Origin of the sequence: Streptomyces sp. DSM 40868, from assembly GCF_011820545.1 — a bacterium.
Lineage (GTDB): Bacteria > Actinomycetota > Actinomycetes > Streptomycetales > Streptomycetaceae > Streptomyces > Streptomyces eurythermus.
Window position 1 is genome coordinate 5723214 of record NZ_CP050504.1, and the last position, 228433, is coordinate 5951646.

Consider the following 228433-nt stretch of genomic DNA (forward strand, 5'->3'; position numbering starts at 1 on the left):
GCCGCCGCCAGCTCCTTGCGCTGCTCGTCGCTCATCACGTCCAGGGTGACGTCGACCCGGGTGACGCCCTCGACCCGGGAGACCGCCTCGGTGACGCGTTGCGTGATGGTGTCCCGCATCGGGCAGCCGGACACCGTCAGATACACGGTGACCGCGACCGCTCCGTCCGCGCCGATCTCCACGGACTTGACCATCCCGAGTTCGGTGATCGGGCGGTTGATCTCGGGGTCGTTCACCGTCGCCAGTGCCTCGCGCACCGCGTCTTCCGTAGCCATAAGGACGATGGTACGGCCCGCCGAGGGGCCTGAGGGATGCCCTTCAGCGGTCGTCTGTGTCACGTCCCGGCGGGCGTTCTGCCCGTTCCGCCGGGAATACGACCTGACCCGGGTGTCCGTCGTGCCGGCGGTGCTCCTCCAGCTCCTTCAGCAGGTCCTGGAGCTCGGAGCGGATCCAGTCGCGGGTGGCCACCTCGCCCAGCCCGGTGCGCAGCGCGGCCACCTCCCGGGTCAGGTACTCGGTGTCCGCGATGGACCGCTCGTTCTGCTTGCGGTCCTGCTCCAGGTTGACCCGGTCGCGGTCGTCCTGCCTGTTCTGCGCGAGCAGGATCAGCGGGGCCGCGTAGGACGCCTGCAGGGACAGCATCAGGGTGAGGAAGATGAACGGGTACTCGTCGAACCGCAGATGGCGGGGCGCGGCGACGTTCCACAGCACCCACACGATGATGACGACCGTCATCCAGACGATGAAGCGTCCCGTGCCCAGGAACCGGGCGATCTTCTCCGACAGCCGGCCGAAGGCCTCCGGGTCCCACTCGGGCAGGAACCGGCGCCGGGGCGGGCGAGGCTGGTCCAGCCGGGGCATCCGGGGCCGGCCGGCGGCCGTGGCGCCCGCCGGGTGGCGCTCGCGGGACACGGACTCGCGCTCAGGAACCATGCGGGGGCGCCTCCTCTCCCTCGGCCAGGTGGAACTCCGTCTCCCGCCAGTCGTCGGGCAGCATGTGGTCCAGTACGTCGTCCACGGTCACCGCGCCGAGCAGCGACCCCGACTCGTCCACCACGGGCGCCGCCACCATGTCGTAGGCGGCGAAGAACCCGGCGACGACCGGCAGCGCCGCGTCCGGGTCCAGCGGCTGCAGATCGTGGTCGACCAGCGAGCTGACCAGGGTGTACGGCGGGTCGCGCAGCAGCCGCTGGAAGTGCACGGTGCCCAGGTACTTGCCGGTCGGGGTCTCGTCGGGCGGGCGGCAGACGTACACCTGCGCGGCGAGGGCGGGGGAGAGGTCCGGGTTGCGGACCCGGGCGAGCGCGTCGGCGACCGTGGCGTCCGGGCGCAGCACGATCGGCTCGGTCGTCATCAGACCGCCGGCCGTGTGCTCCTCGTACGCCATCAGCCGGCGCATGTCGGCCGCGTCGGCGGGCTCCATCAGGCTCAGCAGCCGCTCCTTGTCCTCCTCGGGCAGCTCGCCCAGCAGGTCGGCCGCGTCGTCCGGGTCCATCGCCTCCAGCACGTCCGCCGCCCGCTCCTCCTTCAGCTTGCCGAGGATCTCGATCTGGTCGTCCTCCGGCAGCTCTTCGAGGACGTCGGCGAGCCGGTCGTCGTCCAGGGCGGCGGCCACCTCGGCGCGCCGCTTGGGGGACAGGTGGTGCAGGACGTTGGCGAGGTCGGCGGGGCGCAGCTGCTCGAAGGTGGCGAGCAGGCTCTCGGCGCCCTGCCCGTGCTCCTCCAGGGAGAACCCGGTGACGGCCGACCACTCGGCGGTCAGCGTCTCCCCCTTCGCCCGCCGGAAGGCGCCGCCCTTGCGCCCCTTGCGCAGGAAGACCCGGTCGACCTCCCAGTCCCGGCGGGCGGGCAGCTGCTGCACGGACACGTCGAGGACGGTGACCTCCTCGCCGGTCTCCACCAGCGTCACCCGCCGGTCCAGCAGCTCGCCGAAGACCAGCCGCTCGGTGGGCCGCTGCTCGAAGCGCCGGACGTTGAGCACGCCGGTGGTGATGACCTGGCCCGACTCGATGCCGGTCACCCGGGTCATGGGCAGGAAGATACGGCGCCGGGTGGACAGCTCCACGACCAGCCCGAGGACCCGTGGGGGCCGCCGTCCGACGCGCAGCATGACGACCACGTCGCGGACGCGGCCCACCTGGTCGCCGGCCGGGTCGAAGACGGACACCCCGGCGAGGTGCGAGACGAAGATCCGGGGGGCGCCGGCTGCCATGACTGTGCTTCCTTTGCGTGAGGATCGTGGGAATTGCTCGGACATGTCCGCACGGGTGCGCTTCAGGCTAGCCCGTCCCGATCGGATACGCCCTGGTGGGCGGTCCGGACGGACCGGCTCCGCCGGGTGGGCGGAGCCCCGGTACCCTGCGGTACGCCGCTCAGGAACCGTCAGAAAGGCAGCTCCCTTGGTGACTGCGATTCCCCGGGGCCGTACCCGCCGCACCGCTTGGGTGACCGCGGCCTGCGCACTGGCCGTGACGGGAGCGCTGGCGCTGTCGGGGTGCGGCGGCGGCGACGATCCCGACGCCGGGACCAACGGGATCGGCAAGCTGTCCCCCGACCGGATCCAGGCCAGGACGCGGGCCGCGGCGGACGCGGCGAGCGCGGTACGGCTGTCCGGGACCGTGGTCACCAGCGGCCGTACGTACCGGCTGGACATGCGGCTCAAGACCGACGGCGGCACCGGGTCGGTGACGGCGCAGGGCACGACGTTCCAGCTGCTGCGGGTCGGCGAGGACCTGTACCTCAAGGCGGGCGCGGACTTCTGGAACCACGCCGACGGCGGCGACGGCGCCTCCGGCAAGCTGGACGGCAAGTATGTGAAGGTGCCGCAGCGGGATCCCGCGTACCGGAAGTTCAGCGGTTTCACGGACAAGGACGTCCTCCTCGACGGTCTGCTGACGCTGCACGGCACGCTGGCGACGGACGGCCGGCACGCCGACGGATCGGGTACCCGCACGATCCGCATCACCGGCGACCAGGGTTCCGGCGGCACGCTGGACGTGTCCCTCCAGGGCACGCCGTACCCGCTGCGCCTGGTCCGGGCCGGGCAGGCGGGGACGCTCCGCTTCTCCGACTGGGGCAGGGACTTCACCGTCGAGGAGCCGGCGAAGTCGGAGACGGTGGACTACGGCAGACAGCTGCCGGCGTCGTAGCGAGCCGGGTTCTCTACTTTCCCTTCCGGCGCTTCACCAGCAGCTTCGGCAGGCCCGCCGGTACCGGTCCGCGCGTGGTGACCGGAGTCGGCACCGGGCGCTCCGCGAGACTGCCGTCCGGCAGCGGGGTCACCGAACCGGCCGGCACCAGCCGCAGCACCCGGCACTCGCGGGCCCAGCGGGCCGGCATCTCCTCGGCGTCGGGGGCGTTCAGCCGCTTGCCCTTCAGCTCGGCGACCGCCGCCTCCCACGCCTCGGACCCGGACGCCAGTTCGCTCACGGTGGCCGGGAACGTCACCAGCCGGCCGCCCTTGTCCTTGCTGCGCACGCTCACCTCGGCGCGGCCCCCGTCGGCCAGCCCCGTCAGCGGCTGCTCGCCCGGCCCGTCGCCGACCACGCACACCGCGCCCTCGTGCCACACGTGCCACAGCGCCCGCGCGGCCGGGGCACCGGCGCCCCTGACCCAGATCAGGCCGGACTTCTTCGCGGCCTCCTCGATGAGGGCCCGGTCGAGCAGCTCGCTTGTCATGGGCCCAGCCTAACCAGGCCGCACCGGCCCGCCGACCGGCCCGCACCGGCCGCTCAGAGCCAGCCGTTTCGCTTCAGCGTGCGGTGGATGCCCAGACAGATCGCGGCGGTGATGCCCATGATCACCGGGTAGCCGTACCGCCAGTGCAGCTCGGGCATGTGCTCGAAGTTCATGCCGTACACCCCGCACACCATCGTCGGTACGGCGATGATGGCCGCCCACGCGGTGATCTTGCGCATGTCCTCGTTCTGCGCGACGGACGCCTGGGCGAGATTGGCCTGGAGGATGGAGTTGAGGAGTTCGTCGAAGCCCATGACCTGCTCCTGGACCCGGGCCAGGTGGTCGGCCACGTCCCGGAAGTACTTCTGGATGTCCGGGTCGATCAGCCGCATCGGCCGCTCGCTCAGCAGCTGCATGGGCCGCAGCAGCGGCGCCACCGCGCGCTTGAACTCCAGCACCTCGCGCTTGAGTTGGTAGATCCGGGCGGAGTCCACACCGCGCGAGACCCCGCCCTTGCGGCCGGGCGAGAAGACCTCGGTCTCCACCTCGTCGATGTCGTCCTGCACCGCGTGGGCGACCGCGATGTAGCCGTCCACCACATGGTCGGCGATGGCGTGCAGCACGGCCGAGGGGCCCTTGGCCAGCAGCTCCGGGTCGTCCTGGAGGCGGTGGCGCAGGGCGCGCAGCGAACCCTGGCCGCCGTGCCGGACGGTGATGAAGAAGTCCCGGCCGGTGAAGCACATGACCTCGCCGGTCTCCACGACCTCGCTGTTGGCGGTCAGCCGGTCGTGCTCGACGTAGTGGATGGTCTTGAAGACCGTGAACAGCGAGTCGTCGTAGCGCTCCAGCTTGGGCCGCTGGTGCGCCTGCACGGCGTCCTCCACGGCCAGCGGGTGCAGCCCGAACTCACCGGCGATACCGGCGAATTCCTCCTCGGTCGGCTCGTGCAGGCCGATCCAGACGAACCCGCCGTCGCGGCGCACCTGCCGCATCGCCTCCTGCGGGCTCAGGGGCCCCGCGCTGGGCACGCGGGCGCCGTCGCGGTAGACGGCGCAGTCGACGACGGCCGAGGGCGTCGCGGGGTCGCGCGTGGTGTCGTACGACGTCGTCCCGGAGTCCTTGCGCAGCGAGACGCGGGACGAGGGGCGGACCACGGCGCGCAGGTCGCGGATCATCGACATGGGCAGGCTCCTTCGCGGGCGGGCGGCGAAAACGCGCGCGGCGACGGGTGGAACTACCCGGAATGGGGACGTCCTGGCTGTGCGTGTGGGGCACGTCCACAAAGCGGGGAGCACCGCACCGTCGCGGTGGCGGCTTCACTGCCGATGCAGAACTGATTCAGATCAGACAGATCAGGCAAAGCGAAACGAGATGCTCTTCCGAACGACGACGCGCAAAGGAAGACGGCGGCCAGCCGGTACCTGGATTCAGCGGCCGGAAGAGCGAGTGGTACTGCACGGTCGACTTCGATCCATGGCAGCCCCACCTCCTCCGGCCGGTCCCTCGTAAGGGAGTCTCAACGGTGTCGGGACTTGACAACGACGCTTCCGCGTGTCGCCCCGAACCCCGGCTCAGAGTACCAGCCGCCGATACTGTCAAGGCGCCGCTTTGCCCGCTACTGACGAGTTCTATGCTCGCCGCATGGCTGATGTTCTTCCTCTGGTCGAGGCCCGGTTGACCACCGCGCTGGGCGAGCCGGACGCGCGCGCCGCCGTCACCTTCCTCGGCACGGACCGCATCGAGGTGCTCCGCTTCCACGAGGGGGACGTCGTCCGGTACGCCACCCTCGGGATGTCCCGGCAGCCCATGACGGACCCGACGGCGGTGCTCGCCGACCCGGTGAAGGGGCCCCGCGCCGAACTGGTGCTGTCCGTCCGCGCGGGCCTCGCCGACACCGACAAGCTGCTCCGCCCGCTCGCCGTCCTGGCCGCGAGCCCGCAGGTGGAGGGCCTGGTGGTGGCACCCGGTGCCTCCCTGGACGTGGGCGAGCCGCTGTGGCCCGGCGCTCCCTTCACCTCGGTGCTGGTGGGCGAGCCCGGCGGACTGGTCGAGGACCTGGAACTGGACGTCCCGCTGGATCCCGTACGGTTCCTGCCGCTGCTGCCGATGACCCCGAACGAGGCCGCCTGGAAGCGGGTGCACGGCGCCCAGGCCCTCCAGGAGCGCTGGCTGGCGAACGGGACGGACCTCAGGGACCCGGCCCGGAAATCCGTCCCGCTGGACTGACCCGCCACGGCCGCCGGGAGTGATCGATCTCACCAACGCAAGGCCGGATCCGGTCAGTTGGCGAAGACCCCGACGCCGTCCTTAGTCGCGTGCCCCGGCTGGAGCTCCTCCGCTTCGTGAACGAGGGCCCGGCGCCGGACGAGGACCACGAGCGCGCCCAGCACCGCCGTGACGGCCGCCACCACGAACGGGATGTGGATGTCGGTCCACTCCTCGATCTTGGGCGCGAAGTAGGGCGCCGCGGCGGCGGCGAACCAGCGCACGAAGTTGTAGCCCGCGCTCGCCACCGGGCGCGGGGCGTCCGACACGCCCAGGGCCAGCTCGGTGTAGACGGTGTTGTTCACGCCGATGAACGCGCCCGACAGGATCGTGCAGACGACGGCCGTGGTGTGGTTGCCGTAGCCGAGCACGAGCACGTCCGCCGCGAGCAGCACCAGCGAGCCGCCGAGCACCCTCAGCGAGCCGAACCGCTCCTGCATGCGCGGGGCCACGATCACCGAGAAGACGGCGAGCAGCAGTCCCCAGGCGAAGAACACCGCGCCCGACCGGTACGGCGTCATGTCCAGCACGAACGGCGTGAAGGCCAGCACGGTGAAGAACGTGTAGTTGTAGAAGAACGCGGAGACCGCCGCCGAGGCCAGACCGCCGTGGCCGAGCGCCTTGAGCGGGTCCAGGACCGAGGTCTTGCGGGCCGGCCTGGGCTGTTCCCTCAGGAACGCGGCGATGCACAGGAAGCCGATCGCCATCAGCGTGGCCGTGCCGAAGAACGGGTACCGCCAGCTGGCGTTGCCGAGGACCGCGCCGAGCAGCGGGCCGCAGGCCATGCCGAGGCCGAGCGCGGACTCGTAGAGCAGGATCGCCGCCGCGCTGCCGCCGGCCGCCGCGCCGACGATGACCGCGAGGGCGGTGGAGACGAACAGCGCGTTGCCGAGGCCCCAGCCGGCCCGGTAGCCCACGAGCTGGCCGACCGAGCCGGAGGTGCCGGCCAGACCGGCGAACACCACCACGAACGCGAGGCCGAGCAGCAGGGTCCGCTTCCCGCCGATCCGGCTGGAGACGAAGCCGGTCAGCAGCATCGCCACGGCCGTGATCAGGAAGTACGAGGTGAAGAGCAGGGACACCTGGCTGGGGGTGGCGTCCAGGCCCCGGGCGATCGACGGCAGGATCGGGTCGACGAGGCCGATGCCCATGAAGGCGACGACGGAGGCGCCGGCCGTGGCCCAGACCGCCTTGGGCTGCCGCAGGATGCCGCCGGCACCCGCGTCTAGGGGGTCCATGTGCTTCTCCCATCCTCACTAGGTAGTTGGGTTATACACATAGTAAGTTAGCGCACCTAATTAATGCAAGATGCACCTATCTCGGCATGGTGAGCCTCACGGTCGGGCATATGGTCGGCTCTTCCGTCCGGACGGGTGATCATCCTTGACGTGGGCGGTCGGGGGTAGGACCGTGGAGCCCTATGAGGGGCGAACCCAGTTGCCCGAGATGCGGTGGCCGGGTCAGGGCTCCCGGACTCTTCGCCGATGCGTGGCAGTGCGATGTGCACGGCACGGTGTATCCGCTGCAGCCCGTGATCCCGCCCAGCGTCGAGGCGCTCAACGTCGTCGTGCACCGCACCCAGGTACCGGTGTGGATGCCGTGGCCGCTGCCGGTCGGCTGGCTGTTCACCGGCGTGGCGTACGCCGGGGACGACCGCAGCGGCGGCCGCGCGACCGCGGTGGCCTGCTCCGGTCCGGGACCGCTCGGCGGCCCCGGCGAGCTGATCCTGATCGCCGAGGAACTGGGCGTCGGCCTCGGCGCGCGCTACGCCGGCATCGACGGCCCGGACCCCGGCTCGTACATGAACGTGGAGAAGCCGCCGCAGACCAAGGTGCTGGCCGCCGGCCGCCCGACCCCGCTCTGGCATGTCTACCGCACCCCCGACGACCGTGCCGTCTTCGCCGGGGAGGCGCTCGGCATGTGGCTGTGGGCGGTGATCTGGCCCGAGCAGTCCGGGCTGCTCATGTACGACGAACTGGTGCTGACGGATCTGCGGGACGCGGGGGCGGAGATAGACCTGGTGCCGTGCGGAGCGTTGTCGCCGCGCTTGCTCCGGCCGTAGCGCCCACCGGGGTGCCGGGTTCTGTTGTGCGGGCGGCTGCGGGGTGTCCGTGGTTTCTCGCGCAGTTCCCGCCCCCCTTTCGGGGCGCTCGCGTAAAGGTTGCTCCGTGGGTTCGGGTGTGACAGGCGAGGGTGGAAACGTCGGTATCCTTAGGTGTCCGTGTCCCTTGCGTCTGTCTGTCTGGAGTCGTCGTGCGCATTGATCTGCACTGCCACTCCACGGCCTCCGACGGTACGGACACCCCGGCCGAGCTGGTGCGGAATGCCGCCGCGGCCGGACTGGACGTCGTCGCGCTGACCGATCACGACACCACCCGGGGCCACGGCGAGGCCCTCGCCGCGCTGCCCGAGGGGCTGACCCTGGTCACCGGTGCCGAGCTGTCCTGCCGGATCGACGGCATCTCGATGCATCTGCTGGCGTACCTCTTCGACCCCGAGGACCCCGCCCTGCTCGCCGAGCGGGAGCTGGTTCGGGACGACCGGGTGCCGCGGGCCAAGGGCATGATCGCCCGCCTCAACATGCTGGGCGTGCCGGTCACCTGGGAGCAGGTCGAGCGGATCGCCGCCGGCGGCTCCGTCGGGCGCCCGCACATCGCCAGCGCCATGGTGGAGCTGGGGGTCGTGCCCACGGTGAGCGACGCGTTCACCGAGGAGTGGCTGGCCGACGGCGGGCGGGCCTTCGTGGAGAAGCACGAGACCGACCCCTTCGAGGCGATCCGGCTGGTCAAGGCCGCGGGCGGGGTCTGTGTGTTCGCCCACCCGGCCGCGGCCAAGCGGGGCCGCACCGTGCCGGACTCCCGCATCGCCCAGCTGGCGGAGGCCGGACTGGACGGCATCGAGGTCGACCACATGGACCACGACGCCGACGCCCGGGCCCGGCTGCGCGGCCTGGCGAAGGAGCTGGGCCTGCTGGTCACGGGCTCCTCGGACTACCACGGCAGCCGCAAGACCGTGACGCTGGGCGCGTACACGACCGACCCCGAGGTGTACGGGGAGATCACCCGGCGGGCGACGGGCGCGTTCCCGGTGCCGGGCGCCGGCGGAGCCTGAGGCCCTCCGGGGCCGGTCCGCCGTACCCCTTCACGCCCGTACTTCCTCTTTCCGCAAGGCCTGCACTTCCCTCATGTTCGACATCGCCGTCTTCGGCTCTCTGTTCCTGACCCTTTTTGTCATCATGGATCCCCCTGGGATCACCCCGATCTTCCTCGCCCTGACCGCCGGACGGCCGGCCAAGGTGCAGAAGCGGATGGCCTTCCAGGCCGTCTGTGTGGCGGGCGGGGTCATCGCCGTCTTCGGCGTCCTGGGCCACCAGATCCTGAACTACCTGCACGTCTCCGTGCCCGCGCTGATGATCGCGGGCGGACTGCTGCTCCTGCTGATCGCACTGGACCTGCTCACCGGCAAGACGGATGAGCCGAAGCAGACCAAGGACGTCAACGTGGCCCTTGTGCCGCTGGGCATGCCGCTGCTGGCGGGGCCCGGCGCGATCGTGTCCGTGATCCTGGCCGTGCAGAAGGCCGACAGCGTGACCACGCAGGTCTCGGTGTGGTCCGCGATCCTCGCGATCCACGTCGTGCTGTGGCTCGTGATGCGCTACTCGCTGCTGATCATCCGGGTCATCAAGGACGGCGGCGTCGTGCTGGTGACGCGGCTCGCGGGCATGATGCTCTCCGCGATCGCCGTCCAGCAGATCATCAACGGTGTCACTCAGGTGATCCGGGGGAGCTGACCCTCGTCGGCTCGGCTCCCCCGGAAAGCTTGAGTGGCTGACGCCCGCGCGCGGGCTACGAGGCCTGGGTCTCGGCCGGGCGGATCCACAGGCGCTGCCCGATGGCGGCGGCCTGCTGAACGATCCGGTTGACGGAGGCGGCGTCCACGACGGTGCTGTCCACGGCGGTGCCGTCGACCTCGTCGAGTCGCATGATTTCGAAGCGCATGGGCTTCTCCCTTCGTCTGGTCATCCTCCTACGGAGAACTACTGGTGTGACTGCCGGTGCTCCCGGTGTCGTACCTAGTCAACGCTCCGTTTGTTACGAACATTCCCTACGCTAAAGAAATTTTTCGAACGACTAATAACTGACCGGTAAGCAGAACGGAAGGGACCGACCGGGACCGGTTGTGTTCGCACTGTGACCACCGGGACAATGAAGACAATGAACGACGACCTGGCCGCCGCCCTCGAGGCCCGCATCGACCGCACGAACGAGCTGCTGGAGCGCATGCTCGCCGAGGTGGCGAAGACGCCCTCGACCCACGCCATCTTCGTGGACGCCGGCTATCTGTACGCCGCCGTCGGCCGGCTGGTCGCCGGAACCGAGGACCGCCGCGCCTTCGACCTGGACGCCGAGGGCCTGATCGAGGCGCTGATCGACCGGGCCCGGATGATCTTCGCGGACAGCCGGCTGCTGCGCGTCTACTGGTACGACGGCGCCCGGCGTCGTATACACACCGCCGAACAGCAGGTCATCGCCGAGCTGCCCGACGTCAAGGTCCGCCTCGGCAACCTCAACGCCAACAACCAGCAGAAGGGCGTCGACTCGCTGATCCGCACGGACCTGGAGTCACTGGCGAGGCACCGCGCGATCAGCGACGCGGCCCTCCTGGGCGGTGACGAGGACCTGGTCTCGGCGGTCGAGGCGGCCCAGGGCTACGGCGCCCGCGTCCACCTCTGGGGCATCGAGGCACCGGAGGGCCGCAACCAGGCCGAACCGCTGCTCTGGGAGGTCGACAGCCAGCGCACCTTCGACCTCGACTTCTTCAAGCCGTACGTCGCCCGGCGCACGGCCGCCGCGTACGACGCCACCGGCACCGCCCGCCCCACCCGCGAGGACGTTCGCTTCGTCGGCGCCCAGATCGCGGCCAAGTGGCTCGTCTCCCGGGGCCGCGAAGCCCTCGTGGAACTGTTCCCCGGCCACCCCTATCTGCCCGGTTCCGTCGACCAGGAGCTGCTGGTCGAGGCCGAGGAACTGCTCCAGTACTCCCTGCGCGGCCAGGCGGAGCTGCGCCGCGCGCTCAGGGACGGGTTCTGGGAACACCTGCGGACCCAGTACTAGGCCGGCGCCGGACAGGCCCTATGCCCGGTTCCGGCGGGCGTCCGCGGTGTCGTCCCAGAAGCCGGCGAGCGCCCGGGCCGTCTCCAGGGGCCGGTCGGTGTTCGGGGAGTGCTCGGCGCCCTCGACGACCGTGCGCCGGGCCCTCAGCCGTACGGCCATGTCGTCCAGGAGCGGCAGCGGCCAGGTGTCGTCCCGCGCGCCCGACAGCACATGGAATGGCAGCGGCACGGCCGCCAGCTCGGCGACCCGGTCCGGTTCCGTGCACAACTGGCGCCCGGTGGCCAGCAGTTGGGCGGGCTTGGTGCCCAGCCAGCGGCGCCGCAGATCGGCCCGGTCGTCCAGCCCGGCGTCGAGCGCCGGCGCCTCCGTCTCCTCCGGCGGCTCCATCGCCTGGAGCGCCTCCCACACCTCGGCCATGCCGAGCACCGCGAGCGCGTCCCGGAGCAGCTTCACGCGCTCCTGCTGGGGCGCCGAGATCTGTGCCGGGCCCGAGGCCATCAGGGTGAGCGACAGAAAGGGCGAGCGGTCCAGCAGCACGGCCGCGCGCGCGATCTGGCCGCCCAGGGAGTGGCCCAGCAGATGTACCGGGCCGCCGATCGCCTCCGCCTGCGCGAGGACGTCCCGCGCCAGCTCCTCCTGCGCGTAGGCCGACTCGTCCGTCACCGGGCCGTCCGACTCGAACTGGCCCCGGCCGTCGACGGCGACGGTCCGGTAGCCGCGCTCGGCCAGCGGCACGTGCAGCGGATTGAAGTCCTCCTTGCTGCCGGTGAATCCCGGCAGCAGCAGTGCGATCCCCTTGGGTTCGACACCGTCGGCCACCGGGGCGTCGACCACGGCGAACTCCCCGCGCGCCGTCCGAAGGGGGTAGGCGCGGGCACCGGGGGGCGGGACGAAGGTGGCGGGCCTGCTCATGGGCAGAGGCTATCGGGAGGCGGCGGGAAGGGCGCGCGTGGGTTCGGGCCGCCAGGCCGCGGGCCCGGGCGCCGGGCTCTGCCGTGAGAAGGGGGCGGGGTGGCCGGCGGGGCCCGGGCTCGGGCGGAGACGCCGATGGCCGGGTCCACTGTCGTGGACCCGGCCATCGGACCGGAGCTGATGCCCTGCCGTCGCCGCGCGTGCGGCGCCGGCTCAGGCCTCGGGAGCCTCCGCGGCAGCCGTGGCCTTACGGGTCCGGCGCGGCTTGGGCGTCGTCGTCCCGGCGCTCTCACCGGCCGCCTCGGCAGCGGGCTCCGCCGCCTTGCGGGTCCGGCGCCGCGGCTTGACCTCCGGCTCCTCGGTGGACTGCGCCGGAATCTCCGGAGCAGCCGCCTCGGCGGCGGTGGCCTTACGGGCCCGCCGCGCCTTCGGAGCGGCTACCGCTTCACCGTCACCGTCACCGGCTTCGGTGGCAGCGGCGGTCTTGCGGGTGCGGCGGGGCTTGGTCTCCGCTTCGGCCTTGGGGGCTTCTGCGGCGACTGCGGCCTTGCGGGTCCGGCGCGGCTTGGCCTCGGCCTCCGCCTCGGCGGCCTCCGGTGCCGCAGCCGCGGTCTTCCGGGTGCGGCGGGGCTTGGTCTCCGCTTCGGCCTCGGGGGCTTCTGCGGCGACTGCGGCCTTGCGGGTCCGGCGCGGCTTGGCCTCGGCCTCCGCCTCGGCGGTTTCCGGTGCCGCAGCCACGGTCTTCCGGGTGCGGCGGGGCTTGGCCTCGGCCTCGGCCTCGGCGGCCTCCGGCGCGGTCGCGGCGGTCTTGCGGGTGCGCTTCGGCTTGACCTCCGCCTCGGCCTCGGCGGTTTCCGGTGCCGTGGTGGCGGCCTTGCGGGTCCGGCGCGGCTTGGCCTCGATCTCGGCCTCGGCGGCTTCCGGTGCCGCGGCCGCGGTCTTCCGGGTCCGGCGCGGCTTCGTCTCCGCTTCGGCCTCGGGGGCCTCTGCGGCAACCGCGGTCTTCCGGGTCCGGCGCGGCTTCGTCTCCGTGCCTTCGGCGGCGTCCGCGGGAGCCTCGGCAGCAGCCGCGGTCTTGCGGGTGCGGCGCGGCTTGGCCTCGGCCTCGGGGGCCTCGGCAGCGGCCGCCGTCTTCCGCGTCCGGCGCGGCTTGGTCTCCGCCTCCGCCTCGGGGGCGTCGGGCGTGGCCGGCTCCGCGGTCTTGCGGGTGCGGCGACGAGGCTTGGGCTCCTCCGTGGCCTCGGCCGCCTCCACCTCGGGGGCCGGCTCGGCCGTCTTCCGCGTGCGGCGGCGCGGCTTGGTCTCCGTCGCCGGCGCGGCCTCGGCCGCCGGAGCGGCAGCGGTCACGGGCTCGGTCACGGGCTCCGTCACCGGGGCGGCCGCGATCACGGGCTCGGCCGCCGGGGCCGTAGCCTCCGCGGTCTCCGTCGTCACCGGCTCGCTCGCCGTCGACTTGCGCGTGCGGCGGCGGCGCGGCTTCTCCGGCGCCTCCTCCACGGCGGCGGGAGCCTCCACCGGGGCCACCGGCTCGACGGCGGGAGCTTCCTCGGCCGTCGTTGCCGTCGTGGTCGCCGTCGCGGCCGTCACCGGCTGCGCGGCCGCTCCGCCGCGCGTGCGGCGACGCCGGCGCGGGGTACGGGTGGCGGCCGGGGCCTCCTCCGTCCCGGCGACCTCGGCGGTCGGGGCCGACGCGGCGGGGGCCGCGTCCACCGGCGCTCCGCCGCGCGTACGGCGGCGCCGGCGCGGCGTACGGGCCGGACGCTCGCGCTCTGCCGACCGGGCACGCTCGGGCTCGGCAGCCTGGGCACGGCCACCGCGGCCACGGCCGCGCGCGCCCCGCCCACCGGTCTCGCCCAGGTCCTCCAGCTCCTCCGCGTCCAGACCGGCACGGGTCCGCTCGGAGCGCGGCAGGATGCCCTTGGTGCCCTCGGGGATGCCCAGGTCGGTGAAGAGGTGCGGGGAGCTGGAGTACGTCTCCACCGGCTCGTGGAAGTCCAGCTCCAGCGCCTTGTTGATCAGCTGCCAGCGCGGGATGTCGTCCCAGTCGACGAACGTGATCGCCGTACCCTTGGCGCCCGCCCGGCCCGTACGGCCGACGCGGTGCAGGTAGGTCTTCTCGTCCTCGGGGGACTGGTAGTTGATGACGTGGGTGACACCCTCGACGTCGATGCCGCGCGCGGCGACGTCGGTGCAGACGAGAACGTCGACCTTGCCGTTGCGGAAGGCGCGCAGCGCCTGCTCGCGGGCGCCCTGGCCGAGGTCGCCGTGGACCGCGCCGGAGGCGAACCCGCGCCGCTGGAGCTGCTCGGCGATGTCGGCGGCCGTCCGCTTGGTGCGGCAGAAGATCATCGCCAGTCCGCGGCCCTCGGCCTGCAGGATGCGGGCGACCATCTCCGGCTTGTCCATGTTGTGCGCGCGGTAGACGAACTGCTTGATGTTCGCGACCGTGGCGCCCTCGTCGTCCGGCGCGGTGGCACGGATGTGCGTGGGCCGGGACATGTAGCGGCGTGCGAGGCCGATGACCGCGCCCGGCATGGTCGCCGAGAACAGCATGGTCTGGCGCTTGGCGGGCAGCATGTCGATGATCTTCTCGACGTCGGGCAGGAAGCCCAGGTCGAGCATCTCGTCGGCCTCGTCGAGGACCAGGCACTTGACGTGCTTGAGGTCCAGCTTCTTCTGGCCCGCGAGGTCCAGCAGCCGGCCCGGGGTGCCGACGACCACGTCGACGCCCTTCTTCAGGGCCTCGACCTGCGGTTCGTACGCCCGGCCGCCGTAGATCGCGAGCACGCGGACGTTACGGGCCTTGCCCGCCGTCAGCAGGTCGTTGGTGACCTGGGTGCACAGCTCGCGCGTGGGGACGACGACGAGGGCCTGCGGGGCGTCGGTGAGGTCTTCGGGGGTGGCGCGCCCGGCCTCGACGTCGGCGGGGACGGTGACGCGCTCGAGGAGCGGAAGGCCGAAGCCCAGCGTCTTGCCGGTGCCGGTCTTGGCCTGGCCGATGACGTCCGTGCCGGACAGGGCTACGGGGAGCGTCATCTCCTGGATGGGGAAGGGGTTGATGATGCCGACGGCTTCCAGCGCTTCGGCGGTCTCGGGAAGGATCCCGAGGTCTCGGAACGTCGTAGTCAGGGTGCTGCCTCTTCTGTGTGTGCGGTGCGAGGCGAGCGCGGGGGGTCATGTCTGACCGTGCCGGGGACGTCGGCTGCCGTACGGACGAACCACTCGGGCAAGCCGTAAGACACGGGACCTCTGCCGACGCTCTAGCGCTCGTACCGCTGAGGGTCTCTCCCGTTGTCGTACGGTCTGAGCCGTACGGTCGTGGAGAGCTGTCGGGTCGGAGCCGATCGGGCCACCGACCGGGCATCCTCATGCGTGCGGCCTGTCGGGACACGTCGAACACCGTCGACGCACTCAGCAGGCGCATTACCACCATACCCCGGATCGACGCACATGCGATGGCCGATTCGGTCACGTAGTGGTCGTCACATCGATCGGCCGTGGTTTCACAGTGATCGGCCGAGGGCTTGAGCGAGCCGCCGAGCGGGCTATTGTGCGCCTCATGACTAGCTCTGACAAGCCTGAGAACGCGTCCGCCGCACCTTCCGGCCCCACCGGTGTCGCCGCCCAGGACTGGGCGCAGGCGTCCGCCGACCCGCAGTACCGCGCCGCCGTCGTGGACCTGCTCGGCGCGCTCGCCTACGGAGAGCTGGCGGCGTTCGAGCGGCTCGCGGAGGACGCCAAGCTGGCGCCGACCCTCGCGGACAAGGCGGAGCTGGCGAAGATGGCCTCGGCCGAGTTCCACCACTTCGAGCGGCTGCGGGACCGGCTGACGGGGATCGGCGAGGAACCGACGGCCGCCATGGACCCGTTCGTGGCCGCGCTCGACGGCTTCCACCGGCAGACCGCGCCCTCGGACTGGCTGGAGGGCCTGGTCAAGGCGTACGTCGGCGACTCGATCGCCAGCGACTTCTACCGGGAGGTCGCCGCGCGCCTCGACTCCGACACGCGTGAGCTGGTGCTCGCCGTGCTGGACGACACCGGGCACGCCGACTTCGCGGTGGAGAAGGTGCGGGCCGCCATCGACGCCGACCCGCGGGTGGGCGGCCGGCTGGCGCTGTGGGCGCGGCGGCTGATGGGCGAGGCCCTGTCGCAGTCGCAGCGGGTGGTCGCCGAGCGGGACGCGCTGTCCACGATGCTCGTGGGGGGCGTGGCCGACGGCTTCGACCTCGCCGAGGTCGGCCGGATGTTCTCCCGGATCACCGAGGCGCACACGAAGCGGATGGCCGCGCTGGGCCTCGCGGCCTGAGCCGAATGAGCCCCGGTAGGGCCCTGGGCCCGTGGCCCGGGCACCGGGGTGCCGGAATCCTCAGGCCGGAGCTGATCGCCGGCGCAGGCGGCCCGCCGGGCGCAGCAGCAGCGACAGCGACGCCACCGAGATGACCGCGGCGCCCAGCAGGCTGAGCAGAGCGGTGCCGGGCCCCAGGGCGGTACGGGTGACGAAGTCGCCGAACAGGGCTCCGGCGACGCCTGTCGAGTACACCAGCGGGCGGGCCGGCAGCCGGTGGGCGAGCCGGTGCGCCCCCGCCCACGCGAGGATCAGACCGAGCACGGCGGAGCCGAGTGCTTCGAAGATCATGTCGGGGTCCCTCCCACGGCCGGTCCGGCTCGACGGTCGTAGCCCGTCATACCCGTGACCTGCGGATTGCAATCCTCGGCTGTGGAGAAGTTGTGCTCCGTATGTGTGTACGGATCCCTGTGCGGATGTGTGTGTACGGACCATGCGAAAGGGCCCGGCGGCACACGGCCGCCGGGCCCTTTCGACTGCTTCGGCGCGGAGCGCGAAGCCTTCCGTTCAGAGCGCGCCGAAACCCACCTTGCGCACGGTCGGCTCGCCGATCTCCACGTACGCCAGCCGGTCCGTCGGCACCAGGACCTTGCGGCCCTTCTCGTCCTGGAGGCTGAGCAGCCCCGTCTTGCCGGCCAGCGCCTCGGCCACGATGGCCTCGACTTCCTCGACGCTCTGACCGCTCTCCAGAACGATCTCGCGGGGCGCGTGCTGCACGCCGATCTTGACCTCCACGGCTATGTCCCTCCGACGGTCAGTGATGTGCGCGATCAACCGCGCCGTACCCAGCACACATTAGCCCGGTGAGGGGATCCGCACGCCGCGGGACGGAACGCCAGGAGCGAACACCGGGCGGGAACAAACCGGGACCGGACCTGGAAGAACCCGGAAGAACCCCGAAGGGGCGCCCTCAGTGGTGCTCGGTGCCGTGCAGCGGGAAGCCGGCGATGCCCCGCCAGGCCAGCGAGGCCAGCAGCTGCACCGCCTGGTCGCGCGGGACGCTGCGGTCGCTGTGCAGCCAGGAGCGGGCGACCACCTGGGCGAGCCCGCCGAGGCCGGAGGCCAGCAGCATGGACTCGGCGCGCGACAGGCCGGTGTCCTCGGCGATCACGTCGCAGATCGCCTCGGCGCACTCGTTGGTGACCTTGTCCACGCGTTCGCGCACCGCGGGCTCGTTGGTCAGGTCGGACTCGAAGACCAGCCGGAAGGCCCCGCCGTCGTCCTCCACATAGGCGAAGTAGGCGTCCATGGTCGCCCGGACGCGCTGCTTGTTGTCGGTGGTCGACGCCAGCGCGCCGCGCACGGCCTGGATCAGCGACTCGCAGTGCTGGTCCAGCAGCGCGAGGTACAGGTCGAGCTTGCCGGGGAAGTGCTGGTAGAGCACCGGCTTGCTCACCCCGGCCCGCTCGGCGATGTCGTCCATCGCCGCCGCGTGGTAGCCCTGCGCGACGAAAACCTCCTGAGCGGCGCCCAGCAGCTGGTTCCGCCGGGCTCGGCGCGGCAGACGGGTGCCGCGCGGGCGTGCCGCCTCAGTTTGCTCGATGGCTGTCACGCCGCCTCCCAAAGTCGTCCACATGCGGTCTCGGCCGCGCGGCCATCGTACTTTTCGGTAATCGTGGTGTGCGCGGTGCGAGCGCAGAATTTCATGTACCGGACGACGGCGAAAGCCGTGCGGCGCTCCGAGGCGGTCGGCCGGGGTCCCGCGAGGTCAGCGGTAGTCGTCCTCGTCGAGCGCGACGACGCGTGCCTGCTCCATGAGGTCGGCCTCGTTCCCACGGTCCGGGTCCAGGCCCGTCAGCGGGTCGTCGCGTTCCGGCGCGATGTCCGTGTGCTGCTCCGCGGCGTCCCCTTCGGGCGCCTCGACGCCGAACTCCGCGGCCGCCTCGGCCTCCAGCTCGTCGATGTCCTCGATCGCGTCGGGCTCTGTGGGGTCATAGGCCATGGTGGGCTCCCTTCCTACGAACGTCCCTGGAAACAGCAGGGGCCACACGCGGGTGCCCTCTGTACGAGCCTAGGAGACTGCTGATCCGGACGCCATGCCGTCAGGCCCGTCCGCTGTCGGTTTTCCGTCCGGATACGATTCAGTCTGTGATGGCGAACACATGAATCCGGACGTGATCACCTCGTAACATTGCCGCATGTCTTCGACCGAGTCGCCGTCCGTGCCGGCCGCCAGTGTTCTTCCCCGAGTGGCGCCCGTCCGGGTCGGTGAGGGCGAGCGACTGCGGTCCGTGGGCCTGCCCGGCGTCACGCTGACGATCCGTTCCCGCCGGGCCGCGCGCGAGGGCCTGCCGCCCGCGCTGTACGTCCACGGGCTCGGCGGTTCCTCGCAGAACTGGTCGTCGCTGATGGCCGAGCTGGCCGACGTTGTGGACGGCGAGGCGGTCGATCTGCCGGGCTTCGGCGATTCCCCGCCCCCGGACGACGGCGACTACTCCGTCACCGGACACGCGCGCGCGGTCATCCGCTATCTCGACGCGGCCGGCCGCGGCCCGGTGCACCTCTTCGGCAACTCGCTCGGCGGTGCGGTCGCCACCCGCGTGGCCGCCGTGCGCCCCGACCTCGTCCGCACGCTCACGCTCGTCTCGCCCGCCCTGCCCGAGCTGCGCATCCAGCGCACTGCGGTGCCGACCGGACTGCTCGGCGTGCCCGGGATCGCCGCCCTGTTCACCCGGCTCACCAAGGAGTGGACCGCCGAGCAGCGGGTGCGCGGGGTCATGGGGCTGTGCTACGGCGACCCCGGCCGGGTGACGCCGGAGGCGTTCCAGCACGCCGTGGAGGAGCTGGAACGGCGGTTGCGACTGCCGTACTTCTGGGACGCGATGGCCCGCTCGGCGCGCGGCATCGTCAACGCCTACACGCTCGGCGGACAGCACGGGCTGTGGCGCCAGGCCGAACGGGTGCTGGCCCCCACCCTGCTGGTCTACGGCGGCCGGGACCAGCTCGTCGGCTTCCGCATGGCCGCCAAGGCCGCCCGTGCCTTCCGCCACTCCCGGCTGGTGACCCTGCCGGACGCCGGGCACGTGGCGATGATGGAGTACCCCGACGTGGTCGCCGGCGCGTTCCGTGAGCTGCTCGCGCAGCCGGCCGGCGCCGACGGCACCGCCCCGGACGCGAGGAGCTGAAGGCCAGGGTGGGACGCCACAGCCGCCGCGGACCGGCCCCCAGGACCGAGACGACGGACATAACACCGGAACGCACCGGCAGACACGGCAACCGTGCCGACGGCGGACAGCACGCCGTCCCCGGGGCACCGGCCGACGGCATGCCCGGGCCGGGGGCTCCGGGGCGGCCCGAGGCCACTCCGGCCACGGGTGCACGCAGGCGTGCGGAGGGCGCGCCCGGGTTCCCTGCCGGTACCCCTGCGCAGGGCGCGCCCGGGTTCTCCGCGGGTGCTTCCGCGCACGGCGCGCCCGGGATCGTCGAGGGCACCCCTGCACGAGGTGTGCCGCGTTTTCCCGAGGACGGTTCCGCGCGGGGCGGGCACCCCGAGCAGCGGGAAGCCGGAGGCGGCTGGGGCGAGTTGGGCGGCCGTCCGGCCGGGGCCGGCGGGCCCGGTGTGGTGCTGCCCCGGCAGCGGCGAGGGGAGTCGCCCGGGGCGCGGCGCGGCTCCGGGGCGGGTCCCCGGCAGGAGTACCTCGAAGCGTTCGACGGCGCCGGCGACGGCCGGGGCGCCGGTCCGAGCGGTGCCGGGACCGAGAACACGGGCGGCTCCGCGTCCGGCACCGGTACCAGTACTGGCAACGGCACCGGTTCCGCGCCCCGTACAACCGGACAGCCGGCCGGGGCGCCGCAGGCGTCCGGTACCGGTGTGCCCGCACCGCGCGGCGGCAAGGGGCGGACCTTCACGGGCATCGCGGCGGCCGCCGTCACCACCGTGCTCGCGGTGATGGTCGCCGGCCAGGTGACCAAGGCGCGGGACGACGGCGACGTACGGTCGCGGTCCGCCACCGACCACGCCCACGACACCCGGACCGCCGGCGACTCGGCGCCCTCCGCCGTGCCGAGCGCGGCGCCGCTGACGTACGACCAGAAGATGAGCCGTACGTATCCGCTCGGCGCCACGCTGAGCGGACCGGGAAAGTTCGATGTCGTGCCCGGGTTCGACAAAGCGCCCGGCACCGGGCAGAAGTACCGCTACCGCGTCGATGTCGAGCAGGGTCTGGGGCTGGACGGCGCGCTGTTCGCCGAGGCCGTGCAGAAGACGCTCAACGACCCGCGCAGCTGGGCCCACGGCGGTGCCCGCACCTTCGAGCGCGTGTCCTCCGGCACGCCCGACTTCGTGATCACGCTGGCCAGCCCCGGCACCACCGCCAAGTGGTGTGCCAAGTCGGGGCTGGACACGACCGAGGACAACGTTTCCTGTGACTCGGCCGCGACCGAACGCGTCATGATCAATGCGTACCGGTGGGCTCAAGGAAGCACGACATACGGTGACCGGATCCATGCGTACCGGCAAATGTTGATCAACCATGAGGTCGGCCACCGGCTCGGCCACGGACACGTCACCTGCCAGAAGGACGGTGAACTGGCGCCGGTGATGCAGCAGCAGACCAAGTTCCTGGACCACGACGGGATCCACTGCCGGGCCAACGCCTGGCCGTATCCGGGGAGTTGACTTGCGGCGCTTATGTCACATTGACATAAGCGCGTATGGTCATCCATATTGCTGCGCATGTGGTCCCGTCATGCCGTCTCCGCTAGCGCCGCCATCGAGCTGGCGCTCATCGGCGTGACCGCACTCTGCGTGGCCGACATCCACTGTCGCTGACGCCGCCTCCCTGGCGTTCGCGTCGCGACTGTTCACCCCTTGTCTCCGTGACCGTGTCACGGATTTTCCGACGACCCGACGCCGGGACCGACGTCTGTCCGCAGTCGTCTCACTCCTCGTCCACATGTCTCACCCGTCGAGAATCCTCGCTTCACCGTCGAGAAAAACGTTGATCAACCCTTGATCGACTCTCGATCACCCCTGGATCAACTCGACCTGGTTCCGACTCGTCATCCCGAGAGGTCGTCATTCCGATGCGTCAACCGTCCGTCAGAGCGCGCCGCGTGGCAGCGGCATCCGTCAGCCTGGTCGTGGCAGCGGGCGTCGCCGCCTGCGGCCCCGAGGACGATGCCAAGAGCTCCGGTGGCGACTCCGCGCCCCACAAGGGCGGCACGCTCACGATCCTGAACTCCCAGCCGCAGAGCGACTTCGACCCCGCGCGCCTGTACACCTCCGGCGGCGGAAACGTCCCCTCACTGGTCTTCCGCACCCTCACCACCCGCAACCGCGAGAACGGCGAGGCCGGCGCGAAGGTCGTCCCGGACCTCGCCACCGACACCGGGCGCCCCAACAAGGACGCGACGGTGTGGACGTACACGTTGAAGGAGGGCCTCAAGTACGAGGACGGCACGCCGATCACCTCGGCCGACATCAAGTACGGCATCGAGCGCTCCTTCGCCCCCGAACTGTCCGGCGGCGCCCCCTATCTGCGGGACTGGCTGGCCGGCGCCGCCGACTACCAGGGGCCGTACAAGGACAAGAAGGGCCTCTCCGCGATCGAGACGCCGGACGAGCGGACCATCGTCTTCCATCTGAACAAGCCCGAGGGCGAGTTCCCGTACCTCGCCACGCAGACGCAGTTCGCCCCGGTGCCCAAGAGCAAGGACACCGGCACCAGGTACGAGTCGCACCCGGTCTCCTCCGGCCCCTACAAGGTGGTCAAGAACGAGAACGACGGCGAGCACCTCGTCCTGGAGCGCAACCCGAACTGGTCGGCGGCGACCGACGCCGAGCGCAAGGCGTACCCGGACACCATCGACGTACGCTCCGGCCTCGACTCCTCGGTGATCAACCAGCGGCTGTCCGCGTCCCAGGGAGCGGACGCCGCCGCCGTCACCACGGACACCAACCTCGGCCCCGCCGAACTCGCCAAGGTGAGCGGCGACAGGAAACTGGCCGCCCGCGTGGGCACCGGCCACTTCGGCTACACCAACTACCTCGCGTTCAACCCGAAGGTGAAGCCGTTCGACGACCCGAAGGTGCGCCAGGCGATCGCGTACGCCGTCGACCGCTCCTCCGTGGTCAACGCGGCCGGCGGCAGCGCCCTCGCCGAGCCCGCCACCACCTTCCTGCCGAACCAGAAGTCCTTCGGCTACACGCCGTACGACCCGTTCCCGGCCGGCGCCTCCGGTAACCCGGCGAAGGCCAAGGAACTGCTCGCGCAGGCCGGATACAAGGACGGCCTCACCCTCACGCTGACCCACTCCAACAGCAAGGACTTCGAGACCAGCCCGGAGATCGCCACCGCCGTCCAGGACGCGCTCAAGAAGGCCGGCATCACGGTCAGGCTCCAGGGCCTGGAGGACAACGACTACAGGGACAAGATCCACAGCGTGAAGTCCGAGCCGGGCCTCTTCCTCGCCCACTGGGGCGCGGACTGGCCGTCCGGTGGTCCCTTCCTCGCGCCCATCTTCGACGGCCGGCAGATCGTCAAGGACGGAGCGAACTTCAACACGGGCCTGCTGGACGACAAGTCGGTCAATGACGAGATTGACGCGATCAACAAGTTGACCGACCTTGACGCGGCCGCCCGCCGCTGGGGTGCACTGGACAAGAAGATCGGCGAGAAGGCCCTCGTCGTGCCGCTGTTCCACCCGGTCTACAAGCGCCTGTACGGCTCGGACGTCAAGAACATCGTCATCAGCGACTGGACCGGTGTCCTGGACGTCTCCCAGGTCGCGGTGAAGTAGCACCGTGAGCGAGGCACTTGCCGCCGTCGGGACCGCCGGGACGGACACCACCGTCCCGGCGGCCCCGGGGGCCCGTCAGTTCTGGCGGCGGCTGCGGGAGCAGCGCGCCGCCCTCGGCGCCGCCGTCGTGGTCGCGCTGCTCGTCCTGGTCGCGCTCGCCGCGCCGCTGCTCACCGCCCTGGAGGGACAGGACCCCACCACCTACCACCCCGACCTGATCGACTCCGCCCGCGGAGGCGTGCCCATCGGCTCCTTCGGCGGCGCGAGCGCCGACCACTGGCTGGGCGTCGAGCCGCAGACCGGACGCGACATGTTCGCCCGGCTGGTCTACGGCGCGCGGGTCTCCCTGGGCGTGTCGCTGGGTGCCACGCTGGTCCAGGTCCTCGTCGGCGTCGCCATGGGCGTGGCCGCCGGGCTGGGCAACCGCTGGATCGACCTGGTCCTGAGCCGGATCACCGACATCTTCCTGTCGCTCCCGCTGATGATCATGGCGCTGGCCCTGCTGGCCGTCGTACCCGACGGCTTCCCCCGGCCGGTCCTGGTCGCGCTCATCCTCGCCCTGGTCGCCGGCTGGTCCACGGCGGCGAAGACGGTGCGCGCGCAGACGCTCGCCCTGAAGAACCTCGACTACGTCTCCGCCTCCCGGCTCAGCGGCTGGAGCACCTGGCGGACCGCCGTGCGCGAACTCCTCCCGGGTCTCGCCGCACCAGTCATCACCTACGCGGCGCTGCTGGTCCCGACGAACATCAGCGCCGAGGCGGCCCTGTCCTTCCTCGGCGTCGGCGTGAAGCCGCCCACCCCCTCCTGGGGCCAGATGCTCACCAGCGCCGACGTCTGGTACCAGGCGGCCCCGCAGTACCTGCTGCTGCCCGCCCTCGCCCTGTTCGTCACCGTGTTCGCGATGACCGTCCTCGGCGACGGCGTCCGCGTCGCCCTCGACCCGCGCGCCGCCTCCCGGCTGCGCGTCGGCACCGGCCGCAAACGGGAGGCCCGCGCCCGGGCGGCCGTACCGGCCACCGCGCCGCGGACCGAGCCGAAGAAGGAGGAGGGGGCGTGAACGGCTTCCCCGGTTTCGTCCTGCGCCGGCTCGCCGGTGCCGTGGTCACCCTGTTCGTGCTCTCGGTGATCATCTACGTCGTCTTCTACGTCACCCCCGGCAACGTCGCCCAGATCACCTGCGGCCCGCGCTGCTCCCCGGCTCAGGTCCACCAGGTGGCCCAGCAGCTCCACCTCGACGACCCGCTGTACGTGCGCTACTGGCACTTCCTCCAGGGCGTCTTCGTGGGCCAGGACTACTCCACGGGCACCTCCGTGGAGCACTGCGCGGCGCCCTGCCTGGGCCAGTCGTACCAGACCGGCCGGGAGGTCACCGACATCATCTGGGCCAAGCTGCCGGTGAGCTTCTCACTGGTGCTCGGCGCGATGGTGATCTGGCTGCTGCTCGGGGTCGGCACCGGCGTGCTGTCCGCCTGGCGGCGCGGCAGGCTCTCCGAGCGCGTGCTGACCGCGGTCACCCTCGCGGGCGTCGCCACCCCCGTCTTCGTCATCGGGCTGGTCCTGATGATCGTCGTCTGCGGCGAACTCCAGCTGCTGCCCTTCCCGCAATACGTGAACTTCACCGACGATCCCGAACAGTGGGCGTGGAACCTGCTGCTGCCCTGGCTGTCCCTGGCCCTCATCGAGGCGGCCGGCTTCGCCCGGCTGACCCGGGCCTCGATGCTGGAGACGCTGGCCGAGGACCACATCCGCACCTTCCGCGCCTACGGCGTCGGCGAACGCGCGGTGATCGTCCGGCACGCGCTGCGCGGCGCGACGGCCTCCGTCATCGCGCTCAACGCGGTCACCGTCGGCTCGGCCGTCGGGGGCGCCGTCCTCACCGAGTCCCTGTTCGGCCTGCCCGGCATCGGCCAGGAACTGGTGCGCGCGGTCAAGGTCGTCGACCTGCCGGTGGTCGTCGGCATGGTCCTGGTGACCGGCTTCTTCGTGGTCCTCGCCAACGCCGTCGCGGACGTCCTGTACGCGGTGGCCGACCGACGGGTGGTGCTCGCATGAGCCTGGTGGAAGTGACGGACCTGACCGTCGAGTTCGGGGCCCTGCGCGCCGTCGACGGACTCTCCTTCAGCCTGGCGGAGGGCGCCGCCCTCGCCCTGGTCGGCGAGTCCGGCTCCGGCAAGTCCACGGTCGCGGGCGCCCTGCTGGGCCTGCACCGGGGCACCGGCGCCCGGGTCGGCGGCTCGGTCCGGGTGGCCGGCACCGACGTCCAGGCGGCCTCCGACGAGGAGCTGCGCCGGCTGCGCGGCGCCAAGGCGGCCATGGTCTTCCAGGACCCGCTGTCCTCGCTCGACCCGTACTACGCGATCGGCGACCAGATCGCCGAGGTCTACCGCGTGCACGCGCGCGTGACGCGCCGCGCCGCACGCGCGCGAGCCGTCGAGGTACTGGACCGCGTCGGCATCCCCGACGCGGCCCGGCGGGCCCGGTCCCGGCCGCACGAGTTCAGCGGCGGCATGCGCCAGCGCGCCCTCATCGCCATGGCCCTGGCCGGCGAGCCGGACCTGCTGATCGCCGACGAGCCGACCACCGCCCTCGACGTCACCGTGCAGGCCCAGATCCTCGACCTGGTGCACGCCCTGCGCGCGGAGACCGGCATGGGCCTGCTGCTCGTCACCCACGACGTGGGCGTGGCCGCCGAGAGCGTGGACGACATCCTCGTCATGCGGCACGGCAGAGCCGTCGAGCGCGGCCCGGTCGGCGCCGTCCTCGCCGCGCCCGCCGAGCCGTACACCCGCGAGCTGCTCGACGCCGTCCCGCGCGTGGACGCCCGCCGGACCGCTTCCCCGGCCACCGGCGAGGTCGTGCTGGAGGCCACCGGGGTGCGGCGCGAATTCGGGGGCAGCAAGCGGGCGTTCGCGGCCGTGGACGACATCTCGGTGACCGTCCGGCGCGGGGAGACCCTCGGCGTGGTCGGCGAGAGCGGCAGCGGCAAGACCACGCTCGGCCGCATGCTGGTCGGGCTGCTGGAGCCGACCGCCGGCGAGATCCGCTACGAGGGACGCCCGCACACCGGGGTGAACCCGGCCGTCCAGATGGTCTTCCAGGACCCCGTCTCCTCCCTCAACCCCCGCCGCAGCGTCGGCGAGTCCATCGCCGACCCCCTCCGCGCGCGGGGCGAACGCGACGAGGAGCGCATCCGGGGGCGCGTGTCGGACCTGCTGGAGCGCGTGGGGCTCGACCGGGCGCACTACGACCGCTACCCGCACGAGTTCAGCGGCGGCCAGCGCCAGCGCGTCGGCATCGCACGCGCGCTCGCCGCCGAGCCGCGCGTCCTCGTCTGCGACGAGCCGGTCTCCGCGCTCGACGTCACCACCCAGGCCCAGGTGATCGCCCTGCTCGGCGAACTCCAGCGGGAACTCGGCCTGGCGCTGGTCTTCATCGCGCACGACCTCGCCGTGGTCCGCCAGGTCAGCGACCGGGTCGCGGTGATGCGGCGGGGCCGGCTCGTCGAGTACGGGCCCGCCGACGAGGTCTACGACAGCCCGCGCGAGCCGTACACCCGGCAGCTCCTGGCCGCCGTACCCGCGCTCGACCCGGAGCTGGCGGCCCGGCGGCGCGCCGCCCGGCGTGAACCGGCGGCGGCCTAGCGCCCGGCTCCGCGCCCGCTTGATTGCCGTGACGTTTCGCGCTCGCACCGTCACCCTGTGACGCATTAGCGCGGACGAACGCGACCCGCACGCGAAAGTTACGAGCGTTCACCCCTTTTGGTGGTGCGACGGACAACCGTCCGTCGCACCACCTCCTCGTCCCCTTACGTTCATCCCGCTGCGAGCCGCCGGCCCGAAGGCGGCTCCCCAGACGGGAGACCGGGGGTGCACACATGCGCATAGGGCTGCTTACCGAAGGTGGCCATCCGTATGTGAGCGGTGACGCCTGGCTCTGGTGCGAACGGCTGGTGCGCGGACTGGAGCAGCACGAGTTCGACGTCTACGCGCTCGGCCACGGCCCGCACCAGGACGCCGACGGCCACCGCGTCCCGCTGCCGCCGCAGGTCCGCCGGGTGCGTACGGCGCCGCTGCGGACGGCCGAGGGGCCCGCGTACGGCCGGCGGGCACGCCGACGCTTCGCCGAGTGCTACGAGGAACTGGCCGGGGCGGTGTGTGCGCGCGCCGGAGCCGCCGGGGGCGTGCCCGGAGCAGAGGAGCCGGGCACGCCCGGGAGCCTGGCGGACCGTTTCGGCAGCGCGCTGTACGGACTCGCCGAACTCGCCCGCGACAAGGGCGGACTGGCCGGCGCCCTGCGCTCGGACATCGCCGTACGCGCCCTGGAGCGAGCCTGCCGCGCGCCCCGCGCGCTGTGCGCGGCGCACGAGGCGCGGGTGTCCGACCTGCTCACCATCGCCGCACACCTCGAACGCGCCCTGCGCCCCCTCTCGCTCGACTGGTACGACGACGACACCCTCGGCGCGGCCGACCTCTGCCACGCCACCACAGGCGGTCCGCCCGCCCTCTGCGGCCTGCTCGCCCGGCACTTCTGCGGGGTGCCGCTGCTCGTCACCGAGTACGCCGTCCACCTGCGCACGCACTACCTGACGTCCGGCCCGCACACCGCCGCCCCCGCCGTACGCGCCGTCCTCGCCGCCTTCCACGGCCGGCTCGCGGCCGAGGTCTACCGCGCGGCCGAACTCCTCACCGCGGGCGACGCGCACGCGCGCCGCTGGCAGGAACGGTGCGGCGCCGACCGCGCCCGGATCCGCACGGTGTACCCCGGCACGGCGGCCGAACGGTTCGCGGAGGCGGCCGAGCCGGCGCTCCGGACCGACCCGGGCACGCTGGTCTGGGCCGGGCAGGTCGACCCCGCCAAGGACCTGGAGACCCTGCTGTACGCCTTCGCCGAGGTCCGCCGGGAGGAGCCCAAGACACGCCTGCGCGTGCTGGGCACGCCGGCCGGCCCCGAGGGCGCCGCCTACCTCGGCCACTGCCGGACGCTGGCCGCGCGGCTCTTCCCGGACGCGGCGGAGGGCGACCAACCCGTCTCCTTCGAGGAGACCGGCGGCCCCGCGAAGCAGACGGGAGTGGCCGACGCGTACGCCGCCTGCGCGGTCGCCGTCCACTCCGGCGGCGCGGAGGGTTTCCCGGCCGGCCTCGTCGAGGCCATGCTCAGCGGCCGGGCCACGGTGTCGACGGACGTGGGAGCGGTCGCGGAGGTCATCGGCGGCACGGGACTGGTCGTACCACCGCACGACCCCAGGGCGCTCGCGGAGGCGTGCGTGGCGTTGCTGCGCGACCCGGAGCGCCGTGCGCGCCTTGGCGCCGCCGCGCGTGCCCGGGCACTGGAACTGTTCACCGTGGAGCGCAACACCATGGCTTTTCACGGCATCTACCTGGAGATCGCCGCACGCTGTCCGGTCCGCCGGGGCGCGCCGGACGAGCCCCGCCCCTTCGCGGCCCCCGCCGAGTCCCTCGTCCCCGGCCACTGGACCGGTCCCGAGGACCACGCCCAGCCCCGCGGTGTCCCCGCGTGGGCTGCGGACAGCACCCAGCCGTCGGTGGAGGAGGCACGATGAGAGACCCGGAGGGCCGGGGGCCCGGCCATGGAGCGGAGGGCCGGGGGCCCGGGTGCGGAGCTGACTCGGGCTCGGGCCTGACCGCCGAGTCCACCGCCGAGCCCCAGGTGAGGCGCGGCGAGCCGGGCACGCCGGCCGGCGCAACGGCGGACGACCCGGGCGACGGTGCTCCGGCGGGGAGAGGCCCCGGGGGGAGAGACCCGGCCCGGGCTGATGCTGTCCGGAGTGGCCTGGTCCGCAGTGATCCGGTCTGGGCGGGTCCGGACGGGGGCGACCTGGGCCGGAGTGAACCGGCCTGGGTGGATCCGGTGGGTTCGGACCGCCCGGGGATGCCGAGTGGCGCGGACCCGTGGGACGCGCGGTCGGGGGAGTGGGTGCCGGCGGGGGAACTGCCGGGGAGCGGACGGTCGTCGGGAGGCGGACGGTCGCCGGGGGAGCGGCTGTCCGAGGGGCCGCTGTCCGCCGGTTTGCTGTCTGCGAGGTCGCTCTCTGCGGAGTCGCTCTCTGCGGGGTCGCCGTCTGCGGGTTCGTTGCCTGCCGCGGGTCCGCTGTCCGCCGGTCGGCAGGGGTTCGGGTCCGCCTTCGGCCCGTTGGCCGGTCCGGCCGGGACGGGTCCTGGGAGCGGTCCCTCACCATCGGCGGGATTCGGCGGGCAGGTGCGGGGCGGGGGCGTTCCGTACGGATCGGGAGACCCGGTGAAAGCGCTGCTGCACCGGCACCGAGAGCTGTGCGAGCGGGCCGTGGACCCGTTGGAGATCGCCGTGGGCCTGGAGGCGCAGGGCGTCACCGACCGAACGGCCGCCCGCTGCCGCCACCGTGACGTCTTCTCGCTGGCCGAGGAACTGCACGCGCGCGTGCCGCGCGACACCGAGCGGCCCTCCCCGGAACCCCAGCCGCTGCCGGTGCCCCGCGTCCGTGCCCGCTGGCTGCTGCTCACCGTCCTGCCCGGAGCACTCGGCGCGGGCACGGTGACCGGACTGCGCCTCACCCAGGGGACCCCCCGCCTGCTGGTGGCGCTCGGCGGCCTCCTCGCCGTCGCCCTCGCCACCCGCGCGGCGCTGCGCCACAGCCCGCTCGCCGGCCCGCCCGCCAGGCGTGCGTGGCGCACCGCCCCCGCCCCCGGCGCTGGCACCGGTGCCGGTGCCGGTGCCAGCAAGGGGCGTACCGTTCCCGACGCACGCCCGGCGCGCACCGCGCAGCCCGATGCGCGCGCCGAGCGCATCGCTCCCGGCACTCACGCGGGGCGCACAACCCTCGGCACGCGCGTCTGGACGCTCTGGCTCCTCGGGTACGCCCTGCTCGGCGACGGCCTCCTGCACGCCGTCCTGACGGGCGGCCCCGACACCCCGCCCGCCGGCTCCCCGGAAGGCCCCTGGCCCACGGCCACCGCGCCCGCCCTGGCCCTTCTGCTGGCCTGCGCCCCCGCGGCCTGGTGTGCCCACCTCCTCGCCGTCGGCGCCCACCGCGGGCTCACCGGCAGCCGGACCCTGAGGCAGTTCACGGCCGCCGTCACACCCCCGCTGCTCGGCGCGTACGCCCTCTTCCTGGCCGCCCTGGCCGCACTGCTCGCGCTGTGCGGCACCGCCCTGCACCAGCCCGCGGCCTACCCGCAGGCCCTCACCCTGGGCGCCCTGCTGCTGTCCGCCCGCCTGCTCACCACGCACCGCCACCGGCGCGTCCCCGCCCGCGCGCTGGGGGCCGCCGTGCTCGCGGAGGCGCTCGCGCTGGCGTTGCCGACGGCCGGCCGGCTGCCCGGCTGCGCCTTCCTGGCGGCCCCCGTACAGACCCTCGTGGACGTCGGGGGCGAGGCCGCCGTACCGGTCCTCGCCTGCGGCACCGCGGCGCTGGCCCTGCTGTGGCACGCCGGCCGCACCCTCACCCGGGCCTCGGCCCACGCTCCCACGGGAGCACCCGAGTAGATCTCCCGCCCGCCGGCCCGACCCACTCGCCGCAGGCATTTCGCACCATCCCTCTGAAGGAGAACACCAGATGACCACCTCCCGACCCGGAGCGTCCGGAGCCACCGGAACCGCCGGAGCGTCCGGAGCAGCCGCACGAGCCGTCGACACGGCCGGTACCACCGGCGCGCACACCCCGGGAGCCGCCCGATGAGGGTCCTGCTGATCGGAGCCAACGGTTTCATCGGCCGCTTCGTCGCCGACCGCCTGCTCGCCGACCCGGCCGTCCAGCTCACCGCGCTCGGGCGCGGCGACGACGCCGACGTCCGCTTCGACCTCGCCACCGGCAGCCCGGGCGCGCTCACCCGCTTCCTGGACGCGGTCCACCCCGGAGTCGTCATCAACTGCGCCGGCGCGACCCGCGGCGGCGCCCGCGAACTCACCCGGCACAACACCGTGGCCGTGGCCACCGTCTGCGAGGCGCTGCGCCGCAGCGGCTGCGGCGCCCGCCTGGTGCAGATCGGCTGCGGCTCCGAGTACGGGCCCAGCCAGCCCGGCTCCTCCACGCCCGAGGACGCCGTACCGCGCCCCGGGGGCCCCTACGGCGTCAGCAAGCTCGCCGCGACCGAACTGGTCCTCGGCTCCGGCCTGGACGCGGTCGTCCTGCGCGTCTTCTCGCCGGCCGGGCCCGGTACCCCGGCCGGCTCCCCGCTCGGCCGGCTCGCCGAGGCCATGCGCCGCGCCATGCAGTCCGGCGACGGCGAGCTCAAACTCGGCGGGCTCGGCGTGCAGCGGGACTTCGTCGACGTACGCGATGTCGCCCGGGCCGTGCACGCCGCCTCGCTCTCCGCCGCGCAGGGCGTGATCAACATCGGCTCCGGCCGCGCCGTCCGCCTCAGGGACGCCGCCGCCGTGCTCGCGCGCGTGGCCGGATACGGCGGTGCCCTCCACGAACTGGACGCCCCGCCCGGGCCGCTGCGCACCGCCCTCGGGCACCCCCGCGCCGAAGCCGACCACGCGCCCCCGGTGGCCTACCCCTATCCCGACGGCTGCGGCAGCTGGCAGCAGGCAGACGTACGCACCGCCCGCGACCGCCTCGGCTGGCGGCCCCGCATCAACCTCGAGGAGTCCCTGGCCGACATCTGGATGGAAGCGGCCTGCCGCATCTGACCACGGCCGGCGCCCCGGCGGACCGGCCCCCGGGGGACGGTGCCCGGCTGCTGGGACGAATCCGTCTCGCGCCTCGGAACGGGTGTCTCGGAATGAAGAAGGGCGTGGCAGTGTTACGGAGAGAACAACTGTAGTGATTGACCGACCAACGGAGTCCCCGTGTCGCTGCCACCCCTGGTCGAGCCGGCTTCCGAGCTCACCGTAGACGAGGTTCGCAGGTACTCCCGCCACCTGATCATCCCCGATGTGGGCATGGACGGGCAGAAGCGGCTGAAGAACGCCAAGGTGCTCTGCGTGGGCGCCGGCGGCCTGGGCTCGCCGGCGCTGATGTACCTGGCCGCCGCGGGCGTGGGCACCCTCGGCATCGTGGAGTTCGACGAGGTCGACGAGTCGAACCTGCAGCGCCAGATCATCCACAGCCAGTCCGACATCGGCCGCTCCAAGGCCGAGTCGGCCCGTGACACCGTCAAGGGCATCAACCCGTACGTGAACGTGATCCTTCACGAGGAGCGGCTCGAAGCCGACAACGTGATGGACATCTTCAGCCAGTACGACCTGATCATCGACGGCACGGACAACTTCGCGACCCGCTACCTGGTCAACGACGCGTGTGTGCTGCTGAACAAGCCGTACGTGTGGGGCTCGATCTACCGTTTCGACGGCCAGGCGTCCGTCTTCTGGTCCGAGCACGGTCCCTGCTACCGCTGCCTGTACCCGGAGCCGCCGCCCCCCGGCATGGTCCCCTCCTGCGCCGAGGGCGGCGTGCTGGGCGTGCTGTGCGCGTCCATCGGCTCCATCCAGGTCAACGAGGCGATCAAGCTCCTCGCCGGCATCGGTGACCCGCTGGTCGGCCGCCTGATGATCTACGACGCCCTGGAGATGCAGTACCGCCAGGTCAAGGTCCGCAAGGACCCGAACTGCGCGGTCTGCGGCGAGAACCCGACCGTCACCGAGCTGATCGACTACGAGGCCTTCTGCGGCGTCGTCTCCGAGGAGGCCCAGGCGGCGGCGATCGACTCCACGATCACTCCCAAGCAGCTCAAGGAGTGGATCGACGACGGCGAGAACATCCAGATCATCGACGTCCGCGAGCCGAACGAGTTCGAGATCGTCTCCATCCCGGGCGCCACGCTGATCCCGAAGAACGAGTTCCTCATGGGCACGGCCCTGGAGCGCCTCCCGCAGGACAAGAAGATCGTCTTGAACTGCAAGACGGGTGTCCGCAGTGCGGAAGTCCTCGCGGTCCTGAAGTCCGCCGGCTTCGCCGACGCGGTCCACGTCGGCGGCGGCGTCATCGGCTGGGTCAACCAGATCGAACCCCACAAGCCGGTCTACTGATCACGGGTCTCGCCCACCAGCGAGGCTGAGGAAGCCCACGGCTCCGAGCTACTCGGAGCCGTGGGCTTCTGCCGTTGCCGGTCGGCGCGGGCCGACCGAGGTCATCGGAACAGCTTCGGGAAGGGGCAGATCTCCAGCGGCTCATCCGGCCGGTCGGCCCAGCGCCACCAGACGTGCTGCCCGACACACCGCCACAACGTCCGGCAGCCCCGCCGGCCACCATCCTCCCGCCCCGAAAGCACGAAGCCACCGAACCGCATGGGCTGACCACACTCGGGACATGCGGGGGTCTCGTCGGTCATGGGGAGCACCGTAACGAAGTGTCTATGTCAGTCACGGGACGACGTACGTCCTGGCCGTACATGACCCCTTTACCGGCCTGACCCGGCACTTCGAGCCCTCTTCCCCGTAGGAGAAAGTGTAGGAATTCATGACGGTGATCGAGCGGCTTTGGCTGACGTATGAACTTCCTGCGGTGGACGGGCTTTATTTCGCCGATGGCAGGGCGTATGAGGTGTCGGCTTCCCGAGCAGAGCGGGTATTGCGTATCAATGAGGCACTCGACGTCGAACAGCTGCTGTCAGAAGAGCCGGACCTCGTGGCTTGTGTCGACGGACTGAGTACTCACGAGCTGGGCGACGGTGACGTTTTGTGGGCAGGGGAAGGCTGTTACGGCTCGGACGGCTTCTTCGGCCGGGTGCGATCCGACCGCGGCCTTGTATGGGCGGTCTTCCTGGAGGAGGCCGATCCGTTCCGCACCATCCAAGTGTCAGGTCGGCAAGCCACCTTCACGTCGACGTCCGGTACGGTCATCACCGTCGACATTGACGATCCGTCGACGACCGGGACCGCGTGAGCCCCCCCCGGCGGGCGGCGGACCATGAGCCGTCTGGAGCGGGTGACGATAATCGAACTCGCGCTCCCAGCTCAGGAGGCCATCCCGGCCTCACTCTCCGGACGTACACGCGTATCGCCCTGGTCCGCGATTCGGGTCACCGTCGGTCAGGCTGGACGAGGCGGTAGTCGGTGCGTATGGCGTTATGAGCAGACCTTGTTGTCCTTCGGCACCGTTCCCTTCAGCAGGTAGGTGTTCACCGTCGCGTCGACGCAAGCGCTGCCGCTGCCGTACGCTCCGTGGCCCTCGCCCTTCCAGGTGAGTTGGATGCCTACTCCGCGGCCCAGTTCGTCGGCCATTCTGCGGGTGCCCTCGTAGGGGGTGGCCGGGTCGCCGGTGTTGCCGATCAGCAGGATGGGGGCCGCGCCCGGGGCGGTGACCTCAGGGGTGTCGTACTGGCCCGGCACCGGCCAGTCGTGGCACCAGCCCGCCGTGTCCCAGCCGAGGTAGGCACCGAACACCGGGGAGATCCGCTCGAACCGGGCCAGCCGGCGCTTCGTCTCGGCGCGGGTCGGCCGCTGCTTGTCGTCCAGGCATGAGATCACCCGCTGGGCGTGGGAGGTGGTGCCGTACCGCCCGGAGGCGTCCCGCTCGTTGTACTCGTCGGCGAGCGCGAGCAGTGGTGAACCGTCGCCCTGCCGCGCCGACTTGAGCGCGCTGGTCAGTCTGGGCCAGCTCGACTCGCTGTACAGCGGGAGGATGATCCCGGTGGTCGCGAGGGTCTGGGTCAGTTTCCGTCCGGACGAGGCCGGCAGCGGCTCGGCGTCGAGCCGCCTCAGCAGGCCGGCTATCTCCCGTGAACCCCGCACCGGGTCCTGGCCGGTGGACTTCAGGTAGTCGTCCAGGGCCCGCTGGAAGCCACGGGCCTGGTTCTCGGCGTGGCCCACCATGTCCGCGGCCGGGTCGACCACCGCGTCCAGCACCAGTCGGCCCACCCGCTCGGGGAACAGGTGGGCGTAGACGCCGCCGAGTTCCGTGCCGTAGGACATGCCGAAGTAGTGGAGTCTGTCGTCGCCGAGGACCTGGCGCATCAGGTCCATGTCGCGTGCCGTGTCGGTGGTGGACACATGGGCCAGCAGCGGGCCGGCGGCCTTCTGGCAGCCCTTGCCGAAGTCGGCGGCGTCCCGGAAGTACGCCTGCTCCTCGGCCGGGGTGTCCGGCGTGGCGTCGACGGCCTCGGCGGCCTGTATCTTTCGGTCGTCGCGGCAGCGCACGCCCGCGCTCGCGCCCACGCCACGCGGATCCCAGCTCACCAGGTCGTAACGCTCGTGGAGTTCGGAGACGGCGGAGGCGAAGTACGGCATCGCCGTCACACCCGAGCCGCCGGGGCCGCCGAAGTTGAACAGCAGCGAGCCGATGCGGTCGCCGCCGGTCGCCCGGGAACGGATGAGGGCGACACCGATCGTCTTGCCGTCCGGGTCGGACCAGTCCAGCGGCACCTTGAGCGTCGCGCACCGCCAGGCGCCACCCGGCGCGGGGGAGTTCCCGGTGGCCTCGCACCGCTGCCAGTCGAGCCGCTGGGAGGTGAGCGAGGCGGGCAGGGCCGTGGCGGACGGCGCGGCCGGGGAACCCGGCGCCGACGGGGCAGCGGATCCCGTCCCCTTGCCCTCGTCGCCCTTGTCGTCCCCGCCGGACGAGCCGCCGCAGCCGGCCAGCAGCAGTCCGGCCGCCACCGCGGCCGTCCACCGTGGAAATCGCGTCATGCGTACCCCCCGCAACAGGCCCGCCGCGTCGTGCCGCGCCGGGCGTCCAAGCCATGGTAGGCGTCTTCGGCCCGGCCCGTGAGGGCCTGTGGATAACTCTCTGACCTGCGGTTTAGCGCCGATTTGCGAGCGTGTCAGGAACAGACCAGGCCTGCTTTCGGCACCTTTCCGTCCAGCAGGTAGCCGTTCACCGCGCGCTGCACGCACTTGTTCTTGCTGTCGTAGGCCCCGTGTCCCTGGCCCTTGTACGTCAGCTCGACGCCGACGCCCTTGCCGAGCGCGTTCACCATCTTCTTCGCGCCCTCGTACGGGGTGGCCGGGTCGCCGGTGTTGCCGACGACGAGGATGGGCGCCGACCCTCGCGCGCTCACGTCGGGATGGTCGGCGGCGCCGGGCACCGCCCAGTCCGTACAGCTGATCATGCCCCAGGCCAGGTAGTCACCGAACAGCTCGGAGGCGGCACGGAACCGCGGGAGCCGCCGCTGGACGTAGTCCACGGTGTACCGCGCCTTGTCGTCGGAGCAGTTGATGGCGGCGTTCGCCGCGGTCAGGTTGCTGTACTCCCCGTTCTCGCTGCGGCCGTTCATCGAGTCGGACAGGAGCATGAGGATCCTGCCGTCGCCGTCGTAGGCCTCCTCCAGCCCCTCGGTCAGGAACTCCCAGAAGTCCTTCGAATACAGGGATTGCGCGATGCCGTTGGTGGCGGCGGTCTGGGTCAGCTCGCGCGGGGAGATGCCCGGGATGGGCTTCTTCTCCAGGTCGGCGAGCAGTTTCGCAATGCGCTCCTTCACCTCCTGCGGGGTGTCGCCGATCGGGCATTCCGTGGTCTTGGAGGTGCAGTCCTTCGCGAAGTTGTCCAGGGCGAGCTGGAAGCCCTTCGCCTGGCCCAGGGCGCCCTGTTCGGCGTTCTGGGTGGGGTCCACGACGGCGTCGAAGACGGCCCGGCCGACGTTCTTGGGGAACAGGTGGGCGTAGACGCCGCCGAGTTCGGTGCCGTAGGAGATGCCGAAGTAGTGCAGTTTCCGGTCGCCGAGGACCTGGCGCATCAGGTCCATGTCGCGGGCCGCTTCGGTGGTGCGTACATGCGGCAGGATCTTGCCGGAGTTCTTCTCGCAGGCCGCGTTGAACTGCCGGGTGCGCCGCAGCAGCTCGGTGCGTTCGGCGCCGTCGTCCGGGGTGGCGTCCTGCTGGAAGAACTCGTCCAGCCGGGCGTCGCTCTCGCACTTGACCGGAGCGCTGCGGCCGACTCCGCGAGGGTCGAAGCTGACCAGGTCGTAGCGGGTGTTCAGGGTCGCGTAGTCGGGGCCGAACGCGGGCAGCGTGGTGACGCCGCTGCCGCCCGGGCCGCCGAAGTTGAACACCAGCGAGCCGATCCGGCGGTCCTCGGGGCCGCCGGCCCGGGCGCGGATCAGGGCGATGCCGATCGTCTTGCCCCCGGGCTCGGACCAGTCCAGCGGCGCCTTCATGGTGGCGCACTCCCACTCGGTGCCGTTCGGCAGTGGCGAGGGGGCGCTGCCGCCGCCCTCCGCCTCGGACGGGGCCGGGCAGTCCTGCCAGTCCAGCCGCTGGTGGGTGAGGTCCCCGTCCTCGGAGTCGCCGCCGCAGCCGGTGAGCGCGGCGAAGAGCAGCACAGCGGAGGTGGTCAGCGCGGTGGCGCGCGGCCGGGAGGGGTTCGCCATGCTCCCCATCGTGAGCGTGCGCACGCAGGCTCGCGCGGGGCGCGGGCCGTCCGGGCTACATCACCGCGCGCTCAGAGCGCTCCCTTGCGGGTGAGGTGGTTGAAGGCCAGCCAGCCCGGCAGCACCGGCAGCCACAGGGTCAGCAGCCGGAACAGCAGGACGGCCGGGGCGGCGACCTCCTTGGGCAGGCCCACGGCGATCAGACCGACCGTCAGGGTCGCCTCGACCGCGCCGACGCCACCGGGGGTGGGCGCCGCGGAACCGAGCGCGTTGCCGGCGAGGAAGACCACGGCCACGCTGGCGATGCTCAGCGACACCGAGCCGTCGCCGAAGGCCCGGATGGAGGCGTCCAGGCACATCACGAAGCAGGCGGTCAGCAGCAGCATGCCGCCGATGCCGGTGATGAGCTTCTGGGGCCGCTGGAGCACGTCGAGCATGCGCGGGACGACACCGGCGAACAGCGACCTCACGCGCGTGACGACGAATTTCCGCAGGAACGGCACCGACGTGACCACGAGGACCAGGACGGCCACGGTCAGCAGGCCCGCGATGACCGTACGGGACGGCGACAGCGACGGCGTCTTCTCGGTACCGGTGAGATAGCCGAAGGACAGCAGCATCAGGATGTGGCAGCCGAGCCCGAACAGCTGCGAGGCGCCGACACTCGCCACCGCGAGCCCCGGGCGCACGCCCGCGCGCTGGAGGAACCGCGTGTTGAGCGCCACCCCGCCGACCGCGGCCGGTGCCACGATCTTCACGAACGATCCGGCGACCTGCGCCGCCACGGTCCGCGGGAACGGCACCCGCTCCGGTACGAACCCCAGCAGCGCCATCGCCGCGGCGACATAACTGAGCGCGGAGAACAGCACCGCGGCGGCCACCCAGCCCCACTGGGCCTGCGCGAACAGCGTGCCGAACTCGATGTGGGTCAGCTGCGTCAGCAGGTAGTACGCGCCGATCGCGCCGGCGATGAAACTGATCAGCGTGCGCGGCCGGATCCGCTCCAGGCGGGCCGGTTCCACGGGTGCCTGCGGCCTGATCCGCAACACCTGGTGCCGGATCTGGGTGAGCAGGTCCTCCTCGCGGGCCTCCTCCAGGGCCTCGTCGATGGCGCGCTTCTCCGCGCGCTGCTCGGCGCGTACGGCCTTCTTGTCGGGCTTTCCGGCGGCGGTCCCGGCCGTGTCGGACGCCTCTTCCATACGGGCCAGCTTGGCCTGACGGGAGGCTTCCAGCACCGCCTCGCGCTCGCGCTGGGCCCGTTCCCGGGCCAGCCGGCGCAGCGTCGCGCGCGTGGAGCGCGTCAGCGCGATCGGCTGGAGCATCGGCAGGCAGTCGGCGACCGCGTCCGGCCCGAGCACGCCGACCGCCGAGGCCACGGCGCGCTCGGCGCCGACCCGCAGGCCGAGCGTGGTGACCAGCTGGGCGACGTCCATGCGCAGCAGCAGTTCCCCGGCCGCGATCTCGCCGCCGCGCAGATCGGTGAGGATCACCCTGCCGGAACGATCCACCAGAATCGCGTCACCGGCCAGCCTGCGGTGCGCGATGCGCCGGGACTGCAGCGCCCGCACCTGGTGCCAGGTGTTGCGCAGCAGCTCGTCGGTGATCTCCTCGTCGGCCAGCGAGTCCAGGGTGCGGCCCCCGGTGTGCTCGTAGACGAGCATCACCGCGTCGGGGCCGAGTTCGGAGGTGGCGATCAGCTTCGGCGCGTTGGCGCCGGCCGCGATCGCCGCGTACGCCAGCAGCGCCTCCTGCTCCAGCGCTTGGCGCAGCGACTGGAGGCTGGAGCGGGTCGCGAAGCCGCGCAGGGTCAGGTTGCGCCAGGCGCGGTAGAAGAATCCCTGTGCCTGCTGTTCCCGGTCGACGACCGTGACGTCCAGCGGCGGGCCGTCCTCCAGGGTGACGAAGTAGCGCCGGCCCCGGTCGCCGCTCTCGGACTCCGAGGTGTCCTCCCGGGAGGCGCTGACGGGGCGGAAACCGACGTGCCTGAGGCCCGCCATCAGGGTCTGGCCGGTGGGGCGGACGTTGGGGGAGCCGACCGCGTAGAGGGTGCCGTAGGCGACGGACCAGCCGATCAGCACGGTGAGGATGATCGAGAAGGGGGTCGTGTAGCCCGTGACCAGCATCGAGAACGCGTCGAGCAGCAGCACGATCCACAGCACCGCGCGCCATCTGGGTCTGCGGGACATGCCGACGGCCGTCATATAGGCGATCACGGGCGCCAGATAGCCGTGCACCGGGTCGGTCAGGGCGTGGATGTCCCCCGGCGAGGGCTGGGTGAGCGCCTCCTGGATCGAGTCGGGGGCGGCCCGGGCGACCCACAGATCGGTGGCGAGTGTCACTCCGTGGGCCAGGACGGCGGCCAGGACGCCGTCGGCGATGCGCAGCCCGTCCCGTTTGATCAGCCGTTCGATGGCGAAGGCGACGGGTACCAGCAGGATCGCGATGCTGGACGCCAGCCCCGCGATCTTGATCAGCAGGTCCGGGGCCTGCCCGGTGCCCTTGTTGATGTCCTGTTCGAAGCCCGAGGTGGTGCCGTGCGCGAACGCGGCGATCGCGAGGAGCACCACGATGGCCAGGACGCCCACCAGGAGCCGCATGAGGTCGGAGGGGCGGTGCACGCGCGCGGGGAGCAGCGGTTCGTCGACCGCCACCCGCTCGGCGTGTGGGTCGTCGTCCGGCAGGGGAGCCGGGGGAGTGTTCTCCGTGCCGGGCGTCCTCTCGGGGGCCGCGTCGTCGTCACGCGCGCGCGTGACGTCGTCATCGCGTGCGTCGTCGTCGCGTGTTCCGTCGTCCTCACGCGCGCCGTGGTCCCCGGACGGACCGGTGTCCTCGGCCGCGCTGTCCCCCTCACGTACGGCGTCGTTCTCGGGCGGACCGGTGTCCTCGCGCCGCGCGCCGGTGCCGGTCTCGCCCGTGCGGGAGGCGTCCGGGTGCGCGGAGGCGTCAGGGGTCCCCGCCGCTCTGTCGGGGTGCGCGCCCTGCTCGTTCATGGTCTCTTCTTGGTCTCGTATCACCAGTCACCGCCCGCACGATGGTGGCATGCCCCACCGACACACCGGGGCATCAGGGTGCGGATGCGCGGGCGCACAGTCTGCCCGAAGCGCCGCCCGGGGGCGAGGGCGCCGGGCGCTCCGCACCCCGCCGGGATGCCGGAGCGGTGCGGCAGGATGGGGTGGATGAGCGAGCAGAGCCCTCCCGAAGAGGCCCGCGCCGGGCACCCGGACGCGCTGCCGGAGTACGCCGAGCGGGTCCTGGAGGTCGCCGAGCGGATCCCGCCGGGCCGGGTCATGACCTACGGCGATGTCGCCGAGTGGCTGGAGGAGGGCGGCCCACGCCAGGTCGGCCGGGTGATGGCCCTCTACGGGGGCGCCGTTCCGTGGTGGCGGGTCGTACGGGCCGACGGCGCACTGCTGCCCGGACACGAGCTGCGCGCGCTGGCGCACTACCGCGCGGAGGGCACCCCGCTGAAGCAGGCGGGCCGGACCGCACAGGGTCATCTGCCGCGGCTCGACATGCGACGGGCCCGCTGGGACGGCGGTGCGGACGCGGAGGGTCACACCTGACAGCTTCCGCCATCGGACGCCGCCAAGGCAGACCCGTGGCCCGTTCGGGTGACATCGGGGACGTCCGTGGCATGCCGTACGTTCGTGAGGGGTGGGATACGCGTGGCCCGAGCGTCCGGCGGGATGACCCGAGCACCCGGCCGGATGCCCCGAGCGCCCGACGGGACGGATCGGAAGCTCTGCTTCCGCCCGGAGCGGCGGCGTAGCGTCGGCGGCACGTGTCCCCCTCACCCCGCGGTCACCGCCTCGCGCGCGTGACCGCCCGCCCGCCAGCACAACCACCAGGACCGGCCGATCACGTGAGCTCCTCTTCGTCCACCAGGCGCCTGTCGCACCCCTCGGCGCGACAGGGGAGACGTGGCGCCTACCGACTGGTCCGTACCCCGCCGCCCGTCGCGGATCCCCCTCGTCTGGACGCGGCGCAGCGCGCCGTGGTTGACCACCGCGGCGGCCCGCTGCTCGTCCTGGCCGGCCCCGGCACCGGCAAGACCACCACCCTCGTGGAGTCCGTGGCCGCCCGGATCGCCCGGGGTGGCGACCCCGCGCGGATCCTGGTGCTCACGTTCAGCCGCAAGGCAGCCGTCGACCTGCGCGACCGCATGGCCCTGCGCATGGGCGCCGCCCGCGCGCCCAGGGCGACCACGTTCCACTCCTACTGCTACGCCCTGGTCCGCGCCCACCAGGACAGCGACCGGTTCACCACGCCGCTGCGCCTGCTGTCCGGCCCCGAGCAGGACGTCACCGTCCGCGAGCTGCTCGCCGGCCAGCCGGAACTGGAACGGCTCGGCCTGACCCATGTGCGCTGGCCGGACGAACTGCGCGCCTGCCTGACCACGCGGGGCTTCGCCGACGAGGTCCGCGCCGTCCTCGCCCGCACCCGCGAGCTGGGCCTCGGCCCGGAGGCCCTGGACGCCTTCGCGGGCCGCATCGGCCGCCCCGACTGGCGGGCCGCCGCCGCGTTCCTCGCCGAGTACCTCGACACCCTCGACCTCCAGGGCGTGATCGACTACGCGGAACTGGTCCACCGCGCGGTCCTGCTCGCCCGGCACCCGGAGACCGCCGCCCGGCTCGCGGCCCAGTACGACGCCGTGTACGTCGACGAGTACCAGGACACCGACCCCGCCCAGGTCCGGCTCCTGCACGCCCTGGCCGGCCAGGGGCGCACCCTGGTCGCCTTCGGCGACCCCGACCAGTCGATCTACGCCTTCCGGGGCGCCGACGTGAACGGCATCCTCGACTTCCCGGCCGCCTTCCCGCGCGCGGACGGCCGTCCCGCCCCCGTCGAGGTACTGCGCACCGCCCGCCGCTCCGGCGCCGCCCTGCTGGCCGCCACCCGCCTGATCACCCGGCGCATGCCGCTGACCCGGCTGCCCGCGGACAAGGTGCGCGCCCACCGCGACCCGGCCCCCGTACGGGAGGGCGGCCGGGTCGAGGTCCACACGTACCCGACGGCCGGCGCCGAACTGGACAACATCGCCGACATCCTGCGCCGCGCGCACCTGGAGGACGGCGTCCCCTGGAGCGACATGGCCGTCCTGGTACGCGCCGGTTCCCGCACCCTGCCGAGCCTCCGCCGCGCCCTCACCGCGGCCGGTGTCCCCGTGGACATCGACGGTGACGACCTGCCGCTGCGGCACGAGCCGGCGGTGGCACCGCTGCTCACGGCCCTGCGCGCGGTCGCCACGGCGGAGGCGCGGCAGCGCACGGAGCGGCCAGCCGGTGGCTCGGAGGCGGGCGGGGGTACCGGGGAGGACGAGCGTACGGACGAGAGCGCGTCATCTGGCCACGGAACCGCGCGTACGGACGAGAGCGCGTCGTCCACCCGGCAAACCGCGCGTACGGGGGAGAGCGCGTCGTCCACCGAGGAGGCCGGACGCACCGCCGGGCAGGGCACCGACGCCGCCGTACCGGCCCCGGACACCCCCTGGCTCGACACCGAGACCGCCCTCACCCTGCTCACCTCCCCGCTCGGCGGCATGGACGCGGCAGATCTGCGCCGCCTCGGCCGGGCCCTGCGCGAGGAGGAGCGCGCCGCCGGGAACCCGCTGCCGCCGCCCTCCGACGAGCTGCTCACGCGGGCGCTCGCCGAGCCCGAGCGGCTGACCGTGCACGACCCGGCGTACGCGCGCGGGGCGCAGCGCCTCGGCGCGCTGCTGCGCAAGGCCCGGGAGCGCCTCGCGGGCGGCGGCACCGCCGAGGAGGCGCTGTGGGACCTGTGGGAGGGCACACCGTGGCCCGGGCGCCTGGAACGGGCCGCCCGGCGCGGCGGCGCGGCCGGCCGGAACGCCGACCGGGACCTGGACGCCGTATGCGCGCTGTTCGCCACCGCCGCGCGCGCGGAGGAGCGCACCGGCGGCCGGGGCGCCCTGAACTTCCTGGCGGAGATCGAGGCCGAGGACATCGCCGCCGACACGCTCACGCGCCGCGCGATACGCCCCGACGCCGTCCGCGTGATGACCGCGCACCGCTCCAAGGGCCTGGAGTGGCGGCTGGTCGTCGTCGCCGGCGTCCAGGAGGGGCTGTGGCCCGACCTGCGGCGCCGCGGCTCGCTGCTGGAAGCCGACCGCATCGGCCGCGACGGCCTCGCCGAGCCGCTGCCCCCGGGCGCGCTGCTCGCCGAGGAACGCCGGCTGTTCTACGTCGCCGCCACGCGCGCGCGTGACCGGCTCGTCGTCACCGCCGTGAAGGCCCCGGCCGACGACGGCGACCAGCCGTCCAGGTTCCTGACCGAGCTGGGCGTCGAGCCCAAGGACGTCACCGGGCGCCCCCGCCGCCCGCTGTCCGTCGCCGCGCTCGTCGCCGAGCTGCGCGCCACCACGGTCGACCCGCGCGTGTCCGCCGCGCTGCGCGAGGCCGCCGCCCGCCGCCTGGCCCGGCTCGCCGCGCTCGCCGACGAGGACGGCCGTCCGCTGGTGCCGTCCGCTCACCCCTACCGCTGGTGGGGCATGTACGAGCCGACCGAGAGCAAGGTGCCGCTGCGCCACCGGGACCAGCCCGTGGTGCTCTCCGGCAGCGCCCTCGACCAGCTCGCCAACACCTGCGCGCTCCAGTGGTTCCTGGGCCGCGAGGTGAAGGCCGACGCCCCCGCCACCACCGCGCAGGGCTTCGGCAATGTCATGCACGTCCTCGCCGACGAGGTCGCCTCCGGCCGTACCCCCGCCGACCTCGACGTCCTCATGGAGCGCCTGGACTCGGTGTGGAACGCGCTCGCCTTCGACGCGCCCTGGAAGTCGCGGCAGGAGAAGGAGAACGCGCGCGTGGCGCTCGAACGCTTCCTGAACTGGCATGTGCTGGACCGGGCCGGCCGTACCCCGGTGGCCAGCGAGCAGGACTTCGACGTCACCCTCGAAGCGGGCGACTACCAGGTCCGCATCCGCGGCCAGATGGACCGCGTGGAGAAGGACGCCGCGGGCCGGGCCTACGTCGTCGACTTCAAGACCGGCAAGCAGGCGCCCACCGCGCGCGAGGTGGAGCGCCACCCCCAGCTCGCCGTGTACCAGCTCGCCATCCGGGAAGGCGCCGTCGACACCGCCTTCGACGGCGCCCGCCCCGAACCGGGCGGTGCCGAACTGGTCCACCTCCGCCAGGGCGCCGCCAAGCGCGACGGGGGCGACAGCCTGCCCAAGGTCCAGACGCAGGAGCCGACGGCGCAGGAGTGGGTCGGCGAGCTGCTGGCCACGGCTGCCGGCAAGGTCCTCGACGAGCGGTTCACCCCCAGCGCCGGCCAGCACTGCGCACACTGCGCCTTCCGCGCCTCGTGCAGCGCGCGTCCGGAGGGCCGGCACGTCGTGGAGTGAGTCCCCGCGGCACGCGTGACGTACCCCACCACCCACGCTGACCTGCGTTTCTTCCATCCCGGGCGACCGATCCGTGCCCGATTGTCAGTGCCCGCCGCTAGCCTCTTTCGACATGTCCGCCCCTCTCACCGACCCCGAGCAGCTCAAGGAGCTCCTCGGCATCCCGTTCACCCCGGAGCAGACGGCCTGCATCACCGCGCCGCCCGCCCCGCAGGTGATCGTGGCCGGCGCCGGGTCGGGCAAGACCACCGTGATGGCGGCCCGCGTGGTCTGGCTGGTCGGCACCGGTCAGGTCGCCCCCGAGCAGGTCCTCGGCCTGACCTTCACCAACAAGGCCGCCGGCGAGCTGGCCGAGCGCGTCCGCAAGGCGCTGATCAAGGCCGGGGTCACCGACGCCGACTCCGTCGACCCCGACAACCCGCCGGGCGAGCCGGTCATCTCGACGTACCACGCCTTCGCCGGCCGGCTGCTCACCGACCACGGCCTGCGCATCGGCCTGGAGCCCAGCTCCCGGCTGCTCGCCGACGCCACCCGCTACCAGCTCGCCGCGCGTGTCCTGCGCGAGGCCCCGGGACCGTACCCGGCGCTGACCCGCTCCTTCGCCGACCTGGTCAGCGACCTGCTCGCCCTCGACTCCGAACTCGCCGAACACCTCGTCGACCCCGAGGAACTGCGCGCCTGGGACGCCGGTCTGCTGCGCACCCTGGAGGGGGCCAAGCTCACCAACGCCGACCTGCGCAAGGTCCCGGAGACGGCCGCCGCCCGCCGGGAACTCGCCGACCTCGTCCAGCGCTACCGAGCCGAGAAGCGACGGCGGGACCTGCTCGACTTCGGCGACCAGATCGCCCTGTCGGCCCGCCTCGCCGGCATCCCCGAGGTGGGCCGCCTGCTGCGCGAGGAGTTCCGCGTGGTCCTCCTGGACGAGTACCAGGACACCTCCGTGGCCCAGCGCGTCCTGCTGGCCGGCCTGTTCGGCGGCGGCACCGGCCACCCGGTGACCGCCGTCGGCGACCCCTGCCAGGCCATCTACGGCTGGCGCGGCGCCTCCGTCGCCAACCTGGACGACTTCCCCGACCACTTCCCGGGCGCCGACGGGCGGCCGGCCGCCCGGCAGGCACTGAGCGAGAACCGCCGCAGCGGCGGGCGCCTGCTCGACCTCGCCAACGGCCTCGCCGCGCCCCTGCGCGCCATGCACGCGGGCGTGGAGGCCCTTCGCCCGGCGCCCGGCGCCGAGTACGACGGCACGGTCCGCTGCGCCCTGCTGCCCACCCACGCCGAGGAGATCGACTGGATCGCCGACTCCCTCGCCCACCTCGTGCGCACCGGCACGCCACCCGGCGAGATCGCCGTCCTGTGCCGGACCGCGACCGACTTCGCCGAGATCCAGGGCGCCCTGGTCGCCCGGGACATCCCCGTCGAGGTGGTCGGCCTGTCCGGGCTGCTGCACCTGCCCGAGATCGCCGACCTCGTCGCCGTCTGCGAGGTCCTCCAGGACCCCGGCGCCAACGCCGCCCTGGTGCGCCTGCTGACCGGACCGCGCTGGCGCATCGGCCCCCGCGATCTCGCCCTGCTGGGCCGCCGGGCCCGCCTGCTGGTCGCCCACGCGCGCGTGGACGCCGCCGACGACCCCGACCGCCGGCTCGCGGCGGCCGTCGAGGGCGTCGACCCGGCCGAGGTGATATCGCTAGCCGACGCCCTGGACACCTTCCTGGAAACGCCGGCCGAGGGCTACGGGGACGACGACGGGCTGCCGTTCTCGGCGGACGCGCGCGTGCGCTTCGCCCATCTCGCCGCCGAGCTGCGCGACCTGCGCCGCTCGCTGTCCGACCCGCTGATGGACGTCCTGCACCGCGTCCTCGCCGTCACCGGCCTCGAAGTGGAGCTGTCGGCGTCACCGCACGCGCTGGCCGCCCGGCGCCGCGAGACCCTGTCCAACTTCCTGGACATCGCCGCGTCCTTCGCCGCCGGCGACGGCGAGGCCACCCTCCTGGCCTTCCTCGGCTTCCTGCGCACCGCCGCCCAGTACGAGAAGGGGCTCGACAACGCGCTGCCCGGCGGCGAGAACACCGTCAAGGTGCTCACCGCGCACAAGTCCAAGGGCCTGGAGTGGGACGTCGTGGCCGTCCCCGGACTCGTCACCGGCACCTTCCCCAGCGCCCAGGGCCGCGAGAAGTGGACCGCCCAGGCCAAGGTGCTGCCGCACGCCCTGCGCGGCGACACCGACACCCTGCCCGACGTCGACAGCTGGGACGCGCGCGGCATGAAGTCCTTCCACGAGGCCATGAAGGACCACCAGCACACCGAGGAGCTGCGCCTCGGCTACGTCACCTTCACCCGCCCCCGCTCGCTCCTGCTCGGCTCCGGCCACTGGTGGGGACCCAGCCAGAAGAAGAAGCGCGGCCCCTCCGACTTCCTGAAGGCCCTGTACGACCACTGCGCCGCCGGGTACGGCGAGATCGAGGCGTGGGCGGAGGAGCCCGCCGAGGACGCGGAGAACCCGGCCCTGCACACGGCCGGCGCCGACCAGGTGTGGCCGCTCCCGCTGGACGCCGGCGCGCTGGCCCGTCGCCGCGCCGCCGCCCGGACCGTCCTCGCCCACCTGGACGCCCTTGCCGCGAGCCCCGGGGGCCCCGGCCCGGCCCTGCACGACCCCGCCGGCGACGAACACCCGGACTGGCCCGCACCACCGGACGACGACCCGTACGAGGACCTGTACGGCGAGGAGCCGTACGACGCCCCGTACGACGAGGAGCCTTACGAAGACTCCTACGGCGACCCGTACGACGGTGATCCGTATGAGCACGCCCCCCACGAGGACGATCTGCCGCCCTACGGCGACGAGCCCGGCGGTGACGAGGAGCAGCCCTACGGCCCAGGAACCGGCGACCCCACCGGTCTGGTCCCGCACCAGGCGTCCGCCCCGCAGGACGGCCCCCGGTCCGCCGCGCCGCGGCCCGGCACCGGCCTCACCCCGGAGGAGGCCCGCACCATCGCCTCCTGGGACCGTGACCTGGACGCGCTCACCGGAGAGCTGCTGCGCGCCCGGCAGGCCGTCACCGAGGTCCCCCTGCCCGCCACGCTCACCGCGTCCCAGCTGCTGCGGCTCGCCGAGGACCCCGACGGGCTCGCGCAGGAACTCGCGCGCCCCATGCCGCGCCCCCCGCAACCGGCCGCGCGCCGGGGCACCCGGTTCCACGCCTGGGTCGAGGCCCGCTTCGAGGAACTGACCCTGCCCCTGCTGGAGCCCGACGAGCTGCCCGGCGGCGACGCCGAGATCGCCGACGAACACGACCTGGAAGCCCTGAAGGAGGCCTTCGAACGCACCGAGTACGCCCGGCGCACGCCCTACCGGGTGGAAGCCCCCTTCCAGATCACCCTGGCCGGCCGCGTCATCCGGGGCCGCATCGACGCCGTCTACAAAAACGGCGACGGCGACGAGGCGACGTACGAGATCCTCGACTGGAAGACCGGCCGCACCCGCACCGCCGACCCGCTCCAGCTCGCCGTGTACCGCCTCGGCTGGGCCGAGCAGCACGGCGTCCCGCCCGAGTCGGTCACGGCCGCCTTCCTGTACGTGCGCACCGGCGAGGTCGTACGCCCCGAGGGCCTGCCGGACCGGGCCGCGCTGGAGCGGCTGCTCACGGGTGAGACGGAGAGCACACGGGAGGCGACCTGAGTGTGACGAACCGCCCGCCGAGGTTGTCGGTGCGGGCCGATAGGCTCGGAGCATGAGCCAGACCCCGGACAGCGCCGTCCGCACGTACATCGAGCAGCACCGCGCCGCCTTCCTCGACGACCTCGCCGCGTGGCTGCGCATCCCCTCCGTGTCGGCCCGGCCCGATCACGCGCCCGACGTACGGCGCAGCGCCGACTGGCTCGCCGGCAAGCTCCAGGACATCGGCTTCCCCACCGTGGAGGTCTGGCAGACCCCGGGCGCCCCCGCCGTCTTCGCCGAGTGGCCCTCGGACGACCCGCATGCCCCGACGGTCCTGGTCTACGGCCACCACGACGTCCAGCCCGCCGCCCGTGAGGACGGCTGGGACAGCGACCCCTTCGAGCCGGTCGTGCGCGACGGCCGCCTTTACGCGCGCGGGGCGGCCGACGACAAGGGCCAGGTGTTCTTCCACACACTCGGCCTCCGCGCCCACCTCGCCGCGACCGGCCGCACCGCGCCGGCCGTCGGCCTCAAGCTGCTGATCGAGGGCGAGGAGGAGTCCGGCTCCCCGCACTTCCGGGCGCTGGTGGAGGAGCGGGCGGGACGGCTCGCCGCCGACGCCGTGATCGTCTCCGACACCGGCATGTGGTCCGAGGACACCCCGACCGTGTGCACCGGCATGCGCGGCCTGGCGGAGTGCGAGATCCGGTTCCACGGACCGGACCAGGACATCCACTCCGGCTCCTTCGGCGGTGCCGTGCCCAACCCGGCCACCGCCGCCGCCCGCCTGGTCGCCGCCCTGCACGACGAGCACGGGCGCGTGGCGGTACCCGGCTTCTACGACGGCATCGTGGAGCTGACCGACCGCGAGCGCGAGCTGTTCGCCGAGCTGCCCTTCGACGAGGAGAGCTGGCTGCGCACGGCCAAGTCGTACGCCACGCACGGCGAGGCCGGTTACACCACCCTGGAGCGCGTCTGGGCCCGGCCCACCGCCGAGGTCAACGGCATAGGCGGCGGTTATCAGGGCCCCGGCAGCAAGACGATCATCCCGTCCACGGCCATGGTGAAGCTGTCGTTCCGACTGGTCGCCGGCCAGGACCGGGACCACATCGAGAAGGCCGTCCGTGCCTGGGCCGCCGAGCAGGTGCCCGCCGGCATCCGGTGCGAGATCCTCTTCGGCTCCGCCACGCGCCCGTGCCTGACCCCGCTCGACCACCCCGCGCTGCGGTCCGTGGCCCGCGCCATGGGCCGCGCCTTCGAGAAACCGGTCCGCTTCACCCGCGAGGGCGGCTCCGGACCCGCCGCCGACCTCCAGGAAGTCCTCGGCGCGCCGGTGCTCTTCCTGGGCATCTCCGTCCCGTCCGACGGCTGGCACGCTCCCAACGAGAAGGTCGAGCTGGACCTCCTCCTCAAGGGCGTCGAGACCAGCGCCTACCTATGGGACGACCTGGCCCGGAACTGGCGCACCGCGCCCTGACCGGTCGGCGCCGTACGGAAGGGCACCGCGCGCGGGGCACACTGGAAGGACCGTCCCGCCCGCCCCGCCCGCGCCCGACCCGGTGCCCTCCCGCCCACGTCCCGCCGAACCGACCGCCGCAAACCGCTGTACTGGGGGAGTTGGAAGCACACGTGACCACCTGGACCGACCACACAGCCGACCGACCCATCTCGCTGACCGCCCCGAGCGGCATCGACCGCGCCGCCCACCACCGGCTGGACGAGGCCTGGCTCGCGGCGGCGTGGAGCCACCCCACGACCCGCTGTTTCGTGGTCTCCGGCGGCCAGGTGCTCATCGACGAGACGCCGGACGGCCGGACCGAACTCGTCATGACGCCGTCGTTCGAGGCGCCGCTCACCGAGGCACACCGCTACTTCCTCGGCATCGACGAGGAGGGCGTCAGCTACTTCGCGCTGCAGAAGGACTCGCTGCCCGGCCGGATCGACCAGTCCGCGCGCCCGGCGGGCCTGCGGGAGGCCGGGCTGCTGCTGTCGCCGCGCGACGCCGGGCTCATGGTGCACGCCGTCGGCCTGGAGAACTGGCAGCGCACCCACCGCTTCTGCTCCCGCTGCGGTGAGCGCACGGTCATCGCGGCGGCCGGCCACATCCGCCGCTGCCAGGCCTGTGGCGCCGAGCACTACCCGCGCACCGACCCGGCCGTGATCATGGCGGTGACGGACGAGGAGGACCGCATCCTGCTCGGCCGGCAGGTCCACTGGCCTGAGGGCCGCTTCTCCACGCTCGCCGGGTTCGTCGAGCCGGGCGAGTCCATCGAGCAGGCGGTGCGCCGTGAGGTGTGCGAGGAGGTCGGCGTCACCGTCGGCCCGGTCGAGTACGTCGCCAGCCAGCCCTGGCCCTTCCCGTCCAGCCTGATGCTGGGCTTCATAGCCCGCGCCACGTCCACCGAGATCGACGTCGACGGCGACGAGATCCACGAGGCGCGCTGGTTCTCCCGGGAGGAGCTGGACGCGGCTTTCGAGTCCGGCGAGGTGCTGCCGCCCTACGGCATCTCCATCGCGGCCCGGCTGATCGAGATGTGGTACGGCAAGCCCCTGCCGACCCGCGGCTTCGTGTGACACGTGAAGGGCGGCCCCGGTCCTGCCGGGGCCGCCCTTCACGTCGGTCGCGGCGCGAACCGCCGAGCGTTATGCGGCGAGCTTCTGCTTCACCTGGGCCAGCGACGGGTTCGTCAGCGTGGTGCCGTCCGGGAAGAGTACGGTCGGGACCGTCTGGTTGCCGCCGTTCGCCTTCTCCACGAAAGCGGCGGACTCGGGGTCCTGCTCGATGTTGATCTCGCTGTACGCGATGCCCTCCCGGTCCAGCTGGCTCTTCAGCCGCCGGCAGTAGCCACACCACGTCGTGCTGTACATCGTCACAGTGCCCTGCATCTCTTTCGCTCTCCTCGCACGGCTCGGAAAATCTCGTCGTGAAGGAGAACGCGGGCGGGCGGAACCTCATTCCCGGGCGGGGTATGACCCCCGGCCCTCGCCGCGCGCGGTCGGTGTGATGCCTGCCGCATCAGTACGACGATCAGCCTGTAATCAGTACGACTGTCAGCCCCCGCCTGTGGACAACTCGCACAGCCGTCCCGGGCGACCTGGCAGCATGGCGGTGTGACAGCAGCAACGCATTCCACCCTCTTCCCGCGGGTACCGGAGTCGCCCGACGCGGTGCTCGAAGGGCTCGACCCCGAGCAGCGCGAGGTGGCCACCGCCCTGCACGGGCCGGTGTGCGTGCTGGCCGGAGCGGGCACGGGCAAGACCCGGGCGATCACCCACCGCATCGCCTACGGGGTTCGCGCCGGCATCCTGCAGCCGTCCAGCGTGCTCGCCGTCACCTTCACCGCCCGCGCCGCCGGAGAGATGCGCGGCCGGCTGCGCCAGCTCGGCGCCCAGGGCGTCCAGGCCCGCACCTTCCACTCCGCCGCCCTGCGCCAGCTCCAGTACTTCTGGCCGAAAGCGATCGGCGGCTCCATGCCCCGGCTGGTGGACCGCAAGATCCAGCTGGTGGCCGACGCGGCCGCCTCCTTGGGCACCCGCCTCGACCGCAACGAGCTGCGGGACGTGACCGCCGAGATCGAATGGTCCAAGGTCACCCAGACCGTCCCCGCCGACTATCCGTACGCGGCTGCGAAGGCCGGCCGGGAGGCCCCGCGCGACCCGGCCGAGATCGCCCACCTCTACGCCGCCTACGAGGACCTCAAGCGCGACCGCGCGGTGATCGACTTCGAGGACGTCCTGCTGCTGACCGTCGCCGTCCTCCAGGACCGGCACGACATCGCCGAACAGGTCCGCGCGCAGTACCAGCACTTCGTCGTGGACGAGTACCAGGACGTCAGCCCCCTCCAGCAGCGGCTGCTGGACCTGTGGCTCGGCGACCGGGACAACCTGTGCGTCGTGGGCGACGCCAGCCAGACGATCTATTCGTTCACCGGAGCAACCCCCGATCATCTGCTCGACTTCCGTGTCCGGCACCCCGGAGCCACGGTCGTGAAGCTGGTCCGTGACTACCGCTCTACCCCTCAGGTGGTGCGCCTCGCCAACGGCCTGCTCGCCCAGGCGAAGGGCCGCGCCGCCGGACACCGGCTGGAACTCGTCTCCCAGCGTCCCCCGGGACCCGAGCCCGTCTACACCGAGTACACCGACGAGCCCGCCGAGGCCGAGGGTGCCGCCCGGCGCATCCGCGAACTGATCGACGCCGGCGTCCCCGCCGCCGAGATCGCCGTGCTGTTCCGCACGAATTCCCAGTCCGAGACCTACGAGCAGGCGCTGGCCGACGCCGGGGTCCCCTACCAGCTGCGCGGAGCCGAGCGCTTCTTCGACCGGCCAGAGGTCCGCAAGGCCGGCGTCGCCCTGCGCGGTGCGGCCCGCTTCGGCGGCAACGACTCCCTGCTGGACGACGCCGTGGACCTGCCCTCGCAGGTGCGGGCGGTGCTGTCCGGCGAGGGCTGGACCACCGAGCCGCCGGCCGGCTCCGGCGCCGTCCGGGAGCGCTGGGAATCCCTGGCCGCCCTGGTCGGTCTCGCCCACGACCTCGCCGCCGCCCGGCCCACGGCCACCCTCGCCGACTTCGTCGCCGAACTGGACGAGCGGGCGAACGCCCAGCACGCCCCGACCGTCCAGGGCGTCACCCTCGCCTCTCTGCACGCCGCCAAGGGCCTGGAGTGGGACGTCGTCTTCCTGGTCGGCGTCGCCGAGGGCATGATGCCCATCACCTACGCCCGCACGGACGAGCAGATCGAGGAGGAGCGCCGGCTGCTCTACGTCGGCGTCACCCGCGCCCGGGAACGCCTCCATGTCTCCTGGGCCCTGTCCCGCTCGCCCGGCGGACGCCCCAACCGCAGACCGAGCCGCTTCCTGGACGGCCTGCGCCCCGGCACCACCCCCACCGTCGGACACACCGGCGCCGGCACGGGCGGCGGAGTCGAGCGCGGGTTCACCGCCGGTGCCGTCGCCGCCCCCCGGCGCACCCAGCGCACCCCCGCCCGCTGCCGGGTCTGCGGCCGCACGCTCACCGACGCGGGCGAGATGAAGCTGATGCGCTGCGCGGACTGCCCCTCGGACATGGACGAAGGGCTCTACGAGCGGCTGCGCGAGTGGCGGGCGGTCCAGGCCGAGCGCAGCGGCCAGCCGGACTTCTGTGTCTTCACGGACCGCACGCTCATGGCCATCGCGGAAGCCTGCCCGGAGACCTCCGCCGAACTCGCCCGCATCCCTGGTGTCCTCAGCCGCAAGCTACGCACCTACGGTGCCGATGTTCTGGCCATCTGTGCAGGTCAGGAGCCTGATGGGGCCGACGGGGACGACTGAGGGGAACTCGTCGAAAAAATAGTTTGCGCATGCCCCGGCAATCCCCATAGGTTCTAGGCACGGAAGCAGCGGCCTTCTCGAAGGCCCCGGTTCCGTGTTGTACTTGCATATCCGAGCGGACTGGTTCACTCCAGTCCCTGAGACGCCGAGAGGAGGCGAGTCCAGTGATCAGCATCAACTTCAGCACCATCAGCACGGCCAAACTGACCGATCGCTCGGCCGTCTCCGCGTGCATGCTCGGCGCCTCGAACCAGGGCACCGGTCTGTCCGGCATCCCTGCCGTGCGTCCGGCGTCCTCCGTCGCCCCCGCGGGCCTTCCCGTCCGCGAGCGCGATGAGCGACCGAGCAAGGCACTGGAAGCGGTAGTGGCACAGGCGCACGCCTATGCCTTTGCGGCGGCCGGTGCCGGATTCCGGAAGCAGACGACGCAGCACCACCTGATGTGGGCCTTCCGTGGGCCAGAACCCTGGAGTGATCCAGCCTGATCGCCGATCAGGCCGGCGCCTTCAGGGCCGCGGAACCCCATCCGGGATCCGCGGCCCTTCTGTTTGTCCCGAACGGGACGGCGGAGCGAAGGGGCCTCGGGACAAGAAAAGAACCCGGTACCAAGCCGACACCCGGTCAACCGGCCGGAACGAACAGACGAGGAAGACCGATCGTGCAACTCGAAGCGCACGCCCCGTCCGTACCGCCTTCGCAAACGATCCCCCCGCCCGGCCTCACGGAGGACTCCACCTTGACCCCCCTCACCGCGCTCACCGCGCTCGACGACGCCATCGAGAACCTCGGCGTAGCCGTACCCTGCCGCTCCTACGACCCGGAGGTCTTCTTCGCCGAGTCGCCCGCGGACGTGGAGTACGCCAAGTCCCTGTGCCGCACCTGCCCGCTGATCGAGGCATGCCTCGCCGGAGCCAAGGAGCGGCGCGAGCCCTGGGGCGTCTGGGGTGGCGAGCTGTTCGTCCAGGGTGTCGTCGTCGCCCGGAAGCGGCCGCGCGGCCGCCCGCGGAAGAACCCGGTCACGGCATGAACACCGCAGGAACAATCGACCGCCCCCTCACGCACGACCCCAAGAAGCAGGCCCCGATGAAGCCGTCCACCAGCGAGCCCGCCGGCTCCGCGATCCCAGACTCCACCAACACCGGCGCGACTGAAGCGCGCCAGAACAGGAACCGTGAGATGCAACTCATGCAAGAAGCCCTGGCTCGCGCGCATATGCACGACCGGCTTCATGACGCCGTACGGGAACGCCGGGCCATGCGCCTGGCGGTCGCCCAGCGGATGCAGCGCCGGGCCGAGCGCGCCTCGCTGCGCGCGCGCCGCGCGCTCGCCATGGCCGTCATGCAGTGATGAACACCTGAGCAGCGGTGGCCTCCCGGACCCGGGAGGCGAAGCTCCCCGCGGGGGCCGGTCCGGCCGAACGGACCGGCCCCCGCGGCGCGTCGCGCCCCGCCGGGAAGCCCGCTCCGAACCCCCGGGCGCGCCGGGTCACGCCCCCGCCGCGGATTCCTCCTCGTCCGGGCCGGCCTCGGCCGCACCGGTCGCGAAGCCCGGCAGCCACTCCTCCAGTTCGTCCCGCAGCCGGACCGTGGCACCCAGCTGGCACAGGACCCCAATGGTGCTGAGGGTCACCCGGTGTATCAGCAGATAGGCCGGCGGCAGATTGAGCCGCTTGCCGAGCTGGTAGGCGGGTGAGCGGGGGTCGGCGATGCGGGCGGCCTGGCCGCGCATCCAGGAACGGGTGAAGGTGAACGCGTCCACCCGGGCCGGCTCGATGATCGGCAGCAGGTAGTCCAGGACCGCCTCCGGGTCCAGCTCGATGGTCTCCTTCACGAACCCCTCCGCGCAGAGCAGTTCGTAGACCGTCTCCGCCTCGCCGTCCAGGGTCATCCGCAGGGAGACGCCGATCGGGGTCGGCAGACCGCCGGGAAGCCGGTCGACCGTGCCGAAGTCCAGCACGCCCAGGCGCCAGTCGTCCTCCCCGCCCGGGCCGCCGGGCAGCAGCCGGAAGTTGCCCGGGTGCGGATCGGCGTGCAGCAGGCCGGTGCGCGCCGGGCCCGAGAAGAGGAAGCGGGCCAGCAGCTGACCGGCCCGGTCGCGCTGTTCCTCGGTGCCGTCCGCGATGATCTCCGACAGCGGGATGCCGTCGATCCACTCGGTCACCAGGACCTGCTCGCACTGGTGCACCACCGCCGGGACGACCACGTCCGGGTCACCGGCGAACTCCCGCGCGTGCACGGCCTGGGCCTCGGCCTCCAGGCCGTAGTCCAGTTCCTCGGAGACCCGGTCCCGCAACTCCGCGATCAGCGGCTTGATGTCCATGCCCGGGATCAGCGGACCCAACAGCCGGGCGAAGCGGCTCAGTTGGCCGAGATCGGACAGGAGCGCCTCACCGGCACCCGGGTACTGCACCTTGACCGCCACCTCGCGGCCGTCGTGCCACACCGCCCGGTGCACCTGGCCGATCGAGGCCGCGGCGGCCGGCTTGTCCTCGAACTCCTCGAACAGCTCCCGCCAGTCCGCGCCCAGCCGCTCCTCGAGCACCGCGTGCACCGTGCGGGTCGGCATCGGCGGGGCGGCCTCCTGGAGCTTGGTCAGGGCCGCCCGGTAGGGGCCGGCGACCTCCTCCGGCAGCGCCGACTCGAAGACGGACAGGGCCTGCCCGAACTTCATCGCACCGCCCTTCAGCTCGCCGAGCACCTTGAACAACTGCTCCGCCGTGCGCTGTTGCAGCTCGCGGCCGACCAGCTCCGCGGACTCGCCCACGATCCGCTTGCCCAGCCCCCAGGTCGCCCGGCCGGCGAAGCCGAGCGGGAGCGCGGCGAGCTTGGCGGTACGGGTGACCGCCTTCCGGGGAAGATCAGACATGCGCCCTCCAGGTCCCAGTCGGCCGTGCCGCGCCTGCTTGGCGTTGTCGCTCCGTCGACGGCCGTTGCACCGCCATTGTCTCGCGCCGCCCGCCGTCGGTTGAGGAGCGCTCCCGTTCACCTCTCCTCGCCGCACCGCAGCCGCACTCCGGATGCGGCCGGACCGGGCGGGCGCGCCAGTCCAGGCCGGGCAGACAGACCTCCCAGCGGGTGCCCGCGCCGGCCGGTGACCGTCCGTCCAGGAAGGCCAGGGCATGGGCCGCGGCGAGACCGGCCACCGTCGTGGCCAGGGCCAGGTCGCAGGCCCCGATCCGGCGGGTCCGGCCGGAGCGCCACTGGGTGACCAGCCGGGGCCAGACCGGATCCCGGTCCCGGCGGCCCAGGTCCAGACATCCGGCGCAGGCCGACTCGCCCGGCAGGACCAGCGGACCGACGACGCCCGTGCCCTCCACCACACCGGCGTACAGATGGGGTGTGCCGGAGGCCAGGAGCGGTTCGGCGGCGCACGGGTCCGGGGCGTGCACGGCGATGTCCTCCCGGGGCGCGAGGATCACCAGGGAGAAGCCCGGGTCGCCGGCGCCCGACCCCGGGCGGTGGGCATGGCGCGGCGGGCGCCCGGGTGCGGAGCGGCGGACGGCGGCCCGCGCCGCCGCGTCCCGGCGGTCGCCGAGCGACTCGGCGGTCAGCCCGCCCGGCGCCAGGTCCCACGGTTCCACGCGGCCCACGTCGTGCACGTCGACCTCGCCCACACCGGCGCCCGCCAGCACCGACGCCAGCAGGGCGCCGACCCGGCCCGCGCCCCGCACCCGGACCCGCAGCGCGCGCCGGGCGGCGAGCCGGGCCGGTGCGCCACCGGGCTCGGGTGTGAGGAGGGACAGCGAGGCCAGGTCGGGGCGCAATCGGTCGAGGACATCCGTCTTCTCCCGCAGCGCGTCCGCGGCCGGACCGCCGCCACGGGCGTCGTCGACGAGACCCGCCCGGGCCAGCCGGGCCACCAGGGTGTCGACCCGGGCGGCCGGCACCCCCGCCCGGCCGCTCTCCGCGCGCAGCGAGGCCAGCCCGCGGGTGCCGTCGAGCAGCTTCAGCAGGCCCTCCGTCGCCGGGTCCACCGGGCCCAGCGTCACCGCGTGCGCCGGGGTCATCCCGAACTGCACGGTGCCGCGGTCGCGCCAGCCGCGCCGCAGCGCGGGCTTCACCATCGGATGCATGCCAGACCCCCGTACCTGTCGAAAAGACCCATGAGCCGAAAGCGGAGAAGAGTGGAAGGGAGACGCGGACCGCGCCTTCGCCGGTGGCCCGGTCCCGATCCGCCGACGCCTGCCAGCATGCCCGGGCCCGCCGCCGGGCGCCGAAAGTTATCCACAGGCGGACGGGTCAGTCGTACAAATCGGGCGTGCCGCCGGGCGGCAGTGGGCTGAACATGGGCAAACAAGATCGGCGGAGCGGTCGTACGAATCAAACACATGGTGGGGGATCGGCGGGGAACCGTCCCGGAGCCGGGACTTTGCCCTCGCCCACCGGGTAACGTCGGGGCGTGCCCGCCGACCCTCTGTACCGCGCCGGTGAACCACAGCGCAGCACGACGACCCAGCCGCCCGGCGGCTCGGGGGCGAGCGCGATCGAGGTCCGCAGGAGCGCCCGGCGCCGTCGGACGGTCTCCGCGTACCGCGAGGGCGACCGCACCGTCGTACTGATCCCCGCCCGGATGTCCAAGGCGGAGGAACAGCGCTGGGTGACCGTCATGCTCGACAAACTCGCCGCCCAGGAGAGCAGGAAGATACTGGGCGACGCCGAGCTGGCCGAGCGCGCCGAGCGGCTGTCGGCCCAGTACTTCGCCGGCCGCGCCCGGCCCGCCTCCGTGCGCTGGGTCACCAACCAGAACACCCGCTGGGGTTCGTGCACCCCCGCCGAGGGCAGCATCCGGCTCTCGCACCGCCTCCAGGGGATGCCGGAGTACGTCGTGGACTACGTGCTCTGCCACGAGCTGGCGCATCTGCTGGTCCCCGGGCACGGCCCCGACTTCTGGCGGCTGCTGGAGGCCTATCCGCGGACCGAGCGGGCCCGCGGCTATCTGGAAGGGGTCGTCGCGGCCGCACGGCTGCCCCATGTGCCCGGCGCGCGCGGCGAACAGAACGCCTGACACCCTGCCCGCCGGCGCCCTTGACGCACCGGCGGCCCAGGTGTGTCCGCGGTCGTATGTGATTGTGTACCGGCTCTGTACCGACCAGGACCCTTCGGCGGCACTGTCGGTCTTTGCCGTTAGCCTGGCGCGACGCACTCACACTCGGGATGGGGGACGGTCGTAACGCATGGCCAGGGAATTCCAACGCGGCCACAAGGCCAGGATCAGTGACCTCACGCTGGGCACGGATCTGTACGTAGGCGTGCAGATCTCGGCTCCCGGTCTGACCTTCGACATCAGCTGCTTCGGCCTGGACGCCGACGAACGGCTCTCGGACGACCGGTACTTCGTCTTCTTCAACCAGCCGAAGTCGCCCGAGGAGTCGATCCAGCTGCTGGGCGCGCAGGCGGGCGACACCGAGTCCTTCCGGGTCACCCTCGACCGGATCCCCTCCCAGATCCGCAAGCTGTCCTTCACGGCGACCATCGACGGCGCCGGCCAGATGTCGCAGATAGCCCCCGGGTACCTGCGCATCGTGGCGGGCGGCGAGGAGGTCGCGCGGTACTCCTTCGACGGCTCCGAGTTCTCCACCGAGCGGGCCGTGATGCTCGGTGACTTCTACTTCAAGGACGGATGGCGGTTCGCCGCGGTCGGACAGGGCTTCGACGGCGGCCTGGAGGCGCTGCTGAAGAACTTCGGCGGCGAGGTGCTGGAGGAGGAGGCCCCCGCCGCCCCGCAGCAGCCACAGCAACCGCAGCCCGGCGCGGTCCCCGGCTTCGCCCCGCCCGCGTTCGCCGCACCGCCGGCCCAGGCGACCCCGCAGCCCGCCCCTGCCCCGGCCCCGCAAGCTGCGCCCGCCCCGGCCCCGCAGCCCGCTCCCGCCCCGCAGGGCTTCGCCCCGCCGCCCGGCCACACTCCGCCCCCGGCCCCGGCTCCCGCGCCGAACGTGCACGTCGCCCCCACGGTCGTCGCCCCCCTGACCCCGCCCGGCGGCACCGTTCCCCCGCCGGCCGCGCCCGTGACCCCCGCCCCCACGGCTCCCGCGCCCTACGGCCAGCCGCCCCAGCAGCCGTCGTACGGCGGCCAGCCGAGCGCGCCGATGCCCCCCGGATACGGCCAGCCGCCCGCTCCCTACGGCGCCGGCCAGCCCGCCCCGCCCATGCCGCCGGGCTACGGACAGGCACCCGGCCGGCCCGCCGCCTACGAAGTGCCGCAGGGCGCACCCCAGGGCGGTGCCGGCGTGACGGCCGCGCTCCAGGCGTTCAAGGAGACGCCGACCGGGCAGCGCTGGACGCAGCAGAACAAGACGCTCGTCCGCGTCGACCTCGGCATCGCAGGGCAGCCGGTGCTGGCCCGGCAGGGCAGCATGGTGCTCTACCAGGGCAAGGTCGACTTCGGCTACAAGGGCGCCGGTTTCATGGGCCGCGTCGTGGGCAACGCCACCGGCCAGGAGATGCAGCTCATGCGCTGTTCCGGGCAGGGCCAGGTCTTCCTCGCCGAGAACTCCGCCCACCTGCACCCCGTCGAGCTCCAGGGCGACGCGATCTGCGTGTCCGCGGAGAACGTCCTCGCCTTCGACGAGAGCCTGAGCTACGAGGTCCGCCGGATCGAGGGCCACGGCATCCCCGGCGGCGCGCTGTTCACTATGCAGTTCCAGGGCACCGGCACCATCGTCGTCAAGACGCACGGCACTCCCGTGGTGCTGCCGGTCACGCCGACCACCTTCGCCGACTGCAACGCCGTCGTCGCCTGGTCGGCCGGCTCCCAGGTGATCGTCTCCAGCCAGGTCCGCATGCGCCGCAACGCCTACCCGGGCGACACCGGCGAGAGCGTCAACCTCCAGTTCCGGGGCGCGCCCGGCAACTTCATCGTCGTCCAGCCGTACGAGGTCTAAAGGGAGCCCGTCATGAACCAGCCGCTCGCGGGCTTCGCCCCCGCACCCGTCACCGCCCGCATGGAGAACCACGGCAACCACATGCTGAAGGTCGCCCTGCAGACCGGCAACGACCTCCTCGCGCGCGTGGGGTCGATGGTCGCCTACGAGGGTTTCATCCAGTACGAGCCCAACCCGCCGGCCGTCCGCCAGATCGCCCGCGACTGGGCCACCGGCGAGGGCGCGCCGCTGATGAAGTGCTCCGGTGACGGCCTGCTCTACCTCGCCGACTACGGCGCCGATGTCGTCGTGATCAACCTCAACGGCGACGGCATCTCCGTCAACGCCACCAACCTCCTCGCCTTCGACGCCCATCTGAGCTGGGGCGTGGAGCGCGTCAAGGGGCTCGCGAAGTTCGCCGGGCAGGGTCTGTGGAACACGCGGATCTCCGGGCAGGGCTGGGTCGCGCTGACCTCCCGGGGCACGCCGATCGTCGTGGACTGCGGGGGCGGTGAGGACGAGACGTACGTCGATCCGGACGCGCTCGTCGCCTGGTCACCGAACCTGAAGGTGAAGGGCAAGCGCAGCTTCAAGGCGCAGTCGCTGATCGGCCGGGGCAGCGGCGAGGCCTACCAGATGGCCTTCTCCGGACAGGGCATCGTCGTCGTCCAGCCCAGCGAGGACAGCACCGACCGCCTCCGGGTCCGGGGCTGAGGGGGAGCCAGAACACCATGCAGAGCCCGCTTTTCGCGCACAACGACCTCCAGACCCAGGAGCGCTGGAGCCTGCAGAACGCGCAGATGCTCCGGATCACCCTGGACGGCCACGACGACCTCCTCGCCCGCAAGGGCACCATGGTCGCCTACCAGGGGATGGTCGAGTTCGACGCCGAGTACCAGGGCAACCGGCAGGCACGCGCGCGTGCGCGCACCGGCGAGGGCCTGGACCTGATGCGCTGCCACGGCCAGGGCACGGTCTACCTCGCCAACCTCGCCCAGCACGTGCACATCATGGACATCGAGCAGGACGGCCTGACCGTCGACAGCTCCTACGTCCTCGCCATGGACTCCTCGCTGCACTACGAGGTCGTCGCCGTCGACAGCCTGTACGGCATCTCCGGCTCCGGGAAGTACCAGCTCAACATCACCGGGCGCGGCAGGGTCGCCCTGATGACCTCGGGCGCCCCGCTGCTGATGCGGGTCACGCCCGACAAGTACGTCAACTGCGACGCCGACGCGATCGTCGCCTGGTCCACCGGGCTGCGGGTGCAGATGCAGGCCCAGACGCACTCCTCCGGGGTGTGGCGCCGGCGCGGCAACACCGGTGAGGGCTGGGAGCTGAGCTTCATGGGCTCCGGGTTCGCGCTCGTCCAGCCCAGCGAGCTGCTGCCGCCGCAGAACGCCGTGATCGGGCAGGGCCTCGCCGCCCAGTTCGGCATGGGCCAGCAGGGGGCGCGCGGCCAGAACCAGGGCAACGTCTGGAGCTGAGCCGGAGACGGGTAAGGGGCGACCGCCGGGCGGACGCCCCTTACAACCCGCCGGACACCCGTCAGAGCCGGGCGCGCGTGGCCTCCAGCAGACGCACGACCGACTCGTCGGCCACCCCGGCCACCTCGTCGTAGCCGAACCAGCGCAGGTCCAGGGACTCCTCGCTGATCTCCTGCACTGCGCCGGGCGGGGCCAGGACCGCGTACTGCACGTCGAAGTGCCAGTTGCAGGGCGCCGGGATCGGATGCCGGTCCAGCCGCACCGGGCCGCCGGGCAGCAGGGTCAGTCCCGCGATCCCGGACTCCTCCGTCGCCTCCCGCAGGGCCGCCGCCTCGAGCGTCGGGTCGCCCGGCTCGCAGTGACCGCCCATCTGGAGCCACATCCGCAGCTTCCGGTGCAGCGTGAGCAGCACCCGGCCGCGCCCGGGGTCGACGACCAGGGCACTGGCCGTGACATGACCGGCGTCACATGCCTTCCACATGCCGTCCGGACGGTCCGCCAGGTGGTCCAGGTACGACTGGCGCAGCTCCTCCTGGCCCTCGTACCCCTTCAGGACCAGGACCGCGTCGTCGTAGAGGCTCACTCGGTGTCGTCGCCCTTGGTCTCGTCGTCGTCCTTCTTGCGCAGGTCGGGCTTGTCGTGACCGCCGCCCGCCGCCTCACCGAGCATTTTGTCCAGCTCGGAGAAGTCCAGCTGCTCGCGGTGCACGAAACCGTCCGGGTCGTCCAGGTCGGTCGCGGTCGGCAGCATGTCCGGGTGGGCCCACAGGCCGTCCCGGCCGTCGACCCCGCGCGCGTCCGTGAGCGAGGCCCACAGCCGGGAGGCGTCGCGCAGCCGGCGCGGACGCAGCTCCAGGCCGATCAGCGTGGCGAACGTCTGCTCCGCCGGGCCGCCGGTCGCGCGCCGGCGGCGCAGCGTCTCGCGCAGCGCGTCGGCGGACCCCAGACGCGGCTTCGCGGCGGCGTGCACCACCGCGTCCACCCAGCCCTCCACGAGCGCCAGAGCGGTCTCCAGACGGGCCAGGGCCGCCTTCTGCTCGGGCGTGTCCTCCGGCTGGAACATGCCCTGCTGGAGCGCGTCCTGCAGCTGCTCGGGGTTCTGCGGGTCGAACTGGCCGACCACGTCCTCCAGCTTGGCCGTGTCGACCTTGATGCCGCGCGCATAGCCGTCGACCGCGCCGAACAGGTGCGAGCGCAGCCACGGCACGTGCGCGAACAGCCGCTGGTGGGCGGCCTCGCGCAGGGCGAGATAGAGCCGCACCTCCTCCTGCGGCACGCCCAGGTCCTTGCCGAACGCCTCCACGTTGGCCGGGAGCAGGGCCGCCTTGCGGGCCGGGCCCAGCGGCAGGCCGATGTCGGTGGAGCCGACGACCTCACCCGCGAGCACGCCCACGGCCTGCCCGATCTGCGTGCCGAACATGGCGCCGCCCATCGACCGCATCATGCCGATCAGCGGGCCCGCCATGGCCTGCATCTCCTCCGGCAGCACGTCGCCCATCGCCGCGCCGACCCGCTCGGCGACCGGGTCGACCAGCTCCCGCCAGGCGGGCAGGGTCGCCTCGACCCACTCCGCCCGCGACCAGGCCACCGCCGAGGCGGAACCCGACGGCAGGGACGTCGCGTCGTCCAGCCACAGGTCGGCCAGGCGGACGGCCTCCTCCACGGCCCGGCGCTCGGCCGCGCCGACGCTGGCGTCCTTCGTGCCGTTCGGCGCGCCCTGGGCGACCGTCTGGCGGGCGATCTGCTTGGCCATGTCCCAGTTCACCGGCCCGCCCTCGTACGAGAGCATCTGCCCGAGCTGCTGGAAGGCCGCGCCCAGGTCGCTGGGGTTCAGGGAACCGAACATGGCAGCGAACGGGTTGTCCGCGCCGGGGCCGCCAAAGCCGCCGGCTCCGGGCAGGCCGCCGAAACCGAACGGATTCGCCGGTCCCTGCCCACCACCGCTCTGCTGGTCCTTCTTCTTGCCCTCGTCGCCGTCCTCCGGCTCCTCCGGCGGAAGGCCGAAACCGAATGGGGTGTCACTCACGGGATTCCTCGGCTGGTAAGGCCACCGGTTCTTCCGGCGGCGCGGCTGCCCGACAACACCACCCAGCGTAGACACCCGGACCCGATCGGGCCTCGGTGCTTCGCCTGCGGAAGGCCTGCGGCAGGATGGATGCACCTGGTACGTACGCGTCACTCGCGCGCGTACTGAAGACAACCGCTGGAGACGCCCGGTGAGTTCCCCAGATCCGCAGGTTCGCGCAGCGCGAAACCGTTCAACCTCTTCCGCCGTGCGCGGACCCGTCGTCGCGGTGACCGGCGCGGCCGGCGGGGTCGGCGCCCTGCTCACCGAGCGGCTCGCCGCCTCCGACGAGATCAAGGAGGTCGTCGCCATCGACGAGCGGCGCGGCGAGTGCGCCGAGGCCCGGTGGCACATCCTCGACGTGCGCGACCCGGCGATCGCGGACAAGCTGCGCGGCACCGACGTGGTCGTCCACCTCGCCCTCGACCTCGATCTGGAGACCGACCCGGCGGCGCGCACGGCCTACAACGTGCGGGGAACCCAGACGGTGCTGACGGCCGCCGCGGCGGCCGGTGTGCGCCGCGTGGTGCTGTGCACCTCGGCGATGGTCTACGGCGCGCTGCCGGACAACGAGCTGCCCCTGTCGGAGGACGCCGAGCTGCGCGCCACCGCCGAGGCGACCGGGGTCGGGGACCTGCTGGAGATCGAGCGGCTGGCGCGGCGCGCCCCGCGCGCGCATCCGGGGCTGAACGTCACGGTGGTCCGGCCGGCCGTCCTGGTCGGCGGCACCGACACCGCGCTGACCAGGTACTTCGAGTCGCCGCGGCTGCTGGTGGTGGCCGGATCGCGGCCCGCGTGGCAGTTCTGCCACGTCGAGGACCTGTGCAGCGCCCTGGAGTACGCCGTGCTGGAGAAGGTCGACGGGGAACTGGCCGTCGGCTGCGACGGGTGGCTGGAGCAGGAGGAGGTCGAGGAGCTCAGCGGGATCCGGCGCATGGAGCTGCCGTCGGCGGTCGCCCTCGGCGCGGCGGCCCGGCTGCACCGGATCGGGCTCACCCCCTCCCCGGCGGGGGACCTGGCCTACACCATGTACCCCTGGGTGGTCAGCGGCAGCCGGCTGCACGACGCCGGCTGGCGGCCGAAGTGGACCAACGAGGAGGTGCTGGCCGAGCTGCTGGAGGAGGTGTCCGGGCGGCGCACGGTCGCCGGGCGGCGGCTGGGCCGCAAGGACGCGACGGCGGCCGGGGCGGCGGGGGCGACCGTCGCCCTGCTGGGCGCGGCGGCCGTCGTACGGCGGGCCCGGAAGGCCCGGCGGCGGGTCTGAGGCGCGGCGGCACGCCCCTGGTCCGCGAGGGCCGGCGGCAAGCCTCTGTAGAAGCCTCCAAACCGTCCACGCGCGCGTGCTGCGGAAAGCCGTATTCCCCGATGTCGGACCCGTGGGGCACGATGGGCGCATGGCACTCACGAACGACCACCCGGGCGAGCGGGCGGCCGAGAACCCCGTCAAGCTGATCGCCGTCCGGGAGACACCGCTCTCCGTGGACGAGGTCTTCCGCGCCGTCGGGGACGCCGCGGCCGGGGGCATCGCGCTGTTCGTGGGCACCGTGCGCGACCACGACGGCGGCGCGGACGTGGACGCCCTCGGCTACTCCTGCCACCCCAGCGCCGAGGCCGAGATGCGGCGGATCGCCGAGAAGGTCGCCGCCGACCATCCCGTGCGGGCGCTGGCCGCCGTCCACCGGGTGGGTGATCTGCGGGTCGGTGACCTCGCCGTGGTCGTCGCCGTGGCCTGCCCGCACCGGGCGGAGGCCTTCGACGCCTGCCGCAAGCTGATCGACGACCTCAAGCACGAGGTGCCCATCTGGAAGCACCAGAAGTTCTCCGACGGAACCGAAGAGTGGGTCGGCGCGTAGCGCCGTCGTTGAGGGGTGGTGGTCGGGCGACGGGAGGGCGGGTCGGTGCCTGTCGATATTCCGGGTCGCGCCCCCCTTCACACCCGACACACCCCCCTCTCCGCTTGCGTAACCGGCACCCTCGCGTGAGCGTTGTCCGTGCGGATGGTTAATCTGCTGATCAGTCAGTTGCGGACGCTCATGGCGTAGGAGGTCGGCATGGGGGTGCTTGTCTGGCTGCTGATTCCGCTGGTGGCCGCGGTCGGTGGCGGACTGTGGGGCAGTTGGGCCAACCGGACCCGCAAGGTGCGCGGCGACGGCCCCGAGCTGGACGGATACGCCCGGTTCCGCGAGGCCATGGAGAAGCCCCGGCCGGGCGCGCGCGGCGCCTGAAGAAGGGTGCCCTGACGGCGTGCCGACAGCGTCGTCCCGTACTGTCGAGGCATGCCACGCCGCACCGTGACGATGCTCGCCTCGACCTTGATGCTGATCGCGCTCCTGTGCGCGGGAGTGCTCATCCCCGTGCCGTACGCGGAGATGTCCCCCGGCCCGACCGTGAACACGCTCGGGAAGCACGACGGCGAGCCGGTGCTGCAGATCTCCGGGCACAAGACGTACCCGGCCGACGGCCATCTGAACATGACCACCGTCCGGGTCACCGGCGCCGACTACCGGATGAACCTCGTCGAGGCCGTCTACGGCTGGCTGGCCCACGACAGCAAGATCGTCCCGCACGACACGCTCTACCCGGACGGCAAGACGGAGGAGCAGTCCAGCCAGGAGAACGCCGAGGAGTTCAGCCAGTCCCAGGAGAGCGCCAAGGTCGCCGCCCTGAAGGAGCTGCACATCCCGGTGAAGTCCTGGGTGATCGTCTCCACGGTCGTCAAGGGCTCCCCGGCCGAGGGCCGGCTGCACGCGGGCGATGTGATCAAGGCCGTCGACGGCACGGCGGTCAAGCAGCCGGCCGACGTCGCCAAGCTGGTGACGAAGCACAAGCCGGGTCAGGACGTCGTCTTCACGATCGTCCCCGCCAAGGACCAGGCGGCCGCCGAGAAGGCCCGCAAGGAGGCGACCGGCACGCGGAACGTCACGATCACGACCCGGGCCGCCGACGACGGCGGTGCCAAGCGGGCGATCGTCGGCATCTCCGCCGGGACCGACCACACCTTCCCGTTCGACATCGACATCAAGCTCGCCGATGTCGGAGGGCCCAGCGCCGGCCTGATGTTCGCGCTCGGCATCTACGACAAGCTCACCCCGGGCAGCCTCACCGGCGGCACGTTCGTCGCGGGCACCGGCACCATCGACGACAACGGCACGGTCGGCCCGATCGGCGGCATCGAGATGAAGACCGTCGGCGCGCGGGACAAGGGCGCCCGGTACTTCCTCACCCCGGCCGACAACTGCGCGGCGGCGGCCAAGGACACCCCGGACGGGCTCACCCTGGTCAAGGTCAAGACCATCGGCGACGCGCTCGACGCCCTCGAGGACATCCGCGGCGGGGACATCGCCGCCCTGCCGAAGTGCACCGCCAAGGGCTGAGCGGCCGTGCCCCGGCCGGGGGCGCCCCAGGGACGGGGCACCCCCGGCGCCGCTGTACCGCGGCGCAGCACCAAGGAGCCGCATCGCCGCATCAAGGCGTCCTGCCGAGGCGCGTCCGTGGTGGACGGATCAGTCCGCGAACGTCGCCGCCAGCGCGTCCGCCAGGCCCGGCACCAGGTCGGGGCCGGTCAGGACCTCCGTCGGGGTGTCCTTCTCGCGCAGCCGCAGCGCCGACTCGCGGCTGCCGTCACGCAGCACGGCCACCGTCATGCGGACCTCCTGGCGCTCGGGGTGCCGGGCGACCCACTCGGCCAGCCGGGCCTCGTCCAGGTCGGAGGGCACCTGGGCCTCGGCGGACGGCGGCAGCATCAGCCGCTCCACGGTGAGGGCGCAGCCGGTGACCGCGTCGGGCCAGGCGATGGTGGCGAGGAACTCGTCCAGCGGCTTGCCGGACGGGACCTCGTCCTGCTCGATCGGGGTGAGACCGGCGGTCTCGGACTCGTCCTCGAGGCCCAGCTGAGCCGCGAGCGAAGGTTCCTGAGCCCGCAGCCGTGCGGTGTCTACAAGGGCGAAAAGGCGAGCGGGCTGGTCCCAGCCGAGGCCGGAGACGTACTCGTCGATCTCGAGTACGGCCCGGGTGAGCGGGCTCGCCGCCATGGGAGTGTTGGACATGGTCACAATCCTGCCTCGTTCCCGGCCGGAATCGGGAACCGAGTAAACGGTGAGTAAGTTGCATAGGTGTGGGCCCGCGGACACGGGGGGCCACGGTGGGCCCGCGAACCCGAGGGCCTGACGGAACGACAGCGAACTTCGAGGGGCGCACCTTGGCTTTCCAGATGCCGGACCGCGGCGGAGGCCCGACGGGGCCACGGATCAGGGCGGGCCGCCCCTCCCGGAAGGTGCGGGCCCTGCTCGTGACCCTGGGGGTCCTCGCCGCCCTGGGCATGGTGTTCACCATGTTCGCGGGCTTCTGGACGGACTGGCTCTGGTACCGGTCGGTGCACTACTCGTCCGTGTTCACCACCACGCTGTCCACGAAGATCGGGCTGTTCTTCGTCTTCGGCCTGCTGATGGCGGCCGCGGTCGGCCTGAACATCTGGCTCGCGCACCGGCTGCGGCCCCCGCTCAGCGCCATGTCCATGGAGCAGCAGAGCCTGGACCGCTACCGCATGGGCATCGCGCCGTACAAGAAGTGGCTGCTGCTCGTCGTCACCTGCCTGGTCGGGCTGATCGCGGGCGCCTCGGCGGCGGGCCAGTGGCGGACCTGGCTGATGTGGGTGAACGGCGTGCCCTTCCACCAGAAGGACCCGCAGTTCCACCTCGACGTCGCCTTCTACGCCTTCGACCTGCCCTGGTACCGGTTCCTGCTGGGCTTCGGCTTCGCCGCCACCATCCTGTGCCTGATCGCGGCCGCGCTCACCCACTACCTGTACGGCGGGCTGCGCGTCACCAGCCCGGGCGCCCGGGCCACCGCCGCCGCGACCGGTCACCTGTCGGTGCTGCTCGGCGTCTTCGTCGCCCTGAAGGCGGTCGCCTACTGGCTCGACCGGTACGGCCTCGCGGTCAAGTCCAGCGACTTCAAGGCCACCGACAACTGGACCGGCCTGCGCTATGTCGACGCCAACGCCTATCTGCCGGCCAAGACCATCCTGTTCTGCATCGCCGTCATCTGCGCGCTGCTGTTCTTCGCCACGCTGTGGCGGCGCACCTGGCAGCTGCCCGTCATCGGCTTCGGCCTGATGGTGCTCTCGGCGATCCTGATCGGCGGCCTGTACCCGGCCATCGTGCAGAAGTTCCAGGTGCAGCCGAACGAGCAGGCCAAGGAGGCGCCGTACGTCCAGAAGAACCTGAAGGCCACCCGCGAGGCGTACGGCATCGACGACACCGAGGTCACCGGGTACGAGGGCGAGTCCAAGACCAAGGACAAGAGCACGCTGCGCGGTGCCGTCGACGACGCGGCGAGCTTCCGGGTGATCGACCCGAACATCGTCTCCCCGACGTTCCAGCAGCGTCAGGAGATGAAGGACTACTACGGCTTCCCGGACAACCTGGACGTCGACCGGTACCCCGGCAAGGACGGCAAGGAACAGGACACCGTCATCGGGCTGCGCGAGCTGGACCTGGCCGGCGTCCCGAAGCACAACTGGATCAACGACCACTTCCGCTACACGCACGGTTTCGGCGTGGTCGCCGCAAAGGGCACCGAGGCCAAGGGCGGCGAGCCGGTGTTCACCGAGTACGACCTGCCGTCCAAGGGCGACCTCGGCGACTACGAGCAGCGGATCTACTACGGCGAGAAGACCACCACCTACTCGATCGTCGGCGGTCCCCAGGAGGAGATCGACTACTCCGACAACGACGGTGAGAAGCCGACCAGGTACCGGGGCGGCAGCGGCGTCAACCTCGACAACCCGGTCAACCGGGCCGCGTACGCGCTGACCCTCAACGAGCCGCAGATCCTGTACTCGGGCGCGATCGGCAAGGGTTCGCGGATCCTGTACAACCGCACCCCCAAGGAGCGCGTGGAGGCGGTCGCCCCCTGGCTGACCATCGACGGCGACGCGTACCCGGCGGTCGTCGGCGGCCGCATCCAGTGGATCGTCGACGCCTACACGACCACCAACGGCTACCCGTACGCCTCCCGTACGACCCTGGGCGATACGACGGCCGACTCGCTGACCGCGACGAACAACTCCCGCGCGGTGGTGGCCCAGCAGAACCAGGTCAACTACATCCGCAACTCGGTGAAGGCGACGGTCGACGCCTACACCGGTGAGGTCGAGCTGTACCAGTGGGACACCCGGGACCCGGTGCTGAAGACCTGGATGAAGGCATTCCCGGACACGGTGCAGCCGAGGAGCGCGATCTCCGACGACCTGATGGACCATCTGCGGTATCCGCAGGACCTGTTCAAGGTGCAGCGCGAACTGCTCACCCGCTACCACGTGACGGACGCCGAGACCTACCTGACCGCCAGCGAGGTGTGGCAGGTGCCCAACGACCCGACCAACAAGTCGGGCGACGCGGTGCCGCCGTACTACCTGAGCATGAAGATGCCGGGCCAGAAGCAGCAGGCGTTCTCCCTGTCGACGACGTTCACGCCCACCGGGCGGGACAACCTGGCCGCGTTCATGACCGTGGACGCGGAGGCCGGCAGCAAGGACTACGGCAAGATCCGGATTCTGAAACTGCCGACCAGGACGACGGTCGACGGCCCCAAACAGGTGCAGAGCGCGTTCAACTCGGACGAGAGGATCGCCTCCACGATCAAGCTCCTGAGGGGCGGCGACTCCGACATCGAGTACGGCAACCTGCTGACCGTGCCGCTGGACGGCGGACTGCTCTACGTGGAGCCCGTCTACGTCCGCGGCGGCGGACTCAAGCTGCCGCTGCTGCGCAAGGTTCTCGTCACCTACGGGAGCGACACCGCGTTCGAGAACACCCTCGACGAGGCGCTCGACAAGATCTTCGGCGCCAAGAGTCCGGCCACCAAGCCGCCGGGGAACGGCACCGGCATCCCGCCCGGCACCAGCGACCCGACGGTCCGGCAGGCGCTCCAGGACGCCCAGAAGGCCTTCGACGCCGGGCAGCGGGCGCTCCAGGACGGTCCGGACTGGGCCGCGTACGCCAAGGCGCAGAAGCAACTCCAGGAGGCGCTGAAGCAGGCGGAGGAGGCCCAGTCCAAGGCTGACGAGAAGGCTGGCGAGAAGACCGGCGAGAAGTCCGACGAGAAGGCCGGCGAGAAAAAGAAGAGCTGATCAGGATGCCCCCCCGCGCCGTGGTACGGTTGACACGCAACGGCGCGGGGTGGAGCAGCTCGGTAGCTCGCTGGGCTCATAACCCAGAGGTCGCAGGTTCAAATCCTGTCCCCGCTACTGCATCGAAGGCCCGGATCCGGGAAAAGGGATCCGGGCCTTCGTGGTGTGCGAACTCATGTGCCGAGGGGAGGGACGGCCGCGCCGCCGTGGGGAGTTGGGGGGTGTGTGTTTGACTTGTCACTCTGTGGGCATGTCGACAAAACGCCGAAGTGACCTCACGGGCTGCTGCGGTATACCGGGTGTACCCAGGTTGCAGGTGGTGCGACGATGGACGTTATGGGGGAGAAGGCAACTCTGTTCGAGTCAGGGCGATTTGCGCAGTCTTCCGGTACGGAGTCGGCCCGCGACGAGTTGGTGGACATGGGGGAGGCCGCCGAGGAGACGCGTCTCGCGCTCGCCGCGCAGAGCGGGGACGCCGAGGCGGCCAGTGTCCTCGGGGCGATGCTGCTGCGCCGCGGCGAGCTGGACGCGGCCGAACCCCATCTGCGCGCCGCCACCGCGGCCGGTGACCGGGCCGCCGCCAACAACCTGGGCGTCCTGCTGCACCAGCGCGGTTATCCCGAGGAGGCGGCCGGCTGGTGGCGGATCGCCGCCGTGGCCGGCTCCGCCGCCGCGGCGCACGCCCTCGGCCGCTACCACCGCGAGCGCGGGGACGAGCCGGCCGCCGAGTACTGGCTGCGCCAGTCCGCCGAGCAGGGCCATGTCCTCGGCGCCTACGCCCTCGCCGACCTGCTGGAGCACCGCGGCGACGTCGGCGCCGAGCACTGGATGCGCTCCGCCGCCGAGCGCGGGCACCGCGAGGCCGCCTACCGGCTGGCCCGGGCGCTCGACCGCGCCGCCGGGCACGGGGAGGAGTGGCCCGGGGAGGGGAACGGCCCGGACCACGGCGCCGCGGAGGCCGAGCAGTGGTACCGGCAGGCCGCCGCGCGCGGGCACCGGAAGGCCGCGCTCCAGCTCGGGGCGATCCTGGAGCGGCGCGGCGAGCTGAAGGAGGCCGGGCGCTGGTACCTGACCTCCGCCAAGGACGGCGAGCCGCGGGCCGCCTGTGCCCTCGGCTTCCTGCTGCGCGACGCCGGTGACACCGAGAGCGCCGCCGTGTGGTGGCTGCGCGCCGCCCAGGAGGGCGACGGCAACGCGGCCAACGCGCTGGGCGCGCTGCACGCCGAGCGCGGCGAGACCCAGACCGCCGAGCGCTGGTACCGGGCCGCGCTGGACGCCGGTGACGACAACGGCGCCTACAACCTCGGGCTGCTCTGTGCCGAGCAGGGCCGCACCGCGCAGGCCGAACAGTGGTACCGGCGGGCCGCCTACGCCGGGCACCGGGAAGCCGCGAACGCGCTGGCCATCCTGCTGCTCCAGGGCGGCGACACGACCGGGGCCGAGCCGTGGTTCTCCAAGGCCGCCGAGGCCGGAAGCGTGGACGCCGCGTTCAACCTCGGCATCCTCTACGCCGGACGCGGCGAGGAGCGGATGGCGCTGCGCTGGTACGAGCGGGCGGCCGCCGCCGGGCACGCCGAGGCCGCCCTCCAGGTCGGGATCGCCCGGCTGCGCGAGGGCGACGAGCGGGAGGCCGAACGCCATCTGCGCTGCGCCGCGGGGGGCGGCAGCGCGGAGGGCGCATACCGGCTGGCCACCCTGCTCGACGCGCGCCGGCCCCCCGAGCCCGCGCACGAACTGGGCGAGATCGTGCACGAGAAGACCGAGTGCGAGGAGTGGTACGAGCGGGCCGCCACCCAGGGGCACCGGCGGGCGCAGGTCCGGGTCGGGATGCTGGCCGCCGCCCGGGGGGACGTGGTCGAGGCGGCGCGGTGGTACCGGACGGCGGCCGAGGCCGGCTCCCGCAACGGCGCCTTCAACCTCGGGCTGCTGCTCGCCCGGGAGGGCAGCGAGCCGGAGGCGGCGGTGTGGTGGGCCCGGGCCGCCGACGCCGGTCACGGGCGGGCCGCCCTGCGGCTGGCCCTGGTCTACGCGCGTCGCGGTGAGCTGGCGGAGGGGCAGCGCTGGGCCGACCGCGCGGTGGAGCTGGGTCCGGCGGAGGTGGCGGAGCGGGCGGGCCGGCTGCGGGACGCGCTGCGCGAGGAGCTGTCGGCGTGACCCCGGCCACTTGGCCGCCAAGGGATTTGCATCCCGGCTCAACAGTCACGTAGTGTCTTATTCATCGACGCGGGGTGGAGCAGCTCGGTAGCTCGCTGGGCTCATAACCCAGAGGTCGCAGGTTCAAATCCTGTCCCCGCTACTGAAGGCCGAGGGCCGGAATCCAGAAATGGGTTCCGGCCCTCGGCCGTTGCGGCGTCCGCTCGGCCCGGGCGGCGAAGGTGAAGGTCCGGACAACGGCAACGGGCAGCAAAAAAAGGGGGCTTCCGCCCCCTTCTGCCGCGTGTCACGCGATCGATGTGCCGCTCAGGTCACGCGCCGGCGCAGTCCGGGCACAGTCCCCGGTAGGTCACCTCGACGTCCGACACCGTGAAGCCGAAGCGCTCGGCGTCGGGGAGGTCGGCGAGCGGGTTGCCGGTGGGGTGGACGTCGCGGATCGCGCCGCAGCGGGCGCACACCAGGTGGTGGTGCGGCCGGTGCGCGTTCGGGTCGTACCGCTTGGCGCGCTTGTCCGTCGTGACTTCCAGCACCTCGCCGAGCGAGACCAGCTCGCCCAGGGTGTTGTAGACGGTCGCCCGGGAGATCTCGGGCAGCTTCGCGACGGCGCGCGCGTGGACCTCGTCGGCGGTCAGATGGACGTGCTCGCCGTTCAGGACCTCGGCCACCACGCGCCGCTGCGCGGTCATCCGCCATCCGCGTCCACGCAGCCGTTCCAGAAGGTCGCTCATGACCACCAGCCTAACAGGAAGGATCCCCAGATCGGGAATAGGTGTGACTTTGGATCATCACTTGACTTAGACAAAGTCCATTGTAGGATCGGTAACGGCTTTGGCCACAGGACAGGACGAGTCAGTGATGACGCAGGAGGCGCACGTGACGCAGGGACCGCTCACCACGGAGGCCGGGGCTCCGGTCGCCGACAACCAGAACAGCGAGACGGCGGGCGTCGGCGGGCCGGTCCTCGTCCAGGACCAGCTGCTGCTGGAGAAGCTGGCCCACTTCAACCGGGAGCGGATCCCGGAGCGGGTCGTGCACGCCCGCGGTGCGGGTGCCTACGGCACCTTCACGGTGACCGCGGACGTCACCCCGTACACGCGTGCCGCCTTCCTCTCCGAGGTCGGCAAGCAGACCGAGGTCTTCCTGCGGTTCTCGACCGTGGCCGGCAACCTCGGCGCGGCGGACGCCGTGCGTGACCCGCGGGGCTTCGCGGTGAAGTTCTACACCGAGGAGGGCAACTACGACCTCGTCGGCAACAACACCCCGGTCTTCTTCATCCGGGACGCGATCAAGTTCCCGGACTTCATCCACACCCAGAAGCGCGACCCGTACACCGGCAGCCAGGAAGCCGACAACGTGTGGGACTTCTGGTCGCTGTCGCCGGAGTCCACGCACCAGGTGACCTGGCTGTTCGGCGACCGCGGCATCCCGGCGTCGTACCGGCACATGGACGGCTTCGGCTCGCACACCTTCCAGTGGAACAACGAGGCCGGCGAGGTCTTCTGGGTCAAGTACCACTTCAAGACCGACCAGGGGATCAAGAACCTCACCGCCGAGGAGGCGGAGATCCTCGCGGGCAAGGACCCCGACTCCCACCAGCGCGACCTGCGCGAGGCGATCGAGCGCGGGGAGTTCCCGAGCTGGACCGTGGGCGTGCAGATCATGCCGGCGGCCGACGCGGCGACCTACCGCTTCAACCCGTTCGACCTGACCAAGGTGTGGCCGCACGCGGACTACCCGGTCATCGAGATCGGCAAGCTGGAGCTGAACCGCAACCCGCGCAACATCTTCGCCGAGGTCGAGCAGTCGATCTTCTCCCCGGCGCACTTCGTGCCCGGCATCGGCCCCTCGCCCGACAAGATGCTCCAGGGCCGGCTGTTCGCCTACGGCGACGCGCACCGCTACCGCGTCGGCATCAACGCCGACCACCTGCCGGTCAACCGCCCGCACGCCACCGAGGCGCGCACCAACTCCCGTGACGGCTTCCTCTACGACGGCCGGCACGGCGGGGAGAAGAACTACGAGCCGAACAGCTTCGGCGGGCCGCAGCAGACCGGCCGCGCGCTGTGGCAGCCGTTCGACGTCAGCGGCGGCACGGGCAACCACCCGACGCCGGTCCACGCCGAGGACAACGACTTCGTCCAGGCGGGCAACCTCTACCGGCTGATGACCGAGGCGGAGAAGGAGCGGCTGGTCGCCAACCTGGCCGGCTTCATCGCCAAGGTCACGCGCCAGGACATCGTCGAGCGCGCGATCGGCAACTTCCGCAACGCCGACGCCGACTTCGGCAAGCGGCTGGAGGCCGCGGTGCAGGAGCTGCGCGGCTGAGCCGGCCGCTCCCGCGGCTGGACGGGCCGGACCCACGGTGCTCTGGGTCCGGCCCGTTCGTGCGTTCAGGACGTGTGGGCGGGCCGCCGGGGCCGGAACCCGGCGGGCCGCCCGTTCGCGCGTTCAGGAGACGGGGGCGGGCCGCTGGGCCGGGACCCAGCGGCGGACGATGTCGCGGACCGAGACGATCCCGGCCACCTCCCCGCGGTCGAGCACGACCAGGTGCCGGAAGCCGCCGTGCGCCATGGCGCGGGCCGCCTCCTCCAGGGTCCAGGTCGGGGCGGCGAAGACGATGTCGGTGGTGGTGTGGGCGTGCAGGGGCTCGGCGTCCGGGTTCTGGCCGAGGCCGACGGAGTCGAGGATGTCGCGTTCGGTGAGGATGCCGATGCCGCCGGCGTCCGGGTCGAGGACCACGGCGGCGCCGACGCGGCGGGACGACATCAGGGTGGCTGCCTGGCGGAGGGTGTGGGCGGGGCCGAGGGTGAGGATCACCGTGCTCATGGCGTCACGGACGAGCATGAAGGGGCCACCTCCTGGGAATCCCGTGGAACCCCGGGATTCACTTGTTCACAAGTGGGGTGGGCCCAGGGTGACAGGCAAAGGAAGGGTCAACAAGGGGGCGCGCGCCGCTCGTCGGCGGCGCGCGCGGGGCAGGCCGGCGCTCAGCGGCGCGGGCCGAGGTACCCGAGCAGCTCGTCGTGCAGCAGGCCGTTGGACGCCGCCGCGTCGCCGCTGTGCGGGCCCGGGCGGCCGTCGAGGCCGGTGAAGGTGCCGCCCGCCTCGGTCACGATGATCGCGTTGGCGGCCATGTCCCACAGGGACAGCTCCGGTTCGGCGCAGAAGTCCACGGCACCCTCCGCGACCATCATGTACGGCCAGAAGTCGCCGTACGCGCGCGTGCGCCACACCTGACGGGTCAGGTCCAGGAAGCCGTCCAGGCGGCCCCGCTCCTCCCAGCCGGAGAGCGAGGAGTAGGCGAAGGAGGCGTCCGCGAGCCTGCCGACGCGGGAGACGTGGATCGGGGTGCCGGCGGCCAGGTCGCGCCCGCTGAAGGCGCCGTGGCCCTTCGCCGCCCACCAGCGGCGGCCCAGGGCGGGGGCGGAGACGACGCCGACGACCGGCTGGTAGCCGTCCTCCGCCTCCTCCATCAGCGCGATGAGGGTGGCCCACACCGGGACGCCGCGGACGTAGTTCTTCGTGCCGTCGATCGGGTCGACCACCCAGCGGCGCGGGCCGGTGCCCTCGACGCCGTACTCCTCGCCGAGGACGGCGTCCTCGGGGCGGGCGCGCTGCAGATGGCCGCGGATCAGTTCTTCCGCCGCCTTGTCCGCTTCGCTCACCGGCGTCATGTCCGGCTTGGTCTCCACCTTCAGGTCGAGGGCCTGGAAGCGGGCCGTGGTGGCGGCGTCGGCCGCGTCCGCGAGGGCGTGGGCGAGGCGCAGGTCGTCGAGGTAGTCGGGCATGTGACGAACGGTATCCGCCGGGCTCGGCGCGGGGCCACAGGGGGCGGCGGGCGGCGGGGTGCGGTCGGGGCGGTACGGCCGCCCCCGGCCCGTGGACCGGCGGTCACCACCCCCGTACTTCACCGCACGCCCCCCACACCCCCCGCGAACCCTTGACAGTGCATACAAGCCCGTCAAATCTGGGCGCTAAGTCACTGTGGCCCAGGGAGGCGCGGATGCCTGCTGCCCGGGAATCGTTGTTGGACGCCGCCTACGCGGCGCTCGCGCGCCGGCCGTGGCCCGCGGTGCGGATGGTCGACGTGGCCGCGCGGGCCGGGGTGTCCCGGCAGACCCTGTACAACGAGTTCGGCAGCAAGGACGGCCTGGCGCGGGCGCTGGTGCGGCGGGAGGCCGACGGCTACCTCGCCGGGGTCGAGCGGGCCCTCGCCGGGCCCGCCGAGGTCTGCGACCGGCTCACCGCGGCCGCCGAGTGGACGGCCGCCGCGGCCCGGGACAACGTGCTGGTGCGGGCCCTGCTCACCGGCTGCTGGACCGAACGGCTGCCGAGCCCGCCGCTCACCGCCGCGCACTCCACCGCCACGGTCCCCGCCCAGCGCCGGGCGGACGGGCCGCTGCCGGCACCCCGCGACTTCGTACGGATCGTCCGTGACCGCGCGGCGAGCGCGCTGGCCGCTCCCGGCACCGCCCCGGCCGAACTGCTGCTCTCCTGCGAACTGGTCGTCCGCCTCGCCCTGTCCTGTGTGGCGGCCCCGCCGGGGGAGGGCGGCATCGCGGAGCTGGTGCGGGCCGTGCTCCCGCGCCACCTGACCGGACCGGCGCGGCCCTCTAGTGCGCCGACCCCGACAGCTGGAGCCCGATCACCCCGACGATGACCAGGCTGATGGAGACGATCTTCAAGGTGGACACCAGATCGCCGAGGAAGACCATGCCGTAGATCGCGGTGCCGGCCGCGCCGATCCCGGTCCACACGGCGTACGCCGGGCCGACGTCCAGCTTCTTCAGGGACAGGGTCAGCAGACCGAAGCTGCCCAGCGCGAACGACGCGAACGCGATCGTCGGCCACAGGCGTGTGAACCCGTGTGAGAGTTTCAGGCACACGGCGAAACCGGTCTCCAATATCCCGGCCACTATGACCAGCAGCCACGCCATGTGCTGTCCTCCCGTTGGATCCGGATCTCCGGCTCGGTGTGATTATGCACTCACCGCATTGATGCTCGGGCAAACAACGCGGGACTCAGTCGCCTTCCCGCCGCTCCCGCGTGGCCAGCAGCCGGCGCAGGGAGTACAGCCGCGCCGGGTCGGCGTGCCCGTCCGCCACCCACGCGTCCAGCGCGCAGTCCGGCTCGTCGTGGCTGCACGCGCGCGGGCAGCCCGCGGTGCCGGATTCGAGGTCCGGGAAGGCGTGGATCACCCGGGACGGGTCGATGTGGGCGAGCCCGAAGGACCGGACGCCCGGGGTGTCGATCACCCAGCCGTCCGCACCGGCCAGCGGCAGCGCGAGCGCGGAGGTGGTGGTGTGCCGGCCCCGGCCCGTCACCGCGTTGACCAGTCCGGTCGTCCGCCGGCGCTCCTCGGGCACCAGCGCGTTGACCAGGGTGGTCTTGCCGACGCCGGAGTGCCCCACGAACGCCGTGATCTTGCCGTTCAGGTGGGTGCGCACCCGGTCCGCCGCGTCGCCGTTCTCCAGTTCCTCCCGGCTGGTGACGACGTAGGGGATGTCCAGGTCGCCGTACAGCTCCAGCAGCTTGTCCGGCGGGGCGAGGTCCGACTTGGTCAGCACCAGCAGCGGCTCCAGGCCGCCGTCGTAGGCCGCGACCAGACAGCGGTCGACGAGGCGGGGCCGGGGCTCGGGGTCGGCCAGGGCGGTGACGATGGCCAGCTGGTCGGCGTTGGCGACGACCACGCGCTCGTAGGGGTCGTCGTCGTCGGCCGTGCGCCGCAGCACCGACGAGCGCTCCTCGATGCGGACGATCCGGGCGAGGGTGTCCTTCTTGCCGGACAGGTCCCCGACCAGGGCCACCCGGTCGCCCACGACGGCCGCCTTGCGGCCCAGCTCGCGGGCCTTCATCGCCAGCACGGGCCGGTCGTCCACCAGGCAGGTCAGCCGGCCCCGGTCGACGGTGAGGACCATGCCCTCGGCGGCGTCCTCGTGCTTGGGCCGGATGTTGGTGCGCGGCCGGTTGCCCTTGCGGTTGGGGCGGCTGCGGATGTCGTCCTCGTCGGTGTGCTTGCCGTAGCGGCGCATGGCGTACGTCCCTACTGCCCGAGCATCCCGGTCCACAGCTCGGGGAAGTCCGGCAGGGTCTTCGCGGTCGTCGCCACGTTCTCGATCCGTACGCCCGGCACCGCCAGGCCGATGATCGCACCGGCGGTGGCCATGCGGTGGTCCTCGTAGGTGTGGAAGGTGCCGCCGTGCAGCGGGCGCGGGCGGATGTGCAGGCCGTCGGCGGTCTCGGTGACATCGCCGCCCAGCTCGTTGATCTCCTTGGTGAGCGCGGCCAGCCGGTCCGTCTCGTGCAGCCGCAGATGGGCCACGCCCCGCAGGGTGGACGGCGAGTCGGCGAGCGCGGCCACCGCCGCGATGCCCGGCGTCAGCTCGCCCACGTCACCCAGGTCCACGTCGATGCCGTGGATCGCCCCCGAGCCGGTGAACACCAGTCCGAACTCGGTGAGTTCGCAGGAACCGCCCATCTCGGTGAAGATCTCCCGCAGCCGGTCACCCGGCTGGGTGGTGCGGGCCGGCCAGTCCGGGATCAGCACCTTGCCGCCGGTCACCAGGGCCGCCGCCAGGAACGGCTGCGCGTTGGACAGGTCCGGCTCGATGGTCAGGTCCCGGCCGAGCAGCGCGCCCGGCGTCACCCGCCACACGTTCGGCTCGCCGCCCGACTCCGGGGTGTCCACCTGGGCGCCGACCGCGCGCAGCATGTCCACCGTCATCCGGATGTGCGGCATCGAGGGCAGGGTCGCGCCGGTGTGGCGGACCTCCACGCCCTGGTTGAAGCGCGGGCCGGACAGCAGCAGCGCCGAGACGAACTGGGAGGACGAGGAGGCGTCGACCGACACCGGGCCGCCGTCCAGGGCCCCGCCGCCGTGCACGGTCAGCGGCAGCGCGCCCCGGCCGTCGTCGTCGATCCGGGCGCCCAGCTGCCGCAGCGCGTCGATCACACCGTTCAGGGGGCGCTCGTACGACCGGGGGTCCCCGTCGAACCGGATCGGGCCGTCGGCCAGCGCGGCCACCGGCGGCAGGAACCGCATCACCGTGCCCGCGTTGCCGACGTCCACCGTGGCGGGGCCGCGCAGCCCCGTGGGCAGCACCCGCCAGGCCTCGCCGGTGCCGTCGGGGCCGACGCCCTCCTCGATCTCCACGCCCATGGCCTGCAGCGCACCGGCCATCAGCAGGGTGTCGCGGGACCGCAGCGGGCGGCGCAGCCAGCCCGGCTCGGAGGCCAGGGCGGCGAGGACCAGGGCGCGGTTGGTGACCGACTTGGACCCCGGCACGTGGACCGTCGCGTCGACGGCTCCGCTCGCGTGCGGGGCGGGCCAGAGGGCGGTGGAGGAGCTGTTCGGGGCCATGAGGCCACTTTATAAGGAGGGCCCGGGGTCAACCTTCCAGCAGCCAGCGGCCGCCGCCGATGAGCGAGCACAGCGACACCGCGTGGAACAGCAGCAGCCACAGGCCCGCCGGTACGTGCGTCAGCCGGGACAACTGGTCGGCGTCCGAGTCGCCCGCTCCGCCCCGGGACCGCCTGGCCTGGAGTTCGAACGCCGGCCGGACCCCGCCCAGCAGCAGGAACCACACCACCGCGTACCCGAACGCCGCCTGCACCTGCGGCGGCGCCAGCCAGGACACCAGCAGGAACGTGCCGCCGGCGAGGACCACGGTGAGCACGCCGTAGGCGTTGCGGATCATCACCAGCATCGCCAGCAGCAGCGCGGTCGCCGCCCACAGCAGGAGGGTGACGCGGTCGGCCGTCAGCAGCGCGGCCCCGCCGAGGCCCAGCAGGGAGGGGGCCGGGTAGCCGGCGGCGGCGGTCAGGATCATGCCGGGCCCGTACGGCTTGCCCCGGCTCACGGTGAGACCGCTGGTGTCGGAGTGCAGCCGGATGCCGGTGAGCTGCCGGCCGGTGAGCAGGGCGAGCAGTCCGTGGCCGCCCTCGTGCGCGATGGTGATCGCGTTGCGGGATATCCGCCACACCGGGTGGGGGACCACGACGGCCAGCGCGGCGACGAGCGTGGCCAGTACCACCCACAGGGCCGGGGCGGGCTGGGTGCCGGTGAGCCGGTCCCAGAGGTCGGGCAGCGCGGTGGCGGCGAGGCTGTCCATGTCCGGTGACGGCTCCCTGTTGTCGTGACGGGTCTGGCAGTGTGGCACTTATGTGCGGACGGTATGCATCGAGTCGTGGGCCCGAGGATCTCGCAGGCGTCTTCGAGGTCGAGAAATGGGAACCCGAGGAGACCCTGGAGCCGGACTACAACGTGGCGCCGACCAAGGAGGTCTACGCCGTCCTGGACCGCCCCTTGAAAGACGCGGAATCCCCGCGTCCGGTTCGCCAGCTGCGCAAGCTCACGTGGGGACTGGTCCCGTCCTGGGCCAAGAGCCCCGAGGGCGGCGCCCGGATGATCAACGCCCGCGCGGAGACCGTGCACGAGAAGCCCGCCTACCGCCGCGCCTTCGCCGCCCGCCGCTGCATCCTGCCCGCCGACGGCTACTACGAGTGGGTCACCGGCGAGCAGGAGCGCGAACTGGAGGTCGAGGGCAGGAAGAAGCGGCCCCGCAAGCAGCCGTACTTCGTGCTGCCCGCCGACGGCTCGGTGTTCGCCATGGCCGGACTGTACGAGTTCTGGCGCGACCGGACCCTGCCCGACGACCACCCCCGCGCCTGGTGGGTCACCTGCTCGGTGATCACCACCGAGGCCGAGCGGACCCCGCTGGGCGTCGCCCCCGCCGAGGGCCCCCGCTCCCTCGCCGACATCCACCCCCGGATGCCGTTGATGCTCACCCCCGACCGCTGGGACGCCTGGCTCGACCCCGCCCGCACCGACCCCGACGCCCTGCGCGACCTGCTCGCCCCGCCCCCGCCCGGCCTGATGCGCGCCTACCCGGTCTCCACGGCCGTCAGCAACGTCCGCAACAACGGCCCGGAGCTGCTGAAGGAGCTGGAGGCCCCGGAAGAGGGCACACTCTTCTGACGTGACGGATGTGACACACGTGACCGACGTGACCACCGAGACGGTCGCTACGGAGGCCGGAGACGCCCGGATCACCTGGCACCCGGCGAGGAAGGCCCGGCTGGTGCTGGCCGTGAGCCATGGCGCGGGCGGCGGCATCGAGGCCCGCGACCTCCAGGCGCTCGCCGGCGCGCTGCCCGCCCACGGCGTGACCGTCGCCCTCGTCGAGCAGCCCTGGCGGGTGGCCGGCAAGAAGGTCGCGCCCGCGCCGAAGACCCTGGACACCGGATGGCGCGGGGTGTGGCCCGCGCTCACCCGGCCCGGCCTGCCGGTGATCTCCGGCGGCCGCAGCGCTGGCGCCCGGGTCGCCTGCCGCACGGCGACCGGGCTGGGCGCGCACGCCGTGCTCGCTCTGAGCTTCCCGCTGCACCCGCCGGGCAAGCCGGAGAAGTCCCGCGCCGAGGAGCTGCTGGGCGCCGGTGTGCCCGCGCTGGTGGTGCAGGGCGGCAACGACCCCTTCGGGAAGCCGGCCGAGTTCCCCGCGGGCGATTTCGACCTGGTCGAGGTGCCCGGGGCCGATCACGGCCTCGCCGTGCCCAAGCGCGCGGCGATCACCGGGGAGAGGGCGCTGGAGATCGTCACCGAAGCGGTGCGGCAGTGGGTCGCGTCACTCGGGTGACCCCGGGAATGCCGGGCGGCGGCCCGCTGTTGCAAGCGTCAGAAGTGCCGACGATTTCGGCACCGACGTCGTAGCACGAGAGGAAGTCCGCCGCATGGGTTCGACGATCTGCCCGGCCCGCAGCAGCCGCTCTGACCTGGACTGGTCGGTGCTGCACGCGGCCAAGACGGCCCCTATTCGAGCGGCGGCGGGTACCGGTCGTGTTCTATCCTCCGAAACGAGTGGGATCGGCTTCGGTCCCGCCCGGGATCTTGAGGAGGTGGGTCCGGTCACTGGGACCGACGCAGGGACCGACAACGGCCAGGCGGAGCTGCCCGAGGGCCAGGGCATCGGCGCGTCCGAGACGAACGCGGAGCGCAGCGCGCGCTTCGAGCGGGACGCGCTCGAGTTCCTCGACCAGATGTACTCGGCCGCGCTGCGCATGACGCGCAACCCGGCCGACGCCGAGGATCTGGTGCAGGAGACCTACGCCAAGGCGTACGCGTCGTTCCACCAGTTCCGCGAGGGAACCAACCTCAAGGCGTGGCTGTACCGGATTCTCACCAACACCTTCATCAACTCGTACCGCAAGAAGCAGCGCGAACCCCAGCGCAGCGCGGCCGAGGAGATCGAGGACTGGCAGCTCGCGCGCGCCGAGTCGCACATGTCGACGGGGCTGCGCTCCGCCGAGTCGCAGGCGCTGGACCACCTGCCCGACTCGGACGTGAAGGAAGCGCTGCAGGCGATCCCCGAGGAGTTCCGCATCGCCGTCTATCTGGCGGATGTGGAGGGCTTTGCCTACAAGGAGATCGCCGACATCATGGGGACACCCATCGGTACGGTGATGTCCCGGCTGCACCGGGGCCGCCGTCAGCTGCGCGGCATGCTGGAGGACTATGCCCGTGAGCGCGGCCTGGTCCCGGCGGGCGCCGGAGAGTCGAACGAAGCGAAAGGCTCGGGCTCATGAGCTGCGGAGAGCCGCACGAGACGGACTGCAGTGAGGTCCTCGACCACCTGTACGAGTTCCTCGACAGCGAGATGCCGGACATCGATCGGGACAAGTTCCAGCACCACTTCGAGGAATGCTCCCCGTGCCTGGAGAAGTACGGGCTGGAGCAGGCCGTGAAGAAGCTGGTCAAGCGGTGCTGCGGGCATGACGACGTGCCGGCCGACCTGCGGGCCAAGGTCATGGGGCGGATCGAGCTGATCCGCTCCGGGCAGACCGTGCCGGAGCACGACGTGACCCGGGCGCCGACCGCGCCCCAGGAGACCTGACACGCCGGGCCAAATCACCCGTACGTGCTAATCCTCAGGTCATAAGCCCCACACCCCCCGATTACCGCCCTAGGCTCCGAGCCCTGGACGGACACGGTCGGGGAGGGCGTGATGGACGCGGTACCGGCGCGGGCACACGGCTATGTGGCCGCCGTCGCCCTGCTGGCCGTCTCCTGCCTGTCCCGGCCGCCGGACACCCCCGGCTCCTGGCTGGCACCGACCCTGCTCGCCGCACTTTACGCGGCCTGTGAGCACGCCGTGCACCGGCGCTTCGGCGGCACCTTCTACCCGGTGCTGCTCGCCGGGGCGTTCCTGCTCCCGCCGTCGGCCGCCGCGCTCGTCCCGGTCCCGGCCGCCCTGCTCTGCCCGGTCGGCCACCGGCCCGCCCTGCCCCGCCGGGTCTGGCGGGCCGCGCGGCCCGCGCTCGCCGTATGGGCCGCCGCCCGGGTGCACGAGGCGCTCGGCGGCCGGGACGCCGTCGCCGGCTCCGACTTCCCGTACGCCCTGCTGCCCGCCGGCGCGGCCGTGCTCGCCTTCTGCCTGGTGCTCACCGCGCTCGACGGCGGCCTGCGCGCGGCGGCCGGACTGGTGCCGCCGTGCCGGACCTGGCGCGGCCTGCTGGCCCGCTCGCTCGCCCCCGTCGCGGTGCACGGACTCGCCGGCCTGATGATGGCCGTGCTGTGGCGCAGCCCCTACGGACCGGTGTCCGCCCTGCTCGTGCTGCTGCCCATGTGCGTCTCCTGGTGGGTGTTCGCCCAGTACCACCGCGAGCGCGCCGCCCACCAGGCCACCATCCGCGCCCTCGTCCAGGCCGTCGACATCAAGGACGGCTACACCCGCGGCCACAGCGAACGCGTCGGCCAGGCCTCGGTGCTGATCGCCCGCGAACTCGGCCTGGACGACGACCGGGTGGAGGTGCTGCGCTTCGCGGGCATCCTGCACGACGTCGGCAAGCTGGGCGTGCCCACCCGGCTGCTGCGCAAGGACGGGCCGCTCACCCCCGAGGAACGGCGGATCATCGAACTGCATCCCGAGTACGGCCACGAGATGGTCCGCGGGATCTCCTTCCTCGGCGAGGCCCGCACCGCCATCCTCCACCACCACGAACGCCTCGACGGCACCGGCTACCCCTACGGCCTGGCCGGCGACCGGATCCCCGAGTGCGCCCGGATCGTCGCCGTCGCGGACGCCTTCGACGCCATGACCTCCACCCGCTGCTACAGCCGGGCCCGCCCGGTCGAGGCCGCCGTCGCCGAGCTGGAGCGCTGCGCCGGGGCGCACTTCGACCCCCGCATGGTCCGCGCGCTGGTCCGCGCCCTGCGCCGCGAGGGCTGGCGCCCGGCGGTCACCGCCGACGAACCGGCGTACGGCACCGCGCCCGCCGAGCGGGCCCCGCGCACCGGGGCCCACCGATGACCGTGCTGCGGGTCATCCACACCGCCGCCGCCCTCGTCGCGGCCGGTTCCGTCGCCGAGACCCTGTGGACCGGCCTGGCCGACCGGGGCGACGCGCTCGCCTTCGGCCTGCTCATCACCGTCGGCGAGCTGACCCGGTGGAGCGACGACCGGGCCCGTCAGGCCGCGCCGCTCGGCGCCGCCGGCTCACTGTCGTACGCCCTGCTGGGCGCCGTCGCCGGCCGGCCCAGCCAGCACGACGCCGCCCAGGTCGTCACCGTCGTACTCGTCGCCGCGCTGCTCGGGGCCGTCCCGCACATCTGGTCCGGCCGCGCCCCCACCACCGACCACCTGGCCCGCCGGGTCCTCACCGTCGGCTTCGCCGCCCTGTGCTTCCAACCCCTCTACAACAAGGGCGTCTTCACCGCCTGGGACGGCCCGGCCTACGCCCTGCTGCTGCTCACCCTGCTCGCCCTGACCTCCCTGTGCGGCACGGCCCTGGCCGCCGCGCTCGCCCACTGCCGCACCGGCTGGCCGTTCGGCCCGCTGCTGCGCGAGGAGGTGCGCGGGCTGCTCGGCATCGGCTCCGCCGTCGTCGCGACCGGCGCGGTGATGGCCCTCGCGGTCGCCGTCGCCGGGCTGTGGGCGCTGCCCGTGTTCTGCCTGCCCCTGCTGCTCGTCCAGCTGTCCGTGCGCCGGTACGCGGCGGTCCGCGCCACCTACCGGCAGACCATCGCCTCCCTGGCCCGCGCCACCGAGATCGCCGGCTGCACCCCCGCCGGACACGCCCGCCGGGTGGCCGCGCTCAGCGTCGCCGTCGGCCGGGACCTCAGGCTGACCGGCCCGGAACTGACCGTGCTGGAGTACGCGGCCCTGATGCACGACATCGGACAGCTCAGCCTGGTCGACCCGGTCCCGGCCGGCGCCACCGCCGCCCTGTCCGTGGCGGAGCAGCGGCGCATCGCCCTGCTCGGCGGGGCCGTCGTCCGGCAGACCGGGGTCGACCCGGCCGTCGCCGAAGTCGTCGAGCGGCAGGCCGACCCCTACCCCGAGCAGCCGCTCGCCGCCCGTATCGTCCGGGCCGTCAACGCCTACGAGGAGAAGAGCCGGGACGCCGGCCCCCGGGGCGCCCGGCGCGCGCTGGAGGAACTGCGGCTCGGCACCGCCGGGGAGTACGCCCCCGAGGTGGTGGAGTCGCTCGCCCGGGTGCTGGCCCAGCCCCAGACGGCGCGCGAACGCGTGCCGGTGAGGCGGCCGGGATGGTCTGATCCCGCGCCGGGCTGGGTAACCCATGGGTAATGAGCGCCTTTCCCGCCGTACGTGGTTGGATGCGAGGGAGAGGGTGTCCGGGGGCACAAGCCAGCCCACTGTGCGGAACTGGAACTGGCAGGCGGGAATCGTGAGGATCTTCGGCAAGGGACGGCACCGGCCCTCCGCCTCCTGGCGGCAGGCCACCGACCGCGCGTTCACACTCATCGGCGACGGCCGGTACGAGGACGCCGGCGAACTGCTGACACGCGCCGCCGATCTGGAACCCTGGCTGTCGGAGTCCTGGTTCAACCTCGCGCTGCTGCACAAGTTCCGGCACGACTGGGAGCAGGCCCGCGCGGCCGGACTGCGCGCGGTCGCCCTGCTCGACAAGGACACCGGGGCGCCCGACTGGTGGAACGTCGGCATCGCCGCCACCGCCCTGCAGGACTGGCCGCTGGCCCGCCGCGCCTGGCAGGCGTACGGACTGAAGGTGCCCGGGGGATCGGCGGCCACCGCCGAACCGCTCGGCATGGAGCTGGGCAGCGCGGCCGTACGGCTCTCCCCGGAGGGCGAGGCCGAGGTGGTCTGGGGCCGCCGGCTGGACCCGGCCCGGCTGGAGGTGCTGTCCATCCCGCTTCCCTCGTCCGGGCGACGCTGGGGCGAGGTCGTGCTGCACGACGGCGTCCCGCACGGCGAGCGCACCACCTCCACCGGGCACTCCTACCCGGTCTTCGACGAGATCGAGTTGTGGGCGCCGTCCCCCGTGCCGACCTGGGTGGTCCTGCTGGAGGCGGCCACCGAGGCCGACCGGGACGCGCTGGAGCAGCTGGCCGCCGACGCGGGATTCGCCGCGGAGGACTGGTCGTCCTCGGTGCGGCTGCTGTGCCGGATGTGCAGCGAGTCCCGGATGCCCTCCGACGAGGGGGAGGGGGTGCACCTGGACCCGCACGACCACAGCGAGCCGGGGCATCCCGGGCCGCTGGGGCACCGGACGGACGGGCAGCTGTGGGTGCCCGAGCGGGAGTGCGGGGTGGCCGCGCCGGCCTCGCTGGTCCGGGGGCTGCTCGACGGCTGGGTCGCCGACAGCCCGGATTCACGTGACTGGCGGGATCTCGAAGAGGTGTGCTGAGGACCGCGTCCGGCCGTGCGGTTCCCCGCGCCCCTTCGGGGAGCGTGCACGTAACCTGTACCAGCAACATCTCCCCCTGTTCTTTGAGGAAGGCGTACGTCGGTCATGGCGCAGCAGGACACCGATCAGCAGCACGCGGGCGTGCTCCCCGTCGACGACGAGGGCTATGTCGTCGACACGGAGAACTGCGAGGAGCGCGAGAATGCCTGGCGTGAGCGCGGCACCTCGCGGCCGATCACGGTCGTCGGCAACCCGGTCCTGCACAAGGAGTGCCAGGACGTCACCGAGTTCGGCGAGGAGCTCCAGCAGCTGGTGGCCGACATGTTCGCCAGCCAGCGCACCGCCGAGGGCGTGGGTCTGGCCGCCAACCAGATCGGTGTCGACCTGAAGGTCTTCGTCTACGACTGCCAGGACGACGAGGGCGTCCGGCACGTCGGCGTGGTGTGCAACCCGAAGCTGGTCGACCTGCCCGCCGACCGGCGCCGGCTCGACGACAGCAACGAGGGCTGCCTGTCCGTCCCCACGGCGTACGCCTCGCTCGCACGCCCCGACTATGCCGAGGTGACCGGCCAGGACGAGCGGGGCAACCCGATCAAGGTCCGGGGCACCGGCTACTTCGCGCGCTGCCTCCAGCACGAGACCGACCACCTCTACGGCTACCTGTACATCGACCGGCTCTCCAAGCGGGACCGCAAGGACGCGCTGCGGCAGATGGCCGAGAACGAGCCGCGCTACCCCGTGGTCGCCAACGACTGATCCGCACGGTCCGATGGGCGCCCGGCCGGGAATCTCCCGGCCGGGCGCCTTCGTGTTGTCACTGTTCAGTCAGGCAAGGGGGCTGTCACGCCACTTTGGGGTAGTGAGTGGAGCAAATCCGTTCCCACGGCGGTCACTTGTGGTGCTGAATGTAAGTACGGGGATACACAACGGTGCACGCCCGCACGAGGGGAGGGTGTGCGCTCCTGGCGGCTGAGAGGGGTTTGTTCTGTGCAAGCTTTCCCACGCAGCACCACGGCGACGGCGACAGCGGTCGTAGTCCCACCGTCACTGGCACTCCCGGTGATCGAGTCCTCCTTTCCACGGCAACTGCACCCGTATTGGCCAAAGCTTCAGGAGAAGACGCGGCTGTGGCTGCTGGAAAAGCGGCTGATGCCGGCGGACAAGGTCGCGGAATATGCCGATGGACTGTGCTACACCGACCTCATGGCGGGCTACTACCTGGGGGCCCCGGACGAGGTCCTGCAGGCCATAGCCGACTACAGCGCCTGGTTCTTCGTCTGGGACGACCGCCACGACCGCGACATCGTCCACGGCCGGGCCGCCGACTGGCAACGGCTGCGGAACCGGCTGCACACGGCCCTGGACGCACCCCGGTCCCATCTGCACCACCCCGACCCCCTCGTGGCGGGCTTCGCCGAGAGCGTGCTGCGGCTGTACGGCTTCCTGCCGCACACCTGGAACCAGCGGTTCGCCCGGCACTTCCACGCCGTGATCGAGGCCTACGACCGGGAGTTCCACAACCGCGCCGAGGGCCGCATCCCCGGCGTCGGGGAATACCTCGCCCTGCGCCGCCTCACCTTCGCCCACTGGATATGGACGGATCTGCTGGAACCCAGCGCCGGATGTGAACTCCCGGACACGGTGAGGAGAAATCCCGCGTACCGCCGGGCGGCGCTGCTCAGCCAGGAATTCGCCGCCTGGTACAACGACCTCTGCTCGCTGCCGAAGGAAATCGCGGGCGACGAGGTGCACAATCTCGGCATCAGCCTCATCACCCATGCCGGGCTCACCCTGGAAGAAGCGGTGGAGGAAATCAGACGGCGCGTCGAGGGATGCGTCAGTGAATTCACCGAGGCCGAGCGCAACGCCCTCGCACTGGCCCGGCAGATCGACGACGGAACGGTACGCGGCCGGGAACTGAGCACCGCGGTCCGTACCTGCGTCGGCAATATGCGCAACTGGTTCAGCTCCGTCTACTGGTTCCACCACGAGTCCGGCCGGTACATGGTCGACAGCTGGGACGACCGCGCCACGCCCCCGTACGTCACGAACGAAGCGGCAGGTGAGAAATGACCGTAGAGTCGGTGCGGCCCCAGAGCCCCGCCACCCCCGGGACGTCCGTACTGCGCGAACCGCCCCTGGCCCAGGGCGCCCTGCCGGTCCTCGGGCACGGCCTGAGACTGGTCCGCGACCCGCTCGCCTTCATGTCCGCGTTGCGCGACCACGGCGACGTCGTGCGTCTGAGGCTCGGCCCCAAGACGGTGTACGCCGTCACCACCCCGGAGCTGACCGGCGCGCTGGCCCTCAACCCGGACTTCACGATCGACGGCCCGCTGTGGGAGTCCCTGGAGGGACTGCTCGGCAAGGAGGGCGTGGCCACCGCGAACGGGCCCCGGCACCGCCGGCAGCGGCGCACCATCCAGCCCGCGTTCCGGCTCGACGCGCTGCCGGGCTACGGCCCCGTCATGGAGGAGGAAGCGCACGCGCTGACCGAGCGCTGGCGGCCCGGCGAGACCATCGACTGCACCTCCGAGTCCTTCCGGGTCGCCGTCCGCATCGCCGCCCGCTGCCTGCTGCGCGGCGACTTCATGGACGAGCGCGCGGAACGGCTCAGCGTCGATCTCGCCACCGTCTTCCGGGGCATGTACCGCCGGATGGTGATCCCGCTCGGGCCGCTGTACCGGCTGCCGTTCCCGGCCAACCGCGAATTCAACCGGGCCCTGGCCGATCTGCATCTGCTGGTGGACGAGATCGTCGCCGAACGCAGGGCATCCGGGCAAAGGCCGGACGATTTGCTGACGGCATTGCTGGAGGCGAAGGACGACAATGGCGACCCCATCGGGGAACAGGAGATCCACGACCAGGTCGTGGCGATACTCACGCCCGGCAGCGAAACAGTGGCCTCCACCGTCATGTGGTTGCTCCAGGTCCTCGCCGAACACCCGGAACACGCGGAGAAGGTACGTACCGAGGTCGAATCCGTGACCGGTGGTCGACCGGTCGGATTCGAGCATGTCCGCTCGCTGACGCACACCAACAATGTCGTCGTCGAGGCCATGCGGCTCCGGCCCGCCGTGTGGATTCTGACGCGGCGCGCGGTGACCGACACCGCACTCGGCGGCTATCGCATTCCGGCCGGTGCGGACATCGTCTACAGCCCGTACGCGATCCAGCGCGACCACCGTTCCTACGACCGCCACCTCGACTTCGACCCCGACCGCTGGCTGCCCGGGCGGGCCGGGAACGTGCCCAAGTACGCCATGAGCCCGTTCAGCGTCGGCAACCGCAAGTGTCCCAGCGACCACTTCTCCATGGCCCAGCTGACCCTGATCACCGCGGCGGTCTCGGCGAAGTACCGCTTCGAACCGGCCGACGGGTCGGACGACAGCACCCGCGTGGGCATCACGCTCCGCCCGCACAACCTGCTGCTGCGCGCGAGGCCCTGGTAGGCCGCCGCTGCCGGCGCGCGCTCAGGCGGCCTGCGGGCCCCGGAACGCGCGCCGGTAGGCGTTCGGGGTGGTACCGAGCGCCCGCAGGAACTGATGACGCAGCGCGGCGGCCGTACCGAACCCGGTGCGCCAGGCGATCACGTCCATCGTCTCGTCCGTGCCCTCCAGCAACTCCTGTGCCAGCAGCACGCGTTGCCGCAGGAGCCAGCGGTAGGGCGTGGTCCCCGTCTCCTGCCGGAAGCGCCGGGCGAAGGTGCGCGGCGCCATATGGGCGCGGGCGGCGAGCTGTTCGACGGTGACCTCCTGGTCGAGGTGGGTCTCCATCCACGCCAGCACCTCCCCGACCGTGTCGGCCGGGGCCTTCGGCAGGGGCCGCTCGATGAACTGCGCCTGTCCGCCGTCCCGGTGCGGCGGCACCACCATGCGGCGGGCCAGCTTGTTGGCCACCTCCGGGCCCTGCTCCTTGCGCACCAGGTGCAGACAGGCGTCGATCCCGGCGGCGGTGCCGGCGGAGGTGATCACCGGGTCCTCGTCCACGTACAGCACGTCCGGCTCGACCTGGAGCCGGGGATAGCGCCGGGCGAGCTGCTCGGCGTGGTGCCAGTGCACCGCGCACCGCCGCCCGTCCAGCAGTCCCGCCGCGGCCAGGACGAACACCCCGGAGCAGACGCTGAGCACCCGGGTGCCCCGGTCGACCGCCCGGCGCAGCGCCGCCAGCAGCTCCGGCGGGAACTCGCGCACGGTGAAGGACTCGCCCGCCGGCACGGCGATCAGATCGGCCTCCTCCAGCCGCTCCAGACCATGCGGCGTGGACACCGTGAACCCGCAGTGGGTGGCCAGGCCGGGTCCCTCCGCCGACACCACGGCGAAGTCGTACACCGGGAGCCCGTCATCGCTGCGGTCCATGCCGAACACCTCGCAGACGACGCCGAGTTCGAAGGGATGCACGCCGTCCAGCAGCACGGCCGCCACGTTCTTCAGCATGCTGCCAGTGTGCCTCGGCGATGGCAGTAATTCGAGGGTTCACGGCAGTCCTGCCCCTGCCGGTCAGGAGTGTCCGGCGCGACAGTGGTGTCCATGAACGAGAACCAGATCGAAGGCATCATCGGAATCGGACTGACCCTCGGGATCCTGGTCCTCCTGACCCTCCCCTCCCTGCTCGGGCACCTGCGCGACAGGCGCATCGACCGGCAGATCAGGGAGGCCCAGGAGGCCCGGGACGGCAGGAGGGATCAGAAGTCCTCGTCCAGGTCGACCGTGCCCTCGACGGCGACCTGATACGCGGAGGGGCGGCGCTCGAAGAAGTTCGTCAGCTCCTGAACGCCCTGGAGCTCCATGAAGGAGAAGGGGTTCTCGGAGCCGTAGACGGGGGCGAAGCCGAGGCGGGTGAGGCGCTGGTCGGCGACGCATTCGAGGTACTGCCGCATCGAGTCGGTGTTCATGCCCGGGAGGCCGTCACCGCACAGGTCGCGCGCGAACTGCAGCTCGGCCTCGACGGCCTCCTTGAGCATGTCGGTGACCTGCTGCTGGAGCTGGTCGTCGAAGAGGTCGGGTTCTTCCTTGCGGACGGTGTCGACGACGTCGAAGGCGAAGCTCATGTGCATGGTCTCGTCGCGGAAGACCCAGTTGGTGCCGGTGGCCAGGCCGTGCAGCAGGCCGCGGCTGCGGAACCAGTAGACGTAGGCGAAGGCGCCGTAGAAGAAGAGTCCTTCGATGCAGGCGGCGAAGCAGATGAGGTTGAGCAGGAAGCGGCGGCGGTCGGCCTTGGTCTCCAGCCGGTCGAGTTTTTCGACCGAGTCCATCCACGTGAAGCAGAACTGTGCCTTCTCGCGGATGGAGGGGATGTTCTCCACGGCGGCGAAGGCGGCGGCCCTGTCGTCGGGGTCGGGGAGGTAGGTGTCCAGCAGCGTCAGGTAGAACTGGACGTGTACGGCCTCCTCGAAGAGCTGACGGGACAGGTACAGGCGTGCTTCGGGGGAGTTGATGTGCTTGTAGAGGGTCAGTACGAGGTTGTTGGCGACGATGGAGTCGCCGGTGGCGAAGAAGGCGACGAGCCGGCCGATGAGGTGCTGTTCCTCGGGGGTGAGTTTGGCCAGGTCGGCGACGTCGGAGTGGAGGTCGACCTCTTCGACGGTCCAGGTGTTCTTGATGGCGTCCCGGTAGCGCTCGTAGAAGTCGGGGTAGCGCATCGGGCGCAGGGTGAGTTCGAAGCCGGGGTCGAGCAGGTTGGTGTTACGGGACATTACTGGCAGGCCTCGCAGGACTCGGGGTTTTCCAGGGAACAGGCGACCGCTTCGGGGTCCGCGGCGGCCTGCGCGGGGAGGACGGGCTGCGCCTGGGCGGCGCGGGCGATCCGCGTCGCGGGGCGCGAACGCAGGTAGTACGTCGTCTTCAGCCCGGACTTCCAGGCGTAGGCGTACATGGAGGAGAGCTTGCCGATGGTCGGCGTCTCCAGGAACAGGTTCAGCGACTGCGCCTGGTCGAGGAAGGGGGTGCGGGCGGCGGCCATGTCGATCAGGCCGCGCTGGGGGATCTCCCAGGCCGTGCGGTACAGGGCGCGGATGTCCTCGGGGATCCACTGGAAGTCCTGCACCGAGCCGTTGGCCTCGCGCAGCGCCTCGCGGGTGCGGGCGTCCCAGACCCCGAGGTCCTTCAGGTCCTGCACCAGGTAGGAGTTGACCTGGAGGAACTCGCCGGACAGGGTCTCGCGCTTGAACAGGTTCGACACCTGCGGCTCGATGCACTCGTACACCCCCGCGATCGACGCGATGGTGGCCGTCGGCGCGATCGCCAGCAGCAGCGAGTTGCGCATGCCCGTCTGCGCGATGCGCTCACGCAGCGCCGCCCAGCGCTCGGGCCAGGTGAACTCGACACCGTAGTGGTCGGGGTGCAGCACACCCTGGGCCGTACGGGTCTTCTCCCAGGCGGGCAGGGGGCCGTTGCGCTCGGCGAGGTCGGCGGACGTCTCGTACGCGGCGAGCATGATCCGCTCGGCGATCCGCGTGGACAGCGCCTTGGCCTCGGCCGAGTCGAACGGCAGCCGCAGCTTGAAGAACACGTCCTGCAGCCCCATCGCGCCCAGCCCGACCGGCCGCCACTTGGCGTTGGAACGCCCCGCCTGTTCGGTGGGGTAGAAGTTGATGTCGACGACGCGGTCGAGGAAGGTGACGGCGGTGCGGACGGTGGCGTCCAGGCGGTCCCAGTCGATGTCGCCGTCGCGGACGAAGGCGCCGAGGTTGACCGAGCCGAGGTTGCAGACGGCCGTCTCGCCGTCGTTGGTGACCTCCAGGATCTCGGTGCAGAGGTTGGAGGAGTGGATGACGTTGCCGGGCTCGGCGGTCTGGTTGGCGGTGCGGTTGGCGGCGTCCTTGAAGGTCATCCAGCCGTTGCCGGTCTGGGCCAGGGTGCGCATCATCCGGCCGTACAGCTCGCGGGCGGGGAGGGTCTTCTTGGCGAGGCCGGCGGCTTCGGCCTCGCGGTAGGCGGCGTCGAAGTCCTCGCCCCACAGGTCGACGAGTTCGGGGACGTCGGCGGGGGAGAACAGGGACCACTGGGCGTCGGCGTTGACGCGGCGCATGAACTCGTCGGGGATCCAGTGCGCGAGGTTGAGGTTGTGGGTGCGGCGGGCGTCCTCGCCGGTGTTGTCCCGGAGTTCGAGGAATTCCTCGATGTCGGAGTGCCAGGTCTCCAGGTAGACGGCGGCGGCGCCCTTGCGACGGCCGCCCTGGTTCACGGCGGCGACCGAGGCGTCCAGGGTCTTCAGGAACGGCACGATCCCGTTTGAGTGCCCGTTCGTCCCCCGGATCAGCGAGCCTCGCGAGCGGATGCGGGAGTACGACAGCCCGATGCCGCCGGCGTGCTTCGACAGCCGGGCGACCTGGTGGTAGCGGCCGTAGATCGAGTCCAGCTCGTCCAGCGGGGAGTCCAGCAGGTAGCAGGACGACATCTGGGGGTGGCGGGTGCCGGAGTTGAACAGGGTGGGGGAGGAGGGCAGGTAGTCCAGTCGGCTCATCAGGCCGTAGAGCGAGGCGACCTCGTCCACGGAGCGGACCGTGTCGTCCTCGGCCAGACCGCTCGCCACGCGCAGCATGAAGTGCTGGGGCGTCTCGATGACCTTGCGGGTGATCGGGTGACGCAGCAGGTAGCGGCTGTGCAGGGTGCGCAGGCCGAAGTAACCGAAGCGGTCGTCGGCGCCGTCGGCCACGGCCGAGTCCACCAGCGCGTCCAGCCGCTCGGCGTGGGTGCGCACGAACTCGGCGGTGCGGTCGGCGACCAGGCCCTCGCGGTGACCGACCTCGATCGACCCGGTGAAGGAGGTCACGCCCTGGGAGGCGGCCTCGTCCCGGATCGCGAGGGTCAGCAGCCGGGCGGCCAGCTTGGAGTAGGCGGGGTCCTCGGCGATCAGGCCGGCGGCGGCCTCCGTGGCCAGCTCGCGCAGCTCCGCCTCGTCGGCCCGCGCGGACCGGCCGCGCAGCGCGGCGGCGGCGACCCGTCCGGGGTCGGCGTCGGGCAGATCGGCCGTCAGCTCGGACAGGGTCCGCAGCAGCGCGGCACCGGGACCGTCGGTCTCGGATCCGCTGACCGGAGCCGGGTCGGCTGGCGCGATGGTCACGTGGGGGTCTCCCTCGCTCGGCACGGGGCCTGGCGGAGGGCAGGGGGCAGCACGAGCGCGCGGGGGCTCTCGCGTCCACCGGCCCACTCCACGAGGCCCGGACGTCGGGCACACCGGCCGGCTGGCCGGGTGCACTGTCGGCAGGTCCTCGGACTGACGCTCGTACGCGGATACGCACAAGTACACCGTTGCGGGACAGTTCCGGATTCGCACCGGATTCCCCTGCGACGACAGCGAGCATGAGCATACATCTTGTGTCGGGCTGCCGTGTCACCCCCAGATGTTGTGTCGGGGTGGTGTCAGAGCGTCAACTCGTAGGTGAGCAGCGTGATGTCGTCCAGCTCCGGCACGGGATTCCAGTCCCGTTCGGGTGTGCGGACGAAGCCCAGGCGTTCGTAGATGCGGTGGGCGGTGTGCATGGTGCGCTGGGTGGACAGGACGACGGCCGTGCAGCCATCCGTGGCCCTCGCGCGCTCGACGCAGGCCCGGACGAGCGCCTCGCCGACGCCCCGGCCGCGGGCCGCGGGGTCCACCGCGAGCATGCGGATCTCCGCCTCGCCGGGACGGGCGATGTCCGCCATGGGGCCGCCGGACGGGACGAAGGTGACGCCGCCGAGCGGCCGGTCGTCCGCGACCGCGACGAGGACCTCGGCGGCGGCCGCGCGTTTCGCGACGTCCCTCAACTCGCCCAGGTACTCGTCGCTCTCGCCGAAGTCCAGGAGGCCGTCCCCGAGGTAGGCCTGGGCGGTGATCTCGCCGAGGGCGGCGTACTCGGACGGGGCGGCGGGCCGGATGATGATGTCCATGGGCCGAGTGTGCGGGACGGCTACGGCAAGGCGCCGTGGGTTTTCCGCGGGGCGCCCCGCCGCGGCGGACCGCTCGTCACCCGCCCGGACCGGCAACGGCAGCGGGCCGCCGACGCGTCTGCTGTCGGCGGCCCGCTGCGGATGTCGCGTGGGTCAGTGCGCGCTGCCCGCGGTGGCCGGCGGAAGCTCCACCTGGACATCGGGGTCGCCGGAGTCCGCCGTGTAGTCGTCCGGCTTGGTCTCGTCGATGCCCTCGGGGGCCTTCACGGCCTTCAGGACGACCGTCAGGACCACGGTGACCAGCACGTTCAGCACGAACGCCGTCAGGCCGATGTAACCGATCTCGCCGATGCCGGGGATCTCCTTCGAGGAGCCGCCGAAGTGCTTCTGCGTCGGCGAGGCCACCCCGTACGCGGCGGCCGTGCCGTAGATCATGCCGACCGCCCAGCCGGCCAGCAGCGCCCAGCGGTGGAACCAGCGGGTGAACAGGCCGCCGACCAGGGACGGGAAGGTCTGCATGATCCAGATGCCGCCCAGCAGCTGGAAGTTGATGGCGACGGTCTTGTCCATGGTGAGGACGAAGACCAGGGCGCCGACCTTCACCAGCAGGGAGACCAGCTTGGAGACCTTGGTCTCCTGCGCGGGCGTCGCGTCCGGCTTGATGAAGTCCTTGTAGATGTTGCGGGTGAAGAGGTTGGCCGCCGCGATGGACATGATCGCCGCCGGGACCAGGGCGCCGATGCCGATCGCCGCGAACGCCACACCCGTGAACCAGTCCGGGAACATGTCCTCGAACAGCTGCGGGATGGCCAGCTGGCCGTTGGACACCTTCACCCCGGCCGCGATCGCCATGAAGCCCAGCAGCGCCAGCAGACCCAGCATCAGCGAGTACAGCGGCAGGATCGTGGTGTTGCGGCGGATCACCTCACGGCTGCGGGACGACAGGGTCGCGGTGATCGAGTGCGGATACATGAACAGCGCGAGCGCCGAGCCGAGCGCCAGCGTGGCGTACGTCCACTGGCCCGCCTCCGGTGGCGTGACCGCCCCGCGCGGCTTGCCGGTGGCCGGGTTGGCCTGGCCGAGCGCCTCGCCCGCCTTGGCGAAGACGTCGTCGAAGCCGCCCAGCTTGATCGGGATGTAGATGATCGCCACCGCGATGACGATGTAGATCAGCGTGTCCTTGACGAACGCGATCAGCGCGGGGGCGCGCAGGCCGGAGGAGTAGGTGTAGGCCGCCAGCACACCGAAGGCGATGAGCAGCGGAAGGTCCTTGACGAACCAGTTGGTGTCCTCGCCGCCGCCGACGCCCATCACGTCCAGCACCGCCTGGATGCCGACCAGCTGGAGCGCGATGTACGGCATCGTCGCCAGGATGCCGGTCACCGCCACCGCCAGCGACAGGCCCTTGGAACCGAACCGGCCGCGCACGAAGTCGGAGGTGGTGACGTACCCGTGGCGGTGCGAGACCGACCACAGGCGGGGCAGGAAGGTGAAGATCAGCGGGTACATCAGGATCGTGTACGGCACCGCGAAGAAACCGGACGCGCCCGCCGCGTAGACCGCCGCCGGTACCGCGACGAAGGTGTACGCCGTGTACAGGTCACCGCCGAGCAGGAACCATGTGATCCAGGTCCCGAAGGACCGCCCGCCCAGGCCCCATTCGTCCAGGGAGTGCTCGTTCTCGGCCTTGCGCCAGCGCGCGGCCAGGAAGCCCAGGACCGTGACGGCCAGGAAGAAGAAGATGAAGACGCCGAGCGCGACGCCGTTGACGCCGTCCTTCACCGCGCCGCACCCCCGCTCGCTGCCTTGCGGGCGCGCTGGTCACGCTGCCAGAGCTTGTACGCCAGCATGGTGAGAGCGGCGGAGATCAGCACCCAGAGCATCTGGTACCAGTAGAAGAACGGGATTCCGATGAGCGTGGGGTCCACCTTGGCGTACGAGCCGACCCACAGCATCGCCACGAAGGGCGCTATGAGACACAAGGCGATGACCACCCTGACCGGTGTCACCACCGGCGGTCTCACTTCAGGCGTTTCGGACATGCCACGGCTCCGTCCCCTCGCTGATCACCTGTGCTGATTGAGCAGGCAATCTAGGTGACTGTGTCATGACAGCGGAAGCCCTCGTCCGCATATCGGTATAGCGATTCGGCGAACGCGTCCAGCCGTTATCCGGCCGTTACTCCACCGGGCGCTTCAGCCGGGCGACGAACTTGTAGCGGTCCCCGCGGTAGACCGAGCGCACCCACTCCACCGGCTTGCCCTCGCGGTCCAGCGAATGGCGGGAGAGCAACAGCATCGGCAGACCCACGTCGGTGCCGAGCAGACCGGCCTCGCGGGGTGTGGCCAGGGAGGTCTCGATGGTCTCCTCGGCCTCGGCGAGGTGGACGTCGTAGACCTCGGCGAGCGCGGTGTACAGCGAGGTGTACTTCACCAGGGAGCGCCGCAGGGCGGGGAAGCGCTTGGCCGACAGATGGGTGGTCTCGATCGCCATCGGCTCGCCGTTGGCCATGCGCAGTCGCTCGATGCGCAGCACCCGGCCGCCGGCGGTGATGTCGAGCAGCTCGGCGAGCCGGTCGTCGGCCGTGATGTACCCGATGTCCAGCAGCTGCGAGGTCGGCTCCAGGCCCTGGGCCCGCATGTCCTCGGTGTAGGAGGTGAGCTGGAGCGCCTGGGAGACCTTGGGCTTGGCCACGAAGGTGCCCTTGCCCTGGATGCGTTCGAGCCGGCCCTCCACGACCAGTTCCTGCAGGGCCTGGCGCACCGTGGTGCGGGACGTGTCGAACTCGGCGGCCAGCGTGCGCTCGGGCGGGACCGGCGTACCCGGCGCCTGCGTCTCCGTCATGTCGAGCAGGTGCTTCTTCAAGCGGTAGTACTTGGGCACGCGCGCGGTACGGGTGGTGCCTGCCTCGTTCTCCGCACTGCTGACGTCGGTGCTCATGCTCTGCCTTCCCGGCTCCGAATGCCGAAAGCGACCGACATCCCATCGGCCACGGCTCACATCGTGGCACGGGTTGCTCTGCCAGCACTCCACCCGCACGCTCCGTGATCCCCTCTGTATACCGCCGCACCCGCTGTTGGTCTAGTCCATCGGGCGGGTGAGCGGGGAGGACACGGGGCCGAGGGCCGGGGCCGGGCGTGGGGGAGGCGACGCGAGCCCCGTCGGCCCGGGTGGCCGCCCCCACCGGCCCCTCGGGCGCCCCGTCTGTGTGGCGCCCCGCCTGCGCGGCGAGTCGCCTGTGCGGCGCCCCCTTGTACGACGAGCCGTCGGCAGCCTGCCGGTGCCGCGGCCTGCTGCGGCCTGCCGGTGTCCAAGCCTGCCGGCGGTGCCGTCGGCGGGCTTCCCTAAAGGCCCTGCCACTCCGGCTTGTTGGCGTAGGTGTGGCGGAAGTAGTCGGCCAGCTTCAGCTTGGACGCGGCGGCCTCGTCGACCACCACCGTGGCGTGGCGGTGGAGCTGGAGCGCGGAGGCGGGGCAGACCGCGGCCACCGGGCCCTCGACCGTCGCGGCGACCGCGTCCGCCTTGCCCTCGCCCGTCGCCAGCAGCACCAGGTGCCGGGCCTCGAGGATGGTCCCGATGCCCTGGGTGATGACGTGGTGCGGGACCTGCTCGATGTCGCCGTCGAAGAAGCGGGCGTTGTCGATCCGGGTCTGCTCGGTCAGCGTCTTGATCCGGGTGCGCGAGGCGAGCGAGGAGCACGGCTCGTTGAACCCGATGTGTCCGTCGGTCCCGATGCCGAGCAGCTGGAGGTCCACCCCGCCGGCCTCGGCGAGCGCCCGGTCGTACGCCTCGCACGCCGCCTGGACGTCCTGCGCCGTGCCGTCCGGACCCATGAACGCGTCCATCCCTATGCCCAGCGGCTCCAGCACCTCACGGCGCAGCACCGAGCGGTAGGACTCGGGGTGGTCCGCGGGCAGCCCCACATACTCGTCGAGCTGCGCGATCCGCGCCCGGGAGGCGTCCACGGCGCCGGAGCGCACCTTGGCGGTCAGTGCCTGGTAGATGGGCAGCGGGGTGGAGCCGGTGGCCACGCCGAGCAGGGCGTCGGGCTTGCGTCGCAGCAGCTGGGCCACGGCCTCGGCGATGAGCTTGCCGCCCGCCGCGGCGTCCGGAACGATGACAACTTCCACGCTGGGCCTGCCGTTCTGAAGTGGGCTCTGTGCGTCTATGTGGTTTAGACCAATCTAACAGAGCCCACGTTCGAGAGCGCGGGAAGAAGCGGGGAAGGGCCGGGAAATTCTCAGGTGAGGGAACCCCCCGTCGCGTCCAGCCAGTGACCGGTCACCCAGCGGCCGTCGTCCGAGGCCAGGAAGGCCACGACATCGGCGACATCGGCCGGCGTTCCCACCCGTCCCAGTGCCGAGAACGCGGCGGCCCGGGCCTGGCCGTCCTCCGTGCCGTGCAGCAACTCCGCGGTGTTGTCGGTGTCGATGATGCCGGGTGCCACCGAGTTGACCGTGATCCCGCGGGGGCCCAGCAGTTTGGACAGGTCCCGGGTGAGGACGTCCAGCGCCGCCTTGGTCATGGAGTAGGCCAGGAGGTCGGGCATCAGGGCGCTCCGCGCCAGGCCGGACGATATGTTCACCACCCGCCCGCCGTCGCGCAGCCGGTCCGCGCCGAGCCGGGTCAGGAAGAACGGCGCCTTCGCGTTCACCGCGAACAGGCGGTCGTACTCCTTCTCCTCGATCTCCCCGAAGGGGCGCGAGGAGCCGATGCCCGCGTTGTTCACCAGGATGTCCACCCCGTCGGCATGACGGTCGAACTCCGCCCACACCCGCTCGGCGTCCCCGGGCGTGCCCAGTTCCACCCCGATCGCGAACGCGGAGCCGCCCGCCGACTCGATCGCGGCCACCGTCTCCCCGGCCGCCTCCTCGTTGGTGCCGTAGTGCACCGCCACGCGGGCGCCGTCGCGCCCCAGCCGCTCGGCGATGCCCCGCCCGATGCCCCGGCTCGCACCCGTCACCAGTGCCGTCTTGCCTGTCAGCGCGCCCATGGCCGCCCTCCCGCATTTGTCTAACGGTCGCTACAAAAAAACCGTACACCACCCCGCCGACAATTTTCTAGGGGTCGCTATAAAATGGTCCGCATGGCCACCGGGCAGGACACACAGGCGAAGAGCGGCGGCGCGGGCCGGACGCGGGGCAGGCCGCGCTCCTTCGACCGCGCCACGGCACTGGAGAAGGCCCTGCTGGCCTTCTGGCAGCACGGGTACGAGGCCACCTCGGTCTCCGACCTCACCCGCGTCATGGGCATCGGCGCCCCCAGCCTGTACGCGGCCTTCGGTGACAAGCGGTCCCTCTTCGACGAGGTCGTCCGCGTCTACAGCGGCACCCACGGCGCCTTCGGCGCGCGCGCCCTGGAAGAGGAACCCACGGCCCGCGAGGGCATCGCCCGCATGCTCCGCGAGGCCGCCGCCGAGTACACCGACCGGTCCCATCCGCAGGGCTGCATGATCATCCACGCCGCCATCAACTGCACCAACCCCGAGGTCGAGGCGTTGCTGCGGGACCGGCGCAACGCCAACATCGCCGCCATCGAGTCCCGGATCCGGGCGGACATCGAGGCCGGTCTGCTGCCCGCCGGCACTGACGCCGCGGCCCTCGCCCGGCACACCGGCGCCGTGATCCAGGGCATGTCCCAGCAGGCCCGCGACGGCGCACGCCGGGAGGAACTGGAAGCACTCGCGGAAATTGCCATGGCCATCTGGCCCCATGACTGACCCGGGCGGGCTAGGCTGCGTGGCATCGCGGGCCGGCGCCTGTCACGGCGCCGACGCTTCCGCACCATGGACACGCCGACGTGGTCTAGTCCAGAATCGAACAACAACAGCCTCCGTCTTCCCCGCACAGGAAGGCGGACCGAGGATCCGGTGCTCTCTGCCCTGACTGCCCGGCTCCTCGACCTTCGGCCGACCGGGACCGCACACCCCACGGCCGTTGATGCTCCGGGCTGCGGTGCCGGGAGGGTTGAGGGTCCCTTCCAGGCGCCGCGGCCCGCGGGTGTTTTTCCGGCCACCTTCAGGCCCCGGGTACGCTCGCACACGTGCCCTCCATGAACGAACTCGTACGCCAGCACACCGCCCTGGACGACTCCGACCTCGAGTGGCTCCACCTGCTGGTCTCGGAGTGGCAGCTGCTCTCCGACCTCTCCTTCGCCGACCTGGTGCTCTGGGTGCCCACCCGGGACGGCACCCGGTACGTGTCGGTCGCCCAGATGCGGCCCAACACCGGCCCGACCTCGTACCAGGACGACATGGTCGGCCACCTGGTCCCGCGCGGCCGGCGGCCGATGCTGGACGCGGCGCTGGACGAGGGCCGGATCGTGCGCGAGGGCGACCCGGAGTGGCGTGAAGAGGTCCCCGTACGGGTCGAGTCCATCCCGGTACGGCGTGAGGGCCGCGTCCTCGGTGTGATCGCCCGGAACACCAATCTGCTCACCGTGCGCACCCCGAGCCGCCTGGAGCTGACCTACCTCCAGAGCGCCTCCGACCTCGCGCAGATGATCGCCGCCGGTTCCTTCCCGTTCCCCGGCCAGCAGGTCGACATGGACGCCTCCCCGCGCGTCGGCGACGGTCTGATCCGGCTGGACGCGGACGGCATCGTCCAGTACGCCTCCCCGAACGCCCTGTCCGCCTACCACCGGCTCGGCCTCGCCGCCGACCTGGTCGGTCACCACCTCGGGCAGACCACCGCCGAACTCGCCCCCACCCGGGGACCGGTGGACGAGGCGCTGGCCAAGGTGGCCAGCGGGTGGGCGCCGCGCGAGTTCGAGATCGAGGCGCACGACGGTGTGATCCAGTTCCGGGCGATCCCGCTCAAGCCCAAGGGCACCCGCATCGGTTCGCTGGTGCTGCTCCGGGACGTGACCGAACTGCGTCGGCGCGAGCGCGAGTTGATCACCAAGGACGCCACCATCCGGGAGATCCACCACCGGGTGAAGAACAACCTCCAGACGGTCGCGGCCCTGCTCCGGCTCCAGGCCCGGCGCATCGAGTCCGAGCGCGGCCGGGAGGCACTGGAGGAGGCGGTCCGCCGGGTCGGCTCCATCGCGATCGTGCACGAGACCCTGTCGCAGAACCTGGACGAGCGGGTCGAGTTCGACGACATCGCCGACCGGGTGCTGGCCATGGTCGCCGAGATCTCGCCGGGCAAGGTCACCGGCCGGCGCACCGGACGGTTCGGCATACTCGACGCCGAGGTGGCCACCCCGCTGTCCATGGTCCTCACCGAGATCCTGCAGAACGCCCTGGAACACGGCTTCCGCGAGGGCGACACCGGCACGGTCGAGGTCTCCGCGGTGCGCGGCGGCACCACCAAGGAGGCCCGGCTGCTGGTCACCGTCCAGGACGACGGCGTCGGTCTGCCCGAGGGCTTCGACCCGCACCGCTCGGGCAACCTCGGTCTGCAGATCGTACGGACGCTGGTGGAGGGCGAGCTGGGCGGAACCTTCGACATGGTGCCGGCGTCCGGGCGCGGGACCCGGGTGATCCTCGACATCCCGGTGCGGGCCCAGAAGTAGGCCCCGGAAGCAGGCGCCTTCCTCGCGGCGGAGCCTTGTGGGGCTGGGGCGGCAACTCCCTCGTCCTTCAAGGTGTTCATCGCAGAAGGCGCCGCCAAGACGCTGCCGGCGATGCGCCGGCGCACAGCAAAAAGCCCCGGACCGCCATTGGTCCGAGGCTGATGCTCGTTGCTGCTCTGCTTTATCGCTAAGCGCTCCGGGGGAACTGCGCGCTGCGGCTCGGGGGCGGGAGATGCGTACGTGCTGTGCGCGCCGCCAAGCTCAGGCTGTCAGCAGGGGTGGGTATGTCAGGCGGAGGCCTGACGGGCCCGGTTGCGGGCGGCGCGGCGCTTCATGGCGCGGCGCTCGTCCTCGCTGAGACCACCCCAGACGCCGGAGTCCTGACCGGACTCGAGCGCCCACTGCAGACACTGCTCGATCACCGGGCAGCGACGGCAGACGGCCTTGGCTTCCTCGATCTGCAGCAGCGCAGGACCGGTGTTGCCGATGGGGAAGAAGAGCTCGGGGTCTTCCTCGCGGCAAACGGCGTTGTGACGCCAGTCCATGGCTGCTACCTCTCCTTGGTATTACGTGCAGGTTGCTTGTGAATGTGAACGCTTTCACGAATCCCTCAACAAGTGAAGGGCCGACTGCCGAGTTCACACCCGGCGTGGTCCTTGGTTTGAAGAGGGGTTCCGGTGATCAGTGGAGGCCGGTGTTGCGGGCCGTCCCGATCGCCACGTAGAGACTCGCAAACCTCGGCGACGGATACAACCCCTTCCGGGAAGTTTTTTTTGATTCCTCGGTGTCGACTAGGTCACAGCCGTACTTCCATGGGGTGGATCCTGGCCTAAACGTTCGAGTGAAAGGACTTTTGCCCGTTCCGCTCACACAATCACACGCAGTGCACGGCGTACGCCTGTGAACGTCACGCTCGTACGCAGCCCGAGATGGTCACCGTCCATCTGGAGGGGCAGCGGCACCTTCGAATGCAAGGTGAACTGATCCAGATCATGCAGGGAGACTGCGTGCTTGCCGTGCGGTCCGCGCTCGGGGGACGAAGTGAGCAACTGGGTGCCATACCGGGCAACCGCGGCCGTCGAGAGACGGCTGAGACCCAGCACGTCGATGCCGGTGTCGAACGACGCCTTGGGCGACGTGTACATGGGGCGATTGCCGAGGTACGTCCACGGGGACGTGTTCGAGACTATGGCGACGACGAGATCCTCCACGGGGTCCGCGCCGGGACGCTCCAGGGTGATCGTGCCGTTGCGGCGGTTCGGCTCGCCCAGGAACTGCCGGACCACCTGCCGGACGTAGAGCGCGTGGGTCGACTTCTTCCCGCGCTCGCGCTGCTGCTCGACCCGGCCCACCACGCCCGCGTCGAAGCCCAGCCCGGCGTTGAAGGTGAACCAGCGGGCCGGCACCGCCTCGTCCTCGGTGCCCGGCGGGCCCGACGTCAGCCCCAGGCCGACGATCCGCTCGGTGCCGTCGCGCAGCGCGTCCAGCAGCGCTCCGGTGGCTTCGACGGGATCGTTGGGCAGGCCCAGCGCCCGGGCGAAGACGTTCGTGGAACCGCCCGGGACGACGGCCAGGCCGGGCAGGTGCTCCGGGTCCGGGCCGGCGTGCAGCAGGCCGTTGACGACCTCGTTGACCGTGCCGTCGCCGCCGAGCGCCACCACCAGGTCGATGTCGTCGCTCTCCGCCGCCTGCCGGCCGAGGTCGCGGGCGTGGCCGCGGTACTCGGTGGTGACCGCCTCCAGCTTCATCTCGCTCGCCAGCGCGTGGATGAGCACATCACGTCTGCGTGCGCTTGTGGTGGTAGCCGCCGGATTGACCACGAGAAGTGCACGCATGCATGGCAGCGTACCTACTGGGGGGTATCGGGCCCAGCCCGAGGTAGGGATCCGGTAAGAGGCGGGGCGTGAGCCTGAACACGCTCCGCCGGGCGCGTCCCCGGGTGCCCGGCCGTCATCGGGGCGCGACGGCTACCCTTCAGGGGTGAGCAGTCAGCAGAACCCCGCCCCCGAGACCGCCGAGACAGCCGCGACCGAGGGACCCCGCCCGCGCCGGCTGACGTACGCGGCGGTGCTGGCCGCGCTGGAGGGCGCCGCGCTGGCGGCCGGCGGCCTGTGGGTGCTCGTCCGCGGGGTCACCGGTGAACCGGACGACCGGCAGCAGGCCGTGACCCTCGGCATCACGCTGATCGTGCTCGCGCTGCTGCCGCTGCTCGCCGCGCGCGGGCTGCTGCTGCGCCGCTCCTGGAGCCGGGGTCCCGCGGTGATCACCCAGCTCATGGCGCTCCCGGTGGCCTACAGCCTGCTCCAGGCCGACAGCATGGCCGTCCCGGCCGGTGTCGCCCTCGCCGCGATCGCCATCGCCGCCCTCGTCCTCCTCGTCAACGGCGAGACGACCCGGGCCCTCGGCATCAAGGGGCCCGGCCGGGCCGAGTAGGGCCCGGCGGGCAGGACGTACGGGGCCGGCGGGTGGGCTACGGCTCACCGGACCGGCCGCACCGGCATCCCGCACCCACCGAGCCGGACCAGGCGGCCGCGTGGCTCACCCGGCGGACCGGCCCGGGCTCACGGCGCCGGGCAGGCGCGCGTCACTCCTCCACGAGGAGCTTCTCCCGCAGCTGGGCCAGGGTGCGGGCCAGCAGCCGGGAGACGTGCATCTGGGAGATGCCGACCTCCTGGGCGATCTGCGACTGGGTCATGTTCCCGAAGAAGCGCAGCAGCAGGATCCGCTTCTCGCGCGGCGGCAGGTCCTCCAGCAGCGGCTTGAGGGACTCGCGGTACTCCACCCCTTCCAGCGCCTCGTCCTCGGCGCCCAGGGTGTCGGCGACCGCCGGCGACTCGTCGTCCGTGTCGGGGACGTCCAGGGACAGCGTGGAGTACGCGTTCGCCGACTCCAGGCCCTCCAGGACCTCCTCCTCCGAGATGGCCAGCTTCTCGGCCAGCTCGTGGACCGTCGGCGACCGGCCGTGCAGCTGGGACAGCTCGGCCGTCGCGGTGGTCAGCGAGAGCCGCAGTTCCTGGAGCCGGCGCGGGACCCGGACCGCCCAGCCCTTGTCGCGGAAGTGCCGCTTGATCTCGCCGACGACGGTCGGCGTGGCGTACGTGGAGAACTCCACCCCGCGCTCGGGGTCGAACCGGTCGACGGACTTGATCAGCCCGATCGTGGCGACCTGGGTGAGGTCGTCCAGCGGCTCGCCGCGGTTGCGGAACCGGCGCGCCAGGTGCTCGACGAGCGGCAGGTGCATGCGGACGAGCTGGTTGCGTAGTTCCGCGTACTGCGGGCTGCCCTGGGGCAGCGAGCGCAGCTCGACGAACATGGCCCGCGCCCCGCTGCGGTCCTGGACGTCGTGCTGTACGGCCTGCGGGGTCTCCGTCTCCGGCGCCTCGTCCTCGGCGTATCGCTCGTGCTCGCTCATCGTCCCGCCCGTAGCCCTTCCCCGAGCCCTGGCCCCCGCGCGGACGGCGGGTGCGGCGCCGTCGCCTGCCGTCGGCGGTGTGCCCTGTCCGGCACCGTCGCCGTCGGCCCGCGCGGAGCCGTCTTCCGGGTGCGGCCTGGCCTGCTCGGGGATGCCGTCGATGCCGTCCGCCATGCGCCGGGAACCGTCCCGGGGGTCCGCCCCGGAGGTCTCGGCGTCACCCGACCAGGGGGCACCCCCGTCCCCGGTCGGCAGCTCCCGTGTGCCGCGCTCTTCGTCCCGCACCGGCCCGTCCCCGTTCCTCAGGCCGGCCCAGGGCCGACACCACGCTGTTTGTAGAGGCTGATCGAGACCGTCTTGTCCTCGTCCACGGCGGACGAGACCTTGCCCGCGAGGGCCGACAGCACGGTCCAGGCGAAGGTGTCCCGCGAGGGGGCGTGGCCGTCCGTCGTCGGCGCGGACACCGTCACTTCCAGCGAGTCGTCGACAAGCCGGAAGACACAGCTGAGCACCGAGCCGGGCACGGCCTGCTGGAGCAGGATCGCGCAGGCCTCGTCCACGGCGATGCGCAGATCCTCGATTTCGTCCAGGGTGAAGTCCAAGCGAGCCGCCAGACCGGCCGTGGCCGTCCGCAGCACCGACAGGTAGGCACCCGCAGCCGGCAGCCGGACTTCCACGAAGTCCTGGTTCGCCGCGGGCTCGCCTGCGATCTGGGACACCCTCACCTCCATGGTGGTACAAGCTTTACGGGGCCGAGGGTCGCCCCCCGGGGTAACGCGTACATGGTTCAAGCGGTGACGCTATCGCGCTCCGAACGTTCCTGTCCCCGGGACCCCAACCCCCTGGCGTCACTCACAGTAAAGCTCCGGATACGCTCCGTGTCTAGGGGGTGGGCGGGCCCAAATGGGAAGAGCGCGCGCCGGATTGACGTACCCAGACGTCAGACGCTCGAACCGTCGTGCGGAAGCCGCCACAAGCAGTGTCACACGAGAACGTGGTCGGACGAGAGGTCCCGCTCGCACGAACGCGGGTCAGACGAGCACATGGTCGACGAAGCACCACCGCCAGTCCTCGCCGGGCTCGAAGGTCCGCATCACCGGGTGCCCCGTCCGCGCGTAGTGCTCCGTCGCGTGCCGTCCCGGCGAGGAGTCGCAGCAGCCGACGTGACCGCAGGTGAGGCAGAGCCGGAGCTGCACCGGGTGCGTACCGTCCCGCAGGCACTCCGGGCAGGTCGCGGCGAGCGGCGCCGGTTCCGGGTGCGGCAGCGCTTCGGAGTGCGTGCACTGTTTCATGATTGCCAGATTACGACGGGTGTGCGGACGACCGCGCGGATCAAGAGGGTGGGCGAGGACCTTGGACGTGATGCCCCTGCTGTTGCTGGTGGCGGGCAGTGCGGCGGTGGCCGCGGCGGCCCGGCGCACTCCCGCGCCGGCCCCGCTGCTGCTGGTCGCCGTGGGCCTGGCGGTCTCCTACATCCCCGGCGTGCCCTCGTACACCCTCGACCCGCACGTGGTCCTGCCGCTGCTGCTGCCCCCGCTGCTGTACACCTCGGCGAGCGACAGCTCCTACCTGGACCTGCGCGCGCAACTGCGGCCGGTGGCGCTGCTGTCGGTCGGGTACGTCCTCTTCGCGACCGTCGTCGTCGGCTGGGCCGCCTACGTGATCGTCCCCGGGCTGCCGCTGCCCGCCGCGCTGGTGCTGGGCGCGGTGGTGGCCCCGCCGGACGCGGTGGCCGCCACGGCGGTCGCGCGCCGGGTCGGCCTGCCCTCCCGGATCACCACCATCCTCCAGGGCGAGTCCCTGCTGAACGACGCCACCGCGATCACCGCCTACAAGGTGGCGCTCGGCGCCGCCGTCGGCGAGGGCGCCACCTGGGCCGGCGGCATCGGCGAGTTCGCGCTCGCCGCGATCGGCGGGGTCGGGGTCGGTCTGATCCTCATGGCACCCCTGCACTGGCTGCGCACCCACCTGAACGAGCCGCTGCTGCAGAACACGCTCTCGCTGCTGATCCCGTTCGTCGCCTACGGGGTCGCCGAGCAGGCGCACGCCTCCGGGGTGCTCGCCGTCGTGGTCGTCGCCCTCTACCTCGGCCACCGCGCGTGGGAGGTCGACTTCGCCACCCGCCTCCAGGAGGAAGCGGTGTGGAAGATGGTCGCCTTCGTGCTGGAGTCCGCGGTGTTCGCCCTGATCGGCCTGCAACTGCCGATCGTCCTCCAGCGGCTCGGCGAGTACGAGGGCGTCTCCGCGGTCTGGTACGCGGTCGCCGTCTTCCTGGTCGTCGTGGTGGCCCGGTTCGTCTGGGTCTACCCGGCCACCTTCCTGCCCCGGCTGCTGTCGAAGCGCATCCGCGCGCGCGAGGAGAACCCCACCTGGCGGGGCGCGATGGTCACCTCGTGGGCCGGCATGCGCGGGGTCGTCTCCCTGGCCATCGCCTTCGCCATCCCGTCGACCATGGCCGACGGCCCGCGCAACCTGATCCTCTTCCTGACCTTCACCACCGTCATCGGCACGCTCGTCGTGCAGGGCGTGACGCTGCCGCCGCTGATCCGGCTGCTGCGCTTCCCCGGCCGCGACCGGCAGGCCGAGACCCTCGCCGAGGCCAACGCCCAGGCGCAGGCCTCGCGGGCCGCCGAGGCCCGGCTGGACGACCTGCTCTCCGACGAGCGCAACGCCCTGCCGCCGCCGCTCGTCGACCGGCTGCACACTGTTCTGGAGCGCCGCCGCAACGCCGTCTGGGAGCGGCTCGGCCAGGTCAACCCGGTCACCGGCGAGTCCGTGGACGACACCTACCGCCGGCTGTCCCGGGAGATGATCAGCGCCGAACGCGAGGTCTTCGTCAGGCTCCGCGACCACCGCTACATCGACGACGAGATGCTGCGCGCCCTGCTCAGGCGCCTGGACCTGGAGGAGGCGGCGGCCTTCAGGGAGGCCGGTTAGCGTTCCGGGACGGCCGCGGGGGGCTCCGGGAACGGCCGCCCGGTGACGACGGCGGCGATCGTGCTCCCGCGCGTGAAGGCGCCCTCCTCCGCGAGGGTGACAAGTCCGTAGAGCAACTTGGCGACATAGAGACGTTCCACCGGCAGTCCGTGCCGCTCCTCGAAGTCGCGTGCGAACGCCTCCAGTTCGGGGTTCGTCCGCGCGTACCCGCCGAAGTGGAAGCGGTCGTCCAGGGACCAGACGCCGGTACGGGCGCCGAAGGCACGTTCCTGCAGGGCCTGTATGTCGGCCTCCAGGAAGCCGCCCTTCAGGACCGGTATGCCGAGCGCCCGCCCGTCCGTCCCGAGCCCGGCGGCCAGTCCGGCGAGGGTGCCACCGGTGCCGCAGGCGACCGCGACGACCTCGGCGTGGCCGCGCAGTTCCGCGCCCAGTGCCCGGCAGCCCCGCACCGCCTCGGCGTTGCTGCCGCCCTCCGGGACGACGTACGCGCCCTCGGCGCCGGCCGCGCAGAGGATCCCGGCCAGGGTCTCCGGCTCGGCCTTGCGGCGGTACGTCGCTCGGTCGACGAAGTGCAGCCGCATGCCGTCGGCCGCGCACCGGGCCAGGGACGGGTTGAGCGGGCGGCCGGCCAGCTCCTGGCCGCGTACCACGCCCGTGGTGGGCAGGCCCAGCAGCCGGCCCGCGGCGGCGGTGGCCCGCAGGTGGTTGGAGTAGGCCCCGCCGAAGGTGACCAGGGGCCGGCCGCCGGCCGCCGCGATGTTCGGCACCAGCTTGCGCCACTTGTTGCCGACGAGGTGGGGGTGGATGAGGTCGTCGCGCTTGAGCAGCAGCCGCAGCCCGTGGCGTTCGAACCGGGGGTCCCGCGCCTCCTGGAGGGGCGAGGGCAGGCGCGGGGCGAGCGGTCCGGTGCTGGTCACGGCTCCATTGTCACCCGGGGCGGGGTGTCCGGGCGGGGCCGCCGGCCGGGCGGGGAGACCGCGACCGGCCCGGGGCTCCGGAGCCGCGTGACCGGCGGCAGCGCGGCGTGCCGCGGCGCTACTCCTTCAGCCGTTCCCGCACCCGCTCCCTCAGGGAGCGCATCGAGACACCCCGCGGATCCACCTTCCCCGGCTGCCACTCCAGGTGGCCGATGACCGACCGCTCCGTCCAGCCGTGCCGGCGGCACAGGGCCGCGGCGGCCCGGACCATCGCCTCCAGCTGCTCGTCCGGCCACGGGTCCTCCCCGTCGCCGAGGTTCTCGCACTCGAAGCCGTAGAAGTGCCGGTTGCCGTCGGTGTTCGCCTCGTTGTCCGGCGGCAGCCCCTTCTCGGCGATCACCGCCCGCAGCACCTCGTCGTCGCCGAGCCCCGCGTGGTTGGCGCGGCCGTAGCCGACCAGGTGGACCCTGCCGTCCTTGGTGATCACGCCGTGGCACAGCGGGCCGGGCAGGTCCGGGTGGCCGTCGCGGCACAGGTCCACCGTCCGCTCGCTGCCCCGGGTCACCGTGTGGTGGATCATCACGCCGTGGACGGGCCCCCAGGGGCCCTTGTGATTGCGGTTGTGGTCCTGCCAGTCGCCGACCTCGACGACCGTGACGCCCTCGGCCCGGAGCGCGTCCAGGAATTCGCTCGCCGACATGGGTGGGGCCATGCCCGACTCCTTCGTGCCGTGCCCGTCCGGCCACGGAACCGGCCGGACGTCCTGCCTGCTTCTACCGAAACCGGACGTCCCGGAACACATCGTTCGTACGGCGTGCGAGCCGATCCGGACAGCGGACGATGCCGTGCCGGCCTGGACAAAGTCCCTGCCTCTGCCCACTAATCCGATGATCCATTCCCGCTCTTTCGGGTAATGGCGCGGGCACACCCCGTGCTGGGAGGCTCGGACGTGAGACCGGTGCCCGGTGCACTGCGGCACCGGGCATACATGGGAGGGCGTTTCTTTATGTCGGTAGGTGAAGAGGTCCGTACCGATCAGAACAGGCCGCAGCAGTCCCTCGGGACGGCGGCGGCGCGGAATTTGGCCACCACCACCAAGTCCGTTCCGCAGATGCAGGAGATCAGCTCCCGCTGGCTGCTGCGCACGCTTCCCTGGGTCGACGTCCAGGGCGGCACCTACCGGGTGAACCGACGGCTGACCTACGCCGTCGGCGACGGCCGTATCACCTTTGTGAAGACCGGTGACCAGGTGGAGGTCATCCCGAACGAACTGGGCGAACTGCCGGCCCTGCGGTCGTACGCGGACGAGGAGGTGCTGGCGGAACTGGCCCGGCGCTGCCGCCAGCGCGAAGTCGCGCCCGGCGAGGTGATCGCCGACTTCGGCCACCGGACCGACGAGGTGTACCTGCTCGCCCACGGCCGGGTGGAGAAGATCGGCACGGGTCCCTACGGCGACGACGCCGTCCTCCAGGTCCTGGCCGACGGCGCCTACTTCGGCGACCAGGCGCTGCTCGACCCGGAGGCGATCTGGGAGTACACCGTCCGCGCGCACACCGCGACCACGCTGCTCGTGCTCAGCCGTCAGGACTTCCAGCAGGTCGCCGAGCGCTCCGACTCGCTGCGCGACCACCTGGAACGGCTGCGCTCGATCCCCCGGCAGCGGACCAACAAGTACGGCGAGAAGGAGGTCGAGCTGGCGGCCGGCCACTCCGGCGAGCCCGACATCCCGCACACCTTCGTGGACTACGAGCCGCGGCCCCGCGAGTACGAACTGAGCATCGCCCAGACCGTCCTGCGCATCCACACGCGCGTGGCCGACCTCTACAACCAGCCGATGAACCAGACCGAGCAGCAGTTGCGGCTCACGGTCGAGGCGTTGAAGGAGCGTCAGGAGCACGAGCTGGTCAACAACCCGGAGTTCGGCCTGCTCAGCAACTGCGAGTACGACCAGCGGATCCAGCCGCACGACGGCGCGCCCAGCCCGGACGACATGGACGAGCTGCTCAGCCGCCGCCGGGGCACCAAGCTCTTCCTGGCTCATCCGCGCGCGATCGCCGCGTTCGGCCGCGAGCTGAACAAGCGGGGCCTGGTCCCGGAGACCATCGACATCGGCGGCAACCGCATCCCCACCTGGCGCGGGGTGCCGATCTACCCCTGCAACAAGATCCCGGTCAGCGAGGCCCGTACGACCTCCATCATCGCCATGCGTACCGGCGAGGCCGAGCAGGGCGTCATCGGTCTGCGGCAGTCCGGCATCCCGGACGAGATCGAGCCGAGCCTGTCCGTGCGGTTCATGGGCATCAACGAGCAGGCCATCATCAAATACCTGGTGACGGCCTACTACTCGGCCGCCGTGCTGGTGCCCGACGCGCTCGGTGTCCTGGAGAACGTCGAGATCGGCCGGTGGGGGTGACGTTTCCGCACGTAGTGGCCGTGTTCCCGGCCACCGGGAGGGGTAGGCCCTCGGGGAACGCGTCCGGGCGGTCCGGTGGCACCGGCTCGCGCGGACCTGGCGAGGGGGAGGCATGGCCGAGTACATGACGGAGACCGACGAGCGTTCCCCCGCGGTGCCGCATTCCGGCACCGCGGGGGAGCCCCGGGAGACCACCGGGACCGCCACCGGTCCGCTCGACGGGCAGGAGGCCCTGGCGCAGCTGGAGCGGACCCGGACCCTGGTCTACCCGGAGCTGCGCGCGGCCGTGGAGTCGCTGCCCGGCGCCATGCGCCGGATCGGGCTCTACCACTTCGGCTGGCAGCACGCCGACGGCACACCGGCGTCGGGCAACCCCGGCAAGGCGATCCGGCCGGCGCTGGTGCTGGCGGCGGCCGCGGCGCTCGGCGGCCCGGCGGCCCGGGCGGCCGCGGTCCGGGCCGCGGCGGCGGTCGAACTGGTCCACAACTTCACGTTGCTGCACGACGACGTGATGGACCGGGACACCACCCGCCGGCACCGGCCGACCGCGTGGACCGTGTTCGGGGACACCGACGCGATCCTCGCCGGGGACGCCCTCCAGGCGCTGGCGCTGCGGCTGCTCGCCGAGGACCCGCACCCCGCCTCCGTCCCGGCCGCGGCCCGGCTCGCGGCCTGCGTGGTGGAGCTGTGCGAGGGGCAGCACGCGGACACCGACCTGGAGCAGCGCGCTCCGGACGCGGTGACGCTGGACGAGGTGCTCGCCATGGCCGAGGCCAAGACCGGCGCGCTGCTGGGCTGCGCGTGCGCGCTCGGCGCGCTGTACGCGGGAGCCGGTGCGGAGGAGGTGGCCGCCCTGGACGGCTTCGGCCGCCAGGCCGGACTCGCCTTCCAGCTGATCGACGACGTGATCGGGATATGGGGAGACCCGCGGCACACCGGCAAGCCGGTCGGCGCGGATCTCGCCGCCCGCAAGAAGTCCCTGCCGGTGGTGGCGGCGCTCACCTCCGGAACGCCGGGGGCGTCCGAACTGGCCGCGCTGTACGGGAAGCCGTACCTCGCCGAGGAGGCGGAGGCCGGGGAGATCGCGCGTACGGCACTGGCGGTGGAGCGGGCCGGCGGCCGGGACTGGGCGCAGGCCGAGGCGGCCGACCGGATGGCCCGGGCCATGCAGGAACTGGCCCGCGCGGTCCCCGACCCGGAGGCGGCGGGCGGTCTGCTGGCGCTCGCCGAGTTCGTCACCCGGCGCAGCAGCTGAGCGCCGCCGGCGGCCGGCGGCCTGGGAGAACCCGGAGGCTCCGGGTCCGTGTGGCTCCTGACCCCGCACGGCCGACGGAGGCTCCGGTCAGGCGCCCCGCACACCCCCACAGTGTGCGGGGCCGCCGCTTTCCGCCCCCGGCCCGGGCGGCGGGATGCGTTGAGGGCGCCTACGCTGAGGGCATGGGCGGCGAGGAATCCGTCTGTCCCGTCTGCGGACAGCCCGTGGAAACGGTCGTCAAGCGGCACAAGACGCTGGGCGCCTGGGTGCCGGTGTGGGGCCGCGGCCCGTGCCGCAACCCCGACTGCGCGGCGTACACCGCCTCCGGCGGCCCGGAAGGCGACCGGCCGACCACCGCAGGCCCCGGCCGTCCCACCGCGCCGGGCCGGTCCACCGAGCCCGTATCCGAACCCGACCCTGGTCGTCCCCGCTCCCGTGCTCCGGGTCGGTCCGTCGGTGTGCGGAACGACGGCGGCCCAGCGCCGGAGCGGCCGGGGACCCCGTGATCGGGTCGGCCGACGGCCGGTGGACGCCGTAGCGTGGGCGGATGCCGAAACCGTCGTACATCCTGCACATCACCGAACGCTCCCTGTGGGAGGCGGCGCGTGAGCGCGGTGCCTACGAGCTGTCCACCCGGGGCCGCACCCTCCAGGAGGAGGGCTTCATCCACTTCTCCAGCCGCGAGCAGCTCCCGCGCGTCGCCGCATTCCTCTACGGCGGCTACGACGGCCCGGACGAGCTGGTCGTCCTGGTCGTGGACCCGGCCCGGGTCGGTGCGCCGGTGCGCTACGAGTCCGCCGAGCCGGGCGGGGAGGAGTTCCCGCACCTGTACGGGCCCCTGCCGGCCGAGGCCGTGGTCGACGTGGAGCCCTGGGGCTGAACCGGGCCGCACCCACCGGCCGGCCCTCAGGTGGCCGGGCGTTCGATGAAACGGAGCTGATTGCCCGCCGGGTCCCGGAAGGCGCAGTCCCGGACCCCGTACGGCTGGTCCATCGGCTCCTGGAGGACATCGGCGCCGGACTCCCGCACCCGCTCGTACAGGGCGTCGCAGTCGGGCGTGGTGAAGATGACCCCGCGCAACAGGCCCTTGGCGAGGAGTTCGTTGAGGGCCTGCTTGTCGGCGGGCGAGGCGTCCGGGCTCGCGTCCGGCGGCTCCAGCACGATCTCCACGTCCGGCTGGAGCGGGGAGCCCACGGTCACCCAGCGCATCCCCTCGAAGCCCACGTCGTTGCGGATCTCCATGCCCAGCACATCGCGGTAGAAGGCGATGGCCTTGTCATGGTCGTCCACCGCGAGGAAACACTGCGCGAGTCTCACGTCCATGGGCTCACCCTAGATCCACTCGGCACCCCGCGCCTCAGTACGGGCGGCGGCGCGGCCGGGTCAGCCCGCGGGCCACGCACGGCGGGATCGCGGCGCTCTCCCGGTGGTCGCGGGCGCGGTAGGCGCTCGGCGTCTCGCCGACCAGCTCGGTGAAGCGGGAACTGAAGGAACCGAGAGAGGTGCAGCCGACGGCGAGGCACACCTCGGTCACGGTGAGGTCGCCCCGGCGCAGCAGGGCCTTGGCCCGCTCGATCCGGCGGGTCATGAGGTAGCCGTACGGGGTCTCGCCGAACGCCTTGCGGAAGCTGCGCTGGAAGTGGCCCGGGGACATCAGGGCGTCGCGGGCCAGCTCGGTCATCTCGAGCGGTTCGGCGTACTCCCGGTCCATGCGGTCACGCACGCGCCGCAGCCGTCGCAGATCCTCCAGGGCGGTCACCCGTCCAGCCTGCCACAGCCGCGCCGGGATCCACCCCGGTGAAAAGGAACCGCACCCGGTCCGCGGGTGCGCCGTGGTGGGCACGGGTCCGCGGGCCGGGTGCGGTCAGGAGGTGCTCAGGCGGTCAGGCCTGCTTGGTCTCCCAGAAGATCTTGGCGATCTGCTCGATGTAGTCCAGAGCCTTCTGGCCCGTCGCCGGGTCGGTGGACGCCTTGGCGGCCGAGAGGGCCTTCAGGGTGTCGTTGACCAGCTGGTGCAGCTCCGGGTACTTCTCGAAGTGCGGCGCCTTGAAGTAGTCGCTCCACAGGACGGAGACGTGGTGCTTCGCGAGCTCCGCGCGCTGCTCCTTGATGACGGTGGCGCGAGCCTGGAAGTGGGGGTCGTCATTGCCGGCCATCTTCTCCTGGACGGCCTTCACCGACTCCGCCTCGATGCGGGCCTGGGCCGGGTCGTACACGCCGCAGGGCAGGTCGCAGTGGGCGCTGACCTTGACCTTGGGGGCAAACAGGCGGGAAAGCATGGAGCATTCCTTCCTCGTGATCGTCTTCTCAGGTGCGACATTACTCCCTGAGGAACGCGATTTCTCGGCTGCCCCCTAGGGCTTAGGACAAAAGTCCAGGGTGAGACTGAGACTGGTGGAGGAACGGACCGGGGAGGTGCCGGGGATGCCGGAACTGTCGCAGGAGACCGAGCGGGGAAGGGGGGCGGCGCCCTTCGGGCTGGCGGAGGTGACCGGCCCGTCCATGGTGCCCACGCTGCACCACGGGGACCAGCTGCTGGTGCGGTACGGGGGTGTGGTGCGGCCCGGTGACGTGGTGGTCCTGCGCCATCCCTTCCAGCAGGACCTGCTGGTGGTCAAGCGGGCGGTGGAGCGGCGCGACGGCGGCTGGTGGGTGCTCGGGGACAACCCGTACGCGGGCGGGGACAGCACGGACTACGGGGTGGTGCCCGAGGAACTGATCCTGGGCAAGGCGCTGTTGCGGTTCCGGCCGGCCGGGGCCGGTCAGCGGTCGCCACTCGCGCTGGTGCGCTGGGCGCTCTCGGCGGTGCGGCCGTTGCTGCCCGACCGGTCGGCCTCCAGGCGTTTGCGGGCCCGGTAGGCGGCCACGTTGGCGCGGGTGGCGCAGCGGTCCGAGCAGTAGCGGCGGGAGCGGTTGGTGGAGGTGTCCAGGTAGGCGTTGCGGCACGGGGGCGCCTGGCACAGGCCGAGGCGGTCGACGCCGTACTCGGTGAGGTGGAAGGCGAGGCCCATCGCCGCGATCGCCGCGTAGCCGGCGGTGGCGTTGGAGGGGTGGTCGGCCAGGTGCATGTGCCACAGCGGCCGGCCGTCGTCGTCCCGGTAGTCGTGCCCGGAGATCTGCGGGCTGACCGGGAACTCCAGCAGCAGTGAGTTCAGCAGGTCCACGGCCAGGGTCTCGTCGCCCTGGTCGGCGGCCTCGAAGACCGCGCGCAGCCGCGCCCGGACCGAGCGGAAGCGGGTCACGTCGGCTTCCGTGGCGCGGCGGGCGGCCGACGCGTTGACGCCGAAGAGGTCGCGGACGGCCTCGACCGTGGTCAGGGTGTCCTTGCCCCGGGCCGGCTCCTCGCTGTTGACGAGACGGACGGCGTAATCCGAGTAATAGGCCAGTTCCACTTGTAGTCCTTACGCGGGCGTCTTATGGTCGGATCTGCGGTCGGGTAAGAGCCGGTCGTGCTTCCAGGGTATTACGCGAGACGAGGGGAGACGGATCTCATGACGACGAGTACCGGAACCGACTGGGCGGCCTGGCAGGAGAGCTGGGACCGGCAGCAGGAGTGGTACATGCCGGACCGCGAGGAACGTTTCCGGATCATGCTCGACATGGTCGAGGCGCTGGTGGGCACGGCACCCCGCGTGCTCGACCTGGCCTGCGGCACCGGCAGCATCACCGCCCGGCTGCTGAGCCGCTTCCCCGACGCCACCAGCACCGGCGTCGACCTGGACCCGGCGCTGCTCGCCATCGCGCACGGCACCTTCGACGGCGACGACCGCGTCCGGCTCGTGACCGCCGACCTCAAGGACCCCGACTGGCCGGCCAGGCTGCCGTACGACTCCTACGACGCGGTGCTCACCGCGACCGCCCTGCACTGGCTGCACGCCGAACCCCTCGCGGCCCTCTACGGCCGGATCGCGGGACTGGTCCGCGACGGCGGTGTCTTCATGAACGCGGACCACATGATCGACGAGACCACGCCCCGGATCAACGCGGCCGAGCGCGCCCAGCGGCACGCCCGCATGGAACAGGCCAAGCGGGACGGCGCCCTGGACTGGGCCGACTGGTGGCAGCTGGCGGCGAAGGACCCGGTCCTCGCCGAGCCGACCGCCCGCCGCTACGAGATCTACGGCGAGCACGCGGACGGGGACATGCCCTCGGTCCAATGGCACGCGCGCGTGCTGCGCGAGAAGGGGTTCGCCGAGGCCAGGCCGGTGTGGTGCTCCCCCTCGGACACGCTGCTGCTCGCGCTGAAGTAGGCGGGCAGGCGTGAGGGGCGGTACGGGTGGCCCGTACCGCCCCTCACGCGCGGGTCACAGGACCTTGGACAGGAACGACTGCGTCCGCTCGTGCCGCGGGTTGGTCAGGACGTCCCGGGGGTGGCCGGATTCGACCACCACGCCGCCGTCCATGAAGACCAGACTGTCGCCCACCTCGCGGGCGAAGCCCATCTCGTGGGTGACGACGACCATGGTCATGCCGGACTCGGCGAGGTCCCGCATGACGTCCAGGACGTCACCGACCAGCTCCGGGTCCAGGGCCGAGGTCGGCTCGTCGAACAGCATCAGCTTCGGCTCCATCGCCAGCGCCCGGGCGATCGCCACCCGCTGCTGCTGGCCGCCGGAGAGCTGGGAGGGGTAGTGCCCGGCCCGGTCGGCCAGGCCCACGCGCTCCAGCAGCCGCATGGCCCGCTCCCGGGCCTCGCCGCGGCTCGCGCCCTTCACCTGGACCGGCGCCTCCATGACGTTCTCCACGGCCGTCATGTGCGGGAACAGGTTGAAGCGCTGGAAGACCATGCCGATGTCGCGCCGCTTCATGGCGACCTCGCGGTCCCGCAGCTCGTACAGCTTGTCGCCCTGCTGGCGGTAGCCGACCAGCTCGCCGTCGACGTACAGCCGCCCGGCGTTGATCTTCTCCAGGTGGTTGATGCAGCGCAGGAACGTCGACTTGCCGGAACCGGAGGGGCCGATCAGGCAGAACACCTCACCCGGCTTCACCTCCAGGTCGATGCCCTTGAGCACCTCGACCTGGCCGAAGGACTTGTGCACGCCCTCCGCCTTGACCATGGGGACGGCGTCCCGCGGCCGGGTGTCCTGCTTCTTGCTCAGCTTGTCGGTCATGCCGTGACCTTCCTGCTGGAGAAGGTCGTCAGATTCTTCTTCACCTTCTGCCACGGGGTCGGGGGGAGGGTGCGGCTGGAGCCGCGGGCGTAGTACCGCTCCAGGTAGTACTGGCCCACGCTCAGCACCGAGGTCATGATCAGGTACCAGGCCGCGGCGAGGAAGTACATCTCCACCGGGGCGCCGGAGTTCTGGCCGATGTCCTGGGCGTAGCGGAAGAGTTCCGAGAACTGGACCTGCGCCACGAGCGAGGTCGTCTTCAGCATGTTGATCACTTCGTTGCCCGTGGGCGGCACGATCACCCGCATCGCCTGCGGGATCACCACCCGGCGCAGGGTCTTGCCGTGGCTCATGCCGAGCGCGTGGGCCGCCTCGGTCTGGCCCTCGTCCACCGCGAGCAGGCCGGCCCGGCAGATCTCGGCCATGTACGCCGCCTCGTTCAGACCCAGGCCGAGCAGCGCCGTCAGCAGCGGCGTCATGAAGCTCGACCAGTAGTCCTTGTAGATCGGCATCAGGTTGATGTACTCGAAGACCAGGCCCAGGTTGAACCAGAGGAACAGCTGGACCAGGACCGGGGTGCCGCGGAAGAACCAGATGTAGAACCAGGCGATCGCCGAGGTCACCGGGTTCTTCGACAGCCGCATCACCGCCAGGATGATGCCGCCGACGATGCCGATCAGCATCGACAGGACCGTCAGCAGGAGGGTCTTGCCGACGCCGGTCATGATCCGGTCGTCGAAGAAGTAGTCGGGTATCGCGTGCCAGTTGATCTTGCCCTGGGCGAACGCGTTGACGATCGCGGCAAGGACCGCGATCGCGATGACGGCGGTGACGTACCGTCCGTAGTGCCGCACCGGGATGGCCTTGATGGCCTCGGCGCCGGCCGGGGGCGTGTCCTTGGGACCCGCCGTCTTGTCGATGTCAGTCACGGGGAGTGCCTCTCGGTGGCCGCTGCTTGCAGGTCGCGGGTCACTTGCCGCCGTTGATGACGGACTGCTTGACGGCGCCGTCCTGGGCGCCCCACTTCTCGAGGATCTTCTGGTACTCGCCGTTCTTGATGAGCGCGTTCATCGCCGCCTGGAGGGCGTCCCGCAGCTGCGTCTCCTCCTTGGAGACCGCGATGCCGTACGGGGCCGCCTCGACCTGGTCGCCGACCAGCTCGAAGTCCTTGCCGCCGCCGGAGGTCTTCACCGCGTACGCGGCGACCGGGAAGTCGGCGGACACGGCGTCCACGCCGCCCGAGCGCAGCCGGGTCTGGGCCTGCTGGTTGTCGTCGAACGCCTCGATGGAGAGCTTCTTGCCCTTCGGACACTTCTTCGCCTGCTGCTTGGCCAGGTCGTCCGACGTGGTGCCGCGCTGCACGGCCAGCTTCTTGCCGCACAGGTCGTCCCAGGTCTTTATGCCCTCGGTGTCTCCCTTGCGGGTGTATATGGAGACACCGGCGGTCAGGTAGTCGACGAAGTCGACGCCCTCGCCGACCTGCTTGCCGGTGTCGGGGTCGACGCCCTCCTGACGGTTCTTGTTGTCCGTCATCGCCGACATCGCGATGTCGTACCGGTCCGAACGCAGACCGGTGAGCAGAGCGTCGAAGGTGCCGTTCTGGAACTCGAACGTCACCCCGAGCTGCTTGCCCAGGGCCTCCGCCAGGTCCGGGTCCAGGCCGACCACCTTGCCGGAGGAGTCCTTGTACTCCACGGGGGCGTACGCGATGTCCGAACCGACCCGGATCTTGCCCTTGCCCCGGATGTCCTGCGGGAGCTTGTCGGCGAGCGGGGCACTGGCGGCGGACGCGCTGCCGGAGTCCTTGTTCTTGTCCTTCGTCTGGTCACCGCAGCCGGTGAGCAGCAGGGCGCCTGCGACCGCGATCGCACCGACCGCGGCAAGACGGGAGCGCGCGGCGGTGGTACGACGGGTGGAGCTTGCGGTCATCGTGGTTCCTCCGGCGGATGGGAAGAGTTGCCGATGGGTCGACGGAAACACACACCTTCGGGTGTCGCGACCTCGTGGGTTTACGGCATCTTGCCATTCGGACTACGCCATTCAGGGGAGTCGCTATGTCAAAATCGGATAACGGGTGACCCCCGAAACGGATCAGGTCGGTACAACCTCGGTCCATAGCCGCAGGACCATCTGCGGTAATCCGCTCCTCCAGCCGGAGAATCTTCGGCGTGTCTCACCATGTGGTCGGCCGGACCCCTCCGCGCTCTGCGCGATTTCCAGCCATTTCGGTCCGTCGGCCGCGCGTCATCCCGGCGTCGCCCGCCCGTTCCGGGATGTGACCTTGGACCTATTGGACTCGTCGCGGGCACCGTCCGTCCGGTAAGAAGGTTCTTTACACCCCTCATCCGGGGCTCAGGGCGCGTGTGCGGCGCGCCCGTCGCGTATGGCCTCGTACGTATCAGCAATCGGGCCGTGCGCGGTGCCCGCCCACCCCTCACCAGGAGTGGACGACCCTCAAACCATGCATACCTAAGGGGTAAGACAAAGTGGCAGCGGAGATCGTCAATCCTCGCAGCGACAACACAACGGACCAGGACGGCGGGGCCGAGCCCCTCGATTCCTTCGATCCGGCGTTCGCGCTGCACCGCGGCGGCAAGATGGCCGTGCAGGCCACCGTGCCGGTCCGCGACAAGGACGACCTTTCCCTCGCGTACACGCCCGGCGTCGCGCGCGTGTGCACCGCGATCGCGGAACAGCCGGAGCTGGTCAACGACTACACGTGGAAATCCAGTGTGGTCGCCGTCGTCACCGACGGTACGGCCGTGCTCGGGCTCGGGGACATCGGTCCCCAGGCATCCCTCCCCGTGATGGAGGGCAAGGCCATCCTGTTCAAGCAGTTCGGCGGCGTGGACGCGGTCCCGATCGCCCTCGACTGCACCGACGTCGACGACATCGTGGAGACCGTCGTCCGGCTCGCTCCCTCCTTCGGCGGAGTGAACCTGGAGGACATCTCGGCCCCCCGGTGCTTCGAGATCGAGCGCCGGCTCCAGGAGCGGCTGGACATCCCGGTCTTCCACGACGACCAGCACGGCACGGCCGTCGTGACGCTCGCGGCGCTGCGCAACGCGGCGCGGCTGAGCGGACGCGAGATCGGGCAGCTGCGGGCCGTCATCTCGGGCGCCGGCGCGGCCGGTGTCGCCATCGCCAAGATGCTGGTCGAGGCCGGCATCGGGGACGTGGCGGTGACGGACCGCAAGGGCGTGGTGTCGGCCGACCGGGACGACCTGACCCCGGTCAAGCGCGAGCTGGCCGGATTCACCAACAAGGCCGGCCTCACCGGTTCGCTGGAGAACGCCCTGGCGGGTGCGGACGTCTTCATCGGCGTCTCCGGCGGTACGGTCCCCGAGGAGGCCGTGGCCTCCATGGCGCAGGGCGCCTTCGTGTTCGCGATGGCCAACCCGAACCCGGAGGTGCACCCCGACGTCGCGCACAAGTACGCGGCGGTCGTCGCCACCGGGCGCTCCGACTTCCCCAACCAGATCAACAACGTGCTGGCCTTCCCCGGCATCTTCGCCGGCGCGCTCCAGGTGCGGGCCACGCGGATCACGGAGGGGATGAAGATCGCCGCCGCGGAGGCGCTGGCCGCGGTGGTCGGTGATGACCTCGCCGCCGACTACGTGATCCCGTCGCCGTTCGACGAGCGGGTCGCTCCCGCCGTCACCGCGGCCGTCGCGGCCGCCGCGCGCGCGGAGGGCGTCGCCCGCCGGTGACCCGACACTGAACGGCCCCGCCCGCTTGGGCGGGGCCGTTTTTCCGTCGGTGGGGGAGTGCCTGCCGAGGGGGTCGGGCGCGGGCGGCGGTGGTCCTGTGCCGCATGGGTGCCGTTGCGCAAGAGGGCATGTGTCACAGGCGGGCCTGGTTCCGCCGGGTGCGCCGCACCCCTATCGTCGGCTGCATGTTCGCTGTCTACGCTGCCCGAATCGACCGCGACCAGCCGCTCACCGGCCTCGAGTTGGGGGAGCGTCCGGCTCCCGAGGCCCGTCCCGGCTGGAGCACGATCACCGTGCGCGCCGCCTCCCTCAACCACCACGACCTCTGGTCCCTGCGGGGCGTCGGCCTCCCGGAGGACCGGCTGCCGATGATCCTCGGCTGCGATGCCGCCGGTGTCGACGAGGACGGCAACGAGGTCGTCCTGCACTCCGTCATCGGCCAGAGCGGCCACGGCGTCGGCCCGCACGAGCCGCGCTCCATCCTCACCGAGCGCTACCAGGGCACCTTCGCCGAACAGGTCGCCGTACCGACCTGGAACGTGCTGCCCAAGCCGAAGGAGCTGTCCTTCGCCGAGGCCGCCTGCCTGCCGACCGCCTGGCTGACGGCGTACCGGATGCTGTTCACCAACGCCGGGGTGCGACCCGGGGACTCGGTCCTCGTGCAGGGCGCGGGCGGCGGTGTCGCCACGGCCGCGATCGTCCTCGGCAAGGCGGCCGGACTGCGGGTCTTCGCCACCAGCCGGGACGAGGCGAAGCGGAAGCGGGCCGTGGAGCTGGGTGCCGTGGAGGCGCTGGAGCCGGGGGCCCGGCTGCCGCAGCGGGTGGACGCCGTCATCGAGACCGTGGGCGCGGCGACCTGGTCCCACTCGGTGAAGTCGCTGCGGCCCGGTGGGGCGCTGGTCATCTCCGGGGCGACCAGCGGGGACCGGCCCTCGCATGCCGAGCTGACTCGGATCTTCTTCCTGGAGCTGAAGGTCGTCGGGTCCACGATGGGCACCAAGGACGAGCTGGAGGACCTGCTCTCCTTCTGCGCCGCGACCGGTGTACGGCCCGTGATCGACGAGGAGCTTCCGCTGGACCGGGCGCGTGAGGGCTTCGAACGGCTCGCGTCGGGGGAGCAGTTCGGCAAGATCGTGCTGACCAACTCCTAGCTTTTTGGGGGAGCTTGACGCCGAAGGCGGGTCCGGGGTGCCGGGCCCGCCTTTTGTGTGGCCCGATTGTCAACCAAGGTTGACGGATGGGGAGTGTCAACCTATGTTGACGGCATGAGTGAGGCAACCAATCTCGCCCAGCGTGCCGGTGACCGTGATCCACGGGTCGGACTGCGGGCCGTGGCCGCGCTGCGCCGGCTGCTGGAGCAGTTGGAGGCGGTACAGGTGCGCAGTGCGCGCGATCAGGGCTGGTCGTGGCAGGAGATCGCAGCGGAGCTGGGTGTCAGCAGGCAGGCCGTGCACAAGAAGTACGGGAGGCGTTGATGTTCGAGCGGTTGACCAAGGACGCGCGGGCGGTGATCGAGGGTGCGGTCGCGCATGCGCGCAGCGGTGGGGCGCGGACCGTCGAGGCCGAGCATGTGCTGCTCGCGGTGCTCGACAGTGAGGGCAGCCGGGCCTCGTTCGCGCTGTCCGCCCTGGGGCTCGGGGAGTCGCGGGACGCGGTGCGCGAGGCGGTGGGGGAGGCGCGGCGTCGGGCGGGGCTGACCCGGGCCGAGGCGGACGCGCTCGCGGGGCTGGGGATTGATGTGAGGGAGGTCGTGGCCCGGGTGGAGGAGGCGCACGGGGTCGGGGCGATGGCCGGGGATTCGGGGAGTCCGGGGTGGTGGGGCGGGGGCCGGCTCAGGTTCGGCCGAGGAGCCAAGGATGTGCTGGAGCGGGCGTTGCGGGTGGCTCTCGGGCGGGGGGAGCGGTTTGTCGGGGGTGAGCATCTGCTGTTGGCGCTCACGGTTCTGCCGGGGGTGGCGGGGGAGGTGTTGGCCGACTTCGGGGTGACGTTCGAGGGGGTGACGAGGGTTTGCCCACCCGCCCACCCGACTCGGTCGGCTGAAAAGTGACCCCCACGGGGCTCCGCCCCGGACCCCGAAGACCTGCCCACCCACCCACCCGATTCGGTTGGCTGGAGGGTGGGCGTCCTCGGTTCGGTCGGCTGGCGGGTGGGCGTCCCCGGCCCATCGGTGGGGGCTCCGGCTGGGGTGGCTGGAGGGTGGGCGCCCTTGGGTCGGTCGGTGGGGGATGCGCGGCCGGGTTGGTGGTGGGGTGGATGACCCCAGCGTGGCTGGCGGGGCAGGCATCGTCGGTTCGGTCGGTGGGGGCCCGGCTGGCGGGACGTGCTTCCCCGGCTCGGTTGGCTGGAGGTGGGCGTCCTGCTGTTGGGCGCGGGTTGCCGGTTCGGTTGGCTGCGGGGCGGGGGCGAGGTGGGGCTTGGGGGGCTTGCCCCCCGGGGCGGGTGTTCGGGTCAGGGCTTGTGGGGGTGGAGGATCGCCGCGATGTGGGCCGCCGCCTTGGTGAGGTGGTGGCGGGTTTCCCGGAGTTGGGCCGGTGTGATGCCGTTGTCGCGGGCCGCGTCGCGGATGTCGTCGCGGAAGCGGTCCAGCAGGCGGTCCAGGTCGCGGGCCGGGTCGCCGGTGGGCGTCTCGTGGGCCCAGGTCGGTTCGTACCCGGCGGGGAAGTCCTCCGAGGCCGGGGTGTAGTGCGGCTCCGAGGACGGAGTGGTGCGGGGCGTCTCCTCCGTGGCGCGGGGGAAGTCCCGGTCCCTCCCCCAGTCCTTGCCCGTGTCCCTGGTCCAGTCCCTGGCGAAGTCCTTGCCGAAGTCGCCGAATTCCTTCGTCAGTTCGGACAGGCCCTCGCGGAGGCCCGTGGGCCAGTCGCCGCGCGTGAAGTGGGCCTGGACGCGTTCCTGGACGCGCCGGGCGATGCGCTGCACCTCTTCCTGCGCCTGGACCCGTGCCCGTGCCTGCGCCTCCTGGGCCTGGCGGCGGGCCCGCTCGGCCTCCTCGCGGGCCCGGCGGCTCTCGTCCTTCGCGCGCCGGGCCTGCTCCTTCCACTCCTGCTTGGCCCGGCGCAACTCCTCCTTGGCGGCCCGCCACGCCTCCTTGTCGCCCAGGTCGCCGTACTCCCCCTGGGCGAAGTCGCCCCCGGACGTCCGTGCGCGGCGGGCCTCGGACGCGGCGGCGCGCACCTCGCGGCGCAGGTCGCCGGCCGCGCCACGCACGTCGGCCCTTATCTCGGCGGCCAGTTCCGCGACCGACTCGCGGATCTCCAGTTCCAGGTCGGCCAGTTCACCGCTGCGGGCGGCCAGTTCGGCGCGGCCCGCGTCCGTGATGGCGTACACCTTGCGGCCGCCCTCGGTGGTGTGCCGGACCAGACCCTCCGCCTCCAGCTTGGCCAGGCGCGGGTAGACCGTGCCCGCCGAGGGGGCGTAGAGGCCCTGGAAGCGCTCTTCCAGGAGCCTGATCACCTCGTAGCCGTGGCGCGGGGCCTCGTCGAGCAGCTTGAGCAGGTACAGGCGGAGGCGGCCGTGGGCGAAGACGGGAGGCATGTCAGAGCACCTTCTTGTCGGTCGTGCCGTCGGCCGGGGCGCCGGTGGCGGCGGCGTCCTGGCCGGAGACGGAATTGTCCCCCGGCGCGGTCGGCGGGTGATCGGCCGGGTGGGGTGCCTGGTGGGGTGCCGTGCGGGCATCCGTCGCGGTCGGGGCCTCCGAGGGGGCGCCGGGGGTCTCCGGGGGTGCGGAGGAGGGCCTCGGCGCGGTGGCGGCTTCGGGGGCCGTGACGGATTCCGGTGCGCCGGGTGCCGCGGGCGCGGTGGGGGATCCGGGGGTGCTGGAGGGCGCCGAGTCGGTGACCGTGACGGTGACGGTCGTGGTGTCGGGCTCCGGCGGGCGTGGCGGGCCGGCTTGCCAGGACGGGTGCTCCTCCTCGTCCCGGGGCGGCCGGCGCAGCAGGGCTATCGAGCCCGAGACCGTGGTGGCCCGCAGACTGCCCGTGCCCGCGCCGAGCCGGCCGGTGATCTTGTGCGCGCCCCACTGGCCGTGCACCCGCAGTCCCTCGAAGGCGTTGGACACCACACCGCTCGTGGTGTTCGCCTCCACCTCGGCGTCCGCCGGGTGCGGCAGGCGGATGGCGATCTCGCCGGAGACGCTGGTCAGGCCGACGTCCGTGGGGCCGTCCGGGTCCAGGTCGACGATCATCGAGCCGCTGACGGTCTCGGCGCGCACGGAGGGGCCGGAGCCCGCGACGACGGTGAGGTCTCCGGAGACCGAGTGGAACGTCAGGTCCCCGGTGACCGCCTGGGCCTCCAGGCTTCCCGAGACGGTCTCCGCGCGGACCGGGCCCGAGACGCCGACCAGGGTGGTGTCGCCGTTCACCCCCTTGATCACCGCGGAGCCGCGGATGCCCGAGACGACCGCGCCGGCGCCCACCACGCCCACCTCCACGCGTGTGCCGGCCGGGACCGCGAGCGAGACCACCGTGCTGCGGCGCCAGGCCCTGCGGTCGAGCCACTTGAGGAAGCCCTTCCAGGGCAGGTCCTCGTAGGCCACGGTCAGCGTGGAGCCGTTCCGGGTGACCACCAGGGGCGGGCCCGCCAGCTCCGAGACCTCCAGCCGCGCCGAGTCCTCCTCCGTGCCGACGACGTTCACCGTGCCGTTGACGATCCGGACCTGGAGATCGCGCACGGGGCTGTCGAAGGTCAGCTTCCGGGGTTCGGTGACGGACCACTGGGACATGGGACCTCCTCGGCCGGGGCGCGGTCGTGACACGCCATATCGCGTCCTCTCGTAAACACGATATATCGCGGCGGAGTGAAGTCAAGACACTCTTTCGAGGAGGGCAACGGCGTGCGGGTGACGGCTGCGCGCGGCCGCCCCGGGCCGGGGCGCGTCCGTGGCGGCATACGCTGGTGGGGAGAGTTGCCGGCTGGATGTTTACGCAGGAGACGTAGCCCCTATGTACTTCACCGACCGCGGTATCGAGGAGCTGGAGAAGCGGCGTGGCGAGGAAGAGGTCACCTTCGAGTGGCTCGCCGAGCAGTTGCGCACGTTCGTGGACCTGAACCCGGACTTCGAGGTGCCCGTGGAGCGGCTGGCCACCTGGCTCGCCCGGCTCGACGACGAGGACGACGAGTAGGGCGGGCGAGAGCGAGGCGCAGGGCCGGGCACGACGCCGGCGAAACCACCTCTGAACAGGCGAAAGGGCCCGGTGCCGAGCGAGAACTCGGTACCGGGCCCTTTTCGGGAGGCTGACGCCTCTAACAGGCCGGCTTACGCCTCGAACACCTCACGCACCAGCTGCTCCTGCTCGGCCTGGTGCCGCTTCGCGGAACCCACCGCCGGGGACGAGGAGTGCGGACGCGAGATGCGCCGCAGCCGCTCGCCGGCCGGGATGTCCGCGCCGACCGCCAGGTCCAGGTGGTCGATCAGGTTGAGCGCGATGAACGGCCAGGCACCCTGGTTCGCCGGCTCCTCCTGCGCCCAGAGGTACTTCTCGGCGTTCGGGTACTTGTTGACCTCCGCCTGGAGCTCGTCACCCGGCAGCGGGTAGAGCCGCTCGATGCGGATGATCGCCGTGTCCGTGACGCCCCGCTTCTGCCGCTCGGCCTCCAGGTCGTAGTAGACCTTGCCGGCGCAGAAGACGACCTTGCGGACCGCGGCCGGGTCGACCGTGCTGTCGCCGATGACCGGCCGGAACTGGCCGCTCGTGAACTCCTCCGCCTTCGACGCGGCGGCCTTCAGGCGCAGCATCGACTTCGGGGTGAAGACGACCAGCGGCTTGTGGTGCGGGTTGTGCACCTGCCACCGCAGGAGGTGGAAGTAGTTCGACGGCAGCGTGGGCATGGCCACGGTCATGTTGTTCTGCGCGCACAGCTGGAGGAACCGCTCGGGGCGCGCGGAGGAGTGGTCCGGGCCCTGGCCCTCGTAGCCGTGCGGGAGCAGCAGGACGACGCCCGAGGTCTGGGCCCACTTCTGCTCGGCCGACGAGATGAACTCGTCGACGACCGTCTGGGCGCCGTTGACGAAGTCGCCGAACTGGGCCTCCCACATCACCAGCGCGTCCGGGCGGGCCAGCGAGTAGCCGTACTCGAAGCCCATCGCCGCGTACTCGGACAGCAGCGAGTTGTAGACGTTCAGCCGCGCCTGGTCCTCGGCGAGGTACTGCAGCGGGGTGTACTCCTCGCCGGTCTCCCGGTCGATCAGCACCGCGTGGCGCTGGCCGAAGGTGCCGCGCTGGGAGTCCTGGCCGGCCAGCCGGACCGGGGTGCCCTCCAGCAGCAGGGAGCCGATGGCGAGGGTCTCGCCCATGCCCCAGTCGATCGTGCCGTCCTCCACCATCGCGGCCCGGCGCTGGAGCTGCGGGAGCAGCCGCGGGTGGACGGTGATGGTGTCCGGGATGTTGACCTGGGACTCGGCGATCCGCTTGACGACCTCGGTGGAGACCGCGGTCGGGACCGCGACCGGGAAGCCGTCCTGGGGCGCCTGGACGTCCCCGGCGGCCGGCTGCGAGGTGGCCTCGCGGACCTCGGTGAAGACCTTCTCCAGCTGGCCCTGGTAGTCCTGGAGGGCCTGCTCGGCCTCCTCCAGGGTGATGTCGCCGCGACCGATCAGGGACTCGGTGTACAGCTTGCGCACCGAGCGCTTCTTGTCGATCAGGTCGTACATCAGCGGCTGGGTGAAGGCCGGGTTGTCCGACTCGTTGTGACCGCGGCGGCGGTAGCAGATGAGGTCGATCACCACGTCCTTGTTGAACGCCTGGCGGAACTCGAAGGCCAGACGCGCGACGCGGACCACGGCCTCCGGGTCGTCGCCGTTCACGTGGAAGATCGGGGCCTCGATCATGCGGGCCACGTCCGTCGCGTACATGGAGGAACGCGAGGACTCGGGGGCCGCGGTGAAGCCGACCTGGTTGTTGATGACGATGTGGACCGTGCCGCCGGTGCGGTAGCCGCGCAGCTGCGACATGTTCAGGGTCTCGGCCACCACGCCCTGGCCCGCGAAGGCCGCGTCGCCGTGGATCGCCACCGGCAGCACCGTGAAGTCGGTGCCGCCCTTGTTGATGATGTCCTGCTTGGCGCGGGCGACGCCCTCCAGGACCGGGTCGACGGCCTCCAGGTGGGAGGGGTTGGCGACCAGCGAGACCTTGATCTGCTCGCCGTCCAGGCCGGTGAAGGTGCCCTCGGCGCCCAGGTGGTACTTCACGTCGCCGGAGCCGTGCATCGACTTCGGGTCGAGGTTGCCCTCGAACTCGCGGAAGATCTGCGCGTACGACTTGCCGACGATGTTGGCCAGCACGTTGAGGCGACCGCGGTGGGCCATGCCGATGACGACCTCGTCCAGGCGGGACTCGGCCGCGGAGTCGATCACCGCGTCCAGCAGCGGGATGACGGACTCGCCGCCCTCCAGGGAGAAGCGCTTCTGGCCGACGTACTTCGTCTGCAGGAAGGTTTCGAACGCCTCGGCGGCGTTCAGCCGGCGCAGGATGCGCAGCTGCTCCTCGCGCTCCATCCTGGAGTGCGGGCGCTCCACCCGGTCCTGGATCCACTTGCGCTGCTTGGGGTCCTGGATGTGCATGAACTCGATGCCGGTGGTGCGGCAGTACGAGTCGCGCAGCACGCCGAGGATGTCGCGCAGCTTCATCATCGACTTGCCGGCGAAGCCGCCGACGGCGAACTCGCGCTCCAGGTCCCACAGGGTGAGGCCGTGCTCGACGATGTCCAGGTCGGGGTGCTTGCGCTGCTTGTACTCCAGCGGGTCGGTGTCGGCCATGACGTGGCCGCGGACCCGGTAGGAGTGGATCAGCTCGAAGACGCGGGCGGCCTTGGTGACGTCGTCGTCGTGGCTGGCGTCGATGTCCTTGAGCCAGCGGACCGGCTCGTAGGGGATGCGCAGCGCCTCGAAGATGTCGTCGTAGAAGCCGTTCTCGCCGAGCAGCAGGTTGGCGACCTGGCGCAGGAACTCGCCGGAGGCGGCGCCCTGGATCACCCGGTGGTCGTAGGTCGACGTGAGCGTCATGACCTTGGAGACACCGAGCTTGTTCAGGGTGTCCTGGCTGGTGCCCTGGAACTCCGCCGGGTAGTCCATGGAGCCGACGCCCATGATCACGGACTGGCCGGGCATCAGGCGCGGCACGGAGTGGACGGTGCCGAGGCCGCCGGGGTTGGTCAGGGAGACCGTGACGCCGGAGAAGTCGTCCATCGTCAGCTTGCCGTCGCGGGCGCGGCGGACGATGTCCTCGTAGGCCTGCCAGAACTCGAAGAAGTTCAGCGTCTCGGCCTTCTTGATGGCGGCCACGACGAGCTGGCGGTCACCGTTGGGCTTGACCAGGTCGATGGCCAGGCCGAGGTTGACGTGGGCCGGCTTGATCAGGGTCGGCTTGCCGTCCTTGACGCCGTAGGACCAGTTCATCGACGGCATGGCCTTGATGGCCTGCACCATCGCGTACCCGATGATGTGCGTGAAGGAGATCTTCCCGCCGCGGGCGCGCTTGAGGTGGTTGTTGATGACGATCCGGTTGTCGAACAGCAGCTTCACCGGGACGGCGCGGACCGAGGTGGCGGTCGGCATCTCCAGCGAGGCGTCCATGTTCTTCGCCACGGCGGCGGACGGGCCGCGCAGCGTGACCAGCTCGGGGCCCTCGGGGGCCTCCTTCGCGGGTTCGGCCTTGGCCTTCGGCTGAGCGGGCGCCTGTGCGGGTTGCGCCGGCTTGGCCGGGGCGGCCTTCGCCGCGGGAGCGGCGGGAGCCGCGGGGGCCGGGGCCTGAGCGGGAGCCGCGGCGGGCTTCGGGGCCGGGGCGGCGGCCTGGGAGGCCGGGGCCGCGGGTGCCTGCGGGGCCGTGGTGGTCTCCGCGGCCCCCGTGGCCGCGGCACCCGCCGGGGCCGGGGTGGCCGGAGCCCCCGGCTTGTAATCGGCGAAGAAGTCCCACCAGGCGCGGTCTACGGAGTTCGGGTCCTGGAGGTACTGCTGATAGATCTCGTCGACGAGCCATTCGTTCGCACCGAACGCGGCTGCGGGGTTCTTCCCGGCTTGGTCGTCGGTGGAGAGACTCGATGAGTTACTGGGGGACTGTGGCGACACGGCGGCAACCGCCCTCTTCCGCTTCACAAGGTGATGGACAGCGGGAATAAAGGCTACGCCTCCCTGGCCGGGAAGGTCAGGTCGAGCATGGTCATCGTCGCGTAAGTCACATCGGAAATCTTGTTTCGGGGCTTGATATGGCGGGAAACAAGCGTGGTTCCGCAGGTGAAAGGGTGCACCGGCGGGGCCCGCCGCCGCCAACGTCAGGCGGGTGCCCGGGCCTGCGCCGATCACACGTGTCCTGCCGCGCGAACCTGCCGGGGACCGTCGTGGATCTTGTGCTTCCGGTTCGGACCCTACGTCAACTCGCGAGGGAAGTCAGTCCCGGAAGAGTGACGATGATCCGGCAGCCACGCTCGGATTCGGCCACCCCGATCCGGCCGCCGTGCAGATCCACCGCCCACCGGGCGATCGCCAGCCCGAGCCCGGTGCCGCCGTCGCTGCCCGGGCCGTGCGGCCGGGTGACCGCACCCCGGTTGAACCGCTCGAACACGCGGTGCCACTCGGACCGGGGGATGCCCGGGCCCTCGTCCTGGACCTCCAGCACCAGCGACTCCGGCTGCGGCCCGCGCCGCGCCTTCACGGTCACCCGGCCGTGCGGCGGGCTGTGCTTGACCGCGTTGTCGATCAGGTTGGCGACGACCTGGTGGATGCGCTCGGGGTCCGCGTGCGCGGTCAGCTCCGGCGGCGAGACGTCGAGATGCAGATGGACGTCGGTGCGGGTGTGGCTGCCCGAGCCGGAGGCGATGCCCGCGCGCACGGAGGCGACCATGTTGGCCTCCTTCAGTACGCCCGAGAGGTACGGCCACACCTCGAACCGGCGCGCCTTCAGCGGCACCACGCCGTTGTCCAGCCGGGACAGGTCCAGCAGGGTCTCCACCAGGCGGCCCAGTCGCTCGGTCTGCTTCAGGGCCGTCCGCATGGTCTCCGGATCGGCCTCGGTGACCCCGTCGACGATGTTCTCCAGCACCGCGCGCAGCCCGGCGATCGGGGTGCGCAGCTCGTGCGAGACGTTCGCCACCAGCTCCTTGCGCTGGTTGTCCTGGGCCTCCAGCTCGTCGGCCATGACGTTGATCGTCTGGGCCAGGTCGCCGAGTTCGTCGCGGCGGTTCTCCCGCACCCGGCGGGTGTAGTCGCCCTGCGAGATGGAGCGGGCCACCGTGTTCATCTCGTCCAGCGGCATGGTCAGCGAGTGCGCCACGAACTGGGTGATGAGCAGGGTGGCGATCATCGAGAAGACCGTGATGAAGCGCAGCTCCGTCTGGGTGTGCACCGCCACGAGCGACAGACCGGTGGTGATGAGCACCGCGATGACGACCAGCGCGCCCAGCTTGGTCTTGATCGAGAACGGGCGTACGCCGCCCCAGGGTTCCTCGCCGAGGGTCCCGGGGCTCCTCCGTGCGGCCTGGCGCCCGCTGCCGCTCACGGGGCCGGTGTCTCCAGCGCGTAGCCCACGCCGTGCACGGTCCGGATCCGCTCGGCGCCGATCTTGCGGCGCAGCGCCTTGATGTGGCTGTCGACCGTGCGGGTGCCGGAGGCGTCCGCCCAGTCCCACACCTCGGCCAGCAGCTGCTCCCGGGAGAGCACCGCGCGCGGGGTGTTCGCCAGGCACACCAGCAGGTCGAACTCGGTCGGCGTCAGGTGGACGTCCTCGGACTTCACCCGCACCCGGCGCTGGGCGTGGTCGATCTCCAGCTCGCCGAGGCGCAGGATGCCGGTGCGGGGCGTGGCGGCGGCCAGCGCGGCCCGTTCCACCCGGCGCAGCAGCACGTGCACCCGGGCCGCCAGCTCACGCATGGAGAACGGCTTGGTCATGTAGTCGTCGGCGCCCACGCCGAGTCCGACCAGCATGTCCGTCTCGTCGTCCCGCGCGGTCAGCATCAGCACCGGCACCGGCCGTTGCGCCTGCACCCGCCGGCACACCTCCAGCCCGTCGAAGCCGGGCAGCATGATGTCGAGGATCAGCAGGTCGGGCTGCCAGGCCTCGGCCGTGTCGACGGCGGCCGGACCGTCGGCCGCCGTCTGCACCAGAAATCCCTCGGCACGGAGCCGGGCCGCGATGGCGTCGACGATCGTGGGGTCGTCCTCGACGACCAGCACCCGGCGCTGTGCGCCCGGGGTGGTCGTCGCCGCGCCGCTCTGGGAGGTGTGTGTCTGCTCCATCGCCCGCCCCTGTTGTGTTGCTTTCCGGAATCCGTGGGGTGATCCCATGTCTGCGTCCGACGCCTGAACGATCCGCTGAATGATCCGCGTCAGGGCAGCACATTACGGGGACTCACCGCGCTGTCGCTATCCAGGTCGGACGGCGAGGTGGACGGCGTCGGGAACGCCCCGGGCAACGGGCACCTCTTCGGTACGCACCTGCTGGAACCCGGCATTCCGCAAGGTTCCTTCAAATTCCGGAGAGGGTTCGGCGGACCACACCGCGAGTACTCCGCCGGGCCTCAACACCCTTGCGCAGGCCGCCAGTCCGGTCGGTGAATAGAGGCTGTCGTTGTCCTCGGTGACGGTCCAGCCGGGCCCGTTGTCGATGTCGAGGCAGAGCGCGTCGAACGTGTCGGATGTCTCATTGACGTACGCGACGAGATCGGCTTGGACGATCGTGGTGCGGGGGTCGGCGAGGGCGCCGGCGGAGATCTCGGCGAGCGGGCCGTCCCGGTGCCAGTCGATGACGGCGGGCTCGCGTTCCACCACGGTGATCCGGCCCCACCTCGGATCGGCGGCGGCGTGTGCGAGCGAGAAACCCACGCCCAGCCCGCCGATCAGCACCGCCGGGGCCGCGCGCCCGTCCAGCGCGTCACGGGCGGCGTCGACCAGCAGCCGCTCCGAGCGGCCGTCGGAGGTGTCCATCAGGAAGCAGCCGTTGGCGATGATCTGCAGGAGCACACCGTGCCTGCGCAGCACCACCTCGCCGTACGGGCCTTCGCGTCGATCCAGGACCACGGGAGTGTCGTACACGGCAGTCATGCCCCCCATCCTGCTCGAACGGGGCCGGTCGGTCATGGGAATTGGACAGGACGCCCACGGACGAGTGGTCCGGGGGCGGGGGCGGGGCGCGGACCGCCGGGGTCTTCGTGACCGGGCCCGCCGCCTGGGTACGTCGCCGGGAGCAGCTGATCGCTCAGAGCGAACAAACCCTCGGGAACAATCAGCGGCGCCAGAACATTGAGTCGGCATAGCTCAAGTTGACTGCCTAAGGGGAGATCATGGCTGCTGAGTCACCGGCGTTCACGCTGACCCTGCCCGTGCTGCCGCTCGACGACGAGGTGGTACTGCCCGGCATGGTGGTTCCGCTGGACCTGAGCGACGCCGAGGTGCGGGCCGCGGTGGAGGCCGCGCAGGCCGCCGCCCGTTCCGAACCCGGCAAGCCCAAGGTGCTGCTGGTGCCGCGGGTCGACGGCACGTACGCCAAGACCGGCGTCCTCGGCACGGTGGAGCAGGTGGGCCGGCTGGCCGACGGTGACCCCGGGGCCCTGATCCGCGGCCGGAGCCGGGTCCGCATCGGCGCCGGCACCACCGGACCGGGTGCCGCGCTCTGGGTCGAGGGCGCCGGCGTCGAGGAGAGCGTGCCGGACCCGCTGCCGGGTCAGGTCGCCGAACTGGTCAAGGAGTACAAGGCGCTCGCCACCAGCTGGCTGCGCAAGCGCGGTGCCTGGCAGGTCGTGGACCGCGTCCAGGCCATCGACGACGTCTCCGCGCTGGCCGACAACTCCGGCTACTCGCCCTTCCTGTCCACCGAGCAGAAGGTCGAACTGCTGGAGACCGCCGACCCGGTGGCCCGCCTCCGCCTCGCCACCCAGCAGCTGCGCGACCACCTCGCCGAGCAGGAGGTGGCCGAGACCATCGCCAAGGACGTCCAGGAAGGTGTCGACAAGCAGCAGCGCGAGTTCCTGCTGCGCCGTCAGCTGGAGGCCGTCCGCAAGGAACTGCGGGAGCTGAACGGGGAGAAGGAGGGCGAGGAGTCCGACGACTACCGCGCCCGCGTGGAGGCCGCCGACCTGCCGGAGAAGGTCCGCGAGGCCGCCCTGAAGGAGGTCGACAAGCTGGAGCGCGCCTCCGACCAGTCGCCCGAGGGCTCCTGGATCCGCACGTGGCTGGACACCGTGCTGGAGATGCCGTGGAACGAGCGGACCGAGGACGCGTACGACATCCGGGGCGCCCGGGACGTGCTCGACGCCGAGCACGCGGGCCTGGACGACGTCAAGGAACGCATCACCGAGTACCTGGCCGTGCGCAAGCGGCGCGCCGACCGGGGCCTGGGCGTCGTCGGCGGGCGGCGCGGCGGCGCCGTACTTGCCCTGGTTGGTCCTCCTGGTGTCGGAAAGACCAGTTTGGGGGAGAGTGTCGCGCACGCCATGGGCCGCAAGTTCGTCCGGGTCGCCCTCGGCGGCGTCCGCGACGAGGCCGAGATCCGCGGCCACCGCCGTACCTACGTCGGCGCGCTGCCCGGCCGGATCGTGCGTGCCATCAAGGAGGCCGGGTCGATGAACCCGGTGGTCCTGCTGGACGAGATCGACAAGGTGGGTTCCGACTTCCGGGGCGACCCGGCCGCCGCCCTGCTCGAAGTCCTCGACCCGGCGCAGAACCACACCTTCCGCGACCACTACCTGGAGGTCGAGCTGGACCTCTCCGACGTGGTCTTCCTCGCCACCGCCAACGTCCTGGAGGCCATCCCGGAGGCCCTCGCCGACCGCATGGAGATCGTCCGCCTGGACGGCTACACCGAGGACGAGAAGGTCGTCATCGCCCGTGACCACCTGCTCCCGCGCCAGCTGGAGCGGGCCGGCCTGGACCGGGACGAGGTCACCCTGGAGGAGGGCGCCCTGCGCAAGCTGGCCGGCGAGTACACGCGCGAGGCGGGCGTGCGCACCCTGGAACGCTCGATCGCGCGGCTGCTCCGCAAGGTCGCCGCCCAGCACGAACTGGGCGAGCGGGAGCTGCCGTTCACCGTCACCGACGGCGATCTGCGCGACCTGATCGGCCGCCCGCACCACGTGCCCGAGTCCGCCCAGGACCCGGCCGAGCGCCGTACGGCGGTGCCCGGCGTGGCGACCGGTCTCGCGGTCACCGGCGCCGGCGGCGACGTGCTCTACGTGGAGGCGTCCCTGGCCGACCCGGAGACGGGCGCGGCGGGCCTGACCCTGACCGGCCAGCTGGGTGACGTGATGAAGGAGTCGGCGCAGATCGCGCTGAGCTTCCTGCGCAGCCACGGCGCCGAACTGGAGCTCCCGGTGGCCGACCTGAAGGACCGGGGCGTGCACATCCACTTCCCGGCGGGCGCGGTGCCCAAGGACGGCCCCAGCGCGGGCATCACGATGACCACGGCCCTCGCCTCGCTGCTGTCCGGCCGACTGGTCCGCACGGACGTGGCGATGACCGGGGAGGTCTCGCTGACCGGCCGGGTCCTGCCCATCGGCGGCGTGAAGCAGAAGCTGCTCGCCGCCCACCGCGCCGGGGTGACCACCGTGATCATCCCCAAGCGCAACGAGCCCGACCTGGACGACGTGCCGGCCGAGGTGCTGGACAAGCTCGACGTCCACACCGTCACCGATGTCCGCCAGGTCCTGGAGCTGGCGCTCGCGCCCGCCGCGAACGGCGCGGAGCCGGCGGTTCCCGTGGCGGCGTGACGGACGCCATGGGAAAGGCGAGGCCCGGGTCCCGTGAGGGAGGCCCGGGCCTCTGCCGCACCCAGGGCCGCCGCACCCCGGGCCCCGCGTCTGCTCCCCGGAGCGGGCTCAGAACGCGGCCAGGATCTGCTCCGCCGGGGTCTGCCCGTCCGGGGTCTGCTCCGCCCACACCGTCTTGCCGGTCCGCTCGTGCCGGGTCCCCCAGCGCTCGGCGAGCTGCGCGACCAGCAGAAGGCCCCGCCCGCCCTCGTCGAAGATCCGGGCCCGCCGCATGTGCGGGGTGCTGCCGCTGGCGTCGTACACCTCGCAGATCAGGCCGGCGCCCGGGCGCAGCAGCCGGAGCCGGACGGGCGGGCGGCCGTAGCGGATGGCGTTGGTGACCAGTTCGCTGACGATCAGCTCGGTGGTGAAGGCGGCCTCCTCCAGGCCCCAGGCGGACAGCTGCTCCTCCACGTACCGGCGGGCCAGGGAGACCACGGTCGGCTCGTGGTCCAGCTCCCAGCAGGCCACCCGGTCCTCGTGCAGAACCCGGGTACGGGCCAGCAGCAGGGAGAGCCGGTCGTCCGGGCGGTGGCCGGCCAGCTCGGTGACGACGCGGTCGCACACCGAGTCCAGCGACGGCGCCGGACGGTCCGGCGCGCCGTACATCCCGTCCAGGGCCCGGCCGATGACCCGGCCGTGGGGTTCGTCCGGTCCGTTCGCGTACAGCGCCAGCAGGCTGCCCTCGGGCAGTTCCGTCTCGACCGCCTCGAAGGGCGGCCCGCCCAGTCCCAGCGGCGGCCCGGCGGGCACGTCGAGGACGCGGACGGCGCCGTCGGGGGTGACCACGGCGGGCGGCGGGTGCCCGGCCCGGGCCGCCGTGCACCGGCGCGAGACGGGGTCGTAGACGGCGTACAGGCAGGTGGTGCCGATGCCGCTGGCGGTCTCGGTGGCCGGGTCCGCGCTGCCCTCGTCGGCGGCCAGCCGCAGCACCAGGTCGTCCAGGTGGGCGAGCAGCTCGTCGGCGGGCAGGTCGACGTCGGCCAGGGTGCGCACCGCCGTGCGCAGCCGGCCCACGGTGGCCGAGGCACGGATGCCGCGGCCCGCCGCGTCGCCCGCGACGAGCGCCACCCGCGCCCCCGACAGCGGGATCACGTCGAACCAGTCGCCGCCCGGACCGGTCCCGCTCGCGGCCGGCAGACAGCGGGTGGTGATCTCCAGGGCGGTCTGGTCGGGCAGCGGGTGCGGCAGCAGGCCGTGCCGCAGCGGCGCGGCGTCGGGGGCCGGGGCCCCGGCGCGGGCCTGTTCGATGCAGGCGGCGGCCTTGGCGGTGAACTCCTCGGCGAGCCGTACGTCCTCCGGCCCGAACCGCTCCCGCCGCCGGGTCCGGCCGAACAGGGCCACGCCGAGCGTGCCGCCCGCGCCGACCAGCGGCACCGCCAGCAGGGACCGGATGTCGGAGGCGCGCAGCCACCCGGCGCACGGGTCCAGCGCCGCCCACTCGGCGATGCCCGGTTCCGCCGTGTCGTACAGCAGCGTGCGGGCCGTCGCCAGGCAGCGGGCGGGCGGCGAGCCGGCCGGGCAGACCACCGCCTCGCCCACGCAGGTGCCACGGGTCCCCTCGCCGTCCGGGACCGCGCGCAGGGCGGCCCGGCGCAGCACGACCGGCCCCGGCTGCGGGCCGCCGGCCCCGCCGGAGCGCGGGCGGTCCAGCAGGTCGACCGCCATGACGTCGGCCAGCCGGGGGACCGTGACCTTGCCGAGTTCCCGGGCGGCGAGGACCTGGTCCGCCGCCGTCACGGCGCCCGGGCCGGTGCCGCCCGCCGGGGGCGGCCCGCCGGCGGCGTCCGGGGCGGGCCGCGACACGGACAGGCAGACGGCCCGTACCCGGCCGTCGGCGTCCTTCAGCGGGGTGAGGACGGCGGTCCGCCCGAAGTCCGGGCCGAGCCGGCCGTGCGCCTCCTGCGGCCGGCCGGACTCCAGCGCCGCCCGCATGGACCGCTCGGCCTCCTCGCTCGCGGCGCCGGGCACGATGTGGGTCAGGCGCAGCCCGCGCATGGCGGCCTCGGGCAGGGCGAGGGCGTGCTCCAGCCGGCGGTTGGCCCGCAGCAGACGCAGGTCCGGGTCGAAGACGGCCAGCGGAAAGGGCGACTGGAGAAAGGTCCACTCCTCCAGGGGATCGCCCCGGGGCGGCTGCGGCCGGGCCGTCACCGCGCTCACCACGAGCCAGTCGGTGCGCCCGGCGGGGGAGGTGCGGCGGTGGGCGAGGACGTCCAGCTCCAGGCGCCGGCCGTCCTGGTGGCGCAGCGGGACGGTGCCGTGCCAGCGGCCGCGGCCGGCCAGGGTCCGGCGGGCGCCGGCGGCGTCGGTGGCGAGCAGCGCGGCGGCGGGCCGGCCGACCACCGCCGGGGAGTCGTAGCCGAGCAGCCGCCGTGCGCCGTCGCTCCAGCCGGTCAGGATGCCCCGCTCATCGATGGTGGCCGTGGCCGTGTACGTCGCTGGTCGCTCCATCGCCGCTCATCTCGCCCTTGCTCGGCAGGCTCTCCTGACCAGCATGATCCCGGGCGGCTCGGAGCACCAACGCAGGCGCGGGCCGGGGTGGAACGCCGGGAGGGACGCGGGGCGCGGGCCGGGGAGAACGGCCCGCGCCCGGGACGCCCGCGTGCCGGTGCCGGGCCCGCTCACGGCACGGCACCGGCCGGCGGCCGACCGGCGTCTCAGCCGTTGGCCAGGGCCTGGACCCGGTCCAGGGCGCCGTTGAACTTGTCGTGGTCCCCGACGGTCGGGCCGGAGGAGGTGTACTGCCACATCGTGTAGAACGACCACCCGGCCGGCAGGGTGCCCGGGTCCGAGGCGTAGCGGGCGATCCACAGCGGGTTGTTCGCCGCGAAGCCGCCGTAGTTGCCGGTGCACTGGGTCCACCAGGTGGTGGCGGTGTAGATCACGGGGTACCGGCCGGTGCGCGCCTTGTAGGTGTTGATGAAGTCGGCGATCCAGCCGACCATCTGGCTCGCGGTCTTGCCGTAGCAGGCGGCGCCGTAGGGGTTCCACTCGATGTCGAGGGCGCCGGGCAGGGTCTTGCCGTCCCGCGACCAGCCGCCGCCGTGGTCGACGAAGTAGTTGGCCTGGGTGGCTCCGCTGGTGGTGTCCGGGGTGGCGAAGTGGTAGGCGCCGCGGATCATGCCCACGTTGTACGAGCCGTTGTACTGCTGGGCGAAGTACGGGTTGGTGTAGTACGTGCCTTCCGTCGCCTTCGTGTACGCCCAGCGCACGCCGCTGTTCCACAGCGTGGACCAGGCGACGTTGCCCTGGTGCCCCGAGACGTCCACGCCCTCGGTCTGGGTGACGTCGCCGGTGGTGGGGGTGCCGCTCCGCCCGTCGTGGGCGAGGACGCCGATGCCCATGTAGGCGGAGCCGCGGGCGGGCGTGTCCGCGGCCCGGGCGGAGGTGAGGGGGAGCGTGAGGGAGAGCGCCGCGAGCAGGGCCGTGACCAGGACGGCGCGAGGGCGCGGGCGGCGCGGGCGGGTACGACGGGTGGGACCGGGTCTGAGCACGGTCATGGCGTGCCTCCGGGATGGGGAGTGGGGGAGCGATGTGGGGATCGTGGGGGGTGACCGCCGGCCCGATGGGCGTGGGCATGCCATTAATGGCGTGGTAAAGAAGCTACGCACGTAGATGACGGCGTGGAAGGGGGTCCGGACGACGCCGTTGGTCTATGCCTGCGAAATACTGACGGAGCTGCGGCAATGACGACGTGTGACAGAAACTTTCAGGACTGCGAAACCGATCAGGGGTGCTGACGTGCACGAGGACAGAAACAGCGGTGGACCGGGCGCCGCCTGCCAGGTGACGCCCAGTGGTGCAGACCAGGAATTCCTGTCGCTGGAACGCGAGTTGACCGTGCTGCTGCGGCGCGCCCGGGCCAACCAGGCCGAGATGGCCCGGGAGGTCCACCCCGATCTGGAGTCCTCCGCCTACGGCCTGCTCATCCGGCTGGACGAACAGGGCGGCCAGCGGGCCACCGAACTCGCCGCCTACATCGGCGTCGGCAAGGCCACCATGTCCCGGCAGCTGCGCGCCCTCGAGGAACTGGGCCTGATCGCCCGCGAACCCGACCCGGCCGACGGCCGCGCCTGGCTGGTCACCCTCACCGAGGAGGGCAGCCGCCGCGTCGGCACCGTCCGCGAGGCCCGCCGCGCCCGCTACGTCCGCGAGCTGGCCCACTGGGACCGCCGCGAGGTCGCCGAGCTGGCCCGGCTGCTGCACGAGCTGAACGACGTCATGGCGAAGTAGCGGCTGACAGCAGCGGGTACCCCACGGCTCACAGCCGCGCGTACACCACCGTCGCGTCGTCGTGCGTCTTGCCCCGCCCCAGGAAGGCCCGCCGCTCCCGGTCCGCCGCCTCCAGCTCCCGCACCCGCTCGACCAGCGACCGGGCGCCCTCCTTGGCGACCACGTCGAACAGGGCCGTCCAGTCCCCCTCGCGGAACATCTCCGTCCACCGGGTCGCGCCGTCCGTCAGCGCGGCCAGCTCCCGCACCTCGCGCCGGGGCAGCACACCGGTGACCGCGCGGGCCGCCACGGCCGGGTCGGCGGCGGCCGTGAAGAACCCGCCCTCCTTGTTGCGCAGGCGGGCGTCGACCAGGGCGTCCGAGACCAGCGCGGAACGGGGGAGCCGGGCGAGCCGGTCGTCCAGCACCGGGGTCACCGTCCCGTCGGGCCCCCGCAGCAGCAGCGCCGCGTCCGACAGCACCAGGTACTCGACCTCGGCGGCGGACCAGCGGGCCAGGGCGACGGTTGCCTGGGGCGTCCGTGGGTGAGAAAGGTCACAGGTGTCCGCGTGCTCCTCGGCGGTGCGCCGGATCGCCCGCTCGAGAATCTCCGGCAGCGTCAGATCTCGGCCGGAAACGGTCAGTTCGGTCAGCGCGCCGCCCAGCCGCGCGGTGAACCAGGGCACGGAGTGCAGGCAGCCCGCCCCGTCCCTCGGCGGCGTCACCCCGTCCAGGACGATCACGCAACCTCCCTGTCCGCAGGCGGGTAGTCCGACACCGGCGAAGTCCTCGTTGGGGCGGGTCGCGTCGCCGGGTTCCGAGACGAGATCAGTACGCACCCGGTCAGTCTGCACGACCCCTTCACACGGAGCGCCCCGGACCGGCAAGCGCCCGGGAATTCCCGCGACCTCGCAGGTCAGGCGCCTGGTTTGGGGTGGAATGAGGCGCTCCGGGAAGACGTGGTGGCGAATATTGCCAAAGCCTGCCGCGCGCGTCCAACCGGCCCGCCGCGTCCGAGCCGGGCACACGCCGGAGGAACTTGCCCGCCAACTCCCCTCCGATGTTCACTCCTTCGGGTGGCGGGTCAGGTGATGCGCGACCACTGCCCACCGGCGCTGGGAGGGTCGGGAACCGTACGAACCGGGTGTACGCACCACTTGGCCCCGAAGTGACGGGGCACCACCCGGGCCCCTGGGTAGACGAGTTCGAGAATGCGAGCACCGGTGCAGAAGAAGCGGCCTCGGCGCACAGGCAGTCAGCCGGCCCCCGCGGGGACCGTCCCGCAGACCCCCGTGGGCACCGGCCGCCCCACCCATGTGCGCACCCGGCTGATCGTCGCCGTCGCGGTGGTGGCCGCCGCCGTGGCCGGGGCCGGCGTGCCCGCGCTGCTCACCGCCTCCCAGGACGTCGGCGACTCCCAGGAGCTGGTGACGCTCGCCGCCCGCACCCAGGACGCGCTCACCCTCGCCCACTCCCTGGCCGACGAACGCGACGAGGTCACCCCTTACGTCGCGGCCGGCCGACCCCGCTCCAAGGCCCCCTCCGAGGACCGCAGCGCCCGGGTGGACCGGCAGGCCGCGGAGTTGCGCGCGGACCCCGACACCCCGGCCCGCCTGCGCACCGCCCTCGACGGCATCGACAAGCTCCGCCGGGCCGCCCTCACCGGCAAGACCGACGCCCTGCGGACCCACCAGGCGTACTCGGCGGCCATCACCGAACTGCACCGGCTCGCCGAGCAACTGGCCGAGCAACTGCCCCCGCGGGCCGGCTCCGGCGCCCACGCCCTCGCCGAACTGGACTCCGCCGTCCAGCAGTCCGCCGCCGCCCGCGGCCTGCTGCTGGCCGCGCTGAACATCCCGGCCTCCACCCGCACGGTCATCGACCCCGTCACCGGCCTGCCCACCACCTCCGCCGCCGGCGGCGACGACACCGACCGCCGGCAGCGCGACGCGCTCACCACCGCCGCCCAGCAGGCCCGGCTGCGCGCCGACGCGGCCCTCGCCGACTTCCGGGCCACCGCCCCCGAGGCGGCCGTCGACTCCTACGACTCCACGGTCACCGGCCCCGAGGTCAACTCGGCCGAGAAGTTCCTCGCCACGCTCACCGACCAGCCGACCCTGGCCGACAGCGAGCTGACCACCAGCACCAAGAAGCTGGACGCGGCCCTGTCCGCCCGTGTGGACCTGATGCGCGGCGCCGAGTCCGCGCTCTACGACCACCGCACCAAGGACCTGGAGAAACTCCGGGACGACGATGTCACCGCCCTGGAGATCCGCGTCGCCGTCCTCGGTGTACTGCTGCTGGTCGCGGTCGGCGTCGCCACCGCCATGGCGCGCAGCCTGACCCGCCCGCTGTCGGTGCTGCGCCGCGGCTCGGCCCGCCTGGCCGAGGCCGAGGACCCGGCGGCCCAGGACCCGATCGCCTTCACCGGCCGCAACGACGAGTTCGCCCAGGTGGTCCGCTCGGTCAACGCCCTGCACGCGCACGCCGTCGCCCTGCACGAGCGGGTGGCCACCCTGGAGACCGACCGCAAGCACCTGGTGGGCCAGCGCCAGAAGATGGCCGACGCCCGCGAGGAACTGCGCGCCGAACTCGCCGACTCCGCCGCCCAGCTGGAGCGGCTGCGCACCAGCATCGGCTCCACCTTCGTCAACCTGGCGCTGCGCACCCTGGGCCTGGTCGAACGCCAGCTGGCGGTCATCGAGGGCCTGGAGGACCGCGAGCAGGACCCCGACCGCCTCGCGACCCTCTTCAAGCTGGACCACTTCGCCACGGTCATGCGCCGGCACAGCGAGAACCTGCTCGTCCTCGCCGGCACCGAGCACGTCCAGCAGCACCCCGGCCCGGTGCCGCTGGTCGACGTGGTCCGGGCGGCGGTCAGCGAGATCGAGCGCTACGAACGCGTCCGCATCGCCTCCCTGCCGCCGCACGCGCACGTGGCCGGTTTCGCCGCCGACGACCTCTCCCACCTGCTGGCCGAACTGATGGAGAACGCCACGTCGTTCTCCCCGCCGGAGCTGCCGGTGGAGGTCTCCGGCTGGCTCCTGGAGTCGGGTGAGGTCATGCTCTCCGTCCAGGACGAGGGCATCGGCGTGGCCAAGGAGCGCCTGCCCCGCCTCAACGCCCGCCTCGCCGACTTCGACCCGCAGTCCCTCTACGACCAGAACGACGCCGACGGCCTCGGCCTCGGCCTCTACGTCGTCGCGCGCCTCGCCCACCGGCACGGTGTCCGGGTCCAGCTGCGCGACCAGAAGCAGGGCGGCACCGCGGCGGTCGTGGTCCTGCCGGCACAGCTCCTCGCCGAGGCCCCGCCGGCCGCCCTCCCGCCGAAGACCGCGTCCGGCAGCACCACGGGTACGTACACCCTGCCGGGCGCCGACGCGGAGGCCAACTCCAACGTCCTGCGGGCCCGCACCAAGGACCCGCTGGTGGCCCTGGCCGAACAGGCCGTACGGGACACCCACGAGCAGGCCACCCCGCCCGCCGACCCCACGGAGACCCGCCCCAAGCCGACGGAAACCCCCGCCGAGACGACGATGGAACTCCTCCTGCCGACACCGCAGGAGGAGCCGGCGGAGGACCTGGCGGAGGACCCGGCGGCCGCCGACGGCGAGCCCGCCCCGCAGGGGCCACCCGCACGCGACGACGAAACCCGCACGGGTGATGCGGAGGGGAACCCGGAAGCCGACGGCGAAGCCGGGGCGAACGCACCGGCCGAGGCGCCGCAGGCAGACGCGCCGCAGGCGGACGAGACGGAGCCGCTCACCAGCAAGGGTCTCCCCAAGCGCACACCCAAGATCACCGCCCCCGCCGCCCCGCCCCGCCAACGCAACACCCGCATCGACGCCGAAGCCCTGCGTCGCAGGCTCGGCGGCTTCCGCAGCGGCGCCGAGGCCGGCTACCGCGACGTGGAGACGGAGATCGCCGAGAAGACGGCCGGCCACCGACGGCCGGCCGGCTACGCACACGCCGAAGAAGCCACGGGGGGCACAGCCGAGGAGGCAAGCAGTTGACCGCGCCCACTACCTACGGACTGAGCAGCGAAGCCCGTAACCTGCACTGGCTGCTGACCAACCTGGTCGAGGAAGTACCCGGCATCCAGTCCGTCGCCGTGGTCTCCTCGGACGGGCTGCTGCTGCTGTCGTCCGACCCGGCCCACACGGAGCAGTCCCGTGCGGCCCGCCCGGCGAAGGGCCCGCGCGGCTCCTCCGCCGACCTCGCCACCATCGTCTCCGGCATCGGCAGCCTCACCGTGGGCGCCGCCCGGCTGCTGGAGTACGGCGGGGTCAAGCACACCATGGTCGCGATGGACGAAGGCAGCCTGTTCGTGATGTCGATCAGCGACGGGTCGCTGCTCGGCGTGCACGGTTCCGCCGAGTGCGACATGAGCGTGGTGGCGTACCACATGGCGCTGTTCGTGGGCCGCGCCGGACACGTCCTGACGCCCGAACTCCGCAGCGAGCTGCGCAAATCCATGGAGGCCGAGTCGACGGGGAGCACCCGGTGAGCGGCCCCGCGAACAAGCCCGGCAAGCAGCGCCTCCCGGTACGCGGCGGCGACCGCAAACCCGCCCGTGTCCGCCCCTACTCGCTCACCGGCGGCCGTACCCGCTTCGGTCACGTCCTCCTCGTGGAGACGTTCGTGGCCGCGCTGGAGGCCCCCGAGGAGCGCAAGGAACTGACGAACGGCTCGCAGGCAGGCCGGGGCATGCCGGAGATGCTGGCCATCGTCGAGTTGTGCCGCCGTATGCGCACGGTGGCCGAGATCGCCGCGCTGCTGAAGATGCCGCTCGGTGTGGTCCGCGTCCTCCTGAGCGATCTCGCGGACCAGGGAAAGATCCGTGTGTACGGCACCGGAACCGGTCACGGCACCGGCCGGCCGGACCGCGCGCTGCTGGAAAGGGTGCTGAGTGGACTCCGCCGTCTCTGACGCCACCGCCGCCTTCGGGGGCGCTCCCCTTCTCGCCTCCCACGGCGAGCCGGACGAGGACCTGAAGTCCTGGCAGACCGACCGGACGCGGGCCCCCATCGCGACGAAGATCGTGGTGGCGGGCGGCTTCGGCGTCGGCAAGACCACCCTGGTCACCTCCGTCTCGGAGATCACGCCCCTGCAGACCGAGGCGCTGATGACCGAGGCCAGCGAGGACACCGACGACCTGTCCGCCACCCCGGGCAAGCTCACCACCACCGTGGCCATGGACTTCGGGCGCATCACGCTCGACGACGACCTGGTGCTCTACCTGTTCGGCACGCCGGGTCAGCAGCGGTTCTGGTTCATGTGGGACGACCTGGTGCGCGGCGCGATCGGCGCCGTCGTCATGGCCGACACCCGCCGCCTGAAGGACTGCTTCCCCGCGCTGGACTACTTCGAGAGCTGCGGACTGCCCTACGTCGTCGCCGTCAACCACTTCGACGGCAGCGAGCGGTTCGAGCCGGAGGACGTGCGGGAGGCGCTGACCATACCCGCGCACATCCCTGTCATGATCATGGACGCGCGGCGGCGGTTCTCGGTCATCGAGACCCTGCTGGCCCTCGTCGGCCACGCGCTGGACGAAACCCCCGAGTAGTCCTGATAGGAGTCCCCACCCGCATGCGGAAGATACTCGTCGTCGGAGCCGGCCAGTCCGGCCTCCAGCTCGCCCTCGGCCTGCAGTCGCACGGCTACGAGGTCACCCTGATGTCGAACCGGACCGCGGACGAGATCCGCTCCGGCCGGGTCATGTCGACGCAGTGCATGTTCCACACGGCACTCCAGCACGAGCGCGACCTGCAGTTGAACTTCTGGGAGTCCCAGGCCCCGAAGATCGAGGGACTCGGCGTCTCGGTCGCCGCGCCGGGCTCGCACGACCCGGGCCCCACCCAGCGGGCCGTGGACTGGGTGGGCAAGCTGGACGGGTACGCGCAGTCGGTCGACCAGCGGGTGAAGATGGCCGGCTGGATGGAGACCTTCGCGCAGCGCGGCGGCCAGCTGGTCATCCACGGCGCGGCCGTCGGCGACCTGGACTACTTCTCCCGCACCTACGACCTCGTGCTGGTCGCCGCCGGCAAGGGCGAGCTGGTGTCGATGTTCGCCCGCGACCCCGAGCGCTCCCCGTACGCCGAGCCGCAGCGGGCGCTGGCGGTGGCCTACGTGCACGGGCTCGGCCCGCGCCCGGAGCACCCGGAGTTCGACGCGGTCCGCTGCAACCTGGTCCCCGGGGTCGGCGAGCTGTTCGTCATGCCGACGCTGACCGTCTCCGGCCGCGCCGACATCCTGTTCTGGGAGGGCATACCCGGCGGTCCGCTCGATGTCTTCCGCGGCGTCAAGGACCCGGCGGAGCACCTCTCCCTGACCCTGGAACTCATGGAGAAGTTCACGCCCTGGGAGTACGCGCGGGCCACCAAGGTCGAACTGACCGACGCGGGCGGCACGCTGGCCGGGCGCTACGCCCCGACCGTGCGCAACCCCGTCGGCCGGCTGCCCTCGGGCGGCCTGGTCCTGGGCGTGGCGGACGTGGTCGTGGCCAACGACCCGATCACCGGGCAGGGTTCCAACTCGGCGTCGAAGTGCGCGGCGGCGTATCTGGCCTCGATCCTGGAGCGCGGCGACCAGCCCTTCGACGAGGAGTGGATGCGGGCCACCTTCGACCGTTACTGGGCCACCGCGCAGCACGTCACCAAGTGGACCAACGCCATGCTGGCGCCGCCGCCGGAGCACGTGCTGAACCTCATCGGCGCGGCGGGGTCGCTCCAGCCCGTGGCGGACCGTTTCGCCAACGGTTTCAACGACCCGGCCGACTTCGAGGACTTCTTCTTCGACCCCGACAAGGCGGCCGCCTACCTGGGATCGTTCACCGGGGCCTGATGGTTTTGCCCCCTTTTGACACCTGATGGCGGCGGGGGGACGCTGGTTCAGGTGTGCAGGGGGGACAAGCCATGGAGGAGTTTCCATGAACGGTCGACGTGTACGCCTCGCGGTTCTGGCGCCCCTGGCCGTGTCGTCGCTCGCGTTGGGGGCGGTGACCTTCTCCGCCCCCACAGCGACGGCGGCATCGCCCACCTGTAGCGTCAGAAACACCGACAACCCCAACAACCTGCTGGTCAGCGGCAAGGACTTCAAGCCGAACAAGTCCGTCGCCGTGGAATCCGCCAACGGGGCCGAGGGCAACGTGAAGGCGGACGCCACCGGTCGCTTCTCCCTGACGGTCACCGATGCGAGCGGCACCATCAGCGCCCAGCAGATCGGCGGCCCGGTGGTCGGGTGCGGCACGGCCGAGGAGGGGGAGCAGAAGAACGCCAAGGAGCAGTACCGGGAGGGCTTCGACCAGGGCTTCGCGTCCGTGAAGAAGAACTGCAATGCCCAGCAGCAAGGGCAGCAACAACAGCAGCAGGGCATCGCGCCCGTGGACGAGAACTTCCAGAGGGGGTTCAAGGACGGCGCGGACGCGGCGGCCAATCGGTTCTGCAAGCGCTAGCCGGGTCCGCCCGCGCCAGGACGCACGGCGCCCAGGATCGGGTGGGCGGCGATCGGTGAGACCGTGACCCGCCTACCCGGTCGGGGCGCCTGGACGACCTTCCCGTCCCCCACGTACATCGCCACGTGCGTCGCCTCGGGGAAGTACACCACCAGGTCCCCGGGGCGCAGCCGGCGCAGCGGCACCTTCCTGAGCCGGTCCCACTGCTCCTGGCTGGTGCGCGGGACCGGGACGCCCGCCTGGGCCCAGGCCCGCGAGGTCAGCCCCGAGCAGTCGTAGGCGTCCGGGCCCGCCGCGCCCCACGCGTACGGCTTGCCGACCTGGTCCAGGGCGTAGCGGACCGCGCGGTCGGCGGCCGGTGCGGCGGGGCCGGCGGCGGGTGGTGCGGACGGGCGGTCGGCGGGCAGGGCGCCCGCGGTGGTGAGTTCGCGCTGGGCCTTCGCGACACCCTGTTCCTCCAGCCGGGCCACGGCCGCGAGCTGGTCCGGGGTGAGGGTGGCCAGCATGCGCTCCACGCCGGCCAGTTTCGTCCGGACGTCGTCGCGCTGCCGCTTCTGCCGGGCGGCCAGGCCGAGCTGGGTGTCCAGGGCCTTGCGGGCCGCGCGCGCCAGGGCGTCCTGGCGGCGCTCCGCGACGGTCAGCCGGGCCACCGCACGGGCCCGCTCGCGCGCCAGCTCGCCGATGACGTGCCCCTCGTCCAGCGCGGCCTGCGGATCGGGGGCGAGCAGGAGGCGGACGTAGGGGCCGAGGCCGCCGCCGCTCTGGTACTGCTGCCGGGCCAGCCGGCCGGCGTCCAGCCGCTGGGCCCGCAGGGCGAGCCGGGCGCGGGCGAGTTCGCCGTCCAGCCGGGCCACCTCGGCGCGCTGCCGCTCCAGCTTCTCCGTGGTGGCGTTGTAGGTCTCGGTGGCCTGCTCGGTCTGCCGGTACAGCCGCTGAAGATCCGTCAACAGCTGGGAGACCGAAGGTTTTTCCGCCGGTGCGGACACGGACGGCCGCGGATCCGGCACGGCCGCGGCGGGTACGGGCGCGAGGACGGCCTGGGCCGCGACCGCGGCCGTACCGGCCAGACGCCGGAGCACTGCTGACACGTCATCACCTCCGGGGCGCGGAGGGCGGGCTCTCCGCCGTCCGTCGCACGGTGATAATCAGACGTGTCGGCACACAATATGCGGGAAGGCTGCGCGGTTCGGCCCACCGCTTTCACCCGTTCGTGTCACCCGGCTTGCCGGATCGCGGGGCGTCGGGCGGGGGAGCGGCCGGGGCGGCCGGCCTGGACCAGGGCCACCTGAGCCGTCCGCCGGTGGTGTCGTCCGGGTCGTACCGGTACTTCCAGCCCTGGACCAGCCCGAGCCGCCGGCTGTGTCCGCGCGGCTCGCGCCGGTAGACCAGCACCGTGGGCGGGCCGCCGTCCGGGTCCGGGACGGGAATGCGGTACGTCTTCGGGGGGTGCCCGGTGGGCCCGAGCAGGACGGGCAGCACCCTGCCGTCCATGGGGCCGCCCTCGAAGGGGGTGTCCTGGCTCTTCACGCGCTCGGGACCGGGGCGTCCGCGGCGAGCGTGGCGACGAGCGCCGCCGTCTGCGGGTCGCGGCCCGCGGTGACCTTGAGGACGGCCACGAACTGCTCCACCAGCCAGTCGCGCAGCTCCGCGGGCGGCGGCTGCTTGTCGTTGTCCAGCCAGATCAGGGAGGCCGCCTCCACGGCCGCGATCCACATCCGCACGGTCATGCGCAGCGGCGCGCCCGGCTCGCTGACCTCCATGTGCTGGTAGATGTGCTCGGCGGCGGACCGGCGCACCCCGTCCACGATGGAGGTGGTGCGCTTGGTCTCCACCACGCTGCCGCCCTGGAGCAGCGCGGCGAAACCGGTGTCGTGCTGGTCGACGAATTCCAGGTAGCGGTCCAGGACGCGGGAGAGGCGGGACAGCGCGGACGTCTCGTTGGGCTCGTCGAAGCACTGGTTCAGCTGCTCGGCGGCCGACCCGAGCGCGGCCTCGTAGAGCTGCTGCTTGCCGCCCGGGAAGTAGCGGTACACCAGGGGACGCGAGACTCCGGCCGCCTCCGCCACGTCATCGAGGGACACGTCCTCGGGCGCGTGGTGCGCGAAGAGCGAGAGCGCGGCGGCGAGGAGCTGGGTCCGTCGCTCCTCGACGCTCAGGCGGCGGTATGCGGGGGTGGCCGACTGGGTCATGCCGGTCAGCCTAACCGCCGACGTGGGGCCGCCATGCGGCGCTCGCGGGCGGCCGGGGCGCACGCGCGCCGCGTCCGCGCCCCCCGGGAGGGGTCGCGAGCCTACGCCAGGAGACCCGACGCCCTCCACAGCCGCCGCCCCACGCCCCGCAGGACACCGATGTCGTCCAGGAAATCGGTCAGGCGCTTCGCACCCGTCTGCATGACTTCCCGACGGTGCCCGCTGGCCTTCACCTGGGCCATCGCCTCCCGCTTGTCCAGCCCCACGTTCGTGTACACCTCCGGGTTGACGAAGGCCACCGAGAACACCCGGGCGAACTCGCCGGAGGTGACCCGGGTGAACTCCTGGGACCACTTCGGGGCGGTCACCATCTGGCGCCGCAACTCCTCACGGGCGTACCGGACGTGCCGGGCCTCCTCCACCACGTGGATCCGCGTGACGCCCCGGATCAGCGGCTGCACCCGCTCGTCCGGGAAGGTCAGCCGCTGCATCCAGTCCAGGACCTCCTCGCCGAGCAGCGTGGCGGTGAACGAACCGGGCGTCGTGGAGATGGTCTTGAACAGGCGGCCGAGGTTCTGGTGGGCCCGGCTCACCGGGTACCAGGGCGTGCCGCCGTGCGTGATCAGCCGCGCGAACATCTTGGAGTGCCGGCACTCGTCCTCGATCTCGGTGAGGGCGTAGCGCACGTGCGCGCTCGTCGCCGCCTTGTCGTAGACGTGCCGGACCAGCAGCTGCATCAGGATGAGCTCGAACCAGATGCCGAGCGAGGCCAGCGCCGCGGCCTCGTGCCGGGAGAGCAGGATGCGCTGCTCCTCGCTCATCCGCCGCCACATCGGGGTGTCGTAGAGCGAGACCAGCTCCGGCGGCCAGAACCACTTGCCCTCCTCGAAGGGCGCGTCCCAGTCCAGCTCCTTGTCCGGGTCGAAGGAGTGTTTGGCGGAAGAGGCGAGCAGCCGTTCGGCCACTTGTTCCCGGTCCTTGAGCAGGCCCAGCGCGTCGCGCAGCCCCTCCAGCGCGTCCGCTTCCGTCAGGGTCGTCATGGCTCCCTCACCTCGTTACCCGGGGGTAGTCGCTTCTGCTCTTATAAGACTCCTTGTCAGTAAGGCCGTCAATCCCTTGCGCAGGACTTGTTGACCCGGCGAGTACCCGTGAGCCTGGGTTCATGGGGACCTACGACCTGTACGCCAACGACCCGGCCGGCCCCCTCTGGCGGGTGCCCGCCACCGGCGCGGCCCGGTTCACCTGGGAGTACGACGACGGCCGCGACCGTCTGCTCGCCCTGTACCAGAAGGGCAAGGACAAGCAGTGGGACGGGCGCACCCGCATCGACTGGGACCTGGAGGTGGACCCGTACGACGCCCTGGGCACGCCCGAGGAGGCCATGTCCCTGTACGGCACCCGCCATTGGGACAAGCTCTCCGACCGGGACAAGGGCGAACTGCGCCGGCACTACGCCTCCTGGCAGTTCAGCCAGTTCCTGCACGGCGAGCAGGGCGCGATGATCTGCGCGGCGCGGATCGTGGAGTCGGCGCCCGACCTGGACGCCAAGTTCTACTCCGCGACCCAGACCATGGACGAGGCGCGGCACGCCGAGATATACGGCCGGTTCCTGCACGAGAAGATGGGCCTGCTCTACCCGGTCAACGACGATCTCCAGGCGCTGCTCGGCGACACCCTGCGCGACAGCCGCTGGGACATGCCCTACCTCGGCATGCAGGTGCTGATCGAGGGCCTGGCGCTGGCCGCGTTCGGCATGATCCGGGACACCACGAACAAGCCGCTGCCGAAACAGATCCTGACCTACGTCATGCAGGACGAGGCCCGGCACGTGGCCTTCGGCCGGATGGCGCTGCGCGACTACTACCGGCAGCTCACCGACGCCGAACTGCGCGAGCGCGAGGAGTTCGTCATCGAGGGCTGCTACCTGATGCGCGACCGGCTGCGCGGGGTGGAGGTGCTGGAGAACTTCGGCATCCCGAGGGCCGAGGCGGAGGAGATCAGCGAACAGTCCGAGTTCCTCCGGCTGTTCCGCAAGCTGCTCTTCAGCCGCATCGTCCCGTGCGTCAAGGACATCGGCCTGTGGGGCGAACGCCTCCAGCGGGCCTACGTCGACATGGGCGTCTTCGAACTCGGCGACTCCGACCTGGACCAGCTCATGGCCCAGGACGAGGAACTGGCCGACCGGTTGGACGCCGAACGCTTCGCCGCGGAGGAGCGGGAGCGGGTGGCGGAGGTGGAGGCGACGATCGAGTCGGGCGCGACGGAGGACTGACGGGCCGCGCCACCGGCGGGCACGGGGTCCCATCGGGGCGCGCCTGGGCGGTGGCGGGGGTGTCGGCGCGGTGCAGTAGCGTGCTGGCGTGTCCATGCCTCCGCCGCAGCAGTCGCCGTACCCGGGTCCCTACGGACAGCAGCCCCCGCAGGCCGCCCCCGGCCCGTACGGCTCGCCGTACCCCCAGCAGGCGCCCTACCCGCAGCAGCAGCCGTACCCGCCGCAGCCGTACCCGGGCGGGCAGCCCCACCCGCCGCAGCAGCCCTACCCCGGCTGGGGCGTGCCGCCCATGGCGCCGCCGCCCAGGAAGCGCCGGGTCGGGCTGGTGCTCGGCATCGTGGGCGGAGTCGTCACGGTCGTCGTCGCCGGTCTCGTGGTGCTCGGCATGCTGGCCGGCAGCGGCTTCCCGGCGGCGGAGCACAAGCTGGTCCTGCCGCACAGCCTGCTCGACGGCGAGTACACCCTCGCCGAGGACCTCTCCGGCACCGAGGGCAGGAAGGTCGAGGACGAGGCCGACGGCGCCTGGGACGTCAGGGACGTCCACGCCACCGTCGGCCGCTACAGCCCGCCCGGCGACGCCTCCCGCTCCATGCTGCTGGTCTCCGGCATGTACGGCCGGTTCAAGAACACCCCCGCGATCCGCCGGGGCCTGCTCAAGGGCGCCGCCGAGGCCGACGGCGTGACCGTGGAGCGGCCCGCGAGGGACGTCACCCCGCCCGGCGCCGCCACCCCCGTCAGCTGCCAGGTGCTCACCCAGGAGAGCGGCTCCACCACCCTGACCTACGGCGTCTGCGCCTGGGCGGACGGCAACACGGCGGCCGCCGTCGGCAAGGTCGACCTCTCCGTGCACGACCCCGACGACGTGGACCTGGAGCAGGCCGCGCGCACCGCCCTGCGGATCCGCTCCGAGCTGCTCCGGCCCGCCGGCTGACCGGCGCTCAGCGGCCGAGCACCGCCCGCATCACCTCCTTGGCGATCGGGGCCGCGGTGCCGCCACCGCTGATCTCGCCCCGGTCAGCCGCCGCGTCCTCCACCACCACCGCGACCGCCACCTGTGGCTCGGGCGCGTCCTCGGACCTCGCCCAGGAGACGAACCAGGCGTACGGCACCCCCGTGTTGCCGACCCCGTGCTGGGCCGTGCCGGTCTTGCCGCCGACCAGCACCCCGGGGATGGCCGCGTTGGTGCCGGTGCCCTCCTCGACCACCCCGGCCATCAGCTCCGCCAGCCGCGCCGCGGTGGCGGGCCGCATCACCTGCCGGCCGGGCCGGGCCCCGCTCCCGGACAGGGGCGCGCCGCCGTGCCGGGTGGTCCGCTCCACCAGGTACGGCGGACGCAGCACCCCGCCGTCCGCGACCGCCGCCGCGACCATCGCCATCTGCAGGGGCGTCGCCCGCGTGTTGTACTGCCCGATCGACGACAGCGCCAGCTGCGCCCGGTCCACGCGGGTGTCGAAGGTGCTGGGCGCCACGGAGAAGGGGATGCGCACCTCGGTGTCGTTGAACCCGAACGCCTGCGCCGTGGCCACCATGTCCCGCACCCCCACGTCCACGCCCAGCTTCGCGAACACCGTGTTGCACGACCACTCGAAGGCGTCCCGCACCGAGGCGTCCGCGCAGCCGTCGCCCTCGTTGGTCAGCCGGGTGGTGGTGCCGGGCAGCCGGTAGGGGTCCGGGGAGTCGGTCCGCTCGTCCAGGTCCGTCACCACGCCCGCGTCCAGCGCCGCCGCCGCGGTGACCACCTTGAACGTCGACCCCGGCGGATACGTCTGCCGCACCGCCCGGTTGAGCATCGGCTTCTCCGGATCGTGGTTGAGCCGGGCCCACGCGGACACCACCGCCTCGCTGTTGCCCGACAGCTCCGACGGGTCGTACGACGGGCTGGTCACCAGCGCCAGGATCCGCCCCGTGGCCGGTTCCACCGCGGCCACCGCGCCCTTGCGCCCGGCCAGCCCCCGGTACGCGGCCTCCTGCGCCCGCCGGTTCAGGGTCGTCACCACGTCACCGCCGCGACCGCGCGCCCGGCTCACATCGCTCCACAGCGGCAGCGGGCGCAGCAGCGGATCGGTGCCGGACAGCACCCCGTCCTCGGTGTGCTCCAGGAACGTGGTGCCGTACTTCTGGGAGGCGAAGCCGGTGACCGGGGCGTACAACGGGCCGTCCGGGTAGGTGCGTTCGTAGCGCAGCTGCTCGCCGGTGTCCACCGAGCCGGTGACCGGACGGCCGTCCACCAGGATGTTCCCGCGCGGCTGCTGGTAACGGGCGATCGTGGCCCGCCGGTTGGCCGGGTTGCCGTCGTACTCCCGGGACTGCACCACCTGCACCCGGGCCGCGTTGGCCAGCAGCGCCGCCAGCAGCAGGGCGCAGAAGGCGCGGGCGTACCGGATGTACCGGGCCATCGGCCGCCCGCCGTCGGGCAGCGGGCCGTACTCGGTCACGGCGCCTCCCGGCCGTCGTACTGGCTGCGCGCCGAGTCGCTCACCCGGACCAGCAGCGCCACGATCGCCCAGTTGGTGACCACCGAGGAGCCGCCCTGGGCGAGGAACGGCATCGCCATGCCGGTCAGCGGGATCAGCCCGGTCACCCCGCCCGCGATCACGAACACCTGGAGCGCCACGATCGACGCCAGCCCGACCGCGAGGAGCCGGCCGAACGGCTCGCGCAGCGCCAGCCCGGCCCGGTAGCCGCGCTCCACCAGCAGCGCGTACAGCAGCACGATCGCCGCCAGCCCGGCGAGGCCCAGCTCCTCCCCGGCCGTCGCCAGGATGAAGTCCGACTTGGTCGCGAAGCCGATCAGGATCGAGTGCCCGAGCCCCAGCCCGGTGCCCAGGATCCCGCCCGCCGCGAAGGCGAACAGCGACTGGGCGAGCTGGTTGGGGCCCTGACCCGCCTCGATGGTGGCGAACGGGTGCAGCCAGTCCTCGATCCGCCCGCCCACATGCGGCTCCAGCCGGCCCACGGCGACGGCGCCGAGCACGGCGAGCAGCAGCCCGACCGCGATCCACCCGGTGCGCCCGGTGGCCACGTACAGCAGCACCACGAACAGCCCGAAGAACAGCAGCGAGGTCCCGAGGTCCCGCTCCAGCACCAGGACGCCGACGCTCACCAGCCAGATCGTCAGGATCGGCCCCAGCACCCGCCCGGTCGGGAACTGCAGCCGCCACAGCCGGCGCCCGGTGTACGCCAGCGCGCTGCGGTTGGCGGCCAGATAGGCGGCGAAGAACACCGCGAGCAGCACCTTCGCGAACTCGCCGGGCTGGATGGAGAACCCGGCGATCCGGATCCAGATCCGGGCCCCGTTGACCGCCGGGAACAGGATCGGCAGCGCCAGCAGCACGAGCGCGGCCACCACGCACACGTACGCGTACCGCTGGAGCACCCGGTGGTCGCGCAGCACCAGCACGACCCCGATGAACAGCCCCACGCCCAGCGTGGACCACACCAGCTGGGTCGGGGCCGCCCGGTCGCCCGGTGTCTCCAGGTCCAGCCGGTAGATCAGGACCAGGCCCAGCCCGTTGAGCAGCACCCCGATGGGCAACGGCAGCGGATCGGCGTACGGCGCCCGGATCCGCACCGCGATGTGCGCGAACAGGGCGAGCACCGCGAGCCCGGCGCCGTACCCGACGGCACCCGGCGGCACGGTCCCGGACCGGGCCAGCCCCACCGCGCAGTAGCCGTACACGGACAGCAGGACGGCCAGCACGAGCAGGGACAGCTCGACGCCCCGGCGCCGGGGAAGGCGCACGGCGCGCACGGGAGCCCCGACCGCCGCCAGAGTGCTTCCGGCCTTCGTCATGCCCGGAACTTACCGAAATGGGACGTCTTGTGCCCGTTGTTGGGGGCCGGGCGCGCCCCGAAGGCGCGAAGCGCCTTCAAGAGGCGCGGGGCCGTATCGATATGCGGCTCCGCCGCGTGAGCGCGAGCAACCACACCCGACGGAAAGCCCGAAAGCCACCCGCCGCCCCGAGCCCTACTCGCCCCCGGGCAACCTCAACACGGCAACCGCGCCCCCGTCGACCGCGTTGCCGAAGCCCAGCGCAGCGCCCAGCACCTCCGCCTGCCCCACCGCGATGGTCAGCCCCAGCCCGTGCCCGGTCGCCCCGCCCTCCGTGCGGAACCGCTGCGGTCCGTGCGCCACCAGGTACTCCGGATACCCGGGCCCGTGATCCCGTACGGTCACCACCGGCCCGTCCACGGTCAGCACCACCGGAGGCGCCCCGTGCCGGTGGGCGTTGGCCACCAGGTTCCCCAGCACCCGCTCCAGCCGCCGCCGGTCGGTCTCCACCCGCACGTCCCGCAGGACACGCACCTCGGTGTCGGTGCCCGAGGCCCGCACCACCCGTTCGGCCAGCGCGCCCAGCGCCTCCGTGCCCAGCTCCAGCCGCTCCCGCCCGGTGTCCAGCCGGGAGATCTCCAGCAGGTCCTCCGTCAGGGTGCGCAGCGCCGCCACCCGGTCCCGTACCAGCTCCGTCGGCCGGCCCGGCGGCAGCAGCTCGGCCGCCGCGTGCAGCCCGGTCAGCGGGGTGCGCAGCTCGTGCGCCACGTCCGCGGTGAACCGCTGCTCGCTCAGCAGCTTGCCCTGCAAGGAGGCGGCCATCGAGTCCAGCGCGGCGGCCACCGCGGCCACCTCGTCCTGCGGCCGGGCCGGGTCCTTCGTACGGGGATCGTTCACCCGGGCGTCCAGGTCGCCGGCGCTGATCCGGCGGGCCACCCGCGCCGTGCCGTGCAGCCGCCGGGTCACCCGGGTCACCGCGAACACCCCGACCAGCACGGTCGCCCCGATCGCCAGGGCCGACGACCACACGATCGACTCGTCCAGGCCGGCGATGGTGCGCGACTGCTGCGAGTAGTCGACCGCCACGCCCAGCGCCCGGTGCCCGGCCACCGGCCCCGCCGCCCACATGGCGGGCCGCCCCCGGTAGGTCGCGACCATCGTGCCGCGCTGCCCGGACACCGCCAGTCTGCGCAGCGACGGGGGCAGCTCCGCGGGGTCCACCCGGGCGCCCGGCAGCAGCCGGTCCCCGGCCTCGTACGCCTCGGTGGCGTCGGCGAGCCGGGACAGCGCCAGGTCACGGGCCTGGCCCACGGTCTGGTCGGTCACCGACACGTGCACCAGCACGCCGAGCAGCGCGGCCAGCGCGCAGCACATCACCGTGATGAACGCGGCGGCCCGGACCGCGAGCGCGCCGGACCAGTGCGGCAGCGTGAGCCTCATCGCGCGCCCGGGGAGGCCGAGGGGGAGGGCGTGCGCCGGCCGTGCGGGCCGTCGCCGACGTGCAGGTACTCGTCGCGGGAGAACACCATCGCGCGCTGGTCCGGGTCCCACACCCAGGTGGTGCGGTACTCGTAGCCGGAGGTGTCGGCCGGGGAGCGTTCGATCAGCGCCCGCCCGGCCAGCTCCACCCCGAGGAGCGCGTCGTTGTCGGCCAGCACCCGTACCAGCCGCCGCCCCTCGACGGTGTAGACCCGTACCGCCGTCTGGTTGGTCGGGTACAGCCTGAAGCCCAGCGTCAGGTCCGCCCGGCCGTCCCCGGTCAGGTCCCGGTGGTACGGCTCGAGCAGCGGGCAGCGGTCCTTCTCGCCGCCCGGCCGGCACTGTCTCATCCGCTCCACGGTCGCGTGGTACGTCCCCTTGGGGCCGTAGTCGGCGGGGTGCGCCGTCAGCTCCGCCTCGACGACCTTCACCGGGTCGACCTCGCGGATGTCGCCGCCGGGGACCGTGACGCCCTTGACGGTCTCCCGGGTCGCCACGTCGTACGGGTAGGCAGGGCTGGACGCGGGCCGGAGGTCGGGCCATAGCCGGGTGGGGCTGACGGCGGTCGTGGTCGGCCCGGCGCCGCGCAGGCCGCCGGTGTCCCCGCAGGCCGTCGCCGTCACCGACAGCAGGGCGACGGCGGCCAGGGCGAGGGCGGTACGGGCGGGTCGACGGGCCGGCATCCCTACATTCTGACCGAAGTCTGCTTTGTACTGCTTCGTGTGCCGTGGGTGAGGGCGCGGCGGGCGGACGCGGGAGGCTACTCGGCCAGCTCCTCCAGCAGCCGTACGGTCGCCAGGCCCGTCCGCAGGTACTCCACGAACAGGTCGTTGTGCAGCGCCCACGCCGAACGCCGGGCCCGGATCAGCTGGATCGCCTGGTCGGCCGTGTCGCCCCGCTGGACCAGCGCGTGCGCGACGACCAGCCCCGAGCGGTTGTACCCGTGGTAGCAGCGCACGAGCACCCGGCGCCCGGCGTCCAGCGCGTCGTTCGCCGCCCGGGCCAGCCGGATCACCCCGGCCAGCTGGGTGCCGTCCAGCGGCCCGTCCGGTATCGGCCACACGTGGTGCTCCACGCCCGCGTCGGGCCCGTACCCGGGCAGCCGCAGCAGCGACTGCACCACGTCGAACTCGTCTCGTACGACGGCGAGCTCCAGTCGCCCGGACCGGTCCCGGAATTCGTGGCCGCCCATCCACAGGCCGGGCACGATCTCGTTCCACGGGCTCCTCGGAGCCGGTACGTCGGGCTGCTTTCCGCGGGTCCGCAACGGTGCCTCCCCAACTCCCCGCACAGGGCCGCCCACCACGGTAACCGGTCTTGCCCCGGGAGCGCCCCGCCTGTTCCCATGGTCGAGGGGTGATGGCATGAGCGGACTGCGCGTGGTGCCGGCCTTCCGGCACGGTCGTGAACGGCTGTACGTCTGCCGCGCGGACGGAGCCGGCGTGGCCTGGTACGACCGTGAGGCGGGCCGGGTCGACCTCCTCGCCGAGGACGAGCGGGACGCCGTCCTCCAGGCGCTGCACCCCTTCCTCACCGGCCCGGTGACCGTGGGCCCGCCCCCGGTCCCCACCCCCGCCGAACTCGCCCGGCTGACCCTGCACCCCGACGACGACCTGGCCCCCAACCGCCCCGGGGAGGCCCTGCTCGTCGCCCTGGACCGCCACCCCGGCCCCGCGCACCGGCTGCGCCCCGACCCGCGGCGGCGCGCCCTGAGCGCCGAGCAGGCCGTGGGACAGGCCCTGGACGGGCTGGAGGGCGCCGGCTGGCACACCCTGCACTCCGTCCCGCTGCCCGGCGGCGACCGCATCCACCACCTGGTGATCGGCCCCGGCGGGCTGTTCGCCGTCCACGCCCTGTACGCCCGCCGTACCCGGGTCCGGGTCGCGGATCCGATGGTCGCCCTGGGCCGCCGCGACGCCGAGCCGCTGCTGCGCCCGCTGCGCTCCGCCGCCGACCGCGCCTCCTACGCGCTCACCGCCGAGGTCCGCCCGCTGCTGGCCCTGGTGGGCCCGGCCGACGTGACCGTGACGGCCGAGCCGCGCGGGGTGCGGATCCTGCGCGACCCGGAGCTGGCGGACCTGGCCCGGCTGGGCGGGGTGCTCAAGCCGGCCGACGTGGAGGCACTGCACGGGATGGCACGGGACCGGAACGTCTGGCTGAGGGTCTGAGGCGGAGGCGGTCGCCGGGGGCGCGTGGCATGGGATGCGGCGGCTCCGGCTCCGGGGTCCGCGTGGGGCAGGGCGGCGGGGTGGCCGGCTCGGGGTCTCGCGCGGCTGGTGTTTGCGGGGTGGTCGGCTTCGGGTTCTGCGTGGGGCAGGGCGGCGGGGTGGTCGGCTCCGGGGTGCGGCGCGGCTGGTGTTTGCGGGGTGGTCGGCTCCGGGTTCTGCGTGGGGCAGGGCGGCGGGGTGGTCGGCTCCGGGGTCCTGCGTGGCTGGCGGCAGCGGGGTGGCCGACTCGGGGTCCTGCGTGGCTGGCGGCAGCGGGGTGGTCGACTCGGGGTCCTGCGTGGGGCAGGGCAGCGGGCCGGCCGGCTGCGGGTCCCGCGCGGCTCACGGCAGCGCGGTGGCCGACTCCGGGTTCAGCAGGGGTGCCATCAGGTCGCCGTGGTCCGCCAGGCGCGGGGCGATGTCGTCGGCCCGGAACTCCAGCTGCGCGGGGCTGCGGCAGTCGGCGACCTCCTGCCAGGTCACCGGCGCGGACACCAGCGGGGCCGGGCGGGCGCGCACGGTGTAGGGGGTGGCCGTGGTCTTGCGGGCCGCGTTCTGGCTCCAGTCGACGAACACCTTCCCCGGCCTGAGGCTCTTCGTCATCCGGTGCACCACCAGCCGGGGCAGCGCCCGCTCGGCCTCCACCGCCAGCGCCTTCGCGTACTCGGACGTCCGCTCGGACGAGCTGCCGCGCACCGCCGCCAGCAGGTGCAGCCCCTTCGACCCGGCGGTCTTCGGGTACGCCTCGATCCCGTCCGCCGCGAGCCGCTCGCGCAGCCACAGGGCGACCTCGCAGCAGTGCACGATGTGCGCGGGCGGCCCCGGGTCGAGGTCGAAGACCAGCCGGTCCGCCTCCTCGGGGCGCTGCACCAGCCACTGGTGGGTGTGGAACTCGGCGACCAGGTTGGCCGCCCAGACCAGGCTCGGCAGGTCCTGGACGAGCACCATCCGGGCCGGGCTGTCCGGGGAGGAGCGGGGGACCTCGGCGGTGGTGACCCACTCGGGCGTACCCGGCGGCACGTTCTTGGTGAAGAACCGCTGGCCCCCGGGGCCGTCCGGGTAACGCAGGAAGGACACCGCCCGGTCGCGCAGGTGGGGCAGCAGGGCGGTGGCGGTGGTCGCGTAGTAGTGCAGCAGCTCCGCTTTGGTGAACCCGGTCTCCGGATAGAGCACCTTCTCCAGGTTGCTGAGCGCGACCCGGCGCCCCTCCACCTCTGTGATAGGCGTCATAGGATGACAATCCCAGACAAACCGGAAAAAACGGCAGTGGAAGGGTGCGGCACGTGCGATCGATATGGAACGGCGCGATCTCCTTCGGCCTGGTCAGCATCCCGATCAAGCTGGTGAACGCCACGGAGAGCCACGCGATCTCCTTCCGCCAGGTCCACACCGAGGACAACGGCCGCATCCGCTACCGCAAGGTGTGCGAACTGGAGGACCGCGAGGTCAGCCAGGCCGAGATCGGCAAGGCGTACGAGGACGCCGACGGCACGATGATCCCGATCAGCGACGAGGACCTCTCCCATCTGCCCATCCCCACCGCCCGCACCATCGAGATCGTGGCCTTCGTGCCGGCCGACCGGATCGACCCGCTCCAGATGGGCGCCGCGTACTACCTCGCGGCCGGCGGGGCCCAGGCCGCCAAGCCGTACACGCTGCTGCGCGAGGCCCTCAAGCGCAGCAACAAGGTCGCCATCGCCAAGTACGCGCTGCGCGGGCGGGAGCGGCTCGGCATGCTGCGGGTGGTCGGCGACGCCATCGCCATGCACGGGCTGCTGTGGCCGGACGAGGTCCGGGCGCCGGAGGGCGTCGCGCCGGACGAGCACGTCACCATCCGCGACAAGGAACTGGACCTCGCGGACGCCCTGATGGACACCCTCGGCGAGGTCGACCTGGAGGACCTGCACGACGAGTACCGGGAGGCGCTGGAGGAGGTCATCGCCGCGAAGGCCTCCGGCGAGGCACCGCCCGAGTCCCCGGCCCCCGCTGCCGGCGGCAAGGTGCTGGACCTGATGGCCGCCCTGGAGAACAGCGTCCGGGCGGCCCGCGAGTCCCGGGGCGCGGAGGAGGAGGCGGAGGTCAGACAGCTGCGCCGCGGCGGATCGACGCCGAAGGAGACGGGCGCCAAGAAGTCCACGTCGACGAAGAAGACCCCGGCCGCGAAGAAGGCCGCCCCCGCCCGCAAGTCGACGTCCAAGGCGGGGGAGGGGGCGGCGAAGAAGACGGCGGCGAAGAGCACGGCGACGGCGAAGAGCACGGCCGGGAAGAAGACGGCGACGAAGAAGACGGCGTCCCGGAAGCGGACGGCGTGAGGGGTGCCGGGCGCACCTGCTCAGGGGCATGGGCGGTACTTGCCCAGGGGCGTCGGCCGCACCTCCTCAGGGGCGCGGGGAGCTGCGCGACCGCCACGACGTGCCTGCGGGCCGCGGACAGGCCCGCACTCCCACGGCGCCCGCATCGGCACGACGACCCCCCACGGCGATCACACCCCGGACTCCGCCGGGCAGCCCCTCACGGCGATCACACCCCCGTACCCCGCCCGGCAGCCCCTCACCCCTCCCCGTCAGGCGGCGGAAGACACCCGCTCCCGCCCGAGCAGCACCACCCCGCCCCCCGCCACGGCCAGCCCCGCCAGCGCCGTGCCGAAGACCGTCGCCCCCGTCGTGAGGCCGACCGTGTCGCTCAGGTATCCCGCGCTGACCGGAAGGAGCCCGGCGGGCAGGTAACCCCCGACGTTCAGCGCCGCGTTGGCCTCGGCGAGCCGCGCCCCCGGTACGGCCGAGTTCAGCAGCGACAGCCCCCCGAGCTGCCCCATCCCCTGCCCGGCCCCCGCCAGCAGCGCCGCCCCGGCCAGCGCGGCGACCGACCCGGTGTGCACGGCCAGGAGGAGCGCGGCCATGCCGAGGGCGGTGGCGCCGGCGCCGTAGGCCAGCACCGTGCGCCGCCCGAGCCCCCGTACCGCGAACTGCACGCCCGTGGCGGACAGGAACATCGCGAACGCCAGCGCCCCGGAGACGATCCGGCTCCCCGTGCCGAGCAGCCCCGCGAGCAACGACGGCCCGAGTGAGAGCACGAAGGACGTGGCGGTGATACCGGGCGCGAACACGGCGATCCCCAGGGCGAGTTGCCATCCGGCTCCGCGCGGCACCCCGGGCACCCGCACCCACCCCCCGGCACCGCGGCCGTCCCCACGGCGCCCCCCGCGACCCCCGTGAGCGCCGCGCACCGGCATCCGGACCACGACCACCACGGCCGACGCCAGCAGCACCGTCTCCACCGCGAACACGGTGACCGTGGGCCCGGGCAGCGTCTCGGACAGCACCCCGGCCAGCAGTGGCCCCAGCCCCGCCCCGAACACCATCGCGCAGGAGGCGAGCAGCGCGGCGAGCCGCCGCCGGGTGGGTCCCGCCACGTCCGTCACCGCGGCCATCCCCGCCGAGACCACGGCGCCGACCGCGATACCGGTGCACAGCCGGGCCGCGATCAGCGCGCCCACGCCGCCCGCGGTCGCGAAGACCAGGCAGGCGACGAGGGCGAGGCCCAGCGCGGGCAGCAGTACCGGCTTGCGCCCGATCCGGTCGGAGACGACGCCGGAGACGAGCAGGGACCCGAGCAGCCCCGCGATGTAACAGGCGAAGACCACGGTCAGCGTGCCCTTGCCGAACCCCATCTCGCGCTGCCAGAGCACGTACAGCGGGGTGGCCGCGTTGGACAGCACGAACACCGCCGTCACGGGCCAGGCGGCGAGCCAGACCCACCGTAGGGGCACCTCACCCCCGCCCACCGCTTCCGGGGCACGCTCACCGGCGGTCGCCGTCGTCATGGCACAGTCCTCCCCTGGACCTCGGTACGAGTCGAGTCGTACTTGTACGAGCGGAGTCGAACTTAGCATGCAGTACGATCGGAGTCGTACAGGAAGTACGCGAGAGGGGAGCCGCAGTTGACCGGGCAGAGGACCGAAGCGAACCGGCCGGCCGTGGGCGTGGAGGAGCGGCCGGAGCCCCCCGGCCTCCCCGACCCGCTGCCCGAACCGGCCGCCGCCGACATCAGGCTGGAAACCGTGCTGGGCGCGCTCAGCGACCCGCTCAGGCTGCGGATCGTCCGCAAACTCCTCCTGGAGTCCGAGGAGTTCGACCACACCTGCGGCTGGTTCGGCCTGGACCGCCCCAAGTCCTCGCTGACCCACCACTTCCGGGCCCTGCGCGAGGCGGGCGTCACCCGGCAGCGCCAGTACGGCCTGGAGCGCCGCAGCCAGGTCCGGGTGGCGGACCTGAACGCCCGCTTCCCCGGCCTGCTGGACCTCGTGGCCGCCTGGACCCCGCCGGACGGCGACTGAGACGTCCCGGGATGCGGACCGCGACCCGGTCCCCGACCATGGAAGTCGTCGCCGGGGGAGGGACAGTCAGGGCCGGACCGACCTCCTGGGAGTGTGACGATGACCGGTGACAGACCCTCCGCGGCGGCCTGGCGCAACCTGGTCATGGCCACCGTCGGCTTCACTCTCACCTTCTGGGCCTGGAACCTGATCGCCCCGCTCGCCGCCGACTTCGACGAACGGCTGCACATGGGCGCCTCGGCCCAGTCCCTCCTGGTCGCGGTCCCGGTCCTCGTCGGATCGCTCGGCCGGGTCCCGGTCGGCGCGCTCACCGACCGCTACGGCGCCCGCCTGATGTTCCCGCTGACCAGCGCCCTGACGATCATCCCGGTACTGCTCCTGATCCCGGCCCGGTCGTCGTACGCCGCCCTGCTCCTGGTGGGCTTCGTCCTCGGTCTCGGCGGCACGACGTTCGCGATCGGTGTGCCGCTGGTCAACTCGTGGTTCCCGCCCGCCCACCGGGGCGCGGCCCTCGGCGTCTTCGGCATGGGCATGGGCGGAGTGGCGCTGTCCGGCTTCCTCACCCCGCGCATGTACCACCGGGGCGAGAACCTTCCGTTCCTGGTCATGGCGGTCGCCCTGGCGGTGTACGCCGTCCTGGCCGCCCTCCTGATCAACGACCGCCCCGGCCGCCCGGTCCCCTCCAGCCCCCTGGCCACGCGCCTCGCCCAGGCCGCCCGCCTCCGCGTCACCTGGGAGTTGTCGGCGCTCTACGCGATCGGCTTCGGCGGCATCGTCGCGTTCGGGGTCTACCTCCCCACCTACCTGCGCACCTGGTACGGCCTCAGCCCCACCGACGCCGGCACCCGGGCGGCCGGCTTCGCCCTGGTCACGGTGGTCTTCCGCCCCCTCGGCGGCTGGCTCGCGGACCGCGTCCACCCGGCGACCGTCACGGCCTGGGCACTGGGCCTGGTGGCGGTCCTGGCGATCATCCAGTCCTTCGACCCGGTCCTGGTCCCCACCGCCACGGTCTGCCTGCTGCTGATGGCGGCGGGCCTCGGCACGGCCAGCGGCTCGGTCTTCGCCCTGGTCTCCCGGGTCACCCCCCAGCCCCAGGTGGGCAGCGTCACCGGCATCGTCGGCGCGACGGGCGGCCTGGGCGGCTTCGTCCCACCCCTGGTCATGGGCGCCGTCTACAGCGCCAAGTCCTCGTACTCCATCGGCTACATGCTCCTGTCCGACCTGGCCCTGGCGGGCTGCGTCTACGCCTACGGCCGCATGCGCACAGCGGGCACGACCCCGGAGGCGACCCCCACCCCGGCCCGCGCACGTCAGGCCCCGACCAGGCCCTGACCCCTGCCGGTCCTATATGACTCCCATCCCGCGCTTGGCGAGGCGCTTGAACTCCTGGGTGTATGTCTCGATGAGGTCCTTGGTGTCCTGATACAGCTCGCGTACGGCCGCCTGCGCTTCGGGGAGCAGCAGCTCGGCCGAGCGGGACTGGTGCAGCCGTATCTCGTCGTCGACGTAGTCGGCCTTGCGGCGCACGATCCCGGGCATCTCCCACAGCCGCAGCGGATCGGTGACCATGGACGTCCAGCGCGGCGCGGCCCGGGACATCTGAGGAGCCAGGTCCCGCCATGGCTCGGCGGGCGTCCGGCCGGTGAGGGCCGGGGACAACTGGACCCTCGCCTCGACGAACGGGGCGCAGAACGCGGTCAGTTCGTCCTGAAAGCCGTCCACCTTCGCGACGAGCGCGGCCTGGACGCTGTGCCGCCCGGTGAGCCGCCCCACCACGACCGTGGCCGCCGCCCCCGCGATCGCACCGCCGAGACCGATCAAGGCCACCGGTATCTCCGACTGAGCCACCCGCCCCCCTCTGCGCGTGCCGCCACAATCAGCATGATTGTCGCGATGGCGCAGCCGCGGAGAAACCTCTGTGCCGTAACACACGAAAAGACCCCGCCACCAGCGAACTCGCTGACGACGGGGTCTTCAGGCACTTCCTGCGAAGTGCCCCCGGCAGGATTCGAACCTGCGCACACGGCTCCGGAGGCCGTTGCTCTATCCCCTGAGCTACGGGGGCGTGTCGGGCGCTGAGCTTCTCGCTCGCGGCGACGGGTAGAACATTAGCAGGTCTGGAGGGGTGATCAGGAACCCGGTTCCTCGGGCGGGGGCGGGCGGGTCCCCTGGAGGGGGTGGAAGTGGGGAAAACCCGGACGCGGTGGCCGGTCCGCACCTACTCTCGACTTGTGCCAGGCGCTCCGGGCCGGGTGCTTGTTGTGGACGACAACAAGGTCATCCGGCAGCTGATCAGGGTCAACCTCGAATTGGAAGGGCTAGAGGTCGTGACCGCGGCCGATGGTGCCGAGTGTCTGGATGTGGTGCATGAGGTGCGGCCCGACGTCGTGACGCTCGACGTCGTCATGCCCCGGCTGGACGGGATCCGCACCGCCGCCCGGCTCCGCGCCGATCCCCGTACGCACCACCTGCCCGTCGCCATCATCAGCGCCTGCACGCAGTACGAGGTCCAGGCCGGCCTCGACCTCGGCGTGGACGCCTTCCTCGCCAAGCCCTTCGAGCCCGCCGAGCTGGTCCGGATCGTGATGGACCTCATCGAGCGGAAGAACAGCAGTGCTGCTTCCGGGGGAGAGGGGCCGGAGCCGGGTGGTGCTCCTGCTGCCGACGTTGCCTGCGGTGCTGGTGGTGACGGTGGGGCAGGCGATCGGGAGGCGGCCGCAGAAGGCACCGACGAAATCGACGGCTTCCCCGGGCACGACGGCCTCCCGAGCCATGACGGCATCCATCCCTAGCCGAGACGACCGCAGACCGGCGAATACATGACCGTAGGCCGGCGAAGGCATAACCGGCTCGCCCTCCCACCCCCCTCCTCCCCTACGCTTGTCCCGTGACCCCCGCCGACCTGTCCCGCACCGTGTTGGACGCGGTGTGCCGTGCTGTCGGTGCGGGGGAGCTGAGCGTGGCCGTGCCCGAGCGGGTCGTGGTGACCGAGCCGGGGCCCGGTGGGTGCGGGGACTTCGCCACCGCCGTCGCGCTACGGCTCGCGCACGCCGCCGGGCAGCCTCCGCGGCACGTCGCCGGGATCCTGCGGGAACGTCTCGTCGGGGCCGACGGGATCGAGGACGTCGTCGTCACCGGGCCGGGGTTCCTCAACTTCCGGCTCGCGGAGCAGGTCGACCCCGTGGCCGCGCTGGTCACGGAGATCCGGGAGAAGGGCGCCCGGTACGGACACGGTGACGCCCTCGCCGGGCAGGTCGTCACGCTCCGGGTGCCGTACGAGGTGCGGGCCGAGGTCGTCGCCGACGCCGTCGTACGGATCGTGGGGACCCAGGGCGGGCGGGCCACCGTGGAGCACGGCGAGCCCGTGAACCTGCGGCCCGTGCCCGCCCCGGAGGACCCCGCGCCGCTCGGGCCCGACGCCGCCCGGTGGGCCCTGCTCCACCCCGCCCCGCACGACCGGCCCCGGATCACCGCCGACCACCTGGTGCAGCGTGAGGTCAATCCGCTGTTCCGGGTGCGGTACGCCCACGCCCGTGTCCGCTCCCTCGGCCGCAACGCCGCCCGCCTGGGCTTCGCCGCCGAACCCGGCCCCCCGCGCACCGGGACCGGTGCCCCCCTGCTCACCCCCCTCGCCGACCACCCCCGCATCCTCACCGCGGCCGCCACCCACCGTGCCCCGGACCGGCTCGCCCGGCATCTCGTCACCGTCGCCGATGCCGTGCTGCCCCTGTTGCCCTCCGTGCTTCCCGTCGGCGAGGAGAAACCCTCGGCCGCCCACCGTGCCCGGCTGGCCCTCGCCGAAGCAGCCGGGACGGTGCTGGCCGGCGGCCTGTCCCTGCTCGGCATCGACGCACCCGAACATCTCTGAGGCGCGTGAGCAGATGCGTCCCGGAGAGAGACAGAGAGCCTGAGAATCACGTCATGAGCCGTTCCGCCCATCCCGCCGGGCCCCGCCACGCCGACGTCCTGCCCGAGGGCCACCACCCCGCGCCGCCCGCCGACCTCAACGCCCTGGACCGGAAGGTGTGGTCGCAGACCGTCACGCGCGGCGACGACGGTGTGGTCGAGGTCGCGGGGATCCCCGTCACCCGGCTCGCCGAGGAGTTCGGCACGCCCGCCTACATCCTGGACGAGGACGACTTCCGCACCCGCGCGCGTGCCTGGCGTACCGCGTTCGGCCCGGACGCCGACGTGTTCTACGCCGGCAAGGCATTCCTCTCCCGGGCCGTCGTGCGGTGGCTGGACGAGGAGGGGCTGAACCTGGACGTGTGCTCCGGCGGCGAACTGGCCACCGCGCTGTCCGCGGGGATGCCCGCCGAGCGCATCGCCTTCCACGGCAACAACAAGTCCGTCGAGGAGATCCGCCGGGCCGTTCAGGCCGGTGTCGGACGGATCGTGCTCGACTCCTTCCAGGAGATCGTCCGGGTCGCCCACACCGCCCAGTCCCTCGGCAAGCGGCAGAAGGTGCAGATCCGGATCACCGTGGGCGTCGAGGCGCACACCCACGAGTTCATCGCCACCGCCCACGAGGACCAGAAGTTCGGCATCCCGCTGGCCGGCGGGCAGGCGGCGGAGGCCGTGCGGCGGGCGCTCCAGCTCGACGGTCTCGAGCTGATCGGGATCCACTCGCACATCGGGTCGCAGATCTTCGACATGTCCGGCTTCGAGGTCGCCGCCCACCGGGTCGTCGGCCTGCTGAGGGACATCCGCGACGAGCACGGCGTGGAACTGCCCGAGATCGACCTCGGCGGCGGCCTCGGCATCGCCTACACCAGCGCCGACGACCCCCGTGAGCCGCACGAGATCGCCAAGGCGCTCACCGAGATCGTCACCCGCGAGTGCGAGGCCGCCCGGCTGCGCACGCCCCGTATCTCCGTCGAGCCGGGGCGGGCCGTCGTGGGCCCCACCGCCTTCACCCTGTACGAGGTCGGCACGGTCAAGCCGCTGGACGGGCTGCGGACCTACGTCTCCGTCGACGGCGGCATGTCGGACAACATCCGCACCGCGCTGTACGACGCGCAGTACAGCGTCGCGCTCGTCTCCCGCGCCTCCGACGCCGAGCCGATGCTCGCCCGGGTCGTCGGCAAGCACTGCGAGAGCGGGGACATCGTGGTCAAGGACGCGTTCCTGCCGGCCGACCTGGCACCGGGCGACCTCGTCGCCGTGCCGGCCACCGGCGCGTACTGCCGGTCCATGGCCAGCAACTACAACCACGTCCTGCGGCCGCCCGTCGTCGCCGTACGGGACGGCGAGGCCCGGGTGATCGTCCGGCGCGAGACGGAGGACGACCTCCTGCGTCTCGACGTCGGGTGACACCCGCCCCGAGAACGACGGGGGCCGGAAGAGCGGAAGATCTGCGGTCTTCCACCCCCGTACAAATGAAATAGATGTCTCACGATCCGGACGAAGGGTAGAAACTCCCGTCCGGTGAGTGAGACTGGTTCAATCTCAGACGGTATGAGGAAACGAGGTCGGATGATGCGTACGCGTCCGCTGAAGGTGGCGCTGCTGGGCTGTGGAGTGGTCGGCTCAGAGGTGGCGCGCATCATGACGACGCACGCCGACGACCTCGCCGCCCGGATCGGGGCCCCCGTCGAGCTCGCCGGCGTGGCCGTACGGCGTACCGGCAAGGCCCGCGAGGGCAACGACCCCGCACTCGTCACCACCGACGCCACCGCCCTGGTCAAACGCGGGGACATCGACGTCGTGGTCGAGGTCATCGGCGGGATCGAGCCGGCCCGGACGCTCATCACCACCGCCTTCGAGCACGGCGCCTCCGTCGTCTCCGCCAACAAGGCCCTGCTCGCCCAGGACGGGGCCGCCCTGCACGCGGCGGCGGAGGCACACGGCAAGGACCTCTACTACGAGGCCGCCGTCGCCGGTGCCATCCCGCTGATCCGGCCGCTGCGCGAGTCGCTCGCCGGCGACAAGGTCAACCGGGTGCTCGGCATCGTCAACGGCACGACCAACTTCATCCTCGACAAGATGGACTCGACCGGCGCCGGCTACCAGGAGGCCCTGGACGAGGCCACCGCCCTGGGGTACGCCGAAGCCGACCCGACCGCCGACGTCGAGGGCTTCGACGCCGCCGCCAAGGCCGCCATCCTCGCCGGTATCGCCTTCCACACGCGCGTCCGCCTGGACGACGTCTACCGCGAGGGCATGACCGAGGTCACCGCCGCCGACTTCCGCTCCGCCAAGGAGATGGGCTGCACCATCAAGCTGCTCGCCATCTGCGAGCGCTCCAAGGACGGCACGTCGGTCACCGCGCGGGTGCATCCCGCCATGATCCCGCTCAGCCACCCGCTGGCCTCCGTGCGCGGCGCGTACAACGCCGTGTTCGTGGAGAGCGACGCCGCCGGGCAGCTGATGTTCTACGGCCCCGGCGCCGGCGGCTCGCCCACCGCCTCCGCCGTCCTCGGCGACCTCGTCGCCGTCTGCCGCAACCGGCTCAGCGGCGCCACCGGCCCCGGCGAGTCGGCCTACGCCGACCTGACCGTCTCCCCGATGGGCGATGTCGTCACCCGGTACCACATCAGCCTCGACGTGGCCGACAAACCGGGCGTGCTCGCCCAGGTGGCGACCGTGTTCGCCGAGCACGGTGTCTCGATCGACACGGTTCGTCAGCAGGGGAAGGACGGCGAGGCGTCCCTCGTCGTCGTCACCCACCGCGCGTCAGACGCCGCCCTGAGCGGGACCGTCGAGGCGCTGCGCAAGCTCGACACCGTGCGCGGTGTCGCCAGCATCATGCGGGTTGAAGGAGAGTAACCAGCAATGACCCACCAGTGGCGCGGAATCATCGAGGAGTACCGGGACCGGCTGCCCGTCTCCGACACCACGCCGGTCGTGACGCTCCGTGAGGGCGGCACGCCCCTCGTGCCCGCGCAGGTGCTCTCCGAGCGCACGGGCTGCGAGGTCCACCTGAAGGTGGAGGGGGCCAACCCCACCGGGTCCTTCAAGGACCGCGGCATGACCATGGCGATCAGCAAGGCCAAGGAGGAGGGGGCGAAGGCCGTCATCTGCGCCTCCACCGGCAACACCTCCGCCTCCGCCGCCGCGTACGCGGTGCGGGCCGGCATGGTCTCGGCCGTCCTGGTGCCGCAGGGCAAGATCGCCCTCGGCAAGATGGGCCAGGCCCTCGTGCACGGCGCGAAGATCCTCCAGGTCGACGGCAACTTCGACGACTGCCTCACCCTTGCCCGCTCGCTCAGCGAGAACTACCCCGTGGCGCTGGTGAATTCGGTCAACCCGGTGCGGATCGAGGGCCAGAAGACGGCCGCCTTCGAGATCGTGGACATGCTCGGCGACGCGCCCGACATCCACGTCCTCCCGGTCGGCAACGCGGGCAACATCACGGCCTACTGGAAGGGCTACAAGGAGTACGCCGCCGACGGCGTCTCCACCCGTACCCCCCGGATGTGGGGCTTCCAGGCCTCCGGCAGCGCCCCGATCGTGCGCGGCGAGGTCGTCAAGGACCCGTCGACCATCGCCACCGCCATCCGCATCGGCAACCCCGCCTCCTGGCACCACGCGCTGGCCGCCCGGGACGAGTCCGGCGGCGCCATCGACGAGGTGACGGACCGTGAGATCCTGCGCGCCTACCGCCTGTTGGCCGCGCAGGAGGGCGTCTTCGTGGAGCCCGCCTCCGCCGCCTCGGTGGCCGGCCTGCTCAAGGCCGCCGAACAGGGCAAGGTCGACCCGGGCCAGCGCATCGTGTGCACGGTCACCGGAAACGGCCTGAAGGACCCGGACTGGGCCGTCGCCGGCGCGCCGCAGCCGGTCACCGTCCCGGTCGACGCCGCCACCGCGGCCGAGCGCCTCGGCCTCGCCTGAGCGCCCCCGAACCGGGAAATCCCTGACAAGGTGCACAGGGGGCTTACGACACGCATCGTGCGCCTCCTGTGCGCCCTATGTCGCCACAGAACCTTCCTTCGATAGGCTGTACCGAACCCGCCCACCGCATATGCCCTCGCGCAGGGCAGGCGCCGCGCCGTCTCCGCGGCCCGACGGGTCTTCGTACGTCAGTCATCGGCAGTCCACCGGGTGACCATCGAATCCATCGAGCGTCATTCGACCGTAAACGCAGCTCAAGGAGAGTCTTCGAGCGATGGCCGGTCCAGCGTTCCGCGCCGCCGCCGTCCGGGTGCGCGTTCCCGCCACCAGCGCCAACCTCGGCCCGGGCTTCGACGCCCTCGGCCTCGCGCTGGGGCTCTACGACGACGTGGTCGTCAGGGTCGCCGACTCCGGGCTGCACATCGACATCGCGGGTGAGGGCAGCGAGACCCTGCCGCGGGACGAGAGCCATCTCCTCGTCCGCTCCCTGCGGACCGCCTTCGACCTGCTGGGCGGCCAGCCCCGCGGTCTGGAGATCGTCTGCGCCAACCGCATTCCGCACGGCCGGGGCCTCGGCTCCTCCTCCGCCGCCATCTGCGCCGGCATCGTGGCCGCCCGCGCCGTGACCATAGGCGGCGAGGCCCGCCTGGACGACGCCGCGCTGCTGGAACTGGCCACCGAGATCGAGGGCCACCCGGACAACGTGGCCGCGTGTCTGCTCGGCGGCTTCACGCTGTCCTGGATGGAGGCCGGCAACGCCCGCGCCATCAGGATGGAGCCGCACGATTCCATCGTTCCGGTGGTTTTCGTGCCCGGAAAGCCGGTACTGACCGAGACCGCCCGCGGCCTGCTCCCGCGCACCGTGCCGCACGTGGACGCCGCCGCCAACGCGGGCCGCGCCGCCCTGCTGGTCGAGGCCCTCACCAGGCGCCCCGAGCTGCTGCTGCCCGCCACCGAGGACCGCCTCCACCAGGAGTACCGGGCCCCGGCCATGCCCGAGAGCGCCGCGCTCGTGGAGCGGCTGCGCGCCGACGGTATCCCGGCCGTCATCTCGGGCGCCGGGCCCACCGTCATGGCCCTCGCCGACGCCGACAGCGCCGACAAGGTCTCCCACCTCGCGGGTGAGGGCTGGGCCGCCAACCGGCTGGACCTGGACGTCCGGGGAGCGAGCGTGCTGCCGCTTGCCACCTGACACACGGTTGCCGGATTTGGAGAGGGGGAATGTTTGTTGGATCCGGTAGTGTTAATCTCAAGTCTGCACCCGACCCCACCATGGCGAGGTGCCTCGTGTCCCCGTCCGGGACAGACATTCTTCCGGGAGCCTCCCGGGCCACTCCGTGTTCCGTGCGCCGTACCTGGGCAGTACGACGTATGCGGACACTGAGCGGGCCGCCGGTAGGGGTACCCCCTCTGGGGGAGCTTCGGAATCGGTGCTACCACGCCACGTGACACTGGATGCCACGGCCCGCGGAAGCGCCATCACCGCACATTTTTCTTCCGCCGCTTTGGCGGACCACCGCCCCGGCACGGTTCACAGAAGACAGGACCGTAGCCGGACAGCACAACCGGTCGCCGAGCCAGACAGGCCGACGTCCGCTCCAGGGAAGGACCCTTCGTGAGCGACACCACCGATCTGATGGGCGCACGTGTCGAGGAGACCGCTGCCGCGCCCGCCACGGACGCCTCCGCGCCTGCCACCGGTGCCGGCTCCCGGCGGCGCCGCGGTACCGGCCTCGAGGGCATGGTGCTGGCCGAGCTGCAGCAGGTCGCCTCGGGCCTCGGGATCAGGGGCACCGCGCGGATGCGCAAGAGCCAGCTGATCGAGGTCATCAAGGAGGCGCAGGCCGCCGGGGGAGCCCCCGCGGCCAAGGCCGACACCGCCACCGAGACCAAGCCGAAGCGCCGGGCCACCTCCCGGGCGCGCACCGGCGAGGAGGCCGCCGAGAAGAAGGCGGCCAAGGCCGCCGAGGCCCCTGCCGAGAAGGCCGCGGCCCAGCAGCAGATCGAGATCCCGGGCCAGCCGGCCGGGGACACCGCCCGCGCGGCCGAGCGCGGGGCGGAGGACAGCGCGCCGACCGAGCGCCGGCGCCGCCGCGCCACGGCCGAGGCGGGCAGCCCGGCCCTGAACGGCGCCGAGAGCGCCGCCGCCGAGGCCCGGACCGAGTCCAAGGCCGAGACGCCCGCGCCCCAGTCCCAGCAGGGCGAGGCCAAGGGCGACGCCGGTGACGGCGAGGGCCGTGGCCGCCGGGACCGCCGCGAGCGCGGCCGGGACCGGGACCGCCGCAACAAGGGCGACGAGCAGCAGGGCGGCCAGCAGCGTCAGCAGCAGGGCCAGCAGCAGGGCGGCAGGCAGGACAGCCGGCAGCAGGACGACGACGACTTCGAGGGCGGCCGCCGTGGCCGTCGCGGCCGCTACCGCGACCGCCGGGGCCGTCGTGGCCGTGACGAGATCGCCGAGCCGCAGCTCGCCGAGGACGACGTCCTGATCCCGGTCGCGGGCATCCTGGACATCCTCGACAACTACGCCTTCATCCGGACCTCCGGCTACCTGCCGGGCCCGAACGACGTCTACGTCTCCCTCGCCCAGGTCCGCAAGAACGGCCTGCGCAAGGGCGACCACGTCACGGGCGCGGTCCGCCAGCCGAAGGAGGGCGAGCGCCGCGAGAAGTTCAACGCGCTGGTCCGCCTGGACTCCGTCAACGGCATGGCGCCCGAACACGGTCGCGGCCGCCCGGAGTTCAACAAGCTGACCCCGCTCTACCCGCAGGACCGGCTCCGCCTGGAGACCGACCCGGGCGTGCTGACCACCCGGATCATCGACCTGGTCTCGCCGATCGGCAAGGGCCAGCGCGGTCTGATCGTGGCCCCGCCGAAGACCGGCAAGACCATGATCATGCAGGCGATCGCCAACGCGATCACGCACAACAACCCCGAGTGCCACCTGATGGTCGTCCTCGTCGACGAGCGTCCGGAAGAGGTCACCGACATGCAGCGGTCGGTCAAGGGCGAGGTCATCTCCTCGACCTTCGACCGTCCGGCCGAGGACCACACCACGGTCGCCGAGCTGGCCATCGAGCGCGCCAAGCGGCTGGTCGAGCTGGGTCACGACGTGGTCGTGCTGCTGGACTCGATCACCCGTCTGGGCCGCGCCTACAACCTGGCGGCGCCGGCCTCCGGCCGCATCCTGTCCGGTGGTGTCGACTCGACCGCGCTCTACCCGCCGAAGCGGTTCTTCGGCGCGGCGCGCAACATCGAGGACGGCGGCTCGCTGACCATCCTCGCCACCGCCCTGGTGGACACCGGGTCCCGCATGGACGAGGTGATCTTCGAGGAGTTCAAGGGCACCGGCAACATGGAGCTGAAGCTCGACCGGAAGCTCGCGGACAAGCGGATCTTCCCGGCGGTGGACGTGGACGCGTCCGGCACCCGCAAGGAGGAGATCCTGCTCGGTGCCGAGGAGCTGGCCGTCGTCTGGAAGCTCCGCCGGGTGCTGCACGCGCTGGACCAGCAGCAGGCGATCGAGCTGCTTCTCGACAAGATGAAGCAGACCAAGTCGAACGTCGAGTTCCTGATGCAGATCCAGAAGACGACGCCGACGCCGGGCAACGGCGACTGAGCGTCAGGGCATCGCTGAAAAGGGCCGCCTCCCGTCCGGGGAGGCGGCCCTTTCCTCTTCCCCCGCTGTACCGGTGGCGAGATCTTTGCCACAGAGCCCGCGGCGGCCACCGGCCTCCCGGCGTACCACCGGTGCCCTCGTATCCGCAGGTGAGCGCCGTCCGCCCCGCCTGACCGACTACACACCGTGTCCATTTCCGTACCCGTCGGGCACTGTGTGTTGTGCAACCCTGTCCCGAGTTTCTCCGTCTGACCAGGCGGAGCGACGATGGAGCGGTGACGACCGCGCCCGACCCTGGCCGCAGGGGGTACCCGACCGCCGAGACCTAGGAGCGATGTGGCCGCCGAGAGCACGCCCGCCATAACCGAGCCGGGCCCGACCGGTCCCCGCCGCCGGGGCAAGGGGCGCCGCCGCAAGGCCCCCAGCACGGCCCGCAAGGCGCTGCGCGCGACGGCCTGGACAGCGGCGGGTGTCGTGGTGCTGGGCGGCGCGGGTGCCGGGTTCGTCTACTTCAAGCTCAACGGCAACCTGCGCAGCGTCGACCTGAACCAGGCCCTCGGCACCGACCGCCCCGACAAGGTCGACAACGGCTCCGAGAACATCCTGGTCCTCGGTTCGGACACCCGGGCCGGCACGAACAAGAAGCTCGGCGGCGGCACGGACGACGGCAGCGCCCGCTCCGACACCGCGATGATCGTCCATGTGTACGAGGGCCACAAACGGGCCAGCGTGGTCTCGATCCCCCGGGACACCCTGGTCGACCGCCCCGAGTGCACCGACACCAAGGGCACCACCCACCCGGCCGCCACCGCCGTGATGTTCAACGAGGCGTACTCCACCGGCGGCGCGGCCTGCGCGGTCAAGACCGTCGAGTCGATCACCGGCATCCGCATGGACCACTACCTGGAGGTCGACTTCCAGGGCTTCCAGCAGCTCATCGACGACCTCGGCGGCGTGCGGATCACCACCACCAAGCCCATCCACGACAAGCAGAGCCACCTCGACCTCGAGGCCGGCCCGCACACCCTGAACGGTGAGCAGGCCCTCGGCCTGGTCCGCACCCGGCACGGCGTGGGCGACGGCTCGGACCTGGGCCGCATCCAGCTCCAGCAGGCGTTCATCAAGGCCCTCATCGACCAGGTCAAGCACGTCGGCGTCTTCACCAACCCCAAGAAGCTCTACGACCTCGCCGACACCGCCACCAAGGCCGTCACGACCGACTCCGACCTCGGCTCGGTCAACTCCCTGATCGACTTCGCGGGCGGCCTGAAGGGCATCGGCTCCTCCGACATGAAGATGGTCACGATGCCGGTCCAGTACGACCCGGCCAACCCCAACCGGGTCCTGCTGGACACCGCCAAGGCCCAGCTGGTCTGGAACGCCCTGCGCAACGACCAGGAGATTCCGAAGGCGGCCACGGAGGGCACGGCGACGGGCGAGGCCAAGGGCGTGGTCAGCGCCCCGTAGGACGCCCCCGCGCACCCCCTGGAATAGAACGACCGCACCCCCGGTTTGGGTGGATGGCACCAGTCCTGGCAGACTGGTACGTCGGCCCCGGTTCACGCCTCCGCATCCCGCGGCAGCGACCCGGCGCCCTCCCGAAACCTAGGAGACACCTTGAAGCGCGACATCCACCCCGCGTACGTCGAGACGCAGGTCAGCTGCACCTGCGGCGCGTCGTTCACCACCCGCAGCACCATCGAGTCCGGCACCATCCGGGCCGAGGTCTGCTCCGAGTGCCACCCGTTCTACACGGGCAAGCAGAAGATCCTCGACACCGGTGGCCGTGTGGCCCGCTTCGAGGCCCGCTTCGGCAAGGCCGCCGGCTCCAAGAAGTAGCGAGCCCCAATTCGCCGGTCCACGGCCACACCCGCTCACCGGCGGGTGTGCCCGGGACCGGCGTTTTTGGTCGCCGCCCTTCCCCTCACCGCAGTACAGGAGCCCAAGATGTTCGAGGCCGTCGAGGAACTCGTCGCCGAGCACGCCGATCTGGAGAAGAAGCTCGCCGACCCGTCGGTCCACTCCGACCAGGCGAACGCGCGCAAGCTGAACAAGCGCTACGCCGAGCTGACCCCGATCGTCGCCACGTACCGCTCCTGGAAGCAGACCGGCGACGACATCGAGACCGCCCGAGAGCTGGCCGCCGACGACCCCGACTTCGCCGCCGAGGTCAAGGACCTGGAGAAGCAGCGCGAGGAGCTCACCGAGAAGCTGCGCCTGCTGCTCGTCCCGCGCGATCCCAGCGACGACAAGGACGTCATCCTCGAGATCAAGGCGGGCGCGGGCGGCGACGAGTCGGCGCTCTTCGCCGGCGACCTGCTGCGGATGTACCTGCGCTACGCCGAGCGCGTCGGCTGGAAGACCGAGATCATCGACGCCACCGAGTCCGAGCTGGGCGGCTACAAGGACGTCCAGGTCGCGGTGAAGGCACGCGGGCAGATCGAGCCCGGCCAGGGCGTCTGGGCCCGGCTGAAGTACGAGGGCGGCGTGCACCGCGTCCAGCGCGTCCCGGCGACCGAGTCCCAGGGCCGCATCCACACCTCCGCGGCCGGTGTGCTCGTCACCCCGGAGGCCGAGGAGGTGGACGTGGAGATCAACCCCAACGACCTCCGCATCGACGTCTACCGGTCCTCCGGTCCCGGCGGCCAGTCCGTGAACACTACCGACTCCGCCGTGCGCATCACGCACCTGCCGACCGGGGTCGTCGCCTCCTGCCAGAACGAGAAGAGCCAGCTGCAGAACAAGGAGCAGGCGCTGCGCATCCTGCGCTCCAGGCTGCTCGCCATGGCCCAGGAGGAGGCGGAGCGGGAGGCCGCCGACGCCCGCCGCAGCCAGGTCCGCACCGTCGACCGCTCCGAGAAGATCCGCACCTACAACTTCCCGGAGAACCGCATCTCGGACCACCGCGTCGGCTTCAAGGCGTACAACCTGGACCAGGTCCTGGACGGCGACCTCGACGCGGTCATCCAGGCCTGCGTCGACGCCGACTCGGCGGCGAAGCTCGCCGCCGCGTAAACCCGTACGCACGAGTACGACACGGAGGAGACGCGTGAACCTGCTGCTCGCCGAGGTGGCCCAGGCCACCCAGCGGCTGGCCGACGCCGGTGTGCCCTCGCCGCGCAACGACGCGGAGGAGCTGGCCGCGTTCGTGCACGGCGTGAAGCGAGGTCAGCTGCACTCCGTGAAGGACGCCGACTTCGACGCCCGGTACTGGGAGGTCATCGCCCGGCGCGAGCAGCGCGAGCCGCTCCAGCACATCACCGGGCGGGCCTACTTCCGCTACCTGGAGCTCCAGGTCGGGCCGGGCGTGTTCGTGCCCCGGCCGGAGACCGAGTCCGTCGTCGGCTGGGCCATAGACGCCGTACGCGCCATGGACGTCGTCGAGCCGTGCATCGTCGACCTGTGCACCGGCTCCGGCGCCATCGCGCTCGCCCTCGCCCAAGAGGTGCCGCGCTCGCGGGTGCACGCCGTGGAGCTGTCCGAGGACGCCCTGGTGTGGACCCGGAAGAACATGGCCGGCTCCCGTGTCGACCTGCGCCAGGGCGACGCGCTGACCGCCTTCCCGGACCTCGACGGCCAGGTGGACCTGGTCATCTCCAACCCGCCGTACATCCCGCTCACCGAATGGGAGTACGTCGCCCCGGAGGCCCGCGATTACGACCCGGAGCTGGCGTTGTTCTCCGGCGAGGACGGACTCGACCTCATCCGGGGCCTGGAACGCACCGCGCACCGCCTGCTGCGCCCCGGCGGGGTGGTCGTGATCGAGCACGCCGACACCCAGGGCGGCCAGGTGCCGTGGATCTTCACCGAGGAGCGGGGCTGGGCCGACGCGGCCGACCACCCCGACCTCAACAACCGGCCGCGCTTCGCCACCGCCCGCAAGGCGCTGCCGTGACCACTGAGACGACTTCCATCCCGCAGTACGTGTACGAGGAGGCCCGCTAGCCATGGCACGGCGATACGACACCAACGACGCGACCGACCGCGTGACGGGTCTGCGCGAGGCCGCGTCCGCCGTCCGCCGCGGCGAGCTGGTGGTGCTGCCGACCGACACGGTCTACGGCATCGGCGCCGACGCGTTCTCCTCGCAGGCGGTCGCCGACCTGCTCGACGCCAAGGGCCGGGGCCGCGGCATGCCCACCCCCGTCCTCATCGGCTCCCCGAACACCCTGCACGGCCTGGTCACGGACTTCTCCGAGCTGGCCTGGGAACTGGTCGACGCGTTCTGGCCGGGCGCGCTGACGCTCGTCGCCAAGCACCAGCCGTCCCTCCAGTGGGACCTCGGCGACACCCGGGGCACGGTCGCCGTGCGCATGCCGCTGCACCCGGTCGCCATCGAACTGCTCACCGACGTCGGACCGATGGCCGTCTCCTCGGCGAACCTCACCGGCCACCCGGCGCCGGAGGACTGCGACGCCGCCCAGGACATGCTCGGCGACTCCGTCTCCGTCTACCTCGACGGCGGCCCCACCCCCGACAACGCGCCCTCGTCCATCGTGGACGTCACCCGCCGGGTGCCGGTGCTGCTGCGCGAGGGCGCGCTCTCCGCGGAGGAGCTGCGCAAGGTCGTACCCGACCTCGAGGTGGCGAATTGACGGCCCCTGGGACGGGGCGCGGCATAGGCGGCGGGAGCTGGAGCGCGGAGGAAACGACGACGTTCGGGTTCCCCCGCGACACCTTCCGCATCCTCCACGTCAGCACCGGCAATGTGTGCCGCTCGCCCATCACCGAACGGCTGACCCGCCACTTCGTCGCGGAGCGGCTCGGCGTGCTCGGCGGCGGGCTGATCGTGGAGAGCGCGGGCACCTGGGGCCACGAGGGCGCGCCCATGGAGTCCCACGCGGAGACCGTGCTGGCCGAGTTCGGCGCGGACGCCTCCGGCTTCGTCGGCCGGGAACTGCTGGACGAGCACGTGATCAGGGCCGACCTGGTGCTGACCGCCACCCGTGACCACCGTGCCCAGGTCATCTCCATGGGCCATTCGGCGGGCCTGCGCACCTTCACCCTGAAGGAGTTCACCCGCCTGGTCCGGGCGATAGATCCGGCCACCCTGCCGCCGCTGGAGGACGGCGTGGTCATGCGGGCCCGGGCGCTGGTGCGGGCCGCGGCGGCGCTGCGCGGCTGGCTGCTCGCCCCGAACGCCGAGGCGGACGAGGTGTACGACCCCTACGGCGCGCCCCTGACGTTCTTCCGCTCCATCGGCGACGAGATACGGGACGCCCTGGACCCGGTGGTGACGGCGCTGACGGGGGTTCCGGCGCGGACGTAGGGCGCGTGCGCGCCCCCTGCGGGGCGACACCGGGCGACCCCCGCGGGACCGGCCTACATTGGACGTACGTCACCGCCGACCGCCCGGGAGCCCGCCATGTCGGTCACCCACACCCTCGAGACCGACGTCCTGCGCCGGCAGGACCCGGCGATGGCCGAACTCCTGCTCGGCGAACTGGCACGGCAGTCCACCACCCTCCAGCTGATCGCCGCCGAGAACTTCTGCTCCCCGGCCGTCCTGGCCGCCCTCGGCTCCGCGTTCGCCAACAAGTACGCCGAGGGCTACCCCGGCGCCCGCCACCACGGCGGCTGCGAGATCGTCGACGTCGCCGAACGCGCCGCCGTCGACCGCGCCAAGGCCCTGTTCGGCGCCGAGCACGCCAACGTCCAGCCGCACTCCGGCTCCTCGGCCGTACTGGCCGCCTACGCGGCCCTGCTGCGCCCCGGCGACACCGTCCTCGCCCTCGGCCTGCCCTACGGCGGCCACCTCACCCACGGCTCGCCGGCCAACTTCTCCGGCCGCTGGTTCGACTTCGTCGGCTACGGCGTCGACGCCGAGACCGGGCTGATCGACCACGACCAGGTGCGCCACCTGGCGCGCAACCACCGGCCCAAGGCCATCGTGTGCGGCTCCATCGCCTACCCCCGCCACCCGGACTACGCCTTCTTCCGGGAGGTCGCCGACGAGGTCGGGGCCTATCTGATCGCGGACGCCGGCCATCCCATCGGGCTGGTAGCCGGGGGAGCGGCGCCGAACCCGGTGCCGTACGCGGACATCGTCTGCGCGACCACCCACAAGGTGCTGCGCGGCCCGCGCGGCGGGATGATCCTGTGCGGGGCCGAGCTGGCCCGGCGGGTGGACCGGGCCGTGTTCCCGTTCACCCAGGGCGGCGCCCAGATGCACACCATCGCCGCGAAGGCGGTCGCGTTCGGCGAGGCGGCGACACCGGAGTTCGCCATGTACGCCCATCGGGTGGTCGCCAACGCGCGGGTGCTGGCCGGTCACCTGGCCGCGGAGGGGCTGGCCGTCACCACCGGCGGCACGGACACCCACCTGATCACCGCGGACCCGGCCCCGCTCGGCGTGGACGGCCGCAGTGCACGGGGCCGGCTGCTCGCGGCCGGGCTGGTGCTGGACTGCTGTGTGCTGCCGCACGGCGACGGCCGCGGCCTGCGCCTGGGCACGGCGGCGGTGACCACCCAGGGCATGGGGGAGCCGGAGATGGTGCGGATCGCGGCGCTGCTGGCGGCCGTGCTGCGTGGGGAGACGGAGCCGGCCCGGGCCCGGGAGGAGGTGCGCGCGCTCACCGGCCGGTTCCCGCCGTATCCCGGCTGAACGGGGGTAGACGGCGTCCCGTACCTCCCGGTGTGGACGGGTCCGGGCCGTGGCGTACGGCACGGTGTGCAACCCTCGTCGCTACCCGGCCGTCCTCATCCATATGCATCCGTCGCTAGGGTGTGAGGCTGTGATGGCCAGCGAGACCTGTGGGGAAGCCCGTGCGTGAATACCTGCTGACGCTCTGCATCACGGCCGCGGTGACGTATCTGCTGACGGGGCCGGTACGGAAGTTCGCGATCGTGGCCGGGGCGATGCCGGAGATCCGGGCCCGGGACGTGCACCGGGAACCCACTCCGCGCCTCGGCGGTATCGCGATGTTCTTCGGACTGTGCGCGGGCCTGCTGGTCGCGGACCACCTGACGAACCTCAACGAGGTCTTCGCCAAGTCCAACGAGCCGCGGGCGCTGCTCTCCGGGGCCGCGCTGATCTGGCTGATCGGCGTCCTGGACGACAAGTTCGAGATCGACGCGCTGATCAAGCTGGGCGGCCAGATGATCGCCGCGGGCGTGATGGTCATGCAGGGTCTGACGATCCTGTGGCTGCCCATCCCGGGCGTCGGGAACGTCGCGCTGACCCAGTGGCAGGGCACGCTGCTGACGGTGGCCCTGGTGGTCATCACGATCAACGCGGTGAACTTCGTGGACGGCCTGGACGGGCTCGCGGCCGGCATGGTGTGCATCGCGGCGGGCTCGTTCTTCCTGTACGCCTACCGGATCTGGTACTCGTACGGCATCGAGGCCGCCGCCCCCGGCACCCTGTTCGCGGCCATCCTGATGGGCATGTGCCTGGGCTTCCTGCCGCACAACATGCACCCGGCGCGGATCTTCATGGGCGACTCGGGTTCGATGCTGATCGGCCTGGTGCTGTCGGCGGGCGCGATCTCGATCACCGGGCAGGTGGACCCGGACGCCCTCGCGCTGTTCACCGGTTCGGAGAAGGCGGCGGTGCACCAGACGGTGCCGGTCTACATCCCGCTGCTGCTCCCGCTGACCATCATCGCCGTACCGGCCGCCGACCTGGTGCTCGCCATCGTCCGGCGCACCTGGCGCGGCCAGTCCCCGTTCGCCGCCGACCGCGGTCATCTGCACCACCGGCTGCTGGAGATCGGCCACTCGCACAGCCGGGCCGTGCTGATCATGTACTTCTGGTCGGCGCTGATCGGCTTCGGGGCGCTGGCGTACTCGGTCAACTCGGCGTCGATGTGGATCGTGCTGGGCGTGGTCTTCCTCAGCGCGGTCGGCCTGGTCCTGCTGCTGCTCCCGCGCTTCACGCCGCGCGTGCCGCTGTGGGCCCAGCGGTTCGTCCCGCCGCGCTACCGCAGGCGCTCCGTCCCCGCGGCCGCCGCGGAGTCCGCCGCCCCGGAGGTCACGGAGAGCGAGGAGCGGTCCCCGGTCACGGCCGGGGTCTCCGGCGTCAACGGAGCGACCGCGATCGGCGCCCGATCGCGTTTCCTCGACCGTCGCTGAGGCGCCCAAGGTAAGAATCTGACTAGAGCATTGCCAACTCGTGGGGGAGCAAAGCGCCCTAATACCAGACAAGTGGGCGGCGTTTTTGCACAGACGGGCAGCTTCACTCTCATGTGTGACAGCAAGCACACCCAACAGGTAAAGACCTCATCAAATAGTTTGTGATACGGTTCACGAGAACCCCGGATAGGACCGAAGGACCTGAGTGCGACGGTCCGTAGGTGTGAGATCTCGATCACTCGGTCCGGGACTACGCTCGTCCATGACGACACCCTGCCCCCTGTGAAAGCGGAGTTGCCGCCATGCCGTCCAATGACGCCCGGATCCTGGCCCAGGCCGCAGTGCCCACGGCTGCCGTCGGTGTGATCGCCGCCGTCGTCAGCGCCGTGGTCGCCGGCGGCAAGGGGGCGATCGGGGCCGTCGTGGGGACGCTGGTGGTGATCGTCTTCATGGGGCTCGGCCTCTACGTGCTCCAGCGCACCGCCAAATCCTTTCCCCAGCTGTTCCAGATGATGGGCCTGATGCTCTACGCGGCCCAACTGCTGCTGCTGGTCATCTTCGTCGCCTTGTTCAAGAACACGACGCTGTTCAACCCGCGTGCCTTCGCCATCACGCTCGTGGTCGCCACCCTCGCGTGGATCGCCGCGCAGACGCGTGCCCACATGAAGGCCAAGATCCTCTACGTCGATCCCGATGCCTCGTCGAAGGGCGACAAGCCCGAGAAGACAGGGCATTCGTCGTGAGAGGTAGGGCCGGGATAAAGGCGCACGAGAGATGCTGCTATCGTCCGGTGCCAACTGCGGCATCGCGGGCGCGGGCATCTGAGCTGACGCCTGCTCGAACGCGAGGCGAGATGCCCCACAGCCGCCCCCACATCCGTAACACCAGTCCCGTGCCGACCCGCGGCCGTGCGCCGCGCCGACACAACGAGGTTGCCGTACCTATGCGCCACGATGAAGGAGCCCGCGGTGAGTGCTGACCCGACGCAGACGCTCGCTTTCGACACGAGCTGCCACCTGTTCGACGGGTGCGGCTTCCCGGCTCCGGGCCTGCACTCGTTCCTGTTCAAGCCGCTCTGGGGCGACGCGGACAGCAACTTGTACTTCAACAAGACGATGCTGCTGGCGCTCCTCGGTTCCATCATCATCGTGGGCTTCTTCTGGGCCGCCTTCGCCAAGCCGAAGGTCGTCCCGGGCAAGCTCCAGATGGTCGCCGAGTCCGGTTACGACTTCATCCGCCGCGGCGTCGTCTACGAGACCATCGGCAAGAAGGAAGGCGAGAAGTACGTCCCGCTGGTCGTCTCGCTGTTCTTCTTCGTCTGGATGATGAACCTCTGGTCGGTCATCCCGGTCGCGCAGTTCCCGGTGACCTCGATCATCTCGTACCCCGCCATCCTGGCCGGCATCGTCTACATCCTCTGGGTCGGGCTGACCTTCAAGCGGCACGGCTTCGTGGGCGCCTTCAAGAACTTCACCGGCTACGACAAGTCCCTCGGCGCGGTCCTCCCGCTGTCGATGACGATCGAGCTGTTCTCGAACCTCCTCGTGCGGCCCTTCACCCACGCCGTCCGACTCTTCGCGAACATGTTCGCCGGCCACACGCTGCTGCTGCTCTTCACGATCGCCAGCTGGTACATGCTGAACGGCATCGGCATCGCCTACTCCGCCGTCTCGTTCGTGATGGTCATCGTGATGACCGCCTTCGAGCTCTTCATCCAGGCTGTCCAGGCGTACGTCTTCGTACTGCTGACCTGCAGCTTCATCCAGGGCGCGCTCGCCGAGCACCACTGAGCGACCCGACCACCCACCCAGACATCCGGTGGCCAACCCCCACCGGTCATTGAAAGAGAAGGAAGAACCGGCATGTCCGCTCTCCAGACCCTTGCCGCCGGCGTCGAGATCAAGGGCAACCTCGGCTCCATCGGTTACGGCCTCGCCGCCATCGGCCCGGGCGTCGGCGTCGGCATCATCTTCGGTAACGGCACCCAGGCCCTCGCCCGCCAGCCCGAGGCGGCCGGTCTGATCCGCGCCAACCAGATCCTCGGCTTCGCCTTCTGTGAGGCGCTCGCCCTGATCGGTCTGGTCATGCCGTTCGTCTACCCGAGCGCCTGATCCGACCGTCGCCCTTTAGACGAAAGGCACTGATATGAGCCCCCTGGTTCAGCTTGCGGCTGAGGAGGCCGAGAACCCCCTCATCCCGCCGATCCCAGAGCTCGTCATCGGCCTGATCGCCTTCGTCATCGTCTTCGGCTTCCTCGCCAAGAAGCTCCTCCCGAACATCAACAAGGTTCTGGAAGAGCGCCGCGAGGCCATCGAGGGCGGTATCGAAAAGGCCGAGGCCGCGCAGACCGAGGCCCAGAGCGTCCTTGAGCAGTACAAGGCCCAGCTCGCCGAGGCCCGGCACGAGGCCGCGCGCCTGCGCCAGGAGGCGCAGGAGCAGGGTGCCGCGCTCATCGCCGAGATGCGGGCCGAGGGCCAGCGCCAGCGCGAGGAGATCGTCGCCGCCGGTCACGCGCAGATCGAGGCCGACCGCAAGGCCGCCGCGTCCGCGCTGCGCCAGGACGTCGGCCGGCTCGCCACCGAACTGGCCGGCAAGCTCGTCGGCGAGTCCCTTGAGGACCACGCCCGTCAGAGCCGTGTGATCGACCGCTTCCTCGACGAGCTCGAGGAGAAGGCCGAGGCCACGCGATGAACGGAGCGAGCCGCGAGGCACTGGCAGCCGCACGGGAGCGTCTGGACGCGCTGACGGACTCCACGTCCGTGGACGCCGCGCAGCTCGCCGACGAGCTGGCGGCCGTCACCGCGCTGCTCGACCGCGAGGCCGGCCTGCGCCGGGTCCTCACCGACCCGGCGCAGCCCGGAGAGGCGAAGGCCCAGCTGGTCCAGCGTCTGATCGGCGGCCAGGTCAGCGGCCCGACCGCCGACCTGCTGTCCGGGCTGGCCCGGTCCCGCTGGTCGCAGCCGCGCGACCTGGTGGACGCGCTGGAGGAACTGGCGGACATCGCCGACCTCACGGCCGCGGAGAAGACGGGCACGCTCGACGACGTCGAGGACGAGCTCTTCCGGTTCGGCCGGATCGTCTCCTCCAGCACCGAGCTGCGCGCCGCGCTCACCGACCGCGCCGCCGGCACCTCGGCCAAGACCGAGCTGCTGCACCGGCTGCTGGGCGGACGGGCCAAGCCGGCCACCGAGCGACTGGTGACGCGCCTGGCCACCGCGCCGCGTGGACGTAGCCTGGAAGCGGGACTGGAGTCCCTGTCCAAGCTCGCCGCCGAGCGCCGGAACCGCGTGGTCGCCGTCGTCACCTCGGCGGTGCCGCTGAGCGACGGGCAGAAGCAGCGCCTCGGCGCCGCCCTGACCAAGCTCTACGGCCGTCGGATGCACCTCAACCTGGACGTCGACCCCGAGGTCGTCGGCGGCATCCGGGTGCAGGTCGGTGACGAGGTCATCAACGGCTCCCTCGCGGACCGGCTCGAAGAGGCCGCCCGCCGCATGGCGAGCTAGCAGCAACTCGATAAATCGGTCTTTCGAGAAAGTCCGAGAGACGCAGTACGTACTTACGGCCCTGGTTGGGCCGTGCAGAGGATTCACCTCCTGTTGGGGGGAGTCCCCATCCCCCCAAAGTGAAACTTCGGGCCCAACAAGGAGAGCAGGGAACCCAGATGGCGGAGCTCACGATCCGGCCGGAGGAGATCCGGGACGCGCTGGAGAACTTCGTCCAGTCGTACAAGCCGGACGCGGCCTCGCGCGAGGAGGTCGGTACGGTCACCCTTGCCGGCGACGGCATCGCGAAGGTCGAGGGTCTTCCCTCGGCCATGGCCAACGAACTGCTGAAGTTCGAGGACGGCACCCTCGGCCTGGCGCTGAACCTGGAAGAGCGCGAGATCGGCGCCATCGTCCTCGGTGAGTTCAGCGGCATCGAGGAGGGTCAGCCGGTCACCCGTACCGGCGAGGTCCTCTCCGTCGCGGTGGGCGAGGGCTACCTCGGCCGTGTCGTCGACCCGCTCGGCAACCCGATCGACGGCCTCGGCGAGATCGAGACCGACGGCCGCCGCGCCCTCGAGCTGCAGGCCCCCACGGTCATGCAGCGCAAGTCGGTGCACGAGCCGATGGAGACGGGCTACAAGGCCGTCGACGCGATGACCCCGATCGGCCGTGGTCAGCGTCAGCTGATCATCGGTGACCGCCAGACCGGCAAGACCGCCCTGGCCGTCGACACGATCATCAACCAGCGCGACAACTGGCGCTCGGGCGACCCCAAGAAGCAGGTCCGCTGCATCTACGTCGCCATCGGCCAGAAGGGCTCCACCATCGCCGGCGTGCGCCGCGCGCTGGAGGAGAACGGCGCCCTGGAGTACACGACCATCGTCGCCGCCCCGGCGTCCGACCCGGCCGGCTTCAAGTACCTGGCGCCGTACACCGGTTCGGCCATCGGCCAGCACTGGATGTACCAGGGCAAGCACGTCCTGATCATCTTCGACGACCTGTCGAAGCAGGCCGACGCCTACCGCGCCGTGTCGCTGCTGCTGCGCCGCCCGCCGGGCCGTGAGGCCTACCCGGGTGACGTCTTCTACCTGCACTCCCGGCTGCTGGAGCGCTGCGCCAAGCTCTCCGACGACATGGGTGCGGGTTCGATGACCGGTCTGCCGATCGTCGAGACCAAGGCCAACGACGTCTCGGCGTTCATCCCGACCAACGTCATCTCCATCACCGACGGCCAGTGCTTCCTGGAGTCGGACCTGTTCAACGCCGGTCAGCGTCCCGCGCTGAACGTCGGTATCTCCGTCTCCCGAGTCGGTGGTTCCGCCCAGCACAAGGCGATGAAGCAGGTCTCCGGCCGCCTCCGCGTCGACCTCGCCCAGTTCCGTGAGCTGGAGGCCTTCGCCGCCTTCGGTTCCGACCTGGACGCCGCCTCCAAGGCCCAGCTGGAGCGCGGTCAGCGCATGGTCGAGCTGCTGAAGCAGGACCAGTACCAGCCGATGTCCACCGAGGACCAGGTCGTCTCCGTCTGGGCCGGCACCACCGGCAAGATGGACGACGTCCCGGTCGCCGACATCCGCCGCTTCGAGAAGGAGCTGCTGGAGTACCTGCACCGCAAGGAGCAGGGCCTCATGACCTCCATCCGCGAGGGCGGCAAGATGTCCGACGACACGCTCACGGCCGTCGCCGACGCGATCGCTGCCTTCAAGAAGCAGTTCGAGACCTCGGACGGCAAGCTGCTCGGCGAGGACACTCCTGCCGCTGCTTCCAAGTGACGTAAGGAAGGGACCTGACTCATGGGAGCCCAGCTCCGGGTCTACAAGCGTCGCATCCGATCCGTCAGCGCGACCAAGAAGATCACCAAGGCGATGGAGATGATCGCCGCCTCGCGCGTCGTCAAGGCGCAGCGCAAGGTGGCGGCCTCCACGCCGTACGCGACCGAGCTGACGCGCGCGGTCACGGCGGTGGGCACGGGTTCGAACACCAAGCACCCGCTCACCACGGAGGCGGAGAACCCGACCCGTGCCGCGGTCCTGCTCCTCACGAGCGACCGCGGTCTGGCCGGCGCCTTCAACTCCAACGCCATCAAGGCCGCGGAGCAGCTGACCGAGCGCCTGGAGCGCGAGGGCAAGCAGGTCGACACGTACATCGTCGGCCGGCGCGGTGTCGCGCACTACAACTTCCGTGAGCGCAAGATCGCGGAGTCGTGGAGCGGCTTCACCGACGAGCCGACGTACGCGGACGCCAAGAAGGTGGCGGCGCCGCTGATCGAGGCCATCCAGAAGGACACGGCCGAGGGCGGTGTGGACGAGCTCCACATGGTCTTCACCGAGTTCGTCTCGATGATGACGCAGACGGCGCTCGACGCCCGGCTGCTGCCGCTGCGCCTCGACGAGGTCGCCGAGGAGGCCGCCCCCCAGGGCGAGATCCTCCCGCTGTACGACTTCGAGCCCTCGGCGGAGGACGTCCTCGACGCCCTGCTGCCGCGCTATGTGGAGAGCCGCGTGTACAACGCGCTGCTCCAGTCGGCCGCTTCGAAGCACGCCGCCACGCGGCGCGCGATGAAGTCGGCCACCGACAACGCGGGCGAGCTGATCAACACGCTCTCCCGTCTTGCCAACGCGGCCCGCCAGGCCGAAATCACCCAGGAAATCAGCGAGATCGTCGGTGGCGCGAGCGCCCTGGCCGACGCGACCGCGGGGAGTGACCGATAAATGACCACCACTGTTGAGACCGCGACGGCTACGGGCCGCGTCGCCCGGGTCATCGGCCCGGTCGTCGACGTGGAGTTCCCCGTCGACGCGATGCCGGAGATCTACAACGCCCTCCACGTCGAGGTCGCCGACCCGGCGAACGAGGGTCAGAAGAAGACCCTGACCCTGGAGGTCGCCCAGCACCTGGGTGACGGCCTGGTCCGCACCATCTCCATGCAGCCGACCGACGGCCTGGTCCGCCAGGCCCCGGTCGTCGACACCGGCGACGGCATCACCGTCCCGGTCGGCGACTTCACCAAGGGCAAGGTGTTCAACACCCTCGGTGAGGTGCTGAACGTCGACGAGCGGTACGAGGGCGAGCGCTGGTCCATCCACCGCAAGGCCCCGAACTTCGACGAGCTCGAGTCGAAGACCGAGATGTTCGAGACCGGCGTCAAGGTCATCGACCTGCTGACCCCGTACGTCAAGGGCGGCAAGATCGGTCTGTTCGGCGGCGCCGGCGTCGGCAAGACGGTGCTCATCCAGGAGATGATCTACCGTGTCGCCAACAACCACGACGGTGTCTCCGTGTTCGCCGGTGTCGGCGAGCGCACCCGTGAGGGCAACGACCTGATCGAGGAGATGTCCGACTCGGGCGTCATCGACAAGACCGCGCTGGTCTTCGGTCAGATGGACGAGCCCCCGGGCACCCGTCTGCGCGTCGCGCTGGCCGGCCTCACCATGGCCGAGTACTTCCGTGACGTCCAGAAGCAGGACGTGCTGTTCTTCATCGACAACATCTTCCGCTTCACGCAGGCCGGTTCCGAGGTCTCCACGCTGCTCGGCCGCATGCCGTCCGCGGTGGGTTACCAGCCGAACCTGGCCGACGAGATGGGCCTCCTCCAGGAGCGCATCACCTCGACCCGCGGTCACTCGATCACCTCGATGCAGGCGATCTACGTCCCCGCCGACGACCTGACCGACCCGGCCCCGGCCACCACCTTCGCCCACCTCGACGCGACGACGGTGCTCTCCCGTCCGATCTCGGAGAAGGGCATCTACCCGGCCGTGGACCCGCTGGACTCCACGTCCCGGATCCTGGACCCGCGCTACATCTCGCAGGACCACTACAACGCGGCCATGCGCGTGAAGACGATCCTGCAGAAGTACAAGGACCTCCAGGACATCATCGCGATCCTCGGTATCGACGAGCTGGGCGAGGAGGACAAGCTGGTCGTCCACCGCGCCCGTCGGGTGGAGCGCTTCCTGTCCCAGAACACCCACGTCGCCAAGCAGTTCACCGGCGTGGACGGCTCGGACGTGCCGCTGGACGAGTCGATCGCCGCGTTCAACGCGATCTGCGACGGCGAGTACGACCACTTCCCCGAGCAGGCATTCTTCATGTGCGGTGGTCTCGACGACCTCAAGAAGAACGCCAAGGAGCTGGGCGTCTCCTGAGCCCCGTGCTCGACCGAGGGGGCGGGCGCGTCCCGCCCCCTCACCCACGCCCACTAGAATTGACCCCAACACCCGGCGCCCCTGCCGGGTGGTGACCCGAGGAGCCACTCTTGGCTGCTGAGCTGCACGTCGAGCTGGTCGCCGCCGACCGCCAGGTCTGGTCCGGCGAGGCCACCCTGGTCGTCGCGCGCACCACGTCCGGCGACATCGGCGTCATGCCCGGTCACCAGCCGCTGCTCGGTGTGCTGGAGTCGGGCCCGGTGACCATCCGTACGAGTGAAGGTGGAACGGTCGTCGCCGCGGTGCACGGCGGTTTCATCTCGTTCGCGGACAACAAGCTGTCCCTGCTGGCCGAGATCGCCGAGCTGTCGGACGAGATCGACGTCCAGCGCACGGAGCGGGAGCTGGAGCGGGCGAAGGCGGAGGGCGACGCCGCCGCCGAGCGCCGCGCGGACGTCCGACTGCGTGCTGCGGCGGCGCGCTGAACCAGCCGCGCGGTACGTTGACGTCACTCAGCCGCGGCCGGCCCGGAGCAATCCGGTGCCGGTCGCGGCTGAGGCAGATGTGGGTGTTTTTTCCGTTTCATTACTCAAATACAGAAGCAGTTCCACCAACTAGGAGACGAGGAGGTCGGTGCCGATGGTCCTCGCTCTGACTGTGTGCGGAATCGTGGTCGCGCTCGTGGTGGTGGGACTGTTCCTGTTCGGGCTGCGGCGCCGGCTCATCCAGCGCTCCGGCGGGACCTTCGACTGCTCGCTGCGCTGGGACATCCCGGAGAAACCCGATGCGGGCGGCAAGGGCTGGTCCTACGGCGTCGCCCGCTACAACGGCGACCGCATCGAGTGGTACCGGGTCTTCTCCTACGCCGTCCGTCCCCGCCGGGTCCTGGAGCGGGCGCAGATCGAGGTGGCCGGGCGCCGGCTGCCCGAGGGCGAGGAGGAGCTGGCGCTGCTGTCCGACGCGGTGGTACTGGCCTGTACGCATCGGGGCACGCGCCTCGAACTCGCCATGAGCGAAGACGCGCTGACCGGATTTCTCGCGTGGCTGGAAGCAGCCCCGCCCGGTCAGCGCGTCAACGTCGCTTGAGAGCTTTTCTTACGGGTCTTACAGGTTGTCGCTGATGGCGCTCACCAGTTCACCATTGGCGGTGTCACCGGTGAAGTCCCAGAAGAACGCGCCGCCGAGGCCCTGGGTGTTGGCCCAGGCCATCTTCGTCTTGATGGTGGCGGGAGTGTCGTAGGACCACCAGTTGGTGCCGCAGTGCGCGTACGCGGTGCCCGCGACGGTACCGGTGACCGGGCAGGACGTCTTGAGGACCTTGTAGTCCTCGATGCCCTGCTCGTAGGTGCCGGCCGCCGGTCCGGTGGCCGTGCCGCCCGGGGCGTCCTGGGTGACGCCGGTCCAGCCGCGGCCGTAGAAGCCGATGCCGATGAGCAGCTTCTTGGCGGGCACACCGATCGCCTTGAACTTGGCCATCGCGTCGGCGGTGGTGAAGCCCTCCTTCGGGATGCCGTTGTAGGAGGTCAGCGGGGAGTGCGGGGCGGTCGGGCCCTTCGCGTCCCAGGCACCGAAGAAGTCGTACGTCATCACGTTGTACCAGTCGAGGTACTGGGCGGCGCCCGCGTAGTCCGCGGCGTCGATCTTGCCGCCGGTCGTGGCGTCGGCGGTGGTCGCGGCGGTGATCAGATAGTTCGGGCCGAACTTGGCGCGCAGCGCGGCCATCAGGTTCTTGTAGGCCGCCGGGCCGCTGGTGTCACAGGTCAGACCGCAGGCGTTCGGGTACTCCCAGTCGATGTCGATGCCGTCGAAGACATCGGCCCAGCGCGGGTCCTCGACCAGGTCGTAGCAGGACTGCGCGAAGGCCGCCGGGTTCTTGGCCGCGTCACCGAAGCCGCCGGACCAGGTCCAGCCGCCGAAGGACCACAGCACCTTGATGTGCGGGTACTTGGCCTTCAGCTGGCGCAGCTGGTTGAAGTTGCCGCGCAGCGGCTGGTCCCAGGTGTCGGCGACGCCGCTGACCGAGTTCTCGGCGGTGAACGCCTTGTCGTAGTCGGCGTAGGAGTCGCCGATCGCGCACTTGCCGCCGGTGACGTTGCCGAAGGCGTAGTTGATGTGCGTGATCTTGGCCGCCGAGCCGGACGTCACCAGGTTCTTGACGTTGTAGTTGCGGCCGTAGATGCCCCACTCGGTGAAGTAGCCCATCTTCACCTTGTCACCGGTGGGCGGGGGAGTGGTGCCGCCGCCGGTGGTGTGGACCTTGACCGCGCCGCTGACCGGGCCGGTCTGGTCGGCGGTGTCGCGGGCCTGCACGCTGTAGGAGTAGTCGGTGCCGGCGGTCAGGCCGGTGTCCGTGTACGAGGTGGTGGTGACGGTGGAGACCTTCTTGCCGTCGCGCAGCACGTCGTAGTTCTTGACGCCCTTGTCGTCGGTGGCCGCGCTCCAGGAGAGCTTCACCGAGGTGTCGGTGACGGAGGAGGCGGTCGGGGTGCCGGGGGCGGACGGGGCGGCGTCGCCGGGCTGTGTGGAGCCGTCGCAGCTGTCGCCGTTCAGCTTGCAGTTGGACGGGGAGCCGGGGCCCGAGCCGTTGAAGCCGAAGGAGACGGAGGCGCCGGGGGCGATGGTGCCGTTCCAGCCGACGTTCTTGGCGGTCCAGTGGTCACCGGAGTTGGTGACGGTGGCGTCCCAGGCCGAGGCCACCTTGGTGCCCGAGGGGAAGTCCCACTCGATGGTCCAGGAGCTGATGCTGCTGGTGCCGGTGTTCTTGACGGTCCACTGGCCGCCGAAGCCGGTGCCCCAGTCGCTGGTCTTGGTGAAGGTGGCCGTGGCGTTGCCCGCGGCCTGGGCGGGGCTCGCGAGGCCGACCGCGCCGGCCAGGGGGAGCAGCAGGGACGCGAACCCTGCCGCGGCTCTGTGTCTGAAGCGCATGGAGCGCCTCCCTCGTCGTAGAGGTGTCAGGGGCATGACTGAGCCTTCATGCCCCACGGTGCTGCGAGAGTAGAAAGGTCTGGACCACAGGTCAATAGGTCTGGACCACTCTGGGAGCCATTCCGGCGGGCGCCCCGCTACAGCCCCAACTCCCTGGCCAGCACCGCGGCTTGCACCCGGCTGCGCAGCCCCAGCTTCGCCAGCAACCGGCTGACGTGCGTCTTCACCGTGCCCTCCGCCATGTCCAGCCGGCCGGCGATCTCCGCGTTCGACAGCCCCTCGCCGACACAGCCGAGCACCTCCCGCTCCCGCCGGGTCAGGTCCTCCAGCACCGCCGGGTCGGCCGCCGTACCCCGGTCCGGGACCGCGCCCGCGGCGAACTCGGCGATCAGCCGCCGGGTCACGGCCGGTGCCACCACCCCCTCGCCGCGCGCCACCGTCCGCACCGCCTCCAGCAGCTCCCGCGCCTCCGCGTGCTTCAGCAGGAACCCCGCCGCCCCGGCCCGCAGCGCCCCGAACACGTACTCGTCCAGGTCGAACGTGGTCAGCACCAGGACGTCGGCGAGCCCTTCGGCCACGATCCGCCGGGTCGCGGACACCCCGTCCAGCACCGGCATCTGCACATCCATCAGCACCACGTCCGGCCGCAGCCGGCGGGCCAGTTCGACCGCCCGCTCCCCGTCCGCAGCCTCCCCGGCCACCTCGATGTCGGGCGCGCTGCCCAGGATCAGCACCAGCCCGGCGCGGACGGCGGACTGGTCCTCGGCGACCAGGACACGGATCATGCGGAGTCTCCTTCGGTGAGCGGAAGCGCGGCCCGTACGGCCCACAGACCGTCCCGGGGCCCGGCCTCGAACGTGCCGCCGAGCAGCGCCGCCCGCTCCCGCATCCCGGTCAGACCGGCACCGGAGCCCGGCGCGCGGGGGGTGTCGCCCGGCTGGTACGGGCTGGTCACCCGGATGTCCAGCAGGCCGCCGTGCTGCCGCAGCACCACGCGTACGCGCCCCTCGGCCGCGTGCTTCAGGGCGTTGGTCAGCGACTCCTGCACGATCCGGTAGGCGGCCAGCTCCACGGGCGCCGGCACCTCGCCGTGCCCGGCGTCGAGCGTGACGTCCAGGCCGTTGGAACGGGCGGTGCCGACCAGCGCGCCGAGGCCCGCCAGGGTGGGGGAGGCGGCGGGCTCCCGGTCCCCGGAGCGGTCCCGCAGGATGCCGATCAGCCGGCGCATCTCGGCCAGCCCCGCCACGCTGTTCTCCCGGATGACGGCCAGCGCCTCCCGGGTGGTCTTCGCGTCGTCCAGGGAGAGGGCCGCCGTGGAGTGGATGGCGATGGCCGACAGGTGGTTGGCGACCATGTCGTGCAACTCACGCGCCACCCGGGCCCGTTCCGCGGTGACCGCCTGGGCCCGGTCCATCTCGGCCAGCAGCGCGGTCTGTTCGGCGCGCAGCCGGGCGGCCTCGGCGGCGTCCCGGTGACCGCGCACCAGCGCGCCGGTCGTGGCCGGAGCGAGCGCCACCACCCCGATGCCCAGCCCGATCAGCAGCCCCTGCGGATCGTGCCAGAGCCCCGCCGGCACCACTCCGCCGAGGACCGTGAGCATCCCGGCGATCCACGGGATGCGGCGGGCCGAGGCCGGGGTGCCGTACAGGACGGCCGCGTACATCAGGTCGGTGTACAGCACGACCGTGACCACGCTGCCCAGGGTCACCGTGTCCAGCACCAGCATCAGGGTGCCGAACAGCAGGCCGGTGCGCGGCCGGACGCGGCGCAGCGGTTCGCACGCGGCGGTCAGCGCCAGCGGGACCAGGGGCGCCCAGGCCGTGTGCCACAGCACCAGGTCGTCCGAGTGGTCCCGGGGGTGGATGCCGAGCGCCCACAGCAGCAGCCCGCCGAGCAGCCCGCCCACGGCGATCCACCAGTCGTCTCGGTGCGGGCGGGGGAACGTGCGGGCCATGCCCCCATCCAACACGGCCGCGGGCCGCCCCGCCTGCTCCCCGGGAAGGGTGCGGGACTGCGACTTTCGCTTACGGCACTCTCCTCAGCGCCGACGACGAAACCGCCCGGCCCGGCCGGGACCCTGGGAGAGGGAAACGAGGGGAGCGAAACGTGATCGTCGGCCTGGTCATCGCCTGCGAGGTGGCGTTCTGGGTGCTGCTGGCGGCCGGACTGGCCTTCCGGTACGCGCTGCGGATGCCGCGCACCGGACTGGCGCTGCTGCTGTGCGAGCCGCTGCTGGAGGTCGTGCTCTTCGTCGCCACGGCGATCGACCTGAGGAACGGCGCGCAGCCCGACTGGCGGCACGGGCTCGCCGCGGTCTACATCGGCTTCACCGTCGGCCTCGGCCACTCCACCATCAAGTGGGTGGACGCCCGGGTGGCCCACCGCTTCGCCGGCGGCCCGCCCCCGGTGAGGCCGCCCAAGTACGGCACCGCCCGCGCCGTCCACGAGTGGAAGGTCGCCGGCCGCTGGATCCTGGCCGCGGTCGTCGCGCTCGCCCTGCTCCAGGGGGCGGTCTGGTACGTAGGCGACGCCGACGGCACCGACTCGCTACGGATGTGGCAGGAGCGCATGCTGTGGCTGATCGGTATCAACGTGCTGATCGCGGGGTGCTACACGGTGTTCCCGAAGCGGGCTCCGCAGGGGGCCGACGACCGGGAACCGGCCGGGCGGCGCTGACGCTCACCGCCCGCGCCCCGTCGCGCGGCGGCTAACGCTCCCCGCCCGGTACCCACAGCACGTCCCCGGTTTCCTGGTTGGCGGTGCGGGCCAGGATGAACAGGAGGTCGGAGAGGCGGTTGAGGTAGGTCGCGGTGAGGGGGTTCATCGTCTCGCCGTGCGTCTCGAGGGCCGCCCAGGTGGAGCGCTCGGCGCGGCGGACGACCGTACATGCCTGGTGCAGCAGGGCCGCGCCCGGGGTGCCGCCCGGCAGGATGAAGGAGCGCAGCTTCTCCAGCCGCTCGTTGAACCGGTCGCAGTCCGCCTCCAGACGGTCGATGTAGAACTGCTCCACCCGCAGCGGCGGGAACCGCGGGTTCTCCACGACCGGCGTCGACAGGTCCGCGCCCACGTCGAACAGGTCGTTCTGGACGCGGGTGAGGACCGTGACGATCTCCTCCGCCAGCCCGCCCATCGCGATGGCCGTGCCGATCGCCGCGTTGGCCTCGTTGGCGTCGGCGTAGGCGGCGATCCTGAGGTCGGTCTTGGGCACCCGGCTCATGTCGCCGAGGCTGGTGGTGCCCTGGTCGCCGGTCCTGGTGTAGATACGCGTCAGATTGACCATGCGGCCAGCGTAGTTAGGACCCGGCCGTCCGGAACACCCGTGTGCCCGCCGTCACGGCCAGCGCGGTGAAGCCCACGGCGACCAGGACGCCGTAGAGCATGTGCGCGCTCGTGTAGTCGCCGACGTAGGCGTCCCGGACCGCGTCCACCAGATAGCGGAACGGGACGAAGTGCGACAGCACGTCCAGCCAGGCGGGCGCCAGGGTCATCGGGAGCATCAGGCCGGACAGCAGCATCGACGGCATCGACACCGCGTTGATCAGCGGGCCGAACTCCTGCGGACTGCGCACCTTCATGCCGAGCGCGTACGACACCGAGGCCAGCGAGACGGTGAGCAGGGCCACGAAGGCGAAGCCGACCAGGACGCCGGCCAGCGGCGCGCGCAGGCCCATCACCAGCGCGGCCAGCACCAGCAGCACCGCCTGGAAGACGAACACGGTGGCGTCTCGCAGCACCCGGCCGAGCAGCAGGGCGAGCCGGCTGACCGGGGTCACCCGCATCCGCTCCACCACCCCCTGCCCCTTCTCGAGGATGACCGTGAACCCGGCGAACAGGGCGCCGAACAGGCCGAGCTGGAGCAGCAGGCCGGGGACCAGCACCTGCCAGGAGCTGCCCTGCCCGCCCAGCGGCAGATCCGTGAGCAGCGGACCGTAGAAGAGCAGGTACAGCAGGGGCGTGAGCACGCCGAAGAGCAGGGCGAAGCGGGAGCGCAGGGACTGGCGCAGATAGCGGCCGTAGACGAGGGCCGTGTCGTGGAGCAGCATCGTTTCCGGATCTCCTGTACGGCTATACGGCGACGGGGGCGGTGTCGGCCGGGGAGGGGCCGCGGCCTGTGATCGCGAGGAAGGTGTCCTGGAGGGTGGCGTCGAGCGAGCCGCCGTGGCGGAGCTTGAGCGCGCCGGGGGTGCCCTCGGCGACGACCGTGCCCCGGTCGACGATCACCAGGCGGTCGGCGAGGGCGTCGGCCTCGTCCAGGTAGTGCGTGGTCAGGAAGACGGTCGTGCCGTGCTCGTCGCGCAGCCGGCGGACCAGTTCCCACAGGTCGGCGCGGCTGCCGGGGTCGAGGCCGGTCGTCGGCTCGTCCAGGAAGAGCACCGTCGGGCGGTGGGTGAGCGCCATCGCGATGTCCAGCCGGCGCCGCTGGCCTCCGGAGAGCGCGCCGGTCTTGCGGTCCAGGAACTCGGTGAGGTCCAGCTCGGCGGCCAGTTCGGCGGCGCGGGCGGCGGCCCGTGCCTTCGGCAGGCGGTACAGCCGGCCCTGGGTGACCAGTTCCTCCCGGACGGTGATCTGCGGGTCGACCCCGCCGGACTGGGCGACGTAGCCGATGACCCGGCGCACCCCGGCGGGATCGGCGACGAGGTCGCGGCCGGCCACGGTGGCCGCGCCGCCGGTCGGCTCCAGCAGGGTGGTGAGCATCCGCAGGGTGGTCGTCTTGCCGGCGCCGTTGGGGCCGAGGAAGCCGAGGATCTCCCCCTCGTGGACGGTGAGGTCGATGCCGCGGACGGCCTCGACGGGTCCGGATTTCGTCGGGAAGGTGCGGGCCAGGCCCGCCGTGCTGATGACTGCTGCCATGTCCCTCAGAAAAACAGAGTCCCTGAAATTTTGCAACGGCCCCAATTTTTCAGTGAGCCCAGTGAAGTTAGGATGAGGGCATGGCTGAGGGGCTCAGGGAGCGGAAGAAGAGGCAGACCAGGCAGTACATCTCCGATGTCGCCACGGGGCTGTTCCTGGAGCGCGGCTTCGAGGCGGTGACCGTCGCGGAGATCGCCGAGGCGGCGAACGTCTCCGTCAACACCGTCTACAACTACTTCCCCGCCAAGGAGGACCTCTTCTTCGACCGCTCGGCCGGCGTGGCCGACCGGCTCGCCCGCTGGGTCCGCGGCCGGGACGTGGGGGAGTCCGCCGCCCGCGCCGTCCTGCGCGAGCTGCGCTCGGAGGTCGAGGCCGTGTCGCCCCGGGTCGGCCTGATGACCGGCTACGACCGCTTCATGCGGGTCATCCACGAGGCGCCGGCGCTGCGTTCGCGGCTGTGGAGCCTCCAGCAGGAGACCCACGACATCCTGGAGGCGACCCTGCGCGAGGAGACCGGCGCCGCCGCCGACGACCCGCTCCCGGATCTGATGGCCGGTCAGATCTGCTGGGTCAACCAGGCCGTCTTCGTCACCATCGGCCGCGAGATGACCGCCGGACGCAAACCGGCCGAAGTGTCACGAGAGGTACTCGTCCTGATGGACGACATCGAGGACCTGTTGAGCGAAAAGGTCCTCAACTACGCCGTCCGAGGCGCCGCCTGACCCCTGCCGGTGTGATGTCCGTCAATTGAGACGTGACGCGCGTTACTTACCGGTCACACGACGCTCCCGGAGCGCTATGGTCCGCCGGAGAGGCAGACGTTCAGCGCGTTCTAAGGGGAGTCGGAGTGGCACGGAAGCTTGCCGTCATCGGGGCCGGGCTCATGGGATCCGGTATCGCTCAGGTCGCCGCGCAGGCGGGCTGGGAGGTCGTGCTGCGAGACGTCACCGACGAGGCGCTGGGGCGCGGCACCGACGGCATCAAGGCCTCGTACGACAAGTTCGTCGGCAAGGGCAAGCTGGCCGCCGAGGACGCCGAGGCCGCCCTCGCGCGCATCACCCCCACCACCGACCTCGACGCCGCCGCCGACGCGGACGTCGTGGTGGAGGCCGTCTTCGAGAAGCTGGAGGTCAAGCACGAGATCTTCCGCGCGCTCGACAAGCTCGTGCGCGAGGACACCGTGCTCGCCTCCAACACCTCCGCCATCCCGATCACCAAGATCGCGGCGGCCACCGAGCACCCCGAACGGGTCGTCGGCGTCCACTTCTTCTCGCCGGTGCCGATGATGCGGCTCGTCGAGCTGGTCCGCGGCTACAAGACCAGCGACGAGACCCTGGCCACCGCCCGGGAGTTCGCCGAGTCCGTCGGCAAGACCTGCATCGTCGTCAACCGGGACGTGGCCGGCTTCGTCACCACCCGGCTGATCTCCGCCCTCGTGGTGGAGGCGGCCAAGCTCTACGAGTCCGGCGTGGCCACCGCCGAGGACATCGACCTCGCCTGCAAGCTGGGCTTCGGCCACGCCATGGGCCCGCTCGCCACCGCCGACCTCACCGGCGTGGACATCCTGCTGCACGCCACGAGCAACATCTACACCGAGTCCCAGGACGAGAAGTTCGCCCCGCCGGAGCTGATGCGCCGGATGGTGGACGCCGGTGACATCGGCCGCAAGAGCGGGCAGGGCTTTTACAGGTACTGAGCCCCACGCCGCCACACAGTCCCCGGGAGGATCACTCCCGGGGGTGAAATCGGTATCGGTTCGCTTACAAGCAGCAACCGCACCGCCACCCGCACAGTCAGACGGGGCACAGCATCCGTCACAGAGGACGCCAACCGCACTCAACGGGGAGCGCATATGCACATCAGGGGCGACCACGCCGAGCTGGTCGTCGGGGGCCGCCTCGACGTCCGCAGCGCGGCGGACGCCCGTACGGCCCTGCACTCGGCCGTCGACACCGGAGTCGGCGACCTGGTGCTCGACCTGTCCGAACTGGATTCCTGGGACGCCACCGGACTCGGCGTGATCATGGGTGCCCACCGGCGGGCCGGCCGCTGCGGGCGCCGGCTGGTGCTGCGGGGCGTGCCCCCGCAGATGCAGCGCCTGCTGGTGGCCACCCGGCTGCACCGCATCCTCGCCATCGAGGGCGGCATCGGCGTGGAGTCGCTGCCCCGGGTGTGAGGCATCCGGGGGCACGACGCGTACCCGGCGGGGCCCGGCCGGACCGGCGCGACCGCCGAACCGTACGACGGGGGCAATCCTCCCGAGACCGTGACGTCTCGGACCGCGGGGCACCCCGCCCTGTCGCCGGGACCCGGTGACGGTTTAGGGTGCGGTCGCCCGCCGTCTCGCGACCCTCGACCGAGCGGGCCCGGACCAGAAGCGACAGCGCGGTGTGCGACGAGGCCGGGAGGGCCACAACACGGGCACACGACGCTTTTGGGGAGCTTGAACCCATGGACCCGATCAACCCGGGACCCGAGGACCACGGCCAGGCGCACCACCGCCGCCCGTCCCGGGACCCCCTCGCCTCCGACCTCGCCCCGGCCACGCCCGCGCCCGCCCGCATGGAGCGGCTGGTCTGCGGCGACCTCCAGTTGACCGTCAACCCGGTCGACGGCAGCGAGATCGAGCCGTGCCCGCCGGCCGAGCGCCCCGGCAGGGCCACCAAGCGCACCGCCGTCGAGCGCGCCGAGGTCGAACTCGCCGCCCGTCCGCCCGCCCCGGCCGGTGCCGCCCCCGCCGCGCCCGAGGTGCCGGAGCGTCAGGAGGAACGCGAGCGCCTGGCCCGGCTGCTGGCGCGCGGGCGCTCCGTCCGCCTCACCGGCCCGGCCGGTTCCGGCCGCACCGCGCTGCTCGACGCGGTCGCCGAGGACTGCCGCGACCTCGCCCCCGACGGCGTGGTCCGGCTGAGCGGCTTCCGCCGGGCGCCCGGCGACCTGCTGCACGACCTGTTCCACGCCGTCCACGACGCCCCCGGCTACCGTCCCGATCCGGACGAACTCCGGGCGCTCGTGGGGGAGATCGGCGCGGTCGTCGTCGTGGACGACCTGGAGTTCGGCGGCGCCGCCCTGGACGAACTGCTCGACGCCACCCCCGAGTGCGCGTTCCTGTTCGCCGTCACGCCCGATGTGCCCGCGCCCTCCGCCGAGACGGACGTGGAGGAGGTCTTCCTCGGCGGTCTCGACCGGGCCGCCGGGCTGGCGATCCTGGAGCGGACCGCCGGCCGGGCGCTCACCGAGGAAGAGGTCAACTGGGCCGGCGACCTGTGGTTCGAGTCCGAGGGGCTGCCGCTGCGGTTCGTGCAGGCCGGTGCCCTGCTCCGGCAGCGCGACCGACTGCGGGCCAGCACCGGCGCGGTGGACGAGTACGGGGTCTTCGAGGACGTACGCCGGCCCGTCGAGCAGCCGGTGGAGCCGGGGGAGGAGGTTCCGCTGCCCTCCCTGGGCGAGGCGGCGGCGCCCGCCCCGCTGCTCGCCTCCCGGCTCACCCCCTCGGCCCGGGCCGCCCTGCGCTTCGCGGTGGCCCTCGGCGGCGAGCTGCCGCACCAGGCGCACCTGCCCGCCCTGGTCGGCGACACCCACGCCGACGCCGCCCTCGGCGAGTTGACGAGCTGCGGCCTGGTCTCCCCGGTCGGCTCCCGCTACCGGCTCGCGGCCGGTGTGCGGACCCAGCTGGAGGCCGCCGGATACGCCGACGACGCGGCCGGGCACGCCCTCACCGCCGCCCGGCACTACACCTGGTGGGCCGGGCATCCCTCGGTCACCCCGGAACGGGTCTGCGCGGAGGCCGACGCGGTGCTGGCCGCGCTGGCCGCCGTCGTCCCGCATGCGTCGTCCGCCGCCGCCGACGACGACGAGGGCGGCGCGGTACGGCTGGCGCGTACGGCGGCGCCCGCCTTCGCCGCGGGGCTGCACTGGAGTGCCTGGGAACGGGCCCTGCGGTCCGGCGCGGAGGCCGCCCGGCTGAGCGGGGAGGTGGCCGAACAAGCCTATTTCCATCACGAGTTGGGCATCCTCGCGCTGTGCTCCGGGCAGTTCGGCCGGGCCCGTGCGGAGCTGGAGGCGTCGAGCGGGCTGCGCGGCGCGCTCGCGGACAAGCGGGGCGCGGTGGCCGGCCGCCGGGCGCTGGCGCTGCTCGCCGACCGCGCCGGCGAGGTGCCGGGGCGGCCGGCTCCGGGGCCTGTGCCCGCACCGCCCGTCCCGGTGCGGGAGGAGCCGGCGGAGGTACGGCCGGAGGAGCCGGCGCCGCTGCCCTACGGCCCCGCGGGCGAGACCCAGGTCACCCGGCAGCTGACCCAGCCCGTGCCCGGGCCGGTGGCCCCGCCGGCGGCGGAACCCGCGACCCGGCCCGTGGCGCGGCCCGCGGCGCGGGGCGGCGGTCTGCGGCGGCTGGCCCGGCGCAACCTGGTGGCGGCCGGTGCCGGGGCCCTGCTCGCGGCCGTGCTCGGTACGGTCGTCACGCTCGGCATGACCTCCTCCGGCAGCGCCGGCCAGGACCCGGGAAGCAAGGTCGACGCCAATCCGTCGGCGGGTCCCGGGGTGGGCGAGGAGGACTCGGGCGTGGGACCGACGGACACCGGGGACACCGGCGCGGTCGGCGGCCGGCCCGCGTCACCGGGCCCGGACGGCACGTACGGCACGGCGGACGACCCCGCACCGCCGCGGGCCACGTACCGCCCCTCGGAGAGCGGCGAGCCGTCCCTGCCCGGCACGTCCTCCGGCTCGCCGTCGGCATCGCAGAGGCCCGGCGGGACGGGCGGTTCGTCCACGGGCGGGACGACGGGGGGCCCGTCCGGCGGCTCGACCGGGAGCGGCGGCGCGGGCTCCACCGGCTCGACGGAGGGTACGCCGACGGGCGGCACCACGACCGGCGGCTCGACGGACGGCTCGGCCACGGGCGGGACGACGGGCGGCACCACCGACACGGGCGGCACCACCGGGACGACGGGGGAGACCACCGGCGGCTCGACGGACGGTTCGTCCACGGGCGGGACGACCGGCGGCACCACCGACACGGGCGGCGCCACGTCCGGCGACACCACCGGCACGACGACCTCCGGCTCCACCGGCTCCACCACGGCCTCGGCGACCTACCCGGCCCCGTCCGCGACGGCCCCGGTGATCTGACCCGCCCCGCCGACGGCACCCGGCACACGCCGCCGCCCCCGATCCCCGCAGCGGGGATCGGGGGCGGCGGCGTGTGTGGCGGTGACGGTCAGAACAGGCGGAGTTTGTCGTCCTCGATGCCTCGGAGGGCGTCGTAGTCCAGGATGTGGCAGTTGATGCCGCGGTCGGTGGCGAGGACGCGGGCCTGGGGCTTGATCTCCTGCGCGGCGAAGACGCCGCGGACCGGCGCCAGATGCGGGTCGCGGTTCAGCAGGTCCAGGTAACGGGTGAGCTGTTCGACACCGTCGATCTCGCCCCGCCGCTTGATCTCGACCGCGACCGTCTGCCCGTCGGCGTCCCGGCACAGGATGTCCACCGGCCCGATCGCGGTCATGTACTCGCGGCGGATCAGGGTGTACCCCTCGCCCAGGGTCTCGATGCGGTCGGCGAGCAGTTCCTGGAGGTGCGCTTCCACGCCGTCCTTGATCAGGCCCGGGTCCACGCCGAGTTCGTGCGAGGAGTCGTGGAGGATCTCCTCCATCGTGATGATCAGTTTCTCGCCCGCCTTGTTGACGACGGTCCACACGCCCGCCTCCTCGCCGGTCCCCTCCTTCAGCGTGCAGGGCGGCGACATCCAGTTGAGCGGCTTGTAGGCCCGGTCGTCGGCGTGGATGGAGACGCTGCCGTCCGCCTTGACCAGGATCAGTCGCGGTGCCGAGGGCAGATGGGCGGTGAGCCGGCCGGCGTAGTCGACCGAGCATCGGGCAATGACGAGACGCATGGTCGGCAACGCTACTCGACGCGCGCCGGTGCACGCGATCCGCCCATCCCGCTCCCTGCGGATCGTCCCGATTGTCCCTGGAACCTCTTGTTCATCCCTGGCCGATAGTGAGCATGAGCCGACCGTTCCATATACGCATTCTGCTGGTGTGGTCACCGACCGTTGCCTACCGTAGGGAACGGGAGGTTGCGGCCCCTGTACCGAGCGTGTCGAAAATCGCGAACTCCCCTATCTGTCCGCCAGCCCCTGCGCTTCGGGGGTGCGAGAGGAGAACCCATGTCGCTCGACGTCTCACCGGCCCTACTCGAACAGGCCGAGCGAGGCGAGGTCGACGAAGCAGCATTCGTCGACTGCGTCCGGACCTCCCTGCCCTACGCATGGGAGATGATCAGCTCCCTGGTGGCCCAGCTGAAGGTGGACGGCGGACCCTTCGCCGACAACCAGACGCCCCCGCCGGACGAGCAGGCGCGCGGTCAGCTGCTGCGCGCGCTCGCGAGTGACGCGATACGCGGCGCGTTGCAGCGGCACTTCGGTGTCCGGCTGGCCTTCCAGAACTGCCACCGTGTGGCGGTGTTCCCGCTGGACGCCTCGGTGGACGAGAGGCTGGCCCGCTTCACGTCGGTGCGCGCCCAGCTGCTGAACCAGTCCCCGGAGCTCCGGGACTGCTGACGCGGCCGCGGCACGGCCGTGACCGAGTCGCCGGAGCCGTCGGCTTGCCGCTCCACCCCGGGGGAGGTGCATGCGTCGTCGGGGCGGCAAGCCCCCGGGCGGACCCGTGCCGGGCACGGCCGGCGGGGCCCGGGAGACCGGGACCGACTGCCGGGAGACCGGCGCGGTCCGGCGCGGTCCGGCGCGGCCGGCGCGGTCAGCTCAGCTGGGGCAGTACCTCCGCGCCGAGCCGCCGTAGGTTCTCCTCGGTGGCCGCGAGCTGGCCCGAACCCTCGGCCATGAGGGCGAAGCGGGAGATCCCGGTGCGCTCCGAGGTGGCCGCGAGCCGGTCGGCGGCGAGCCGTGGGGTGCCCACCGGGTGCAGCCCGCAGAGCAGTTCCGTGTACGCGTGCGGGTCGCGCATCACGCGCTCCCGTCCGTCCACCGTCATATGGGCCCCGAGCCCCTGACGGAGCCAGCCCGGCATCGCCTTCAGCAGGGTTTCGGCCGCGTCACTGCGCCGGTCGGCGAGCTGGCAGACGCCGGCCGAGACATGGGCGGCGCCCGCGATCTCCTCGGCCGGCCGGCCCGCCGCGCGGGCGCAGTCCCGCCACAGGGCGACCATCTCGGCCTTCTCCTCGTCCCCGATGTGCATGCCGAGCAGCATCGGCAGCCCGCGCTCGGCGGCCAGCCGCACGCTCGCCGGCGAGGTGCAGGCCAGCACGACCTCGGGGCCGGGGCTGTCGGTCAGGGCGTCCGACGGGCGCGGTACGACCGGTACCTCGCGGAAGGAGTACCGCTCGCCACTGGCGGCCACCGCCGGTTCGCGCAGCCAGCGCAGCAGCAGATCGAGGGACTCCGGGAACCCGTGTTCGTACGCCTTCAGGCCCCCGCCGAACACCTCCAGGTCCACCCAGGGGCCGCCGCGCCCGACGCCCAGGGTGAACCGTCCGCCGCTGGTGACGTGGAGCAGCGCGGCCTGCTCGCCGAGGGCGACCGGGTGGGCGGTGGGCAGGACGCTGACCGCCGTGCCGACCCGGATCCGCTGGGTGCGGCCCAGCAGCAGCGCGGCCAGGGTGACCGCCGAGGGGCATGTGCCGTAGGGCACGAAGTGGTGCTCGGCCAGCCATACGGCGTCCAGCCCGGCCTGCTCGGCGACCTCCGTCGAGCGGACCGCCCGGTGCAGCGCCTCTCCCGGACCCTGGCCGGGGAACTGGGCGGCCAGCACAAAAGTTCCTACGCGCATCGCATTCCTGCTTCCTTGGCTCCGACCCGGAGCTCCCCCGCCCGGCATAACCGTCTGACACGTGCCAAGGACACGGTCCCGCAGGGAGATTTGCCGATTGTCTGCAGAATGGGTCGCCCTGGAGGGGGACTTGTGGGGGTTGGTTCCGTACCCGTACCCCGCTCGGCGCCGCGTAGGCTGGATGCAGCCCCTGCTTCCTGTATAGCCCCGAGAGGTGTCCCGTGTCCCCGCGTCGCAACCGACCGAAGGCAGCCGGATCGTCGGGCCGGAGCGCCGAGGACGACCCCGCGGGCCGGTACGGCGGCTGGCAGTCCACCGAGAGCTGGCAGGGCGAGGACTGGAGCGTGCGGCACGTCGCCGGGGCGAGCGCGCAGGGCAAGACCTACCGCTGCCCGGGCTGCGACCAGCTGATCCCCTCCGGCGTCCCGCACGTGGTGGCCTGGCCCGAGTACGCGGGCGTCGACGACCGCCGGCACTGGCACAAGTCCTGCTGGAACGCGAAGGACCGCCGCACCACGCGGGTGCAGCGGTCCCGTAACGCGCCGAGGTTCTGAGCCGCACGGCTATGTGCTGTCGTACGGCTCACACGTCGTACGGCTCACACGTCGTACGGCTCACATGTCGTACGGCTCACACGTCCCGGCTCCGCAGCAGCGCGTACGTGCCCGCGTACACCGCCGCCGTCAGGCCCAGCATGATCCACAGCGGGTCCCAGCCGGACGGGCCGGACTCGGTCAGGGAGTTGGAGTAGAAGACGCTCAGCTGGTTCGGGATCGAGTACTCGAACAGCCAGTCGCGCAGCTTCTCCATCGACTGCGCGACCATGAACATCGCGATCACCAGCGGAGCCAGCACCACGCCGATCATGATGGTGATGGCGCCCGCGGAGTGCCGGATGACCGAGCCGATGAGCAGCGAGAGCAGACCGAGCAGCGCGATGTAGAGGCTGATGCCGACGGTGGCCTTGAACCACTCCGAGCCGCTCGGGGTGCGGGCACCGGCGCCCTCCAGCATGGACACCTGGACCATCGCCACGAAGGCGGACGCGACCAGGGTGAACACGAAGGCGACGGTGAAGAACACGATCGACTTGGCGGCGAGCACCCGGGCCCGGCTGGGGCACGCGGTCATCGTCGTGCGGATCATGCCCGTGCCGTACTCCGAGGCCGTGGTCAGCACGCCGAGCGTGATGATGCAGATGGAGCCGAGCAGCAGGCCGAAGAAGCCGAGCGTCAGCGGGTTCTCGCCGTCCATGTCGGCGGAGCTGGAGTTGGCCGAGACCAGCGCGCCGGCGGCGAGACCGATGCCGACGACGAGCAGCACGAACACGCCGAGCGTCCACATCGTGGAGCGCACCGACCTGATCTTCGTCCACTCGGAGGCCAGCGCGTGCCCGAGATGGGTGCGCACGACCGGGATGGGCGAGGTGTAACCGGCGTACGACCCTCCAGGCGCCCGCCACTCGGGCGCGGCGGCCGGGGCCTGCGGCATCGGGGGCTGGGGGGTGCTCATCGGGCGTCCTCGGGCTGGGTCGTCGGGGCGGCGGAGACGGGAGCGGCGGGGGCGTCGGCCGGGCCGGGAGCCGGGGCCGCGCCGGAAGCGGCGGCCGGGCTCGTGGCGGGGGCCGGGGGAGCGGCGGCGGGCGCCTGCTGCGGCGCCGGCGGGGTCGCGGGAGCCTGCGGGGCGGCCGGCGCCTTCTTGGTCAGCAGCGTCGGCTGGTCCTGCGGCACCGGGGCGGCCGAAGGCGCCGGAGCGGCCGGCTGTGCAGGGGCCGCGGGCTGGGCCGGAGGGGCCGGCTGGGCGTACGGATTGGCCGTACCCGGCGCCGCGCCCGCGGCACCGTACCCGTGCGCCGGGGCACCCTGACCGTTGCCCGGTGCGCCGCCGTACGGGCCGCCCGGGGCCATCGCGAAGGGCTGGCCGCCCTGCTGCGGCGGCGGTGGGGCGTACCAGCCGGGCTGGCCCTGGCCGGGCACCGGCACGGGCGGCTGGGCGCCGGGCGGCAGCGGCTGCTGGAGGCCCGCCTTCTGGTCGGCGGTCGAGCGGTAGTCCACGGCGGCCTGGGTCATCCGCATGTACGCCTCCTCCAGCGAGGCCTGGTGCGGGGACAGCTCCCACAGCCGGACGCCCGCGTCGTGCGCGAGGTCGCTGATGCGGGGCAGCGGCAGCCCGGTCACGCGCAGCGCGCCGTCCTGCTCGGGCAGTACGTGTCCGCCCGCCTCGGCGAGCGCGGCGGCGAGCTTCTCCCGCAGCTGCGGCTCGGTGTCGGGGGTGCGCACGCGCGCGAAGTCGGCCGAGTTCGCCGAGATGAAGTCCGTCACGCTCATGTCGGCGAGCAGCTGCCCGCGCCCGATCACGATGAGGTGGTCGGCGGTCAGCGCCATCTCGCTCATCAGATGGGAGGAGACGAAGACCGTACGGCCCTCCGCCGCGAGCGCCTTCATCAGGTTGCGGACCCAGAGGATGCCCTCGGGGTCGAGGCCGTTGACCGGCTCGTCGAAGAGCAGCACCTGCGGATCGCCGAGCAGCGCGGCGGCGATGCCGAGGCGCTGGCCCATACCGAGCGAGAAGCCCTTGGAGCGCTTCTTCGCCACGTCCTGGAGGCCGACCACGCCGAGCACCTCGTCCACGCGGCGGGCCGGGATGCCCGACAGCTGGGCGAGGCTCAGCAGGTGGTTGCGGGCGGACCGGCCGCCGTGCACGGCCTTGGCGTCGAGCAGCGCGCCGACCTGCCGGGGTGCGTTGGGCAGCTTGCGGTACGGATAGCCGCCGATGGTGACCGACCCGGACGTGGGGTTGTCCAGCCCGAGGATCATCCGCATCGTCGTGGACTTGCCCGAGCCGTTCGGCCCGAGGAAGCCGGTCACGGCGCCTGGCCGTACCTGGAAGGAAAGGTTGTACACGGCGGTCTTGTCGCCGTAGCGCTTGGTCAGGCCGACAGCCTCGATCATGCTCCGCACCCATCGAAAAGGTTCAGGAAGGCGGGGCACACGCCCCCGTAAGGGTTAGGAGGATATCCAGGCGCTGACGGTTCCGCCCAAGAGAGAGTAAAGCCGGGGAGGGGGTCGGAAGCCCGGCGATCACCGGGCGTCCCGGCGCCCGAGCAGGCGGACACGGTGAAGGGGCGGCGGAACCGGGCCCCGCCGCCCCTTCACCACGCCGGCGTCGTACGACTACCGGGACTGCTGCGCCGGAACGCTCCGGGAGACCGGCTCGTCGTCGCTGGACGTGCCGGCCGCGGCCACCGCGGCGCCGGTCAGCGTGGCGAGCATCTCGCGGACGTTCGTCAGCTGGGCGTTGATGCTGTCGCGGCGGTTGGTGAGCGCCGCCAGCTCCCGCTCGGACTCCGAACGGATCCGGTCGGCCTTGGCGTTGGCGTCGGCCACGATGTCCTCGGCCTGCCGCTGGGCGGTCTCCACCGTCTGCCGGGCCCGGCGCTCGGCGTCGGTGCGCAGCTTCTCCGCCTCCAGGCGCAGCTGCTCGGCCCGGTGCTCGATCTCGGCGAGCCGCTTCTCCGCCTTCTGCTGACGCGAGGCCAGGTCCCGCTCGGACTGCTCGCGCCGCTTGGCCAGGTTGGTCTCGAAGTCGGCGGCGGCCTGCGCGGCCTTGGCGCGGGTCTCCTCGAAGAGGGCCTCCGCCTCCTCCCGCTTGGACTGCGCGTCCTTCTGCGCCTCGGCACGCAGCTGGGACGCGTCGGCCTTGGCCTTCTCGACGATCCGGACGCCCTCGTCCTCGGCCTTGGCCTTGCGCTCGGCCGCGTACGCCTCGGCGTCGTTGCGGACCTGCTGGGCCGCCGACTCGGCGAGATCGCGGTGCTGCTCGGCCGCCCGCCGGGCCTCCTCACGCAGCTCCTTGGCCTCTTCCTCGGCCAGCCGCAGGATCTTCTCGACCCGCGCGCCGAGACCCGCGTACGACGGCTCGGCGTCGGTGATCTGGGCCTGGGCGTTCTGCGTCTCGAGGTGCAGCTCCTCGATGCGCTTCTCCAGGGCGGTGATCCGGGCGAGAGCGCTGTCACGGTCGGAGACGAGCTTGGAGATGCGTTCGTCCACCTGAGCGCGGTCGTATCCACGCCGCACAAGCTCGAAGCCGTAGGGGGAAGTGTCGCTCATGGGGTTCCTGTCGAATGAGACCGGTGAGTGAGGTGATACAAGAATCCTAGGGGCCACAGCGGTGTGTCATCGAGCGGATACGGTTTTGATCTGGAGAATGGCACCTCTTTCGGGTGGCCGGCCGGGGGGCCGCTTGCCGAGGAGTAGGGCAAAGCACCCAGAAGACACCACAACGCCCCCTGTCCGCTAGCTCTCTGACGTCTTGCCACCCGATCGGGGGGCGCCCACGGTGGCGCCCGCCTTGACCCCGCCGTCCTTCCCGGGCGCGGGCGCCTCGAGGGACCCCAGCGCCTCCAGGACGTCCTGCACCCGGGAGATCTCGGCGTTGATGTCCTCGCGCCGGCGCATCAGGATCTCCAGCTCCCGCTTGCCCTCGTCGACGGTGCGCCGGGCCTCGCGGATCGCCTCCGCCTTGAGCTCCTCGGCCTCCTCCACCGTACGCCGGGCCTCGCGGACCGCCTCGGCCTTCAGCTCCTCGGCCTCCTTGACCAGGCGCGCCTTCTTCTGCTCGGCCTCCTTGAGCAGGCCCTCCGCCTTCTTCACCGCGGCGATCCGCACCTTGCCCGCCTCGGAGTCGGCCTCCGAGACCAGCTCCTTGGCCTTGGCCTCGGCCTTCGCCAACTGCTCCTCGGCGGCCTTGATGAGCGCGTCGCAGCGGTCGCCGGTGGACTTCATCGTCTCGGCCGCCTCGCGGCGGGCCCGCTCGTGCAGCTCCTCGATCTCGGTGGTGATCCGGCTCTGCAGCTCCTCCGCGCGCTCCCTTATCGCGGTGGCGTCCCGGCGCGCGCCGACCAGCAGCTCGTCGGCGTCCGTACGGGCCTTCTCCACCAGCGAGTTGCCCTCGATGGTCGCCTCGGCGACGATCCGCTCGGCCTCGCTGCGGGCCGCGCCCACCATCGTGTCGGCCTGCGACTCGGCGTCCGCTGTGGTCTTCAGGGCCTGCGCCTGCGCCTCGGCGAGCAGCTTGTCGGCCTCCGCCGTGGTCTCCGTGATGAGCTTGTCGACCTGCTCGGCCGCCTCCGAACGCCGCTTGTTGGCGTCCTTGCGCGCCTCGTCCAGGGTCCGCTCGGCCTCCTGCCGCGCGGAGTTGACGAGCCGTTCGGCCTCGGCCTCGGCGTCCGCCTTCGTCCGCTCGGCCTCCGCCCGCACCCGCTCGGCGTGCGCCTGCGCGGAACCGACCGTCTCGGCGGCCTCCGCACGCAGCCGCTCGGCCTCGCCCGTGGCGTCCCCGACCAGCTGCTCGGCGTTCGCGACGGCCTCCGCGCGCACCCGGTCCGCCTCGGCCAGCGCCTCGGTGCGCACCCGCTCCGCCTCGGTGGCGGTCTCGGTCTGGAGGCGTTCGGCCTCCTTGCGGGCCTCGGTGATGAGGGTGTCGGCCTGGGCGGCGGCGTCGGAGCGGATGCGGTTGGCGTCCTCGCGGGCGTCCGCCCGGGTACGGGCCGCCGCCTCGTTGGCCTCGGTGAGCGTCTCCGACGCCTCGGTACGGATCCGCTCCGCCTCGGCCGCGGTCTCGCTCCGCAGCCGCTCGGCCTCCGTGACCGCCTCGGTGCGCACCCGCTCCGCCTCGGTGGCGGTCTCGGTCTGGAGGCGCTCGGCCTCCTTGCGGGCCTCGGTGATGAGGGTGTCGGCCTGGGCGGCGGCGTCGGAGCGGATGCGGTTGGCGTCCTCGCGGGCGTCCGCCCGGGTACGGGCCGCCGCCTGGTCCGCCTCGGCGAGCGCGTCCGACGCCTCGGTACGCACCCGCTGCGCGTACTCGCCCGCGTCCGCGCGCAGCCGCTCGGCCTCGGCGATCGCCTCCGCCGTCGTCCGCTCGGCCAGCGCCTTCGCGGCCTCGGACTCCTCCTGCGCCTCGCGCCGGATCCGGGCGGCGTCCTCGCCGGCCCGCTCCCGCTCGGCGTAGGCGTCGGAACGGACCCGGTCCGCCTCCTCCTCGGCCTCCCGCCGGGTACGGTCCGCCGCGTGCTCGGCGGCCGAGCGCAGCCCGGCGATCTCCTCCTGCGCCTGCTCGTGCAGCCCCGCGACGGAGTCCCGTACCTGCTGGGCGTGCTGCTCGGCGGCGGCGACCATCTCGCCCGCCCGCCGGTCGGCCTCCTCCACCAGCCGGGTCGCCTCGGCCTGCGCCTCCTCGACCCGCTTGCGGGCGGCGGCCAGCAGCTCCTCGCTCTGCTCCCGGGCCCGCTGCCGCTCCTGGCCGGCCTCCTCGCGGGCGGCACCGAGCAGCTCCTCGGCCTCGCGGCGGCGCCGGGCGGCCTCCTCCTGCGCGGCGGCCAGCGTCTCGGACGCCTCGGCGCCCAGCCGCTCGGCGGCGGCCTGCGCCTCCGCGCGCACCCGGTCCGCGGTGTCCTGGGCCTCCGCCTTCAGCCGCTCGGCCTCCGCGGCGGCCTCCGACCGCAGCCGTACGGCGATGGCCTCGCCCTCGGCACGGGACGCGGACGCGTCGGAGGCGGCCTCGGTACGCAGCCGCTCGGCCTCGGCCTCGGCCTGCTCCTGGAGCGCCCGGATCCGCTCGGCGGACTCCGCGCGCAGCCGCTCGGTCTCCTCGGCGGTCTCCCGGCGGACCCGGGCGGCCTCCTCGCGGGCCTCGGTCAGCGCCCGCTCGGCCGACGCCAGCCGCTCCTGCGCCTCGGCCTGCAGCCGGGACAGCTCCTCGGCGGTCTCCGCCCGGCGGGCCTCGACGGCCTTCTCGGTCTCCTCGCGCAGCTCCCGCGCGGCCTTCTCGGCGTCCGTCCGGGCCGCCTCGGCCTGCTCGGCGGCCTCGGCGCGCAGCCGCTCGGCCTCCTCGCGGGCGCGCTCCAGGGCCTCCTCGGCCTGCCGGCGCAGCGCGGTGGCGCGCTCGGCGGCCTCGGCGCGGACCTTCTCGCTGTCCGCCGTCGCGGTCTGCCGCAGCTCCTCGGCGTCCGCCTTGGCCTTGCCCAGCAGCTCCTCGGCGGACCTGGCCGCCTCCTCGATCTTGGCGACGGCCTCCCGGCGGGCCTCGGCACGGATCGACTCGCCCTCGGAGACCGCGTCGGCGCGCAGCTGCTCGGCCTCGCCGCGCAGCCGGCGGGCCTCCTCCTGGAGCTCGACCGTCTTGGCCCGGTACTCCTTGGTGTCGTCCTTGGCCGCGCCCTTGAGCTGCTCGGCGATGTCGTGCGCCTCGGCACGCAGCCGGTCCGCCTCCGCCTCGGCCTCCGAACGGATCCGCTCGGCCTCCTCGGCGGCGGCCCGGGTGGTCTTCCGGGCGTCCTCCGACGCCTTGTTGAGGACGTCCTCGGCGGTCTTGGCCGCCTTGGACAGCTGGGTGGCCGTCTCCTCCGCGGCGATCGTGCGGGCCTTCTCGGCGGCCTCGGCGACGATCTTCTCGGCCTCGGCGCGGGCGTCCGCGACCAGCTGCTCGGCCTCGGACCGGGTGTGCTCGGCCTCCTTGGTGGCCTCCTCGACCAGCCGGGCGACCTGCTCCTTGGCGGTGCGCGTACGCGTCTCGTTGGCGGCCTCGGCGCTCGCCAGCGCCTTGGCGGCGGCCTCCTTCGCCTCGGTGACCACCTTCTCGGCCTCGGCCTGCGCCTTGCGCAGCGCCTCCTCGGCCGCCGCCATCCGCTCCTCGGCGGCCCGGCTCAGCTCGGCGGCCTGCCGGCGGGCCGTGTCCGACTCGGTGACCGTGGCGGTGCGCAGCTGCTCGGCGTGCTCGGTGGCCTCCTGCGCCTGCGTGGAGGCCGCGTTCAGCAGCCGCTCGGCGTCCGCGCGGGCCCGGCGCAGGATCTGGTCGGCCTCGGCGCGGGCGGACTCGGCCTCGTCGCGCAGCCGCTCCCGGGCCTCCCGGGTCAGCCGCTCGGCCTCCGCGCGGGCGGCGGCCATCGCCTGCTCGGCCTCCGCGCGGGACTCCTCCAGCAGCCGGCGGGCCTGCTGCTCGGTGCGGGCGCGCAACTGCTCCGCCCACGCCACGTTCTCGTTGACGTGCGACTCGACGGTGGCGCGGCGCTCGGCCAGCTCCTGGTCGAGCTGCTGGCGCCGGGTCACCGCCTCCTGGTGCAGCTCCGCCTGGAGCCGGGCGGCCTGCTCGGCGTGCTCCTGGAGGATGCGCTGGGTCTGCGCGCGGGCCTGGCTCAGCTCCCGCTCGGCGTCCTGGCGCAGCTGCTCGGCCTGCATCTGGGCGTTACGGAGCAACTGCTCGGCCTGGTAACCGATGTCACCGCCGTCGTAGGCGGGCCGGGTCATGAGGGTGCGGCGCGCCTCGTGCAGCTTGGCGCGCAGCACCTCGACCTGGTAGCCGAGGTCCTCGGCGTGCTGGATCGCCTTCTCCCGCTCGGTCCTCAGCCGCTTCATCTCGGCCTCGAACCGAGAGAGGTGGTCGACGTCAGCCGCCGGCTCTCGCTCCTGGCTCTCGTAGCCCCGCACTGCGCGGTCCCATCCGTCCCCTGGTCAGCTTCTCCAACGAGCTCCGTCCATCCGCCGAACGGGGCCCCCGGGGAAGGGTGTCGGACAGAGGGCGGAGCACGGGCTGCTGCCCCGACGCTCGTCCCCCGAAACCCGGACCCCGGCTCGGTCCCGCCGGCAACGACGGGACCCGGTCGCCCCGGTTGACGGGACGACCGCCCCCAACCCTACCGGCCCTTATGTACGGGGGTCAGTGCTCGGGCGTCTCAACAGGGGCCGAAGTGACCAGTTCTGTGAGGACTCCATGGCAGTCCTTGGGGTGCAGGAAGGTGATCCGCGAGCCCATGGAGCCGCGCCGGGGCTCGTCGTAGAGCACGCGCACGCCCTTGCCCCGGATCTCCTCGGAGTCGGCGTCCACGTCCGCGGTGCCGAAGGCGATGTGGTGGACGCCCTCCCCGTTCTTCGCGAGCCACTTGGCGACGGTGGAGTCCTCGCGGACCGGCTCCAGCAGCTGGAGGTAGGAGGCACCGCCGTCGGAGGTGCCGTTGATCCGGAGCATGGCCTCGCGCACGCCCTGCTCCTCGTTGACCTCGGTGTGGAACACCTCGAAGCCGTACGTGGCCCGGTAGAACTCGACGGTCGCGTCGAGGTCGTGGCAGGCGATCCCGATGTGGTCGATTCGCGTCAGCATGGATTCAGTGCAGCGCTCCCGGGGTGGTTACGCAACGTGCGCGCGATCACACCGACAGGCCGGTGACGACCTGTCCAACCGCTCAGTACATTCGAAGTAAACCCTCGTTCACTCCTCGGCTGTGCGCAGCTGGAAGGGGATCGCACCTCATGTCTTCTGGAACGACCAGCTCGGTGATCGTCGCGGGCGCCCGGACGCCCATGGGGCGGCTGCTGGGCTCCCTGAAGTCCTTCTCCGGAGCCGACCTCGGCGGTTTCGCGATCAAGGCCGCCCTCGACCGCGCGGGGATCGGCGGTGACCAGGTGCAGTACGTGATCATGGGCCAGGTGCTCCAGGCCGGCGCGGGCCAGATCCCGGCCCGCCAGGCCGCCGTCAAGGCCGGCATCCCGATGAACGTCCCGGCCCTCACCGTCAACAAGGTGTGCCTCTCCGGCCTCGACGCCATCGCCCTCGCCGACCAGCTGATCCGCGCCGGCGAGTTCGACATCGTCGTGGCGGGCGGCCAGGAGTCCATGACCAACGCCCCGCACCTGCTGCCGGGCTCCCGCGAGGGCTACAAGTACGGCGCGCTCGAGATGCTCGACGCGATGGCCTACGACGGCCTGACCGACCCCTGGGAGAACATCCCCATGGGCGAGTCCACCGAGAAGCACAACACCCGCCTCGGCATCAAGCGCCCCGAGCAGGACGAGATCGCCGCCCTGTCCCACCAGCGGGCCGCCGCCGCCCAGAAGAACGGCCTGTTCGAGGCCGAGATCACCCCGGTGGAGATCCCGCAGCGCAAGGGCGACCCGGTGCTGTTCAGCAAGGACGAGGGCATCCGCGCCGACACCACCGTGGAGTCCCTGGGCAAGCTGCGCCCGGCCTTCACCAAGGACGGCACGATCACCGCCGGCACCTCCTCGCAGATCTCCGACGGCGCCGCCGCCGTGGTCGTGATGAGCAAGGCCAAGGCCGAGGAGCTGGGCCTCGACTGGCTCGCCGAGATCGGCGCGCACGGCAACGTGGCCGGCCCCGACAACTCCCTTCAGTCGCAGCCGTCCAACGCCATCCGGCACGCGCTGAAGAAGGAGGGCCTGGACGTCTCCGACCTGGACCTCATCGAGATCAACGAGGCGTTCGCCGCGGTCGCCGTGCAGTCAATGAAGGACCTCGGCGTGTCCACGGAAAAGGTGAACGTCAACGGCGGCGCCATCGCGCTCGGCCACCCGATCGGCATGTCCGGCGCCCGCCTCGTGCTGCACCTGGCACTGGAGCTCAAGCGCCGGGGCGGCGGGATCGGCGCCGCCGCGCTGTGCGGCGGCGGCGGCCAGGGCGACGCGCTGATCGTGCGCGTGCCGAAGGCCTGAGCCCCCGTAGGTGACGATTCCGGTACGTCGGTGAAGTGAACGGAGCTGTGATGCAGGACGTCTCCTCTCTGGTGGCCCAGGCCAGGGAAGGCCGGCCGCGGGCCGTGGCCCGGCTGATCTCCCTGGTGGAGGGGGCGTCACCGCAGCTGAGGGAGGTCATGGCGGCCCTGGCGCCGCTGACCGGCAACGCCTATGTGGTGGGCCTGACCGGCTCGCCCGGCGTCGGCAAGTCGACCTCCACCTCCGCGCTGGTCACCGCCTACCGCAAGCAGGGCAGGAGGGTCGGCGTCCTGGCCGTCGACCCGTCCTCCCCGTTCTCCGGCGGCGCCCTGCTCGGCGACCGGGTCCGGATGTCCGACCACGCCTCCGACCCCGGTGTCTACATCCGCTCGATGGCCACCCGCGGCCACCTCGGCGGGCTGGCCTGGGCCGCCCCGCAGGCCATCCGGGTGCTGGACGCGGCGGGCTGCGACGTGATCCTGGTCGAGACGGTCGGCGTCGGCCAGTCGGAGGTCGAGATCGCCTCCCAGGCCGACACCAGCGTGGTGCTGCTCGCCCCGGGCATGGGCGACGGCATCCAGGCGGCCAAGGCCGGGATCCTGGAGATCGGCGACGTGTACGTGGTCAACAAGGCCGACCGGGACGGCGCCGACGCCACCGCCCGCGAGCTGAACCACATGCTGGGACTGGGCGAGGCCCGCGGCCCCGGCGACTGGCGCCCGCCCATCGTCAAGACGGTCGCGGCCCGCGCCGAGGGCGTCGACGAGGTGGTGGAGGCCCTGGAGAAGCACCGCGCCTGGATGGAGGAGCGGGGCGTCCTCGCCGAGCGCCGCACGGCCCGCGCGGCCCGCGAGGTGGAGACCATCGCCGTCACCGCGCTGCGCGAACGCATCGGCGACCTGCACGGCGACCGCCGGCTCGGCGCCCTCGCCGAACGCATCGTCGCCGGCGAGCTGGACCCCTACCGCGCGGCGGACGAACTGGTCGCGGGACTGACCCAGGGCTGAACCCTGGCCGGTCCGGTGATCACCCTGTACCGTGACCGGCATGCTGTTCCTCATCATGGCGTAGGGCCACACCCGGCAGGCGGGGCCGCGCAGACGGCCACCGCGCCCTCAGGTGTCCCCTTCTTCCGCCTCTCCAGAGGAACTTCCGCGTGTCCACGCCCCCGCCGCGGCCCTCGTACGCCGCCGTCCTGCGCGTGCCCCAGGCCCGCCGCACCTTCACCGCCGCCCTGACGGGCCGTCTGTCCTACGCCACGGTCGGCCTGGCGGTACCGCTGTCCGTCACCGCCGCCACCGGCTCCTGGGCCGTCTCCGGCGTCGTACTGTCCCTGTTCGGCGCCACCACGGTCCTGCTGATGCCGCTGCGCGCCGCCCTGGTCGACCGCCACGGGCCGCGCCGCGTCCTGCTGCCCATGTCGCTGCTGTACGGCGCCCTGCTGGCCCTCCTGGCCGCGCTGACCTGGCGTCCTGGCGCACCTGCGGCGGCCGTCGCCGGCACGGCCGCGCTCGCGGGCTGCTGCGCGCCGCCGCTCGGCCCGGCCATGCGCGCCCTGTGGTCCGCGCTGATGCCGGACGAGGGCATGGCCCGGCGCGCCTACAGCCTCGACGCCGTCGCCGAAGAACTGCTGTACGTCTCCGGTCCGGCGCTGGTCGGCGCGCTGCTGGGCGTCGCCCCGGCGGCCGCCGGGATCCTGCTGAGCGCGGCCCTGAACGTGGCTGGCACCTGTGCCTTCGTCACCTCCCCGGCGCTGCCCGGCCCGCGCCCCGCCGCCCGCCGGCGGCCGTCCGTCCCGGTGCGGGGGCTGCTGCCGGCGGTCGTGGTCGCGCTGGGCCTCGGGCTCGCCATCAGTGCCGTGGAACTGCTGGTGCTGGCCTTCGCCGAGGCACGCTCCTACGACACCTCGCTGGTCCCCTGGGTCCTGGGCGCCCTGTCGGCGGGCAGCGCGGTCGGCGGACTCGCGGTCGGGGCGGTGCGCTGGCGTGCGTCCGCCCGCGCCCGGCTGTGCGGGTTCGCCGCGGCCTTCGGACTGGTGCTGGCGGCGGCGGGGCTGGCCCCCGGCCTGTGGACCCTGTCCGGCGTGCTGGCCCTAGCGGGCGCGTTCATCGCCCCGGCGCTGACGACCGCGTATCTGCTGGCCGACGAGACGGCGACGCAGGAGACCCGCATCCAGGCCGGTGCCTGGGTGAACACCGGGGTCAACGCGGGGAGTTCGGCCGGTGCCCTGGCGGCCGGCCTGCTGATCGGCCGCCTGCCGCTGCCCCTGTGCTTCGCCCTGGCGGGCACCGCCGCCCTCGCAACGGCCGCGGCCGCCACCGTCCGCACGGCGAGGCCGGGCCGTACGCCCGCACCGACGCCGTCCCCCGCACCGGCCCCCGGCGACCACGGATGACCGAGCACACCGTCACCACCCGCCCGCCGCCGACGACGGCACCGGCCGGGCGGAGTGGAGCGGCGGCCGTGTGGCATGCGGCTGCCCCCGGCCGGCGCCTGCGACCGCCTGTTGTGAAACCCGCCGGTAGACGTTCTCAGCCGCCGTCGCCCGTGCGGGTGAGCGGCGGACGCCGATCGATGTGCTCGGTGCGCGACCTCGGCTGCCGTCGGACCACTGAGCGCGGTGGAACGGGCTCCCGGTCCGGCACCGGGCGGACGCCCGATGGGCGGGGCCGGGTGGGCTCGCGCGGGCGGATGAACGAAACCGCCGCCACCGCCCGCCCGCCTAGGGCCGCCGATGCGCCCTGCTCCGGTGACGGTGGCCGCCGCCGTGTGGGCCTGGTGGTGCGGGTGGCCGTGTGGGTGCGTGGCGACGCTGGGCGGTGTGCCCCGGGGTGGCCGGGGCCGTCCCTGGCGGGTGCCGGTGAAGGGGGCCGGGCGGCTCACGGGAGGCCGTGAGTGGTGCCGGGTGGGCTCGCGCGGGTGCCGGGTGCGGGGTGCCGGGTGGTTTGCGTGGGCGGCGGGGAGCCGGGGCGCCGCCGCCCGCGCGCGGTGGGCTCAGGGGCGTCCCCGCTGTCCTCTCAGGTGCTCGGCGACCGGCTTGAGCGCCTTGTCCAGTTCCATCAGCGCGTCCGGCGACAGCAGGTCGATGAAGTGCCGGCGCACCGATGCCACGTGGTGCGGGGCGACCTTCCGCATCATCTCCATGCCGTGGTCCGTGAGCACGGCGTACAGTCCCCGCCGGTCGGTGTCACAGTTCTCGCGGCGCACCAGGTTGGCGTTCTCCATGCGCGTGATCTGGTGCGAGAGCCGGCTCTTGGACTGAAGGGTCGCGGAGGCCAGGTCGCTCATCCGCATCCGGACGTCCTCCGACTCGGACAGGTTCACCAGGATCTCGTAGTCGTTCATTGTCAGGCCGAACGGCTGCAGATCCTTTTCGAGCTGGTACGTCAACAGCCTGTTGACCTCCAGGTGGGTGCGCCAGGCGCACTGCTCCGCATCGGTCAGCCAGCGCGTGGCCGTCTCGGTCTCCATGAATGAAGTCTACCTAAGAAGTTGAATGGCGAACTAACTTGGGTGGTGTGACGTGCGCACGCGTTCGACGTCACACTCCGCAGACTACCGCTCACAGCCCGAAGCGACGCTGGAGGTCTCCCAGCTGTCCGGGAAGGCGCGGTGGACCCGACGATTGCGGACCGTGTCCGCCCGGTGTCGTTCCGCCACCTCCCGGCACCCCGGGTTCGGGCGGAACCGCCCCCGTCGCCACCTCGGCCATGAGGGTCTCGGTCGACTGCAGCAGGACCGTCCCCGCGCCGGCGAACTCGAACTGGTGCTCCTCCCCGGAGACCCCGCCCAAGCCCGTCATCGCACGTAGACCGCCCAGTACACCCGTCAGGTACCCATGGTCGTAGTGATGGCACGGGGACGGGCAGTCGGCCCACCCGACGAGCGCCTGCGGGTCCACCCGGATGGGAGGTTCCACGAACACCACCGGACCGTTTGATGCGGCTACGAACTTTCCGGTTCCGATAAGGGTCAGAAAACCCGGGACGATCGACTGTTTGAGCGCGAGACTTGGCTGAAAAGCGAGCAGATTGCCCGCGCGAATGGTCAAGTTCCCGTCGTCCAGGTCGTAGGAGTTGACGTCGAACGCCCGGTCGGCCAGCAGCATCTTCCCCGAGCCCTCCGCCACGACCCAGTCGCTCGCGTGCAGTGGCGAATGAAACGACGTACGGACAAGCCGGTCGAGTCGCCCGTGCCCGATGCCGTTGAACTCGATCGACCCGTAGTAGGCGATCATCTTTCCCTTCTGCAGGAACCACTGCCCGCCCTTCAGCTCCACACAGAAGGTGTACGCGTTGACGTTGTCGTCGGCGGGCAGCGTCAGCGGGTCGTGCACGACCGGTCCGGCGCCCGGGGTTCCGTAGGTGCTCACAGCTTCTCCTCCGACGCCTGGACGTACACCGTGCCGTTGCCGCTCAGCTCCAGCTGGAAGGCCTCGCCGGAGCCGCGGCCCACCATCTCGCGCCAGCCGAGCGCGGTGGACAGCCTGTTGCGGATCTCGCCGTGGTGGGCGACGTACGCCTGCGGGTCGACATGGACCGGGCGCTGCGGGGTGACCGGGACCTCGAAGACGCCGCCGTGCGCCATCACCGCCACCGAGCCGTGCCCCTGGAGCGTGGTCGTGAACAGCCCCTGCCCGGTGACCTGCCCGCGCACCAGACCCATCACCCCGCCCTGGGCGCCCAGGAACATCGTGCCCTGCCGCAGGGTGCCCTCGAAGGCGAGCAGCCGGTCGGCCTCCACGTAGAGCGTGTCACCGGAGAGGGTGATCACCTGGACGTGGTGGCCGCCGTGCCCGAAGAACACCGTGCCGCTGCCCTCGACGGTCATCAGCGGGGTCGCCTCGCCGGCCACCCGGCGCCCGATCATGGACATCAGCCCGCCCTGGCCGCCCTGGAGGTTGGGCGTGAAGGACACGTCCCCGCGGTAGGCGAGCATCGCGCCGCGCTGGCTGAACAGCCGCTGCCCCGGCGTCACGGTCGCCTCCACCATCTTGGAGTTGATCTCCCGGAAGGTCATCACACGTCCCCCGCGATCGTGGTCCGCTCGCTCGGCTGCACGTACACCAGCCCGTCGCCCTCGAAGCGGATCTGGAAGGCCTCGCCGCCGCCCTCCCCGAGGAACGTGCGGAACGTCACACCGGACTGGAAGGACTGCCGGACGTCACCCTGGTGGGCGACGTAGGCGCCCGGGTCGACGGTCAGCGGGTACTGCGGGGTCACCCGGAGGACGACCGCCGGACCGTCGGAGAGGATCGCCGCCTGCCCGTGTCCCTCCACGGTCGTCGTGAACAGGCCGTTGCCCTGGGAGGCGCCGCGCACCCCGGTGAACGTCGTGCCCGTGCGCAGCCCCGCGTCCGTCACCAGCAGATTGCCCGCCTCGACGTAGAGCTTGTCCCCCTGGAGGGAGACCAGGTTGATCTCGGACGCCCGGTCCGCGAACCAGCACGTCCCATGCCCTTTCACCTCCATCACCGTCATCTGCTCGCCGGTGAGCCGCCGGGTCACCATTCCCCGCAGCCCCTCGCCGCCGCCGCTCAGCTTCTTGAAGGCCATCTGCCCGTCGTACGCGACCATCGAGCCGTTCTTCGCCTTCACGGCATCCCCGGTCATGTCGACGGCGAGCACCTTGCTGCCCTGGAGTCGGAACATCGCCACGCTGCGAAACTAGCGGCGGCACGGGTGGACGGAACAGGGCCCACGGGTGGAAACCCACCCTGAGCCGACCCCTAGGGGCGGGGTTTGCCACAATGGGGGAACGCTTGTGCGTGCGTTCACAAACCGGGTTCCGCCGTCGGCCGGCCCGGCACGCATCGGCACGCACAAACCGGCAGTCCGTAACCGGCAGACCGTCGTCGACCCTCCCACCGAAGGTGACCCGTGGACATCAAGACCGCCACCGCCCTCCGCCGCCTCCGCCTGGTCTCGGCCCCCGAGGCCGTGTCCTTCCTGATCCTGCTCGTCTGCTCGGTGCTGAAGCGGACCACGGACTTCGACGCGGTCCCCGTGATGGGAGCGATCCACGGCGTCCTCTTCATCCTGTACGTGATCTTCTGGGCGGACGCCTGGAACCGCACCAAGTGGCCCCTGAAGACGGCCGCCCTCTACTTCGTCCTGTCGGTCCTGCCCACCGGCGGCTTCTTCGCCGAGCGCAAGCTGCGCCGCGAGGCCGAGGACGCCGTCATCGCCGCCCGCGCCCGCCAGGAAGGAGTCGTGAACGCATGATCGTCGCCTTTTCCGTGACGCCCCTCGGTGTCGGTGAGGACGTGGGGGAGTACGTAGCGGACGCCGTGCGCGTGGTCCGCGAGTCGGGCCTGCCCCACCGCACCGACGCCATGTTCACCTCGATCGAGGGCGAGTGGGACGAGGTCATGGACGTCGTCAAGCGCGCCGTCGCCGCCGTGGAGGCCCGCGCCCCGCGCGTGTCGCTCGTCCTCAAGGCCGACATCCGCCCCGGGGTGACCGACGGCCTCACCAGCAAGGTGGAGACCGTCGAGCGGTACCTCGCCCAGTAGGGCGCACCCTTTCCGCGGAAACCCCGGTCCTCTGGGCCGGGGTTTTCCCGTCCCCGACATTTGAGCGATCGCTCAAAGCGGTGTACGTTCGGCGCCAGACGATTTGAGCAGTCGCTCAAACACCGTGCTCACGTGGGGGAACACATGGGTCTCTACATAGAGACGCACATCCGCGCCGACCTCGACGACCTGTGGGCGCGCACCCAGGACCCCGCCCGGCACCAACGCTGGGACCTGCGCTTCACCCAGATCGACCACCTCCCGCGCGCGGAAGGCGAACCCCAGCGCTTCCGCTACGCCACGCGCGTGCTGCCGTTCCTCACCGTCTCCGGCACCGGCGTCGCCGCCGGCGAGAAGGAACGCGCCGACGGCACCCGCACCTCCGCCCTGCGCTTCTCCTCCCCCCACCCCCTCTCCCTCATCGCCGAGGGCAGCGGCTACTGGCGCTACGTGCCCGACGCCCACGGCGTCCGCTTCCTCACCGGCTACGACTACCGCCCGCGCTGGGGCCGCCCCGGCGCCCTCGCCGACCGCCTGCTGTTCCGCCCCCTCATGGGCTGGGCGACCGCCTGGTCCTTCGACCGGCTCCGGCTCTGGCTGGAGCGGGGCATCACCCCGGAGCGGGCCCGCCGCAACTGGCTCGCCGAACTCACCGTCCGGGCCCTGGTCCTCGCCCTCTGCCTGACCGTGCTCGGCCACGGCTCGCCCCCCGGCCTGCCCGGCCCCTTCGCCGACGCGACGGCCTACCTGTGCCCGCTGCTGCTCGTACCCGGCGTCTTCCTCGCCCTGTTCAAAGCACCCCTCGCCGGCACCCCGGCCGCCCGCCGCTGCCTGCGCGCGCCGGCCACCCGCACCAGGGCGCCCCGCCTGCTGAAGACGCTGGAGGAACACGGATGACGAAGCGCCTCCCCGGACCCGCACCGACGACGCCTGCGGACCCGCACCGGCGATACCCCTGGACCAGCACCGACCACGCCCGCGGGCCGAACGCCGAAGACACCCCCGGACCCGCACCGACGACGCCCCTGGAGAAGTGCCGATGACCTCGATCTTCCAGGCCGCGATGGGCCCCGCCTTCGACCGCCTCCACCCCGCCCTGCGCCGCCGCTTCTCGGTCGGCCTGACCAGCGGCGAGGCATGCACCGGCCGGGGCGTGATGGACCGGATCTGGCACGGACCGGCGTTCGTCAAGCCGTTCCTCGCCCTCGGCGGCACCCGCAACATCCTCGTCCCGCGGGCCGGCCGGAACGTCCCCTTCGTGATCGAGAACGTGCCGTACACCGACGGCTTCGGCCGTGAGACGGTGAGCTTCGTGCGCACTTTCGACCTGCCCGGCCGGCCCCGCCGCTTCGACGCGCAGATGGTCCTCGGCCCCCGCGGCGACCGCGTCCTGGACTACCTCGGCACCCACCAGCACCTCGCCACCGACCTGCGCTTCCACGCCGAACCCGACGGCTCCCTGCTCATCCGCTCCGGGACACACCGGTTCCGGGAGGGCCCGGTGGACCTCCGCGTCCCCGACCTCGTCGGCGCCACCGCCGAGGTGCGCGAGTCCTACGACGACACCACCGGCCGTTTCCGCATCCGGGTGCGCGTGGTGAACCGGTACTTCGGGCCGCTCTTCGGCTACGAGGGGTCCTTCACCGCCTCGTACACCGACATCCGCACCCGCGGCGTACGGCCCGGACTGCGCCCGGTGCGGGAGGAGGCGCGCGCATGAGCCCGGAGACCGCGAAGTCCCTGGAGACCAAGACCAGACTGCTGGAGGGCGCCCTGCGCACCCTCACCGAACAGGGCATCGCCAAGACCTCGGCCCGTACGGTGGCCGCGACGGCCGGCGTCAACCAGGCGCTGGTCTTCTACCACTTCGGATCCGTGGACGAACTGCTCGCCGCGGCCTGCCGGTACGGCGCGGAAAAGGCGGTGGCCCGCTACCGGGAGCGGCTCG

The 228433-nt window shown here is 72.1% G+C and carries 209 protein-coding genes, 3 tRNA genes, 1 pseudogene and 1 riboswitch (2 of these 214 only partly in view); of the genes and pseudogenes, 121 read left to right on the forward strand and 92 right to left on the reverse strand.

All coding sequences use genetic code 11. The annotated features are described in order from the left end of the window. The 3 genes in view from HB370_RS26160 to HB370_RS26170 are tightly spaced (at most 43 nt apart) and all read right to left on the reverse strand, a layout consistent with a single transcriptional unit that may run on beyond the window. Positions 1-275, reverse strand: partial view of an Mrp/NBP35 family ATP-binding protein gene (locus tag HB370_RS26160; protein WP_030787938.1) — the 5' end (the start) only. 859 nt of this gene lie to the left of the window's left edge; 275 of the gene's 1134 nt are visible here — the first part of the coding sequence; its start codon is at positions 273-275; the stop codon falls past the left edge of the window. 43 nt (positions 276-318) lie between these two features. Then, positions 319-933, reverse strand: a complete 615-nt coding sequence (locus tag HB370_RS26165) for a DUF1003 domain-containing protein (protein ID WP_030787935.1) — start codon at positions 931-933, stop codon at positions 319-321. Next, complete coding sequence (locus HB370_RS26170; RefSeq protein ID WP_030787932.1) at positions 923-2212, reverse strand: CBS domain-containing protein; 1290 nt, start codon at positions 2210-2212, stop codon at positions 923-925. Before HB370_RS26170 ends, HB370_RS26165 begins: the two co-directional genes overlap by 11 nt. 190 nt (positions 2213-2402) lie before the next feature. Here HB370_RS26170 and HB370_RS26175 point away from each other — a divergent pair, with 190 nt between their 5' ends. Next, complete coding sequence (locus HB370_RS26175; RefSeq protein WP_030787930.1) at positions 2403-3149, forward strand: hypothetical protein; 747 nt, start codon at positions 2403-2405, stop codon at positions 3147-3149. Positions 3150-3162: 13 nt separating this feature from the next. On the opposite strand, the gene HB370_RS26180 is transcribed toward HB370_RS26175, so the two are convergent. Both HB370_RS26180 and HB370_RS26185 read right to left on the reverse strand, forming a co-directional pair. Further along, the gene (locus HB370_RS26180) at positions 3163-3678 is read right to left on the reverse strand and encodes a hypothetical protein (RefSeq protein WP_030787926.1); all 516 of its coding nucleotides are present in this window, start codon (positions 3676-3678) and stop codon (positions 3163-3165) included. 53 nt (positions 3679-3731) lie between these two features. Beyond that, a complete protein-coding gene (locus tag HB370_RS26185; protein ID WP_030787923.1) occupies positions 3732-4859 on the reverse strand; it encodes a magnesium and cobalt transport protein CorA in 1128 nt (375 codons plus the stop codon). A gap of 460 nt (positions 4860-5319) precedes the next feature. On the opposite strand from HB370_RS26185, the gene HB370_RS26190 reads away from it, so the two are divergent. Next, complete coding sequence (locus HB370_RS26190; RefSeq protein WP_030787921.1) at positions 5320-5904, forward strand: suppressor of fused domain protein; 585 nt, start codon at positions 5320-5322, stop codon at positions 5902-5904. A 53-nt stretch (positions 5905-5957) separates the two neighbouring features. Here HB370_RS26190 and HB370_RS26195 read toward each other — a convergent pair whose 3' ends face one another. Then, positions 5958-7181 (reverse strand): MFS transporter, encoded by a 1224-nt coding sequence (locus tag HB370_RS26195; RefSeq protein WP_030787919.1) that lies wholly within the window; start codon positions 7179-7181, stop codon positions 5958-5960. Between the two features lie 182 nt (positions 7182-7363). Here HB370_RS26195 and HB370_RS26200 point away from each other — a divergent pair, with 182 nt between their 5' ends. The 3 genes from HB370_RS26200 (at position 7364) to HB370_RS26210 (ending at position 9733) form a co-directional block, all read left to right on the forward strand. Further along, complete coding sequence (locus HB370_RS26200) at positions 7364-8005, forward strand: DUF6758 family protein (RefSeq protein ID WP_030614772.1); 642 nt, start codon at positions 7364-7366, stop codon at positions 8003-8005. Positions 8006-8196: 191 nt separating this feature from the next. Continuing rightward, positions 8197-9054 carry a PHP domain-containing protein gene (locus HB370_RS26205; protein ID WP_030787917.1) on the forward strand — a complete coding sequence of 286 codons (858 nt, stop codon included), beginning with the start codon at positions 8197-8199 and terminating at the stop codon, positions 9052-9054. A 73-nt stretch (positions 9055-9127) separates the two neighbouring features. Then, positions 9128-9733: a MarC family protein gene (locus tag HB370_RS26210; RefSeq protein WP_030787915.1), complete on the forward strand. Its 606-nt coding sequence runs from the start codon at positions 9128-9130 to the stop codon at positions 9731-9733. Between the two features lie 55 nt (positions 9734-9788). Here the strand turns inward: HB370_RS26210 and HB370_RS26215 are convergent, their stop codons facing one another. Further along, on the reverse strand, positions 9789-9941 hold the full coding sequence (locus HB370_RS26215; protein WP_167345759.1) for a hypothetical protein: 153 nt from the start codon (positions 9939-9941) through the stop codon (positions 9789-9791). A 207-nt stretch (positions 9942-10148) separates the two neighbouring features. Here HB370_RS26215 and HB370_RS26220 point away from each other — a divergent pair, with 207 nt between their 5' ends. After that, entirely contained in the window at positions 10149-11057 is a 909-nt protein-coding gene (locus HB370_RS26220; protein WP_030787913.1) for an NYN domain-containing protein, read from the forward strand. A gap of 18 nt (positions 11058-11075) precedes the next feature. Here the strand turns inward: HB370_RS26220 and HB370_RS26225 are convergent, their stop codons facing one another. Continuing rightward, positions 11076-11969 (reverse strand): alpha/beta hydrolase, encoded by an 894-nt coding sequence (locus HB370_RS26225; protein WP_030787910.1) that lies wholly within the window; start codon positions 11967-11969, stop codon positions 11076-11078. Between the two features lie 213 nt (positions 11970-12182). Further along, positions 12183-15005, reverse strand: a complete 2823-nt coding sequence (locus HB370_RS26230; RefSeq protein WP_030787907.1) for a DEAD/DEAH box helicase — start codon at positions 15003-15005, stop codon at positions 12183-12185. 523 nt (positions 15006-15528) lie between these two features. Here HB370_RS26230 and HB370_RS26240 point away from each other — a divergent pair. Beyond that, a complete protein-coding gene (locus HB370_RS26240; RefSeq protein ID WP_030787904.1) occupies positions 15529-16275 on the forward strand; it encodes a ferritin-like fold-containing protein in 747 nt (248 codons plus the stop codon). 60 nt (positions 16276-16335) lie between these two features. Here HB370_RS26240 and HB370_RS26245 read toward each other — a convergent pair whose 3' ends face one another. The 4 genes from HB370_RS26245 to HB370_RS26260 all read right to left on the reverse strand — a co-directional run bounded on the left by HB370_RS26245 (position 16336) and on the right by HB370_RS26260 (position 18256). Continuing rightward, positions 16336-16605, reverse strand: a complete 270-nt coding sequence (locus tag HB370_RS26245) for a hypothetical protein (RefSeq protein WP_030787901.1) — start codon at positions 16603-16605, stop codon at positions 16336-16338. A 216-nt stretch (positions 16606-16821) separates the two neighbouring features. Then, positions 16822-17049 carry a DUF3107 domain-containing protein gene (locus tag HB370_RS26250; RefSeq protein ID WP_030787899.1) on the reverse strand — a complete coding sequence of 76 codons (228 nt, stop codon included), beginning with the start codon at positions 17047-17049 and terminating at the stop codon, positions 16822-16824. Positions 17050-17224: 175 nt separating this feature from the next. Beyond that, positions 17225-17866 carry a TetR/AcrR family transcriptional regulator gene (locus tag HB370_RS26255; RefSeq protein WP_030787897.1) on the reverse strand — a complete coding sequence of 214 codons (642 nt, stop codon included), beginning with the start codon at positions 17864-17866 and terminating at the stop codon, positions 17225-17227. Positions 17867-18022: 156 nt separating this feature from the next. Beyond that, the gene (locus HB370_RS26260) at positions 18023-18256 is read right to left on the reverse strand and encodes a hypothetical protein (protein ID WP_030787894.1); all 234 of its coding nucleotides are present in this window, start codon (positions 18254-18256) and stop codon (positions 18023-18025) included. A 196-nt stretch (positions 18257-18452) separates the two neighbouring features. Here HB370_RS26260 and HB370_RS26265 point away from each other — a divergent pair, with 196 nt between their 5' ends. From HB370_RS26265 to moeZ, 11 genes are all read left to right on the forward strand, one after another. Beyond that, complete coding sequence (locus tag HB370_RS26265) at positions 18453-19439, forward strand: alpha/beta hydrolase (protein WP_051816012.1); 987 nt, start codon at positions 18453-18455, stop codon at positions 19437-19439. A gap of 8 nt (positions 19440-19447) precedes the next feature. After that, positions 19448-20932, forward strand: coding sequence for a DUF3152 domain-containing protein (locus tag HB370_RS26270; RefSeq protein WP_167513027.1), 1485 nt, complete (start codon positions 19448-19450; stop codon positions 20930-20932). Positions 20933-20989: 57 nt separating this feature from the next. Continuing rightward, on the forward strand, positions 20990-21085 hold the full coding sequence (locus tag HB370_RS42720) for an Ms4533A family Cys-rich leader peptide (RefSeq protein ID WP_342450990.1): 96 nt from the start codon (positions 20990-20992) through the stop codon (positions 21083-21085). A gap of 254 nt (positions 21086-21339) precedes the next feature. After that, positions 21340-23055 carry an ABC transporter substrate-binding protein gene (locus tag HB370_RS26275; protein WP_030787885.1) on the forward strand — a complete coding sequence of 572 codons (1716 nt, stop codon included), beginning with the start codon at positions 21340-21342 and terminating at the stop codon, positions 23053-23055. 4 nt (positions 23056-23059) lie between these two features. Further along, entirely contained in the window at positions 23060-24112 is a 1053-nt protein-coding gene (locus HB370_RS26280; protein ID WP_030787882.1) for an ABC transporter permease, read from the forward strand. Further along, positions 24109-25107, forward strand: a complete 999-nt coding sequence (locus tag HB370_RS26285) for an ABC transporter permease (protein ID WP_030787879.1) — start codon at positions 24109-24111, stop codon at positions 25105-25107. Before HB370_RS26280 ends, HB370_RS26285 begins: the two co-directional genes overlap by 4 nt. After that, positions 25104-26696: an ABC transporter ATP-binding protein gene (locus HB370_RS26290; protein ID WP_030787876.1), complete on the forward strand. Its 1593-nt coding sequence runs from the start codon at positions 25104-25106 to the stop codon at positions 26694-26696. The genes HB370_RS26285 and HB370_RS26290 overlap by 4 nt, the downstream gene beginning before the upstream one ends. 233 nt (positions 26697-26929) lie before the next feature. Next, entirely contained in the window at positions 26930-28615 is a 1686-nt protein-coding gene (locus tag HB370_RS26295) for a DUF3492 domain-containing protein (protein ID WP_078637668.1), read from the forward strand. Positions 28616-29310: 695 nt separating this feature from the next. After that, on the forward strand, positions 29311-30534 hold the full coding sequence (locus HB370_RS26300; protein ID WP_037702523.1) for a hypothetical protein: 1224 nt from the start codon (positions 29311-29313) through the stop codon (positions 30532-30534). Positions 30535-30723: 189 nt separating this feature from the next. Beyond that, positions 30724-31683, forward strand: a complete 960-nt coding sequence (locus HB370_RS26305) for an NAD-dependent epimerase/dehydratase family protein (protein ID WP_030787870.1) — start codon at positions 30724-30726, stop codon at positions 31681-31683. A gap of 159 nt (positions 31684-31842) precedes the next feature. Next, positions 31843-33021, forward strand: a complete 1179-nt coding sequence (gene moeZ, locus HB370_RS26310; protein ID WP_030787866.1) for an adenylyltransferase/sulfurtransferase MoeZ — start codon at positions 31843-31845, stop codon at positions 33019-33021. Between the two features lie 101 nt (positions 33022-33122). Here the strand turns inward: moeZ and HB370_RS26315 are convergent, their stop codons facing one another. Next, on the reverse strand, positions 33123-33323 hold the full coding sequence (locus HB370_RS26315; RefSeq protein ID WP_078637667.1) for a dehydrogenase: 201 nt from the start codon (positions 33321-33323) through the stop codon (positions 33123-33125). A 128-nt stretch (positions 33324-33451) separates the two neighbouring features. Between HB370_RS26315 and HB370_RS26320 the strand changes: the two genes are divergently transcribed. Then, positions 33452-33877, forward strand: coding sequence for a hypothetical protein (locus HB370_RS26320; RefSeq protein ID WP_030787863.1), 426 nt, complete (start codon positions 33452-33454; stop codon positions 33875-33877). A gap of 182 nt (positions 33878-34059) precedes the next feature. Here the strand turns inward: HB370_RS26320 and HB370_RS26325 are convergent, their stop codons facing one another. The 3 genes from HB370_RS26325 to HB370_RS26335 all read right to left on the reverse strand — a co-directional run bounded on the left by HB370_RS26325 (position 34060) and on the right by HB370_RS26335 (position 40288). Next, the gene (locus HB370_RS26325; protein WP_030787861.1) at positions 34060-35619 is read right to left on the reverse strand and encodes an alpha/beta hydrolase; all 1560 of its coding nucleotides are present in this window, start codon (positions 35617-35619) and stop codon (positions 34060-34062) included. A 134-nt stretch (positions 35620-35753) separates the two neighbouring features. Beyond that, the gene (locus tag HB370_RS26330) at positions 35754-37298 is read right to left on the reverse strand and encodes an alpha/beta hydrolase (protein ID WP_030787858.1); all 1545 of its coding nucleotides are present in this window, start codon (positions 37296-37298) and stop codon (positions 35754-35756) included. A 71-nt stretch (positions 37299-37369) separates the two neighbouring features. Next, complete coding sequence (locus HB370_RS26335; protein WP_030787855.1) at positions 37370-40288, reverse strand: lysylphosphatidylglycerol synthase domain-containing protein; 2919 nt, start codon at positions 40286-40288, stop codon at positions 37370-37372. Positions 40289-40474: 186 nt separating this feature from the next. Between HB370_RS26335 and HB370_RS26340 the strand changes: the two genes are divergently transcribed. The 5 genes and pseudogenes from HB370_RS26340 to nudC all read left to right on the forward strand — a co-directional run bounded on the left by HB370_RS26340 (position 40475) and on the right by nudC (position 50887). Next, positions 40475-40861: an MGMT family protein gene (locus HB370_RS26340; protein WP_030787851.1), complete on the forward strand. Its 387-nt coding sequence runs from the start codon at positions 40475-40477 to the stop codon at positions 40859-40861. A 299-nt stretch (positions 40862-41160) separates the two neighbouring features. Continuing rightward, on the forward strand, positions 41161-44658 hold the full coding sequence (locus HB370_RS26350) for an ATP-dependent DNA helicase (RefSeq protein ID WP_106980742.1): 3498 nt from the start codon (positions 41161-41163) through the stop codon (positions 44656-44658). Positions 44659-44770: 112 nt separating this feature from the next. After that, positions 44771-48377: pseudogene (locus tag HB370_RS26355) on the forward strand (UvrD-helicase domain-containing protein). 9 nt (positions 48378-48386) lie between these two features. Then, positions 48387-49790, forward strand: coding sequence for a dipeptidase (locus tag HB370_RS26360; protein ID WP_030787845.1), 1404 nt, complete (start codon positions 48387-48389; stop codon positions 49788-49790). 152 nt (positions 49791-49942) lie between these two features. Next, complete coding sequence (gene nudC, locus HB370_RS26365) at positions 49943-50887, forward strand: NAD(+) diphosphatase (RefSeq protein WP_030787843.1); 945 nt, start codon at positions 49943-49945, stop codon at positions 50885-50887. 69 nt (positions 50888-50956) lie between these two features. Here the strand turns inward: nudC and HB370_RS26370 are convergent, their stop codons facing one another. Continuing rightward, positions 50957-51199 carry a mycoredoxin gene (locus HB370_RS26370; protein WP_030787841.1) on the reverse strand — a complete coding sequence of 81 codons (243 nt, stop codon included), beginning with the start codon at positions 51197-51199 and terminating at the stop codon, positions 50957-50959. A 225-nt stretch (positions 51200-51424) separates the two neighbouring features. Here HB370_RS26370 and HB370_RS26375 point away from each other — a divergent pair, with 225 nt between their 5' ends. The 4 genes from HB370_RS26375 (at position 51425) to HB370_RS26390 (ending at position 54967) form a co-directional block, all read left to right on the forward strand. Beyond that, the gene (locus tag HB370_RS26375; RefSeq protein ID WP_208974445.1) at positions 51425-53620 is read left to right on the forward strand and encodes an ATP-dependent DNA helicase UvrD2; all 2196 of its coding nucleotides are present in this window, start codon (positions 51425-51427) and stop codon (positions 53618-53620) included. 164 nt (positions 53621-53784) lie between these two features. Continuing rightward, on the forward strand, positions 53785-54105 hold the full coding sequence (locus tag HB370_RS26380; RefSeq protein ID WP_030787837.1) for a hypothetical protein: 321 nt from the start codon (positions 53785-53787) through the stop codon (positions 54103-54105). Positions 54106-54278: 173 nt separating this feature from the next. Beyond that, complete coding sequence (locus HB370_RS26385) at positions 54279-54647, forward strand: WhiB family transcriptional regulator (protein WP_030787835.1); 369 nt, start codon at positions 54279-54281, stop codon at positions 54645-54647. After that, positions 54644-54967 carry a hypothetical protein gene (locus tag HB370_RS26390; RefSeq protein WP_030787833.1) on the forward strand — a complete coding sequence of 108 codons (324 nt, stop codon included), beginning with the start codon at positions 54644-54646 and terminating at the stop codon, positions 54965-54967. Before HB370_RS26385 ends, HB370_RS26390 begins: the two co-directional genes overlap by 4 nt. Positions 54968-55105: 138 nt before the next feature. On the opposite strand, the gene HB370_RS26395 is transcribed toward HB370_RS26390, so the two are convergent. Further along, entirely contained in the window at positions 55106-56485 is a 1380-nt protein-coding gene (locus HB370_RS26395; protein WP_030787831.1) for an AarF/ABC1/UbiB kinase family protein, read from the reverse strand. Further along, positions 56478-57692, reverse strand: coding sequence for a TOMM precursor leader peptide-binding protein (locus tag HB370_RS26400; protein ID WP_030787829.1), 1215 nt, complete (start codon positions 57690-57692; stop codon positions 56478-56480). The genes HB370_RS26395 and HB370_RS26400 overlap by 8 nt, the downstream gene beginning before the upstream one ends. Before the next feature lie 326 nt (positions 57693-58018). Between HB370_RS26400 and HB370_RS26405 the strand changes: the two genes are divergently transcribed. The 4 genes from HB370_RS26405 (at position 58019) to HB370_RS26420 (ending at position 61966) form a co-directional block, all read left to right on the forward strand. Further along, positions 58019-58624, forward strand: coding sequence for a M48 family metallopeptidase (locus tag HB370_RS26405; RefSeq protein WP_030787828.1), 606 nt, complete (start codon positions 58019-58021; stop codon positions 58622-58624). Between the two features lie 169 nt (positions 58625-58793). Next, positions 58794-60500: a TerD family protein gene (locus HB370_RS26410; RefSeq protein WP_030787827.1), complete on the forward strand. Its 1707-nt coding sequence runs from the start codon at positions 58794-58796 to the stop codon at positions 60498-60500. Positions 60501-60512: 12 nt separating this feature from the next. Then, a complete protein-coding gene (locus tag HB370_RS26415) occupies positions 60513-61193 on the forward strand; it encodes an AIM24 family protein (RefSeq protein ID WP_030787826.1) in 681 nt (226 codons plus the stop codon). A gap of 17 nt (positions 61194-61210) precedes the next feature. Further along, positions 61211-61966, forward strand: a complete 756-nt coding sequence (locus tag HB370_RS26420) for an AIM24 family protein (protein ID WP_030787825.1) — start codon at positions 61211-61213, stop codon at positions 61964-61966. Positions 61967-62027: 61 nt separating this feature from the next. On the opposite strand, the gene HB370_RS26425 is transcribed toward HB370_RS26420, so the two are convergent. Next, a complete protein-coding gene (locus HB370_RS26425; RefSeq protein ID WP_030787823.1) occupies positions 62028-62549 on the reverse strand; it encodes an NUDIX hydrolase in 522 nt (173 codons plus the stop codon). After that, entirely contained in the window at positions 62546-63991 is a 1446-nt protein-coding gene (locus HB370_RS26430; RefSeq protein ID WP_030787821.1) for a zinc-dependent metalloprotease, read from the reverse strand. Before HB370_RS26430 ends, HB370_RS26425 begins: the two co-directional genes overlap by 4 nt. Before the next feature lie 190 nt (positions 63992-64181). Here HB370_RS26430 and HB370_RS26435 point away from each other — a divergent pair, with 190 nt between their 5' ends. From HB370_RS26435 to HB370_RS26450, 4 genes are all read left to right on the forward strand, one after another. Continuing rightward, the gene (locus tag HB370_RS26435) at positions 64182-65294 is read left to right on the forward strand and encodes an SDR family oxidoreductase (RefSeq protein ID WP_030787819.1); all 1113 of its coding nucleotides are present in this window, start codon (positions 64182-64184) and stop codon (positions 65292-65294) included. A 130-nt stretch (positions 65295-65424) separates the two neighbouring features. After that, on the forward strand, positions 65425-65883 hold the full coding sequence (locus HB370_RS26440; protein ID WP_030787810.1) for a molybdenum cofactor biosynthesis protein MoaE: 459 nt from the start codon (positions 65425-65427) through the stop codon (positions 65881-65883). A 198-nt stretch (positions 65884-66081) separates the two neighbouring features. Next, entirely contained in the window at positions 66082-66255 is a 174-nt protein-coding gene (locus HB370_RS26445) for a hypothetical protein (RefSeq protein WP_167345758.1), read from the forward strand. Positions 66256-66306: 51 nt separating this feature from the next. Continuing rightward, on the forward strand, positions 66307-67404 hold the full coding sequence (locus HB370_RS26450; protein WP_030787807.1) for a PDZ domain-containing protein: 1098 nt from the start codon (positions 66307-66309) through the stop codon (positions 67402-67404). 129 nt (positions 67405-67533) lie between these two features. Here the strand turns inward: HB370_RS26450 and HB370_RS26455 are convergent, their stop codons facing one another. Then, the gene (locus HB370_RS26455) at positions 67534-68076 is read right to left on the reverse strand and encodes a PPA1309 family protein (protein WP_030787803.1); all 543 of its coding nucleotides are present in this window, start codon (positions 68074-68076) and stop codon (positions 67534-67536) included. Positions 68077-68240: 164 nt separating this feature from the next. Between HB370_RS26455 and HB370_RS26460 the strand changes: the two genes are divergently transcribed. The 4 genes from HB370_RS26460 (at position 68241) to HB370_RS26475 (ending at position 73458) form a co-directional block, all read left to right on the forward strand. Further along, positions 68241-71162 carry a UPF0182 family protein gene (locus tag HB370_RS26460; RefSeq protein ID WP_208974533.1) on the forward strand — a complete coding sequence of 974 codons (2922 nt, stop codon included), beginning with the start codon at positions 68241-68243 and terminating at the stop codon, positions 71160-71162. Between the two features lie 43 nt (positions 71163-71205). Next, positions 71206-71279 (forward strand) — tRNA-Met (locus HB370_RS26465). Positions 71280-71489: 210 nt separating this feature from the next. Continuing rightward, entirely contained in the window at positions 71490-73316 is a 1827-nt protein-coding gene (locus HB370_RS26470; protein WP_030787798.1) for an SEL1-like repeat protein, read from the forward strand. A gap of 68 nt (positions 73317-73384) precedes the next feature. Continuing rightward, positions 73385-73458: transfer RNA gene (locus HB370_RS26475), tRNA-Met, on the forward strand. A gap of 169 nt (positions 73459-73627) precedes the next feature. Here the strand turns inward: HB370_RS26475 and HB370_RS26480 are convergent. Next, positions 73628-74044: a Fur family transcriptional regulator gene (locus HB370_RS26480; protein ID WP_030787796.1), complete on the reverse strand. Its 417-nt coding sequence runs from the start codon at positions 74042-74044 to the stop codon at positions 73628-73630. Between the two features lie 145 nt (positions 74045-74189). Here HB370_RS26480 and HB370_RS26485 point away from each other — a divergent pair, with 145 nt between their 5' ends. After that, complete coding sequence (locus HB370_RS26485) at positions 74190-75641, forward strand: catalase (protein ID WP_030787795.1); 1452 nt, start codon at positions 74190-74192, stop codon at positions 75639-75641. Positions 75642-75764: 123 nt separating this feature from the next. Here HB370_RS26485 and HB370_RS26490 read toward each other — a convergent pair whose 3' ends face one another. Together HB370_RS26490 and hisN are read right to left on the reverse strand one after the other, a co-directional pair. Beyond that, positions 75765-76160: a CBS domain-containing protein gene (locus HB370_RS26490; RefSeq protein WP_030787793.1), complete on the reverse strand. Its 396-nt coding sequence runs from the start codon at positions 76158-76160 to the stop codon at positions 75765-75767. A gap of 143 nt (positions 76161-76303) precedes the next feature. After that, entirely contained in the window at positions 76304-77104 is an 801-nt protein-coding gene (hisN, locus tag HB370_RS26495) for a histidinol-phosphatase (protein WP_030787791.1), read from the reverse strand. Positions 77105-77319: 215 nt separating this feature from the next. On the opposite strand from hisN, the gene HB370_RS26500 reads away from it, so the two are divergent. After that, positions 77320-77976 (forward strand): TetR/AcrR family transcriptional regulator, encoded by a 657-nt coding sequence (locus HB370_RS26500; RefSeq protein ID WP_051816010.1) that lies wholly within the window; start codon positions 77320-77322, stop codon positions 77974-77976. Here the strand turns inward: HB370_RS26500 and HB370_RS26505 are convergent. The 4 genes from HB370_RS26505 to HB370_RS26520 form a co-directional block, all read right to left on the reverse strand. After that, positions 77930-78253, reverse strand: coding sequence for a multidrug efflux SMR transporter (locus HB370_RS26505; protein WP_030787784.1), 324 nt, complete (start codon positions 78251-78253; stop codon positions 77930-77932). The two genes, HB370_RS26500 and HB370_RS26505, sit on opposite strands and share 47 nt — an antisense overlap. Before the next feature lie 85 nt (positions 78254-78338). Further along, complete coding sequence (gene rsgA, locus HB370_RS26510) at positions 78339-79349, reverse strand: ribosome small subunit-dependent GTPase A (RefSeq protein WP_030787782.1); 1011 nt, start codon at positions 79347-79349, stop codon at positions 78339-78341. 11 nt (positions 79350-79360) lie between these two features. Continuing rightward, a complete protein-coding gene (gene aroA / locus HB370_RS26515) occupies positions 79361-80677 on the reverse strand; it encodes a 3-phosphoshikimate 1-carboxyvinyltransferase (RefSeq protein WP_030787781.1) in 1317 nt (438 codons plus the stop codon). 28 nt (positions 80678-80705) lie between these two features. After that, positions 80706-81428 (reverse strand): M50 family metallopeptidase, encoded by a 723-nt coding sequence (locus tag HB370_RS26520; protein ID WP_030787778.1) that lies wholly within the window; start codon positions 81426-81428, stop codon positions 80706-80708. Between the two features lie 50 nt (positions 81429-81478). On the opposite strand from HB370_RS26520, the gene HB370_RS26525 reads away from it, so the two are divergent. The 10 genes from HB370_RS26525 (at position 81479) to HB370_RS26570 (ending at position 91429) form a co-directional block, all read left to right on the forward strand. Beyond that, positions 81479-82294 carry an SOS response-associated peptidase gene (locus HB370_RS26525; RefSeq protein WP_030787775.1) on the forward strand — a complete coding sequence of 272 codons (816 nt, stop codon included), beginning with the start codon at positions 81479-81481 and terminating at the stop codon, positions 82292-82294. Positions 82295-82304: 10 nt separating this feature from the next. Beyond that, positions 82305-82952 (forward strand): alpha/beta family hydrolase, encoded by a 648-nt coding sequence (locus tag HB370_RS26530; RefSeq protein ID WP_030787772.1) that lies wholly within the window; start codon positions 82305-82307, stop codon positions 82950-82952. 259 nt (positions 82953-83211) lie between these two features. Continuing rightward, complete coding sequence (gene sigR, locus HB370_RS26535) at positions 83212-83898, forward strand: RNA polymerase sigma factor SigR (RefSeq protein ID WP_030787769.1); 687 nt, start codon at positions 83212-83214, stop codon at positions 83896-83898. Further along, positions 83895-84206: a mycothiol system anti-sigma-R factor gene (gene rsrA, locus HB370_RS26540; protein WP_030609759.1), complete on the forward strand. Its 312-nt coding sequence runs from the start codon at positions 83895-83897 to the stop codon at positions 84204-84206. Before sigR ends, rsrA begins: the two co-directional genes overlap by 4 nt. A 111-nt stretch (positions 84207-84317) precedes the next feature. Next, the gene (locus HB370_RS26545) at positions 84318-85622 is read left to right on the forward strand and encodes an HD-GYP domain-containing protein (RefSeq protein WP_030787766.1); all 1305 of its coding nucleotides are present in this window, start codon (positions 84318-84320) and stop codon (positions 85620-85622) included. Continuing rightward, positions 85619-86899, forward strand: a complete 1281-nt coding sequence (locus HB370_RS26550) for an HD domain-containing protein (RefSeq protein WP_030787762.1) — start codon at positions 85619-85621, stop codon at positions 86897-86899. Before HB370_RS26545 ends, HB370_RS26550 begins: the two co-directional genes overlap by 4 nt. Positions 86900-86999: 100 nt before the next feature. Then, positions 87000-87980: a hypothetical protein gene (locus tag HB370_RS26555; protein WP_030787759.1), complete on the forward strand. Its 981-nt coding sequence runs from the start codon at positions 87000-87002 to the stop codon at positions 87978-87980. A gap of 105 nt (positions 87981-88085) precedes the next feature. Beyond that, positions 88086-88736 (forward strand): peptide deformylase, encoded by a 651-nt coding sequence (gene def, locus HB370_RS26560; protein ID WP_030787755.1) that lies wholly within the window; start codon positions 88086-88088, stop codon positions 88734-88736. 231 nt (positions 88737-88967) lie between these two features. After that, entirely contained in the window at positions 88968-90053 is a 1086-nt protein-coding gene (gene cyc1, locus HB370_RS26565; RefSeq protein WP_106980738.1) for an epi-isozizaene synthase, read from the forward strand. Beyond that, a complete protein-coding gene (locus HB370_RS26570; protein ID WP_030787749.1) occupies positions 90050-91429 on the forward strand; it encodes a cytochrome P450 in 1380 nt (459 codons plus the stop codon). Before cyc1 ends, HB370_RS26570 begins: the two co-directional genes overlap by 4 nt. A 21-nt stretch (positions 91430-91450) precedes the next feature. On the opposite strand, the gene HB370_RS26575 is transcribed toward HB370_RS26570, so the two are convergent. Further along, positions 91451-92413, reverse strand: coding sequence for a helix-turn-helix domain-containing protein (locus HB370_RS26575; RefSeq protein WP_030787746.1), 963 nt, complete (start codon positions 92411-92413; stop codon positions 91451-91453). A 93-nt stretch (positions 92414-92506) separates the two neighbouring features. Between HB370_RS26575 and HB370_RS26580 the strand changes: the two genes are divergently transcribed. After that, positions 92507-92707 (forward strand): hypothetical protein, encoded by a 201-nt coding sequence (locus HB370_RS26580; RefSeq protein ID WP_051816013.1) that lies wholly within the window; start codon positions 92507-92509, stop codon positions 92705-92707. Here HB370_RS26580 and HB370_RS26585 read toward each other — a convergent pair. The 8 genes from HB370_RS26585 to HB370_RS26620 form a co-directional block, all read right to left on the reverse strand. Beyond that, entirely contained in the window at positions 92662-93672 is a 1011-nt protein-coding gene (locus HB370_RS26585) for a ribonucleotide-diphosphate reductase subunit beta (protein ID WP_167513030.1), read from the reverse strand. The genes HB370_RS26580 and HB370_RS26585 overlap by 46 nt on opposite strands. Then, positions 93672-96041 (reverse strand): ribonucleoside-diphosphate reductase subunit alpha, encoded by a 2370-nt coding sequence (locus HB370_RS26590; RefSeq protein WP_167513031.1) that lies wholly within the window; start codon positions 96039-96041, stop codon positions 93672-93674. The genes HB370_RS26585 and HB370_RS26590 overlap by 1 nt, the downstream gene beginning before the upstream one ends. 121 nt (positions 96042-96162) lie before the next feature. Beyond that, positions 96163-96323: riboswitch (cobalamin riboswitch) on the reverse strand. A 17-nt stretch (positions 96324-96340) separates the two neighbouring features. Then, positions 96341-96847, reverse strand: a complete 507-nt coding sequence (locus HB370_RS26595; RefSeq protein WP_030794631.1) for a GNAT family N-acetyltransferase — start codon at positions 96845-96847, stop codon at positions 96341-96343. A 153-nt stretch (positions 96848-97000) separates the two neighbouring features. Beyond that, a complete protein-coding gene (locus tag HB370_RS26600; protein ID WP_030794633.1) occupies positions 97001-98629 on the reverse strand; it encodes a sodium:solute symporter family protein in 1629 nt (542 codons plus the stop codon). Continuing rightward, entirely contained in the window at positions 98626-98889 is a 264-nt protein-coding gene (locus HB370_RS26605) for a DUF3311 domain-containing protein (RefSeq protein WP_030794636.1), read from the reverse strand. Before HB370_RS26605 ends, HB370_RS26600 begins: the two co-directional genes overlap by 4 nt. Positions 98890-99025: 136 nt before the next feature. After that, complete coding sequence (locus tag HB370_RS26610) at positions 99026-99787, reverse strand: GntR family transcriptional regulator (protein ID WP_030794638.1); 762 nt, start codon at positions 99785-99787, stop codon at positions 99026-99028. A gap of 404 nt (positions 99788-100191) precedes the next feature. Further along, positions 100192-100977: a glucosamine-6-phosphate deaminase gene (nagB, locus tag HB370_RS26615; protein ID WP_030794640.1), complete on the reverse strand. Its 786-nt coding sequence runs from the start codon at positions 100975-100977 to the stop codon at positions 100192-100194. Between the two features lie 110 nt (positions 100978-101087). Continuing rightward, entirely contained in the window at positions 101088-101840 is a 753-nt protein-coding gene (locus tag HB370_RS26620; RefSeq protein WP_030794642.1) for an SDR family oxidoreductase, read from the reverse strand. 93 nt (positions 101841-101933) lie between these two features. On the opposite strand from HB370_RS26620, the gene HB370_RS26625 reads away from it, so the two are divergent. Both HB370_RS26625 and HB370_RS26630 read left to right on the forward strand, forming a co-directional pair. Next, on the forward strand, positions 101934-102566 hold the full coding sequence (locus tag HB370_RS26625) for a TetR/AcrR family transcriptional regulator (RefSeq protein WP_030794645.1): 633 nt from the start codon (positions 101934-101936) through the stop codon (positions 102564-102566). Between the two features lie 323 nt (positions 102567-102889). Then, on the forward strand, positions 102890-104365 hold the full coding sequence (locus HB370_RS26630) for a PAS domain-containing sensor histidine kinase (protein ID WP_078637856.1): 1476 nt from the start codon (positions 102890-102892) through the stop codon (positions 104363-104365). A 287-nt stretch (positions 104366-104652) separates the two neighbouring features. On the opposite strand, the gene HB370_RS26635 is transcribed toward HB370_RS26630, so the two are convergent. After that, positions 104653-104910, reverse strand: a complete 258-nt coding sequence (locus HB370_RS26635; protein ID WP_003992873.1) for a WhiB family transcriptional regulator — start codon at positions 104908-104910, stop codon at positions 104653-104655. A 321-nt stretch (positions 104911-105231) separates the two neighbouring features. Continuing rightward, entirely contained in the window at positions 105232-106200 is a 969-nt protein-coding gene (locus HB370_RS26640) for a diacylglycerol kinase family protein (protein ID WP_030609816.1), read from the reverse strand. Positions 106201-106345: 145 nt separating this feature from the next. Here HB370_RS26640 and HB370_RS26645 point away from each other — a divergent pair, with 145 nt between their 5' ends. Next, the gene (locus HB370_RS26645; protein ID WP_030794651.1) at positions 106346-106798 is read left to right on the forward strand and encodes a hypothetical protein; all 453 of its coding nucleotides are present in this window, start codon (positions 106346-106348) and stop codon (positions 106796-106798) included. A 151-nt stretch (positions 106799-106949) separates the two neighbouring features. On the opposite strand, the gene HB370_RS26650 is transcribed toward HB370_RS26645, so the two are convergent. The 3 genes from HB370_RS26650 to HB370_RS26660 form a co-directional block, all read right to left on the reverse strand. Next, complete coding sequence (locus tag HB370_RS26650) at positions 106950-108062, reverse strand: RNA polymerase sigma factor SigF (protein ID WP_208974446.1); 1113 nt, start codon at positions 108060-108062, stop codon at positions 106950-106952. A gap of 17 nt (positions 108063-108079) precedes the next feature. Beyond that, entirely contained in the window at positions 108080-108496 is a 417-nt protein-coding gene (locus HB370_RS26655) for an anti-sigma regulatory factor (protein ID WP_030609825.1), read from the reverse strand. A gap of 312 nt (positions 108497-108808) precedes the next feature. Then, the gene (locus HB370_RS26660; RefSeq protein WP_030794657.1) at positions 108809-109069 is read right to left on the reverse strand and encodes a UBP-type zinc finger domain-containing protein; all 261 of its coding nucleotides are present in this window, start codon (positions 109067-109069) and stop codon (positions 108809-108811) included. Positions 109070-109130: 61 nt separating this feature from the next. On the opposite strand from HB370_RS26660, the gene HB370_RS26665 reads away from it, so the two are divergent. Next, complete coding sequence (locus tag HB370_RS26665; protein WP_030794660.1) at positions 109131-110714, forward strand: Na+/H+ antiporter; 1584 nt, start codon at positions 109131-109133, stop codon at positions 110712-110714. On the opposite strand, the gene HB370_RS26670 is transcribed toward HB370_RS26665, so the two are convergent. Then, positions 110711-111631 carry a pyridoxal-phosphate dependent enzyme gene (locus HB370_RS26670; RefSeq protein ID WP_030794664.1) on the reverse strand — a complete coding sequence of 307 codons (921 nt, stop codon included), beginning with the start codon at positions 111629-111631 and terminating at the stop codon, positions 110711-110713. The two genes, HB370_RS26665 and HB370_RS26670, sit on opposite strands and share 4 nt — an antisense overlap. 118 nt (positions 111632-111749) lie before the next feature. Further along, positions 111750-112343: an N-acetylmuramoyl-L-alanine amidase gene (locus tag HB370_RS26675; protein WP_030794667.1), complete on the reverse strand. Its 594-nt coding sequence runs from the start codon at positions 112341-112343 to the stop codon at positions 111750-111752. Between the two features lie 294 nt (positions 112344-112637). Between HB370_RS26675 and HB370_RS26685 the strand changes: the two genes are divergently transcribed. The 3 genes from HB370_RS26685 (at position 112638) to HB370_RS26695 (ending at position 116179) form a co-directional block, all read left to right on the forward strand. Then, on the forward strand, positions 112638-114044 hold the full coding sequence (locus tag HB370_RS26685) for a family 2B encapsulin nanocompartment shell protein (protein ID WP_030794669.1): 1407 nt from the start codon (positions 112638-112640) through the stop codon (positions 114042-114044). A 112-nt stretch (positions 114045-114156) separates the two neighbouring features. Continuing rightward, entirely contained in the window at positions 114157-115299 is a 1143-nt protein-coding gene (locus HB370_RS26690; RefSeq protein WP_030794672.1) for a family 2 encapsulin nanocompartment cargo protein polyprenyl transferase, read from the forward strand. 547 nt (positions 115300-115846) lie between these two features. Beyond that, the gene (locus tag HB370_RS26695) at positions 115847-116179 is read left to right on the forward strand and encodes a DUF952 domain-containing protein (protein WP_030794675.1); all 333 of its coding nucleotides are present in this window, start codon (positions 115847-115849) and stop codon (positions 116177-116179) included. Positions 116180-116205: 26 nt separating this feature from the next. Here HB370_RS26695 and HB370_RS26700 read toward each other — a convergent pair whose 3' ends face one another. From HB370_RS26700 to sodN, 3 genes are all read right to left on the reverse strand, one after another. Then, entirely contained in the window at positions 116206-116622 is a 417-nt protein-coding gene (locus HB370_RS26700; RefSeq protein WP_030794678.1) for a VOC family protein, read from the reverse strand. A gap of 34 nt (positions 116623-116656) precedes the next feature. Next, entirely contained in the window at positions 116657-117058 is a 402-nt protein-coding gene (locus tag HB370_RS26705) for a helix-turn-helix transcriptional regulator (protein WP_030794680.1), read from the reverse strand. 124 nt (positions 117059-117182) lie between these two features. Beyond that, positions 117183-117578, reverse strand: coding sequence for a superoxide dismutase, Ni (gene sodN / locus HB370_RS26710; RefSeq protein WP_030794683.1), 396 nt, complete (start codon positions 117576-117578; stop codon positions 117183-117185). A gap of 145 nt (positions 117579-117723) precedes the next feature. On the opposite strand from sodN, the gene sodX reads away from it, so the two are divergent. Beyond that, a complete protein-coding gene (sodX, locus tag HB370_RS26715) occupies positions 117724-118158 on the forward strand; it encodes a nickel-type superoxide dismutase maturation protease (RefSeq protein ID WP_037703420.1) in 435 nt (144 codons plus the stop codon). Here sodX and HB370_RS26720 read toward each other — a convergent pair. Continuing rightward, entirely contained in the window at positions 118062-118691 is a 630-nt protein-coding gene (locus HB370_RS26720; protein ID WP_030794689.1) for a CGNR zinc finger domain-containing protein, read from the reverse strand. The two genes, sodX and HB370_RS26720, sit on opposite strands and share 97 nt — an antisense overlap. A 99-nt stretch (positions 118692-118790) precedes the next feature. On the opposite strand from HB370_RS26720, the gene HB370_RS26725 reads away from it, so the two are divergent. Then, complete coding sequence (locus HB370_RS26725) at positions 118791-119549, forward strand: class I SAM-dependent methyltransferase (RefSeq protein ID WP_030794692.1); 759 nt, start codon at positions 118791-118793, stop codon at positions 119547-119549. A gap of 54 nt (positions 119550-119603) precedes the next feature. Here the strand turns inward: HB370_RS26725 and HB370_RS26730 are convergent, their stop codons facing one another. The 3 genes from HB370_RS26730 to HB370_RS26740 are packed head-to-tail and all read right to left on the reverse strand — an operon-like array spanning position 119604 to position 122339. Beyond that, complete coding sequence (locus HB370_RS26730) at positions 119604-120356, reverse strand: amino acid ABC transporter ATP-binding protein (protein WP_030794694.1); 753 nt, start codon at positions 120354-120356, stop codon at positions 119604-119606. A 50-nt stretch (positions 120357-120406) separates the two neighbouring features. Then, the gene (locus HB370_RS26735; protein ID WP_030794696.1) at positions 120407-121339 is read right to left on the reverse strand and encodes an amino acid ABC transporter permease; all 933 of its coding nucleotides are present in this window, start codon (positions 121337-121339) and stop codon (positions 120407-120409) included. Between the two features lie 40 nt (positions 121340-121379). Continuing rightward, a complete protein-coding gene (locus HB370_RS26740) occupies positions 121380-122339 on the reverse strand; it encodes an ABC transporter substrate-binding protein (RefSeq protein WP_030794699.1) in 960 nt (319 codons plus the stop codon). A gap of 557 nt (positions 122340-122896) precedes the next feature. Between HB370_RS26740 and HB370_RS26745 the strand changes: the two genes are divergently transcribed. The 4 genes from HB370_RS26745 (at position 122897) to HB370_RS26760 (ending at position 126167) form a co-directional block, all read left to right on the forward strand. Then, the gene (locus HB370_RS26745) at positions 122897-124120 is read left to right on the forward strand and encodes an NADP-dependent malic enzyme (protein ID WP_030794702.1); all 1224 of its coding nucleotides are present in this window, start codon (positions 122897-122899) and stop codon (positions 124118-124120) included. A 185-nt stretch (positions 124121-124305) separates the two neighbouring features. Next, a complete protein-coding gene (locus HB370_RS26750) occupies positions 124306-125271 on the forward strand; it encodes a quinone oxidoreductase (protein ID WP_030794705.1) in 966 nt (321 codons plus the stop codon). Positions 125272-125385: 114 nt separating this feature from the next. After that, a complete protein-coding gene (locus tag HB370_RS26755; RefSeq protein ID WP_030794710.1) occupies positions 125386-125595 on the forward strand; it encodes a helix-turn-helix domain-containing protein in 210 nt (69 codons plus the stop codon). Next, on the forward strand, positions 125595-126167 hold the full coding sequence (locus tag HB370_RS26760) for a Clp protease N-terminal domain-containing protein (protein ID WP_167513032.1): 573 nt from the start codon (positions 125595-125597) through the stop codon (positions 126165-126167). Before HB370_RS26755 ends, HB370_RS26760 begins: the two co-directional genes overlap by 1 nt. A gap of 401 nt (positions 126168-126568) precedes the next feature. Here the strand turns inward: HB370_RS26760 and HB370_RS26765 are convergent, their stop codons facing one another. Further along, positions 126569-127651 (reverse strand): PadR family transcriptional regulator, encoded by a 1083-nt coding sequence (locus HB370_RS26765; RefSeq protein WP_030789885.1) that lies wholly within the window; start codon positions 127649-127651, stop codon positions 126569-126571. Position 127652: 1 nt separating this feature from the next. Beyond that, the gene (locus HB370_RS26770; RefSeq protein WP_037702785.1) at positions 127653-128837 is read right to left on the reverse strand and encodes a DUF4097 family beta strand repeat-containing protein; all 1185 of its coding nucleotides are present in this window, start codon (positions 128835-128837) and stop codon (positions 127653-127655) included. 220 nt (positions 128838-129057) lie between these two features. Between HB370_RS26770 and HB370_RS26775 the strand changes: the two genes are divergently transcribed. Further along, entirely contained in the window at positions 129058-129237 is a 180-nt protein-coding gene (locus HB370_RS26775; RefSeq protein WP_003992906.1) for a DUF6104 family protein, read from the forward strand. A 134-nt stretch (positions 129238-129371) separates the two neighbouring features. On the opposite strand, the gene HB370_RS26780 is transcribed toward HB370_RS26775, so the two are convergent. From HB370_RS26780 to HB370_RS26795, 4 genes are all read right to left on the reverse strand, one after another. After that, on the reverse strand, positions 129372-133178 hold the full coding sequence (locus HB370_RS26780; protein WP_030789891.1) for a multifunctional oxoglutarate decarboxylase/oxoglutarate dehydrogenase thiamine pyrophosphate-binding subunit/dihydrolipoyllysine-residue succinyltransferase subunit: 3807 nt from the start codon (positions 133176-133178) through the stop codon (positions 129372-129374). Positions 133179-133479: 301 nt separating this feature from the next. Beyond that, positions 133480-134604 (reverse strand): ATP-binding protein, encoded by a 1125-nt coding sequence (locus HB370_RS26785; RefSeq protein ID WP_030789894.1) that lies wholly within the window; start codon positions 134602-134604, stop codon positions 133480-133482. After that, positions 134601-135341, reverse strand: coding sequence for a response regulator transcription factor (locus HB370_RS26790; protein WP_030789897.1), 741 nt, complete (start codon positions 135339-135341; stop codon positions 134601-134603). The genes HB370_RS26785 and HB370_RS26790 overlap by 4 nt, the downstream gene beginning before the upstream one ends. Positions 135342-135467: 126 nt before the next feature. After that, positions 135468-136145: a spermidine synthase gene (locus HB370_RS26795; RefSeq protein ID WP_030789900.1), complete on the reverse strand. Its 678-nt coding sequence runs from the start codon at positions 136143-136145 to the stop codon at positions 135468-135470. A 239-nt stretch (positions 136146-136384) separates the two neighbouring features. Between HB370_RS26795 and lon the strand changes: the two genes are divergently transcribed. Then, positions 136385-138805, forward strand: coding sequence for an endopeptidase La (lon, locus tag HB370_RS26800; protein ID WP_030789903.1), 2421 nt, complete (start codon positions 136385-136387; stop codon positions 138803-138805). 108 nt (positions 138806-138913) lie between these two features. On the opposite strand, the gene HB370_RS26805 is transcribed toward lon, so the two are convergent. Then, on the reverse strand, positions 138914-141295 hold the full coding sequence (locus tag HB370_RS26805; RefSeq protein WP_167513033.1) for a SpoIIE family protein phosphatase: 2382 nt from the start codon (positions 141293-141295) through the stop codon (positions 138914-138916). Positions 141296-141501: 206 nt separating this feature from the next. Next, a complete protein-coding gene (locus tag HB370_RS26810) occupies positions 141502-142344 on the reverse strand; it encodes a lysozyme (RefSeq protein WP_030789908.1) in 843 nt (280 codons plus the stop codon). A gap of 241 nt (positions 142345-142585) precedes the next feature. On the opposite strand from HB370_RS26810, the gene HB370_RS26815 reads away from it, so the two are divergent. Continuing rightward, complete coding sequence (locus tag HB370_RS26815) at positions 142586-143077, forward strand: MarR family transcriptional regulator (protein ID WP_030789911.1); 492 nt, start codon at positions 142586-142588, stop codon at positions 143075-143077. 28 nt (positions 143078-143105) lie between these two features. On the opposite strand, the gene HB370_RS26820 is transcribed toward HB370_RS26815, so the two are convergent. After that, positions 143106-143894 (reverse strand): protein phosphatase 2C domain-containing protein, encoded by a 789-nt coding sequence (locus tag HB370_RS26820; protein ID WP_030789914.1) that lies wholly within the window; start codon positions 143892-143894, stop codon positions 143106-143108. Between the two features lie 384 nt (positions 143895-144278). Here HB370_RS26820 and HB370_RS26825 point away from each other — a divergent pair, with 384 nt between their 5' ends. From HB370_RS26825 to HB370_RS26850, 6 genes are all read left to right on the forward strand, one after another. Beyond that, positions 144279-147068 (forward strand): nitrate- and nitrite sensing domain-containing protein, encoded by a 2790-nt coding sequence (locus HB370_RS26825; RefSeq protein ID WP_244406052.1) that lies wholly within the window; start codon positions 144279-144281, stop codon positions 147066-147068. Beyond that, positions 147065-147562 carry a roadblock/LC7 domain-containing protein gene (locus HB370_RS26830; protein WP_030789920.1) on the forward strand — a complete coding sequence of 166 codons (498 nt, stop codon included), beginning with the start codon at positions 147065-147067 and terminating at the stop codon, positions 147560-147562. The genes HB370_RS26825 and HB370_RS26830 overlap by 4 nt, the downstream gene beginning before the upstream one ends. Continuing rightward, the gene (locus HB370_RS26835; protein WP_030789923.1) at positions 147559-147984 is read left to right on the forward strand and encodes a DUF742 domain-containing protein; all 426 of its coding nucleotides are present in this window, start codon (positions 147559-147561) and stop codon (positions 147982-147984) included. Before HB370_RS26830 ends, HB370_RS26835 begins: the two co-directional genes overlap by 4 nt. Next, complete coding sequence (locus HB370_RS26840; RefSeq protein ID WP_030789926.1) at positions 147965-148621, forward strand: ATP/GTP-binding protein; 657 nt, start codon at positions 147965-147967, stop codon at positions 148619-148621. The genes HB370_RS26835 and HB370_RS26840 overlap by 20 nt, the downstream gene beginning before the upstream one ends. A gap of 23 nt (positions 148622-148644) precedes the next feature. Continuing rightward, complete coding sequence (locus HB370_RS26845) at positions 148645-149898, forward strand: styrene monooxygenase/indole monooxygenase family protein (protein ID WP_030789929.1); 1254 nt, start codon at positions 148645-148647, stop codon at positions 149896-149898. An 85-nt stretch (positions 149899-149983) separates the two neighbouring features. Further along, positions 149984-150508: a hypothetical protein gene (locus tag HB370_RS26850; RefSeq protein ID WP_030789932.1), complete on the forward strand. Its 525-nt coding sequence runs from the start codon at positions 149984-149986 to the stop codon at positions 150506-150508. Here the strand turns inward: HB370_RS26850 and HB370_RS26855 are convergent. The 4 genes from HB370_RS26855 to HB370_RS26870 all read right to left on the reverse strand — a co-directional run bounded on the left by HB370_RS26855 (position 150505) and on the right by HB370_RS26870 (position 153737). Beyond that, complete coding sequence (locus HB370_RS26855) at positions 150505-151596, reverse strand: C40 family peptidase (protein WP_037702790.1); 1092 nt, start codon at positions 151594-151596, stop codon at positions 150505-150507. The two genes, HB370_RS26850 and HB370_RS26855, sit on opposite strands and share 4 nt — an antisense overlap. Positions 151597-151708: 112 nt before the next feature. Then, on the reverse strand, positions 151709-152035 hold the full coding sequence (locus tag HB370_RS26860) for a hypothetical protein (RefSeq protein ID WP_030789938.1): 327 nt from the start codon (positions 152033-152035) through the stop codon (positions 151709-151711). Then, positions 152032-152697, reverse strand: coding sequence for a TetR/AcrR family transcriptional regulator (locus tag HB370_RS26865; protein ID WP_030789941.1), 666 nt, complete (start codon positions 152695-152697; stop codon positions 152032-152034). Before HB370_RS26865 ends, HB370_RS26860 begins: the two co-directional genes overlap by 4 nt. A gap of 101 nt (positions 152698-152798) precedes the next feature. Then, entirely contained in the window at positions 152799-153737 is a 939-nt protein-coding gene (locus HB370_RS26870) for a diiron oxygenase (RefSeq protein ID WP_030789944.1), read from the reverse strand. 122 nt (positions 153738-153859) lie between these two features. On the opposite strand from HB370_RS26870, the gene HB370_RS26875 reads away from it, so the two are divergent. After that, complete coding sequence (locus tag HB370_RS26875; protein WP_030789948.1) at positions 153860-154969, forward strand: ferritin-like domain-containing protein; 1110 nt, start codon at positions 153860-153862, stop codon at positions 154967-154969. Positions 154970-155063: 94 nt separating this feature from the next. Beyond that, on the forward strand, positions 155064-155900 hold the full coding sequence (locus tag HB370_RS26880; protein ID WP_106980765.1) for a hypothetical protein: 837 nt from the start codon (positions 155064-155066) through the stop codon (positions 155898-155900). A gap of 7 nt (positions 155901-155907) precedes the next feature. Here HB370_RS26880 and HB370_RS26885 read toward each other — a convergent pair whose 3' ends face one another. From HB370_RS26885 to HB370_RS26905, 5 genes are all read right to left on the reverse strand, one after another. Further along, entirely contained in the window at positions 155908-157365 is a 1458-nt protein-coding gene (locus HB370_RS26885) for a penicillin-binding protein (RefSeq protein ID WP_030789954.1), read from the reverse strand. 35 nt (positions 157366-157400) lie between these two features. Continuing rightward, positions 157401-158762 carry an FtsW/RodA/SpoVE family cell cycle protein gene (locus tag HB370_RS26890; RefSeq protein WP_030789957.1) on the reverse strand — a complete coding sequence of 454 codons (1362 nt, stop codon included), beginning with the start codon at positions 158760-158762 and terminating at the stop codon, positions 157401-157403. Between the two features lie 174 nt (positions 158763-158936). Continuing rightward, entirely contained in the window at positions 158937-160181 is a 1245-nt protein-coding gene (locus HB370_RS26895) for a HAMP domain-containing sensor histidine kinase (protein ID WP_030789960.1), read from the reverse strand. After that, positions 160178-160903, reverse strand: a complete 726-nt coding sequence (locus HB370_RS26900) for a hypothetical protein (RefSeq protein WP_030789963.1) — start codon at positions 160901-160903, stop codon at positions 160178-160180. Before HB370_RS26900 ends, HB370_RS26895 begins: the two co-directional genes overlap by 4 nt. A 77-nt stretch (positions 160904-160980) precedes the next feature. Next, the gene (locus tag HB370_RS26905) at positions 160981-161487 is read right to left on the reverse strand and encodes a dual specificity protein phosphatase family protein (RefSeq protein WP_030789967.1); all 507 of its coding nucleotides are present in this window, start codon (positions 161485-161487) and stop codon (positions 160981-160983) included. Positions 161488-161584: 97 nt separating this feature from the next. On the opposite strand from HB370_RS26905, the gene HB370_RS26910 reads away from it, so the two are divergent. Beyond that, on the forward strand, positions 161585-162388 hold the full coding sequence (locus HB370_RS26910; protein WP_030789969.1) for a nuclease-related domain-containing protein: 804 nt from the start codon (positions 161585-161587) through the stop codon (positions 162386-162388). A gap of 381 nt (positions 162389-162769) precedes the next feature. Here HB370_RS26910 and ligD read toward each other — a convergent pair whose 3' ends face one another. Next, positions 162770-163657 (reverse strand): non-homologous end-joining DNA ligase, encoded by an 888-nt coding sequence (gene ligD / locus HB370_RS26915; protein WP_030789973.1) that lies wholly within the window; start codon positions 163655-163657, stop codon positions 162770-162772. A gap of 53 nt (positions 163658-163710) precedes the next feature. Between ligD and HB370_RS26920 the strand changes: the two genes are divergently transcribed. After that, positions 163711-164739 (forward strand): Ku protein, encoded by a 1029-nt coding sequence (locus tag HB370_RS26920; protein ID WP_030789976.1) that lies wholly within the window; start codon positions 163711-163713, stop codon positions 164737-164739. A 251-nt stretch (positions 164740-164990) separates the two neighbouring features. Here the strand turns inward: HB370_RS26920 and HB370_RS26925 are convergent, their stop codons facing one another. Beyond that, a complete protein-coding gene (locus HB370_RS26925) occupies positions 164991-166250 on the reverse strand; it encodes an MFS transporter (protein WP_037702794.1) in 1260 nt (419 codons plus the stop codon). A gap of 117 nt (positions 166251-166367) precedes the next feature. Here HB370_RS26925 and HB370_RS26930 point away from each other — a divergent pair, with 117 nt between their 5' ends. Both HB370_RS26930 and HB370_RS26935 read left to right on the forward strand, forming a co-directional pair. Further along, entirely contained in the window at positions 166368-166763 is a 396-nt protein-coding gene (locus HB370_RS26930) for a helix-turn-helix transcriptional regulator (protein ID WP_189756352.1), read from the forward strand. Between the two features lie 99 nt (positions 166764-166862). Further along, on the forward strand, positions 166863-168095 hold the full coding sequence (locus tag HB370_RS26935) for an MFS transporter (protein ID WP_037702796.1): 1233 nt from the start codon (positions 166863-166865) through the stop codon (positions 168093-168095). A gap of 12 nt (positions 168096-168107) precedes the next feature. Here HB370_RS26935 and HB370_RS26940 read toward each other — a convergent pair whose 3' ends face one another. Together HB370_RS26940 and HB370_RS26945 are read right to left on the reverse strand one after the other, a co-directional pair. Next, positions 168108-168611 carry a hypothetical protein gene (locus HB370_RS26940; protein ID WP_157855638.1) on the reverse strand — a complete coding sequence of 168 codons (504 nt, stop codon included), beginning with the start codon at positions 168609-168611 and terminating at the stop codon, positions 168108-168110. 145 nt (positions 168612-168756) lie between these two features. Next, positions 168757-168828, reverse strand: a tRNA-Arg gene (locus HB370_RS26945). A gap of 112 nt (positions 168829-168940) precedes the next feature. Between HB370_RS26945 and HB370_RS26950 the strand changes: the two genes are divergently transcribed. The 25 genes from HB370_RS26950 (at position 168941) to HB370_RS27070 (ending at position 195001) form a co-directional block, all read left to right on the forward strand. Then, positions 168941-169555: a response regulator gene (locus tag HB370_RS26950; protein ID WP_078637723.1), complete on the forward strand. Its 615-nt coding sequence runs from the start codon at positions 168941-168943 to the stop codon at positions 169553-169555. A gap of 95 nt (positions 169556-169650) precedes the next feature. Next, positions 169651-170631 carry an ArgS-related anticodon-binding protein NrtL gene (gene nrtL, locus HB370_RS26955; RefSeq protein WP_030789993.1) on the forward strand — a complete coding sequence of 327 codons (981 nt, stop codon included), beginning with the start codon at positions 169651-169653 and terminating at the stop codon, positions 170629-170631. 53 nt (positions 170632-170684) lie between these two features. Continuing rightward, positions 170685-172076, forward strand: coding sequence for a diaminopimelate decarboxylase (lysA, locus tag HB370_RS26960; protein ID WP_030789996.1), 1392 nt, complete (start codon positions 170685-170687; stop codon positions 172074-172076). Between the two features lie 162 nt (positions 172077-172238). After that, entirely contained in the window at positions 172239-173531 is a 1293-nt protein-coding gene (locus HB370_RS26965) for a homoserine dehydrogenase (protein WP_030789999.1), read from the forward strand. A 6-nt stretch (positions 173532-173537) separates the two neighbouring features. Then, positions 173538-174596, forward strand: coding sequence for a threonine synthase (thrC, locus tag HB370_RS26970; protein WP_030790002.1), 1059 nt, complete (start codon positions 173538-173540; stop codon positions 174594-174596). 274 nt (positions 174597-174870) lie between these two features. Continuing rightward, complete coding sequence (gene thrB, locus HB370_RS26975; RefSeq protein WP_030790005.1) at positions 174871-175788, forward strand: homoserine kinase; 918 nt, start codon at positions 174871-174873, stop codon at positions 175786-175788. Positions 175789-176211: 423 nt separating this feature from the next. Then, entirely contained in the window at positions 176212-178212 is a 2001-nt protein-coding gene (rho, locus tag HB370_RS26980; protein ID WP_030790008.1) for a transcription termination factor Rho, read from the forward strand. Positions 178213-178548: 336 nt separating this feature from the next. After that, positions 178549-179679 carry an LCP family protein gene (locus tag HB370_RS26985; RefSeq protein ID WP_030790010.1) on the forward strand — a complete coding sequence of 377 codons (1131 nt, stop codon included), beginning with the start codon at positions 178549-178551 and terminating at the stop codon, positions 179677-179679. Positions 179680-179829: 150 nt separating this feature from the next. After that, complete coding sequence (gene rpmE / locus HB370_RS26990) at positions 179830-180051, forward strand: 50S ribosomal protein L31 (RefSeq protein ID WP_030740744.1); 222 nt, start codon at positions 179830-179832, stop codon at positions 180049-180051. Positions 180052-180159: 108 nt separating this feature from the next. Then, the gene (prfA, locus tag HB370_RS26995) at positions 180160-181227 is read left to right on the forward strand and encodes a peptide chain release factor 1 (protein ID WP_030790013.1); all 1068 of its coding nucleotides are present in this window, start codon (positions 180160-180162) and stop codon (positions 181225-181227) included. Positions 181228-181261: 34 nt separating this feature from the next. Further along, positions 181262-182107 carry a peptide chain release factor N(5)-glutamine methyltransferase gene (gene prmC, locus HB370_RS27000; protein WP_030790016.1) on the forward strand — a complete coding sequence of 282 codons (846 nt, stop codon included), beginning with the start codon at positions 181262-181264 and terminating at the stop codon, positions 182105-182107. 52 nt (positions 182108-182159) lie between these two features. Further along, on the forward strand, positions 182160-182807 hold the full coding sequence (locus HB370_RS27005) for an L-threonylcarbamoyladenylate synthase (protein ID WP_030790024.1): 648 nt from the start codon (positions 182160-182162) through the stop codon (positions 182805-182807). Further along, on the forward strand, positions 182804-183481 hold the full coding sequence (locus tag HB370_RS27010) for a low molecular weight phosphatase family protein (RefSeq protein WP_030790027.1): 678 nt from the start codon (positions 182804-182806) through the stop codon (positions 183479-183481). The genes HB370_RS27005 and HB370_RS27010 overlap by 4 nt, the downstream gene beginning before the upstream one ends. Positions 183482-183577: 96 nt before the next feature. Continuing rightward, positions 183578-184816, forward strand: coding sequence for a serine hydroxymethyltransferase (glyA, locus tag HB370_RS27015; protein ID WP_030790030.1), 1239 nt, complete (start codon positions 183578-183580; stop codon positions 184814-184816). A 161-nt stretch (positions 184817-184977) separates the two neighbouring features. Further along, positions 184978-186285: an MraY family glycosyltransferase gene (locus HB370_RS27020; protein WP_030790033.1), complete on the forward strand. Its 1308-nt coding sequence runs from the start codon at positions 184978-184980 to the stop codon at positions 186283-186285. Between the two features lie 302 nt (positions 186286-186587). Continuing rightward, a complete protein-coding gene (locus tag HB370_RS27025; RefSeq protein ID WP_030610083.1) occupies positions 186588-187028 on the forward strand; it encodes a hypothetical protein in 441 nt (146 codons plus the stop codon). 210 nt (positions 187029-187238) lie between these two features. After that, the gene (gene atpB, locus HB370_RS27030; RefSeq protein ID WP_030790036.1) at positions 187239-188075 is read left to right on the forward strand and encodes a F0F1 ATP synthase subunit A; all 837 of its coding nucleotides are present in this window, start codon (positions 187239-187241) and stop codon (positions 188073-188075) included. 72 nt (positions 188076-188147) lie between these two features. Then, positions 188148-188396, forward strand: a complete 249-nt coding sequence (locus HB370_RS27035; RefSeq protein WP_010357477.1) for an ATP synthase subunit C — start codon at positions 188148-188150, stop codon at positions 188394-188396. A 34-nt stretch (positions 188397-188430) separates the two neighbouring features. Further along, positions 188431-188976 (forward strand): F0F1 ATP synthase subunit B, encoded by a 546-nt coding sequence (locus tag HB370_RS27040; RefSeq protein WP_030610091.1) that lies wholly within the window; start codon positions 188431-188433, stop codon positions 188974-188976. Next, positions 188973-189788 carry a F0F1 ATP synthase subunit delta gene (locus HB370_RS27045; protein ID WP_030790040.1) on the forward strand — a complete coding sequence of 272 codons (816 nt, stop codon included), beginning with the start codon at positions 188973-188975 and terminating at the stop codon, positions 189786-189788. Before HB370_RS27040 ends, HB370_RS27045 begins: the two co-directional genes overlap by 4 nt. Positions 189789-189946: 158 nt before the next feature. Beyond that, positions 189947-191539: a F0F1 ATP synthase subunit alpha gene (gene atpA, locus HB370_RS27050; RefSeq protein WP_030790043.1), complete on the forward strand. Its 1593-nt coding sequence runs from the start codon at positions 189947-189949 to the stop codon at positions 191537-191539. 21 nt (positions 191540-191560) lie between these two features. After that, positions 191561-192478: a F0F1 ATP synthase subunit gamma gene (locus HB370_RS27055; RefSeq protein WP_030790045.1), complete on the forward strand. Its 918-nt coding sequence runs from the start codon at positions 191561-191563 to the stop codon at positions 192476-192478. Beyond that, complete coding sequence (gene atpD, locus HB370_RS27060) at positions 192479-193915, forward strand: F0F1 ATP synthase subunit beta (protein WP_030790047.1); 1437 nt, start codon at positions 192479-192481, stop codon at positions 193913-193915. A gap of 110 nt (positions 193916-194025) precedes the next feature. Next, complete coding sequence (locus tag HB370_RS27065) at positions 194026-194400, forward strand: F0F1 ATP synthase subunit epsilon (protein ID WP_023546729.1); 375 nt, start codon at positions 194026-194028, stop codon at positions 194398-194400. Positions 194401-194554: 154 nt separating this feature from the next. Next, complete coding sequence (locus tag HB370_RS27070) at positions 194555-195001, forward strand: DUF2550 domain-containing protein (protein ID WP_030790048.1); 447 nt, start codon at positions 194555-194557, stop codon at positions 194999-195001. 18 nt (positions 195002-195019) lie between these two features. On the opposite strand, the gene HB370_RS27075 is transcribed toward HB370_RS27070, so the two are convergent. From HB370_RS27075 to HB370_RS27085, 3 genes are all read right to left on the reverse strand, one after another. Further along, positions 195020-196840, reverse strand: coding sequence for a glycoside hydrolase family 18 chitinase (locus HB370_RS27075; RefSeq protein ID WP_030790050.1), 1821 nt, complete (start codon positions 196838-196840; stop codon positions 195020-195022). A 137-nt stretch (positions 196841-196977) separates the two neighbouring features. After that, positions 196978-197625, reverse strand: coding sequence for a response regulator transcription factor (locus HB370_RS27080; RefSeq protein WP_030790052.1), 648 nt, complete (start codon positions 197623-197625; stop codon positions 196978-196980). Beyond that, entirely contained in the window at positions 197622-198794 is a 1173-nt protein-coding gene (locus HB370_RS27085) for a histidine kinase (protein WP_030790053.1), read from the reverse strand. Before HB370_RS27085 ends, HB370_RS27080 begins: the two co-directional genes overlap by 4 nt. Positions 198795-198946: 152 nt before the next feature. Between HB370_RS27085 and HB370_RS27090 the strand changes: the two genes are divergently transcribed. Further along, the gene (locus tag HB370_RS27090) at positions 198947-199516 is read left to right on the forward strand and encodes a hypothetical protein (RefSeq protein WP_030790056.1); all 570 of its coding nucleotides are present in this window, start codon (positions 198947-198949) and stop codon (positions 199514-199516) included. A 31-nt stretch (positions 199517-199547) separates the two neighbouring features. Here HB370_RS27090 and HB370_RS27095 read toward each other — a convergent pair whose 3' ends face one another. Genes HB370_RS27095 through HB370_RS27105 form a run of 3 tightly spaced genes read right to left on the reverse strand, consistent with a single transcriptional unit; the run spans position 199548 to position 201691 of the window. Then, positions 199548-200120: a cob(I)yrinic acid a,c-diamide adenosyltransferase gene (locus HB370_RS27095; protein ID WP_030790059.1), complete on the reverse strand. Its 573-nt coding sequence runs from the start codon at positions 200118-200120 to the stop codon at positions 199548-199550. A gap of 13 nt (positions 200121-200133) precedes the next feature. Next, positions 200134-200883 (reverse strand): ABC transporter permease, encoded by a 750-nt coding sequence (locus HB370_RS27100; protein ID WP_030790062.1) that lies wholly within the window; start codon positions 200881-200883, stop codon positions 200134-200136. Between the two features lie 22 nt (positions 200884-200905). Continuing rightward, entirely contained in the window at positions 200906-201691 is a 786-nt protein-coding gene (locus HB370_RS27105) for an ATP-binding cassette domain-containing protein (protein WP_030790065.1), read from the reverse strand. Positions 201692-201771: 80 nt separating this feature from the next. On the opposite strand from HB370_RS27105, the gene HB370_RS27110 reads away from it, so the two are divergent. The 4 genes from HB370_RS27110 (at position 201772) to HB370_RS27125 (ending at position 206815) form a co-directional block, all read left to right on the forward strand. Further along, positions 201772-202413 carry a TetR/AcrR family transcriptional regulator gene (locus tag HB370_RS27110; protein ID WP_030790068.1) on the forward strand — a complete coding sequence of 214 codons (642 nt, stop codon included), beginning with the start codon at positions 201772-201774 and terminating at the stop codon, positions 202411-202413. Between the two features lie 125 nt (positions 202414-202538). Further along, complete coding sequence (locus HB370_RS27115; RefSeq protein WP_030790071.1) at positions 202539-203387, forward strand: 3-hydroxyacyl-CoA dehydrogenase family protein; 849 nt, start codon at positions 202539-202541, stop codon at positions 203385-203387. Between the two features lie 156 nt (positions 203388-203543). Beyond that, positions 203544-203867, forward strand: a complete 324-nt coding sequence (locus HB370_RS27120) for an STAS domain-containing protein (RefSeq protein WP_014675024.1) — start codon at positions 203544-203546, stop codon at positions 203865-203867. A 275-nt stretch (positions 203868-204142) separates the two neighbouring features. Continuing rightward, the gene (locus HB370_RS27125) at positions 204143-206815 is read left to right on the forward strand and encodes an ATP-binding protein (RefSeq protein ID WP_030790075.1); all 2673 of its coding nucleotides are present in this window, start codon (positions 204143-204145) and stop codon (positions 206813-206815) included. 88 nt (positions 206816-206903) lie between these two features. Here the strand turns inward: HB370_RS27125 and nucS are convergent, their stop codons facing one another. Continuing rightward, positions 206904-207575 carry an endonuclease NucS gene (gene nucS / locus HB370_RS27130; RefSeq protein ID WP_030790078.1) on the reverse strand — a complete coding sequence of 224 codons (672 nt, stop codon included), beginning with the start codon at positions 207573-207575 and terminating at the stop codon, positions 206904-206906. A gap of 276 nt (positions 207576-207851) precedes the next feature. Here nucS and HB370_RS27135 point away from each other — a divergent pair, with 276 nt between their 5' ends. Continuing rightward, complete coding sequence (locus HB370_RS27135; RefSeq protein ID WP_030610147.1) at positions 207852-208244, forward strand: SCO5389 family protein; 393 nt, start codon at positions 207852-207854, stop codon at positions 208242-208244. A gap of 196 nt (positions 208245-208440) precedes the next feature. Here the strand turns inward: HB370_RS27135 and HB370_RS27140 are convergent, their stop codons facing one another. Continuing rightward, positions 208441-209469, reverse strand: coding sequence for an LLM class flavin-dependent oxidoreductase (locus HB370_RS27140; RefSeq protein ID WP_030790081.1), 1029 nt, complete (start codon positions 209467-209469; stop codon positions 208441-208443). 221 nt (positions 209470-209690) lie between these two features. Here HB370_RS27140 and HB370_RS27145 point away from each other — a divergent pair, with 221 nt between their 5' ends. Beyond that, positions 209691-210023 carry a hypothetical protein gene (locus HB370_RS27145; protein ID WP_030790084.1) on the forward strand — a complete coding sequence of 111 codons (333 nt, stop codon included), beginning with the start codon at positions 209691-209693 and terminating at the stop codon, positions 210021-210023. A 76-nt stretch (positions 210024-210099) separates the two neighbouring features. Here the strand turns inward: HB370_RS27145 and HB370_RS27150 are convergent, their stop codons facing one another. The 5 genes from HB370_RS27150 to mce all read right to left on the reverse strand — a co-directional run bounded on the left by HB370_RS27150 (position 210100) and on the right by mce (position 218622). Further along, entirely contained in the window at positions 210100-210981 is an 882-nt protein-coding gene (locus HB370_RS27150) for an ABC transporter permease subunit (protein WP_030790087.1), read from the reverse strand. Beyond that, positions 210978-212420 (reverse strand): ABC transporter ATP-binding protein, encoded by a 1443-nt coding sequence (locus HB370_RS27155; protein ID WP_030790089.1) that lies wholly within the window; start codon positions 212418-212420, stop codon positions 210978-210980. Before HB370_RS27155 ends, HB370_RS27150 begins: the two co-directional genes overlap by 4 nt. Before the next feature lie 222 nt (positions 212421-212642). Beyond that, positions 212643-213578 carry a cellulose-binding protein gene (locus HB370_RS27160; RefSeq protein ID WP_030790092.1) on the reverse strand — a complete coding sequence of 312 codons (936 nt, stop codon included), beginning with the start codon at positions 213576-213578 and terminating at the stop codon, positions 212643-212645. A 186-nt stretch (positions 213579-213764) separates the two neighbouring features. Then, positions 213765-217952: a polarized growth protein Scy gene (gene scy / locus HB370_RS27165; RefSeq protein ID WP_167513034.1), complete on the reverse strand. Its 4188-nt coding sequence runs from the start codon at positions 217950-217952 to the stop codon at positions 213765-213767. A gap of 229 nt (positions 217953-218181) precedes the next feature. Then, positions 218182-218622, reverse strand: coding sequence for a methylmalonyl-CoA epimerase (gene mce / locus HB370_RS27170; protein WP_030790098.1), 441 nt, complete (start codon positions 218620-218622; stop codon positions 218182-218184). A 149-nt stretch (positions 218623-218771) separates the two neighbouring features. Between mce and HB370_RS27175 the strand changes: the two genes are divergently transcribed. From HB370_RS27175 to HB370_RS27185, 3 genes are all read left to right on the forward strand, one after another. After that, the gene (locus HB370_RS27175; protein WP_030790101.1) at positions 218772-219971 is read left to right on the forward strand and encodes an acetyl-CoA C-acetyltransferase; all 1200 of its coding nucleotides are present in this window, start codon (positions 218772-218774) and stop codon (positions 219969-219971) included. Positions 219972-220021: 50 nt separating this feature from the next. Beyond that, positions 220022-220978, forward strand: a complete 957-nt coding sequence (gene meaB / locus HB370_RS27180; protein ID WP_030790104.1) for a methylmalonyl Co-A mutase-associated GTPase MeaB — start codon at positions 220022-220024, stop codon at positions 220976-220978. A gap of 149 nt (positions 220979-221127) precedes the next feature. Next, complete coding sequence (locus HB370_RS27185; RefSeq protein ID WP_037702801.1) at positions 221128-222366, forward strand: MFS transporter; 1239 nt, start codon at positions 221128-221130, stop codon at positions 222364-222366. Between the two features lie 599 nt (positions 222367-222965). On the opposite strand, the gene HB370_RS27190 is transcribed toward HB370_RS27185, so the two are convergent. The 4 genes from HB370_RS27190 to HB370_RS27205 form a co-directional block, all read right to left on the reverse strand. After that, positions 222966-223442: a MarR family transcriptional regulator gene (locus HB370_RS27190; protein ID WP_030790110.1), complete on the reverse strand. Its 477-nt coding sequence runs from the start codon at positions 223440-223442 to the stop codon at positions 222966-222968. 91 nt (positions 223443-223533) lie between these two features. Continuing rightward, a complete protein-coding gene (locus tag HB370_RS27195) occupies positions 223534-224343 on the reverse strand; it encodes an AIM24 family protein (protein WP_030790113.1) in 810 nt (269 codons plus the stop codon). Next, entirely contained in the window at positions 224340-224990 is a 651-nt protein-coding gene (locus HB370_RS27200; protein ID WP_030790116.1) for an AIM24 family protein, read from the reverse strand. The genes HB370_RS27195 and HB370_RS27200 overlap by 4 nt, the downstream gene beginning before the upstream one ends. Next, positions 224990-225622, reverse strand: coding sequence for an AIM24 family protein (locus HB370_RS27205; protein ID WP_030790119.1), 633 nt, complete (start codon positions 225620-225622; stop codon positions 224990-224992). The genes HB370_RS27200 and HB370_RS27205 overlap by 1 nt, the downstream gene beginning before the upstream one ends. A 228-nt stretch (positions 225623-225850) precedes the next feature. On the opposite strand from HB370_RS27205, the gene HB370_RS27210 reads away from it, so the two are divergent. From HB370_RS27210 to HB370_RS27230, 5 genes are all read left to right on the forward strand, one after another. Beyond that, positions 225851-226195, forward strand: coding sequence for a DUF3817 domain-containing protein (locus HB370_RS27210; protein ID WP_030790121.1), 345 nt, complete (start codon positions 225851-225853; stop codon positions 226193-226195). Next, on the forward strand, positions 226192-226485 hold the full coding sequence (locus HB370_RS27215; protein ID WP_030790126.1) for an MTH1187 family thiamine-binding protein: 294 nt from the start codon (positions 226192-226194) through the stop codon (positions 226483-226485). Before HB370_RS27210 ends, HB370_RS27215 begins: the two co-directional genes overlap by 4 nt. A gap of 144 nt (positions 226486-226629) precedes the next feature. Further along, complete coding sequence (locus HB370_RS27220) at positions 226630-227382, forward strand: hypothetical protein (RefSeq protein ID WP_030790129.1); 753 nt, start codon at positions 226630-226632, stop codon at positions 227380-227382. Positions 227383-227524: 142 nt separating this feature from the next. Beyond that, positions 227525-228205, forward strand: coding sequence for a DUF4166 domain-containing protein (locus HB370_RS27225; RefSeq protein WP_030790132.1), 681 nt, complete (start codon positions 227525-227527; stop codon positions 228203-228205). Next, a protein-coding gene (locus HB370_RS27230; protein ID WP_030790136.1) for a TetR/AcrR family transcriptional regulator crosses the window boundary here: on the forward strand, positions 228202-228433 show its beginning. The gene runs 416 nt beyond the window's last position; 232 of the gene's 648 nt are visible here — the first part of the coding sequence; the start codon lies at positions 228202-228204; its stop codon lies beyond the right edge, outside the window. Before HB370_RS27225 ends, HB370_RS27230 begins: the two co-directional genes overlap by 4 nt.

Bases quoted from the DNA above. Each gene is read 5' to 3' on its own strand.
- HB370_RS26550 (WP_030787762.1), top strand. From the start codon at position 85,619: ATGACCGTGCTGCGGGTCATCCACACCGCCGCCGCCCTCGTCGCGGCC.
- HB370_RS26180 (WP_030787926.1), bottom strand. From the start codon at position 3,678: ATGACAAGCGAGCTGCTCGACCGGGCCCTCATCGAGGAGGCCGCGAAG.
- HB370_RS26490 (WP_030787793.1), bottom strand. From the start codon at position 76,160: ATGCTCGTCCGTGACGCCATGAGCACGGTGATCCTCACCCTCGGCCCC.
- HB370_RS27100 (WP_030790062.1), bottom strand. From the start codon at position 200,883: ATGCTGCTCCACGACACGGCCCTCGTCTACGGCCGCTATCTGCGCCAG.
- HB370_RS26575 (WP_030787746.1), bottom strand. From the start codon at position 92,413: ATGCTGAAGAACGTGGCGGCCGTGCTGCTGGACGGCGTGCATCCCTTC.
- HB370_RS27075 (WP_030790050.1), bottom strand. From the start codon at position 196,840: ATGCGCTTCAGACACAGAGCCGCGGCAGGGTTCGCGTCCCTGCTGCTC.
- HB370_RS26585 (WP_167513030.1), bottom strand. From the start codon at position 93,672: ATGTCCCGTAACACCAACCTGCTCGACCCCGGCTTCGAACTCACCCTG.
- hisN (WP_030787791.1), bottom strand. From the start codon at position 77,104: ATGCCCGACTACCTCGACGACCTGCGCCTCGCCCACGCCCTCGCGGAC.
- HB370_RS26965 (WP_030789999.1), top strand. From the start codon at position 172,239: ATGATGCGTACGCGTCCGCTGAAGGTGGCGCTGCTGGGCTGTGGAGTG.
- HB370_RS26850 (WP_030789932.1), top strand. From the start codon at position 149,984: ATGAACGGTCGACGTGTACGCCTCGCGGTTCTGGCGCCCCTGGCCGTG.
- HB370_RS27070 (WP_030790048.1), top strand. From the start codon at position 194,555: ATGGTCCTCGCTCTGACTGTGTGCGGAATCGTGGTCGCGCTCGTGGTG.
- HB370_RS26275 (WP_030787885.1), top strand. From the start codon at position 21,340: ATGCGTCAACCGTCCGTCAGAGCGCGCCGCGTGGCAGCGGCATCCGTC.
- HB370_RS26410 (WP_030787827.1), top strand. From the start codon at position 58,794: ATGGCCAGGGAATTCCAACGCGGCCACAAGGCCAGGATCAGTGACCTC.
- HB370_RS26805 (WP_167513033.1), bottom strand. From the start codon at position 141,295: ATGGAGCGACCAGCGACGTACACGGCCACGGCCACCATCGATGAGCGG.
- HB370_RS26170 (WP_030787932.1), bottom strand. From the start codon at position 2,212: ATGGCAGCCGGCGCCCCCCGGATCTTCGTCTCGCACCTCGCCGGGGTG.
- HB370_RS26505 (WP_030787784.1), bottom strand. From the start codon at position 78,253: ATGGCGTGGCTGCTGGTCATAGTGGCCGGGATATTGGAGACCGGTTTC.
- HB370_RS27120 (WP_014675024.1), top strand. From the start codon at position 203,544: ATGCACATCAGGGGCGACCACGCCGAGCTGGTCGTCGGGGGCCGCCTC.
- HB370_RS26865 (WP_030789941.1), bottom strand. From the start codon at position 152,697: ATGACCCAGTCGGCCACCCCCGCATACCGCCGCCTGAGCGTCGAGGAG.
- HB370_RS26395 (WP_030787831.1), bottom strand. From the start codon at position 56,485: ATGTCTGATCTTCCCCGGAAGGCGGTCACCCGTACCGCCAAGCTCGCC.
- HB370_RS26325 (WP_030787861.1), bottom strand. From the start codon at position 35,619: ATGACGCGATTTCCACGGTGGACGGCCGCGGTGGCGGCCGGACTGCTG.
- thrB (WP_030790005.1), top strand. From the start codon at position 174,871: ATGGCCGGTCCAGCGTTCCGCGCCGCCGCCGTCCGGGTGCGCGTTCCC.
- HB370_RS26360 (WP_030787845.1), top strand. From the start codon at position 48,387: ATGAGCCAGACCCCGGACAGCGCCGTCCGCACGTACATCGAGCAGCAC.
- HB370_RS26190 (WP_030787921.1), top strand. From the start codon at position 5,320: ATGGCTGATGTTCTTCCTCTGGTCGAGGCCCGGTTGACCACCGCGCTG.
- nucS (WP_030790078.1), bottom strand. From the start codon at position 207,575: ATGCGTCTCGTCATTGCCCGATGCTCGGTCGACTACGCCGGCCGGCTC.
- HB370_RS27045 (WP_030790040.1), top strand. From the start codon at position 188,973: ATGAACGGAGCGAGCCGCGAGGCACTGGCAGCCGCACGGGAGCGTCTG.
- HB370_RS27155 (WP_030790089.1), bottom strand. From the start codon at position 212,420: ATGATCGAGGCTGTCGGCCTGACCAAGCGCTACGGCGACAAGACCGCC.
- meaB (WP_030790104.1), top strand. From the start codon at position 220,022: ATGCAGGACGTCTCCTCTCTGGTGGCCCAGGCCAGGGAAGGCCGGCCG.
- HB370_RS26885 (WP_030789954.1), bottom strand. From the start codon at position 157,365: ATGGCCCGGTACATCCGGTACGCCCGCGCCTTCTGCGCCCTGCTGCTG.
- HB370_RS26900 (WP_030789963.1), bottom strand. From the start codon at position 160,903: ATGCCGGCCCGTCGACCCGCCCGTACCGCCCTCGCCCTGGCCGCCGTC.
- HB370_RS27190 (WP_030790110.1), bottom strand. From the start codon at position 223,442: ATGGAGACCGAGACGGCCACGCGCTGGCTGACCGATGCGGAGCAGTGC.
- HB370_RS27080 (WP_030790052.1), bottom strand. From the start codon at position 197,625: ATGATCCGTGTCCTGGTCGCCGAGGACCAGTCCGCCGTCCGCGCCGGG.
- HB370_RS26195 (WP_030787919.1), bottom strand. From the start codon at position 7,181: ATGGACCCCCTAGACGCGGGTGCCGGCGGCATCCTGCGGCAGCCCAAG.
- HB370_RS26620 (WP_030794642.1), bottom strand. From the start codon at position 101,840: ATGGGCGCGCTGACAGGCAAGACGGCACTGGTGACGGGTGCGAGCCGG.
- HB370_RS26640 (WP_030609816.1), bottom strand. From the start codon at position 106,200: ATGCGTGCACTTCTCGTGGTCAATCCGGCGGCTACCACCACAAGCGCA.
- HB370_RS26225 (WP_030787910.1), bottom strand. From the start codon at position 11,969: ATGAGCAGGCCCGCCACCTTCGTCCCGCCCCCCGGTGCCCGCGCCTAC.
- HB370_RS26370 (WP_030787841.1), bottom strand. From the start codon at position 51,199: ATGCAGGGCACTGTGACGATGTACAGCACGACGTGGTGTGGCTACTGC.
- HB370_RS26790 (WP_030789897.1), bottom strand. From the start codon at position 135,341: ATGGAGCAGACACACACCTCCCAGAGCGGCGCGGCGACGACCACCCCG.
- HB370_RS26625 (WP_030794645.1), top strand. From the start codon at position 101,934: ATGGCCACCGGGCAGGACACACAGGCGAAGAGCGGCGGCGCGGGCCGG.
- HB370_RS26240 (WP_030787904.1), top strand. From the start codon at position 15,529: ATGACTAGCTCTGACAAGCCTGAGAACGCGTCCGCCGCACCTTCCGGC.
- mce (WP_030790098.1), bottom strand. From the start codon at position 218,622: ATGCTGACGCGAATCGACCACATCGGGATCGCCTGCCACGACCTCGAC.
- HB370_RS26415 (WP_030787826.1), top strand. From the start codon at position 60,513: ATGAACCAGCCGCTCGCGGGCTTCGCCCCCGCACCCGTCACCGCCCGC.
- HB370_RS26200 (WP_030614772.1), top strand. From the start codon at position 7,364: ATGAGGGGCGAACCCAGTTGCCCGAGATGCGGTGGCCGGGTCAGGGCT.
- HB370_RS26330 (WP_030787858.1), bottom strand. From the start codon at position 37,298: ATGGCGAACCCCTCCCGGCCGCGCGCCACCGCGCTGACCACCTCCGCT.
- HB370_RS26460 (WP_208974533.1), top strand. From the start codon at position 68,241: ATGCCGGACCGCGGCGGAGGCCCGACGGGGCCACGGATCAGGGCGGGC.
- sodX (WP_037703420.1), top strand. From the start codon at position 117,724: ATGCCGGAACTGTCGCAGGAGACCGAGCGGGGAAGGGGGGCGGCGCCC.
- HB370_RS26675 (WP_030794667.1), bottom strand. From the start codon at position 112,343: ATGGCCCCACCCATGTCGGCGAGCGAATTCCTGGACGCGCTCCGGGCC.
- rsgA (WP_030787782.1), bottom strand. From the start codon at position 79,349: ATGCGCCGCTACGGCAAGCACACCGACGAGGACGACATCCGCAGCCGC.
- HB370_RS26420 (WP_030787825.1), top strand. From the start codon at position 61,211: ATGCAGAGCCCGCTTTTCGCGCACAACGACCTCCAGACCCAGGAGCGC.
- prfA (WP_030790013.1), top strand. From the start codon at position 180,160: ATGTTCGAGGCCGTCGAGGAACTCGTCGCCGAGCACGCCGATCTGGAG.
- atpD (WP_030790047.1), top strand. From the start codon at position 192,479: ATGACCACCACTGTTGAGACCGCGACGGCTACGGGCCGCGTCGCCCGG.
- HB370_RS26890 (WP_030789957.1), bottom strand. From the start codon at position 158,762: ATGACGAAGGCCGGAAGCACTCTGGCGGCGGTCGGGGCTCCCGTGCGC.
- HB370_RS26320 (WP_030787863.1), top strand. From the start codon at position 33,452: ATGACGGTGATCGAGCGGCTTTGGCTGACGTATGAACTTCCTGCGGTG.
- thrC (WP_030790002.1), top strand. From the start codon at position 173,538: ATGACCCACCAGTGGCGCGGAATCATCGAGGAGTACCGGGACCGGCTG.
- HB370_RS26525 (WP_030787775.1), top strand. From the start codon at position 81,479: ATGTGCGGACGGTATGCATCGAGTCGTGGGCCCGAGGATCTCGCAGGC.
- HB370_RS26690 (WP_030794672.1), top strand. From the start codon at position 114,157: ATGGCCGAGTACATGACGGAGACCGACGAGCGTTCCCCCGCGGTGCCG.
- HB370_RS26925 (WP_037702794.1), bottom strand. From the start codon at position 166,250: ATGACGACGGCGACCGCCGGTGAGCGTGCCCCGGAAGCGGTGGGCGGG.
- HB370_RS26185 (WP_030787923.1), bottom strand. From the start codon at position 4,859: ATGTCGATGATCCGCGACCTGCGCGCCGTGGTCCGCCCCTCGTCCCGC.
- HB370_RS26390 (WP_030787833.1), top strand. From the start codon at position 54,644: ATGAACACCGCAGGAACAATCGACCGCCCCCTCACGCACGACCCCAAG.
- HB370_RS27055 (WP_030790045.1), top strand. From the start codon at position 191,561: ATGGGAGCCCAGCTCCGGGTCTACAAGCGTCGCATCCGATCCGTCAGC.
- HB370_RS26450 (WP_030787807.1), top strand. From the start codon at position 66,307: ATGCCACGCCGCACCGTGACGATGCTCGCCTCGACCTTGATGCTGATC.
- HB370_RS26210 (WP_030787915.1), top strand. From the start codon at position 9,128: ATGTTCGACATCGCCGTCTTCGGCTCTCTGTTCCTGACCCTTTTTGTC.
- HB370_RS26740 (WP_030794699.1), bottom strand. From the start codon at position 122,339: ATGACCGCAAGCTCCACCCGTCGTACCACCGCCGCGCGCTCCCGTCTT.
- HB370_RS26295 (WP_078637668.1), top strand. From the start codon at position 26,930: ATGCGCATAGGGCTGCTTACCGAAGGTGGCCATCCGTATGTGAGCGGT.
- HB370_RS26305 (WP_030787870.1), top strand. From the start codon at position 30,724: ATGAGGGTCCTGCTGATCGGAGCCAACGGTTTCATCGGCCGCTTCGTC.
- HB370_RS26775 (WP_003992906.1), top strand. From the start codon at position 129,058: ATGTACTTCACCGACCGCGGTATCGAGGAGCTGGAGAAGCGGCGTGGC.
- HB370_RS26455 (WP_030787803.1), bottom strand. From the start codon at position 68,076: ATGTCCAACACTCCCATGGCGGCGAGCCCGCTCACCCGGGCCGTACTC.
- HB370_RS26895 (WP_030789960.1), bottom strand. From the start codon at position 160,181: ATGAGGCTCACGCTGCCGCACTGGTCCGGCGCGCTCGCGGTCCGGGCC.
- HB370_RS26335 (WP_030787855.1), bottom strand. From the start codon at position 40,288: ATGAACGAGCAGGGCGCGCACCCCGACAGAGCGGCGGGGACCCCTGAC.
- HB370_RS26880 (WP_106980765.1), top strand. From the start codon at position 155,064: ATGCCTCCGCCGCAGCAGTCGCCGTACCCGGGTCCCTACGGACAGCAG.
- HB370_RS27085 (WP_030790053.1), bottom strand. From the start codon at position 198,794: ATGGCCCGCACGTTCCCCCGCCCGCACCGAGACGACTGGTGGATCGCC.
- HB370_RS26765 (WP_030789885.1), bottom strand. From the start codon at position 127,651: ATGCCTCCCGTCTTCGCCCACGGCCGCCTCCGCCTGTACCTGCTCAAG.
- HB370_RS27215 (WP_030790126.1), top strand. From the start codon at position 226,192: ATGATCGTCGCCTTTTCCGTGACGCCCCTCGGTGTCGGTGAGGACGTG.
- HB370_RS26245 (WP_030787901.1), bottom strand. From the start codon at position 16,605: ATGATCTTCGAAGCACTCGGCTCCGCCGTGCTCGGTCTGATCCTCGCG.
- HB370_RS26165 (WP_030787935.1), bottom strand. From the start codon at position 933: ATGGTTCCTGAGCGCGAGTCCGTGTCCCGCGAGCGCCACCCGGCGGGC.
- def (WP_030787755.1), top strand. From the start codon at position 88,086: ATGGCGCAGCAGGACACCGATCAGCAGCACGCGGGCGTGCTCCCCGTC.
- HB370_RS27095 (WP_030790059.1), bottom strand. From the start codon at position 200,120: ATGGTCAATCTGACGCGTATCTACACCAGGACCGGCGACCAGGGCACC.
- HB370_RS26695 (WP_030794675.1), top strand. From the start codon at position 115,847: ATGCCGAAACCGTCGTACATCCTGCACATCACCGAACGCTCCCTGTGG.
- HB370_RS27005 (WP_030790024.1), top strand. From the start codon at position 182,160: ATGGCACGGCGATACGACACCAACGACGCGACCGACCGCGTGACGGGT.
- sodN (WP_030794683.1), bottom strand. From the start codon at position 117,578: ATGCTTTCCCGCCTGTTTGCCCCCAAGGTCAAGGTCAGCGCCCACTGC.
- HB370_RS26610 (WP_030794638.1), bottom strand. From the start codon at position 99,787: ATGAGCACCGACGTCAGCAGTGCGGAGAACGAGGCAGGCACCACCCGT.
- HB370_RS27105 (WP_030790065.1), bottom strand. From the start codon at position 201,691: ATGGCAGCAGTCATCAGCACGGCGGGCCTGGCCCGCACCTTCCCGACG.
- HB370_RS26400 (WP_030787829.1), bottom strand. From the start codon at position 57,692: ATGCATCCGATGGTGAAGCCCGCGCTGCGGCGCGGCTGGCGCGACCGC.
- atpB (WP_030790036.1), top strand. From the start codon at position 187,239: ATGAAGGAGCCCGCGGTGAGTGCTGACCCGACGCAGACGCTCGCTTTC.
- HB370_RS26445 (WP_167345758.1), top strand. From the start codon at position 66,082: ATGGGGGTGCTTGTCTGGCTGCTGATTCCGCTGGTGGCCGCGGTCGGT.
- HB370_RS26755 (WP_030794710.1), top strand. From the start codon at position 125,386: ATGAGTGAGGCAACCAATCTCGCCCAGCGTGCCGGTGACCGTGATCCA.
- HB370_RS26340 (WP_030787851.1), top strand. From the start codon at position 40,475: ATGAGCGAGCAGAGCCCTCCCGAAGAGGCCCGCGCCGGGCACCCGGAC.
- HB370_RS26795 (WP_030789900.1), bottom strand. From the start codon at position 136,145: ATGACTGCCGTGTACGACACTCCCGTGGTCCTGGATCGACGCGAAGGC.
- HB370_RS26725 (WP_030794692.1), top strand. From the start codon at position 118,791: ATGACGACGAGTACCGGAACCGACTGGGCGGCCTGGCAGGAGAGCTGG.
- lon (WP_030789903.1), top strand. From the start codon at position 136,385: ATGGCTGCTGAGTCACCGGCGTTCACGCTGACCCTGCCCGTGCTGCCG.
- HB370_RS27150 (WP_030790087.1), bottom strand. From the start codon at position 210,981: ATGAGCACCCCCCAGCCCCCGATGCCGCAGGCCCCGGCCGCCGCGCCC.
- HB370_RS26875 (WP_030789948.1), top strand. From the start codon at position 153,860: ATGGGGACCTACGACCTGTACGCCAACGACCCGGCCGGCCCCCTCTGG.
- HB370_RS26635 (WP_003992873.1), bottom strand. From the start codon at position 104,910: ATGGACTGGCGTCACAACGCCGTTTGCCGCGAGGAAGACCCCGAGCTC.
- HB370_RS26870 (WP_030789944.1), bottom strand. From the start codon at position 153,737: ATGACGACCCTGACGGAAGCGGACGCGCTGGAGGGGCTGCGCGACGCG.
- HB370_RS26480 (WP_030787796.1), bottom strand. From the start codon at position 74,044: ATGAGCGACCTTCTGGAACGGCTGCGTGGACGCGGATGGCGGATGACC.
- HB370_RS26935 (WP_037702796.1), top strand. From the start codon at position 166,863: ATGACCGGTGACAGACCCTCCGCGGCGGCCTGGCGCAACCTGGTCATG.
- HB370_RS27200 (WP_030790116.1), bottom strand. From the start codon at position 224,990: ATGACCTTCCGGGAGATCAACTCCAAGATGGTGGAGGCGACCGTGACG.
- HB370_RS26230 (WP_030787907.1), bottom strand. From the start codon at position 15,005: ATGACGCTCCCCGTAGCCCTGTCCGGCACGGACGTCATCGGCCAGGCC.
- HB370_RS26660 (WP_030794657.1), bottom strand. From the start codon at position 109,069: ATGAAACAGTGCACGCACTCCGAAGCGCTGCCGCACCCGGAACCGGCG.
- ligD (WP_030789973.1), bottom strand. From the start codon at position 163,657: ATGACGCCTATCACAGAGGTGGAGGGGCGCCGGGTCGCGCTCAGCAAC.
- HB370_RS26290 (WP_030787876.1), top strand. From the start codon at position 25,104: ATGAGCCTGGTGGAAGTGACGGACCTGACCGTCGAGTTCGGGGCCCTG.
- HB370_RS26520 (WP_030787778.1), bottom strand. From the start codon at position 81,428: ATGGACAGCCTCGCCGCCACCGCGCTGCCCGACCTCTGGGACCGGCTC.
- HB370_RS26760 (WP_167513032.1), top strand. From the start codon at position 125,595: ATGTTCGAGCGGTTGACCAAGGACGCGCGGGCGGTGATCGAGGGTGCG.
- HB370_RS42720 (WP_342450990.1), top strand. From the start codon at position 20,990: ATGTGGTCCCGTCATGCCGTCTCCGCTAGCGCCGCCATCGAGCTGGCG.
- HB370_RS27035 (WP_010357477.1), top strand. From the start codon at position 188,148: ATGTCCGCTCTCCAGACCCTTGCCGCCGGCGTCGAGATCAAGGGCAAC.
- HB370_RS27140 (WP_030790081.1), bottom strand. From the start codon at position 209,469: ATGCGCGTAGGAACTTTTGTGCTGGCCGCCCAGTTCCCCGGCCAGGGT.
- HB370_RS26595 (WP_030794631.1), bottom strand. From the start codon at position 96,847: ATGGACATCATCATCCGGCCCGCCGCCCCGTCCGAGTACGCCGCCCTC.
- HB370_RS26470 (WP_030787798.1), top strand. From the start codon at position 71,490: ATGGACGTTATGGGGGAGAAGGCAACTCTGTTCGAGTCAGGGCGATTT.
- HB370_RS26500 (WP_051816010.1), top strand. From the start codon at position 77,320: ATGCCTGCTGCCCGGGAATCGTTGTTGGACGCCGCCTACGCGGCGCTC.
- HB370_RS26685 (WP_030794669.1), top strand. From the start codon at position 112,638: ATGTCGGTAGGTGAAGAGGTCCGTACCGATCAGAACAGGCCGCAGCAG.
- HB370_RS26580 (WP_051816013.1), top strand. From the start codon at position 92,507: ATGAACGAGAACCAGATCGAAGGCATCATCGGAATCGGACTGACCCTC.
- HB370_RS27135 (WP_030610147.1), top strand. From the start codon at position 207,852: ATGTCGCTCGACGTCTCACCGGCCCTACTCGAACAGGCCGAGCGAGGC.
- HB370_RS26910 (WP_030789969.1), top strand. From the start codon at position 161,585: ATGAGCGGACTGCGCGTGGTGCCGGCCTTCCGGCACGGTCGTGAACGG.
- HB370_RS27160 (WP_030790092.1), bottom strand. From the start codon at position 213,578: ATGAGCGACACTTCCCCCTACGGCTTCGAGCTTGTGCGGCGTGGATAC.
- HB370_RS26315 (WP_078637667.1), bottom strand. From the start codon at position 33,323: ATGACCGACGAGACCCCCGCATGTCCCGAGTGTGGTCAGCCCATGCGG.
- HB370_RS26545 (WP_030787766.1), top strand. From the start codon at position 84,318: ATGGACGCGGTACCGGCGCGGGCACACGGCTATGTGGCCGCCGTCGCC.
- lysA (WP_030789996.1), top strand. From the start codon at position 170,685: ATGAGCCGTTCCGCCCATCCCGCCGGGCCCCGCCACGCCGACGTCCTG.
- HB370_RS27040 (WP_030610091.1), top strand. From the start codon at position 188,431: ATGAGCCCCCTGGTTCAGCTTGCGGCTGAGGAGGCCGAGAACCCCCTC.
- HB370_RS27125 (WP_030790075.1), top strand. From the start codon at position 204,143: ATGGACCCGATCAACCCGGGACCCGAGGACCACGGCCAGGCGCACCAC.
- HB370_RS27220 (WP_030790129.1), top strand. From the start codon at position 226,630: ATGGGTCTCTACATAGAGACGCACATCCGCGCCGACCTCGACGACCTG.
- HB370_RS26260 (WP_030787894.1), bottom strand. From the start codon at position 18,256: ATGGCCTATGACCCCACAGAGCCCGACGCGATCGAGGACATCGACGAG.
- rsrA (WP_030609759.1), top strand. From the start codon at position 83,895: ATGAGCTGCGGAGAGCCGCACGAGACGGACTGCAGTGAGGTCCTCGAC.
- atpA (WP_030790043.1), top strand. From the start codon at position 189,947: ATGGCGGAGCTCACGATCCGGCCGGAGGAGATCCGGGACGCGCTGGAG.
- HB370_RS26220 (WP_030787913.1), top strand. From the start codon at position 10,149: ATGAAGACAATGAACGACGACCTGGCCGCCGCCCTCGAGGCCCGCATC.
- HB370_RS27205 (WP_030790119.1), bottom strand. From the start codon at position 225,622: ATGTTCCGACTCCAGGGCAGCAAGGTGCTCGCCGTCGACATGACCGGG.
- HB370_RS26215 (WP_167345759.1), bottom strand. From the start codon at position 9,941: ATGCGCTTCGAAATCATGCGACTCGACGAGGTCGACGGCACCGCCGTG.
- HB370_RS26605 (WP_030794636.1), bottom strand. From the start codon at position 98,889: ATGTCCGAAACGCCTGAAGTGAGACCGCCGGTGGTGACACCGGTCAGG.
- HB370_RS26770 (WP_037702785.1), bottom strand. From the start codon at position 128,837: ATGTCCCAGTGGTCCGTCACCGAACCCCGGAAGCTGACCTTCGACAGC.
- HB370_RS26750 (WP_030794705.1), top strand. From the start codon at position 124,306: ATGTTCGCTGTCTACGCTGCCCGAATCGACCGCGACCAGCCGCTCACC.
- HB370_RS27175 (WP_030790101.1), top strand. From the start codon at position 218,772: ATGTCTTCTGGAACGACCAGCTCGGTGATCGTCGCGGGCGCCCGGACG.
- HB370_RS27110 (WP_030790068.1), top strand. From the start codon at position 201,772: ATGGCTGAGGGGCTCAGGGAGCGGAAGAAGAGGCAGACCAGGCAGTAC.
- HB370_RS27025 (WP_030610083.1), top strand. From the start codon at position 186,588: ATGCCGTCCAATGACGCCCGGATCCTGGCCCAGGCCGCAGTGCCCACG.
- HB370_RS26700 (WP_030794678.1), bottom strand. From the start codon at position 116,622: ATGGACGTGAGACTCGCGCAGTGTTTCCTCGCGGTGGACGACCATGAC.
- aroA (WP_030787781.1), bottom strand. From the start codon at position 80,677: ATGGCCCCGAACAGCTCCTCCACCGCCCTCTGGCCCGCCCCGCACGCG.
- HB370_RS26845 (WP_030789929.1), top strand. From the start codon at position 148,645: ATGCGGAAGATACTCGTCGTCGGAGCCGGCCAGTCCGGCCTCCAGCTC.
- HB370_RS27225 (WP_030790132.1), top strand. From the start codon at position 227,525: ATGACCTCGATCTTCCAGGCCGCGATGGGCCCCGCCTTCGACCGCCTC.
- HB370_RS26730 (WP_030794694.1), bottom strand. From the start codon at position 120,356: ATGGTCAAGGCGGAGGGCGTGCACAAGTCCTTCGGCCAGGTCGAGGTG.
- HB370_RS26440 (WP_030787810.1), top strand. From the start codon at position 65,425: ATGGCACTCACGAACGACCACCCGGGCGAGCGGGCGGCCGAGAACCCC.
- HB370_RS26265 (WP_051816012.1), top strand. From the start codon at position 18,453: ATGTCTTCGACCGAGTCGCCGTCCGTGCCGGCCGCCAGTGTTCTTCCC.
- glyA (WP_030790030.1), top strand. From the start codon at position 183,578: ATGTCGGTCACCCACACCCTCGAGACCGACGTCCTGCGCCGGCAGGAC.
- HB370_RS26810 (WP_030789908.1), bottom strand. From the start codon at position 142,344: ATGACCGTGCTCAGACCCGGTCCCACCCGTCGTACCCGCCCGCGCCGC.
- HB370_RS26570 (WP_030787749.1), top strand. From the start codon at position 90,050: ATGACCGTAGAGTCGGTGCGGCCCCAGAGCCCCGCCACCCCCGGGACG.